Source organism: Allocoprobacillus halotolerans, from assembly GCF_024399475.1.
In the GTDB taxonomy this organism is placed as follows: Bacteria; Bacillota_I; Bacilli_A; order Erysipelotrichales; family Coprobacillaceae; genus Allocoprobacillus; species Allocoprobacillus halotolerans.
Genome location: NZ_CP101620.1, coordinates 2,762,356 through 2,931,125 on the forward strand (window position 1 = coordinate 2,762,356; position 168,770 = coordinate 2,931,125).

A 168,770-nucleotide genomic window follows, 5' to 3' on the forward strand; every position below is an offset into this window, starting at 1 on the left:
TTCACGATTTATCACCTCTATCTATCATAACAACAAGATTATACTCTATTTTAAATGTTAATTCTATCACAATTAAAGTCTCATTATATCCTTAACAACATGATCAATCATATTATAAAAATACACATACTATAACTACAATAATGCAGGCAAGAACATAAAAATATTACTTCATAGTCAAACCTCAAAAAAATTCTATATACTCACATATTTCTTTTTAAAAGAAATCTAAGATTGATTTGCTGATTTACTACTTTTAATCATTTATAGATTTTATTTACTATTCTCTTTACATACTGTATCTTTTTTATATCTCGCCAACTTCAATTTATCAAAGCAATGATATTCAATAAATCTAGAATGTATTCTTTTCTTCTAAAGCTTTAGAAAAATCAATTAAATTATCATAATGATACATTTCTATTCCTAGATATTTTATCTTTTCTCTCCTAGTACGATATGTTACATCATTATAGTCATCTCGTAATCCTGCAATAACCACATAATGCATTCTTGTGGAATCATATTGCCTAAACTCTTGAGGTAATCTATCTACATCAATACAAGCCTTTTCAAATTCTTTTGTTATTGATACGAAATTTGTTTCAATTTGGTATTTCCAATCAGAAATTTGATTTAAACCAGATCTTGTAGCATATCCTTCATAACCACTCTTAATTGTTGTACTTTTATGAGGTGCTTCTAACTCTACAAATAAAAATTCATATCCTCCAGAATTTTTTCCTACTATCAAATAATCTGCAAAATATGTTCCGGCACCAATAGAAAACTCCGGAAAAATAAATGTATCATGATGTCCAAAATCCTTGTAAATCAATAATGAGCCAATAATGTATGGTGCTGGAGTATGATTAATAAAATTTAGAATATCCCTTTCTCTAGATGTATTATCATGCACGAGTTGTTCAAACGCTTTAGTAAGTTCGCTCATTTTACCAGAAGCTTTCCAGTCAAATAACTCAATATGGTTATTTGGAAATAAGCTATTGTAATGCCTAATAGCCTCTGGATATTGAGAATATAGATTTCTTCTGCATAAACCCATTCCAATTTTTTCTTCCTCACGAATTCGTTCATATTCCTCCATTTCAAATTTAGTTGGACCCTTACAATAATCTCTTTGATATAATTTCATAAGTTAAATTCCCTTCAATTTCAATTTATCTGTTTGATTAAAAAAATTATATCATATATTATTTTTCAATAGAAGAAAATCTATAACCCCATCATATCTTTAACAACATGATCACTCATCTTAACAGTACCAACTAAAATCAACATATTAAAAATCAATTCGCCAATATATGACCATACCATGCTGACTGCACTTGCTGTTGTATCAACTGCTGGTGGTGACGCTGCAAATGCCGAAAAGATAATACAAGCTAGTACAATGATAGCACCTTCCATGCATACGCCCATATAAGACTTGATAAAAGTAACAGCCATATTCTGTGTACCCTCACCTGCCCATGAAGATAACGGAACTGGTGAAATGGCTGTATACATGTAAAGCTTAAAGTATCTTCCATAGACAGTTAGAATTAAAATAAAAGATAGTATTGTAATAAATAATCCTCCAAGCAGTGTGACTGCCCATAGTGGAATACTTTCTAAAAATCGCAATCTTCTACTGCTGTAATGATTTCTTTGGGCAGTGTAGTAGAAGTAGCTGCACCAATGCCAACAGTTGTCATAATCTTAGAAGTAATTCCTTGAATGATTTCAAAAATCTTCATCATCAGTTCCATGCCATAGACAACCATTGCTCGTGCAATCACAAATCTTAAAAATAATTTCAAAGCCTGTTCTGGTCTTTTGACCTGATCAAAATTAATACATGTTTTTAATACTCCTACTACAAAGAAAAGCACAAGTAGTGCAAGTCCAATAGCTACAAGTGCTCCATGTATTTTAGTAATAATCTGCCATATATGTCCTCCTCGAAATGTTTCAGGAGACTGTGTCAGTAATAGCCATATCTCTGCCAGTTTTTGATTCCATGTATTAATGGCATTGGTTAAGTTATCAATTATTCCGTCCAAAATTAACCACCTACAATCAAATTAAGAATCTCTTTTGCAAATGTAATGATGATACCACCAGCAACAGTTAAAAATCCATTGGCTCTCTGACTGGCATCATGGCTCTTTAATGAAAGTCCTACCTGCACAACTCCAAATCCAAGTAAAATCATACCAATTGCCCTAATAAGACTGAATATAAAATTAGATAGATTATTGACAACTGTCAAAGGATCACCTTCGGCATAAACATTGATAATTCCAAAATTTAAGAATAATACAAATAAAACATATAAGCTCAAATATCTTTTCATTTTTCTTGATAATTTCATTAATTTATTTCCTCCAAATTTCTTATTCAAAATAAAAAGTGCAGTTAAGCTATTCAAAGCCATAACCACACCTTATTGTATTTCAATTCTAAGATGACTGTTTAGCCATCAGATCATGAAAATATTCATCAATATCTTCATCACTTAAAAGTTCATAGTCACTGTCACTTAATAGAATATTTTGCCAGTCATCAATCATATGCCTTGCTTTTCCATGAACATATGCCTTAGCTTTTCCATCCCTTGTTTCATGTATATGAGGATGTTTAAGAATATCATACTTTTTATCAAATATAGGTCTTTCTCCTCTGATAAAAAGCAATGCATAATCATTATCCAAAAGTCTGACTTCATCAGCAGTCAACAGTTCCCTTCCTGCCTGCTGGTAATTTGTTGAATAGCTGCCACTTCTTCCTGATGATTTACCAAATGTATTTGTATCTAGCGTTTCTTTACCAAGATACTCCGACATAAACTTATGCGTTGACTGTTCATTCCCTCCAAGATAGTAAAGTGTATCATTATTTCCTACAATGGATTCCCATGAATCTTTATAAAGAGACTTGATCTGTGCTAAATTCTGTAAAATGATAGATACAAAGATTTGTCTTGAACGCATTGTCGAAAGAAGCTTATCAAACTCATCTGGTAAGGCAACATTTGCAAATTCGTCCATCAGAAAATGAACAGGTACAGGCAATTCTCCATCATGGACAATGTCTGCACTGTAATAAAGCATCTGGAACAGCTGTGTATACAGCATACCGATAATAAAGTTAAAGGTACTGTCATTATCAGGTATGACACAAAATATTGCTGTTTTTCTTTCACCAACTTGTTCAAGTTCTAGTTCATCAGTTGCAGTTAATCCTGCTATGCTTTCAAGATTAAAAGCAGCAAGACGTACACCAACAGAAATAAGAATTGATTTTGCTGTCTTACCAGCTGCCTGCTTATAGATTTTATACTGCTTCACTGCAAGACTTTCTGGATTTCTTAATTCAAGTCGTTCAAATAATTCATCAAGCGGTGATTGATAATCTTCATCATCTTCTCTTACGTCAGCAGCTGCAATCATTTCCATGACCATTGTAAAGTTTTGTTCCTCCTGAGGTGCTTCATGAAGAAGATATAGACATAAAGCCTCAAGAAGTGCAGTCTCTGACTTTTCCCAAAAGGGTCATTTGTTTGACTTCCCTTTGGTGTTGTATTTCTGATTAAATTTGTAATTAATTTTAGGACATCCTTATCATCCTTGATATAGGCAAAAGGATTATAGCAATGCGATTTGGTCATATTGATTAAATCAATGATTTTGATGACATAGCCATTCTTTTCAAGCAGATATCCAGTATCACGTAAAATTTCTCCTTTAGGATCTAAAATCACAAAACTCGTATTACATTGCATGACATTGGGTTTAACATAATACCTTGTCTTGCCTGCACCACTTCCACCAATAACAAGTGTATTGAGATTTCTGCGATGTTTCTTGCCATCAAGACCTATACGAACATTTTGTGATAACAGCTTATTTTGTGAGTAATCCTTATCGGCATATTTCTTATTGACCTGATAAGTCTTTGCCCACTTTGCTGAACCATATTCCTCGCTATGACGATAGTTCTTTTTGTTGGATAAATAAATTCCTATCCCACATATATAGATGACAATAAACAGCCCAATCGTTCTTAAACTTTCATCACACCATTGAATAGAAAAAGGATTATTCACTGCTTCACTCAACTGAGCAACTGCAACAAACAATCCTTCATACATATAGGGAGCAATCATTAAGGCAAGCCATATAACTGGTATAAAGCCTAAGACAAACAAAACAATATTTTCAATATGATTATCTTTCTTCATAGGCTATTCTTCCTTTAACTGGTGAAGCACATGCAGCCTTGCCAATGATAGTTTCAATAAAATCATAATTCTTATTCTGACGAATTTGATGATTTCTTAACTCTGTTAATGCATTGATGATAATTCTTCTTTCAATATCAGTAACTTTAATAACAACAACAGGTTCTTTATGATATGACATAAATTATCTCATCTCCCTGCTAGGCTGTGATGTTTCTAATGACTGCTGATGTGTCTTGTAAATCCCTCTTTCAATGCGACTGTAGACATCATTGGATAAATCCTTGATGTTGGTTAATTCCTCTTTGACTTTTCTAGCATCCATGCCAGAGAAATACTGACTCACTTCATTAGCAAATTCCATATTGCTAACTTTAACACCTAATTTTGAACATAAAATATAGGCAGAACTTTCAACTATAAAATGATCTCGCTGACGGTCAAAGTTAGTATACTGCTGATCGAACTCAGCATAACAGAACTCTCTAATCATTCCTTCTACTAATTCATTTTCCGAAAGATGACTGCGATAAAAGATTGTTTTCTCTGCTGGTGAATATAAAACACTGTGATGACTTACAAATGCATCATCATTAAATAAATGAACTGGAGCATTATAAGTCAATCCAGTAAAAATATTTTCTGTAGACATAAACGGCTGATTGACCTTAATCTTGCCATTGATTTGTGAAACATCAAAGACATACTTTACTGCATAGTTTGTACCTACACTGCCATCAGGTCTTTCATATTCTCCCTGTGGTTCAAGTATCTGAATACCCTTTTCACCTTTTTTGATATAATGCTTATCCTTACGCCAATGCTCACTATCCTTAAGCATCATTGCATCAGGCTTTTGTGCCATGACTAACAATGTATTTGCTACTGTATAATCTAATTGAGCAAGCATTGATAGATAGTGAATATAAGATGATGGTTCACTAATCACCTTCATTACCTGCATTTCGGACATTTCATATAATGAATTTTTTTGCTGCTTAATTTTTTCGATAAATTCCTCTTTGGGAAGTCGCTGAGGACTTTCCTTTTTTGTTTGATTTAATATTGAATAGATATCACTCATATTTTATCGCTCCTTTTTACGTTTTTTCTTTTTTGGTCTTTGATGATTTTGTGATTGTCTTTGCTTGACAGTTTGCTTTTTCTTTCCTTGATTTCATTTAATTCCTTGCGAACAGAAGGACGTTTAGTAGTAGTGGAAACTGTTCCCTCTAAAATAGGCTCGAACTGATTCTCGTCCTTCTTCTTCGTTCGAGCTAAAGTCGGGTTTTCTCTATTTGACTTTTCATCTTTCATTGAATCCATTAATGAAGCTACAAGACAATCATGTTCATCTTCATTCAATACTGGAACATCATTTAACTGTTGAGACTGCTTAGCCAGTACAGAATCTCTAATCGCTTTTGTATCAACTGTTGCAAGTTCAAATTTATCAACAATGCGACTAATCTTGCTTGCATCCTCTGCACGCACCATAATATCAACAATGCCATCAGTATTGTTTTTTCCTTTAGAACTGAATAAAGTACCCCATAACGTTTTGCCTCATTGCAGAATGTTTTGAGGTCTTCATGCCTGATTGCAAAAACCTTCAACTCTCTGCCTGACTTGAGCATTGACTGTAATCGAGTTTTCCCCTTCACTTTCTTTTTATCGGTTAGTATCGCATACAATGTGACTGCTAAAGACTTGGACGCCATGCCACCAGCTTTAAGTGCAACATTAGCTGCAACTTCTATACCCTGAAGTGTCATCCTTACTGCCTGATCTGCGGTTTCTCCACCTGTTGCCATTTTCATCACCCCTTTCCTTATCTAAAAATAATGACTCATCATATTGACTTTGATTGTCTGCTTAGATGCTTATCATCTTTTGCTTGTTCCATTTCCTCTTTATGAATTTTTTCAAGCTTATCTTTCATAACAGTTGAACGTTTCTTTATATCACCATAAAGTCTCACCGCCTTTCTAAGTTCCTTGATTTCATTTGATAAGGTTTCAATATCCTGTTGAAGCATTGTTTTTGTTTCAAGCTTACGGCATCGTTTTACTTTGTTGTAAAGACATCTTCTTTCTTTAACCAAATTTTCTAGCTTTTCATTCACTTCATTTTCCTTTTGTTCAAGTTCCTCTAAGGTATTGATTTGTTGTTTACCAAGCAGTGTTGCTTCTCTTGTAATCTTATCCATATAACGAATATCCTCCTTTAACAAAAAATACACCTTATTAGGTGCATGATTACGGATAATTCCCATTCGATACATATAATGAAAATACAATGCCTTGATTCCTTTTAATTTCTTTTGCTTTTCAAAATGACCATGAAAATAAAATGTTTTTTTCTTTACATGAGTAGGACCATCTACAAACATTGTATTGCTGAGAATTCTTTCCTTGATCCCATCCTCACTGTAATCCTCATCTTTAGATAAATTATGAAGTCTAAAAAATCTTGGAGCACCTGGTGGCTTGACAGCAATGTGCTTAACATTAGTCTTGACTTCATAATCCATCTCTTTAAGATTTCTAACAAACTGTGTAAAAGTTCTGCTGTTACGAATTGCACGATCAACATCATCCTTGATAAGCGTTCTTCTTGTAGGAATACGCTGTTTTTCAGCAAGCCACTCTGAATAGTGTTTTGCTTTCTTGGGATGCCTGATAACACTCAACGCATATTCCTTGCATAAATCATCTGACAATCTTCTAAACCTGTCATAATCAATATGCTTATTTAAAAATCTTTTATGCGTTGTCCATGAAACTGAATTAACAACGAAATGATTATGAAAATGTTTTTTATCAAGATGTGTCGTCACCAATACTTCAAAATCATTTCCCCACATTCTTTTGGCAAGCTCCACTCCAATCGCATGTGCTGTTTCTGCTGTCACCTCACCTGGACTAAATGACTGATAACAATGAAATGCTAGAACGCCATCTTCCTTTTGAGCAGCTTTTTTTGTACTGACCATCTGCTGTAAAACATTATCTGGAGAACAGTTGACACCACTGACATAAAACTGCTTTTCTGTTTTTAAATCATCTGCTGCATATTCAATCACATTTTCCAAACCTTTAAACTGATAATCATTCAAATCCTTATTTTCTGTTTTATCAGGATTTGAAACATATTCAAGAACACGTTTTAAGTTATCATTAACTGCCCATATTTTTGTTGTTGCCATTATGATTCCTCCAATGTTCTTGACTGGTTTATGCTTTCCATGATTTTTAAAATCTCCTGTTGAAGTCTTTCTGATTCATGTTTGTACTTCATGACATCAATAGATGATGTCTTATAAGCAATGACAGCTATCTGATTAAGATTGTTGCCAATCATCCTTAACTGTTTAATGATCTCAACAAGTTCATCAGTTGGTTTGTTGGCTGGTACAACTTTATTGATAAGTGACCTCAAATATTCCTCTCGTGAAAGCCCAGTCATGCTGACCAAGTTATTTAGTTTTTCAAATTCAAGTTGTGTTAAACGAATTTTAATTTCTTTTGTTCTGTTTATTTTTTTCTTTACCATCATCTTTCCTTTCAAAAAAAGTCCTATGTTCTTTTGAACATAAGACTGGTTTATTAATCTTCAATATCTTCATAGGGTTCTAAACCCATTTCTTCCCATGTCACACCATAAGGTGCTCCACCACTTGTATAACCTGCAATATAATAAAATGTATCATCCTGATCCATATTGATTAATGATTGAGTTTTTGCTTCAAGTTTTTTCTCTTTTTATTTCGCTTTCTATTAATCAGGGATTGCTGATGAGCCTTAACTGCTTTTTTCTCTTTTGCAATTTGTTCTTTGGTTAGCTTAACACCTAAGCGTTGCAATTCATCAACTGCCTTCAATCTATCTACTGCAAACTTTTTACGATAGCATTTAACAATATCCTTATTTTCATCATCATTAAAATGAGCAAGCCAGTTTTCTGCCTGTGGTTTTCTCTCTAAAAAGCTCATTCTTTTTTTAGCCTGCTTCCCCTTATTCTTTTTCATAAATCACAACACCTCTTTATATAACATTTATAGCATGGATACATCAAAATAACAACTTTCACTTTTGAGGGTCTTAGGGATTTTCCCTAACATGCTGACTTTGGGGACAAAAGTCCTTGCTTGCTACAAATACAGACATAAAGATAGTCTTTCATAATTTAAATATAAAAGATACCAATCAAAAAAATTAACGTGATGGTCTATCTTTCTTTTTTACTTTTTCCAATACACAAAATTCAGTATTTGTATGATGACTATAATCAAGAACAATGTCTTCATTATAATATTTCGATTTTAATTTTTCCAAAGCTTCTTCTTCACTTTTAGCTTCAATTTCTTCTTGATACTGTAATGTTTCAGTAACTTCCACTTTGTATTTTGCCATTATTTTTCACCTTGACCTTTCGTATTTATAAAAAAAGAATCAGCATTTTGTTCTAATTTTTCATACTGATTCTTGAGATTATTAAGTTCTTTTAGACGTGAATTAATAACTGTTAATTCATCATCCAATTGACTACGTTTATCTAGTTTTAATTGTTTTTGTTGTTCCAGTTTTTGTATTTCTTTTATGATTTTCTTAATCAAATACACCACTCTCCTATAAAAAAACAGTTCCTTTTTTTATAAAGTAACTGCTTAAAATATCATTTTATATAATAGTTATTTCAAATTATGCTCATCATATTCTTTTAAAATATTAACTGAAATCACTTCATCAAATTTAGTATAAATATTTTTCAAATATTCATAATCCTTTATATAAACAAGTTGTTCATATTTATCTTCTGATCTTTTTTCTCTTGAAAAAATTGCAATAATATTTTTCTTTTCATCTGCATTTGTTTGATTGTTATTTCTCAAACTTCTTGCATGAAAATCATCACCTATAAAAGCTACAACCATTTTATCTTCAGGACTTTCTATTGCAATTGGAAAATCTCTAGTATGCGTATGCAAATTTACCAAGACAAGATTAGTATCAGCATTTGCATAAATGATCTTGTTTATCTTTTTTATTCTTATAATCTTTTTACGGATTGTTCCAAAATCATAATGCTGTTCAGTCTTTATATTTTCTTCAGTTAATGTACCCAGTGCACAATGATTATAAAAATCTAAATCACTAAACACATTACGAACACCAGCAAGATGAGCAAAATCTTCCTTGTGAAAACAAACAACAACTGAATCTCCATCTTCTGTTATAACCAAAAACTCATTAGGTACAAGATATTTTTTGTATAATCTTGCCCCACTAATAACATCATTTTTTATTCTTTTTTTACTGGATTGATTCAAGTTATGCATTTTTATTTTCCCCTTATAAACAAAAAACAGGTCAACATGACCTGCTAATACTATCAAATTAAAAACAGGTTTTATCCTGGTCGCCAGGCTCGTATATTCTTCAATATACACTCGGACGAGATTATTTTTAAGACTATCTCTTGTCTACAGTATTGTTTCCTTACTGCTAGGCTCGTATATTCTTCAATATACACTCGGACAAGGTTGTTTTTAATTCTACCTTTTGAATTCGACTTTTTACGGTGCCTGTTCACCGAGAATGTTACCATTCCTAATGTATAATATGCTATTATGTACATCATTATACATAATAATTATTACCATTTTTTTGAGATAAATTCTTTCTTTATCTTCACTTAGATTATACAATAAATTGTTGAAAATTCAAGTTTTCTTATTAATTTTTTTATTATTTTTTCATCTTTATTTGTCTTTAAACTGATTTAATTGTTCTAAAAATATTTTCGAATACTCTTATAATTTTTAATCCATTCATCATCATTTCTTAATAGCTTTATATCTAAAAAATTATCATCATGACTAAGATAATCCATGATAACATGCCATCCCATTGGATATTCTATAAAATCTTTTAAAAGCATATTCATATCCTTTTTAAAATGATTAACCAATAAATCCAGATCATCTTCTTCATTAAACTTATAGTAATCACATGTAAATTCCTTATGACAGGCTTCATTAAATTTAAGCTGAATATTTCCATCAGCATAGATGTTAATCTTAAAATCACACTGATAGCGATGAATCCAAAAATAAATACTTTGTGCTTTTACTTCCATTTTATAACTGATACTGCGATTAAATACAACTTGTTTTTGAATACATTTTAAAACTTCATTAACCATTTTTCTTTTTAATTCTTTTCTTTCCATATTGTTTTCCTTTCATTTTTTAACATTCAATTATCTTGTAATGATTTGATGACTTAATACTTTTCTTGCAAGCACATCATTTATGTCCTTGCAGTGTTTTGGTCTGCAGTCTTGAATCTCATATCTGTCTGCTAAATGATATTTAATTTTCTCACTTGTTTCCAGTCCTGCACGATCATTATCCAGATGTAAAACCAATACCTTGATATGGGGATGTTTCATTAAAAACCATTCCAAAGCAACAGGTATTTCACTATGACTAATATCATTTCCAATTAATGAAGCTCCATCAATTGCAAGATAATTATCTTTATTCCACTCTTGCTTTTTCATCTTCTGCATTGTCTGAAATGACATCAAATCAATTGGACTTTCAAAAATATGAACAACATCACTGAATGAATTTTCTAATCTGAAGCTGTATCTTTTATCACTTCCAGAAAGATTGCGACGTTCATCTCCTGTGATAGAACGCTTAGATGCAAAGCATGGCTTATGATTATCATTGCACCCTACAAAGATAATCGCATGGTCATATTGAGCTTCATAAAGCATATCCCTTTGAAAATAATAAGTTACAATCTCCTTATCAATATGACGCTTATTTGTTAAATAATCATATATCTTAAGTGGAAAAGAACTTTTTGGAGGCAGTTTAAACTCTGATTTATCATAAAAGATTTTGTGGATTTCTTTGATAACTGGCTTTTCTTTAGTGATGCATTCATCAACAAGCAGTGCAGCTTCTAAGAAGCTCAAGCCCTCCACTTTAATAAGGTAATCCAATGCTGTTCGTCCTCCAATATTTTTTACCCACCATGTCCAAAGACCATTTCTTATTGTTAGGCTGGAGTGTGTTTTTGTACCATAAGTATCCCTTCCATATTTAACAAGTTCATTAGGTTCATAGTTATATAGATAAGTCAGCAGATCTATCTTTTTTACTTCAGCAAGTTCTTCTGGTGTTAAATATTTCTTTTTCATTTGTGTTCCTCCATAAAAAAAAGCTGGTATTCTTTTATTGAATATCAGCCTTCTATCTTGTATGTGATATATTTTTTGTTTTTACTTCATTGCTTATTTCTTCTTCAGATAGCTCGACATCCGGTTCATTTTGAGCACCAATATCAAGTTCCTTATTTAATTTAGACAGCTTATTGGTAGCTTCAATATATTCATCTTCTTTTGCAAATGGCTTAAGGATTTCCTCCTTTGCATTTTCAAACTGCTGTTTCATTTCTTCAAGAAGCTGTTTTTCTACTGTTAGCTTTTTATCAAGACCATCAATAACATTATCAATTCTTTTGATATTTCCAAATACATCCTGACCAAGCTCAACAGTATGATTCAACTTGTTTTTTAAATACAGCTTATGATAATGCTGGAAACTGTCATAGACCATGCTCATTTCAAAACCACGATAATGACCTAGATAAAACAAATCTTCTGATTTATTTTGCTGACATGCAAGTAGGATTGCCTGACCTGCTTTTTCTTTTTCACTGTAGGTTATATTCTTAATAGTCATTGTAAATTCTTCAGGTGTTATCCTTGCTTGAACATCTTCTTCAAGTCCAGTTATTCTAAATTGAATGCGACTGATTTGCTGTGGATAATATTCAGCAACCTTGTCCTCAAGTTCATATTTCTGACCAAAATAGTTTTCTCTAGCAAGTCTTAATTTTTTAACCTGCTCATCTAAATTCATCTTTTCCATGACTCGTGGATCACCACTGGCAATAGATTTAACCATTGCATAATTCATGCACGCCTCATCAATATCTTCTGCACTTCGTACTGGTGATTTGCTTGTCATAATCTGTGAAATGAATTTTTGTTTATTCTCCACAAGCTGATATAAATAGGCATCAAACGTTCCCTTTGTTACATAACGATAGATATAGACATCACTGTTTTCATTACCCTGCCTGATAATTCTTCCACCACGCTGTTCCAAATCCGAAGGACGCCATGGACAGTCAAGGTCATGAGAAGCAACAAGCTTAGTCTGTACATTGGTCCCTGCTCCCATCTTGGAAGTTGAACCAATAAGTATCCTTACCTTTCCATCTCTGACCTTTGCAAACAGTTCTTTCTTTTGAATGTCACTATTGGCATTATGAATAAAGGCTATCTCTTTTTCATTGATTCCCCTTTGCAGTAGCTTTTCCTTGATATCTTCATAGACATTAAAGACTCCGCTTTTTGGAGTTGACATATCACAGAAAATTAACTGAGTTGATTTTTGAGTGCTAGTTTCATGATAAATACGCATGACATTATTGATACAAGCATTGACCTTGCTTCCATCATAGTCATCTAAGGAATTATCAGTAAGTCGCTGTTCTAAAGCTAATTTTCTACCATCGTTTGTAACTTTCAGCATGTTATCTTCAGTAGGATCAACATGGCCATCACGAATAGATTCAGCTCTTTTTGCTAAGATATTGACCATTTCTTTTTGTTCAGGACTCGCTTCAACTGCTACAGTTTCATAGTGAGCATTGGGTACTGGCAGATTCAGCATATCTGATGTTTTTATATCAGCAACTTCCTTAAACATTGCAATCAGCTCAGGAAGATTATAAAAACGAGCAAATCTTGTTTTCATGCGATAGCCAGTTCCTTCAGGAGAAAGTTCAATTGCTGAAACAGTTTCACCAAATGTACTTGCCCAGCTGTCAAAGTTCTGCAGGTTTTGTTTTTGCAGCAGATTAAACTGCAGATACCTTTGCATCGTATACATCTCAGTCATTGAATTACTGATAGGTGTTCCAGTTGCAAAGACAATTCCCTTGCCATTGGTAATCTCATCAAGATATCGACATTTCATGAACATATCACTTGATTTTTGAGCTTCAGTTGCTGCTAGACCTGAAACATTACGCATCTTGGTAAAAAGAAAAAATAGTGATAGGTAAGGCTTTGAAGCTATCTCCACCTTTTCCCCACCCCACACCGGGCGTGCAACTTTCATCGCACCCAGCGTACCATCAAACTAACTTACTACCCTCCATCGGGGTTCAACACTTTATGCCCTCACAGTACATATCGTGCTTACAAATTTCACTTTTGTTTATACTTTTGAATCTTCTTTAATACCTTTTCATCTATGTTTGGCGGTATCGGACCGTTGTTGACCATTCGATAACAGTCATTGCATAGCCATACAAGATTTTGCACTTTGTTTACTTTTCCTAACGGAAGTTCCCTTTGACGTGATAACAATACTTTTTGTTATCTAAAAACAGCGGTTTCTTACAGTACTTACACTTGCCTTTATCTCTGTTGTACGCATATTCCCTGTTCATGAAGTATTCAAAATTATATACGGTCTTTGCATAGACCGAAAGCTGTATATCCCTTGCGGTATTCACTGACGGTCTATCACATGGAAGAGGCTTGCTTCTGCTACGGTAATAACTGTAAATTCGTCTGCCCTCCTCCGTATAAGGTGTCATGCGTTGGTCGAATGGCTTGCTTTCATACTTACTATGGGTAATAAACGCCATAGTAATTCCAAACCACTCTCCCTCAATCGGAACAGCAAATGTTTTACTTTTGTATCCCTCATGCCTATGCGGTAGGTTACAGAGCTTTTCCATTGGTATTTGATACTTATTGTAGTGTCTGGGAAATCTCTTTTTCCATACTGCCAATGCTGTATTATTGATTCTTCTGTCTATGATATGAAGAGCATGAGAGCATATTGAGGGTTGTAAATACTGTGCTAGCCCCACTATCATGGAATTCACACGCTGTATCTGTGCCGCCTGTACGCTCCTTTCTGTGGATTCTCCAATCACTCGGACTTCGTCAGCAATCTTCTGTATTTTATCTTTCAATCGCTCCATGTCTGGTAATGGTTTACCCACCAGATTTTCCGTCCACGTTTGGGGGTCAGGGGTTTTCCTCTTTTTCTCCGCTTTGACCACAAAACCGAGGAAATGGATTCCCTCCGTTCTAAGGTCTGTTACAAACGTCTTTTCCTGTGATAATTCCAGTTTCATTTTATTTCTAAAATATTTTGTCATCACACGTTTTAATCGGTATGCTTCCTGTTCTGTTGATGTTAAGATAACCCAATCATCTGCAAAACGAAAATTGTACTTTGGAGTTACTCCCAACCATTTCAATCGTCGTGTATCATTACACTTATGTTTGCATTTCCTATGGGGTTCCATATACATTCTTCCTACATACCAGTCAAAATCATTCAGATATACATTTGACAGCAATGGAGATAAAATTCGCCCTGCATTGTGCCGAGTTTTGTATCATTCCTAGCACCGCTTTCTATATATCCAGCCTTTAACATCTGTTGTATGATTTTAATCACTCTTTTATCGTGGATTCCAATACGCCATATCTTCTGTAACAGGATTCTGTGGTCGATATTGTCAAAACACCCTTTAATATCTCCTTCAACCGCCCATACAGGCTGGTCTTTTGAATAAGTAGAAGCATTGATGACATTGATAATATCTCTGACAGCGTGTTTCTGTGCCCTGTAAGGTCTAAATCCGTAACTGTGCGGATAAAATCTTGCTTCACATATAGGCTCAATAATAATTCTCACACATTCCTGTATAATTCTGTCCAAAACTGTTGGAATACCCAGTGGGCGTTTCTTTCCATTCTTTTTCGGGATATATACTCTTTTTGCTGGCTTCGGTCTGTAATTACTGAAATTATCTCTTATTAGTGCAATTAGTTCCTCTTTTGGCATTTGCAGATATTTGTCCATTTTCATCTGGTCTACGCCAGCCGTTTTACTGCCTTTATTAGACTTAATGTTATGAATTGCGGTAACAATAGTAACTTCATTTACCATTGCTTCAATAAGACCTGTGAAAGAGATTCCTTCTTTCGATTTTACATAAAGAAAATCTAAGGTCTGTTTTAATTCACTTCTGTTGAAAATCTGACGTTCAAATGCACAAGGCTATCACCTCGCAGTTCGTCACCCATATTTCAGGGAGTTTTTCTTTTCTTATTTTGTGAAATTTGTAAATTAGTTTGACTAGTCCCCTTCGCCATGAGTATTTCAACTCTTGTGACTGGCTTTCCCAATCTCAGACTACTATAGGACTGCTGACTTCTTGTGTTTTCATCACTCTGTACAGCTCCCACACAAGCTCTCAAACGTTCCTAAATCTCTATCCTTTTGTAGATTTAACTACTTGAAGACCTTAGGCTGCTACCTTACACCGTAGGGACAAATACACTTTGAAACATAGTTGTTGTGTACTCTGTATGATATTTCATTCACACAGGAATGTATTGAAAAACCAGCAATACACTCTTCCCTAATCTTTCGTCCTTTCGGACGCCTACTACTCTTACGATGCTGCATAGCTTCTTCTACGTGTAACCATAGTCTTCGGAAGACCGCACTATATATTCCATATCCCGCAGGACTTAGGACTTCAAGTTACGACTTCTTCACGCTTTATACGTGGGTGGATACAGCCACCTCGCATAGTGAAGTATTATCTCGCACACCACCTATAGCTTTGATATGCTATCATCAGTGTTGTTTCTGTGTGGCAAGGGTAATTCTCCCTTGATTTCGAGATTTAAGTTCTAACAGTTCATTCTTATTTCTAAGTGATTTCTGTCGGTCGATTTCGGTAAGTTTATCAGACTTACCTTGTGCGACAACGTTTCGCACGGTTCTTATAATAATGTGCCTCATCGACAAAAAGATGATCGACTCCTAATTCCTCAAAGGTAATCAAATCATCTTTTCTATCAGTTTTATTGAGTTTTTCCAGTCTTGTTTTCAAATTCTTTTTTGTCTTTTCCAATTGCTTGATTGTAAAGTTAGCACCATTTGATGCCTTTAAATCCTGTATTCCTTTTGTTATTGTTTCAATCTCATCAGTTATCGTTTTTGCCTGTCTTTCAATTGACATCGGTATTTTTTCAAACTGACTATGACCAACAATAACAGCATCAAAGTCACCAGTGGCAATACGAGAAAACAGTCTTTTTCTTCTGTCTTTTTGAAAGTCACGCTTAGAGGCAACAAGAATATTGGCACTTGGATAAAGTTGAAGAAATTCCGTTCCCCACTGCTCCACAAGATGATTCGGAACAACAAACATGCTTTTTTGAGCGAGTCCCAGTCTTTTCAGTTCCATGCAAGCTGCTACCATCGAAAACGTTTTGCCAGCCCCCACTACGTGTGCAAGCAGAACATTGTTTCCATATAAAACATGTGCGACAGCATCCTTTTGATGTGATCTCAGATTAATCTCTGGATTCATCCCAGGAAATGTAAGATGCTCTCCATGATATTCACGAGGGCGAATAGAATTGAATTGACTGTTATAAACCTCAACCAACCTTTTTCTTCTTGAAGGGTCATTCCATATCCAGTTTTGAAAGGCTTCCTTGATGGCATCCTGCTTTTGCTGGGCAATCATCGTTTCCTTTTTATTTAGAATCGCTTCTTTTTTTCCATCATCATTGTATTCATAATCATAGATCTTTGTCTGTCTTAAATTAAGGCAATCCTCAATCAATCGATAGGCATTGGTACGATAGGTTCCAAAAGTTTTTTACTTTGATATTTCCTCTTTCAAAGGTCTTGCCACTAACATTCCAGTTTCCAGTATGCTCAGAATAGGTAATTTCTATATACCTCTTAGAAAAAACTGACGTTCCAAGCAGTTCATACATAAAATCATTGTATATATCAACTGGCACCCATGTTGCTCCTATTCTCACTTCAATTTCAGTTGCACTAAGTTCCTTAGGCAATGCTCGTGTCAATGCCTCAACATGCTCCTCATAGCTGGAATCAAGTTCAGCGGCCAGCTTTGCTTCAGATAGTTTTTCTCGTATGTTCCCACTTAAATATTCATCTGCAGTTACATAGACTTCCTGATTTTTATCTAGAACATTGGGCAATTTATAGATAAAGGTATGCAGTTCATCAATAATATTTTCTTTTGGCTGGTGATACAGTTCACTCATGTAATCAAGGTCGACTTTTCCTTTTTCAGCCAAAGAAATCATTAATGCCTCGTTTGCATTTTCTGCATGATGAACTTCTACTTTTTTGCGTATTGTTCTTTTAAAGAACATATCAGCTTTTGATTCCAGCTTTCCATCTTCATCAATATTTTCCAAAGAAGATAATAAATAAAAGGAACTGTCCTCTCTAAAAACCTGCTTATTTCCTCTTGAATTAATAAGTCCATAGTTTTGGATAAATTCGTCATAGATTTGGTTTAACTTAACCTGTTCCTGCCTGATATCATCATCAGGGTAATCTTCACTTTGAAGTTCGATCAAGTGTCTTACAGACTCTCTAATGGCGATTAAACCTAATACCCTATTCCTTGCTGTTGAAGATAATTCTACCTTGTTCATCATGCTGTTGATTCGATAATAGATATCTCCATCAACAACGCTATAGCTGTAGTTTCTTACCAAAGGGTCAGCAGGAATGCTGTCTATTTCCTCTTTAGCATCTATAGTTTCATCAACGATATAATCATCAATAGTTCCACTAATGTGACTGACTGTCTCATCTAATGATTCCTTTAATGAACGATCTTCAAAAGGAACAACTGTGATATCCTCTCTGCCATGCATGGCCTTGCATTTTTCAATTGTTCCTAAAACCATTTCAGGATGATCTATAAAATACTGATTGATAATATTGCCATCTTCATCGATTCCAGTTGAAATCCAATGCTCATCATTAACAATTGGTCTTTCCCTTTTCTTGAGGACAATGATATCACTCACAACTTCAGTACCTGCACTTTCCTTGAATGCAGTATTTGGAAGTCTGATTGCCCCTAACAGTTCAGCACGTTCATTGATGTATTTTCTAACCGTACTTGTCCTTTTGTCCATCGTATAACGAGATGTGATGAAAACAATCAATCCGCCTGGTCTGACCTTATCTATCGTCTTTGCGAAGAAATAATCATGAATATTGAAATTGAGCTTATCGTATCGTTTATCCAGTACCTTGAACTGACCAAATGGCACGTTGCCAATCGCTACATCAAAGAAACTATCAGAAAGATTTGTATTTTCATATCCCTCAACTGTTATATTCACTTTTTGATATAACTGCCTCGCAATTCTTCCTGTAATGGAGTCAAGTTCAACACCGTACATATGCGACTCATTCATGCTTTCTGGAACTCTCCCAAAAAAGTTACCAATGCCACAGCTTGGCTCTAGAATATTGCCATAATGGAAGTCAAGATGATTAAGTATCTGATAGACTGCATCAATGACAACTGGTGATGTATAGAATGATGATAATGTTGATTCTCTTGCAGCTGCATATTCTTCATCATTGAGAAGATTTTTTAATTCATGATATTCATTTGACCAGTTTGATTTATTCTCATCAAAGACATCAGCAAGTCCACCCCAGCCAACATACTTTGCAAGAACTTCCTGTTCCTCTTTTGTTGCATAATGCTTATCCTTTTCCAACAAAAAAAGCAGCCTGATAGCTGCAATGTTATTTCTATATCTTTCTTTTGTTGTACCAGCACCTAAATTATCATCATTGATAACATAGTTTGTTTTATTAACTGGTTGAACCGGCTTTGGTATCGGCTGTTTAATTGAGGAAAGATAAGATAGATTACTGTAATCAAGCTCACTAATCAACTGTGGCTTTCCATCTTCATAGACAATGGCTTCATTCAATAGAAAATCATATATTTCCTTATCCGCCCATACATTATCCCCATCCTTAGCAACAATAAAATCCCTATCCGTATCCCATTCTAATTTAATATCTTCAATACGCAATGCCGACAGTACATTCTCAACTGTCCTGATTTCAGTTTCAGAACGATAGTCATCAGACAGGTGAATATCATTTTCCTCACAATATTTTATAACTTCTTTTAAAGGCATCTGATGTCCATAATAAAACTGGTTGCCCTTATCTATATCAATATCGTAAATACCATCGTGAAGCTCATTTTGATAATACTGCTCATTGGCAAGATAATAATGCTTATCTAAAATATTTTGTAGCCATCTTTTTGCATAATCATCCATCTGTTCCTGTACAAGTTTAGTTCCTAATAACGATTCTTCTCTGATATCCATTGTGAGATTTAAATCACTGTTTTCATAATAGACAGGCTTTAATATTCGCTCATTATCATTGACTGTAAATTCCATCATCGGTGAATCCATTTCCAGTTCACCAAAAGGCTGTACATGAAACATCTTAATTAAATTAGGTTCATCATCATGTCTGGTGATAATTAGTGAATGGTCACGTTCTCCTGCCTTCATCAGCATGTAACAGCTTTTCCCCTGAATGATGTGAGGTGCAATTTTATTCAGCTGATCATAAAGTGAATGATAACTATTTGCATCTTCATTTAAATTATCTTGACTGTAATCCTGATAAACATTATCAATGATTTCATCAATAAGCTGTTCTCTAAAAGTCATATCTTCCATGTAGGCAAGATACAGTTCTCGATTGGCATCATTATGAGATGATACATAAGCAAGAAGCTCTGAATGAATCAAGTCACTTGCTTCATCAACATCGGTATCTCTATCTCTCAAGGCATCATAAGCAGGACTTGATTGAATGTATTTTAAAATATCTGAATAATTTTCCTTTAACAGCAAATCATTGTTTTTTTCTAAAGCATTGTGGTTTTCTTGACTGGTTTCTTCTACCTCAATGACATCACGCAACAGCTTATCATTAAGGGCACTTTCCTTAAGAACATCTAAAAATTCAATTTTGGTAAATGTTTTTGAAAACAGCGGAAAATTCTTATCAGAAACATAGATTTCGTTATCACTTATATCTATGATGGTATATTCATCAATGCCTAAATAAAAATCATCACCAGCCTTATAGAAATATTCCTTCTTGATATGAGCGTCAACAGTGGCTTGATTTTCTTCAGCATCATTAGTAATTATTTCCTTTTCTAATTGCAGTCGCTTGGTTTCCAATTGTGCCTGCATCTGTTTTTCAAGAAAGATAGGATAGTATTCCATTTCTTCCTTGCTCATATAACGACCAACTGCAATCAATTCTCTTATACGCTTGCTGACCTGCGTCCATTTTAACGTAACCTTGATTTCTTCCTGACCTATTTCTCTTTCACGAATCAGGGTCAATCCCTTAGCACTATGACTTTCAGAAATAACGCCATGATATGCTGAATGACCAACTGTACCATATTCACGTTTTAAAAACTCTGCATTTTCCTTATCGGATAGATTTTTTTGCATCTGCTGGTAAATTCGATATTTGTCATCAACAGTTGAACTCCCTCTTAGAATGATTCTGTCAACTTCCTCCTGCGAAAAGTAGATGCCTTTTTTTAACTGACTTTCATTTTCATAAATAGCATTCTTCTGTTCCTCAAGTGTTGGTATCTGTACCAATGGATCATAATATCTTGATACAATCAAGCCATCAACTTCCTGTGCTGCATGTTCCCAATCATATTCCTCAGAAACAATGATGGTAGAATAAAAACTGTACAAGGTAAATGACAGAGAAAATCATTGATGGTACAATGTCATATGAATTATAAAACAAACAGAATGAGAGGAAGAAACATATGGCAAAACATACTTATGATAAAGATTTTAGAGAAGGAGTGATTCAGTACTGTTTAGATCATCCAGATGAATCATATGTAAGTGTATCAAAAAGATTTGGAATTCATGATACGACGATTGGTGGATGGATGAAAAGTTACAAGAAAAATAATGATGAAGTGATTATAAGAGGAAGTGGAAATTATTCAAGTGATGAAGCTAAGGAAATAGCCAAATTAAGAAAAGAACTTAAAGATACAAAGGATGCATTAGAAATCCTAAAAAAGGCTATTGGCATACTGGGAAAATAAACCAAAAGGACATCTACGAAAGTGTTAAAGAATCAAAAAAGAAAGATTCAACAATTTCGATTTCCAGTGTGCTAAAACAGTTAGATGTCAGCAAATCAGGTTATTATGATTACATTAATAGAAAGCCAAGCTATACAAAACAAAGAAGAGAAAAATTACAAAGAAAGTTGAGGAAATTTATAGAAATTCTCATGAAATATATGGCTCACCAAAAATAACAGAGATGCTCAATCAAAATGGTGAAAAAGTCAGTCAAAGATACATTTATTCCATCATGAGAGAAAACAGCTGGAAGGCTAGATATGTAAAGCCATACGTTCAAACAACAATAAGTGAGGATTTCTCTTCAAGGCTTAAAAATCTGCTCAATAGACATTTTAATCCATCAAGACCTGATTGTGCCTGGTGTACAGATATAACTTATATAAGAACAGTTGATGAAGGCTTTGTCTATTTGACAAGCGTCATGGACCTATACTCAAGAAAAATCATATCATGGGTGCTGACAAAAACGATGGAAACAGATGAAGTTCTAAAAAGTATTGAAAAGGCAAAGGAAAGAAGGAAGGTAGAAAAACCATTAGTGGTGCAAAGTGACAGGGGCGTGCAGTTCACATCAACTAAATATCAGGAGATGACAGAAGGATTTGTAACAAGTTACTCAAGAAAAGGAACACCATGGGATAATGCCTGTATAGAATCATTTCATGCATTAATCAAAAGGGAGTGGTTGAATTTTTATAAGATAATGAATTATGAAGAAGCATATCAACTTGTATTTGAATACATAGAGGGATTCTACAATACAATAAGGATTCATTCACATTGTGGGTATCAGTCACCCAACGAATACGAGAAAAACTATATGTTAGCAGTGACTAACAAAAATCAAACAACTTTTATTACAAATTCTGCAATTTAAGTTGTCCGAAATCTTGACATAGTACCACAATCTGATTATCATATGTTCCCATATAGATAAGCAAATAGTCATCTTCACTTTTCACCCCTAAAGAAATACCATCTGCAGTCCATTCAATCGGCTCTTTGGGATAACAGCTCTTAAGATAATGAGCATTTTCCTCGTCACTATGCTGTCGCTTAAAATATGCAATGATTTCCTGTGAAGGAACCACCATTTCATCTTGATAAGCAAAAAGATGTACCATAGCATTTCTATTCAGTATCTTCATACGGTAAGCCTGTTGAAGTCCGTTCATATTACGCCATGCTGGTAACATATAGTCACCACTGTCAATCAGTTTAGCAATTTCAAACTGAAGTTCATAGAAACTAAGATGACTAAATGTCTGGTGTTTAAGATAAGTCCCACTCCAGATGTCCAACCCATCATCCTTTTTTCTGTAACCTATATGTGTAAAATCAAAATTTTCTGGTCGTCTGAATACTTCAACCAGAGTATCACTGTATGCTTCAGCAAGATAATCAGCACGTTCTCTTTCATCGGTATGATGAATAAAAAATTGATATATTTCTTCCTTTGAATGATTCATCGCAATATCCTCATAAAGAAGATTAGGCAAATCATCCAAAGAAAAAGGCGGTATCTTTGGTTTTTGTACCACCTCGATATCGCCTAATTCCAGGTCTAGTTGTAAATGAGCTGAGTGAGAATGATTTCCTCCACCTGTTCCTTGAGGCTGTTCATATGTCCCACCCAAGCCATTTGATTGGTTTTCTTGTCTGGTGCTGGGTTTTTGATTAACATCTGTTCCATTAACTGCTCCATCATCATTTCACTTCCACTTGAATTTGTTGCAAGTGTGTGTTCAATTGATTCCTGCTCATGAGAGCGAACAAGTGTCCTGGCTGATTCTCCTTGAGATAAGCTCGACGCATCATTGCGTATTTCCCAGTTATCTTCGTTTTGTCCATCTTGAGATTTGGAAACTGATAATCCTCTACCTGACTGTATGTTATGCTCATCTGTTATTCCTCCTTCACCTTTATTTTCAACTTCATTGTCTAACTTTTCTGATGATTTTTCAAATGTGCGATTTTGATTTTTGATTAAATCTCTTGCAATCACGCCTATTTTTGACAGAACTTCATCTGACATATCTCGATGTGCATTTCCTAACACACCAATTGTATCAGGTGTATCAAGCAGCTCAATTCCATTAAAATCTTCTTCATCAAAATAAAGATTTGTATCTAACTGACATCTTTTCATCAGTGCATAGCTTAATGAATTTTCCATCAGCCTTACTAACAGCTGTTTAATTTCATGTTCACCATATAACATCAGCGAACTGTCATCAATGAATTTATTTAACTGAATAAGATAATCCGAATAGCTACCCTCTACTAATTGTTTTGAAACATGAGTTAAAACTTCTTCTAGATTTGTGCTTTTTATATCCAGCTTAAACTCATTACTTAACTGTTCAATTACCACATCATGCATAGATTCATCAATTGACCATGTCCTGACTGGCTTTTTGTTTGATTCAGTATCAGAAACATCAAAAACATATCGCAATCCATAACCGTATCTAGTTTCTTGAATCAATGCAATTCCTTTAGAACCTTTCTTGATCCACCTGCCCATTCTGTTATTCCATGTATCAAAGGACGCACACACTGTTGCATCTGGTCTTTGAGCATGAATCAATATCTGATCGGTAAAGCTGTATTTAAACATGTAGCACGTTGTATCAAGAAATTTCATCCAGCTTGTACCATCATGAGTAATCTTTTGTGATGTTTCTTCTAAAAGACTGCTTATATATTCCAATTTATTCAATCATTATCACCTCTTTCCTGACAAAAAAAGAACTCAAAAATGAGTTCCAATTGTAAATGAAGTATCTATTTAATTTACGTTGTTTATTATATACATTTTCTAACTATATAGAATTTAATTACCATATATTGTATGATATTTTATTTGACAATTCATTAATATCAAGTCCATATTGATAATAATAGCTCATAGTTTCTATCCTAAAGATATCCAATAATTGATTTTTTCGCTATCACTCATTTTATTAATGATACGTGGACTAATCATAATATTATCAGCTAACAATGGGATAATTATATTAAATCTCTTAAGAATCGATTTTTCTGAAAACATAATAAATTGTTGCATAAATGCTTTAAAATATTTTTCGTTTTCTTTTAAAGATGAAATTAGTATATAGCTTTGATTCTCCGTTGGAAATATCGAAATATGAAGAAGTGGAAAATTATTATTTTCCTCTCCAAAGAAAGAGCCGTCTAGTTTTCTACACATATTGATTGAAGTACTTACAGCAGATTCAATCACTTTATTTATCGTAATAATTCTACAAAGCAACTCTTGGTATTGTTTTGTATGATAAATTTGCCAAAAAAGTTCCAATTCTTCAGCATATGCTTTTTGATCTTCTAATATCTGTTGACTAATTTGAGTACCATTATATTTATCTGCAATATCAGCATCATTATATTTAGACCAATATGTGTGCAACAAAGCTTTTAAAGCATATTGAAAACATTGTTTTGGTTCCTTAAGAAATTCTTTTTTCGATATCAGCAAATAATATTTCATCATGTTCTTTACACAAGCATTTAAAAATAGATGCTTCTTGTGAAATTCCTTTAGCTTTTAAGTCATATTCAAATATTTCCTGACCTTTGGTAGTTTCTCCTAAACAATACACAATACCATTTTCAGCAAGTTGTGATAAAATTCCATTATGCTGAATTGAATGAGACTTTATTGATTTTTTACCACACAAAATACCATCACTATCAGGTACAATACAATTCATTTTGAATTTTCTATGCTTTTTTCTTGCATCAGCTAATGCTTGCATTGATGAATGCATACAACTCCCCTTCATTCACGTATAAAAATAGTAGGTTTTATATCAATAAAATACACTATTTATAATACGTTTCTATTTTTTCAAAAGTTCATCAACATTTCTTTCTTCATCCACATAATCAGCACTCTGATGTTTTCCAGTTTCTAAATACATAATCCAGTTCTGTAATGAAGAAATATAATTATCATCCAAAGTACCTAACTTAGAATATTTCCCAACATAATTATTTCCTGCTTCCCATATTTCATGAGATACAGGATATAAGTGGCCAAGTCTAGTATCATTTATTATATGTGCATAACCATTCTCATCAATCACTAATTGATTATTAACTCTATCATCAGCCTGCATCATTACATATTGAATTTCTTCTTTTGTAAACAAATGGGAAGGACGTCCATTTCTTACGAGTGATATAGAAAAATAACTTTCATATTTTTTCAATTCAGCCAATTCCCTTTCTTGAAGAAAGTCTATCACTCGTTTCGTTAACATATTTTGCATTTCTATTGCTTTTGTTCTGTCTGAAAGAGAAAAACAATCATCAATAGATAACTTTAATTTTTTGATATATCCATCTTTACAAAGATAATAACATTTATCACTTATTAAATCAAAAATATCATTATCTATTGCTTTAAATTTAAAGGTGAACTTTATATTAGTTGAAGCTGAATCAATATATTCTGAAATAATATCTGTAAAATTCCAATTCATAAAATTACTTTCTATATATTTAGAAATCATCTCTTCTTGTTTTATTTTTTCTTTTATTCTTAGTTCTTCTATATGATTTACTTTCTCACTAAAAGGATTTTTATTAAAAAATTCTAATCGAAGTATCCTTGCTTCAATTTCATCTTCAGAAAGATTATTAAATTCTTTATTTTGCTTAATATAGGTATATGCTTTTGAATAATATTTAACCAAATTATCTATATACCTTCGAAACTCATCAATTGTACAATCTCCATGTCTCCCATCATAAGTTCCATTAATTCCATTATAAGGCCCTGTTTTCATTACAATCATGATTCTACCCTTAACAAAACGTTCTATCACCTCAAACCCTTTCGGTAGAAGCATTCCACTATCATAATCATAAACACCATATTGAGCATATTGCGCTGAAACATAATGTCCTGGTATATCCTCTACAAGATTTTCACGATCAAAATATACTGGGGTTTCAAGAATTGGTTCTAATTCATCTAATTCTAACAAAAAATAATTCCATTTATAATTTTTATTAAAACCTTCAAAATATAATCTCTTTGGTTTGACTATATAACAAAAACCTATCGTATCATATAGTTTAATGCAGTTATCTTCATTTGCTTTTTTTGCATAAAACAAATCCAATCCACCATTTGTATGAAAAAGCATATGATTATACGCTGGTATACTAGTAATAATATTTAATATTTCTACTATTGAATTGATATCTTGCCATGATGAAGAATCCGGAGGATACAATCCAAATAACTGTTTATTAAGAAATTTCCAATCACTAGCTTGTGATTTATTCAAATCGGATATAATCTCAATCCAAAGTAACAGTTTTTCTTTAAATTCTTTTATTGTAGGACGCAAATTTGGATCATTATTAGTTGATTCTTGAAAAAGTTCTTCTATTTCAACAAGATGTATATCTTTATAATCTTTAATAAAATGTAATCCATGTGTTGAATCTTGGAAGTTATATACACCATCATACCCTTTTTCATTTTTGGTTAATAACATCCACATTGTTTTAGCCAAAGAAAAAACATCTGCCTTTTTCCCATCAGCATCTTTAGGATTTCGCTTCATTTCAGGAGCAATGGTAAAAATAGCTCCTAAACCTCTATCTGACCTAGTAAGATTATTGATATTATCAGGAAAATCAACTAAACCAAAATCTCCAAAGCAAAACCTATCGTTATAATAATAAATATTAGATGGTTTAATATCTCTATGAGATATTCCTTTTTCATGTAATTTTTCTAAGGTTTCACATAGTTGAATTATCCCTAGCACAATTTCATTAATACTAGTTTTTTCTCTAAATGGTCTAAAATCGGTGTAGCAATAGGCATACTATACCAATATTCATTATATGAAAAATCATAAATGGGCATAACTCCTTCTATTTCTTTATAATTATTTACCATAATTTTAATTTCATCTGTAAAACGTTGTTTTTTTTCATAAAATTGTTTATTTGTTAAAAGTTTCAAAGCAAAATCCTTATTATTCTTTTTATTTTTTACGTGTAATACTGTTGCATTCCCACCTTTTCCCAACTTTCCAATTTCTTGATATATACTTTCATATCTACACTTATGATTTGACATAAATACCTCCTTACATATTATTAAACCGAACACTCTGCACATTAAATAACAGATTAAAACTGCAAATTAAAATAACTTAAAGGGTATGATAAATGTCAATAAATTATTTTTTATAATAAACTACATCATGCTCATTTATAAACTACTAATAAAATATCATTTTATTTGTCTTTCAAAAATTATATCACTGAAATCGTCAAAATACTATATTAATATAAGTTATAAATAATACATAAAACCTTTTTATTTATAGTTATAGTACATAACTAGCAACTTGTTTTTTTATTGGATTGAAATATTGTTGAAGTGACATTACACCCTCATTTATATCTACTAAATCCTTACCTTCTATGATTTTTATATAGCCATCTTCATTAAGTTTCAGCCTTCTTGAAGATAAGATAGTACCCCAATGATTAACAACTATATTCTTAGCTAATTCAACCATATTGCCTGATTCATCATTTCTTACTTCATATTTATAGATTCCTTTAGGAAGCAGTTCTTCATGAATTCTTAATGGAGTAAACAGGACTTTATGATTAAAAAGATAATATGTTTCATATTTAAGTTCATTTGGATTAGGTAATGATGGTTTATGACTCTCACGATTATTCATCGTTTCCAGCTGAAACATGATATAGTCAACATAACATTCACTTATATCTTGATAATTATCGTAATGATCTAAAAAGTATTGAATATAACTTTCGTCAAGTAATCTCCTGCACTGAATACAAAACAAATCAACACTATCACCTTCCTTAACAAGTGATACAAGTTTCTTTAATACATCATTTGATACTTTGGTAAAGCGTATCTTTATGACATCATCATTGAATTTAATATTATGAAGATATTTTTTGCTGTCTATGTCTTGAATTGCCTTATTAATCTTTTTACTTTCACCATAGAAATCTACATAATGCCTTTTTCCATTGCCTTCTATAACTGCACGAAGCTTCATCGTTCTATCTCTTTCTTTCTAAATCTTGCTTTAAACTTTGAATGCTTTAGCTCAAAGTAATGTTCAAAAATAGATTGACTTCGTTTCTTGAAATCAGCAAAGGCTTTTCCTGAAGTTGTAAAATAATGACCAATATCATATCCATTATGACGATCTGGTGTTGTTCGCCATGTAACAAATTCCTTATGATTGGGCTTATCCTTCATTGCTAAAACAACAGTTCGATTTCCACATGTAAACTCATCAATAACTTCAAATCCAGCATTTCTTTCTGGATATAGTGAACTGATATCAACAGAATCAAGTCCAAGCAGCTGCTTAAACAGTGATGGGTTGATTCCTGTACTTTGACAATGACTGATATAGTTTTGAAGTCCTTTCAAACATCGAATATCCTCTTTACAGTTATCTTCAATAATGCTCCACATTCCATAATGCTGTTCTATGCTCATGAATTCTAAATGATAATCCTTTTCAAAATATTCTAAGAAGTCACTATTCATATCATAGCTCCATTCCAAGATTTCATAGACGTTATCTTTGTTAAGTTTAATTTCATTGGTTTCATGACCAATATAGCGAATCATTGTTTGCTGATCGTTGCTCACACCAAAAACAATGATTTCCTTTTCACCTTTTTTATCTTTAACAAAGATATAGGCTGGTTCATAATCGTTATACTCACTGTTTGACATTTCAAAACATGCTTTACTATAAATACTCCAATTTTCCTTATCCATCAGTTTCCTCCTTTCCATTTGTTTCTAAAATGAATTCTTCATTATCTACAGTTAAATAAGCTATTGCTTTTTCCCTTTCTAAAGAAGAATACTCATTACCTGAATGTGAGATAATGAGTAGACTTGTTTTTCTTAGATGAGGATTTAAACGCAAATCAGAAATCATGCAGTTTAATGTATCAGCAATATCATCCAACAATGAATGTCTTTCCTGAGTGTTCCTCAATGACTTTTTTAAATGCCTTGATTGTTTCATCATCAGCTTTTTCCTTTTCGATATAATAAGAGTAGCTTAATCCAAAGAAGTGATTTTTATAATCGGCATAAGCATTTTCAACTGCTCCATGATAATCGTTATACTCAATAGAATAATCATTCTTATTCAAAACAGTAACTCGATACGTGATATCTTCTGTTTGCTTGCGACTTTGATTGTTGAAAAGAATCATATGTCTTACTCCAAGCATAAGTTTCTTGTCACCGATATCCTCAGAAATCAAGATATCAAAATCTTCAAATTGATTTTCAATGAAAACATATAAAATATCATTCACTGGCAAGCCAGTATGATATGCTAATAATTGATTGTTGATACCTGTTTTCTTACAAAAACGAAGATAGCTATATAAACCTCTATTGACCATTCCAATAACATCTAATGAATGATCAATATAATTCCATAGATAGCCATGCGTATCTATGTTCATGTAATAAAGACTGTAGCCTTCATTTAACTTTGAAATGATGAACGCCTCAATACCTGGTTCAAGATAATAGCTGTATTTCCTCTTGATTTGAATATCCTTGAAAGCAATTGTTTTTTTCTTTTCTTCAGGACGATAGATAAATTTATCAACACCTACTTCAATACCTACAATGTATTTTTCCTCATTATCTTTTTTCTTTGACATGATAAACAGTAAATCAGTAAACATTGTATCCTCACTTAACATTTGCAAAACTTCATCCACTCTTTTATTTACTTCAAATAATTCCATATATTTCTCCTTCATAGCATAAAGAGGGAGTTAATATTACTCTCTCCTCCTTTTATCTTTTTATTTTCTTCATTTTTTAATCTTTCTTACTGCAAGATATACTTTAAGTGCCAATAGCACACTTAAGATCAATAAAATAATATAAATATTATCTATCATGTGATTCACCTTTATCTTGAGATTTCTTCTTTTTGATAAAACAGATACATCCTATACCTGCAATAGTAACACCACATGCATACAATCCAATCATTGAATTATCACCAGTTTTAACCACTGATTTCTTGATTGGTTGATCTTTCATGACAACCTTTTGAATTTTCCCAGTTTCTTCAACTGTAAATGCAATATCTTCAGCAACTTCATAACCATCAGGAGCTGTTATTTCTCTTAATGTATATTGTCCTGCTGGCATTTTTTCAAATAGATGTGGTTTATCAGTTGTTATCCATTCATGAATCACTTTATTGCTTTCATCTATAATCTGTAATTTAGCACCAGGTAATTCCTTACCAGTTACAATATCCTGTTTAGAAATCTCTACTTTAATGACATCGTCAATCATTTCAACCTTTTGTACTTCTGTAGTGTTGTTGACAGTAAAAGTAATATCTGATGCCTTGACATATCCAAGTGGTGCAAGGTCCTCACGAAGTCTATATTTTTCATCAACTAATAATCCTTTGATGATATGAGGTTCATTTGTTGAAGTCCACGTTTCAATAACGTGATTATCTTTATCCAATAAAGTTAACTTAGCACCTTCTAGCTCTTTTCCATTAGTGATATCTTTCTTTGAAATTTCAATTTCAGTTTTTTGATTGATTACATTCATTGAATGAGTGTAAACTGTTTTATCACTGCCATCATAAGATAAATCAATCGTATAGATTGTTTCATCTTTAACATATCCTTCTAATGCCTGCGTTTCCTTTAGTTCATATTGACCTAATGGCAATTCAGAAATATTAATTTCACCAAGTTCATTAGTGACATACAATCCATCTTCACTGATGTCTTTTGAAACTTGTTGACCTTTTTCATAGATTAAAGTATTTCTTCCATCCAAGCTATAGATATCTTCTTTAGCAGTTAACTGATAAGTGACACCTCCTAATAAATCTTGAGTATCTTTATCTGTCTTGACAAGATGAATTTCACCCATTGGAGCAATATTAGTTACATTGACTTCAACAGTATATAGCTTTGTAGTTGTATCATTTTGTTCAATGACAATATCATGAACTGTTTGAGAAAGAACATAGCCTTCATTTGTTAAGGTTTCCTTTAACTCATAACGACCCATAAACAAATCATCAATGATGATTTGACCATTTTCATCAGTTGTTCCTTTTTCAACTACTTGACCATTTTTATAAAGAATTGAACCATCAATGGCATTGATAATATCTTCTTTTGCAGTTAATTCATATTCTACACCTTTAAGTGCATCTCCTGTTTCCTTATCTGTCTTAGAAATAATAATCTTTCCTTTAGGCTGAGCATTTTTTACTGCTACTTCTAAAATTGGATCATCATCTTCATCAACATCATAATCATACTGATTAGTTATTGTGAAAGTTAATGGTTCCTCTAATTCAAGGAAGCCTTCCGGTACTTTAATTTCTTCAACAGTATAAGTTCCAGCATCTAGCTGTAAAGGTAAAGTCACTTCACCCTTATCACCAAACAATGCTGTTATTTGATTTTTTGAATTGGTAGTAAACGTATCAATTTTTTGTCCAAAGACTTTTTGTGTTACATAGTTTCCATCTTGATCTTTGATTTTAAAGCTTGCTGAATTAAGAGTAACTATTTGATTTGTGTCCTTATCCTTTTTCACTAGCTTCACTTGAGAAGTAAATGGACGATTGTTAATATTAACAGTTTTAATTTGTTCAACATCAATATGTTCACTATAATCATCTGTTACTGAAATAGTGAAATCTGGTGCTGTTATATAATCCTGAGGTGTTTTTGTTTCCTTAACAAGATAAGTTCCGTATGGCAAGTATCCAGTTGTTGCATAGCCATCCTTATCAGTTGTAATCATAGCGTAAGTTTGAGCATTATCCCATCCTACATGATCGACTTCACTTTTTAACTTGAAAGTAAACTCTGCACCCTGTAATCCTTTGACGATACCACTGATACCATCTTTTTCACCGCTTTTAAAGACTCTGATTTTTTGCATGTTGACTTTGTCTGAAGTCTCTTTTTGACTGATTACTTTCGAAACAGTTTGTCCCTGATATTCAATAGCAACATCAATAATTTTTGTATTTAACACAAGTGAATCATTACTTTTTGATTCCTTGATATAATAATTTCCTAATGGAAGATCATCCCATTCAATTTGACCATTTTTATCTGTTTTCTTTTCTGAAATCATTTGATCCTTTTCATAGAAAACCTTTGTACCTGCTTTGTTGGTAATTCTATCTTTTGCATATAACTGATAGATATTTCCTTCAATAAAGGCATCACCAGTAAGATTGTTCGTTTGACTGGTATCAATTGATTTATACAATATAATCTTGCCAACTGGTTCTTTATTTTCTACAGTCAATGATTCATAAACGACTTCTGTATGCTGATCTTTATATTTTAAAGTGATAAACTGTTCTGCTGGATTTAATAGATATCCTTCAGGAGCCTTGCTTTCTATAATTTTATATTTTCCAAGTGGCAATGGTTTTGTTGTATATTCACCATTAGATGATGAAGTTAATGTTTGAACAGTATCACCTTTTTGATAATAAGTCTTTGTTCCTGCCTTGTTTGTAATTACTTCATCAGCAATAACATCAAATGTCGCACCATTAACTCTGTTGTCACCTAAATCATTTGTCTTATAAACAGTGATAATTCCTTTAGGCTCATCATTTGTGACTTCCAATGTTGTTGTTTCACCTGGCTTTATTTCAAAGTTAAACTCATTGACATTGATAAGGTATCCACTAGCTGACTTTGTTTCTACAGCCTTGTAATCTCCCAACATAAGACCTGTTAAATGAATTTGACCATTTTCATCAGTAGTCAATGTCTTATCAAATCCGTTTTCTCCAGTAATTCTAAATGTCGTATGAGGTATTGCTGCACTTTTATCATCATTGAATTTCTTCAATAACAGCTCGCCAGTTCTATTGACTTTTACCTTAATACTGACTTCCATTGGATTGCTGACTTTAAAAGAAGCAACGCTTTGACAGTCTGGAGCTGTATAAACAATACTTGTTCCTACTTCGCTGTCTTTAATGTTCTTCTTTAATACGATTGTTGCTTCATCAACACTGCTGTTTCCTTTGATGATAAGCTTGTTATCTTGAATAGATACATCTAATCCTCCATTTTGAGCAATAGCCATATCCTTTAAAACACCATTAGTATCATTTAATTCAAGTGTCTTGTTTGAATCCACTTCATGTGTTGAACTGGCAAAAGATGGCTTGACATAATATCTGTCAACATCAGCTAAGATTTCATCCCATGCCTTTTTTGTAGAAGCAAAATTTGGTGTAATGCTTGTACGAATATATTTTAAACTATCATCGTTATGAATAACTCTCCATAACAACCCTTGAGTAATGGCATACCAGTCTCTGCTTGTTCTACCTGGTACTTTCGTTCCATAGTAAGCAATAAGACTTAATCTTTTAGCAGTTGGCTCACTGATTCCAGCATCAGCAAAAGTTCCCTGTGTTACAGTTTTACCACTGTGAAATGCCGTATGGTAATCAACACAGAATACTGGTTCCTTATTGACCATAAGATATCCTTCAACGCCATCAGTCTTTTCAGTCACTGGATCAGCCATCTTCCATTCTGGATAGACAATTGAGCTTGTTGTTCCTGTTAAGGCATAAGCATTTGTTGTTAGAGTGCTTATAGCTAGCACTGCACTTGCTGCACCAATCATCAACTTCCTTGATATTTTCTTTATTTTACTAATCATTTTTCTTCTCCTTCAATTTCAATAAAAAAAGAGAACATTTCTGTCCTCCAAATCTCAATAGCATTAAATAATCAGTCACTTAGATAGGGCTGAATATTCTTTTCAATCTGCTGTACATTGTTTTCTTTTTGTACCTCTTTTTCTTCACTGTCCCATGTCATAAATACCACAAATCCAATAAGCAATAACACAATCACTAATTTCTTCATATTCTTCACCCTTTTCATGTTGCTTCTTTCAACATGATTTTACGTCTTAAGAGTATAAAAAACAAATTTACGATTTTATAAAGCTATGCTTATTTCTTTTGACTGGTAAAAGGGAAAGGGGTTCTTAGGGGAAAACCGAGTCACACTTTCAGTCAGAATAGCCCCTTGCCCCTTTTCAAGTGGTTTTTTAGACTGTACTATTTTCATAGTCACATGTATAACTCTTAATTACCTAGAATGATCCTTGTTCCTTCTTTTATACCACCCCTCCAGCAATCTGATGATAGTATCACTCTTTTGTTTAGGTGTATATTCCTTTGGAAAATAACAATTGATATCCTCCATTTTTAATGTGATTTTTTCCTTTTGATTAGGCTTTTCCTCAGTCATGATTGAATAGATGACATTTTCATCTAATCTGCCTTTTTTAGACAATTCCTTCATTCTAATTGTCTGTGCATGTGATGGTGTCACTTCATAGTCATCAATCATCTTGACAACATCTTTTTGATTTTCTTTTGAAAGGTAAGATAATTCAACTGCAGGATTCAAGGCAATCTTCTTACCATCATTACGCACTCCATCAACTAGGTCCTTTAATGGCTCGATTAACTCTGTTAAACGAATGTATCTATAAATCTGATTTTTAGTTTCTCCTACTTCATCAGCTAACTGTTCAAAGGAGTATTTCTTTGTAGACTTTTTCCCAAGTTGGGAAAAAGTTAAATCAGTTCGTTGTCCTTGCCTATTCATAGCATCAAGCTTCATCTTATATGCCATGCCACGCTCACTGGGTAGAATGTTTTCACGCTGAATATTGGAATCCACCATGATGATTGTTGCCTGATCATCTGTTAAATCACGTATGATTGCTGGAATTGTATCCATTTGATTTAATTCAGCTGCTTTCATACGTCGATGACCTGATACCATCTCATAGCCATCTTCATATGGTGAAGGTCTGACTAATGCAGGCAATAAAACACCATTCTCATTTACACTTTCACTTAATTTTATCATATCTTCATCCATTCTTACCTTAAATGGATGATTTTTAAATTCATGAATTTCCTTAATGGATATATTCATTATCTTTTCTAACTTATTTTCCTGACGCTGTTCCTCACTCGTAAACAAATCATCGTATGTGGGAATTTGAATGTCTTGAACGTTCTTTTTCGCCATTCAAAAACACCTCCCTTGTAAGCTGTTCATAAGCTCTGGTTGCTGAACCTTTAGGGTCATACTGAAAGATACTTTCGCCAACACCAGTTGATTCAGCAGCTTTAATACATCGAGGAATTGTTTTATCAAAGATTTTTATATGCTTACCAAAATTCTTATGAATATCCTGCGTTATCTTTTTTGATAGATTTGTTCTTTCATCAGTCATTGTAATTAAAATACCTTCTACCTTCAAATTAGAATTAAGATTACGCTTAACCATATTAATTGAACGCAGTAAATCTGCCATCCCTTCAACACCGTAAGGCTCTGCCTGAACAGTAATAATAACCTTATCTGATGCAGTCAAGGCATTGATAGGAAGATTATCCAATGATGGATTTGTATCAATAATGATATAATCATAATCTTCTTTAATGGTATCAATAAATCTCTTGACAACTGTCTCTCGACACATGGCACTCTCTAATAAAGAATTAATACCTGCAAGAGAAATATTAGCTGGTACGATATCAACTCCCTCGTTACTGTGAAGAATTAACTGTTCAGTATCAATTAATTGATCGTTGATAACTGAGATAATAACATCTTTCATGGATAAAGGATATTCATTCATATTCCTATATCCAAATGCCTTTGTAGAATGCCCCTGTGGGTCTAAATCCATTAATAATACTTTCCTTTGGTGCTTGCTAAGACAGGCACTTAAACTTACAGATGTCATCGTCTTGCCCACACCACCTTTTTGATTTGCAATAGCAATCACTTCTCCCATTGTTCCACCTCTTTTCAAATTTGGGCATAAAAAAGCAGAATGCAAAAAAACTACATTCCACCATCAATAAATATGAAATTGTTATGAAAACTATCCTCCTTTCCTGCTGAAATACCAGCTATGTATACAGTCACATATATGACTGTTATCTTTCTATTCCTTTATCCTTTTTCTTTTCATAGTTTTTAAAATTTAACCCTTTTGATTTAATATGTTCAAGCATATCTTTTAAATCTTCCTGATTCTCACAAGCAACAATATAATCAAACTCAATTCCATTCCCCTTTTGAATAGGATTAACTGTAGAAATCAATCTGCCACCACTTTCCAATACATCATACTTTATAGCTGAAGTCCTATCCTTAATTAGATTTAAATTTCCTTCATAGAATAAGACGAATGGTGGGCACTCAACACTCTTTAAATAATTTGGATATTTATCATCCAGTATTGTAACATGTGGATAATGAACATCTTTTTTTAATCTCATAAACTCATCAATATCAAATTTTTCTCTTGTTGCTAATGAAGAATAAATCTTATCGAAATCTCCATTATATTTTAACGCAAAATAATATAATACTTTTTTCATATCTTCATTCATAATATGTCTCCTTTCAACCAATCAAAAAAAGGAATGCTTTTTAAAACATTCCCAAAAATTAAAATATGAATTTTTACCATAAAACACACATGTAAATTGCTTTTATCGAGAAATCGCAACTACACCATTTTGACTATTTCAAATTCGTTACTACACCATTTACTACACCATTTTCTGCATCAAAACATGATAATTCTTAATAAATTACGTGAATTTCTTTGATGAAAATGGTGTAATAAAAAGCAGAAAAACATTGATGTTTTCAACGTTTTTTTACTTTTCTTTACGTAAGTCTACATATGTTATTCTATTTAACAACGATGTTGACAATCTTATTTTTTACCACAATGATTTTCACAATGTTTTTACCATCTGTATGTGTCTTCACATTGTCTTGAGCTAAAGCTGTTTCTTTAACAACTTCATCATCTTCATCTTTATTGACTGTGATTTTAGCACGAAGTTTTCCATTGACTTGAACAGCCATTTCAATTGTTGCTTGTTCCAACATCTTTTCATCATATGTTGGCCATGTTTCATAAGCTAAAGTATCTTCATGTCCTAATAATTGCCACATTTCTTCACAAACATGTGGAGCGATACAGCTTAACATTTTCACTAAGTTTTCAATATATGGACGATATACAGTTTTTGCTTTATAAGCTTCATTGACAAAAATCATCATTTGTGAAATAGCTGTATTAAATCCTAATGTTTCATAATCATGTGTAACTTTTTTCACTGTTGAATGATAGATGAAATCTAAAGAATGATCATTTTCATCACTTAATTTATCTGATTCAACAACTAAACGATAAACACGATCCAACCATTTTCTTGCACCATCAACTCCTGTTTCACTCCAAGGCTTACTTGCTTCTAATGGTCCCATAAACATTTCATAAACTCTTAATGTGTCAGCACCATAAGCTTTGACAATATCATCAGGATTAATGACATTGCCTTTAGATTTACTCATTTTTTCACCATTAGAACCTAAAATCATCCCTTGATGATAAAGTTTTTGGAATGGTTCTGGATGAGATAAATATCCTTTATCATATAAGTAACGATTCCACATACGAGAATAAAGCAAGTGTCCAACAGCATGTTCAGGTCCACCAACGTATAAATCAACAGGTAACCAATGATCCAATAACTTTCTATCAGCAATCGCATTTTCATTATGTGGATCAATATAACGCATATAATACCAGCTGCTACCAGCACTTCCAGGCATTGTACTTGTTTCACGTTTTCCTTGTTTTCCATCCACTGTCACATTGACCCAGTCAGTTGCCTTATCTAGTGGTGAAGCGCCACTCTTAGATGGAGAATAATCTTCCAATGGTGGTAAAATCAATGGTAACTCATCATCTGATAAAGCAACTGAAGTTCCATCATCAAAATTAACAACTGGAATAGGTTCACCCCAGTATCTTTGACGAGCAAAAATCCATTCTCTTAAACGATAATTAATTTTCTTTTCCCCACATCCATGTTCACTCAACCATTGAATCATTGTTTCAATCGCATCTTCTTTATTCATTCCATTTAAGAAATCAGAATTAATGTGTGTTCCATCTTGTGTCCATGCTTCTTTTGTGACATCACCACCTTCAAGCACTGGAATAATGTCCATTCCAAATTTTTTCGCAAATTCCCAGTCACGATCATCATGTGCCGGTACAGCCATAATTGCACCTGTTCCATATCCAGCTAAAACATAATCTGAAATCCAGATTGGAACTTTCTTTTGATTCACTGGATTAATCGCATAAGCACCCGTAAACACACCAGTCTTTTCTTTATTTAATTCAGTACGTTCTAATTCAGATTTTGTTGCACAAATTTTAACATAATTATCAACAGTTTCTTTTTGTTCTGGTGTTGTAATTTTTGTAACCAATTCATGTTCTGGTGCTAAAACACAATATGTTGCTCCAAATAAAGTATCACAACGTGTTGTAAATACTGTAAACTTGTCATCATGTCCATCCACTTGAAAATGAACATGGGCCCCAATAGATTTTCCAATCCAGTTTCTTTGAATTTCTTTTGTTGATTCTGGCCAATCAATTGTTTCTAATCCTGCTAATAATTTTTCAGCATATGCTGGAATATCAATCACCCATTGTTTCATATTTTTTCTAACAACAGGATAACCTCCTCGTTCACTTTTTCCATCAATGATTTCATCATTCGCAAGAACTGTTCCTAATTCTTCACACCAATTGACAGGAATATCGATATTTTTAGCTAATCCATCTTCATAAAGTTGTTTAAAGATCCATTGTGTCCAATGATAGTAATCTGGATCACAAGTAGAAACACATTTATCCCAGTCAAATGAAAAACCTAACATTTTTAATTGAGTTGTAAATGTTTCAATATTTTTACGTGTAAATCCTTCAGGATGATTTCCTGTCTTAATTGCGTATTGTTCAGCTGGTAATCCAAACGCATCGAATCCCATAGGATGTAAAACATTATATCCCTGCATTCTTTTCATTCTTGATATAATATCCGTTGCTGTATAACCTTCAGGATGTCCTACATGCAACCCTTGTCCAGATGGATATGGAAACATATCCAAAGCATAGTATTTTGGTTTTGAAAAATCCCAAACATCAGTATAGAAAGTTTGATGTTCGTCCCAATATTTTTGCCATTTCTTTTCAATGGCCTGATGATCAAATGACATCACTTATCCCTCCTTATAATATAAAAAGCCGTCCCTCTAAGGACGACTTTATCGCGATACCACCTTAGTTCATATATGAAATATATCATATATGCTCTCAACACTTTAACGCAGCGTAACGACAAAAACTACTTCATTCATCTTTGTATCTCCAAGGCGAGTTCATTACATAACCTATCTGTTTACACCAACCACAGACTCTCTTGAAAGTATTTGTAACTACTACTCCTTTTCATAGAATTTAGAACATAGAATATTATATCATATGTTTTATATTTTGCAAATCTTTTCTTAAATTTTAGGAAAATGATACATCACAATCGTTCCAGCAATTGCCACATTTAATGATTCAATACTTTGAATAGGAATATACAAAGCATGATCACAAGCTTCTAATACACTTTGTGAAACACCCTGTCCTTCATTTCCTAAAACAAATGCCATATGTTTTTGAGGTTGATATTGAGAAATAGGCAATGCCTCATGTAAAGATGTCCCATAGACAATCACATCATGATGATGCAATAATTCAATCGCTTTTTTTAACTCCATTTGACAAATAGGCATTTGAAACAATGCTCCTTGCGTGGCACGAATGACCTTATCATTATATAAATCCACACTATCTGGTGACATAATAATCTGGTCATATCCTAGAGCCAAACTACTGCGAATAATCGTTCCTAAATTTCCAGGATCTTGTATATTATCCAATAAAAGATAGCGTTCTTGATTAAATTTTATAGCCTGAGGCTTCTTTGTACAAACAGCCATTATCGGTTGAGGTGTTTTGGTAAAAGCTATTTTTTCCATCACTTTTTGAGAAATATACAGTGTATCTTCCATAAAGCTTTCATCAAGTGTTGTCAAGATGGTTTGAATACACCCTGCCTTTCTTGCTTCTTCAACCAAATGATACCCTTCAACAAGAAACAAATCCTGTTCATCACGATATTTTTTTGTTTTAATTTCATTATTTTTTTAATTGTTTCATTTTGAATAGATGTAATCATGTATGTTTCCCCTTTAAACGTCTTTGTAATTGTTGATAGTTTGGTAATCTCTTGGCGATTTCCCGATAAAACAAAGCAGAATGATCATGATAAATAAAATGACATAACTCATGTACAATCACATAATCAATCAACTCTTTGTCCAAATGGATTAAACCTAAATGAAAAGAAATACGTTGTTCCTTATAATAACAACTACCCCATCGACTTTTATATTTTTTGATATCAATATGAGGCATATCTAAATCAAAATCATGAGCCAAATAATGAATAACTCTTTCTTCAATATATTCACGTAATAATCTTTGACATTCCTTTTCAACACATGATTGAATATCATGATGATACACATACAAATCAGTCCCATGAAATTGACATCGTTTGATTCCCACATCTCTGATAACCAGGTGATAACGTTGATTAAAAATCAAAACAAAGCCATTTTCTGCATATTGAAAATAAGGTTGATAAGCATGAATCTGGTCTAATAAACGTTGACGATATGTATAAATCATCATTTCAATATATTTTTGAGGTGTTCCATAAGGTGCACTAATGACTAAAAGACCATCACGTACACGCATACGAACATTTTTAATATGTTTATAAGTTAACTGATAAGTCACAATCTCATCATTTAATTGCATTTGATATTCTTTCATAAATCTCCTTGTATAAAACCCGTGAAATATCCCATATTATATAAGAAAGGACTGATAAAAATGCGTGAAGCACTTTTAATGAATCTTAAAGGATTTTCACCTGCACAACTGCAAGAAACCATAGATGAGGGTATTGCATCTAAAGAAGAAACCATTTTAGTTGGTTTAGGTGTTCTCTTTGAACAATACTATAATTCTTTAGATTCGGTTTCTAAACAACAATTCTTACAAAATCTAAGTTCTCTTTTATAGACCATTTATGGTCTTTTTTTATGAATCCATAATTGTTTCACTTGCCTTAAAGCAATAAATAAACATAAGAAAATAAAATTCCATTGAAATAAATCCATCATCGGAACACAATATATAATGACTGCGATAATACATAAAATAAGACATAATTTATAAGTTAAAATAGATTCATAAGTATCATATATGATTTTTGAAATTTCAAAAATCATATAATCTAATAACCATAACAATAAAAAATATAAGGTTGTATAAATATTAACTAAAAATAAACGTTGCACTGCTTCAACAAATGAACACTCATAATATGAAATTAATGAAATCATAAAAGATACAAAAGCAATGACAAGAGTAGAAAAAGCATTTCTAAACATATAGAGTGTTATTTTATCTTTTTGTGTAGCCATTGTTATTCTCCTTTACGTACAGGATTTAAAGGTAACATAAAAGTATAAGGTTCTATATCATCTTCACTTTTCATTAATGTAATGACACAGCATAATTGCATATCTAATAAAGATTCAACACCATCATAATAACCAATATCTTCTATTTGACCATTTAAAAAATCTTCTGTTTTTCCTTTTAAATAAACAAAACGTTCATAATCATTAATTTGATCTTGTTGTGTTTTATCTTTAATGTAAAGATAATTAATGATCATATAAGGATATTTTTTTGCTAGTTCTTGGTCTTTACATGAAAAAGCTCCTGTCTTCAACCAATTCTTTGTGACATAAATATTGGTTAAAGTATAATCTTTATTCGCTGAAGTATAGGTTGACATATCTTGATTTTTCATCTCAATCGTTTGATGATAAACAGATTTGTTCTGTCTTTGAATTTCTATTTGTAACTTAGCATTTTGAATGCTTTGTTCATCAAAAATATGTTTACCCGTTTGTTCCTCTAAATAAACCACCTGATTATCATTTTCAATCTTGAGCATTTGACTCAATGACTCATCTTTTAAAATCAGTGTGACAATCATCTCATCATTCTTTTTAAAAAACTGTGGTTGCACTGCTGTGATACGTCCACGACCATAGCCTTGTACTTTGCCTTTTTGATAAAATTCATAACCATCAATGATCAATTCCTCATTTTCACCATGCATACAATATTGATAATCGACCTTTTCAACATAGGTATGAAACATAAAATTAGGATACCAGAAAAAAGCGTTGCAATTAAAAATGCCAGTAAAATAAATGACAAAGTGAATTGTTTTTTGACTTCTTTATTCATATAATCACCAACACCCATTATATATTCTTTATAAAAAAAGGAAAGAACTTTTCTCTTTCCTTAAGAAGAACCTAATGTGACATTGACAGTAGATGTCGAACCATTACGATTAACCGTTAATTTTACCGTATCTCCTGGATTTTTAGAATAAAGCTGTGTTAAGAAATCTTTATAAGATTCAATTTCTTGACCATCAAATTGTGTAATAACATCGCCTGCTCTAATACCTGCTTTGCTGGCAGGAGAGTTACTTTGCACATCAGCTACATAGATTCCTTTATTTAAATTTGTTTGAATACGATACATATATAATTCATATGAAGAATAGCTATCCAATGATAAAGCTGAAATACCAATTGTAGGACGATTGACTTTTCCAGTATCAATAATTTCTTCTACTAATTTTAAAGCATCATTAATTGGAATCGCAAATCCCATACCTTCAACTTCTTCAGAAGCTAATTTCATAGAAGTAATACCGACAAGTTCACCAGCCGCATTGACTAAAGCACCACCACTATTTCCTGGATTAATCGCTGCATCTGTTTGAATAACATTCATATCCCAGTCTTCACGACCATCATCATTTAAGTCGACAGAAACTGTTCTTGATGGAGCAGAAACAATTCCTTGAGTGACAGTTCCAGCATATTCAATACCTAATGGACTTCCAACTGCTAAAACAGGTTCCCCAGCCTCTAACAGATTAGAATCTCCAACTTTAAAAGCTGAAACTTCAAAATTAACTGTCATTTTTAAAACGGCAATATCACCATATTCATCACTACCTAAACACTGGGCTTTCACTGATTCCCCATTAGCATAAATGACTTCAATAGATTGAGCATTTTCAATAACATGATGATTTGTAATCACATAAACTGTTTTACCATCAACTTTATAAATAACACCACTTCCACTACCAGCAAGCTGATTGTTTTGATAAACAGCTACACCTACTGAAGATTCTTTGGCACTTTCGATAATTTCTGTTAAATCAGATTTTACATCATAATTCACATTTTGAACAGCTGTTCCCGAGTCTGAAGAACGACTACCTTGATTTTCTCCTAAAACTTTATACATTAAAAACCCATTGCACCCTAACGACACAATCAATAAAAGCACAACCACAAATTTAAAAACTTTATTTTTATTCATATGTTTCATCATCAATCTTTCCTTTCTTTCATCATCCGATGATTTCTTTTTATAGCTTTATCATAATATAGAAATACCTCAACATTATTTTAAAAGTGTGTGAAAATGTCAAAATAATGTCTATTCTAATATTTTTTTGATGTCTTCCATATAATCTATTGCAAGTTGATAACCATAATGATAAAGACGATCTATCTTTTGTAAGTCTTTTTCAAAAGAATCAATTTGAAATTCTTCATGTGGTCTTAAAATCAGTGCTTTTCCTTCTCTTTCTAATTGTTCACAATAAGCAATAGTTTCATTATATAAAAGATGTCTTGTCAATAATGGCTGTACCAAGTTAGGATATTTTCTTTTTAAAAGACGACTTGCAACAATATTGGCTTTAGATAATGTCTTTTGATAACCTTTGGGTCTGGTTAAAACAATTAACAATTTCTCATGTCCATCTGCCATCGCTTTTTTGACTGGAATAGGATCACAGATACCACCATCATAGTATTTTTTCCCATTTAATGAAATCACTGGAAAAGCAAAAGGAATGGCACAAGTAGCTTTCAACATTGTACATTTTCGATCCAATTCTTTACCATCTAAATATTCACATTGTCCTGTTTCTACATTAGTGACACCCACTCTTATTTGAGCTGGATTATTTAAAAATGTTTCCCAATCAAAAGGATAAATGTCTTGAGGAATCGTTTCATAAGCATAACGTAATCCAAATAAACTACGATCATGGATATAATTACGTAAACCTACATAGCGTTTATCATGACGATGATTCATTAAAATATGATAATTACGTAAAGGCTGTTTAGATACATAAGAAAAACCATCAGTAATACCTGCGGATACGCCTATCACATAAGGGAAATCAATATCATGATCATTTAAGGCATCCATCACACCACTTGAAAAAATCGGGCGAAATGTGCCACCTTCTAAAATTAAAGCTCCCATTAACGTTTATCCTCCAACATTTGTTGATACATACTTTCATCGAATGTTTTTAAGAAATGAACAAGCATGTCAACAGTTGCTTCAAAATCATCAAGATGAACCATTGTATAATGAGAGTGCATATAACGTGTAGGAATGGAAACTGTTAAGTTCATCACACCAGCATTGACTTTACTTAATTCACCTGAATCTGTTCCACCTGCCAAATCCATATCTAATTGATAACGAATATGATGAGCCTGACAAATTTTTTCTAATTGCTTTAATAAACCACTATGTCCAATCACACTGCCATCCATAACGCAAAGAGCAACACCATTACCTAATTTCACATCATTTTGTTCACCACCAGGTAAATCATAAGAAAATGTCACATCTATCGCAATGGCCAAATCAGGCTGTACCATTTGTGCCACTGTTTTTGCCCCACGTAATCCTACTTCTTCTTGGACTGTACCTGCACCATAAAGCGTTGGATAAATCTTTTCATGTTGTAAACGTTGCATCACTTCAATAATGACTGCCACCCCAATGCGATCATCCCACGCTTTAGAAAGCAAACATTTGCCTTGATTCATTTCTATAAAATGAGAAACAGGTGTGATAGGATTCCCTTTTCTAATACCCATATCAAGTACATCTTGCTTAGATAAAGCCCCAACATCTAAATACAAATCACTAATTTTCAAAGGTTGGTCTTTTGATGATTTTGATAAAACATTCATAACACCTTGAATACGTTCTCCCTCACGTGTTTCAACATTCATTAATGTTGCTGGTAAATTTTGAGGATTCCAGCCACCCACAGCTTGAACCTTTATATAACCTTGTTCATCTATATCTTTCACTAAAAAACCAATCTCATCAACATGAGCCGTCAACAAAACTTTAAAAGGACTTGAACCCTTTTGAATAGCGACTAAACTTCCTAATCCATCATATTCAAATTGATCAACAATATCTTCAAGATATGATTTCATCAATCTTGTCACATATTTTTCATGACCAGATATCCCATCAACAAGACTCAGTTGTTTTAACATATCTTTATCTACCATTTTTCAAACCTCCTGTTCCTTATTATACCTCTTTTTTATATCATCACAAGAGTCTTAAAAATTATTCCCACTTTTTAGATAAAAAAACAAAAAAGAGGTTGCCCTCTTTTCTATTTTGTTAATGCTTTTTTAGCTGTATCAACAATTGCTGTGAATCCTTCTGGATCTGCAATTGCAATTTCAGATAACATTTTTCTGTTGATGTCAACGTTTGCTAATTTTAAACCGTGCATTAATTTTGAGTAAGAAATATCATTCATTCTTGCAGCTGCATTAATACGTGCAATCCATAATCTTCTCATTTCACGTTTTAAATTTCTTCTATCTCTATATGCATATTCTAAAGAGTTCATGACTTGTTCATGAGCAGTTTTATATAATGCATGTTTAGAACCAAAATATCCTTTGGCTAATTTTAAGATTTTCTTTCTTCTACGTCTAGTCGTATATCCACCTTTAACTCTTGCCATTTTTTATCCTCCTATTTATTACCCTTGTAATCTTGATTTAATACGTTTCATATCTGAAGGGTGTACTAAAGTTGCTTTTGCTAAATGTTTCTTTTGTTTATGAGTTTTGTTATGAGATAAATGTGAAACATAAGCATGTCCACGTTTATATTTTCCTGAACCAGTTCTTTTTAAACGTTTTTTAAGTCCACTATGAGATTTCATTTTTGGCATAATTCAATATCCTCCTGTTATTTTTTCTTTGGCGCTAATATAGCAGTTAATGTTCGTCCTTCTAATTTCGCAGGTTTTTCAATGACACAATAATCTGCACATTCAGCGACGAAATCATCCAGTATTTTTTGACCAATATCAATATGAGCGAGTTGTCTACCTCTAAAACGTACTGCAATCTTTACTTTATCTCCAGCTTCAAGCCACTTTAATGTTCTTTTTAATTTGACATTCTTATCATGAACATCAATTGTTGGAGATAATTGTGTTTCTTTTAAAGATACCGTTTTAGAATTCTTTTTCATTTCTTTTTGTTTCTTTTGTTGTTCAAAACGATATTTTCCATAATCCATAATACGACATACTGGTGTTTTGGCTTTTGGAGCGACACACACTAAATCTAAATCCTGATCATATGCCACATTAATAGCTTGATTACGTGACATGACACCTAATTGGTCACCATTTTGATCAATGACTAAAACTTCTTTGAAACGAATCTTTTCATTAACCAAATCGTCATTTGATTGATTGTTATACTTGCTAATAATAGCCACCTCCTATATCATTTGTAGTTGAAATAAAAAGTGAGCACATAAAGTACCCACAAATCGACATTAAGATATTCATCTTAGTGACATAAAGCCTAGCGTCATCAACACTCAGGCGAGAAGTAGGCACTTCTTCTTTCCACTACTTTTCATTTACTAATATATCATAATCAATTTTTACTTATATGTCAACTCTTTTTTAGCATATTTTTTGTTTCTTTGTATCAAATAATCTTTCAAAACTTTGTGGTGTTGGTGAGACAAAACGCATTTCTTTTTGTGTGAATGGATGAATAAACATGAATTCATGCGCATGTAATCCTAAACGTTTTAATGGATTGGTTGTTGATTGATATTTGGTATCACCCACAATGGGATGATGTAAAGAAGACAGATGAACACGAATTTGATTTTTACGACCTGTATCTAAATAAATTTCCAACAAGCTATATTTTTGATTCGAACGAATGACACGATAATGGGTAATAGCTCTTTTTCCATTTTGTTTATTGGTTATATAGACATTTTGTGTCTTTGATTCTGCCAAATAATTATCAATTGTACCATGTGTTTTTTTCATGCGCCCTTCAACAACTGCCACATAACCTCTTGTTTTGACATATTGATCCCAATGATGTGTCAAAATATCGTAAAGCTTTTTATTTTTCACAAACATTAAAAGACCTGAAGTATACTGATCTAAACGATGGACTAGAAAAATATTCTCATGATGTGATGTTAAATATTTTTTAACAATCATATAAGCTGTCTTTTGACTTTCTTTAGCTGTTTCCTCACTTAATAAACCACATGGTTTATCAATCACAATGATGTCTTTATCTTCATATACAATAGGAAAAGGAAGAACATCTTTCTTTTTACCAATGGAAACAATCTGTCCCTTCTTTAAAGGATATGCATAATGTGTCTGAATATGTCCATCAACATAAATACGTTCAAATTTTAAAAGATTTTTTAATTCTGATCTTTTCTTAGATGTTTGTAATAAAAGAAAAGATAATAATGTCGTATCACTGTCTACTTTATATTCCATGAATCATATCCTCCATATGTTTCAAAACACTTTGTTTTAAATTCTCTTTTCCTTTTTCTAAAGCTTCACACAAAGGCATTGTTTTAGGTGTAATTGCCCAAACATTTTGAAAACCTAAAGCTTTTAAAACTTCTAAATCTTCTACTTTACCACAGAAAGCATAAACAGGTTTATGATATTTTTGAGCTAACTGTAAAACGCCATATGGTGTTTTACCAAATTGTGTCTGATAATCCATTTTCCCTTCTCCAACAATCACACAATCACAAGTTGAAATAGCATTTTCCAGTTGAGAAATACGACTAACGACATCAAAGCCACGCTGTAAATGTCCTTGACACAATAATAAAGCATAACCTAAACCTCCTGCAGCTCCTGCACCAGGTACATATTGTAAACAAGGTTGTGTTGTTTCCACAATAGATGCATAATGTTGCATGGACTGATCAATGATTTCACACTTGTCTAAAGGTAATCCTTTTTGTGGTCCATAGACATAAGTGGCACCTTGATGTCCACATAAAGGATTAGATACATCACAAACGCCTATGAGTTCTATATGTTTTAATCTTGCATCTAAATGACTCCAATCAATTTCAAAAACATCTTTCAATCCCTGCATTGTTAATGGTACAGGTTGATGTTGTTGATTCAAAAGGAAACACCTAACGCCGATAACATTCCCATTCCACCATCATTCGTAGCACTTCCGCCAAGACTAACCATGATACGTGATACACCTAAATCCAAAGCTTTTAAAATCAATTCACCCAGCCCATAAGTCGTTGTCAAAGTAGGATTTTTTGATTTTCATCTAACAATTCCAAACCACACACCTTCGCACATTCAATAATGGCACAATCTCCAACAATCCCAATAGGAACTTGACGTTTTTCAAATTGAACACCTGTGACTTGATATTCTTCCATCCTTCCAGATAATGTTGACATTAAAGTTTCCAGTGTTCCTTCACCACCATCAGCTAAAGGGATGCATTGCGTCAATATTGTGTTGTCATAATCATTGATAGCTGCTTGTATTTGTAAACTGGCATCTATTGCACTCATACTTTCTTTAAAAGAATCCGGAGCAATCACTATTTTCACACTTTCACCTCCAAAAAAGAGTAGACTTCTCTACTCTATAAAATACATGTAGAATTACGTATGACAAAAGCCTTTAACAAGATTTCAATCAACACAATAGCCCATAAAGGAACCATAGTCCAGCTTAAGGCTGTGACAAGCATTGCAATCTTGATTACAACTGTCAAAATGTTATTTGCTACAGCAATTGTACGCATTTTTCTTGCAATTACAAATGTTTCATAAACTCTATTTAAGTCAGCATCAATTAAAACAATATCACTGTTTTCAACAACTTTAGGATCAGCTAACCCACCTCGCGAAATACCAACATAGCTTTTTTGCAACAATTCAATATCTTTAAAAGTATCCCCAATATAAACAACTGGTCCTGTTAAAGAATCCATTGTTGCTAATTTTTCCTCATTCGTTAAATCATTATAAATTTTATACTGATCATCTTCCAAAGCCACTGGTCCATCATTATAAATCACAAGTGATCTTCCCATATGAGAAAGTTTCTTGAATAAACTTAATTCCTCATTTGTCACTTCAACCCCATCAAAACGATCATAAACAATTGTTTGTGCTGCATTCACGGAATCCAATCCTAATGATGATTCTACAATAATACCATTTTGAAAAGCTTTCGCAAAACCTGCCAGCATTCCTAAAGATGTCGCTTGATCACTTGATAAAGCGCCTGATATAACTAAGAAAACAGCACCGACATGAATAAACGAACTATATTCTTCAAAATCAATCATTGGCAAAACAAATCCTAACAACAATCCTAAAACAATCATCACAGGTGTATAGAATTTTGCTAAATTTTTTGTATATTTTTCAACTTTTGATTCATAAACAGGCGCAATACTTGCAATATTCATTAAATTCATATAATTTGAACTTTCATAAGTTTCATCAACTTGAATATAAAGTTCACTTTCGCCAACATTGACATCACCACTGCTAACATGACTTCCCTTTTTCACAACAACGGGTTCATAAGTACTTGTATTAGAATAGGTACTCATAGCAGAAACACCTTTATCAACAATACCAGGAATAGAGACTGTTTCACCAGGTTTAACAATCAATATATCTCCAATTTCCACATCATACAAAGATACTTTTTCTTCCAGTTCATCACGATAACGTATACCAGTTTCTGGCATTTCTACTGCATTGTCAATTTTATGTAAAGAACGTTCAAGTACTTTATTTAATAATGGCGTTGATAATTCATAAATAATCAAAGCTACACATGTTTCAATATAAGCACCTGAAACAACACCAAAAATCATCGCAATAAATACTAATAATGATTCACCGAAATACTTTTTGGATAAAATATCGCCCCATCCTTTTTGAAGCAAAGATGTTCCTAATAGCACAACTGTCACAAACCATAAAATCGGTGTAATAATAGTATCATCTTTAGATGTAACAAGGGCTAAAGCAATCACCACCAGTAAAATACCAATACGCATATACATATGTAAGAACTTTTGATTAAATACATCTTGTGAACGAATTGGTCGATGATGTTCAATGATTTCTACAGATGGATTAATTTTAAACAATTCTTTTCTTAATAAACTTAAAACATCACGTTGTGATGATGTCAACAATAATAATTTATTTTGAGCATCATAACGGACGTTTTGATAACGTCGATCTTGTTCAATTCTTTCAACTAACACATAAATATCATCTTCTGTCAACATATTTTTAAACATGAAATAATATTGACGTTCTTTTCTTTTCGCAAAATCATATTCACGTTTCTTTCCATCCACGACTTCTTTAACAACTAACTCTTTATTAATACTTTGAATTAAGCTTAATAAAGTATCAATATCTAAACAATGAAAAACAATACTGTCTTTATTGACTTTAATATGAGAAACTTGTTCTTTTTCATTTAATTTTAAACTTAAATGATTTAATTCTTCAACTGATTGAATATTTGAAATTTCAAAAGTCTTTTTCTTCAAACTCATCACCCTTTCTACGACATCATAACATATTTTTCATAAAAAACAAAGAAACATCATGATTTCTCATCAGATGTATAATGTTTTATCAAACGAAAATATTCTTTAAACTCTGTTTCACTACAACTTAAAGAAAATTCTTCTCCATAAATCTTATAAAATGAAACTTCCATGTCACCTGTACGAATCATACATGCATAAATCTGATTCTTTTGAAAAATAATCAATTCTTCTTTACCAATGACCATTTGCATATCCTGAATACAACGACAATAACAACGTTTTCCTTCATTAGCCACAGGTGACACCTCCTTAAATGTATTCTATCACTTTTTGAATGGCTAAAAAGAAAAATGATACTCGGTGAGTATCATTTAGTTTTGAGAAAATTCAGCTAAAACAAGGTCTGGGTTTTTATCCGTTGCCCAACGTACACCCCATTCATTAGAGAATAATAATAGATATTGTCCTTTTAAATCCTGTACTTTCTTTGTATCTGAAGAAAGATTAAGCTTTTTAAAATCAACTTCATTATTTTTAATCCAGCGAATAAATTGATAAGGCAATGGTGTACTTATAATATCGACATTATATTCATTCTTTAAACGATAAGCTAAAACTTCAAATTGAAGCACACCGACAACACCAACAATGATTTCTTCCATACCGCCACCAAGTTCAGTAAAAATCTGAATGGCACCTTCTTGAGCAATCTGTTCTACTCCTTTTACAAATTGTTTACGTTTCATTGTATCTTTATTTCTAATCATTGAAAAATGTTCAGGCGCAAATGTTGGAATACCTTCATAGGCAAATTTATTTTTGGCTGTACATAAAGTATCCCCGATTGAAAAAATACCTGGATCAAAGACACCGATAATATCACCTGAATAAGCTTCTTCCACTTCTTCACGATTTTCAGCCATTAATTGTTTAGACTGATTGAGTTTAATTTTCTTGTTGCCTTGATAATGGAAAACTTCCATTCCCTTAGTAAACTTTCCAGAACAAATACGCATAAAAGCCATACGGTCACGATGGGCTTTATTCATATTGGCTTGAATCTTAAAGACAAAGGCACTGAAATCTTCAGAAAATGGATCAATTTCACCAATATTACTTTGACGTGGTAATGGTGATGAAGTCATGGATAAAAAGTGTTTTAAGAAAGGTTCAACACCAAAGTTTGTTAAAGTAACCAAAGCAAACTGGTGAAAGTTCACCTTTTTGGACACGTTCTAAATCAAACTCAGCCCCTGCACCATCTAATAATTCAATATCATCTTGTAACTGTTGATATAATGTATCGCCTAACTGTTCTTTTAAACTTTCATCTTTAGCATCACATATCGTGACATCAACTTCTTTTTCCCACCTTGAACAGGAATAAAACGAATGACTTCATCTTTTTGACGTTCATAGACACCTTTAAAGTCTTTTCCACAACCAATTGGCCAATTGACAGCACATGTTTCAACACCCAATTCACGTTCAATTTCTTCCATTAATTCATAAGGATCTTTGGCTTCTCGATCCATCTTATTAATAAATGTAAAAATGGGAATATGTCGCATCGCACAAACTTTAAAAAGTTTACGTGTCTGATCTTCGACACCTTTTGAACCATCTATCACCATGACAGCACTATCAGCTGCCATTAAAGTACGATAAGTATCTTCAGAGAAGTCCTGATGTCCTGGTGTATCCAATATATTAATACAGAAACCATCATAATTAAACTGTAAGACAGATGATGTGACAGAAATTCCTCTTTGTTTTTCGATTTCCATCCAGTCACTAACAGCATGTTTTGATTGTTTTTTCCTTTGACCATTCCGGCTTCCTGAATGGCACCTCCATAAAGAAGGAATTTTTCTGTTAAAGTTGTTTTCCCGGCATCCGGATGCGAAATAATCGCAAAAGTTCTACGTTTTTGTACTTCTTCTTTAAATTCTGACATGATTTTCCTCCTTCATATCTCCAAGAAAACATATTAAAGAAAATCTGAATATTTGTCAATTTTAAAATGCAAAGTTTCCATCTTTAAAAATCACAAATGTACTTCCATCTTCTAAAGTTGCTTCAATGGATAAATCTTTTGTCCCAATCATAAAATCAACATGTGTTAAAGAATCATTAATACCATGTTGATACAATTCTTCTTTATTCATTGTTAAACCATTTTGAATGCATTCACCAAAGCCTTTACCAATCGCTAAATGACATGAGGCATTTTCATCAAATAAAGTATTATAGAAAATCAAACCTAATTGACGAATTGGAGAATCATATGGCACCAATGCCACTTCTCCTAAATAATGGCTGCCTTCATCTGTTTCAATAATGCTTTTTAAGACATCTTCTCCCACTTTAGCATGATAGTCAACAATACGTCCATTTTCAAAAGTCATAGAAAACTCATCAATGATATGTCCTTGATAATGTAAAGGTAAAGCACTATAAACTGTTCCATTCACCTGATGAAAATCAGGTGATGTAAAAATTTCTTCTGTTGGTATATTAGGGAAAGAATAAATTCCATCCGTTGTATAGCTACCGCCACCTGCAAAAATATAATCCGGATTCAATCCGATTGTTAAATCTGTTCCTAATTGATTATGATAATGTAAAGTTTTGATTTTCTTTTCATTTAAGATTTGAATACGGCTTTCAAAAGAACGACGATGTTCGTTCCATGCTTCAATAGGGTTATCTGATTCACAGCGTGTCACTTTAAAAATTGCTTTCCATAAAGCCTCAACAGCTTCTTGATTACTCATTTCAGGAAAAACTTTATTTGCCCAACCTACACTAGGTGCCCCGACAATACACCAGCGATTAATACCTAAATCTAAAGCATCATAAAACGGCTTGCAAGCTTGACGTACAGCTTTACTCCAAGTTTGAATTTTTAGAGGATCGACATTTTTTAAATTTTCAGGGTTATCTGATTCAATCGAAACCAATGCCACATGTCTAGAAGCATATTCATTTTTTAATTCTTTGATATATGAAGGCACTCTTTCAAAATGTTCCTGATCACAGTTTTCATATCTTAAACGTGTCACTTCTTCATCACGATAATTGACAATGACATCTTTCGCACCAACTTCATAAGCTTTTTTGTTAGTAATCGTACTAACTGATAGCTATCAATAGACGCATCAATCATTAATTCCTGCCCTTTTTGTAAATTCACACCTTGTTTAATAATTAACTCAGCATATTTTTCTAACATCTTCAAACCACCTTTCCTATATTCAAATGATACCCTATTTTATTCTATTGTCAACAAGAACTTGTACCACAAACAAGTCTATGTTATAATAAAAAAGCAAAGGAACATAGCACGTATTTTTAAAAGTATTAGTTATTCTTCAAAGCTAAGATTTATTAGTCGTTTAAAAATGAAGTACTGGTTTTTTGCGAAATCTTTTAAGGAGGTACTTCATAATGAGTACAGGTAAAGTGAAATGGTTTAAATCTGATAAGGGTTATGGTTTCATTACTATGGAAGGACAAGACAAAGATATCTTTGTTCATTTTTCTTCTATTAACGCTGAAGGATTTAAAACTTTACAAGAAGGTCAAACTGTTGAATTTGATGTTGTTGAAGGAGATAGAGGACCTCAAGCTACTAACGTAACAGTTATTAGTGATTAAACCATGTAAAAAACACATCTTCGGATGTGTTTTTTATATACTCTCTTGAGGAGCTTTGATGGTTTCAATTTTGACAAGGAAATAATAATATTTAAAGCAATATAAACCAATTATCAATAGTCTTAGTAATAATAAATCAGTCAAAATCAAAGGAAAAGCTAACATAATACTAGCAAAACTTAAAATACAGACTTTTGTTTTTAGTGTCATCGCACGTCTTTTTACAAACGAATCTAAATGCTTTTGATAAATCTTTGAAGAAACAAACCACTGGTGGACACGTTTTGAACTACGGGCAAAACAAAATCCAGCTAATAAAAGAAAAGGTGTTGTTGGTAAGATTGGTAAAACAATCCCAATACACCCTAATGCAAGACTCATCATTCCAATGAATAAATAGATATATTTCATAAATTTCCTCCTATATTTTTAATGCATGACGTAAAGCCATGATGGGATGATAAAAAATCATTCTTGGTCCACTATAACGCATAACCTGTTTAATTTGTTTTTGCATAGTCTTTTCATAACAGTGGATACGACATTGACTACAAAAAGTCTTTTCTTTCATCATTGGGCATTTTTGAATACGTAGCGTAGCATAATTAATCAAAGTTTCTTCATCAATATCATTATGATGACGGCAGTATAAACGAATCATCAAAGTCACAATGTCAATTTCTCTTTGACGCTTTTTTCAATATCCATTAACTCACCCTGCCTTGATCCATATGAATCACTCTTTTGACAATCTTCATCGTTGATTCACGATGCGAAACCAAAATAATCGTTCTTTCTTTTTCATTTTGTAATGCCTTTAAGATAATTCCTTCATTTAAAACATCTAAATTACTTGTTGGTTCATCTAATAAAATACATTCTGCCTGACTTAAAAATGCTCTGGCTAAAGCCATTCTTTGTTTTTCTCCACCAGATAATGAACTTCCTAATTCACTAATAGGTGTTTGATAGCCTTCTGGTAATGTCATAATCCAGTCATGTAAACTAGCTTTTTTGCAAGCTTCTTGGATTTCTTGTAATGATGCATCTAATTTAGCAATCCTAATATTGTTTTCGATGGTATCATGGAATAAAACCGTTTCTTGCGTCACATAGGCAAACATATGGCGCATGGATGATGTGTTAATTTTTGATAATTCACGTTCATTGATTTGAATGACACCACAATGAGGATCATAGAAACGCATAAGTAATTTTAATAAGGTTGATTTGCCACTCCCACTTTTTCCAATAATTCCTGTTATCTCTCCTTTATAAAAATCAAGAGAAAGATTTTGTAAAATTGGATCATCATCTTCATAAGCAAATGAAACATCTTGAAGTTGAATATTTCCAAAATCAATTTCTGGTTGTTGAGTCACTTCGGGAATCAATTCTTTTTCTTCAAGAATCGCCATGACACGACGTCCACTGCTTAAAGTCGATAAAAGGTTATTGGCAAGGTTGGATAAAGCCATCACTGGACCAAAGCTTGAAAGCATCAACACAACAGCTGCAATGACTCTATAAACACTGACTTCATTTTGTAAATAAAGCATATACATAACAACAAACATGATAACTGATGAAATAGAAATCAATAATTGTGAAGAAACCAATTGTAAAGATTCAATCTTCTTCATTTGTCCTTGTAAATCCTCAATTTCATCACTTTTATGCATCATCTGTTGTAAACGTGATGATCCAGCATTATATTGAAGTAAAGTAGATAAACCACGATAACTTTCTAATAAGAAACTACTCATATTGCCAATTTCATCACGATTTTTCTGTCCAATTTCATGTCCTTGATGATGTACATAAAAAGGAATCACGATCGCCATTACTAGATAGGCAATCATCGCTATAATCATGGCATAGATATGAAGATGCGCAAAGAATTTGAGTAATATCAAAGATGTCAACAAAGCAATCATCACTGGTGAAATGGTATGGGCATAGAAAACTTCTAATAACTCAATATCATTAGTAATAATAGAAATCAGATTTCCTTTGTCTTTACCATCTAATTTAGCTGGCGCTAAACGTCTTAAGGCTGTATAAACATGATCACGAATAATGGCTAATAATTTAAACGCAATATAGTGATTAGTCGCCTGTTCACCATAATGTAAGACACCTCTTAAAATTGCTAATATCAGTAAAATAACCAAAAGCGAAGACAATGGAAAATGAGAATGCATGCCCGTAACTTGTAAAACAGCCATCACGGAAATAACCGGAATCCCAATCGCACAAAGAAAACCTAAAACACCAAGTATCACCGCTCCTATCATTGGAAGTGTTAATGGTTTAACAAGTTTTAACATTTTGATAATTAATTGTACATTACTCATAACTATAAACCTCCAATTCCTGCTGTGTCTGATACATTGTGTGATATAAACCTTTTTGTTGCATTAAAGCAAAATGTGTTCCTTGTTCAACCAAACATCCTTTTTGAATCACATAAATATTGTCACAATCCACAACGCTTTTTAAACGATGCGTAATAAAAATAACAGTTTTTATTTTAGATAATTCCTGAATCATCGCTAAAATATGATTTTCACTTTCCACATCAATATTACTTGTTGCTTCATCAAAAATATAAATATCACAATCTTTCAATAACGCTCTTGCAAGATTTAAACGTTGTTTTTGTCCGCCTGATAAATTACTTCCACTTTCTAATAAGAACGTATTTAAACCATCTTGTTCACGGAAGAATCCAGCTAAACGGACTTTTTCTAAAACATTCCATAATTGTTCATCACTATATTGTGAAAAAATATCTAAATTATCTCTTAATGTTCCTTTCCATATCATTGGATCATGTGTGACATACATCACATGATTCATAAAATCATGATCATTGATTTCATGACGCTGATGTTTACCGATATATAAATTGCCTTTTTGATAACGATGATAACCCATAATTAATTTGGCAATTGTACTTTTCCCTGAACCACTTTCACCAACAATACCAATAAATTGTTGAGGTTGAATCTGTAAAGAAATATCTTTAAGAATTGATCGACTTTCATCATATTGAAAATCAACATGTTCTAAAGTGATAGGACATGGTAAAGAAAGTGTTTCAGTGCCTTGTTGTTGGGTTGGTAAATCTAAAATTTTAAAAATCTTATCACTAGCAGCGATTCCATTCATCGCAATATGAAAAAATGACCCTAACTGTCTAAGCAGTATAAAAAATTCAAAAGATACCAGTAAAATAAACAAAGCACCAAATAATGATAAAGTCTGATCTTGAAAATGCATAATGGCAAAGAAACTGCCAAGTCCTGCTCCACCATATGCCACAATATCCATCACACTGATACTATTAAGTTGCATAATCAAAACACGCATTGTCACACGTCTGAAGTTTTCAGCTTCTTGATTCATTTGTTGTTGTTTAAAAGCATCACTTTGATAAATTTTGAGGGTTGTTAAACCTTGAAGGTTTTCTAAAAACTATCTCCTAATGTTGTATAACTGTTCCAATATTTGGCTAGTAATTTTTTTGCAAATTTTTGTACCAAAACAATAGATAGAGGAATCAATGGTACACAGATAAATAAAACCAAAGCACTTTTCCAATATAAAAAAGCAGTCAAAACAAATAATGTGAGAGGAGCTAAAACACTATAAAAAAGCTGTGGTAAATATAATGAAAAATAGGTTTCTAACTGATTAATTCCTTCAACGGATAATTGGACAAGCTCACTTGTTTTGACATCATCTTGATAATGATTTCCTAAACTCAAAACTTTTTCAAAAACACGTTGACGTAGCGTCTTTTTAACAAGACTTGCTCCTTTATAAGAATAATAAGTTGATTTCTTTAAAACATATGCTCTGACAATAAATAATACAATCATCAAAGCGATGATTATCATCATATGATTGATTGTCAGTTGTTCATGAAATAATTGTCCAAATAATAAACATAATAAAACGGTAAACGCAATATTCATTAATAAGGCTATCCATTGACAGAGAACCTGTTTATATATATAAGGTTTTGCGTTTGGCATTTCTTTTAATAATCTTTTGTCAAACATTCTTTTTCTCCTTTATTGTTAGTTATAACTAACCAAGCTAGAGATATGTTAGCATAGAGTAACTGTTAAGTCAAATAAAATTTCAACAAAAAACACCTTTGTAGATGTTTCGTTTTAATCTTTTCTTTTCACAAAATAGAAAGTCATTCCTAGAAAAAGAAATGTGAAAATAATCATATATAAAATATTAGAAAAAGAGGATAAAGTCACATGACCAAAAGAATAAAATACACCAAATGTTTCTTGAAAGTTTGTTACAAAAACATCAGATACATTTTGAAAACATGTTGACATAGATGTTTCCATCATGATTTGTCTTAATAACGCTGCTCCATGTGATGTTGGAAACAACTTGATTAACCATTGTAAAGCCTCTGGCAATGAACCAATGGGCACATAGATTCCTGTCATAAAACCAATTAATGTACCAATCAATGTTGTGGCTGTGGAAAAAGCATGATGACTTTTAAAAAAGAAGTGAAATAAAACATCATACTTCCATTCATAATAACAACCAGAAATAAAATCATGATGATTTTAAAAGTTGTTATCCATCCAAACCAATTGCCACCTGTATATAAAATATAGATTTGAGCAAAGAGTAAAGTTATTAAAGATAAAACATATCCAACAATTAATCCGGCAATATAATAACTAAAAATCAATACTTTTTTATGAATTGGTGAACAATCAAAATCTTTTTCTATCATTTTTGCACGATCTTCCACCATCATACTAAAAGTTGCAATCGTTGTTGATACAGAAGAAGTTGCTAAAATTCCTGCCATGACCCACTGATTCATTAATTGAGATGCCCCTTGAATTTGTGAAAGTGATGATGTATAGGTATCTGATAAAAATACAATATACAACACAATCATAATAAATGATGAAAGTAGAGAAAAGAATACCGCCACTTTATCTCTAAAATAAAGTTTTAAAACTCTTAAAGTTAATATTCTCATATTTTTAATTCCTTTCCCGTGACTTTTAAGAAAACATCCTCTATATTTCCTTTAATCACTTCAAAATCAATAATATCTTTTTGAAATTGTTTTAAAATATCATAAGCCTCTGTCGTATGATTCAAATAAATAACAATATAATCTTCATGAATTTCGATAGGATAAGGCAATAACTTTATTTGTTTTGGAAATGCTTGATTTTGATAATAGAGGATAAGACGCTCTTTAGCATAACACTGTCTAAGTTGCAAAGGTGAACCTTGGGCAACAATCTTGCCTTCATCCATAATCACAATATAATTGGCATGATTGGCTTCTTCCATATAATGCGTTGTTAAAAAGATAGTCATATGATTTTTCCTATGTAATGCCATTATCGTTTTCCAGACATGTTGCCTTGTTTGTGGATCTAATCCCGTTGTTGGCTCATCTAAAAACAAGATTTGAGGTTGATGGATGATAGCTCTAGCAATATCACAACATCTTTTCTGTCCGCCGGATAATGTTCCATATAAGCGATTGGCATAATGTTCGATTTCCATCTCTTTCATCACTTTTTGAACAGCATTTTTTATATCTTGATAGGAAGAATAGTATAATGCTGCTCGTGTCATGAGATTTTCTTCTACGGTCAACAAATCATCTAATAAATGATTTTGAAAAACAATACCGATGGATTCTTTGATTTTTAGATTCTCTTTATTCAATTGATAATTATTGATAAAAACATAACCAGAATCGGCTTTTAATAATGTACATAAAATATTGATTGTTGTACTTTTGCCTGCCCCATTGCTTCCTAAAAAGCAAAGAACTCTCCTTCATTGACATGAAAACTGACATCTTGCACGGCATGTATATGATCAAAAGTTTTCTCTAAGTGTTGAACATCAATGATTTTCATGATTCCATTCCTCAATCTTCTGATTAATTTTTTGAGCAAGATATTGATCATGATAATAAATCACAATATATGTGACGACAAATACCATCATACATATCAATGCTACTTCTATAATATATATCCACTTCCATTCAAACCAATGAAAAACACCACCACCGATTCCATAAACAACCATAAAAATTTCTCCTAAAATCATAAGACACTCTAACCAAAAAACGGAAATTCAAAATAAGTCGTTATCGTAATCAATAATGAAATCAAAGTTGTAACAATGAAAAAAGAAAAATAAACTTGATGACTCCCTATCATCACAGCTGATGGAAAAAATGATAATAAAAACATAATGCCAGATAAAACTGTATATGAGATACAATCACATAAAAGAAATGATATCAGTTTTTGTTTCATAATGTTCCTCCTATAATCCAAATTTCTTTTTAAAGGCAGATAAGTAATGTCGATTAATAATTAAATGCTCTTGATTCACTAAAGTGATTTCCATTCTTCCACCTAATAACGATTTTACAGATTTTAAATAATGAATATTGACAATGGTGTTCTTACTGATTCTTACAAAAGATGTCTTTTTAAGTTGATTCTCCCATTCATATAATTTATTTTTCGAATAATAGAATTGATCTTTCGTATAAAGAAATGTCTTATCATCTACTGATTCTATATAATAAATATCTTTTAAATAAATACAATATGTTTGAGATTCATCATAACCTAATGTTGTTTGAGAAAATGATTGTAAGTAATGCAAGAGTTCTTTTGTTTCATAATCTAAAGGTTTATTGTGATAAATATGAACTTCTGTTTCTTGAAGTTCTTGATGATGACATATTATTTGCATACCATCCCTCCTTGTTTTCATTATCCTTTATCCGATAGGTATTATCAAGTGAATATCGATAAGATACCATTTTCACCCTGTCACTTACTTTTCTTCAAAATAAAAAAGCTACTTATTCACAAAATAAATAGCTCAATACTTAAAATTTATTGTTTACAATATCATAAGCAACCCATTGATTATCTTTTTTTATTATGCCATGATATTGAAGTGTTTGTTGATCAATTTGCAAGACATTTAAAAAATGTGTTTGAATGACTGATGAATCAATATAAATAAAATCTCCAAAACGACAAATACGATGAAAATCGGGTTGTTTCATGATTTGATGTGTTCCCACATGCCCTGCAATGACTGTTTTATAGAATTGTCCCATACATGGTGGAAATTGCATCAAATAATGATTGACATCAGATACCTCCTTCCAAAGTTCAGGTTGTTCTTTGATGATTTCAATACCAGCATGGACAAAAATATGATGGGATGTTTCATAATAATATGGTAATTGTTCTAACCATGCCACTAAGGTTTGATGTCTTTGACAAATAAGTTGACGACACTTTTCATACATATTTTGAATTAACAAGAATCGGTCTTGATACAATTGACAAGCTTGTTGATAAATAGCATCAAATTCTTCTTCACTCATAAAACTTTCTAAAGTTTCAAAATGAATATCTATTTGAATATTTAAATCACTTGTACGTTGTTGCAAAAAAGCTGACAGCCATTCTTCATGGTTTCCTCTTAAAGCAATGACTTGTTGAGGATAAGTTTGTTGGAGATGATAAATATATTGTAAAGCTTGATAAGAATTGCCTTGATAGCCACCATCAACATAATCTCCAAGTAAAATTAGTTGATCGCCTTTTTTAAAACAAACATGGGTATCAACAATTTCTTGCAATAAATCATATCTGCCATGAATATCTGAAATTGCATAAAGACATGCCATAAAATCTTCTCCTTAACAAAAAAGCACAAATGTGCTTATTCTTCTGTATATTTAGTATTAAAAATATCTTCCTGATCAAAATCTTCTTTCATTTCTTTTAATTCAGGCAATTCATCTAAAGATGTTAATGAAAAAGCATCCATAAATTCATCAGTGACTCCATATAAAATAGGTTTTCCTGGTGTATCTTCTCGTCCAACTTCTTTAATTAGTGCTTTGGCAGCTAATTTTCTAATCATTGCATCACAACCCACTCCTCGTATTTCTTCAATACGAACACGTGTAACCGGTTGATTATAAGCAATAATAGCTAAAGTTTCTAAAGCGGCATTGGATAATGTATTTTCATTTTGTTCTATCATTCTTTGATAATATTCATGATGTTGAGATAAGGTTGCCAATTTATAAACACCACCAAAATTAACCAATTCAAAACCTTTAATGACACGATCATTTTCTATTTGAATCAGTTCATCAAGATATTGCGTAGCTTCTTTTTTACTTAATTTGAGAATCGAAGAAATCTGTTTGACAGTCAAGCCTTCATCACCTGATAAAAACAACATTCCTTCAATAACACTTAATATTTCATTTTTATCCATCAAACTCTCTCCTTCAAATAAATATCTTCAAAATTCCCATCTTGTTCAATGATTAATTCATTTTTATTCACTAAGACAAGAATAGATAAAAAAGTAATAACGAAAAAGATTTTCGTTGGTTCTTCAAATAAATCTTCTAATTTAACTTTTTGGTTTTTATGTAAACGAAAATATTGTCTAATTTGATCACTACGTTCATCAATAGATATTTCCACACGAGCAATTTTAGATTCTAATGGGGCATGTAATGCTTTTCTTTGAAACATTTTTTGCATCGCACGAATTAAATCATAGACTTCTAAATTATCTGGAATCATATCTGTTGTATCAATCACATATTCATCCATAAAAGCAGGTGCTTTGGTATGAATATACTGTCTTTGTTCATATTTTTCTTTAAATTCATCTAAAACATCTTTATATTTTTTATATTCAATCAATCGTTGTATCAATTGTTCACGTGGATCAGGTTGATAATCATCTTCTAATTCCACTTTTTGAGCTGGTAAAAGCATTTTACTTTTCATTTCTATCAATTGTGCTGCCATAACTAAATATTCTGACATGGTTTCTAATTGATAAGCATCCATTTGATTTATATAAGTTAAATATTGATCGGTAATAACTGAAACTTCTAATGTTTCTAAATCCATTTCTTTTTCTTTAATTAAATGCAATAATAAATCTAATGGGCCTTGAAAATCTTCAAGAACAACTTCATATGCCATGCTTTCCACCTCACTTAGCTTTTGTATTATAACACAATGTCAAGATGATGTACATTGAAGATTTTATTCAAAAAGTTATTTCATAGACACGATTTATAAAAAAGATGAAACCACTTATAGCAAAGTAAAGTTTCATCTTTTTGTCATAGTATTTTACTGTTGATATTTCTCAATAATACATTGATGCTTCTTAGATTGTTTATCATAGTTGATAGATACAAGCAACAAGTTATTGAGATGTTGTTCTAATGCTTTTGGATATTGTCTGTCTTTAATTACCGAATATACCTACGAAACCGTCATTACCAATCTGGACAGGAATGAGTTTCCAGTGGAAGAAATCATAAAGATATACAATATGAGATGGGGCGAGGAAACCTCTTTTCGAGAACTCAAGTATGCCATTGGGCTCAATGCACTGCATGCCAAGAAAAGACAACTGATACAGCAGGAAATATATGCACGCATGCTTCTCTATAATTTCTGCCAGAGAATTGTGAGGGAAATCAAAGTACCCAAGAAGGACAAAATCAAATATACATACCAGATTAATTTTACAAGAAGCGTTCATATCATCAGAGAGTTTTTAAGAAAAAAGTGGAAAGAATCCACCTGTAGAGCATCTTATAGCTAAAGAGATTCTGCCAATCGCCTCGGTAGAAAATACAAGCGACAGGTCAAGCCAAAGACTGTCGTATACTTTAACTATAGATATGACTAACCATGTCCTATTATATATCATAAGCAAAGTAGTTTCAATACTACACTTTTTGACTTTCGGTTTAACAATAGAGAGAAGCAAATCGCTTAAAGGAAAGAGATATTACTGGTGCTATCAGATCAGTAAAGGGATACAGGAAATATTAAAATATGCACAAAAGGGAATCAAGGAGTTTCAAAATATAAGAGAGAAGCAGGAATACAGGCAGCTGCAACTGAAACTATAAAATGAACATATAGTAAATAATAAAAAAGGTCATGAAAATGACACTTTTTCAGCTACAATAAAAAGAGAACAAAAACAAAAAAGATGATATAGATAAGAAAACAAGGGTTATGACAATAAACAACAAGACATACCCTTCAAAAAAGAATACAAAAAACCGAAAGTCAAAAAAGGTAGTAAAAAGAAAGTTGTGTAAATAACGACAAAACGTCAATACTTAAATTATAAGAAAGACAGGAGAAAACGTTATGGACACAACTTTTAATTCTAAAGATTTAATCAAACAACTTGTTAAGGAACAACATTTTACATCAACAACAGATGTCATGAACTGTATGAAAGAGATGTTTGCTGATGTTCTTCAAGAAACACTTAATGCTGAAATGGATGATTATCTTGGTTTCGATAAATCCCAAAGAAGAGCAGATTCTTCTCAAGAGAAGAACTATCGTAATGGTTCTACTAAAAGAACTCTTAAAACTCAGCTTGGTGAAGTTCAAATTAATGTACCTAGAGATAGAAATGGCGAGTTTGAATCTGGCATTATTGGGAAATATCAAAGAAATGCTGATGGTCTTGAAGAAAGAATATTATCCCTTTATGCAACAGGTATGTCCTTGAATGATATCAAAGACCAGATTAAACAACTTTATGATGTTGATATCTCATCAGAATTGGTAAGCAAAATTACCGATAAGATTATGCCTATTGTTACTGATTGGCAAAACAGACCATTAGATAATTATTATCCATTTGTCTTTATGGATGCAATACATTATAAAGTCAGAGAAGATCATCATATCGTGACAAAAGCATCATATGTTGTTTTGGCCATTAATGAAGAAGGAATGAAGGAAGTGCTAGGTATTTGGGTTGGTGCAAGTGAATCAAGTAAATATTGGACAGGAGTTCTTAATGAACTGAAAAGTAGAGGTGTATCCAAGGTTTCACTATTCTGCGTTGATGGATTGACAGGTTTTAAAGAAGCAATAGAAGCAGTTTATCCAACAGCTAGAGTTCAAAGATGTATTATCCATCAAATTAGAAACAGCACCAAATTTGTAAGTTATAAACATATCAAAGAATTCATGAAAAATCTTAAATTGGTCTACCAGGCAAATACAGAAGAAATGGCATTGAATCAGTTATCAGTCTTCAAAGAGAAGTGGAATAAGCATTATCCATCAGCTGTAAAGAGTTGGGAAGACAATTGGGATATCTTATCAACATATTTTGATTATCCAGTGGAAATTAGAAAGGTCATCTATACAACAAATATAATAGAAGGGTTGAATAGGCAATTTAGAAAGATTACCAAAACAAAATCATCATTTCCAACCGATGAAAGTCTAAGAAAGATATTATATCTGGCAGTAGAAAAAATAAGTAAAAAGTGGACGGTAAGATATAGAGATTGGGATAAGATCATGGCACAATTAAGAATAATGGAAGAATAAGAAATAAGTCGAAAAAACGTGATAATTTGAAAAAAGCTAAATCATTCATGAGAAAAAAGTCAGGAAAGTTTGATTAAGATACTTTTAAGCATCAATAATCAAATCATTCCTGACAGTTCAAAACTTGATAAAGATCATGAAATATATTCAAAAAGACATACATTATAGTATAACCAAAAAAGAACAGGGTATACTTAAAATACGAAGAAAATATAATAATTTAAGTGGTTGTCGTACTTTGTCGTTATTTACTTACACAACATTTTACGTATTCTCTCAAAAAATATTTTTCTTTAAACTTTTTAATAAGTATGCTATATTAATAGTCGTAGAATAGTTAATTCTACGACTATTTTTTACTATAATTATATGACTAATATAAACAGTAATTCATTTTTGTGGATTCTGTTTTTTTAATTTTATAATAAGTAAGTTCATGACTAATATAAAAAACTTTGTTCATGTATCGTATATCCTCTAAAATAACGTATTATAGCCCTCACTTAAAACAAACTGTCAACTGGATTAAACATTCAACCATAACATTTTTATTATTATATTCATTTCACTACACATTAAATTAATCATAAAAAAGGATTATGCACATAGACATAATCCTCACATGTTTTAACAAATAAATATAATATTATGTGGTTTTCAATTATTTTTAATAAATTTACTCTTTTTAGAATAATCTGCTATAATCTCTTTTTGTATTAACCATTCGATAAATATATAGTAACATCAACAAGTTTTATAGTAGCAACATATGTTTGACTGATAACATATATTCTATAGCCTAACTGATTGAATCATTTATCTGGTATATGAACATCCACATCAGGTAAATCTTTTATTATTCTTAAAGTTTCCCATGCACGTGGAAGAATCTTAACTTTACATTTTGCCATTTCTTCTTTGCACAAGTGCCTTTCTAGCTTCAGCAATACTCATTGTAGGCTTTCCACTTAATCTTTCTTCTTCAGCATCAAATACACTAGCACGCAGATTCAATAACTGTTCTCTTCTTCCAAATGCCTCAATACTCATAAATATACCATCAGCCCCGCCATTTTTTGTAATATAGATTGGTTCTTCTGATTCTTTAGCTAAAGAATAATCATTTCTTAACATTGCAGACGGTTTAATAATCATAATCATCACCCTTTCTGTATCAACGTTATATCATAATTGTAGACTATATCAAAAAGTTTATATTCGAAATTAATTTTGAGATATTTTTTAATTTTATGTATGTCTAACGACACATCATTTTAATGATTTCTTTATCAGTTTCTTTCATACCATCACGTGATAGTTTACCAATATTACGGATTGTATTTTCAACACCTTTTAAAACAAGACCTTCACCATCTTTAAATTCACAACCATTTTTATACATATAATAACCAAGTATTCCAGCATCTACACTGGCTGCAATTTTACCAGCACAAGAAGGTTTGGCTCCATCACAGACAATTCCTGATACAATAGCTAAACCATTAACCATTGTATGGCAAATAGTCTCATAATCTCCACCAAGCAAATAAGCAATACCACACCCAGCTCCAATGCCGGCACTCACGGCTCCACAATAAGCTGATAAACGTCCTATTCCCGTTTTTTGATGAATCGTACAAAGATTAGAAACAACCAAAGCACGATAAAGTTCTTCCGATGTTTTATCAAGTTCTTTAGCGTAAACAATCACTGGTAAAGAAGCAGTCATTCCTTGATTTCCACTACCTGAATTAATAATTACAGGCATTTCACAGCCACTCATTCTTGCATCACTACCAGCTGCCGCATAGGCTTTGGCTTTAACCTTTATATCATCGCCATAAGTTTTCAATAAAATTTGTCCTACACAAGCACCCCAGTCATTGCTTAATCCTTCACAGGCAATCGCATAATTATAATCAATCTGTCTTTGTAAAATATCTTTAACATCTTCAATTTTAACCTGACTTGCAAATTCATAAATATCTTGAATATTTAATAAACTACGATCTGTTAAAGATTGATCTGATGAGGCTACCACACCCATTTCAAAAAGGACTTCACCATCTTTTTCAATATAAACAATATTCGTATGAAATCCAGCAATACGCACTTTTGCCTGATGATGTTTTCCAATCAATTCCACACATATATCTAAAGCACATTCACTTTCTAATGGTGAAATATCAATAGGTGTCTGTTGAAGCCATTTTGCCATCTCCTGTTTTTGATCTGCTGTCACATTCGCAATCACTTCTAACACATTTTCTGTGATGCCAGCGACAACACCTGCTGCCACACTTGAAGCAATTCCTTTTAAACCACCAGTATTAGGCACAACAACGCTTTTAACATTCTTGATAATATTTCCACTGACCTGAACATTAGCTTTGATGATTTCATCATCTAAGACATCACAGCATTTACTAGCACAATAAGCCAACGCTATTGGTTCAGTACAACCCATTGCTGGGACCAATTCTTCTTTTAAAATTTGAATATAAAGTTGATAATTCTTTTCTTCCATAATCTCTACTCTCCGTTACGTCTTTATTCTATCATTAAATAAAAGAACTGAAAAGAGATGTCAAGCGATTATTCAACAAATTTCGTCATACAAAATATTTTTGAAACTTCACTTTTTTAATTGATACTTTGTCGTTTTTCCTTTTCCATTTTTAACAATCATATCTTTTTCAAGTAATTTTTTGAGAACTCTATTTGTTTTTGCTTTATGAAAACCAATCATCTTATCTAATTGATTTCTCGTTAATAATTGATGTTTGTTTAAGCATTTGACAATCTCATTTTCTTTTTCTGATAAATCCAAGTAAGAATTAAAAACCGGAAGAATCACTAAAATAGAATTTTCAAACACACGGTATTTTGGTTTGACTAGACTTTCATGATATGCCTCATTTATTCTCCTTATACCTGTTCCCAATTTTTCAATATAGTTTAATCTAAAGAAAATATTACTTATGATTGGATTTCTAAATACTGAAATTTGACCATTCAAATATTCTTCAACAGAAATATCAGGCAATAAAGAACCTGGAGAACTTATTTCAATTCTATCATCAAACATACTTATTTTCACATTAGAATAGTTTTATATTATATTCGTTGCAAAACAACACGATTCTACACAAAGATATTTCATTATACAAAAAATATCTTCACAAAGAAGATATTAATTGTGTTTTGGTTTTCGAATTAAAAATTGTAATAAAGCTTTGCCGTGAAAAGGATATAAAGGATACAAATAAGATACTCCAAAAGTTTTAATACGTGCTAATCCTATCCATAAAATCAAATTAAAAAGAATAAATCCATAAATGTTTAAAAACATAATACCGATAATCATCATGACTTTAATATATTTATTTGTAAGAGATAATTCATAATTAGGTGTCGCAAAGCCACCAACTGTTCCAATCGCACAAAACATGAGAATATCTTCTGAGAAAAAACCCAATTGAATAGCAAATTCACCTAATAAGATAGCTGCAATCAAACCCATTGCATTGGATAATGATTCAGGTGTATGAACCGTCGCAATACGTAATAATTCAATGGATAATTCCATAATCAAAATTTGTATAAAAAAGGAGTAATCCCACTTTAAAAAGGATGAACTTAAAGCAAAAATGGGAACAAGATAGATTGATAAAAAGACTGCAGCCATACGAATCAAACGAATAAACGTTCCAATCAACGGGGTTTGACGATGTTCTTCAACATGTTCTAAGATTTCAAAAAGTGTTGCTGGCAACATCACCACAGATGATGATGTATCACAAATAATCGCAATATAGCCATGTTGAATATGCGTTGCAACAATATCTGGTCTTTCACTATAACGCACTAAGGGAAAAGGATTATAGCCTTGATTCAATAAAACTTCTTCTATTGCACGATCACTCATAATAAATTCTTGAGCCTGTACTTGTGAAATGCGATTAAGCAGTTGCTCTAAAACTTGTCTATTGACTTTATTTTCTAAATAAGCCACTGCAATATCAATGGGATTTTGTGTTCCCATTGTTGTGAGATGAAAACATAATTCAGGTGTTTTAATACGACGACGAATCAATCCAGTGTTATTTAGAATAGATTCATTAAAACCATCTTTAGCACCACGTACACTTTTTTCTGTTTCTGGTTCTTCAATCGAACGATTTGGATAATTCTTTGTATCCATGAGATATGTTGTTTCACCATCAAACAAAGCACAATTGCCACCTAAAACTGCTTTTTGTATCTTATATATATCATTGGTCGAAACAATCTCCACATCCCCCATATTTAAACAGTTCTCTAAATCTCTTCCTTCTTTATTTTCAATACCTTCTACCAGTCGAGAAATTAAAACATCGTTAGATAAACTTGCTAAAAAATAAAGATGAACAAATCGTCCTTTAAAATTTAAAATACGATGTTTTAAATCATAAGAATCATTCATGATTTTGGCTTAAATATAATCGCAACAAGAAAAGCAAAAAGAATGGCTGCACTAATACCAGCGGCTGTTAAATCGAACATCCCCATCGCAATTCCAAAAATACCATACTCTTTGGTTGCTGCCATTGCGCCATGCATTAAAGAATGTCCAAAACTGGTAATCGGTATTAAAGCTCCAGCATGAAAAATTTCAACAAGACGATCATAAATATGGAAAAGATCTAAAAACGAACCTAAAACAACAAATAAACTTGTAATATGTCCTGGGGTCAGACGACTATGATCATAAATCAATTGAGCAATCAGACATACCAAACCACTAAAGAAAAAAGCCATGATATAATTCATTCTACCGCCTCCAGACTGATTGCATGGGCAATACAAGGAATACTTTCTTTTGAGAAGTCATCATTGGTGACAATAAAGCACCAGTGGAAATCACTAAAACACGTTTGAGTTTACGTTCTTTTAATTGAGGATAAAGCAATCCCATCGTCACTAATGCACTACAAGCACAACCACTTCCACCTTGAAACACAGGTTGTGATGATAAATCATATAACATACATCCACAGTCATTATAACGTACTACATCTATTTTTTGACGTTGTAACATTTCTTTTAAAATTTGATGTCCATACATCGATAAATCACCAGTAACTACCAAATCATAATCATGAAAACTACGTTTTAAATCTTGAAAATGATTGATGATTGTATCAAAGGCAGCTGGAGCCATAGCACGTCCCATATCATTGGCATCTGTTTGTGAGTAATCGATCACACGTCCTAATGTCACTGCCTCTACTCTGACAGCTTGTGGTTGATTCGTTATAAGCGTTGAAACAGCACCTGTAGCCGTAAATGTTGTGGTATCTTTTTTGAATGCCATATTCCACCGGATAACGATATTGACGTTCTGCAGTGGCATTATGACTAGATACCAATGCCACTGTCTTTTCAACAAAACCAGCTTCAATAAGCATTGAAGCCAATGCTAATGATAAAGCAAATCCTGAACAAGCACCATATACTCCTACAAATGGGCGAGGAATTTCTCTAGCTAGATAATTCACAGAGGTAATTTGATTTAATAAATCGCTACCTAAGTATAAATCTATATCTTTATATTTCAATCTTTCTCTTTTTAAACAAATATCCAAAGCAGCTCTAAGCATTTTTCGTTCTGCTTTTTCAAATGATTTTTCACCATAATGATAATCTTGAACACTTTTATCAAAACAACTACCTAATGGTCCTAAATATTCCAATGGTCCACATACAGTTCCCGTTGAAGCAATATAAGTTTTTTCTAAAGTGACGGAATTACCCAAAAAGCGTAATGACATAACGAATCACTCCCAGCAAGGCAGAACTGACAATCCCATAAGTAATAACAGTTCCTCCTAATTTAAACATATTGCTGCCAATTCCCATAATCAAACCTTCACTTTGACTATCCAAGGCACTTGATGTCATACTATTTGCAAAACCAGTAATGGGAATAAAAGTACCTGCCCCTGCTTTTTGTGCCAATTTGTCATAAAGACCCAATCCGGTCAATAAACAACTCACAAAAACTAATGTAATAATCATCATTGGTGTCGCCTCTTTTTGATCAATATCATAAAAACGCATAAAGAACTCTAAAACACCCTGTGCCAAAACACCTATCACACCACCATATAAAAAAGCAAAAAAAGCATTTTTCATTTTATGTCCAGTTGGTTTTAATGTTTCAGCTAACTGATCATATTCTTTACGATCCATCTTTCTCACCTCTTTTTTAGTGTTTACACTTTTTATGTTTTCAAACATAATTTTTTGAAACCTGCATATACTCTTTTTGAAAGGGATGAGAATTTTGTCTATGAAAAACATATTGACACGTCTTTTTGAATATTTTTTGAAGTTGTTGAAGTGGATGAAGATGGTAATGAAATAAAAAAACAACAAGATTAAACTTGTTGTTATCTCTCTAATCTGATCCATATTCTTCTTAATAATGGAATTAAACTATAACCAATAAATATTTCTATTGGTAATACAGCACATTCTTTGACAACCCTAATACAAAAAGAAATTGTCCAAGGGATATGATACATCATATCCAACCATAATGGTGTTAAACATAATGTCACAACGAGTTCTACAAGAACAACGCATAAAATCCAAGTTGAAAAAGTTTTGGCTTCCTGTTCGTTTATCTTACGTTTTAAAAATATAATGATTATCGTAAAGACAAGTGATAATAAAACACAAAGTGAAATCAGTGTAATCTTATCCTGTGATTTTAAGTGATAGGTTGTTTCAGAAATATTGATTACATCTAACTGTCCAATATACACAATCGCTCCAATGGCTAATACAGCAATCAAACCAATCACAATCATCAAGATACGTGTGGGACTGATATTTTTAGAATGTTCATGCACCATTGAGGGGATGACACTGACAAGAATTGTTCCTAGAGTGAATCCAAAAATGGAAACCCCGTTGGGAAAATAATCAAACCAATCACATCACTACATAATCCAACCAGAAAGGCATAGCTTGGTGAAAGAAAATATCCTGCTAACATTAAAGGAATATATTCAAAACCAATCTTTAAACTTTCACTCCCAAATAAGGGAATCATAATGGCCAATCTTTTACAAATGGCTGTTAAAATAATGAAAATAGCCGCTATCACTAATTTCATCACATTTCCTTTTTCAAAAGGATAAAACTTAAATACATAAATACCTAGCGCAATGATAATCATTGCAATAACAAATTGTTCCATAACATCATGCTACTTATAACAAATTTTCCTGCTTCATCCTCATTTCTAGTCCACAGGCGTTAATTCCGATTTAAAAAACCGTACATGCTTTGCTACTGACGTAGACTCCTCCTTCTTTTTTTATTTTTATCTATCATACATGATTTATCCGTTATTGACAATATTTCTTTCTTCACCTTTTAAAAATGCTAAAATATTTTCATAGACTTCATTCACACATCTTTGTCTAGCTTCAATAGATCCCCAGGCAATATGTGGTGTAAAAATCACTTTATTCATCTCTTGAATTTGATAAATAACATCATCTTCTAATAATGGTTCATGTTCAAATACATCCAAACCAACACCAGCTAAATGACCTTCATTTAAAACTTTTACTAAAGCCTTTTCTTCAATAATACCTCCACGTCCAACATTAATTAAATAAGCTGAATCTTTCATTTTTCTTAAAGCTATTTCATCAAATAAATAATGCGTCTGTTCATTTAATGGAGCATGAATGGTAATAATATCAGATGTTTTTAATAAAGTATCAAAATCAACTTGTTGATAATCACTTGTAGCATTTTTTCCACTTGTTGAATAATATTGGACTCTTGCTCCCATAGCACTAGCAATCCCAGCTACAGCACGTCCAATATGCCCTAAACCAACAATCCCCCAAGTCATAGATGAGACATCATGAAAAACATCATCAAAATAACTAAAATACTCACCATGGCAATATGCTTTTGATTTGACAAAGTGATCATAAGTAACATTTTTTTCAATCAAATGCATTAATAAAGCCAAAGTATGTTGAGCTACTGTTGTGGTAGAATAATCTTTTACATTGGCCACCTTTATATGATGTTCTTGACAATATTTTAAATCTACATTATTTGTTCCTGTCGCAAATAAGCAAATGAGTTTTAAATGTTTTAAACCTTCTAAAACGTCTTTATTCATCACATTTTTATTAGTAATGACAATATCGGCATTTAAAATACGTCCTCTGATTTCTGATTGTTTTGTATCTTCATACATTGTCACTTGTCCTAATGAACAAATCTTTGATAAATCTACATCTTTACCGACTGATGCACTTTGTAAAACAACAATATGAACATCTTCTTGAGACAACAATGTCATAAAATCTTCTAATGATACATTTTGAAATAACTGTCCTAAATGAATGGCTTCATTTAAATCTAAAATATCTGTTGGTAAGGCCACTCCACACATTGAAGTCTCAACGATTTCAAATTTTAAAATATGTTGAATCATCGCCACTCCTAAAGCTTTAGAAGTCATTGTTTTATCCTCTTCAATTTGTTCTAAGAGGTGTTGTTTAAAATGTTTTTCTTGCTGGACACATTGATAAACACATTCTTGAAGTGATGTATAAGATAAAATCTGATCTCTGACTAAATCATGATAAAGAAGTGGTAAAACAACATCATATAATTCTAAAGGCACGGGTTTCCCATATCCTTTTGTAAAATTATAAAGCAAGGCTGTTCCTAATTCTTCATCTTTCATTCTATCTACTAATTTCATTTTTCATTTCCTCCCTCAAATAAATAAACTTCAACTCTCTGTCTTTCTGCTTTAGCTTTATCATCATAAAAAATCATACAAACCTTCATTTTTTTAGTTCGTGTATCATATTTCATCACATTATACGAAATATAACGACTATGACTTTCTTTTAAGCCACCCGTAGCACTTCCCGCTCCAATATAATAACAACCATCAACTTCTCTAAAAAAGGTAGATGCTTATGACCATGAAAAACATAATGAATACGTCTTTTTTGTAGCCAATCAATAAGAATTGGTGCATCAACTAAAACTTTAGAAGTTTCCACGATACGATTGATAAACGTTTTTTCATGCCATTTGGTTTTAATAAACTGTGCTTTATCAATGGGATAGACATGATGATGCAACATCACAAGTAAAGTATAATCTTCAAGGTGATCAATAGCAGATAATTCATCATCAATTTCAATCAACTGTCTTTGACCAACTTTCCCTCTAGCTAGATTTCCTTCACTGGTTGTATCCATTTTAATAATAATAATTTTCTCTTTTTCTAAAACCTTAATATTTTCCCCTAACAAATAAGCAATCACTTTACTTTTTTGCATTCTCGCAAAATTAAAACCATGAACAATCACATCATGATTACCTAATATAAAAGTGATATTGGCTTTATAACGCTTCTTTAAACTATTCATAAAATCATTTGCCAAATACATATTACGACGATTCGGTGATTCCATTAAATCGCCTGTAATTAAAATATTAACAGGCCATAATGATGGTAATCTTGGCAATAGTTCATCCAATGACGCATAAAGACGTGCCAATCCTTTTTGACGCTTATCTTTTCCTAAATGCAAATCACTCAGTTGAATAAAATAAGCATCATTTTCATATTCATGATAATCTTCAAATAAATCATTATTTTGTTCAATAGAAGATAATAATTTTATATAATCCTGCTTTTCTCTCATTGGCACAAACACTGTCTTTTGTCCTTGAAAAATCAAACATCCCGGCCATAAATCTACATGGTTCAAAGCTCCAAAAAAGTTGGAAATGGATCAAAGAATGATAAATTATCTTTTTGAAAATGTCCTGAAATAGGATAAAAATAAATATTTTCATAATCAGGAAAAGATTCTATCTTAAAAGATGCATCTTCAAAACCAGGCACATATACAATATGAATGGCTTGTTCAAACATTTGAGCCATTGTTTCCATTTCTAAAGAAAATGGTGTATGTAAAATATGATCAACATCTTCCGCTTTCAATAAATTGGGTAATAATGCATAATCATCCCTTGTCAAAGATGTTAAAACATCACAAGCAATATCGCGCTGATTTAGCCATTGAATAAAACTTTGTAAATAATCATATGACATCAAAATATCTCGCATATAAGCTGATTCATTGCGATAAACAATATTAAAAAAGGTATTGATAAAGAAGATTTCGTTCACTGTCTTTTCACCTCATATGTTTATTATACTACAAATTCTAATGCTTGAATATGAAAAATATAAGAGAAAATGTATTGCTGTAAATAAAAATCCCACAGGAACTAGAAGATAATATTTTCCTTGTGGAATTCGTTTTTTAAAATTTTAAATTTCTTGGTGTTCTTGGGAATGGTTCAACATCACGAATGTTTTGCATACCTGTTAAATACATTAAGAAACGATCAAATCCTAGACCAAATCCAGCATGTTTACATCCACCAAATCTTCTTAAATCCATATACCATTGAAGACCTTCTTTAGACATTTGTTTTTCATCCATGATTTTTTCAAGAACATCATATCTTTCTTCACGTTGACTTCCACCAACCAATTCACCAATACCAGGAACAAGCAAGTCGCAAGCTGCCACTGTTTTTCCATCATCGTTAAGACGCATATAGAACGCTTTAATTTCTTTAGGATAATCTGTTAAGAAAACAGGTCCACCAACAACTTTTTCACAAATATAACGTTCATGCTCACTATTGAGGTCCATACCCCATTCAACTTTATTTTCAAATTTCACATCAGCCTGTTTTAAAAGTTCAATGGCTTCTGTATAAGTCATACGTTTAAAATCACTGTTTCTCACATGTGTAATTCTTTGAATACATTCTTTATCAATCATTTGTTCAAAGAATTTCATTTCTTCTGGAGCATTTTCTAAAACATAATCAATACAGTATTTCACCATATCTTCAATTAAATCCATATCATCTTCCAAATCTGCAAAAGCAATTTCTGGTTCAATCATCCAAAATTCACTGGCATGACGTGATGTATTTGAATTTTCAGCTCTAAAAGCTGGTCCAAATGTATAAACATCTCTAAAAGCCATACAAAACGCTTCCACATGTAATTGTCCTGTCACAGTCAAGAAAGCTTCTTTGCCAAAGAAATCTTTATCAAATTCAGTGTTATCAATTGTTGTCGCTCTAAACATTTCTCCTGCACCTTCACCATCATTTCCTGTAATAATTGGTGTATGTACATAAACAAAGCCTTGTGATTGGAAAAATTCATGAATTGCCATAGATAATACACTTCTTAATCTAAAAATTGCATAGAATGTATTGGCACGTGGACGAAGATGTGGAATTTCACGCATATATTCAAAAGAATGTCTTTTCTTTTGCAAAGGGAAATCATCATCACACGCTCCTTCTACAACCACTTGTGTGGCTTCAATTTCAAAAGGTTGTTTAGCTTGTGGTGTCAATTTTAATTTTCCTAAAACACGAATAGCACTTCCCGTACTAATATGTTTCACTTCATCATAATTTGTTAAACTTTCCTGTAAATAAACAATCTGGCAATTTCTAAAATATGTTCCATCGTTTAATGCGATAAATCCAACTTTTCCATTATCACGATTTGTACGTACCCATCCATCTAATTCGACATATTCTAAACCTTCTGTTTCAAAATCTTCTCCAGATAAAATAATCTCATATAATTCTCTTACCGTCATAAATTCAAACATGCTTTCTTCCTCCTTTATTAAAAAAAGCCGTTCCATTAAAGGAACGACTGATATCGCGGTACCATCCTTATTCATATTCATTATGAATACACACTTTTGAGATAACGCCTTTTGGCGGGATAGTCTACTTTTCTTTTCTCCTATCCGGTTCATTGAGTGTTCCATATCATTCCCATTTCTTTTGCTTACACCATCCAAAAGTCGCTTTTAAACTTATAAATCATATGTTCTCAAATCATTACCTGTATATTTATTATTAACATCTTTTTCACAAAATTTCAATACTTTATTCATCATTGACATGCATTTTTAAAACTAGTTCCTGAATGGCTACAACCACATCCACAGTTTGTACAACCACATCATGATGAACTGTAAAATGTGTATGTGTAAAATCAACAATGCCTTTAATGCCTAAATCCATTAAACGATCCACTGTTTCTTGAACATTTTCACTAATCGCTAAAATTGCAATTTTACATCCTTCAGGAAATGTTTTTTCTAAATCATCAATATGATGAAGTTTCACACCAAAACGTTCACCGACTTTATTTTGATCCAAGTCATAGCCACAGACAATTTTTCCAACCGTATATTGCCAACGATTATACTTTAAAATCGCACTACCTAAGTTTCCTACACCAATTAAAATAATAGATTCATCCAAACCTAACCCCAAAACATTATTCAAGATATTGATAATATCTTTGGTATCATAACCAATGCCACGCTTTCCTAATGATTCTTTGCTTGTTAAAAAGCTAAAATCACGACGGATTGTGGTATCTAAAATACCCGTTGCTTCAGATAGTTCACTCGATAAAAAATTATTTTTCCCTTCATGTTGCATATTGCGCAAAGCTTTTAAATAAACTGGGAAACGTGACATCGTTGCTTTTGAAATTTTATGTTTTTTTCCATGATTATTCACCAAGACTTTCTTCTTCTAAATCATATGATGGTTTGACCATTAAGTCAAGTGAAGAAAATTGTTGATGTTTAAACATCACACGCGCAGCTGAAGCAATCATGGCTGCATTATCTGTACAATAAGACATCGGTGGAAATAAAACTGGAATATCACTACGTTTTGTCAGTGTTTCTCTTAGTCCTTGATTCGCACTGACACCCCCAGCCACAATAATTTCTTTGACCTGATAATCTTTAGCAGCTTTCAGTGTTTTTGAAACAAGCACATCAATCGCAACTTCTTGAAATGAACACGCTAAATCTTCTGGAACAATATCTTCTCCACGTTGGGTAGCATTATGACAAAGATTGATGACTGCTGATTTTAATCCACTAAAAGAAAAGTTATAGCTGTCATCATTCATTGGTAAAGGCAATTGATAACTATGTTTTCCCTCTTTTGCCATACGATCAATGACCGGTCCACCAGGATAAGGCAAATGTAAAACACGTCCCACTTTATCATAAGCTTCACCAATCGCATCATCTAAAGTTTGACCAATGACTTCAAATGAAAATTCATGTTTCATATAAACAAGCTCACTGTGTCCACCACTCACGACTAGACATAAACATGGATATTGAATATCTTCAACAAGTTCATTGGCATAAATATGTCCAGCAATATGATGCACACCAATTAATGGTTTATGATATGCTAGAGCGAGTGTTTTAGCTGCCTGCATACCGACATGTAATGAACCAACAAGGCCTGGTCCTTTTGTCACTGCAATCGCATCAATATCTTGCATATTGACCTGAGCTTGTGACAAAGCTGTTTTTAAAACTGTCGATACACATTCAACATGCATACGACTAGCAATTTCTGGTACAACGCCTCCAAACATACGATGGGTATCAATTTGTGATGCTACAACATTGCATAATAATTCACGACGATTTTTTAAAATCGCAACAGCCATTTCATCACAGCTTGATTCAATAGCTAAAATAAGACTCATTGTCTTCCCTCCTTTACTACTTTTGTCATTAAAAAGGCATCTTCATGATTATCCTGATAATAATCAGGACGAATAGCCTGGATGGAAAAACCAAATTTTTGATATAAAGCAATGGCTTGATGATTTGATTTTCTAACCTCTAAGCTGATAGTTTCAACATCTTGAGCCAAAGCATAATCTAAAGCATACTGCAATAATTTTGTACCATAACCTTGTGACTGATAGGTTTTGTCTACTGCAATTGAAGCAATTTGAGCCTGTTCGTACATCACCCAAATATCAATATAACCTAATATTTGTGTATCTTTTTTGAGTACAAAAAGATATGCAAAAGGATTTTGAAACAATTCATATTCAAAGTCCTGTCTTGTCCAAGGCGAAGGCATCACATTGTATTCTAATTGTACAATGGTTTCCAAATCATTTTCAGCAAGTTTTTCTATAAACATATTTTTTTAGCCTCAACATCTTTTAAATAACGTGGCACCAAAGCATCTACATTTTCACAAACGGGCGTATTTTTAGCCAACTCATGTAAATTCAAAGCCAAATTAACTTCAACATTATCATAGCCTACAACCTCATTTTGTCCAACCACCTGAAAATCTTGATAAGATTGCATAAATTGTGGGAAGTGAATAATCTCCATCATTTGTTCTGGAATCAGTGCTTGTCCATTCTCATATGCACATACAAATACTTTTTGACTACGCGCATCAATAACCGATACACATTTTTGTAAACCAGCATAAGTGGCTAATGAAGAAATTGCTTTAATACGCACTGAAGAAATCACACTCAATGTTTTCGCAATTGTTAAAGCGACTCTTTCTCCTGTATAAGAACCTGGCCCAATTGTTAAAATGATTTCATCTATATCTAACAATTCTTTATGATATTTTTCTAATAATTTTTGAAGATAGGGAATCGCATTTTCAGATTGACGTTTAGACCCCATTTCTTGAATACTTTCCAGACATTTATTATCTTCATATAAAGCAACCATTAAATATTGATTCGATGTATCCATTATTAATTGTAACATATATCCATCTCCTTTAATAATTGCTGATATTTTTCACCATGAGCTATAAAATCCATACGACGTGTCTGATCGTTATTTTTTGTCATATGTATTTCTAATCTGTTTACTGGTAAAATGTCTTGAATATACATCGGCCATTCAATCACACAGATACCATCATTTTCAAACATTTCTTCAAATCCCAATTCTTCATTTTCACCCTCTAAACGATAAGCATCAAAATGATAAAAAGGCATTCTCCCTTGATATTCTTTAACAATCGTAAAAGTTGGTGAATTAATAATTTTGGTTACTCCTAATCCTTTTCCAATTCCTTTTGTAAAAGTTGTTTTTCCAACCCCTAACTCACCTTCTAAAGTAATAATTGCATTGGGAAATAAGTGTTTTGCAAGTTCTTCTCCAAAATCAATCATATCCTGTTCATTTTGAAAATCCACGATGATCCCTCCTTTTTCTATAATTTCCACTTTGGTAATAATGATACCAATACTGGGCAAAGCCCGGTCTAAATGGTCCTGACATATTCATCGTCATATCAATCAATTGAGAAAGTTGACGATGTAATATATCATCCAATTCATCACTATAATTCATTGCAACTTTATGCTGCTGATATTCTTCTTCATCTAAAATCTTATACTTATAATCAGGGAAGACTTTTAAATCTAAATCATAATCAATATATTTTAAAGCTTCACCATCATACAATGTAGGAGATGCAATATTGCAATAAAAATGCACCCCCGTCTTACGAATCATACAAATGACATTATACCATTTTCGTTTTGGGAAATAACAAATCGCTGGTTCCCTTGTATACCATTTACGTCCATCAGCTTCTGTTACCAAAGTTCTATTATTGACAACAATATAATGATGTGGTGTTTCTTCTAAAACCAGTCCTTTATCCCAACAACGATGAATACTTCCATCATGTTTATAACAATGAATAAGGATATTTTGACCAACAAATGTCTTATTCATAATCAATAACCTCTTTCTATAACAGAATTATTATACACAAGTTAACTCTTTTTTAAAGTAAATTTACCTTTGACTTTCGGTTTTTTGCATTCTTTTTTGAAGGGTATGTCTTGTTGTTTATTGTCATAACCCTTGTTTTCTTATCTATATCATCTTTTTTGTTTTTGTTCTCTTTTTATTGTAGCTGAAAAAGTGTCATTTTCATGACCTTTTTTATTATTTACTATATGTTCATTTTATAGTTTCAGTTGCAGCTGCCTGTATTCCTGCTTCTCTCTTATATTTTGAAACTCCTTGATTCCCTTTTGTGCATATTTTAATATTTCCTGTATCCCTTTACTGATCTGATAGCACCAGTAATATCTCTTTCCTTTAAGCGATTTGCTTCTCTCTATCATCTTTATGACTAGTAATTTCTTGTCTACTTTCTCTGCCAACAGTGTTATATGCCCTATATGCATCATCAATATCATATTCAATACATTTATTGATTTCATTGTCCTTACTCTTATATTTTCAAAACCATACTGATTCTTTTTGAATCTGAATTTCTCCTCGATTCGCCACCTTGACATATATGCCCTCACTATCTTATGCACATCTCTTTTATTCCTGATCTCTCTATTCGTTAAAAGCATCATCGGTTTTTCTTCACTTAATCCATACACAATGACTAGATTTAATATCCTTCCCTTTTGTGATGGCAGTTCCACTCTCGTATGTGATACATAGACTTCACTATCTTCCTTAGAAAAATACATGTTCATCTTAATCTTGCCTTTTCTTCTTTTGGCGATTTCTCCTACTTTCTTTGGCTTCCCTTTAAACAATAATGTTCTATTTTCTTTGAGTCTGATGATGAAATCATCTGCATTATGATTTTCATCTATGAAGTAATCATAAAATACATTGGCATCATATCCTCTGTCACATACAAATGTACATCTTTCAGGAATGAGAGATTTGACATATTTTATGCTCTTTATTGTTTCATCGTTCATTGACCTGAATCCTTCACTTTCAGTTGAATAGATATGGCTATACAAAGATATTGGATGATGTTGATCCTGTGTGAGGGCAGTTGCCTCACATACATGGTATCCAGGATAAATGTCATCCTTAAGTGAGGAAGCATCCCTGACCATACAAAGATCTTCAAATTTTCTTCCATATTTTTTGATGATTTCACTGTTATCAAGTAAAATGATCCTGTCTTCGCTAAGATGCTTGATAACCATATCATTATAATTGGATTTCATTTGGTTCATTGCTTCATCATCAAATTGAGCCAAATGATTGGATAATCTGTCAATTGTATAATTGAGCTTGATATTTTCATCAAGAGCTCTGGCAATATCGCTAAGTAGAACACTTTGACTTCTTGCAAGACCAAACATCATATCCATGACAAACTTGGCAGCAGGTTTATCAAGACTGTCTGATAATTTATTAGAAAAATTGACAATTTCTCTTTTCGTTTCATATAGATCTGTGGTAAAATAACTCATGGAAAATCCCTCCTAAATTTTGTTTATTGATCTAAAATTATTATAACATTTTAGAGGCTGATTTTCCTTATAAATAAAGCAAAACAGGCAATTTGTGAATAACTTTTTACCTGTTTTTTATTTTTTTACCGAAACTCAAAAATTTACCATCTTTTCTTATTCAATAAACTTTCTTCTTCAAAAGAAAAATCTCTCTTTAAAGAGAGATCATGAAAAAACATTTTTCAAACGATTATATAAAAGTGGTACAACAATCATACAAAGAATCAATGTAGGTCCAACATAAATCGCATTATATCCTAGTGAATAAACAACTGGATTCATCCCTTCAGGTGCATAGCTGGCAAATAAAAAAGCGCCTGAAGCAAAATGTGATAAATATTTTAAAAACATTGCCAAAAGAACACCCCAACAAATAGAAATATTTCCTATCTTCTGTGTTTTGATTAATGGTGTTAAACCACAAACAGCTAATGGTAAGACATAATCTAATAACACTGACCATGGTCCATAATAGTGTGCTAATCCTAAAATAAATTGTAAAAGTGCGACACCTACTCCACAAATCACACCATAACCTGCGCCCATCAAATAACCACATAACATAATCGCAATCACATCAACCGAAATTGTTCCACCCTGTGGTAATGATGGAATGATTTCATTGACATAACTTAAAACAAGTGTAATTGCCATAAACATGGCTAACATACACATGTTTCGAATTGAGTAGTCTACTCTAAAAATCTTTTTCATCTTTTTCTCCCCTTTCTTATAAGCCAACAAATAAAAAAGACTTTTTTAGCCACGTAAAAAAGTCAAACTCTCATTATTTGCACTCTCTACGCTGGCATTACCCAGTTCAGATCATAAGGGATAAGGTTTCAACCTTTCTCAGCAAAATGCACCCCTGGCTCATATTCATTATATTCTTTTTTAGAAAAAATACAAATATTTTTTACAAAACATTTTTTCCTAGTTTTTTTACAAATAAATGCTATAATAAAAGGGAATCAAGGAGGATAAGAAAATGGCAAAAATTATCGCAGTTAATGCTGGTAGTTCATCATTAAAATTCCAATTATTTGAAATGGATGATGAATCAGTAATTACTTCTGGAGTGATTGAAAGAATTGGTTTAGAAGATTCTATTTTTACAATTAAATTCAATGGTGAAAAAGATGTGCGTACTTTACCTATTCCAACACATAAAGAAGCTGTTCATTTATTGTTAGATACATTATTAGAGAAAAATATCGTTTCTTCATTAGAAGATATTAAAGGTGTTGGGCATAGAGTTGTTCAAGGTGGTTCTTATTTTAAAGAATCAGCAATTATTGATGAAGATGTTGTCAGCAAAATTGATGAATTAAAATCTTTAGCACCTTTACATAACCCTGCTCATTTAACAGGTTATTATGCATTTAAAGAAGCAATCCCTAGTGCAGGAGCTGTGGCTGTCTTTGATACAGCTTTCCATCAAACACTTGAACCAAGATGTTATATTTACCCTATTCCATATAAATTCTATACAGATTATAAAGTGAGAAAATATGGAGCACATGGAACTTCTCATTACTATGTTTCTCAAAAAGTCATTGAAAAACTTGGAAACCCTGAACATTCTAAAATTATCGTTGCTCACTTAGGAGCTGGTGGTTCTTTAACAGCTGTTAAAGATGGAAAATCTATTAATACATCTATGGGATTTACACCTCTTGCTGGAATCATGATGGGAACACGTAGTGGAGATTTGGATCCTTCTATCATTGATTACTTGATTGAACAAGTTGGTATGGATATGAAAGATGTTATTCATATGTTAAATAAAGAATCTGGATTATTAGGTGTTTCAGGTGTATCAAGTGACTTTAGAGATGTTTTAAATGCAGCGAATGAAGGTAATGAAAGAGCAAAATTAGCAATTGATATTTTCTTTAGACGTGTTATCGCTTATATTGGTAGATATTTTATAGCTTTAGGTGGTTGTGATGCGATTGCTTTCACTGCTGGTATTGGAGAAAACTCTGCTTATGCAAGAAAAGAAATCTTATCATTAGTCAGTGAAGCATTAGGAATTGTTGTGGATGATGATGCAAATGAAAATGGTGAAGGTGAACGTTTAATTTCTAAACCTGAATCAAAAATCAAAGTTTATGTTATTCCAACAAATGAAGAACTTGTCATCGCTAGAGATACAAAACGTTTATTAAACTTATAATAAAATAAGCATAGATTAAAAAAAGATGCAAGACTACTTGCATCTTTTTTGTTTACATTTGTTTTTGTTTTCTATCTCTATACATAATGACTAATATAAGGATGAAACATCCTCCTAATACAATAAGATGATTTATGAAATCAGAAGAATCATCTGTTTGAACAATTGTCACAGGTATTTTTTCATTTTCATACGCTAAACGATAAACTTTTCCTATTCCTTCAAGATGATCATCCAATACAATAGAAATCACCTGAGTAGAAAGCTGATAGCCTTCAGGTGCCTTTGTTTCTTTGATATAGACAGTCTGTCCATATTCTAAATCTTCAAAAGTCACTGTTCCCTGAATATTATTGGCTTTGACTGTCTGTAAAGCTTTTTGACATTTTGAATCACTATAAAGTGTAAATTCAAAGTCTTTATAAAGAATGTTCTTTTTTGTCTGACTATCAATCTTATCAATCACAATGTCCGTTAAGATACGTTGATCAGTCATAGTCAACAACATATCCTTTTGTCCATTGACTGTAAATGTGACAGGTTTAGCTACTTGATACCCTTTAGGTGTTTCTATTTCCAACACAGTATAAGTTTCACCAGCCATTAATCCTTCAACATAATGAACATTCTCATCACTTACCCACTGATTAACAATATTCTTGGTTTTGTTGTTGATAACCTGAAGGGTTGCTCCTTTCACTAGATTTCCAAGTTCATCTTTCTTTATGATGCCTACTGCCGTATCAATCATTTCGATATGCTGATTCTTATCAGCAGTAACAATAAATTCAATGTCTTGTGCCAAGTTCTTGCCTACCGGTGCTAAATCTTCATGCAAGATATATGTCTTGCCTACGACAAGATTATTGATTTCATGACTTTCTTTTGTTGAAATCCATTCATCAATGACTTCATCTGTTGCCTTGTCAACCACCTGCATGGATGCACCTTCAATTTCCTTGCCACCTGCATCAATCTTAGAGAAAATCACTTTCTTGTCAATCATGACGAAATTCATATCTTCATTTTCCTTGACAGTGAACTCTACTTCATTGGCTCTTGCATAGCCATCTGGTGTCTTGATTTCACGTAAGATATAGGTTTGACCTACTCTTAATCCTTCTACGTCATGAGTATTCTCATCAGTTATCCATTGATCGATAATGTCTTTTGTTTTGACACTAACAACCTGAAGTGTTGCTCCTTTGACATTGTTTCCAGTGTCATCTATCTTCTTCACAGCAACTCTTGTATCTTTCATGACGATTGTTTGCTTGTTTTCAGTCATTGTGAACGGTACATCTTTCGCATAAGTATAACCTAGTGGTGTCAAATCTTCACGATAGATATAATCCTTTCCCATCACTAATCCCTTGACAACATGAGTTCTGCCATTGCTTGTCCACTGATCAATGATTTCATTGGTTTTAGCATCCATCACTGAATATTCTCCACCTTTGAGTTCTTGACCACCTAAATCCTGTTTAGAAAAATATGTTTCTGTCAATCTGTTTTTCACAGTTTTTTCCACTGTATATTCCTTTATTGTATTGTCTTTGATAGTAAATTCAAAGATAATCGGTTCATCCAAAAGCACATATCCATCCACTGTTGCGATTTCTTCAACCTTGTAGCTGGCTCCTTGTGTTCCTAATGGCAAGTCTACAAGTTCAAGCTTTCCACTTTCATCTATCATATAGATGCCATCAGTCGCAATACCTATATTGACTGGATCACCTTTTTTGTAGATGCTCTTTCCAGTTGCAGGATCGACAATATCCTGATTGGCTGTGACCTTGAATGTTGCACCACCTACTGCTGTATCTTCATCTTTTTCAAATGCCTTATGAAGAATCAAATGTCCTGTTGGCTTTTCATCAACAAATGATACTTCAATGACTGGCTGAAAATCTTCATCAAAAGTGATGTCCTTGTTGTCAGAAGAAATATTGACTTTTATATCATCTCCAACAAGGAATCCTTCAGGTGTTTTCAATTCCTCAATGGTATATTTTCCTGCTTCTATCATGTTATCAAGAACAACATATCCTTTATCATCTGTTGTCCATTCATCTTTATAGACAAGACCAACTTTCTGTTTGACATAGTTTCCTTGACTATCCTTTAGCTTAAATGTAGCATTTGATAAAGTTACTTTTTGTCCATTTTCATCCATTTTTAAGACTTTTAGCCACGCCTTGAATGGTGCATTGTTGACCATGCGATATTCTATTTCCTTATCTTCATCAATAGTTATAAAAAAATCACCTGAAGGATAATAATTTTCAGGTGTCTTTGTTTCTTTGATTTGATAAATGCCATAAGGAAGATCAATGGATGTATCACGACCTGTCTTATCTGTAACTAACACATCATAAGTCTTTGCCTGATCCCAGCCGTTCTTTTGAACATCTGAATAAAGCTTAATCGTAAATTCTACGCCTGCAAGTCCTTGGACAACACCACTTGTGCCATCACTTGTCATCTTGGCGATTTCTAATTTTCCCTTAATGACCTGTTCATAAGAAATAACATTCTTTATGACAAGCTGTTGTGTTGCGTTTGAAGATGTCAAAGTCACTATCTGTGGATCATCTAATAAATAACCTGTACTGGATTTTGTTTCTTCAATGCGATAGCTTCCCATTGGCAAGTTAGACCATGTGATTTTCGCATTATCATCAGTTTTCTTTATGCCTGTATCTCCCCAGACACCATTGCCTACTGTCTTTTGAGAAATGACCTCATCTTTTTTGTAAAGGACACTTCCATCTGCTGGATTCAATATATTGTCATTGGCTTTCAATACATATTGAGCATCCTTCAAGGTTGCATCACCTTGAGCAGTGTTTCCTGTTTCCTTATCCTGTTTCAATAACTCAATCTTTCCTAAAACGGGTTCGTTATAGACTTCTATGCTGTAGGTCTTACCATTATCAGTAATGCCCTGACTTTGTTCAAGTGTTGCGATAACGTAATTCTGTGGTGCCTCCTTTTCACGGATTGTATAAGTTCCATAATCAAGAAGTCCAGACTTGGCAACACCTTCTGCATTTGTCGAAATTGTCGTGATGACATTTGAACCACTTAGGATTTCAAACTTGATACCTGCCTGCTTGACAATTTGTCCCGTTTTTCTATCTTTCTTGACAACCTGAATATAACCCTGTTTCCAGTTGTTCGTTTGCGTAAATGAAGCTGTTTGACCAGCTTTCAACTCTACAGAATGAACTGTGGAATCCAGAACAAGATAATCGGGAACCTTGACTTCCTGTACATAGATAGTTGTTGGTTTCAAATTTTCAATGGTTACTGTACCATCTTTTCCAGTTGTGTATGTGCCTAGACTCTGGCTCATATTCCCATTATAAGAAACCTTGAACTGGACATCAGAGATGAAATGACCTTTATTGTCTTTTTTGGCAATCTTGAGATTGGCTGTTCCAATCTTGACTTTAAAGAATGCACTTGGCAAGGCTTCATCTAATTCTCCAGCAATAGCTACTTTTTGATAATTTCCGGAATCATCTAAACAAAGTAATTGTTTTTTATTCAAGTCTAGATCATTTGTTCCAGAAACAATTCTAGTATCATCAAAAGAATCATTGGCTGTGACTTTTAAAACACTACCATTCTTATCAAATGACAATCCTGTTCCCTTGAAATCATACTGATTTAAGATATCATTATTATCTTTCAATTCAATATAATAATGACTGCCATCAAATTCATTCATTTCATAAGTCTTAGCAAGACCAGCATTAGTTGCACTGAAACTCGGTATTTTACCCCAACTTACAAGTGTTTCACTATAAGAATCATAGTATGATTTGACTTTAGATTGAGTTGTTGTATCTTTCCACTCAAAGGAATCATAGGTAGACGTTGCCCCACTTGTTGTCACACCTCGATAACCCCCGTTAGCATATCTTTCTCCAACCATGATTTCCCATACAATGATCTGAGCAGCCAACCACTGGTAAGCATTTCCTTTCACCTTCTTCAATGAACCACTGTTGTTAAAGGATACATTGATTTTGGTAGGCGCTAAACTTAATACTCTACTAATAAGGATTTCTTTTTGCGAAGCTGTTAGATACGTATTCTTCTGTGCCTCTTCAATCAAATCAATGGTATCAGTCGGTGTATACTGTGTACCATCATGAATGGATTTTCCATGTTCCAAACAATAAAAATATTGTCCATTATCTGTTAAAAGAACTGTCTTTCCCTCACTATAAGTACTTTCTTCAAGAATAGTTCCATCATTCAATTTTACTCCACCTTTAGCTAATACACCAGCAAGATAGTTATATGTATTCATCTTGTATGTAGCTCCATAAACTTCTCCAATATTGAGTGTAAAAAGACATGATAACATGAAAAGTATAAATTTTTTCAATTTCATAAAATGCTTATGTTTATCCATATTTATTTCCTCCTTTGTTCGTCTAAACATAGCTCAGTTATCTCCACATCACCTCCTTTGATAAAACCAACAAAAAAAGACAGGTCAATCCTGTCATGAAATACAAATTCCTTTTCAATCATTAAAAAAAACAATATAATTCAATGTCATAAAAAAATCCCATCTAAAATGGGATAATGATTTGTGCAATCAAACTACATATAACGGTCACGCAGGCTACAAACACCAAACCTTTTTGACGATAAGCAAAATAAATACCAGCTAATCCTCCAATCAATGCACTGCTGATATGTCCCGTTGCATATAAAATGCCAGGGAATGTTAAGGCTGATAAAACAGCATATGGAACATAATATAATATCGAACGGATAAAACGCGAGTGAATTTCTTTTTAAAAAATGTGAGTGGCAACATCCTTGGCAGATAAGTCATCACTGCCATCACCACAACAGTTAACAATAAATAACTTGACATTATGTATTCTCCTCAATCGGATAACGTAATGCGCCATATAAAGCCGCTAGTAATGTTGCGATAATTAATTGAAATCCACTCGATAATCCTTGAAATAAAGGCACTTCATACATTATAGTTGAAAGCAAAGCTCCTATCACTACAACTTCTAAAATCGCACGTGATTTGGCAGAAGCTGGAATAATAATCGCCAAAAACATACCATATAAAGCTAATCCCATCGCATTTTGTAAAACTGGTGGTAAAATATTTGTAAGTGTTTCACCCACAAATGTTCCACTTGTCCATCCGATAATAGGAATCAAGATAAATCCTGCCATAAAACGAAATGACAATGTTCCTTGTTCCAAAGATGCCAAACTAAATGTTTCATCTGTAATACCAAAAGAAATCACCATTCTTTCAAGTGTTGACATCTTTTGATCTATCTTTTGACTTAAAGATAAAGACATTAAAAAATAACGTGCATTAATCATTAATAAAGTCAATGCAGTTTCATAATAAGAAGCCTGAGTCAGCATCAAAGATACGCCTGCAAATTGCCCCGATGATGTTAAATTCGTAATTGAAATCAAGGTTGCCAAACCAAATGGTAAACCACTTGATGCTACAAAAACACCAAAAGAAAAAGATACTGGAAAATATCCTAAAGCAATCGGAAGTGATCTTTTGCACCCTTTTAAAAACTCTTCCATACAATCCCCTCCATATATCCCTATATGATACATGAATCAAAATCACTTATCAAATAAATTTTTCTCAATAAATTCCATAATTTCTTCTCTTGGTGTTAAAACCTGATAAAATGCTTTTCTCAAATCAAGTCTTTGAATATCAACTGAACGAATATCACTCAATTGAATACGACAATATGTTATATGTGTATCTGTTTTTATTTTAATATCTTTTTCAAAAAGTGGATTCACAGGTGTTGAATCTTTTTTAATTGAAGTACATGGAACAACAAGCATTTTATATCCCATATCTTTTAAAACATAACACCAATGTCCATCCATCAATTCTTTAGGAAAACCACGTCCAATATTAAAATAAGCTAACTCATGAATATGTGGTCTTTTATGTACATGATAGAATGTTTGATTACAATCACCATCTTTAACCAAATGACAATAAAAATATTCAAGCTGACTGGTTTGATGCAACAAAGCATAACTGTATTTCTCTACATCATAAACACCGGATTCTTCTAATTTTTTTAATGATTTATTCATTTCTAGTAAATTATTACGTATACTCATAATAACCCTCCTATTATATATATACGCATATTTTTCTCATTTTTCTTTTTTTTAATCAAATTTTTTTAATTTTCTTTATTTTTTCATTTCAACTACGATTATATACCTTTTTAACATCATTATAGAATTTTTAAAATATGAAAACTATTATTCATTATTTCATGTATAATAGCCTTATTGATGAAGTATAAATAAAACAAGCGCCTGGACTTTTTGAAGTTGACGAGGACCAGATTTATCGAAAGATTCGGCGGATGATCTGGAGGTATGATGCTACCTGAACAATGAGCAAAAATAATGAGTGATCATTAAACAAATATCATTAGGCATCACTTCATCATATAATTTATTGAATATATGGAGGAAGATTTTTATGTGTGGAATTACAGCTTATTGTGGAAAAGGAGAAGCTTTGCCTTTTTTAATGCAAGGCTTGTCTAAATTAGAGTATCGTGGTTATGATAGTGCTGGTGTGACAACACTAGAAAATAATCAGTTGATAACTATTAAATGTAAAGGTAGATTAGAAAACTTAGAAAACAAATTAAAAGAACATCAATTAAATGGTCATGTTGGAATTGGACATACAAGATGGGCAACGCATGGAATCCCATCTAATCTTAATTCTCATCCTCATACCAATCAAGATGAAACAATTGCTTTAGTGCATAATGGTATTATTGAAAATTATCGTGAATTAAAAGATGAATTAATAAAAAAGGGTATCAGTTTCAATCTGATACTGATAGCGAAGTGGTTGTCATGCTTTTAGATAGTCTTTATGAAGGTAATCTTTTAGAAGCTACTCAAAAAGTTTTAGGTTTGATTAAAGGAAGTTATGCTTTATGCATTCTTTCAACTCTTGAACCAGATCATATTATTGTAGCCAAAAAAGATAGTCCTTTAATTATTGGTGAAACAAAAGATGCTTACGTTGCTGCGAGTGATATTCCAGCTTTATTAGAATACACGAAAGATGTTTATTTTTTAAATGATTATGAAATGGCTGTTTTATCTGCTGATCATATTGAATTTTACAATCAAGATGGACAAAGAATTGAAAAAGAAACAACAACAATTCCTTATGATTTAGAAGCAGCCAAAAAAGATGGCTATGATACTTTTATGTTGAAAGAAATTCATGAACAGCCTCATGTGATTGCTGAAACCTTAAGAGGTCGTATTCATCAACAAGGAATCGTTTTAAATGAATTAAAAGATATTGATTTTTCAAAATTTGATAAAGTTTATTTTGTTGCTTGTGGAACTGCTTATCATGCATCTTTATGTGGGGCTCATGTTTTAAAGAAAGTTGTTCATCTTCCTGTTTTTAGTGAAGTGGCAAGTGAATTCCGTTATAATGATCCTTTTATTGATGAAAAAACTTTAGCTATCTTTGTTTCTCAATCAGGTGAAACAGCTGATACATTAGCTGCTTTACGTCTTGCGAAAGAGAAAAAGCCACAACAATTGCAATTGCCAATGTTTTAGGAAGTACGATTTCTAGAGATGCTGATTATGTTTTATATACTTGTGCGGGTCCAGAAATTGCTGTGGCTTCAACGAAAGCTTATACAACGCAACTTGTCCTTCTTATTTTATTAGCTTATTATATGGCTCAAAGTTTAAATCAGAATGTTCATGATGATGTGATTCAACAATTACAACTTATCCCTCAATATGTAGAAAACATTTTGAAAGACGAACCACTCTTTGAACAATATGCTCATATGTTAGAAGATCAACATGATGCTTATTTCATTGGTAGAAATTTAGATTATGCCAGTGTTTTAGAAGGTGCTTTAAAACTCAAAGAAGTTTCTTATGTACATGCTGATGCATATGTTGCTGGAGAATTAAAACATGGCCCAATTGCTTTGATTGAAAATAATTCGGTTGTTATTGCAGTCGCAACACAACCTCATATAGCTCAAAAAACCATCAGCAATATTCAAGAAACAATTGCCAGAGGAGCACGTGTCATTTTATTAACGACTCATCAAGAAGAAGTCAAAAATGTTCAAAACACTTATTATTTACCAGATATAGAGCCAACACTTCAAGCAATCCTTGTAGCCATTCCATTACAACTTATTGCTTACTACACAGCTTGTCTAAAAGAATGCGATGTGGATAAACCACGTAATTTAGCAAAATCTGTGACGGTTGAATAAAAAACACCTTTGGGTGTTTTTTATAATTCATTTTGAAAAATGAATCTTTATTCTTCACAAGAAGTTATGAAATTGATATAATAATAGTCGAGGTGATGAATCGTGGAAAAACGTGAACCAAAAGATTTAACAAATTATGATAAACGTTTTGAAGAAGATCCAAGCTCATTTAATGATTTTCAGGCTATGGATTATGTAAAAGAATTGAAAAATCAAGGTCGAAATGACGAAGCTATTGAAGTAGGAAAGACATTTTTACAAGTTGGCGAAGGATTAAGTGGTTTTATTAATCATTATGGTTATGCACTTTATAATAAATATATTAATATTGATGAAGATAAAATCAAAGAAAAAGAAGATTTATTTTTCTCTATTGTTGATGAAATCACTGATTTATGTAAACAAGAAAAATATTCTCCTTTAGAAGCAACTATCAATAAAGCTATGAAGTATGTCATGAACCAGAAACCTGTCAATTATCAAAAATTATCTATGCTTTTAGATAAACTTGATATCCAAACACTCAGCATTGATCCTTTTATTAATAGTGCTGGAAAAGAATATGAATCTAAAAAAGAAAAATGGTATCGTTTAAAAGTTAGATGTTCATATGAATTAGAAGATTATAAAGCTTGTGTGGAATATGCAAACATGGCTTTTACACAACCAATTAAATGGCATTATAACAACTTAAATTGGGTGAAATATTACCGTGCCTCTTCTCTTGTTCATTTACAACGATATGAAGAAGCAGAAAATGAATTTTTAGCTTTAGGAAATAGAATTCCTAATGTTGATTCTTTCCAAGTGCTTTATGATTTATATAAGAACACAGGAAAAGTTAAAGAAGCTTATACAAATCTTATTTATAAGTTCTTTAAATCTGGATATAGTCTTAATGAACTTACAACTTATGAAATGATTTTAGATATGGTTCAAACTGGTAAAAATCAAGAAATCATTGATTTAGCTAATGCCTTTGTTTACCAAATCAAAGCTGAAAATCAAAAGGATGTTTCACAAAATTCTATTTCTGAACAATATCAAGATATGGATAGCAGTTCATTATATGATCGTTTATACAATCAATTAATGGAACATCTTGATGAATATATTGATCGTTATGAAGGAAAAGTTGTTTATTACAATAAAGATAAAGAATTTGGTAGCATTTATCAACATGATGATGATCACCTATTCTTTAGACAATCTGATTATATTTATGATGAAATGGTTGAAAAACATGATGTTGTGGAATATAGTTTAATGAAAACTTTTGATTATAAAAAACAACAACCATCATCAAAAGCCATTTTATTAAAAACTTTATATGAGGACATTCATTATTAAGCCATGTAATGCATGGCTTTTTTTATCACACAACTTTGTTTTTTTCATACTCTATAATGAGGTGAAAATGTGTTATCTATATTTCAAGAAATGCCTATTTTAATATTTATAGGTGCTATTATTTTTAACTGGTTATCAACCTTTCTAGGCGCTTCTTTAGTTTATTTTACAAATAAAGAAAACAAACATCTTGTTTCTATCGCCTTAGGAAGTAGTGCTGGTATTATGATTGCCGCATCATTTTTTTCTTTAATATTGCCAGCAATGAACTTATTAGAAAATATGAATAAATGGTATTTAATGATTATTCCATTAGGATTTCTATGTGGTGTTGCCTTTTTAGCTCTATGTGATCATTTTTTACCCCATAAGCATATGATTTCAGGTGAAATTGAAGGTGTTCAATCACGCTTTTCTAAAAATCAATTATTGATGTTAGCAATGACATTGCATAATATCCCTGAAGGTTTAGCAGTCGGTGTTGCTTTTGCGAGTGCCCATCAACAATTCATTCCTGCTTTGATTCTTTCAATTGGAATAGGAATCCAAAACTTTCCTGAAGGAACAGCTATTGCTTTGCCTATGCACCAATATGGAAAAAGTAAATTCATCTCCATGATGTATGGACAATTCTCTGGTATCATTGAAATTCCTTCAGCTTTGCTTGGCTATATCTTTGCATCACTCATTCAAAACATTCTACCCTTTGCCTTAAGTTTTGCAGCTGGAGCCATGCTTTTTGTCTGTGTTGAAGATATGATTCCTGAGGCATGTTGTCATAAACAAATAGATATTGGTGCTTTATCTTGTATGCTTGGTTTTGTTGTGATGATGGTTTTAGATATTATGTTATCTTAAACTATATTTATGGTTTTTTCTAAATTTTGGTAAAATAATTCGTTAAATACTTATTATTTTATTATTTTTAAAAAAATGTTGACAAATATTTATCATTTCATTATGATATATGATATATAAAACAAAAAGCCATGATGTAACAGAGTAAAAATTTCTGAGACATAAGAGATATGATGGTTGGTGCAAATCATACGTTGAGAAATTTTGAATACAGTACGGAGCTGTTATTCTGATAAGGGATAATCGGGGTCATAACGTTATTTATGAAAAGTTATTCAACTTATAAAGGTTATAATTGTGAGATTATAACAAATTGAGGTGGTACCGCGTTCACTCGCCCTCTTGGGACGGGTTTTTTTGTTTTATAAATAAAAAGAGAGAGGAGAAATACTATGAAAAAATTATCTGTATTACTATTAGCTATGGGGTTATTTCTTTCAGGATGTGCTAACACTGAAACAAATGAAGCTAAAGATTTATCTGAAGTCAAGATTGGAGCGATTCAATTTGCACAACATCCAGCACTAGATAAATCATATGAAGGTTTTAAAGATGTTTTAGTAGAAGCTGGTGTCAAAGAAGAAAATATTGATTTTCAAAATGCCAGTGGTGATGGTTCAAATTGTACAACAATTGTTGAAAAATTTGTAAATGATGGGGATGATTTGATTTACGCTATTGCGACTGATGCTTTACAAGCTGCAGCGAATCAAACAACGGAAATTCCAATTGTTGGGGCATCTGTAACTGACTTTGAAACAGCAGGTGTTGTCAAATCTAATGAAAAACCTGAAACAAATGTAACAGGTGCAAGTGATTTAAATCCTGTACAAGGACAAATGGAATTATTAAAAACATTAATTCCTGATGCGAAAAAGGTTGCAATTTTCTATTGTAGTGATGAAGCTAACTCTATTTTCCAAGGAAAAATTGCTTTAGATGCTGCAAAAGAATTAGGATTAGATGCAAGTATTGTCACTGTTTCTAGTGATTCAAGTGCTATTCAACAAGTTGCTCAATCTATGGTTGGAAAATATGATGCTGTTTATATTCCAACTGATAACCTACTTGCTTCTAATATGGCAACAGTTGCTCAAGTGACAAATGAAAATAAATTACCTGTTATCGTTGGTGAAGAAAGTATGTGCCAAAATGGTGGTTTAGCAACTTTAAGCTTAGATTACTATACAGTTGGTCAAAATGCTGGTAAACAAGCACTTGCTATCTTAAAAGGTGAAGCTAAAGTAGAAGAAACACCTGTTGCATTTGTTGAAGCCAAAGATTGTCAATATTTTGTCAATGAAGCTGTTGCAAAACAACTTGGTATTGAAATTCCTGAAGATTTAAATGCCACTATGATTGGAGAATAAGAAATGTCGATATTGTTATCTTTACAAGGTGCCATTGGGCAAGGAATTTTATGGGGAATTATGGCACTTGGGGTTTATTTAACTTTCAGAATCTTAGATATAGCTGATTTATCTGTAGATGGAAGTTTTGCCACAGGTGGTGCCGTATGTGCCGTTGCTGTGATTGCTGGTATTCATCCTCTACTAGCAATTTTATTGGCTACCTTATCTGGTTTTATTGCAGGATTCATTACTGGATTCTTGCATACAAAATGTAAAATGCCTGCCATTCTTGCTGGTATTTTAACACAATTAGCTTTATATTCCATTAATCTTAGAATCATGGGAAAAAGTAATATTCCCTTATTACAATCTTCAACACTATTTAAAGATTTAGCTAAACTTATTCCTTTAACATCACAATGGATTGCAATTTGCATTGGTATTATCTTTAGTTTAGTTGTTGTGATTGGTATTTACTGGTTCTTAGGAACAGAATTTGGTTCTTGTTTAAGAGCGACTGGAAATAATGAAAATATGGTTCGTGCCAATGGCGTTAACACGGATACAATGAAACTTTTTGGATTAATGTTAAGTAATGGGCTTGTCGCTATGAGTGGTGCTTTGGTCACACAACAACAAAGTGTAGCCGATGTCAAAATGGGAACTGGAGCTATTGTGATTGGACTGGCTTCAATTGTTATTGGAGAAGTTATTTTTGGTAAAAAAGCTGGTTTTAAATTACGTTTAACTTCTATTATTATTGGTTCTATTATTTATCGTATGATTGTTGCGATTGTTTTACAAATGGGATTGAACACTGATGATTTAAAGCTTTTAACTGCTTTAATTGTGGCTGTTGCTTTAACTGTTCCTATCATGGTTGATAAAAAGAAACGTCTATCAATGTATAAAAAATTAACAGGAAAGGAACTTGAGAATCATGCTTAAATTAGAAAAAGTTTCTAAATCATTTCATGTAGGGACTCCTAATGAAAAATGTGTTATTAAAAAATTAGATTTAGAATTAAAAGAAGGAGATTTTGTCACTGTCATTGGTGGTAATGGTGCTGGAAAAAGTACATTATTAAACTTAGTGGCTGGGGTTTATCCTCTTGATTGTGGTGTCATCACTCTAGATGGTCAGGACATCTCTTTAGCTCCTGAATATCAACGTGCTAAACTGATTGGACGTGTTTTTCAAGATCCAATGATGGGAACAGCGGCAGATATGCAAATCATTGAAAACTTAGCGATGGCTGCTCGTCGTGGACAAAAACGTACTTTACGCTGGGGTGTCACAAAAAAGAAAAGGCACAATATTACGAAGCTGTCAAAGCTTTAGGACTTGGACTTGAAGATCGTTTAAATGCCAAAGTTGGTTTACTATCTGGTGGACAACGTCAAGCATTGACACTATTGATGGCAACTCTCAATAAGCCTCAATTATTATTGCTTGATGAACATACAGCAGCATTAGACCCAGCTACAAGTGCAAAAGTTTTAAAATTAACGAATGAAATTGTAACTCAACAACATCTAACAGCCATGATGGTCACTCATAATATGAAAGATGCTATTGATATTGGAAATCGCTTAATTATGATGTATGATGGTCATATTATTTATGATGTTGAAGGTGAAGCAAAAAAACAATTAACTGTCAATGATTTGTTAAAGAAGTTTGAAGAAGCTATTGGTGAAGAATTTGTCAATGATAGAATGTTATTAGGCTAGTGATCTAGCCTTTTTTTGATGACAAATAATCTTTCTTTTTCAACAACACAGTAAAAAACTTCATGATAATCTTTAATCCCAACTTCTTTTAATTGTTTTTTAAGCCAATCTTCATCTCGATTCATCAATTGAAGTATATCTTGATTAATGACACCATCACTAATAATAGCACCTGGTGCTTTAACTTCACTTTTTTACTTTCAATCACAGATAATTGCCCATCCGTTTCTAAAACAGCGAACTCAACTTCAGAAATAGAACCAATCCCCTGTTCTCTTAAATGATGGCATAAATCATCAACACTATATTTTAAAGCAGCCATTTTCTTTTGATTAACCTTTCCTTGAAAAACAATAAATGTTGGATGCCCTTCTACAACCTTTTTAAAAATGGACTTTTCAATGCAATCATTGTAAATAATTTATCCATGATAACAATAACAGTTACTGCTAAAGCAGCTTGTAAAAAATTAACATCCTGATTACCAATCGAAATCGTCATTAATTCACTAATAATTAAAAAAACAATCAAATCAGAAACACTCAGTTTACTCATTTCTTTTTTACCCAAAAATCTAATCATCAAAACAAGTAAAAGATATGTGCCAAAACTTTCAATAAATATTTCAATATATTTCATAAAAGCAAACTCCTTTGCATACAGTATATCAGGAGGAAACTATGAAACAAACACTACGTACTTATCTTTATACATCTTTAATTTTTCTCATTCCTTTTATACTGATTTCTTTTATTCTTTCCATTATTTCTTATTTCATGCAAATGAATTCTTTGATGATACAAACTATTATCCAAATATTTGCCTATGTGATGTTAATCATTGCTGCTCTTTATTTTACCTCTCATTTTGCTAAACACCGTATCAAACATTGCCTACTTTTTTCTGTTCTCTACTTTTTAATGAGCCTCTGTTTTCATTTAGGTAATATCCATTATATACATCTCATTTTAAAACCTCTTGTCTTTTTATTTATTGGTTTTTTAAAAGAATTGAAGAATCATGCTGTGGCATAAAAAAAGACTTCAAATTGAAGTCTTTTTAAAACAATAACAATAAAGATGTAAAGAATACAGCAACAACAATTAAAATAACATATGGAACACGTACTAAACATGCTAAAGCAGTGTTTTTCTTTAAATCATTAACCATTGAATCTTCTAAAACACCAACAAATAATGTTGCTGCAGCTATATTAAAAAAATTAAGAGGTCCTAAATAAAGTTCAAGTGTACTCATAGGAAGAATAAAAGCGTAGATAGCATTTACAGCTACAACTATGATAAAAAAGAGTACCCATAAAACTAATACTGTTCTATTAAATTGACGACTTTCTTGCATATAATCACCACCTATTTCTTATACATTATATACTATTTTCACAGAAATAACAAATATTCCTTTAAGCAACATAAAATGATTTCTGATTCAAATATGATAATGTCTTAATGTATCCAAGTTGAATATGTCCTGCTAGCAGGACATATTCAAAAATTCATGTTATTATATAATCTCACTTTTGTTGGGAGGTTATTCTATGAGAAAGGTTGTTTTAAGAATGAATGAAGAAAATAAATATCTGACTATTAAGAAACTTGTTGAAACTAATGGTAATAAAAAGCGTGCTGCTGTTAAACTTAACTGCTCTGTCAGAACCATTAATAGATTGATCATTAAATATAAAACTTATGGAAAAGCTGGTTTCGTTCATGGCAATAGAGGTAGAGCTCCTGCTACTACCTTCCCTCTTGATATTAAAAATCAGATCATTAAATTATATGTCGATTATTACTCTAATGCCAATTTTACTCATTTCTGTGAAATCGTTCATGATGATCTTAATGTCAAAATCAGTGATACTACCTTGAATAAATGGCTTAGAGAGGAAAATATTATTTCTCCTAAAGCTACCAAAAAAACTAGAAAAATCCTTAAAAATCAACTGAAGGCTCAATTGAATAATACTTCTTCTAGAAAAATTCAAAATCAAATCAAAGAAGTCATTGCCTCTGTTGATGAAAATGATGCTCATCCTAGAAGACCCAGATGTAAATATAAGGGTGAGATGATTCAAATGGATGCATCCAGCTATGAGTGGATTCCTGGTCAAATTTGGCATCTTCACCTTGCTGTCGATGATGCTACCGGTGAGGTGGTTGGGGCTTGTTTTGATCATCAGGAAACATTAAATGGCTATTATCATGTCTTTTATCAAATTCTCACTAACTATGGAATCCCTGCCATGTTCTATACTGATCGCCGCACTGTGTTTGAATATAAAAGAAAAAACAACGCCTTTGATGACGAAGACACCTTTACACAGTTTTCCTATGCCTGTCATAATCTTGGCGTTGATATTAAAACAACGAGCATTGCTCAAGCCAAAGGCAGAATCGAACGATTGAATCAGACCTTTCAATCAAGATTGCCTGTCGAGCTTAAACGTGCTCATATCAAAGATATAGAGTCAGCCAATGAATTTTTAAACTCCTACCTAAAAAATTCAATGACAGATTTGCTCTACACCTCAATAGTACCAAATCGGTCTTTGAAATGCAACCATCATTGGAGAAGATTAATCATACATTGGCGGTTCTTTCACCAAGAAAGATAGATGCAGGACACAGTATCAAATTCAAAAATAAGATATACATACCGGTGACATCAAACGGGACTCCATGCTATATGAAAAATAAGATGGATTGTATGGTCATAGAATCATTTGATGGAGGATTATATGTGAATATTCTTGATCAAATTTACCTGATGCAGGAAGTTCCGAAACACAGTCCATATTCTAAAGAATTTGATGAAGAAATAAAGCCAAAGAAAGAAAAAATAAATATATTCCACCAATGAGTCATCCATGGAAACAAGATTCTTATTTAAGGTATCTTGCAAAGCAAAAGCACCGAAATTGCGGTGCTAATGTTTAAAAATTTTTAGGACATTTTCAAAATTGCTTGACAATATTCCTTTAAGCAACATAAAATGATTAGATTTTTTTCTGGATTTCATCTATAATGAAAGTGTAAAAATTAGAAATGAGGGATTATTTATGATACATATTGTTTTATGCTGTGCGGCTGCCATGTCGACAAGTTTACTGGTTGAAAAAATAAAAAGAGAGGCTGATCAACAAGATATCTTCATTGATATATGTGCCTATGGTGTTCATGATATTTGTCATCAGGGAGCTCATGCTGATATTATTCTTTTAGCACCGCAAGTGAAATATATGAAAAAGCAAATACAAAAAACTTTACCAGATATTCCCATTATGGATATATCTATGCGCGATTATGGAACTATGAATGGAAAAAATGTTTTTCAAGCTGCTTTAAAAACACTTCAAGAACAGTCTTAAAATGGAATCTAAGATTCCTTTTTTTATAAAAAAAGATGATGTAGCGACATCATCTATGAAAGATATTCAATCTTTAAAATTTTAACTTCGTATGGTTCAGCCACACCGACTGAAACAATTTCATTCACACCATGATCAAGAATAGCTTTTGCTAATGGAGATTCATTAGAAATCTTACCATTTAATGGGTCTGTTTCAAATGTTCCTACAATTGTAAAAGTTTCTTCTTGAGCATCTGCTTCAGATAAATCTAAAATAGTCACTGTTGCTCCTGGTTTAGCAACTGTATTATCTAATTGTGATTCATCAATAATTTGCACATGTAAAAGCATTTGATCAATTTCTTTAATTCTTGCTTCAATATGTGCTTGTTTATCTCTAGCTGCATCATAATCAGCGTTTTCAGACAAGTCACCTTGTGAACGTGCTAATTGCAACTCTTCAATAACTTTTGGTCTTTCGACATTAATTAAATGTTCTTTTTCTTGTTTTAATTTTTCAACCCCACTTTGGGTTAATAAAACTGCATCATGATCCATAATTATCCACCTCGCGAACTATACTATAACATAAATATATTGAAAATACTAGCTTTTCTCTTGCAAATTTTGATTATTCATCGACAATACTCTTTATTTTTGTTATCAGTAAATCAACAGCCACATGATTACTTCCACCTTCTGGAATAATAATATGAGCATATTTTTTAGAAGGCTCAATAAACTGTTCATGCATTGGCCTTACTGTTTTTAAATACTGTTGACATACTGAATCTAAACTTCTTCCTCTTTCTTCAATATCTCTTTTTAAGCGTCTAATAAAACGAATATCACTATCCGTATCTATATACACTAAAATATCGCATAACTCTCTAATTGTGGCTTCAGCCAAAACAAAGATACCTTCCAAAATAATAACATCACGTTTTTCAATCACTTCTGTGATATCACTACGGGTATGTAAAGTATAATCATAGGTTGGTTTTTCAATACGCTCTTTATTCTTTAATTTTTTGAGATGTGCTACCAATAAATCCGTATCAAACGCAAAAGGATGATCATAGTTTGTTTTAACACGTTCTTCAAAAGTTAAATGACCTTGATCTTTATAATAATCATCTTGTTTTAAAATCTTAACTTTATGATGCCCTTTAAAATAATCATATAATTGCTTTGCGATAGATGTTTTTCCTGATGCGCTACCACCTGCAATCCCTATAATAACAGCCTGATCTTTCATGATTTTCTCACCTTTCTTCCCATATCATTTGCTAATACATGATGAGGTATTTCAACATAGAGAATTTCCATGGGATGATTCGCTATATCTACCTCTTCCTTGTCTTCATTATAAAGTTTTTCAACGGTAAAGAAAAGATTTTCATGATGCGGAGAAAAACTTCAATTTGGTCACCAATCTTAAAATAATTTCTTTGTTCAATTTTCGCTAAATGAGTTTCTTCATCATAATCAACAATACGCATTACAAATTCCTGTGTTGGATGTTCATCTCTTAAATTAAAAAGTTGTTCATTTTCTGTTGGATGATCATAAAAGAAACCATGACATAAAGCACGATTCGCTGCTTTTAAAAGTTCATTTTCATAATAATCATTTTGCATAAAATAATCTGGATCCTCACAATAAGCATCTATCAGCTTACGATAAGTTGATACAACTGTCGCAATATAATGTACTGATTTCATGCGCCCTTCAATTTTAAAAGAGTCAACACCAAGTTCAATCAATTCACCAATATGATGAACAAGTGCCATATCTTTGCTAGACATACTAAAAGGCATATCATTTTCCTGATTGATTAAAATACCATCTTGATATAAATCATAATACCAACGACATGATTGTGAACATCCTCCACGATTGGCATCACGACGGCTTAAATAATTAGAAAGCATACATCTTCCTGAATAATGAATACACATCGCCCCATGAATAAAATATTCAATGTCGACATCCACTTTATCCATAATCATTTTTAAATCTTCATAAGTCACTTCTCTTCCTAACACAACACGATCCATTCCCATATTTTGATAAAAAGAAATCGCACGACTATTTAAAGTCGATAGTTGTGTAGAAACATGCACTTCCAAGTTCAAATGCATATCTTTGGCTATTTTCATAATATAGGGATCAGCCACAATAATCGCAGTGACACCAATCTCATCTAATTGTTTCAAATATTCTTTTAAACCTTCTAAATTATCCTGATGTAATATAATATTACATGTTACATGAATATGTGCTCCATACTGCTTTGCAAAACGGACTCCTTCTTGAATATCTTCTAAAGAAAAATTAGAAGCCTGTGAGCGCAGTGAAAACTCTTTTCCACCTACAAACACAGCATCTGCACCATACATAATCGCAACTTTCAATTTTTCAAGATTTCCAGCTGGTGCTAAAAGCTCTGGTTTTTTTATAATTTTTCTTTTCCCATCAACGATTTGACTGATTTTTCTCATTATCCATCTTCCTTACATCTTCTAATCTATAAACTGTCTGATCAAATAAAAAACCACGATCTAAAGGTGTTTTTAATTGATAAAGCAATTGCATATAAGCCTTCACATCACGATCATATGTTTGATTTCTAAAACTTTTCAAAGCATCACTATATAACGAAGCTACTTCCACAGCTTCTTGATCATTCATCATCAATGTTTCAATATATAAATATTCAAAATTTTGAATTTGATTCAATAAATCCAACATATATAAGCGTGTTGAAGAAAAAATATGTGTACCTTTTTGATCTTCATAAATATGAAAAACATAATCAGAATTTTTAGCTTGAATAGTTAAACGTGTTTGACTATCTTTGTCAAACTCAAGACCTGAAGCTTCTTGATAATTACTTAATAAAGCACGTTTACTTGCTGCAATATATTCTACACCATGTACCTGCAACATTAAAGGCATTTGAACTTGTTGATGAATTAATATTTGTTCCTCTAATGGAATCACACGTGCTACTTGTGCACCAGTAACACCTTGTTGTTTTAAAACATTTAATGTCATCGCATTAGTGTTCAATGTTTCAGGAGCGTACATCATATCAAAATCATATTGCTTTTCTTTAACAATCTGTAAAACACCAAAATCTTCAAAGACAATACCTTTGATATGCAATTTTGATAATTCATCAATATATTTTTCTACATCTTCTATCACATGTTCATCATATAAGGCATTGATAGCGACATAAAATTGGCATTGAGGATATTGTTGAGCTATTTGATTTATCTCATTTAATGAAAAGTAACAAGGGGCATAAAAAGAAAATTCTCCCCTAATAGAAATGTATCTATCCCCATAGATACATAATCATAAAGTCTTTCTTTTTGATTTAATGATAATATTAATTTCATTGTTGATCCTTTCTTTGAATAACACATATGCCATCACCCACAGCATAATATTCAACATCATAATCATCATGTTGAAAAATCCAATCTTTAAATCTTTTAATTTTTCTAACCAATTGTCTTGTATTTCTATTTTTAATATGATCAATATCAAAAACCATTCCATGAAAATCTAAATTATCAACAATGATTATGCCATCTTTTTTTACAAAAGGAGTATATTTTTCAAAGAATTTTTGATATTGGGCTTTAGCCGCATCAATAAATAAACAATCATAAGGAGCATGTTGAAGTAATTGTGTATCAAAATGCAAAGCATCATCATGATGAATTGTAATTTTATCTTTTAATCCATGTTCCTGAATATGACTCACGGCTTCTAAATAGCGTTGATCATCAAGTTCAATTGTTTCCACTATCAGTCCATCAACATGTGTTACCATCATCATCGCTGAATAACCAATTGCTGAACCAATTTCAAGACATGAAGTTGCTTGTTTTTTTGTAATTGTTCAATCAAAAAGAGGATTCCCTCTTTTTGCATCACCGGAATATGCCTTTGCAAAGCATCCTGTTCCAATTCCTCTAACGTTAACATATTAATACCATCTATTCTCCTCTACTGCTTTTTGATGTTCCTTATAGGTATGACTATAAATAACTGTTCCATCTTCCTTAGCAAAGAAATAATAATCATCATGATGAACATAATTGATACAAGCCTCAATTGTTACTTTTGAAACAGTACTGATAGGTCCTATTGGTAAGCCAGTATATTTATATGTATTATAACGAGAATCAATTTGAGTATGCGCTACACTCACATCGACACCTGTTCTTTGCCATGCATAATTGACAGTAATATCACTTTGCAATAACATATCTTTATTCAAACGATTCATAAATACACCTGCAATCTTTGGACGATCTTCATCGTATAATGATTCTCTTTCAACAACGGATGCAAATGTTAAAAACTGGTGCGGTGTCCAGCCCATCTTTTCAATATCTTCTTGATATGCTGATAAACGTTCATCCATCATATCCAAAGCTAATTTTGTCATACTTTTTAAATCTGGTTCTTGTTCAGTAATATAATAAGTTTCTGGATATAAGTAGCCTTCTAAAGGATAAAGAATATCTTTATCTAGAATACTTTCATCCATAAACCAATATTCATCAATTAATGACTGTAAATAGTCTTGATCATCCCATTGTTTGATAACTTCATCAGCTGAAATATCAAGAATTCCTGCAAATTCTTTCGCCACTTCTGGAATTGTTGTTCCTTCTTTAATCGTTAATTTTGATAACAATATATATTGAATATCTGGATCTTCAATCACTGAAAAAATTTGCGATAATGACATATTTTTATTCAATACATATGTATTTGCCTGTAAGTTATCATAGTGATTCAATTTTAAAAAGATTTGCCCACATAGCTTATTTTTGACGAGTCCTGCCTCGTCCAATGTATCAAGCATTTGTGAAGCTGTTGAACCTTGTTCAATCGTAACAATCACTTCTTCATCTTTTGATGATGTAGCTGAAATACCAACATTATAAAAGATAATCATACCAACAATCAAAACAACAATAATACCACTTATGATAACTATGATTTTTTTATTCTTCATAAACCATCCTCCATCATTTACTTATTATAGGTTATTTTGCAAGATTTATCAACTTTCCTACTTTTTTATCACTATCGATAAAAAAAGAGCATTTCTGCTCTTACATTCCTCGACCTTCAATTAAGCACACTGGTTCTCCAACCATATAGCTAAAATGCGTTTCAAAAAGAACACCTTTTGATTCACCACGTTTCAATTCAAATGATTCAATTGTTCCACCTTTTTGTGAAGCTACCACAACATATTTATCTACAACCATAATCATCTGTACTGGTTTTTCATCTGTATCCGTATTATCAACTGCCTTTAACATACCAGTTGATGCATCAACCTCAAAAGTTGTCACTGAATCATGTCCACAGTTAGATGCAAACAAATAATCACCTTGACCATTGATTAAAATATCTCCACCAGTATTTTGTCCAACATATTCATCCGTTGGATATGTTGTGACTTCTTGGATAAAAGTTAATTTTCCATCTTCATAACGATAGACAAAGACTTGGCTTGTTAATTCGTTGAGTACATAGGCAAAATTTCCATCAGGTGAGAAAATAATTTTCTTTGGTCCTGAACCTGGTTTCACTTTGATTGTGAGTTCATCATTACGATAAAGTCTTCCTTTTTCACCAACATCATAGAAAACAATTTCATCTGTTCCCAAATCACAAACAACCATCCATTTTTGATCTGGTGTCATATCAATAAAACAAGGATGTGCTTCACTTTGACGTTTTGGATCAACACTACTTCCAGTATGTTTAATAGTTTGAACAACCTTAACTAACTTCTGTTTTAAAATAGCAATGACAACAACTTCACTATTATAGTAATCAACAGCATAAGCATAACTACGATCTTCATTGACGTAACTATCTACATAAGTTTTTCCATGATCCGTTGATTTAGCAACTAAACCAAATTGTAAATCCATTGAAGCATATTGCCATAAGCCTCCATCTGTTGGTCTTCCTGTATTATTTTTATAGCATACATAAATAAAACGTTCACGTTTTGAAATAGCAATAGGATTAGCCAAAGATTTATAAAATTTCTTTTTCAAAATTTCACCATTATCAATATCTAAATGAAAAACATAGACCCCTCTTGTTAAATCATTTCCATAACTCCCTACAAATATTGGTTTCACTTTTCTTTTTTAAAAAACAATGCCATTTTAATCCTCCTTAATAAAGAAGGGTAACTTTACGTTACCCTTTGATACTAATCAATGTCCTGTAAACGTTCTTCCTCTTCGTCTTCAGCCATAAAGCTATTGAAAACTTCTTCAATCATATCCCATTCATCAGGTGTTTCGATTGGATATAAATTGCCTTCATCATCATAAATTGACGAATAAACTTGAGCATTTTCATCATCAGCATCATAATATAAAACATATTTTTTTCCAGTATCTTCACTATCAAAAGTGAAAAGTACATCAAATTCTAATTCATTACCGTCATCATCAATGACCTGTATTTTATTTACGTCCATGATTATCTCCTTTGACCATCTAAGTATCCTTGTAAAATCTGCACAGCTGCCATTTTATCAATTACTTTTTTCTTTTTTTACGAGAAACATCAGCAAAAATCAATTGATTCTGTGCCATAACTGTTGTTAATCTTTCATCAATTAAAACAACTTCAACATCCATCATCTTTTCAAGTCTTTCTTTAAAAGCCATTGAAATCTGTGCTCTTTCACCTAAATCACCATTCATATGTTTAGGTAAACCAAGCACTATTGTATGAATATGATTCTCTTCTACTATTTTTTGAACATGTTTAGCAGCACTTTTGTAATTATTTTCTTCAAAACGATAAGTTTCAACCCCATGAGCAATCATCCCTAAAGCATCACTCATCGCAATCCCACAAGTTCTTGATCCTAAATCTAAGCCTAATATTTTTTCCACTATTTAGACTCCAAATAAAATTTCACAAGCTCTTCAATAATTTCATCACGATCAATCTGTTGAATAATTGAGCGTGCTCCTTTGTGACTTGAAATATAAGCAGGATCATTAGAAATCAAATAACCGGCAATCTGATGAACTGCATTATAACCTCTTTCATCTAAAGCATTAGCAACTGTCATTAAATGAGAATGGATAACTTCTCTTTTAATTTCTTCCGAATTAAATAGACGTGTTTGAGTAAAATCTTTTCCCATTTGTACTACCTCCCATCTATATAATCTATATTACACCAATTAGCACAAAATTGCTAGTAAAACTTAGAATTGTGCTTTGATTTGTTCAATTGCTTCTAATATTTTTGAGGCATCAGGGCATCCACCTTGCGCAAAGTCTGGTTTTCCACCACCACGACCATTTGTCACTTGGTTGATCATTTTAATCATTTCTCCTGCTTTATATCCATCTTTAACCATTGATTTTGTTAAAGCAACAAAGTAAGAAATCTTTCCTTCATACTCATTCACCATCACAACCACACCGTGTTGTAATTGATCACGAAGATCAAAAGCCATTTGTTTTGTAGATGCAACATCTTTTGAAACTTGAGTATATAAGAATTGAACACCATTGATATCTTCAATATTCTTTGATTGTTCTTTTGCTGATAAAGCATTTAATTGATCTAGATATTGATTTCTTTCTTTTTTGATTTCATTTGTTTCTTCAATAAAATGAGTCACTTTTTCAATTGTTTCATTCTTATTTTTAATCTTTAATAAATCTTGTACTTGATTTAATAATGCTTCATTTTCTTTAAAAGCATGGTAAGCCTGCATAGATGTTACAGCTTCAATACGTCTGACACCTGAACCAATACTTTCTTCTCCAACGATTTTAAAAATACCAATTTCAATACTGTTGGCAACATGGCAACCACCACATAGTTCTTTTGAATAATCTCCAACACTGACAACACGCACTTCATCACCATATTTTTCATCAAATAATGCCATTGCACCAGATTGTAAAGCTTCATCCTTACTCATTAATTGAATATCAACAGCTAAACCATTGAAAATCTGTTCATTGACTTGGTCTTCCACTGCTTTTAATTCTTCATCACTCATTTTTTGAGGATGTGTAAAGTCGAAACGTAATCTTTGATCATCGACATATGAACCAGCCTGAGAAACATGTTCACCTAAGACAGTTTTTAAAGCTTTTTGTAAAAGATGTGTAGCAGTATGGTTATGTGTAATCAATGCACGTTTTTTTGTATCTACATAAAGTGTCAATGTATCTCCAACATGTAAACTTCCTTTTAAAACTTTCACATTATGTAAATGTTGTTGATGTGGCGCTTTGCCCACATATGTCACTTCAACTGTTGTTGAATCATTACTCATTGTTCCTGTATCAGCACATTGTCCACCCATTTCAGCATAGAACGTTGTCTGATCTAAAATGATTTCACCTTTTTCAGTGATTTCATCACATTTCACACCATCTTCAAATGTCGCAATGACTTTTGCTTGAATTGGTGTAGGTTGATAGATAAATGTTGATGGTTCATCAAAAGCCATTAAATCAGGTTTTTGTGATGACATAGATTCCAAATCACCTCTGGCATTTCTTGCACGTTCCTGTTGTGCTTTCATTTCCGCTTTGAATCCTTCTTCATCAACTTTAAATCCTGATTCCTCAGCAATTTCGACTGTTAATTCTAATGGGAAACCATATGTATCATATAATTTAAAGGCATCTTGACCATTTAATAAATGATCCTCACTTTTTTCAAGCATTTGATTTAATAACTTTTCACCATGAGATAAAGTTCTATGGAAAGCTTCTTCTTCTTTTTTGACTAAACCACTGACATATTCCACTTTTGCTGGTAAATAGTCATAGAAATCTTTCATAATGTTAGCTACGATTCCAACAAGTTCATACATGAAAGAATGATCAATACCAATCTTTTTCCCATAACGAACAGCACGTCTTAAAATTCTTCTTAAAACATATCCACGTCCAGCATTATCAAATAATGCACCATCGCTTAATGCAAAAGTCACTGTACGAATATGATCAGCAATAACACGATAAGCCATTTTATTGTCTTGATAAGGAACTTTGGCTAATTTTTCTGTCGCATGAATAATTGGTAAGAACAAGTCTGTATCAAAGTTTGTTTCACCTTCTTGAATAATGCTGACAAGTCTTTCTAATCCCATTCCTGTATCAATATTTTTTTGTGGCAATTCTTTATAATCTTTTCGATCAATAGCCGGATTACAATCATATTGAGAGAATACAACATTCCATACTTCAATATAACGATCGTTTTCCATTTCTTCAAAAATAATTTTTTACCTAATCCCTCAGGATCATATTTTTCACCACGATCATAAAAAATTTCTGAATCTGGTCCTCCTGGTCCTTCACCAATTTCCCAGAAGTTATCATCTGTTTTTAAAATATGACTTGGATCAACATGACAAACTTCTGTCCAAATACGATAAGCTTCTGTGTCATCTGTATAAACACTGACATATAATTTATCTTTATCAAACCCAATCCATTCTGGGCTTGTTAAAAACTCCCATGCAAAAGAAATCGCTTCTTCTTTAAAATAATCACCAATTGAAAAGTTTCCTAACATTTCAAAGAATGTATGATGTCTAGCAGTTTTTCCAACATTTTCAATATCATTTGTACGAATAGATTTTTGAGCATTTGCAATACGGTTACAAGCTGGTTTTTCTGATCCATCAAAATATTTTTTCAATGCAGCTACACCGGCATTAATCCATAATAACGTTGGATCGTTATGTGGAATTAATGATGCTCCTGGTTCAATCATATGTCCTTTAGATTGAAAGAAATCTAAAAACATTTGACGAACTTGATTTCCTGTTAATTGTTTCATGATTTTTTTCCTCCTTTAATAAAAAAAGCCATTCCTCAAAAGGAACGACTATCATCGCGGTACCATCCTCATTCATAATGAATAATCATTATGCCCTTTGATCGTTAACGCCGATTTACGTTGATGTTTGCATCACTCTTAGAAGGTAGCTTTCTTTATAAGCCTCTAGGAATTTACACCAACCATTCCCTCTCTTAAAGATGACTTGTAAATACTTTTCTTCTGCAACGATTTGACTTTGATATTATAGCGAATTTAAAATCAAAAATCAATACTTCTTCTTATATTCAATATCCACAATACCATTATAAACATAAGTTTTTATCAATGATAATCTTTTTCTTGATCAAAATCTTCAAATAGACGGATTCCCTTTCCGATAAGAGTTGGTATCATAGAAATATGATACTCATCAATCATATTGGCTTGAATTAAAGGTGTAATAAAATGCTGTCCACTACAAATCCATATATCTTTACCTTTTTCCTGTTTCAGTCTATGGACCAATGTCCAGATATATTCAGAAGTCAAAACAACATGTTCTAATGATAAATGAGTCAAAGAAGATAAAACATAAATCTTTAAGCCTTCATGAAACCATTATTGATCTATCTTCTTTTCAATAGTATGAAACGCTTTTTCACTCATAATGACACTATCCACATGTTTCAACAAATGATAATAGCTTTCTGTTTGTTGTAAATCATTTTCACCATGTAACCAGTCAATACGACCATATTGATCAGCGATATAATCATCTAAACTCATCGCAATATATAAAATAACTTTTCGCACAATATTCCCTACTTTCTATGATTTTTATAGTTTTGAGGATAAATCCATTGAATCATTTTCATTAGATAAGGTTCACATAATAAAACAAGCATTGTTGTGAGAATATTATAGAAAGTATGCATATTGGCAATTTGATGTTCAGGAGCAAGTGGTGAAAGATTTTGAATCCAAGATATAATAGGAATCATTTGACACAATATTAAAAAACTAATAGCGCCAATCAAATTAAGCAAAAAATGAAATAAAGCCAGACGTTTGCCATTACGACAACCTGGTAAAGAAGCTAAAAATCCTGTTATACATGTTCCTAAATCAAAACCTAATAAAAGATAAACAGACTGTTGAAAAGATACTAAGTTTTGTCTTGCTAAAATCTGTAAAATACCAATGGATGCAGATGAACTTTGAATGATAGCTGTCAACAACATTCCTACCCCAACACATAATAATGGATTTTGAATACTGATAAAAAGATCTACTACAAAAGCTGAATGTTGTAAAGGAATCATGGACTGTGACATCATTTCTAATCCCATAAACAAAAGACCTATTGCCATCATGACCTGTCCGATTAAATATTTTATTCCTTTGCCTAATAAATAAAACAAAACACCTATAAAGGCGAGTAATGGCGCAAATACACCGATGTCCAAAGCAATCATTTGTCCTGTGATAGTTGTTCCAATATTTGCTCCCATCATCACCCATGCCGCTTCTTTTAAAAGACATGATTCGAGCATTTAAAAAGCCAATCAAAATGACACTCATTGCTGAAGAACTTTGAATCAAAGCGGTTAAAAGCAAACCTATGCCAATCGCCTTGATACGATGATTTGTTAATTTCAGTAATAATATTTCCATTCTTTCCCCTAGTCCTGTCGTTAATCCCTTTGATAACATATCCATACCAAAAAGAAATAAAGCCAGACCTCCTAACAAGCCTAAATAATGCGTCATTGTCATGATTTCACACTCCTTTATTATCTTATATGATAATAAAGAAAAAATTTATATCCTTTTAATCATTTTCATAATGCATTATTCTTTTAATATCATCTCCAATACGTAAATTCCTCAATAATTCTACAAGAAAAATAACATAGGATAATAATAATGGTGAAAAAATCATACCAATAATACCAAATAAATCACCAAAGAAAGTCAAAGCAATAATTAAATAAATAGGATGTAAATGAATCCCTTTAGAAAACAAATAAGGTTGTAAATAAGAAGATTCTAAATACTGTAATACCATAATCACAATCAAAGAGGCATAACCCAACTGTTGATTCATAAAAAACTCATAAATCACAACTGGAATACCTCCTATATAAGGACCGACATATGGAATAAGATTGGTTAATGATAAAAACAAAGCAATCCATATAGCAAAGTTTTGATGAATAAAGAAAAATGGAATCAAGCACATCATAAAGAAAAAAGAAAATCTAAAATCATTGATTTCATAAATTGATAGGTTGTGAGTTTAAGTTTTTTTAATGTTTGCATACATATTCCTTGTTTTTGAAATGGTAAATAAATAATTGCTTTTTCTATTAAATGCAAATTATCATAGGATAAATAAAATGAAATCCCTAAAGCAATAAATATATTACCAACCCAATAAATAACAGTTTGTGTCCAACCATTAAAAATATCAATAAAATAATCAATAATCTGATATTCTTCTAAAAAATGAATAAAAGTAGAAAAAATAGGATTAATCATAATTTGACTATCACAAATACGATGATAAAAAAGCATGCATCGATCTAATAAATAAGGAATCAAAAAATAACAGCTTAATATAAAAATTAAAGAAAAAGATAAATAAAGATGTGTCACAACGATTTTTCTAGATAAGCGATCACTTGTAAAATAGTCAATCATAGGATCTATTAAAAAATGAAAAAACAAAGCAATGGCAACTGGAAAAATCAATCGTAAAACATACTGAATCAATGTACCTATACGAAATAATGTGTATACATAATATAGTAAAATAGCACATAAACTAAAAAGAATCACTGATTTAGCAATATTTTCTTTTTTCATAGAACCTCCTCGATAAGAAAAGGACTGTTAATCAGTCCTTTGTACTCCTTAAAGTTGTTCTTTGATCGCTTTTTTGGCTTTATGAACAGTATGTTCAATGTTATCAGCACATGGCATATCACTCATCATAATCATTGCCGCAGCAACAATTCCCGCCGAGAAAAAAGCAACAGCTAATTTTGACATGATTATTCACTCCTTTAAAAGTACATTCTTAGTATGTCCCAACTATACAAAATCATACAAAGAAATTTCTGGAGTTTGTTTCATTCTTTCAATCAATGTTGTTTTTCTTCTTTCATCTAGTACACGTGTGACACCATATTGGAATGCTTGAGGATTACCTAAAAACCATAATGATTGTTTGGCACGTGTTAATCCTGTATAAATTAAATTCTTTTTTAACATAATCGAATAGTCTTTTAAAATAGGCATAATAACAATCTTGAATTCATTACCTTGTGATTTATGAACACTCATGCAATAAGCATGTGTTAAAGTATAAAATTCTTGTGGTGTATATTCAACAATTGTCCCATCAAAATCCACAATCATCATATCTGATAAATATTCAAAATTATCCTTATAGCACACTTCAACCAACGTGCCAATATCACCATTAAAGACATTATCTTCAACACGATTTTTTAATTGTAAAACTTTATCGCCTTCTCGAAACAAACGTTTTCCCACACGTAATTCGTTTTTAAATCCATCTTGAGGATTAAATAATTCTTGCAAACAGTCATTTAAAGCATCAATACCAGCGACACCGTTATACATTGGTGCTAGAACTTGAATATCTTGTACATCATAACCATCTTCCAATGCTTTAGAAACAAGTAGACGGACATATTTTACAACATCATAAGATAAGCAAGCTTGAAAATGAATATCAGAATATTGAAAAAATAAATTTTCATCATATTGATCATTGCGAATACTATGTGCCAATTGAACAATTCCACTTTCTTTAGATTGACGATAAATATGATGCAAGGCAATAGTTGGTACACATTCACTTTTAATCAAATCATTTAAGACATGTCCTGGCGCAACGGATGGTAACTGCTGATCATCACCAATTAATAAAATCTGACTCACTTTATGACTGGCTGATAAAAGATGGGAAAACAAGAGTGAATCAACCATCGAAAACTCATCAATAATTAATAAATCAACATCTAATGGATTATTTTCATTGACTGCAAAAGTATTCGTATGTAAATCCCATTTTAATAAACGATGAATAGTACATGCTTCAATACCTGTGACTTCAGTCAATCGTTTGGCAGCTCTTCCCGTTGGAGCAACAACTGCCAAAGTCTGATCAGGATTTAAACGTTGATACAACTTAATCATCGCATTCACAATTGTTGTTTTTCCCGTTCCAGGTCCACCCGTAATAATCATGGCTGATTGTTTTAAAAAGAGCGTAATAGCTTCTTTTTGAAAATCATCATAACGAATAGATAATTGTTTTTCTAAATCTTCTAAAATACTTTCAATTTCTTCGTCTTCATATTCATAAAGTGGTGTATGTAACCATCTTTTAAAATTTTTGGCAATATTGATTTCACTTTGATATAAATCATAAGGATAATAACGATCTTCTTCTAAGATAATCTTTTCTTGTTCGAGGACATCTTGCAGGGCCGTTTCAAAACTTTCATCATCAATTTGAGGAATATAACGATGGAATCTTTTTGTCATCGTTTCATAACTATGATAAGTGCTACCATCTTGAAAACACGCTTCTTTTAAAGCATAGACAATAGCAGCCTGAATACGATGATGATCATAAGTATCAACACCTATTTTTAAAGCCAAATCATCGGCTGTTTTAAAACCAATTCCATCAATATCATCAATTAACTGATAAGGATTATTTTGTAAAACCTCTAATGTCTTGTCTTGATAAACAGCTTGTATCAAAGCCAAATGTCGAGTACTGATACCATGCCCCATAAAAAACATCAATACTTCCTGATCAAAATCTTGTGAACTCAACACTTCTACAATCGTTTCACGTTTCTTTTCATTCATTCCAGGAACCTGATCTAAAACATGTTTATCTTCTTTAATCTTATTTAAAGCTTCTGTTCCTAAAACATCAACAATCGCAGTTGCTTGTTTTTCACCAATACCTTTAAATAATGGACTAGATAAATAGCGAATGATTTCACTTTCTTCATTCGCTAAAACAATCTTGTAAGATTGAATTTGAAATTGTTTTCCATATTTAGGATGAATGATATACTCCCCTTGAAAATGGTATTTATCTTGAAGATTAACATAACTCATATATCCGGTTGCTAAAATATCTTTATCTTCCTGTTCACTATCTATCAAACACACAATAAATTTCGTTTCTTCACTATAAAACTTAATACGTTTGATAATTCCTATATACTCTAACATTATAAATATGTAATCTCCTTATTATCTTTATAAACTTTTTCAATTGTGCCTCCACCCAGACAAATCTCACCGTCATAGAAGACTGCCGCCTGCCCTGGTGTGACAGCTTTAACAGGTTGATGGAAAGTCACATAAATGGTTTTATCATCAATGAAACGAATTGAAACATCATTATCTTTTTGACGGTATCTAAATTTTGCAGTGCAACGATAATCACCATTAGGTTTTTGACTACCAATCCAATTCACATCAGTAATTAAAGCTCCATCACTCATTAACCATTGATTTTGATTGCCTTGACAAACATATAAAATATTATCATCATATTGTTTTCCCACAACAAACCAGGCATCTCCTGGTCCACCAATACCGAGTCCCTTACGTTGTCCAATTGTATAATACATAATACCCTGATGTTCACCAACGACATGACCTGTTTCAATATCTACCATTTTTCCAGCTTTTGCAGGAATATAATTCTTTAAAAATTCTCTAAAATCTCTTTCACCAATAAAACAGATACCTGTACTATCTTTCTTATTAGCGACTGGCAATTCTAATTCTTTGGCAAGTTGTCTGACTTCAGGTTTTGTCATATGTCCAATAGGAAACAATGAAGAACGTAATTGTGATTGATTTAACTGACACAAGAAATAAGTCTGGTCTTTATTATTATCAACACCTCTAAGCATAATGGAATCTTCACCTTGTTGATGTTTAACACGGGCATAATGTCCTGTTGCGATATAATCGGCATCTATTGATTTTGCATAATCTAAAAAAGCTTTAAACTTAATATGTTTATTACATAAAATATCAGGATTAGGTGTTCTTCCTTTGGCATATTCTTCTAAAAAGTATGTAAAAACATGGTCCCAATATTCTTTAATAAAATCAACACGTCTGAGTTCAATTCCTAAATGCTGAGCAACTTTTTTAGCATCATTATAATCCTTTTCTTGAGGACAAATATCATCATCATTCGTTGGATTTCCTAATATATCATTATTTAAAGATGAATCCCAGTTACGCATAAAAACACCAATGACTTCATATCCTTGTTGCTTTAATACATATGCTGCAACGGCACTATCCACACCACCACTTAAACCTAATACAACTCTTTCTTTCATGCTGTTCCCTCCTTATTTTGTTTTACTATTCTATCACTTTTTGATGGTTATATAAAGTAAAAAATAATAACTTATAAAAGTTTAGAGACACGATATTTTCAATGATCGAAACGCTCTTAGAAGATATTGAAAAAGGAAACACATGGTTTCCTTTCATATTATTGCATTCTTGACATTGGAAGCATTGCAGCTCCAATAGCACCACAGTCTTCTAATTCTGTTTCAAGTAATGGGATATGTCCTCTCATTCCTACATGGATTTTTGCGTTAAACTGTTCGTTTAATTTATCAAAGAAATATTTCTTTGATTTCATAACACCTCCACCTACAATAAAGCAGTGTGGATCAACAGTATGTGCAATATTAGCGAACAATGTTGCAAGTTCACTGATACATTCATCAACAATACCTTGTGCTTTGATATTACCTTCATCAGCTAATCTAAACACATCACCAGCATGTTTAACCATATCATCACCTAAAAGTTTTTCCCTTTACGTGTAATAGCTGTACCACTTGTTTCACCTTCGGCAGCACCAGGATTTAAACCACCAAATTTATAACCATTATTTTTAACGATAATATTTCCAACTTCACCAGCATGTCCTCTACCACCAGATACAAGTTTTCCATCCACGATAAATGCTCCACCAATACCTGTTGAAATTGTCACATAATAACAAGTTGGTTTTCCTTTTCCTGCTCCAAGCAAGGCTTCAGCTAAACCAGCTACATTAGCATCATTATCAATAAAAACTGGTAAATTAAATCTTGTTGATAATTTTTCGCAAATTGGATAGTTTTCAAAACCAGGTAAGTTAGTAGCCATAATCATGACACCATTGGCTGTATCAACTGGACCAGGTACACCAATACCTACACCTTGAACATTTTCAATACCACCACAAACAGTGTAATCAAGACTTTCAATTTGCCTTATAATTTTTGAACAAACATAATCAGGTCCATTTTCTCTTTCAGTTGCATCTTTCACTTCACTATAAGATTGTCCATTTTCATCGACCAATAGAGTACGAACGTTTGTTCCACCTAAATCAATCCCAATATAATATTTCATCTTAGTTCTCCTTCCCTTGATTTATATTTATTATACAATAAATTAAAGTGTTTTCATAGATTCTTTTATTGAAACAATATTTTTTTCAATCGTTCTAGATTTTGAGGTAATGGCGATTGTATCACAACATCTTGTAAATATTTTAATGAACCAATAGGTTTTACAAATTGAATTTGATACGCATGTAAAAATTGATTTTGAAAATGATATGTCTTTTTCAAATAACGATTTAATTCAAAATCTCCATATTTACTATCACCAATGATAGGATGTCCAACACTAGACAAATGTAAACGAATTTGATGTGTACGACCCGTAATAATTTTGACTTTTAATAAAGAATACTTTTGATTTGATTGAATATTTTCAACAATCGTATGCATTTTTAATGCCCCTCAGTATTTGAGGATACCATTCTTGCAAGCGAACGATCACTATCCTTTTTCATATATCCTATCAATTCAACGCTAGTCATATAACCTTTACAAATCGTTAAATATGTTTTGTCAATACAATGACGTTTCTTCATCATTTCATTTAAATCTTGTAAAGCTCGCATTGTTTTTCCAAAAATCACAATTCCACTTGTATTTCGATCTAATCGATGAACTGGTCCTGGTGTAAATCCTAATGTTTGTTGTGGATCATATTCTCCTTTTTGATACAAATAAGTTAAAACCTGATTAGATAAAGTATTCATATCTTCATTGATATCTTCATGAACTAGTAATCCTACTGGTTTATTGACAACCAAAATATTTTGGTCTTCATATAAAACATCAAAAGTGATTGCTAAATCATAAATACTTTGTGGCTTTGTCAGTTCTTGAAAGCGATCTTCATATAAAAACAATTCAACTTTATCACCTTTTTTAAAATATAATTTTCCTTTACTCTCACACCATTGACTTTGACATCCTTTTTTCTTAGCATTTTATAAATCAATTGCGATGGTGCTTGACACAATAATTTTTTGAGATATTTATCAATACGCTGATTTTCATAATTTTCATCTATAATTAAAGTTTTCATTTCATCACCGTTTTTATTCTATCAAAATTTCATAAAAAAATATACATTTTTATTTGAAAGCCTTTACAACTTATAAAACTCTGTTATAATTAGATTTGTTAAGTGGTTCTCACTTAAACATACCCCCTATTATCACCCTAACGTGTAAATAATAGAGATAGAAGAAAGTATGCTCCCCGCATACTTTCTTTTTTCTTTTGTGCTATAATAATGTTGAGGTGAAAAGTTGTGGAAAAAGAGATTCAAAGAACTATCATTTATGATGGTAAAATTATGCAAGTAACAAGGGAAGAAGTTGAACTTGAAGATGGTCAACATGCCTATCGTGAAGTTGTCTATCATCATGGTGGTGTCTGTATTTTAGCCATTAAAAATCATCAAATCATTCTTGTTAAACAATTCCGTTATCCTAATCGTATTCAAACAATAGAAGTACCGGCTGGAAAATTAGAAGCTGATGAAGATCCACGTGATTGTGCCTTTCGTGAATTAGAAGAAGAAACAAACAATCGTGCCAAGGACATGCAATTTGTAATGAAAGTTCTTCCTTCACCAGGTTACACAAGTGAGTGGCTTTATCTTTATGAAGCGATTGATTTTGAAGAAGTTGAAGATGCCTTGGATGGGGATGAAGATGAATTTATTGATATTGTGAAATTAGATATTGATGATGCTTATCAAAAAGTTTTAAGTGGTGAGATTGTTGATGCCAAAACAGTGATTGCGATTATGTATGCATATCAAAAAGAACATCAGTAAAAGTGGGTAACCACTTTTTCTTTCTATAAACAAAAAAGTTATCCCTAAGGATAACGCATTTTTATATTGGCGGTCTGGACGGGGCTCGAACGCGACCTCCGCCGTGACAGGGCGGCATTCTAACCAACTGAACTACCAGACCAATATATTTTCAACTGCCAAGGGTTTATATCAATGGCGGAGACAGAGGGATTTGAACCCTCGCGCCAGTTTCCCGACCTACACCCTTAGCAGGGGCGCCTCTTCAGCCTCTTGAGTATGTCTCCATCAGTTGCCTAGATATAATAGCATACCTTTTTGAAGATTTCAATACTAAAATGAAAAAACTTTAAAAAATAGGAGTTGAAAATCAACTCCTACTTATTGAAAAATTGTGGTAAATAATCTTTATGTGCTTCCAATAATTCATCAATCACAACATTAGCGATTTCATCACTTGGACATAATGGGTTCATATTTAAAGCTGTCACAGCCAAATTACGATCTCCACTGACTGCTGCTTCAATGACTAAACGTTCAAAAGTTTTCATCATATGCACATAACCACTGATAGGTAATTTCAAATCACCTGTCGCAATTGGTTGAGGTCCATCAGCTGTAATACGGCAAGCCACTTCAACAGCACTATCCATTGGTAAATCAGCAATTGCTCCATTATTACGGACATCCACATATTGAATATCTCCTTTATTTGTGTAAATAGATGCAATTAAATTACATGCTGCATCAGAATATTTGGCTCCACCACGCATTGCTAATTGTTCTGGTTTTTCTTGAAGTTCTTCATGACTATAAAGTTCAAATAATTCTTCTTCTGTCTTGCTGACAACTTCTCCACGCACTGTTCCAGTCTTGAATTGTTCTAATTCTTCTTCTAATTGTTCTTTTGTAAAGAAGTAATAATTATGATATGGACAAGGAATCGCCTTTAATTTGAGTTTCGGTAAAAAAATAAAAAACAGGTAAAAAGTTATTCACAAATTGCCTGTTTTGCTTTATTTATAAGGAAAATCAGCCTCTAAAATGTTATAATAATTTTATCTCAATAAACAAAATTTAGGAGGGATTTTCCATGAGTTATTTTACCACAGATCTATATGAAACGAAAAGAGAAATTGTCAATTTTTCTAATAAATTATCAGACAGTCTTGATAAACCTGCTGCCAAGTTTGTCATGGACATGATGTTTGGTCTTGCAAGAAGTCAAAGTGTTCTACTTAGCGATATTGCCAGAGCTCTTGATGAAAATATCAAGCTCAATTATACAATTGACAGATTATCCAATCATTTGGCTCAATTTGATGATGAAGCAATGAACCAAATGAAATCCAATTATAATGATATGGTTATCAAGCATCTTAGCGAAGACAGGATCATTTTACTTGATAACAGTGAAATCATCAAAAAATATGGAAGAAAATTTGAAGATCTTTGTATGGTCAGGGATGCTTCCTCACTTAAGGATGACATTTATCCTGGATACCATGTATGTGAGGCAACTGCCCTCACACAGGATCAACATCATCCAATATCTTTGTATAGCCATATCTATTCAACTGAAAGTGAAGGATTCAAGTCAATGAACGATGAAACAATAAAGAGCATAAAATATGTCAAATCTCTCATTCCTGAAAGATGTACATTTGTATGTGACAGAGGATATGATGCCAATGTATTTTATGATTACTTCATAGATGAAAATCATAATGCAGATGATTTCATCATCAGACTCAAAGAAAATAGAACATTATTGTTTAAAGGGAAGCCAAAGAAAGTAGGAGAAATCGCCAAAAGAAGAAAAGGCAAGATTAAGATGAACATGTATTTTTCTAAGGAAGACAGTGAAGTCTATGTATCACATACGAGAGTGGAACTGCCATCACAAAAGGGAAGGATATTAAATCTAGTCATTGTGTATGGATTAAGTGAAGAAAAACCGATGATGCTTTTAACGAATAGAGAGATCAGGAATAAAAGAGATGTGCATAAGATAGTGAGGGCATATATGTCAAGGTGGCGAATCGAGGAGAAATTCAGATTCAAAAAGAATCAGTATGGTTTTGAAAATATAAGAGTAAGGACAATGAAATCAATAAATGTATTGAATACGATATTGATGATGCATATAGGGCATATAACACTGTTGGCAGAGAAAGTAGACAAGAAATTACTAGTCATAAAGATGATAGAGAGAAGCAAATCGCTTAAAGGAAAGAGATATTACTGGTGCTATCAGATCAGTAAAGGGATACAGGAAATATTAAAATATGCACAAAAGGGAATCAAGGAGTTTCAAAATATAAGAGAGAAGCAGGAATACAGGCAGCTGCAACTGAAACTATAAAATGAACATATAGTAAATAATAAAAAAGGTCATGAAAATGACACTTTTTCAGCTACAATAAAAAGAGAATAAAAACAAAAAAGATGATATAGATAAGAAAACAAGGGTTATGACAATAAACAACAAGACATACCCTTCAAAAAAGAATGCAAAAAACCGAAAGTCAAACCTTTAACCCTTGAATAAATGATGGCGAATATGGTAAAGATACGAAGTTTTTCATTTGAATTGTATCTTCTTGTTTTAAATGTGCATATTTATCTAACAATTCATCAAAATGTGAAACACCATCAACAAAAACATCTGTCGCAAAGATAAAATGATTCACCCCCTGCACTTCCATTGTCACTTGACTTTCTTCCACATTCAACATTTTTGCAAAACCTGCAACCATATTCACAGGTACGTTGCATAAACCAATAGCTTTTTTAAAATTTGTATGACGTAAAATGGCTTCAGTCACCATCCCAGCTGGATTAGTAAAATTAATCAACCATGCATTTGGACATAATTCTTCAATATCTTTGACAATATCTAAAATAACTGGAATGGTTCTAAAAGCTTTAAACATTCCTCCTGCCCCATTTGTTTCTTGACCAATTAATCCATGACTTAATGGAATACGTTCATCTAAAACACGAGCAGGTAAACGTCCAATACGCATTTGTGTTGTGACAAAATCTGCATCTTTTAATGCTTCACGACGATCATAACTTAAAACAACTTTCATTGGCAGTCCAGCTTTTTTGACCATACGTTTTGCAAGTGCACCAACTGTTTCTAATTTATCACGTCCTTCTTCAATATCCACTAACCATAATTCCTTTACAGGTAAATGATCATATCTTTTAATAAACCCTTCTACTAATTCTGGAGTATAACTGCTTCCTCCACCAATTGTTACAATTTTTACACCATCTTTGTTCATCCTTTAACACCTCTTTCTTCTTGATGATTTCATTATAAAATAATTTTTATTAAAATCAATAAATCAAAACAACAACTATACCGGTATAGATTGATATGCTATAATAAAAACGAGGAGTGATCAACATGACTAAATACGAACAATTAGCACAATTATTAGAACAAGATATTATCCATCAAAAATATAAACGTGGTGATAAATTGCCTTCCATTCAAACTTTATCCAAACAATATCATTGCAGTAAAGAAACAGTTATCAAAGCTTATCAATTATTAGTTCAACAACATTTAATTTATGCCAAAGCGCAAAGTGGATATTATGTTTTAGGTAGTCCTATTCTTCCAGCTTCCTCAACCCATCATTTCTCATTAGAAACGGGAAATCCACCCATTCACGCCACTTCACTTGAAGATGCTAAACATTGCCTTTCTCTAGCTATTGATGAATATCAGGAATCTTCTTTGAACTTATCTTTACAAGGTGTCCAATCTTTACGTCAAACTTTAGCTAATTTCTTCTTTGATATGGGTATTTATGCACAAGAAAGTTCAATCTATTTAATACAAGGTGTAACACAAATGCTATCTTTTTTATCTTCTATAACCTTCCCTAATCAGCATACTTATATTTTAATAGAAGAACCCACTTACAGTTATTATGTTCGCTTTCTCCACTCTTTATCCCTTCCCATTTTAACCATTTATCGTGATGAAAATGGTATTGACCTCGAACACCTCCAATATCTTTTTGAACATTATGACATTAAATTCTTTTATACAATTCCTCGTAACCATAATCCACTTGGTACAACTTATTCTTCTCACACGCGTCAAAAAATTGCCCAGTTAGCGTTAAAATACAATGTCTATATTATTGAAGATGATTATTTTGGTCATTGTTCTAGTTATTCGCATTATCTTCCTTTGTTTTATTATATGGAAGGTAAAAACTGTATTTACTTAACAAGTTTTTCAAAAACCATTCCTTATATTCGTATTGGTGTTGCGATTGTCCATCAGGATTTTCAAGATACTTTTGATCAAATGACTCATCAATCTTATTATTATTCTTATCAGCTACCTTCTTTAATTTCACAAGCCACTTTAGAATCTTATATTAAAAGTTCACTTTATCATAAACAGACACAACAATTACAAAACTATCTCAAAAAAATTATCGCATTATTAAAAAAATCACCCAAAGCTGGAATCCAAAGCTTTTAAAAGTGATTTCAAGTTATTCTGGTTATTATTTTACGATTCAGTTTTTAGTTCCTATTGATTTGGATAATTTCCAACAACGTTTATTGGAAAATCGTATTCATATTGCCAGAAATGAAAGATGTTTCTATGAATCCTCTCATTTTCAAAATTCAGTTCGTTTAAGTCTAGCTAGAATACATAGCCAAGATCTTCAAACAGCACTAGAATTATTTTATCAAACTTTTTTAGATTGCTTATAAAAATTTCTTTTTCTTAAATAAAATCATTAACCCTACAACAATGATTCCACTCAAAACAATCACTGCAGGATAGCCATAAACACTTTTTAACTCAGGCATATTTTCAAAATTCATGCCATACCACCCAGCAATTAGAGTCAAAGGCATAAAAATTGTTGTCACAACAGTAAAAAACTGCATCGTTTTGTTGAGTTTATAATCTTCTCTTGACTGATGAGCACTATGTGCCTGATTCAAAATTTCTCGCAGCATTTCTACATTTTTAGACAAACGCTCTATACGACGCGTAAAGATTTCAAAATAACGAGAATCATCGTCTTCAAAAATATGATGGTGATTCATTTCCAAATCTTCGCCAATTGTCATTAAGTTTTCATAATAGTTTTGTAAAAGCAATAATTCTTTATTGAGTTGTCTAAGTTGATTGGTAAAATTTATAGCATCTTCTTCATGCAACTCTAATTCTTCAATTTCATTTTGCAATTCTTCAATATATTGATAATCAGCCGCTAATAAATCACTTAAAAAATAATAAACAAGACGTGTAATAGAAGCATCTCTTTGAAGTACATAATCCGTAGATGATTGAAAAACTTCATCAATATGATGATCTTCATCATCAATTACAACAACCAAAAATAAATTTTTAAAAATAAATAAAGCCAACACATCTTTTTTGACAAAAATATCTCGTGCATTAATCAAATGCACCAAACCAAAATAATAGTGATAAGCAGGAATAATCATATTTTGATGAAATAAAGATGGATCTTCCAAACGTTCAATCGATGTCTTTTCAATACCCAATTGTTCATAACATGATTTTAACTGTTCTAAATCCATCATCGCAATATAACGATGATGTTCTTGTATATTCTCTATATTAACTTTTGTTTTTTGATGATCAACTTGATAAATCATAATTTTCCTCCTATAAAAAAATAGGGTTTTTTCCCTATTTTTTTGCATCAATTAAATCCAATAAATCTTGAACTGTTTTAATTTTTAATAATTCATCATCTTGAAATTCTACACCAATTTCTTCTTCAAGTTCAAAAACCAAATCAACCAAATCTAAAGAATCAATACCTAAATCCTTAAAAGATGATTCTTTTGTTAATTCATGACCTTTTAATTTAGATGATAATCTCTCTTTTATTTTATCAAAATAATCCATTCCTTATTCACCTCATTTTTATTATAATCACATCACAGTTAAATTACAATCTCTTTTTACTTACATAAAAGCTTCTTTATGACAAAGAACATAATGAAGACTTAAAGTTTCCAAGTCTTCTTTCAATTCTTGAAATTCATGATCCAAAAGGTCAAATAACCATGAAATTTCACGATAGTCCAAACTTTTTAATTCTTCTATCCTTAATTGCTGATCTTCTGGCACGACACCTTCATGAAAAATACCATTAGCTCGATCTAAAATCAAGGCTGTACGATTGGCTTTCATTTCCAACAAAGCTTCAACTGTTTCATTAGCAAAATTGCCTGAAGTTTCACTATAATACGATTCTATACCTCCATCACACATACTTAATGCAAAAGTCTGACAAAGATAAAAAACTCTCTCAATCCCATTTAACTCGTTAATTAAATCACCGTTTTCACATTTTTGACTAATAACATTATATAAATCCATAACAATTTGACGATGATCACTGCGTGCAATAATTTCACTAGCCTGCAATGTCAAATCATCTAAAGCATCTTCTATTGTTGGCATATGAATCCCTCCTATCTTTATTCTATACTTTTTTTAGGAAAAAGTATAGAATTATTCCTTTATCTTTAGAACAAAGATGATTATAATAAACTTATGGAAAAAGAAATATTAAAAATTTTAAAACAACATCAAAATCAATATGTTTCAGGTCAGGAAATTTGTGAAGAGCTTCATGTATCACGAATGACAATATCTACTTGTATCAAAAAAATCAAAGAGAAAGGATACCATATTATATCATCTACAAAAAAGGGATATTGTCTAACAGAGGATAATGATGTGATTTTTATTGAAAACATTAAACCTTTGATTCCTGATTTTTTCAAAATATTGAGTATTTTGATGAAATTGATTCAACAAATGATTATTTAAAAAGAACTCCTCATCAAGAAGGGGATATTGTATTGGCTGAAAATCAGACAAAGGGAAAAGGACGAAATGGCAAAAGCTTTCATTCTCCTAAACAAAAAGGAATTTATGTATCTTTTGTTTTAAAACCTCAATTAACGATTTTTGATTCATTAAAAGTCACTGCCTGTTTAGCAGTATCTTTAGTGAAAGCCATTGAAAAAATTATCCTGTTCATCCTCAAATCAAATGGGTTAATGATTTAATGATTAACGATTTCAAAATTGCTGGTATTTTATGTGAAGCCAGTTTAGAAATGAACACTGCCAAAATTGATCATATGATCGTTGGGATTGGTATCAACGTTCATTCTTATACAATGCCTGAGGAATTAAAAAATATTGCTGAGTGTATTGAAGATTTCTGTTCAGTTGTGATACCAAGAGAACAATTGCTGATTGATTTTTTCAATATTTTTTATCAGGACTATTGTCAGTTATCATCTTCATCATGGCTTAATTTCTATCGTCAGCATTCTTATGTTTTGCATCAAGACATTACAGTTTATGAAAACAATCAGTCTTATCAAGCTTATGTTTTAGATATTAATGATGATGCATCTTTAAAAATTCAAACAGAACATGGTATCAAAACCTTAAATTCAGGTGAAGTATCAATTCGTAAAAAAACATCATAATGATGTTTTTTTGTTTAAATAAGTTTGTATATGATCTTTATTTAAATTTTCACCAATCACAATTAAAACATCCTGTCCAAGGGAAATAGGTTGTAAAGATATATGCTGATTCGTTGCATTTAACTCATACCATTGTTCATTTTCACAAATAAATCCTTTAATACGAAAAACATGACCACAAGATGCATCATGAAAAATATCAGAAACACGAGCAGATAAATCATTTTGAGAAAGGTGATTATTCATAAAATATAATGATGTATATGCCTCTTGATATGAAATAGGATATTTAACATATTCATTCATGATATAACCAACATTCATCAATTTTTGAAACTCTTGTGAAGAAAAATGCATCCAATTGGTATAAAAATCAGTTTCTTGCAAGACTCTTTGACATTGGACTTCTTGTAAAGATTCTTGAAGAAAACACATGGTCTGTTGAACTTCATCTGACGATGCCTCCTGATAATGACTTAAGATAATTGCACCTGCATGCGCAATTTGTGAGGCAAGGATATATCGTGATGATGGCGATAAATCAAGATTCATTTTGGTATCGACTATCGTAAAAACATTGCCTATTTCATACCAATTTGTAAGTGGTTCTTCGTGTAAAACATCAAAAAATTCGTCAACATCATATATTCCAGAAGGTTCAATTAAAAGATAATCATATTTTAACATTCCCATTGCAATTAATTTTGTTTTAAAACGCCTTTGATGGGTTTCTTGATCACAACCACCAGCAATCATTTCTAAATCGCATTGATCTTTGAACGTTTCTTGAAGTAACATCATATCGACATTAACTGCACCAAAATCGTTTTCAATAATACCTACTTTATATCCTTGTTGTATCAGATATGATGCATATTGTTTGATAAATGTTGTTTTTCCAGTTCCCAAAAACCAGTAATTAAATCTACTTTTGTCAAAATAATGACCTCCTTTTCTTTATAATAACAAAGCCAAAATAATCGTAACAATTAACGCTAGTAAAAGATTAGATACTTTGATGGTACGTGGCCATATCAGATTGATACCTACACAAAATATCAATATATTTCCAACCATATCCAAACAATCAAAAAAGATATGGTGTCATAAATGATGCAAGTCCTGCTGATAAAATAGTCACTGTTCCTTGTAAAAGCACAACCGGAATAAAAGAAAAAAGACAACCTTCTCCCATTGAAGATGTCATCACTAATATAATGACAAAATCTAAGATAGCTTTGGCAAATAATAATGAATGGTCACCAGTCATGCCATCTTAAATTGCGCCCATAATTGCCATCGCTCCAATACTGACAGTTAAAGAAGCTGTGACAAAACCTTGAATAAACTGACGATCTTCATGGCTACCTGTTTTATATTTTAACCATTGTCCAAACTTTTCAAACATCCCATCAACATTAATGATTTCACCTATTAGTGCTCCAATGACCATTGAAAGAATCATATTCATAGAACCCGTTGCTTTGAAAGTTGCACCTTCAATAACAAGCATCTTTGATAGTGTGCCTGATAAAGCTAAAAAACAACTAGAATCCCTGTGGCTTTCATAATGATTTCTTGATAACGTTCTTGAAATAAATTTTTACAAAAAAGTTCAATAATACCTTCTATGATAATTGCTATTCCATTGACAATTGTTCCTAATCCATTCATACAAAACCCTCTCTATTCTGATGCCTATTTTAACATATTTCTCATTTTGAAACTACTGCCATGATAATGAAAAAGAGAGCCTAAGCCCTCATTGACCTCTACTCATTTGTTCCTATACTCATTGTTTCAGGTAGTGTACTTCCTCCATCAATAACAAATTGAGAACCAGTGATATAGCTTGATTCATCACTACCTAAAAAGCAAATAATTCTCCAACTTCAATTGGTTTTGCAAGTCTACCCATTGGCACACCTTGAGCAATATCTTGAATAGCACTTTCTGGATTATTTGGATTAGATTCAACTGCCATTTTTTCTACCATTGGTGTTCTGGCATATCCTAACTGTGAACAGTTGACACGAATATTGCGACTTGCATATTCAACAGCTAAACATTTTGTTAAACCAACTAAAGCTGCTTTTGTCATCGCATAAGCCGCTTCTCCCGCATCAGCAACAATATCTCCTGTCACAGATGAAGCAATAACAATACTTCCTTTTCCCTGTTTCAACATATATGGAATAACAGCCTGACAAGTATTCCATACACCTTTGATATTGACATCAATATGAAAATCTCTGATTTCATCACTCATTTCTTCAAAAGGTGCTAAACGACAAACACCTGCATTACAACAAGCAATATTGACTTTACCAAAAGTATTAACTGTTTTTTGAACAGCTTCTTTCATTTGGTCTTTATCAGCCACATTTCCAACATAAGTAATAATATCTTGATGATATTTTTCTCTTAATTTTTGAGCAGTTTGATTCACTTCTTCTGACAAATCAACCATGCAAATTTTCGCTCCATATTTCACATAAGCTTCAGCGATTCCTTCACCTAATCCTACTGCTGCTCCTGTAATAATCGCAACTTTTCCATCTAGTTTTCCCATAAAAAAATCTCCTTTCATTTTATTCTTCTTTTATTGTAATCTATTTATCATCAACACTCAATCATTTCTCATCATTGTGTTCATCTAAAAGCTGTAAATATTGAACAGGCACATGACGTGTTAGCCAAACTTGATTGGCTGATAAATAAAAATCAATATGATCTTCTACCATACGTTGTGTATCAATTTGAAAAACAACTGGTTTTCCATGTCTTTTACCAACAGACAAAGCCGTTTCAATATCTTTAGATAAATGAACGTAAAGTCTTGATTTAGGAATCAAACCTTGTTGTTGAATAGAAGATACAAATTTTTCTCCTGTTCCATGATATAAAACAGATGGTGGTATTACCTTTTCTAGTTCTACATCTACGAGTATAGAATGTCCTTGATTAGCACGAATCAGTGTATGATTTCCATTAAAAGAATATCTTTGTTTATTATCCTCAGCAACAATGATTTCTAATAAATCTTTATTAAAATCAGGATGTGTTTCTTGGATTCCTTTAATGAGTTCATCCACATTTGCCCACCCATGTTCATCTAGTGTGATACCGATAATTTCAGGTTCATGTCTTAATATCTTAGATATATATTTACTAATAGATTTTAATTTCATATACTACGTACCTTCATTTCTAATATAATTTACATTATTATATCATAAATTATATAAATTGAGTTATAGTTCATTCTCATAAAAATTCTTATATTATTTCATTTATTCATGATTTAATAGTTGTATGATTTTTTATAATATGAGATTCTATTTTTACTTCCATCACAACTATTGTACACAGTATTGTTTTATTTTTCTCTCATATCATCTCTTATTAAATTTTAAGATATAAAAAGGGTTTTTATTACCCTTTCAATTCCCTTCGTTGTTTTGATGATAATAAATCTACAATGTAAATTGTATCATTATCATAATAACAATATAGAATATAATTGCTTTTTAAAACAAAAGTAAATTCCTTGGAAGAAGGCCTATAAACGCCCTTTTCTAAGACATCTATAAATTGATACATTTCATTTTCAATTTTTTTGCAAAAAGAACTATTTGAAAAATGACTAATACAATAATCATTTATATTAATCAATCTTTCAAAAACAGTATCAAATATAATAACATTCATTATTTGTATATCTCTTTCCGTTTATCTTTAAATTCATCCAAAGAATATCCTTTTACATTCCCTTTTTTATATTCATTCATTTGTGACTGAATGTATCTTTTATCTAAAAATTCTTGAACATACATTTCAAGTTCCTGATTTGTCAAACAATTATATTCAACACCATCAAAAATCATTTTTCTTATTTCCATATGTTTCAACTCCTTTTATTTATTATATCAAACAAAACATTAAATTAAAACCTATAAATAATTTGACTTTCGGTTTTTTGCATTCTTTTTTGAAGGGTATGTCTTGTTGTTTATTGTCATAACCCTTGTTTTCTTATCTATATCATCTTTTTTGTTTTTGTTCTCTTTTTATTGTAGCTGAAAAAGTGTCATTTTCATGACCTTTTTTATTATTTACTATATGTTCATTTTATAGTTTCAGTTGCAGCTGCCTGTATTCCTGCTTCTCTCTTATATTTTGAAACTCCTTGATTCCCTTTTGTGCATATTTTAATATTTCCTGTATCCCTTTACTGATCTGATAGCACCAGTAATATCTCTTTCCTTTAAGCGATTTGCTTCTCTCTATCATCTTTATGACTAGTAATTTCTTGTCTACTTTCTCTGCCAACAGTGTTATATGCCCTATATGCATCATCAATATCGTATTCAATACATTTATTGATTTCATTGTCCTTACTCTTATATTTTCAAAACCATACTGATTCTTTTTGAATCTGAATTTCTCCTCGATTCGCCACCTTGACATATATGCCCTCACTATCTTATGCACATCTCTTTTATTCCTGATCTCTCTATTCGTTAAAAGCATCATCGGTTTTTCTTCACTTAATCCATACACAATGACTAGATTTAATATCCTTCCCTTTTGTGATGGCAGTTCCACTCTCGTATGTGATACATAGACTTCACTATCTTCCTTAGAAAAATACATGTTCATCTTAATCTTGCCTTTTCTTCTTTTGGCGATTTCTCCTACTTTCTTTGGCTTCCCTTTAAACAATAATGTTCTATTTTCTTTGAGTCTGATGATGAAATCATCTGCATTATGATTTTCATCTATGAAGTAATCATAAAATACATTGGCATCATATCCTCTGTCACATACAAATGTACATCTTTCAGGAATGAGAGATTTGACATATTTTATGCTCTTTATTGTTTCATCGTTCATTGACCTGAATCCTTCACTTTCAGTTGAATAGATATGGCTATACAAAGATATTGGATGATGTTGATCCTGTGTGAGGGCAGTTGCCTCACATACATGGTATCCAGGATAAATGTCATCCTTAAGTGAGGAAGCATCCCTGACCATACAAAGATCTTCAAATTTTCTTCCATATTTTTTGATGATTTCACTGTTATCAAGTAAAATGATCCTGTCTTCGCTAAGATGCTTGATAACCATATCATTATAATTGGATTTCATTTGGTTCATTGCTTCATCATCAAATTGAGCCAAATGATTGGATAATCTGTCAATTGTATAATTGAGCTTGATATTTTCATCAAGAGCTCTGGCAATATCGCTAAGTAGAACACTTTGACTTCTTGCAAGACCAAACATCATATCCATGACAAACTTGGCAGCAGGTTTATCAAGACTGTCTGATAATTTATTAGAAAAATTGACAATTTCTCTTTTCGTTTCATATAGATCTGTGGTAAAATAACTCATGGAAAATCCCTCCTAAATTTTGTTTATTGAGATAAAATTATTATAACATTTAAGAGGCTGATTTTCCTTATAAATAAAGCAAAACAGGCAATTTGTGAATAACTTTTTACCTGTTTTTTATTTTTTTACCGAAACTCAAAATAAATAAGTACAAGCATTATTCTAGCAAAATCTATATGGTAACAAAAACCATCTGTGATGGTCCGCTTACTTTTCCATGTTTTATCCTAGCAAAAATCCATATGGTAACAAAACAAGGTACAGATGATTCTGAAATTAGTTTAAGTTTTATCCTAGCAAAAATCCATATGGTAACAAAACTATGTCGTGGAAATGTAGAAGACTATCGCAAGTTTTATCCTAGCAAAAATCCATATGGTAACAAAACAGTGGCGTGGGTCAGTTAAGCGTAGCACTCGTTTTATCCTAGCAAAAATCCATATGGTAACAAAACGAAATCATCAGGGCAATATACGTGATAGATGTTTTATCCTAGCAAAAATCCATATGGTAACAAAACACACTCTTTCAGTTGATGTTTCAAAATCGCGTTTTATCCTAGCAAAAATCCATATGGTAACAAAACTCATGATATCTTCAAATGATAATGATGTATGTTTTATCCTAGCAAAAATCCATATGGTAACAAAACTGCTAGTTGCCAATTCACTTCAAGATTATAGTTTTATCCTAGCAAAAATCCATATGGTAACAAAACTAGTTTACGCTTTTGTGTTCCACCTTTCCAGTTTTATCCTAGCAAAAATCCATATGGTAACAAAACATGCATAAGCGTCAGTGAATAACTTAACCTGTTTTATCCTAGCAAAAATCCATATGGTAACAAAACCACCTGTTTCTAGTATATCCTTTGATGAACGTTTTATCCTAGCAAAAATCCATATGGTAACAAAACTGTTAAGATAACGTTGCTCGATATCATTAAGTTTTATCCTAGCAAAAATCCATATGGTAACAAAACCCCTTTAACTAGATGGATTAGTTGAAGTTAGTTTTATCCTAGCAAAAATCCATATGGTAACAAAACTGTTCAGGTATCGTTGCTCGATATCATTAAGTTTTATCCTAGCAAAAATCCATATGGTAACAAAACTGTTGAGGTAACGTTGCTCAATATCATTAAGTTTTATCCTAGCAAAAATCCATATGGTAACAAAACCTTCTTCTCGATAAACTGTTGATTGTCATAGTTTTATCCTAGCAAAAATCCATATGGTAACAAAACCCTACAATTATATTATACATCATTTTATATGTTTTATCCTAGCAAAAATCCATATGGTAACAAAACTATAATGTATAATGTTTTCTAGTTTTGCCAGTTTTATCCTAGCAAAAATCCATATGGTAACAAAACTTATAATTTTAATCAATAAATCACTAAAAAGTTTTATCCTAGCAAAAATCCATATGGTAACAAAACCGTCTGCATCATCTTCAGTTTCATCATCTGGTTTTATCCTAGCAAAAATCCATATGGTAACAAAACTGAATAAGATAGGCTTGTTTTCTTTCAATGGTTTTATCCTAGCAAAAATCCATATGGTAACAAAACAAGCCTGTGTCAGTTCTAAAAAGATTAATAGTTTTATCCTAGCAAAAATCCATATGGTAACAAAACACCATCGCTAACATTGTTTTGTGTTGCATCAGTTTTATCCTAGCAAAAATCCATATGGTAACAAAACTCATATTTCTTAAAATGTCAAGTTCTTTCAGTTTTATCCTAGCAAAAATCCATATGGTAACAAAACCTCAAATACATATTATCATATATTTGATAATTAATAAACTCTACGTTTAAATATTTTTAGTAATAGATAATTGTTGTTTTTGATATTCTTTGTTAACTATGTCTTGCATAATTTGTTTTGCCTCCTTTAAAGTACATACTCCTTTTGATAGAAATGTTTCATAAATAAGTTCATCATCACTACAATCAATTATTATATTTGACATATAATATATATCTTTAAATTCTAACAATACTTGAGATGATGTTAATATGACTATGACAATACATTGATTTAATTGTTGAATACATTCTTTGATTGCTTGCGTTAATTCTGGTATTTCAATCAAGCAAAATACTGTCATTTCTATATCTCGAGAAATAAATTCAATCATTTTTAATTGTACAATTATAATTTCATCGTATGATAAATCATATTCATTAGCTTGTTCATCTTCTATAAAATATAGTGGTATTAAAAGTTTTAATAATGATTTTGGTGTGAGTGTTACAAATTGACTTTTTATAATATCTGAATCCAATTCTATGGCAAAGGATTCTAATAGAATATTAATAGATAATATTGTATCATTATAATCTCTTTGTGATAAAAATGATTCAAGATATTTTGATATTAATGATTTTGTTGATAATTTTAAGTCATCATGCAATGAATATTGATGATTAACATAATAAAATAAAGTTTGTTTCTTATTTATTTCTTTATTATCAATACTAATATTTATTTGCCCTATATGATTTAATGAATATTCAGTTATTTTTGTATTATGAAAATATTCAAAAATCATCTTTTTTAATTCATATTTTTCTTGATAATTAAAACCTATACAATACTTTACATAATTTATATTTATTGAAAAATTCTTATTTCCTTTTTTATCATCAGTTTCTTCATAGCTTTATAAAGGATTCTGCATTTACTATTTTTTCTTGATTTGAAATACCTCCAACAATAATTTCAATCTTAGAATATTGTTTTTCTGTAACCATCAACAATCTAATTTGTCCTTGTTTAGGTACATTTTTTCTTAATATATCCACATGTTTAACAGTTGCTTCTCTATTTGGAAAAATCTTGCAATATACGGAAAATTGCATCATCATATAACCATTCTTTATTAAATATTTTCTAAAACATGTATATATTTTTACTTCTTCTTTTGTTGTCATTGGTAAATCAAAAAATAATATCAATCTCATAAACTCATAAATCATAACAGATTGGTAAAGGAAATATAAAAGAATTTTCATTATCTTCTAATTCTTTTAAAATACTTTCAATATAAATATATATTGCATTAGGTATCGTCTGTTTCCTATTATCTATCTTTACTTTTTTTGTAGTCAATTGGATTAAATCCTCACGATGTTGTTGTTTAAATAATATATCATCCAACATATGATTAAAAACATAATCATCAACGATAGGTCTAAAAACTTCAATAACATCATCACTTAAATTAAACATATTTTGTTTTCCTTTATGAAATATACCTAAATTAGGTAAATATCCTTTAGCCACAATAATTGAGGAAATCAATGACCTAAAAATGCTATATCCATAATTCAACCCAGCATTTACAACATCTTCATTAAAACGTATAAAATCATCTCCATACATTTCTCTAAAATACATTTTTGCAGATAATCCTTCTCTATTTGTTGTATCACCCAGTTCAACTTCACTTAAAAATTGATAGAGTTTTTCAATAACTTCAAAACTCTTATTATTCTTTTTTAATATTTCTATCTGATTAAATATTTTTGCTTTTACAATTTTTTGATGAACTCTTTTTTTATTATCTTCACTCCATTGTATTTGTTTATTTATATTACCACTTTGAGAAAAATGTCCATTCATTGGCAATATATAACAAGTTGGTAAATGATCAATACCACATATAATCGTACAAACATTATTTTCCATTAATTTATTAATTAATGGGACACTTAAATTTGATCTATAATTATCTATTACTAAGATTTGAATATCTGAGATTGGTAAAAATAAATCATTATCTTTATATTCTACTTTTAGATTATCTAAATATAATCTCAGATATTCACAGTTTTCAATATATATGATTCTATGACTCATGGTACAAAAAAGGCTCTATACAGAGCCGATTCCGGGATGAACCCTTGTTTTGTTAGGTCATATAAATTTTTGCTAGAATATAACCACTTATATAATACACTATTCAAACTCTAATTTCAATACGTTTTCTTTAATTTCATACATATTTCCTAATACATCCGTTGCAAACTTAGTTATTTTGATGCAAGTTCCTATTGTTGGCGTTAATCGTTTTTTATAGTAACAAGTGATTGGTTTGACTTCAAACGTACCCTTCTTATCATCATTTGTCGCTGTAAACTTCAATATTTCATAATGGATTCCATCATGATACAAAACATCTCCGTTTTGTTCTTTAGATGCATCATAAATATATTTATCACCAGCTTTTTTGACAATACCTATCAATTCATCACGATGCATTGAACATACAAATTTCCAATTATCATCGATTCCTTTTTTAGCTTTTTCATCATCATACCACTCTTGACTAATAACAAATTTACCGATAGACGCTTTATAAAAGACATCTTTATACCTCACTGTCACAAACTTATATTTACCTTGAGGTGATAGATAGAAATCTGTTCTATAAGGACTAATCTGTTTCATAATCACTTTTTTATCATGAACATCATAATGATGTGTAATAGAAATATGATTCCCTAATTTTTCTGAATAGAATTTCATTGAATGAATTGCAGGTCCGTTATTCTTTTTCGCATATTTTGTAATTGGTCCAAATTCTTCAAAATATAATGTTAAGGGGTTCGTTGATTTTAACTCATATTTACCTTTATTAATAATATAATACTCTTTAGATTCTTTATAAGTTTCAAAATGGTTCATCACAACTTCTTTAATTTTATTAAAAGTTTGTGGATCTTTAGAAGCCATAATATATTTATCAGTTTCATTATTGATAATGTTATTGACCAATGTTATTGCAGCTTTTTCTTTAGGATCATAAATATTTTTTACCTTTTCTACTAACATTTCTGCTCCATTGACAAAACGTGTACTATATATTGTTTCATCAGCAATCTGACGATTAGGTTTTGTATCAATCTTATGTGATACTTTGATTAAAGGATAGTGCATATCTTCTTTTTTCATAATACCTAAATTATATTTATAGGATTCTTCATAGATATTTTTTAATTCAGCAACAAACGCAATATATTGAGGTTCTAAATACTTTTTCTCTTCAGGAACTTTCAATATTTCTCCAGTTTTTTCATCATATAATTGATTAAAATCATATTTCATCAAATAACTATTTACTAAATTCAACTTCTTTAATGATGCAACAATTAATGCATCAATTGCGTGATGGAAATAGTCATCATCTCTTTCTTTTTGAAGATGTATTTTCTTTCTAAATGTACTTGTTGCCTGTCCCTTAATCGTATGTACTTTAGTAGGAATTTCATTATCTTTAAAATAATGTTGTAAAGTATTCATTACACTACGACATGCATAACTTGTATCGATAAGATTACGATTAATAAATTCCTGAATATCACTAAATTTTGTAATATCCTTTTCATATAATAAATAGTTTTTCTTTTTTCTTTGCATATTTTTGTTATTTTTAACAAAATATCTAAACTGTTCTAATGATCCACCATCAAACGCACCTTTTAAAAAGGTCTGTATAGGAGTCATATTAGACTTTATCTGATTTTCGTAATGACTGACAAGAACTTTGTTTGAATAAGAATCATCCAAAGAAATAGAAATTGGAATAATATGATCCACTTCATAAGCATTTTTATCATGTATTAAAAGATTTAAATCAATATCTTTTTGAGTATAAGCTGTTTTTCCATCCTGTTCTAAATATAATCTAATTTTTAGTTTTGTCATTGCATTGACATGATCACTGTCTATCCCTTGTTTCATTAGAAGTTCATTGACTTGTTTATTAGTATTTTCATTAAATTTTTGTCCATCCTTAATTCTTTTCTTTTGTTCATCACTATTTTTATCTCTTGTTGTTTCAATGACAATACTATCAAACTCACCATATATTTCTCTTAGTTTGTTAATGACTTTAAAAGTTTCTCTATGTGCTCTTTTAGCAACAGGTGAAAGAATTGCTTCATCATCAGGATAAATCTTTTTCATTCCATTTAAAGATTTCCTATGCTTATTATGTAACTCTAATTGATGTAATAACTGCATTTGATTCAGTTCCGTTTTCATCATTTCTTCATTCAACTCTCTCATAATCTTTAATGATAGAGAATGATACCCCGAAATGCCCTTCATACTTGCTAGATCATCAACAAGTTCTTCAGATAGTTGAGGATAGAGTTTAAAAATTTCAGTTTTTCTTTCATCTATACCTTTCGCTTTTGTACAAATCTCCATTATATCATCAACAATTGTTTTATCAGATAATAGCTGTTCCTGATGATGTTTTTTAAATACTTTTAATACTTTTCCATACCCTTTAAATTCTGTAAGAAGTGATTTATTATTTTTATCAATTCTAAATCCTGTTATATCTTCTTCTGCAACTTCTAATAATTTGCAAAGTTGTTTATTTGTTATGTTTCCTTTTTCATCAACAAAATCAATAATTCTTTGTTTGTCATCGCAACTCATTTTTTCACTATGAATTGTTAGATTATTTAAATCATTTAACAGATTAAATAACTCCGCTGTATAGGATTGTTTTGGTGCTCTCAATTCGTTAGGATAAACACTACATTTTCCTCTCATCATATCAATCAAATTCACTTGAACTACTTGTCCGTCAACAACTCTAAAACTTCCATATTGTGTTGGAGATTTTTCACTTCCTGGTCCTTGATCATAACGACGTCTTCTTGCTACTAGATGAAGAATTTTTTCTTTCATATCATCAGCTAAATCTTGATGTTCTAATATTGTTGTTAATTCTTTAAGATAATCTTCAGTTTGAAAATTATTTTCTACACCTCGAATTTTTCCTTCATTTTTTAGTCTTTCTAACTGTATTTCGCAAACAAAATGATCCTTTAATAACGCTGCATTTTTAGATAAAACACCTTTTGTTGTTTCTTCATCTTTTGTTTCATCAGCAGAAATTTCCAAAACAGTTCCTCGACATTTTGTAATATGTAATATAGAGCAACACAATTCCTCATTAGTTAATTTTTCTGTTAATCCTTTGCATCTTATTTCATATGGATTCTGTAATGATACATAGTCGTCATCCATTAAACCTGATTGTTTCAAAAGTTTTTTCATATCTGATATACGATTTGTTTTTCTTCTTTTTAAACGTCTTGAACCTCTTTTTGTCCTTCTTTTTCATTTTCTGCAGCTGTACCTTCCTTAAAAAGTCTTACCCCATAGTCAACAAAACGATTATTATCTATATCGATTACACCATAACCCACTGAAGTAATACCAATGTCTAATCCTAATACTAATCTTCCCATATTTTTTATCCTTTCTTTTTTCGTTCTATACATATTATATAAGAAAAACTGTCTATTTCATCAAAAATCTTTTATTTTTCAAAAAAATTATCAAAGAGAGTTCTTTCTTAATCTTCATTATACAACCAACCCATGATTTATATATGCTAATATAAGCATATATTATCATTTTATATCTTTTACAATATTAACAGGTGATGATCATGAAAAACTTAAATCTATATATACAAAATCTTTATTTGAGTAGATATATTTTGATAATGTTTTTTCTATTATTCATAAACAATGATTCAAGAAACAATCCAAGATATACAAGATTTTGAAGAAAAACTTAAAAATGACAAAGCATTTCTTCTTGAAAATCCTTTTGCTTTTTACTCATTCATAGAAATGCTCTATCATTTTATGTATCAAAAATATCCTCACCAAAAAGATTCGTTTGTATATAAAAAAGCACATATTCAAGCCAATGTCATTAAGTTAAGCTTAAAGAACCTCAATATTGATATTTCTAAAATATTGAGGCTCTTTTTTTATTTTTCTATTGACAAACTGAAAGGTTTGTGGGGCTAAAAATTATAATGTTCTATAATTTTTAGCCCTTTTTAGTAGATGTGTTTTTTTAGGAGGTACTTATCATGTTGAATCAATCAAAATCTAACATCTACTATTCACCAAGTATTATCAAAAACAACTTGGACAAATCCATTGATTTTACTCTTGAGGGCATTCAAAACTACTGCTATGATCCCGTTTCCAATTTTACCGCAATCGCAAGATTACTGCCAGAACCTTAATCGAATGTATTATGAACTTCTCCAGTCATTCCACTGTCTGTGAAATGTCACACTTCTTTTATGACATTAAGGATATGCCTTCTCCTTCCGCTCTCTGTCAGCGAAGAAGTTTGCTGGCCCCTGTCATCTTTAAGCGTATCAATCAGCTGTTTCTGTCAAGTTTTGATAATTATGCCACCATCAATGGCTATCGCATACTGGCTCAGGATGGTTCTGACATCAACATCCCTTTTGAGGATGATGATACCAAAATTCTGTATAACACTCTTGGCAGCCCCTGCTGTCAATATCATATCAACGCTCTATATGACTGCCTGAATCACGTCTTTCTCGACTGGAGTATTGATTCGGCAACGAAAAAGCAGGAATGCGACGCCCTCATCTCCATCATCAATAATGGGCATTATCCTAGAAATGCTATATTTACTGCTGATCGTGGCTATGAGAATTACAATCTGTTTGCCCATTTCATTGAAAACAATCTCAAGTTCGCCATTCGTGTCAAGGATATCAATACAAAAAGTGGCATCATGACAAACATATCTACACCTGAAGGCTCTTTTGACATGACTGTCACACGCACATTGACAAGACTTCAGACAAAGGAAATAAAAGCCAACAAGGAAAAATATGTCTTTGTTCCTTCTACATCCAAATTTGATTTTTGGGTCCAACTCAGGATTATTATGAAATGACACTTCGCATCGTACGTTTCGAAGCCACTGAAAACAACTATGTGACAATCATCACGAACCTTAGCGAAGATGAATTTTCGCTTGATGACTTCAGGGAGCTGTACCACTTTCGCTGGAATGAGGAAACAGCCTTCAATAAGGTAAAGAATACACTTGGAATGATTTATTTCCATGCAAGAAAAAGACAGCTGATTCAGCAGGAAATCAATGCAACATTCCTGATGTATAATGTTTCTGAAATCATCATCAATAATATCGAGATGAAACAGAACTGCAGATACCGCTACAAGGCGAATTTTGCCAATGCAGTGACAAACATACGATTGTATCTCAGGGATCTATTGGAAGAAGATGTTCTTGTTTCAAGAATAAAAAAATTCCTGGTCCCTGAACGACCAGAAAGATCATATAAACGTTCTATAAAACCGAAATCAGTCAAACCGTTTAATAATAGAACGTCCTGACATGATTCATTATAGCACGTTATTTTAGAATAACAAGAAATTTTTTTGAGCTAAATGTTTAGTTCTTTTCGAGTGCGCATGAAATAGATAAAATAAGTTTATAGTTTCGACATATTCGAAAAGGTACCAACTCTCAATTGAATTGATACCTTAACTTAATCGTTATGATTGCATACTATCCTTTAACTTAATGACATTGATATTCAAGCAAAACTTTTTTCTAAACTTAGAAATCCTCATTATCATCCTTCCTTTAAAACTGTTATTGCTTTAGGATTAGCCCTAGAATTAAATATGGAAGAATTCGAACTTTTATTGAATAGTGCAAATTATGCTTTTTCATTAAACAATAGATTTCATATTGTTATTATTTATTGTATACAAAATCAAATATACGATCTTTTCACCGTCAATGAAATCCTCTATGAAATGCATTTATAATTTATGTTTTGGGGTAAAAACATATAAATATTTTGAGTGATTTTTATTTTTTGGATATCTTTAATATAAATAATTCCATCAATAAAATCCAACACTCTTACGATAATGTTTTCATCAACATAACATAAAATCATATAATTATGTTTGAGATCATTTGCTAAATCAATAAGCTTATCCATATTTTGAAGCTAATAATATCTCATTTTCATATCTGTAAAATTTTCTTCTACTTCTATCTCACTAAATAACCAATTTTTTAATCTATCCATACACTTTCTCCTCGTATAATATGTATAGAAGTTTGAATTAAGGATTTCTCTTTTTAAACAACTGAGATATCTCAGTTGTTTAAAAAATCCTTGCTTCTACACTCTCTTTTAAGATAATAGTTTCGTTTTGAATCAAGGTTTTATTCTTTTCTCCTGCGGCCATCTTGTTATGTTCACTTCTAAAAGACTTAATCCTCTGTTCAAGGCATACTTTATACCCGAATGAGTTTGTTGCAGCAGTGTATTCTCACTTGTCTCCGCATTTACGAGGTTGCGTTTGTCTTGATTTAGAGGTGCAATTCAAAACCATTTACATACTTTAGAAAGAAGGTCATTTTTTATGAAAAATTACAATTACAATCTTTATGTTGGCATTGATGTCTCTAAAGGCAAGGCTGATGCTGCTGTTCTGGCTGTCCCTGAATTAAGAGCGGTCAAACCTCATTTTCTTAGAAAAAAATTATCTTTTAAGTTTATTAAATCTGAAGTTGTTGAGTTTTTAAATACTGTTAGAAAGTATTCCAGTGATCAGTACTGTCTCCACACTTATTTTGCTTTGGAAGTCACTGGCATATATTCTACTAATATCTACACCTTTATTAAACAAAACTGTAATAGCGATGAAGAAATCCATCAGCTTAATACGGATTTCGTTAATAAATGGAGAGAAAGCCATAATATATCTAAATCTGATCCTTTGGATGCTCAAACCATCTGTTCCATTATCGGTACTGATGATCAGGTCAAATATGTTTCAGATTCCGTTTTTGAAAACAAAAACGGATATCAAGATCTTAAGGCTCTCGTTCACAGACACTATCAGATTAAAAAACTCTATTCTCAGGAAACTAACCGTCTCATTGCCCTTTGTGATTGTTATTTCCCTGAACTTCAGTATGTTTTTGAACCTAAATCAGCTGCTTTCCTGGCTGTCTTATCTCAATATCCTACTTCGCATGATATCATAAATGCTTCCAAAAATGAAGTGTTTCATCTTGTTTACGAAGCAACTAAACATCGCTGCAGTATGGATAAGATTGATAAGCTTTTCAATTATGCTCAGGATACACTGGTTCCACATGTATCCGATCATATGAGATATATTATTTCCAACACTGTTGAAAGCATCATCCATATTCGTACACAATTGAAACTGATTGAAAAAGATATCAGAAAGCTTGCTGCCACTTTTAATGTTTACAGTCTGCTGTTGACCATCACTGGCTGTGGTCCTTTGACTGCCGCTGTTATCATCGCTGAAACCGGAGACATCTTCAGATTCAAAAATGCTGATCATTATGTCTCTTACAGTGGTTCATCACCACGTAACAAGCGTTCTGGCAAGTCTGTGGAAATCATGGGCAAGATTTCCAAGAAAGGCTCAAAATACCTGAGACACGCTCTTTACATGATTGCCGAATTTGCCAGACGACATAATCCTGTTCTTAAACACTTATTTGAAAGAGTGAAGAACGGAAATAAAAAGCGTCATAAATTAGCGGTCATTGCAGTTGCCAATCGCATTGCCAGATATATCTATTCAATCATGAAAAACGAATGGTACTATGTCAAGATTTCGGACAACTTAAATTGCAGAATTTGTAATAAAAGTTGTTTGATTTTTGTTAGTCACTGCTAACATATAGTTTTTCTCGTATTCGTTGGGTGACTGATACCCACAATGTGAATGAATCCTTATTGTATTGTAGAATCCCTCTATGTATTCAAATACAAGTTGATATGCTTCTTCATAATTCATTATCTTATAAAAATTCAACCACTCCCTTTTGATCAATGCATGAAATGATTCTATACAGGCATTATCCCATGGTGTTCCTTTTCTTGAGTAACTTGTTACAAATCCTTCTGTCATCTCCTGATATTTAGTTGATGTGAACTGCACGCCCCTGTCACTTTGCACCACTAATGGTTTTTCTACCTTCCTTCTTTCCTTTGCCTTTTCAATACTTTTTAGAACTTCATCTGTTTCCATCGTTTTTGTCAGCACCCATGATATGATTTTTCTTGAGTATAGGTCCATGACGCTTGTCAAATAGACAAAGCCTTCATCAACTGTTCTTATATAAGTTATATCTGTACACCAGGCACAATCAGGTCTTGATGGATTAAAATGTCTATTGAGCAGATTTTTAAGCCTTGAAGAGAAATCCTCACTTATTGTTGTTTGAACGTATGGCTTTACATATCTAGCCTTCCAGCTGTTTTCTCTCATGATGGAATAAATGTATCTTTGACTGACTTTTTCACCATTTTGATTGAGCATCTCTGTTATTTTTGGTGAGCCATATATTTCATGAGAATTTCTATAAATTTCCTCAACTTTCTTTGTAATTTTTCTCTTCTTTGTTTTGTATAGCTTGGCTTTCTATTAATGTAATCATAATAACCTGATTTGCTGACATCTAACTGTTTTAGCACACTGGAAATCGAAATTGTTGAATCTTTCTTTTTTGATTCTTTAACACTTTCGTAGATGTCCTTTTGGTTTATTTTCCCAGTATGCCAATAGCCTTTTTTAGGATTTCTAATGCATCCTTTGTATCTTTAAGTTCTTTTCTTAATTTGGCTATTTCCTTAGCTTCATCACTTGAATAATTTCCACTTCCTCTTATAATCACTTCATCATTATTTTTCTTGTAACTTTTCATCCATCCACCAATCGTCGTATCATGAATTCCAAATCTTTTTGATACACTTACATATGATTCATCTGGATGATCTAAACAGTACTGAATCACTCCTTCTCTAAAATCTTTATCATAAGTATGTTTTGCCATATGTTTCTTCCTCTCATTCTGTTTGTTTTATAATTCATATGACATTGTACCATCAATGATTTTTTCTGTCATTTACCTTGTACAGTTTTTATTCTACCATCAGAAAGCAGTTTTATAATCATGCATGAAAATATCATGCGATTACCAGAAGAAACCCGAAATACGTTCTTCAATTCAATATCTTTAGATTTTCCAAAGAATACCAGAAAACAGATTTATCAGTATTCTGATATCAATGGTGAAATCCATCGCTTTGTTTATAGGAACGAAGCAACGGAATCAGTAGCTTAAAAACAAAGAAAACCTAAAATGTAAGAGCTTTCAAACACTGAGTTTTGAGAAGTTGTTTTTAGTGCACCCAAAAATCCACTAAAAACATCAAAGAACATCGGATTGCTCCTCTAAATCAGGACAAACACTATTAAAATCATTTTTTTAAATTAATTATTGACATTTAATAGTTTGTCTTTATACAAACTTATTATACTTTTATAAAAATGATGAGTGTTCGCTTAAAAGGCGAAAATTCCTCATTTTATTTACACAAAAAAAGGGCTGAAACTTCAGTCACATTTTTATTATTCTATAAATAAAATCTTTAAGCTTGTATGAATTGATTAAATAAATAGATACCTTCTTTTTGTCCAAAATGACTAATTAAACAATCTTGAAGTGTTTGTTTTTTCAAATAGGCTTCCTCAATATATTGGTGAATATGTAATTCTTTTGCTTTAAATAATAATTCTTTTGAATAATACTTTTGATATTTCTTTTGCAACATATTCACTAAATCATGAAAATCTTGTTGTGCTTCTTCTAAATGATAATAACGCTGTTTTATATTCCCAGAATAGTATAAGGCATATTGATTGAGATAAATATCATATTCGATAAAAACTTTAATACCAGATATTTCTTCAGTAAATTCTTCAATCACAAATAATGATTTTTGATTTTTTGTTAAAAATCGTTTTAATCCTGCCATTGTTTGATGTGAAGTCACAAGTTTCATGACATCATGATCTAATTGATTGATAATCTTCTGCGTACAATCATGTGAAGCATAATAACAAGTCATAGGTAATGAGTATCTTTCAATAGATTTACGAGGATACTGTTGTTTCATAAACGCAATTGAAATATCATAACCTTTATCTCTAGATACTATGATCATTTTTTGATGAAATGATACCCAAAGCATTATTTCAGCAAGTTTTGCCACAATGCAAAAATCCATTGCATTTTTTGTTGCTCCATGTTTCATCAATGGTCTAATATCAACAATTTCTAACTGCTTTTTATATTTTGTTATGTCATCTCCAAGTTTATCTAGCACAAATGGATTGCTGACAAACAAATAAATATAAATATTTTCAGGTATTTCATCAGGTAATTGATAGCCTACATTTTCACTATCAATGAAAAATATTTTTTGATATTTCCTTAATTTCCATTTTTTAAACATAGTAACCACCTTAATCAACAGTCAACGATGCAATCGCACTATCTTTTATAATTACAATGATTGTCGCAGTGATCGTTTCGCCCATTTTATCATAAAGTCTGCCTGACGAATATGTTCCCTTTGCAACTGTATGAATACTATTAGCCACATATCCAATTTGCATCGTATCATTAATATACACTGCAATTGCTTCTTTATCATATTTATTTGTTGGGTCTTTTTTAAGAATAATTTCCTGATGAGGTTCTAATTCTATACTTGAAATATAATAAGAAATACCTGTAACTGTAATTAATAAATTCATAATGTTCCACCTCTTTCAATTATCATTATAAAGATAGTTTTTTTATAATATATGCTTATATAAGCATATATTATTGCATTAATCATATTATTCTTTTAATATATAGAAAAGAAGGTGGCAAAATGAAAAGAAACAAAGACAGTTTATCCTTTATCAAATTTCTTGCTGTAATAGATATTATTATTAAAAATAGTGATGAAAAACATGCTATAACAGTTAAAGATATTCAAAATAGACTCTATGAATTGGAATATGATTTTAGTATTGATTATCGATTAATTAAAAAATATGTTCAATATTATAATCAATACTATGATGATATAGTAATTGGATGTTATCGCAAAGGTAGAAATGATTACTATTATTTTATTAATACAACACTTGATATTATGGAAGCAAAAGCCATTGTTGATCTGGTATATAGTTCTGATTTCTTTACTTTAAAAACAAAAGAAAATTATAAAAAACGAATTCAAGATATGTTTAGTGTTCATTATCAAGCTTATTTTCATAAGCAATTAAATTTACATATCGTGAAAAATGAAAATGATCAAGTGTTTTACAAAGAACTTGAAACCATCACAAAAGCTATTTATGAAAAGAAAAAATCCGTTTTTTATACCAGAAACCTACCCTTATTAAAAATAGTCATTCAAAGCATGTAGAACTTTCACCTATTGATACTTGTTTTTCAAATAATGAATACTATTTATTATGTCAAGGTGCTAGAAATCCTAATGACTGTTTACTTTATCGCTTAGATTATATCAAAGATGTTGAAATCGTTAAAAACTCTCATTTTTCATTTGATGAATATCAATTACAATGTTTTCATGAAAAACTTAAAAATACAACATACATGTATGGTGTTGGAAATTTAGAAACCATTGAATTAGATTTTGATCAGTCCATTTATTCAAATATGATTGATAAATTTGGAAAACATATCAAACCTTATCTTGTTAATGAAAATACTTATAGAGTACAAATTAAACATATTATCAATAGTACTTTTTATTCTTGGATTATTGGATTTGGTGGGAAAATTCAAATAGCTGGTAATGAGGAGCAGATTCAAAAGTTTAAAACATTTTTAAATCAAAATTTTATTCAATAATGAAACTTTAAAATAAATGAAAATAATTTCTATCATCAAATAACTTTTATAAATGTATAAAAAAGGATAACCATCTGACTTATCAAAGTTTGATGAGTTATCCTATTTCATTAAATCCGTATATGACATTTTTAATAAGCCATATCATTTCAAAATGACTTCATATTTCTCATTTTACATAGCAAATAATTCTTTTAAATCTTCTGTTGTTAAATTAGAAATATTGCCTTGACTTGTTTCCACAAACATATCTGCTAATTCTTTCTTCTTTGCTTGAAGAATTTGTATTTTTTCTTCAATTGTATCTTTCGCAATTAGCTGGTGAACTTGTACATTATTATGCTGACCTATACGATAAGCTCTGTCTGTTGCTTGATTTTGAGCCGACATATTCCACCATGGATCAAAATGAATAACTGCTTGAGCTGCTGTTAAATTCAGCCCTGTTCCTCCTGCTTTTAAAGAAATCAAAAAGACATCTGCTTCACCATTTTGAAATTTTTGGACAAGTTCCCTTCTTAACTCTTTATTTGTTTCACCGGTTAAAATGAAATATCGAATACCTCTTAATTTTAATTCTTCTTCCATCAAATCAAATACTTTTGTAAAAGTTGAAAACAATAAAACTTGTTGATGATTTTCTTTATAGTTTGTTAATAATTCCATACATGCTTTCATCTTTGATGAACTTTGAGGTATATTATCATAAATCATTCTTGGTTCACAACAGATTTGTCTTAATTTTGTAAGCATGGCTAAGATTGCTATTTTATCCACTTTTTCCATTTTCAATAAATCTTGAAGTTGATGATTGACTTGAGCAAGATTAGCATAATATAGTTCTCTTTCTTGTTCACTCATTAAAATTAATTGTGTTTTTTCTATTTTATCAGGTAATTCCAATAAAACATCTTTCTTGTTTCTTCTTAAAATAAATGGTGATACCATTTTCTGTAATTGCATAATTTTATCTTGATTATGATTTTTCACAATATCAGATTCAAATCTTTTTTGGAAATAATGATAATTATATAAATATTGAGGCATTAAAAAATCAAAGACAGACCACAATTCAGCTAAAGAATTTTCTATGGGTGTTCCTGATAATGCTAATTTATGTAATGCATGAAGTTGTTTAACTGATAAGGCGTTTTTGGTTTTTTGATTTTTAATATACTGCGATTCATCAAGGATAACATATTCAAATTCAATGTCTTCATATAATTCAAAATCACGACGCAGATAATCATAAGATGTCACATAGAGATGTTTTCCTTGAATGGATTGAATCAAAGATTTTCTTGTCTTCGCATCAGAAACAATACAAGTTATAGGGAGTGTTTTAGAAAACTTATGAACTTCATCTTCCCAGTTATAAATTAGCGAAGAAGGACATACAACAAGACTAGGCTTATCGACTTCCAGCTGATCTAATAAAGCTATCACTTGAAGTGTTTTTCCTAACCCCATATCATCAGCCAAGATACCATTAAAACCAAAATCGTACAACATACGTAACCATTGGTAACCTTCTTTTTGATAATCTCTTAACAATTGATCATAATAAGGTGTGAGTGGATAGATGTGATGTTGATATTTGTCAAACTGATTGATAAGATTTTGAAATGATGATTGACGTTCAATTTGTAAATGATCAAATTGACTCGTATCATTGTTCAATGCAAAAGCACGATTCTTATTTAAAGTCAATGTTCCATCTTGAATATCTTTGGCCTCCATGTGATATTCATCCATCAATTGTGATAATTCTTCAAGATCAGGTGATTCAAGATAAAGAAGTTCACCATTTTTTAAACGATGGAATTTCTTTTTGCGACGATACCTTGACAACACTTCAGCAATTTCCATTTGAGGAATTTGAGCACTTTCTATATCAAGCGATAAAAGATCATGATCAACTCTTACACCAACTTGGATTTGATAACGAACAGGTCTCCCAATTTTTTTCAATGAATCAGAAATATAAATTTTACAATATTGTTGTAAAAAGGCAATACCATCATGCATAAAATCATAAGTTTTTTCATCATAACTATCAAAATATGCACAACCTTTTGTTTCATCAATATATTGAGATTGTTGGCGAAAATACGTTTCTACAATATCCTGTTCAACAGTTGTCATGAGATCTTGTTGAAAAGCCTGAATACGATTTTGTTCTTCATCTTCATAATAAATTTTAAAGTAGACTTGTTCATTTTCATTCATATCGCCATATATTTTAATGAATGTATAAGGTGATTGAAACAATTCAAAATCACATTCAATATCTAAATAATTTTGCATTGGCTTTAATAAATATTTATAAAAGTCATCAAAATCATCTGCACTTATTAACATTTCTCTTTCTAATAAATGAAGTAAAACTTCAAACAATTTATCATTCAATTTCATTTGAAGTCGTTGAATCTTTGTTTGATTTTTATCACTTGTTATAAAATAGATATAGTTTTCACCTTGATAAAAAACATGCTCATCTTCTAACTGAAAAATATAATAATCTTGGTCTTTGCTTAATTTCACTTGAATCGCATAATCTATATCTTCAAAAACACAGTGATCTAAACCTAATTCTTTATATAAATCATAAAATTCATCTAAATAATCTGTGCGAATATAAAAATATCTATCCAGGCTTAAATGATTCCCATAATCAAAAAAATATCTTTCACGATATATATCATCCAATATTTTTTCTACTTTTTTAAGGAAATCTATCTGTTTTAATGCCTCCTCTGTAAAAGCATTTCGTGTATGTGTAAATTGTAGAAATTTACCATATTTGACGAGATTGTTATTGTCTATATCTTCTAAAAAACCACTTATGTTTTTAATGATATATTTTTTGGCATTTCCGACTTTATATTCTAAACATAGTCCATCATCACTTTTAGAAAGAAAAGCAGTCAATTGATATTTTTCATGAGAAATCATTGAACTCACTTGATTATGATAATATTCTTTATTTTCTATAATAAAATCTGTGGTTTGCGAAGCTTTCAATGCATAAATACGTTGTCTTTGTCGATTTCTTTCTTCCTCTTGACGTTTCTTTTCATTTTCAAATTTAGAATTGATATAATTATAAGGAAAAGATGAAACTTCTAATTGATTTAATTTCAACAGAACAGCTCCAATATGAGCACATGGACTTCCCTCACGACACCATCTACATTCACAAGTATAATCCAATAATTCATATTCATCATCAAATGAAAAAGAACATTCAAATTCTTCTTTTCTCACATCCACAATGGCATTACAAAAATATTTGCCATCTATATATTCAATATGTATACTTTTGACATTATCATAACGCTCATAACTTTTTGCAATGGATATATTGTTTGGGCTAGGTAAAGATTTAAATATATTAAATTCTGTTTTCATAAATTCGCTCTCCTTATTTTTGTCATTATACCACACTTTTATCATAGAAAGATAATAAATCCAAATAAAACAAGAAAATAGGAAACGAACAAACATTTCCTATTTTGTATCTTTTTTTAAATCCCCATATTTATAAAACTTTATTTAGTAATCAATTCTTTCATTTTTAATATCTCAACTTGATAAAAATCAATAAGTCCCTCTTGATAACCAAAAGCATATTCTTGTTTTATACACTTTGCGATAGTCTGTAAATCAGGTGTTTTTATTTGATTTAACATTTGTAATCTTTTTGTTGAGATTTCCACTTGCTGCACTTTTATGCGTTCAAATAATAATGCACTATATCCAAATAAAATCAAATCTTTATATCTTTGTTTTAATTTTTCAGCAATGATCAGTCCTTCTGGATCAAAGTCCCCTGCATAATACAATTGACATTCACTATCAATAAGTTTATCTAATAACAAGTATGTACAAAAATTAATTTGTCCATTACTGCAAATCAGTCCAATATTCATTCGTTGCCTCTTAATAAAGTCACACATCATACGAAAAACTGACGGATTTTCAAAGATAAAAACATCTGAGGGAACAAACTTATCTTTGATAGCATTCATATTATAAAGATTCATATTCCAAGGCTCATAAGCATCATAAAACCCCTGCCATGAAGGATATACATTTTGAGGCAAAATATGGCATACATAACAATAATTTGATAAATCATCTTTAAGAATACCTGCACTGTATAAAATATCTATGACCTTTAATGATTGAAATGTTGATTCCTTATAGTCTAAATAATATTCTATACCCCTCATTAATAAATCCCTTGGTAAATCCTCATCAAAATAATGAGGATTTTTTGTAATATTTTGAGAAAACACTGGCATCAGTTCAAAACGTGATTGATAAACAGGCAATTGATTTATTGCATGACATACATTTTCAATAATAGATTGATAAGTCTTTGAATCATGTTCAAAATATTTTTTAACATATCGATCCGTTGATAAATAATAATTTAACCAATCATAAGCTTTTGTGTTTTGAAATGATTCTAATAATAAATCTTTAAATTCATCTAATTCAAGAGTTCGTAATTCTTTTAATTCTTTTCGACTATAAATCAGTGATTGATTCAATATTTCTAATGTTTTTAAAAAGTCAACGCCTACAAAACGTGTTTTTTCTAACTTTTTTGAAATTGGCTATAAGTCAATTCTAATTTATTATTGGATAAATCTAATCCTAAACCACTTAAACAGTCTTTTTGATCTTCATCTAAATTATCTAAAACAATTTTACCTCCCAAACGTCCTAAACGCTTATATTGAAAAATCCATGCATCTATAAACATTTGAAAACCTGGTTTATTCAAATAGATAGCTAATTCTTCTTCAATACTCATGAATATTTTAACCTCTTATTTTTTCCATTCCAAATATAAGCAATCACTGTCACAAATGGAGCATTATTTGGTCTAAACAATTCATATATAGCAAGTGATAAACATGAAGGATAATCGCCCCACAACACTTGTGAATTCATAATATAATCAAAACCAAACTTAGTGATTAATGCAAACATATTATCAATATTATTTTCATCAACCCCTGCAAATGCTTCATCTAAAGCAATCAATAACGGCGCATCTGGTCTAGCGCTCTCAAATTTTGCAGCAACAGCTGAAAATAAAGGGACATACATTGATAATGCTTTTTCTCCACCACTGTAAGCATAAAAAACATGTGAAGTTAATTCCTTACGATTTTCATTTGGTTTTTTCGCATACAGTGTAAAATCAAACCATTGACGATAATCCATGACATCTTTCATTAATTGATGGAAAGATGATGTTGTATTTTCATCTTGACTCATTTTTCTAGCATTATTGATTTTAGAACGGAAATGATTAGATATTTTTTTGCGATCGCTATCTTTTAATATATGATAATCCATTTCTAGTAATTCTACCAGTTTTTGAGTATCTAATTGATTATCATCGTTAGCCTTACGACTTTTCCATTTCAAACTTAATTGTAAACCACTACTTGTATTCATATCATTCATATAACTTTGAATCTTATCAACCCATTGACGACTAGCATGAATACGTTCTCTTATCTTCTTAGAAATCGTATTAACCAGAATATCTTCAAAGATATGCCTATCTTCATCAACAATCAATAATTCTTGCATTTCTATATTCTGTTCTAAGATTTCAGTTAACTCTAAGAAAGAAATTCTTTTCCCTTGATTTGTTGCTTTTAAGATAATTCTAGATGGGACATCATCCGCTTCATGACACAATGAAATACTTTCTTGTACAACATTATATTGATTCAAATAAATATTTTGTTCAAAATAAACACGCTGTAGTTGATTCTGATAATCAGCAATTGATTTTTTATGATTAAATTGTTGAATTAAATCACGCATAATGCCCTCTAGTTCATTATCACTCACATCTTCCTTTATAATAAAATGCAAATCTTTTTCTTGCATAAAAATATCTTTATATATAGACATGACATCTTTTTGTGATTGCTTTTGTTCATCAAGATTTTGCATATCTATATCAATCTGTTCAATTTTTGTTTCTAAAACAGACTTTTCTTTTTCTAAAGCAGTTTTTTCATTTTCTAGTCTTGTTAATTCATCTTGTAATATTTGAATTTGTTTTGCTATATCCTGATAACCTGATGCATCCAATTTTTCTTGTAATAAATCACGTTTTTGAGTAATAACACTGATCTTATGTTGATATTGTTCTATTTCATAATGGAGTTCATCTAAATCATATGTGAGTTGTTGATATTTTTCATCTTGTAATGCTTTCATATCTACATTTTGTATTAATTTTGTATAATTATCATGAAATGTTTCAAATGCATTTTGATAATCTTGTAAATCTTCTTTATAGGCTTGAAATGCACCTTGTTGTGGTGGCAATAATAATTTTGACGCAAAAGTTTGTATACGATTATATATCTCAGTGAGTTTTTGATTTTCTTGTAAAATAAGTGTTTGTAATTCTTGAATTTTCTGTTCTAAAGCAACCTGTTCTTTTCTTAAAATCTCTACATTTTCTAAACTTTCTTTTAATTGTTTTTCATCTCGAAAACTTTTATACTCAGTAAAAAGAAGCTGTTGCTGTTGTTGAGATAATTGTTCTTTTTCAATATATTTTGTCTTTGAATCTTCTAAATCATGAATCTGTTGAAGACATATTTCAATTTTCTCCTGCTTCATGCGCATACGACTTTCATAGCCGATATAAATAGCTTCTTGATTTAAAGAAAGACTCCCTTCAATGATTCCTGATTGAAAATACTTATCTTGAATCATAACTTGTTGATTTGTTTCAATGGATAAATTTTCCAAAATATTTAATAAATCATGTTGATTCGCTAAATCAGAAATGGTTATTGTAGGCATCTCTTCTATTTCTTGATTTGTCCAAAGATAAAAATCTTGGCATCCTTGTGGAAGTTCCTTGATTTGATCTTGATATTTTTTATGAACAACAAGCGCATTTAATAACTGCATCTTTGATAATATTTCTTCGATTCTTTGTTTATCTTCATAAGACAATGACGAATCAAATTCAAGCAAACGATAGAACGGTATATAAGGAATATGATTCTCATTCAAATATTGACGATTGAGTTGATTTTCATTTGTTTGTGGTGGTTCTATATCTTCTAAAGATTCAAGATATTCTTTTTCATGATAAAGTTTTGATAAATCATTTTCAATATCTTCAATATTTCTTCTATATTGTGTTTGTTCTTCAATCATATATCTTGACATATCATGATAGATATTATCAATCATTTTTTGAATTGCAAAATAATCATGTGTCATTTCATAATCAATCAAATGTTCTCTTATTTGATTCATATCCTGATGAGAAATTTTAAGTATTTGATTATGCTCATTATAACGATGATAATCTTCTAAATATTCTTCTACCACTTGTTGATACTCTTTTTCTGAATAATCAATTTGCGTTTGTAATGCAATAAACTGTTCTTGTTTTTGACTTTCATCATTTTCATAAAATGCAATATGTTGAGATTGATTTTCATAATCTTTCCATAAAGTTATTCCCTCATCAATCTGTTTCATATGATTTTGTAAAACTTGACGTGTATAGGCAAATTCAAAATTTTTCTTTTTGTTTTCAAAACATTCTTTAATCGCTAGATGCTCACTTAAAGATAAAGAAACATCTAGTTCATTCATTTCCTGTAAAATCTTTTGACAAGCATATTCTTTTTGATCGATGATATTTTGATATTCATCAATACGCTGAATCAAATCTTGATATAATTCTTCTTTTTGTTCACAATTCATCTTTTTCTTATCTAACTCTCTTTGATATTCAATAAGTTCTTGATTATACTCCCTGATTGATTCTATCCATGCTTCAATATCACTACTTTTAATAGAAGCGAGTTCATTTCTTTTCACTTCATAATCAATTTTATTTTTATCTAATTTTTGATGATTATTGACTAAATCTTGTTGAAAATGACTTTTATCTCTTTCTTTTTGTTTAATCGTTTGATTTATCTGTTGATATGAACATTGTTCTTTAGCATATTTTGTCCATTTTTCTAACAAAAGAATTTGATTATAAGTTTGATATATTGTTTTTAATTTTTGAGCAGCCTGAAGACTTTGTTTCAATAATTCTAATTGATCTTGGAGATTATCCATATTCATAATGGCTTCACTCATCGGTCTTAAATCTTCATCACTTAATGGTTGCAAAGATGAAGCTAATATTTCATTAATCTTTTGTGGTGATAAAGAATTGCTTAATTTAGGAGAACGAAGTTGTAGAAGTAAACCAATGGCATCACTATAATCCTGCAAACTTTCAAAACCAAATAAAGCATCATTCACACGCTTCATATATTCTTTTTGTGATTTGATTACCTGATCTCCTAAAATATTTTTCAATTGCTTTTCACTTAATGTCAATTGATTTTCCATCAATTGAAAATCTATTTGAATTCGACGATTATCTTCAATTACAAAATACCATGGATCCAACGGTTTCCCTTTTCTGGCACGTAATCCCATTCCAATTGTTTTATACAGTTCGCTATCTTCTCTTTTAAATTCTAAATAAAGATAGCCAATGCGTTCTTCTCGTGAAGAATTTTCATCAATCAAATATGTTTCCATCTTTCTTGAACGCGTTCCAAAAGGATCAAGTCTTTCACTGCTTTTATTACCATCTAACAATAATGGAATAAAACTTTGCATAGTGACTGATTTTCCACTTCCATTACTTCCTCGTAAAAGCATATGTCCATTTTCAAATTCAAAAACTTCATTTTCATAACACCAAAAATCAACCAATCCCATTTTATTCATATGCCAACGACTTAAACTCATGATGCACCCTCCTCAAATTCTCCTGTCAATTTTGCGACAACAGGATAAAAAACAATTTCTTCATCTTGCTGGGACATAAAGCCTATTTCCATAAAACGTTGATAAACCATATCAACGAGTTGATCAAGACTCTTTTGTCTATATGTAGCTGGTAAATAAGACAGCTGTTTTTGAATAACAATTTTAAATCTTTTTAAAATTCTTTCCTTTCCATCTATATAAAGTTCTCTATCATCAATTTTATAATCTCCATTTTTTATACCTTTACGAATTTGACTGCAACAAAGAACAACCAATTCATCTAAAGCATTTGATTTAGGAAACATTTGACCGACTTTCACATCATCATCTAAAATAAGAAAAGCACTTGATTCATAAACCTGCAAATCACATGGAAAAAACTGTTGCAAATCTTTTTCAATACTTTTTCTATATCTACGTATATATGAAAAATCATCATTCTCATCATCTTCACGATAAATTCCACAAGATAATAAAAGACGTCGATAGACACGTTGAATACGAATAAGACCTCTATCTTGATTATCATTAGAAATCCATTCATTTTCCATCACATCTTGAGGATATGTCCATTCAAAAACATCAGCTGTAAAATTTCTCATAAAATATCTTGATAATCCAGTATTTTCAAATAAAACCTCAACAAATTGATCTTGCATAAAATGATCACTATTTCCATCATCTTGAATAATCAATTGTTCTTTAATACAAAATTTTAAAACATTCACAAGCATCTTACGGTGTTTAAATTGAAGCCAGTAATTTTCATCAACCCCTAATTGTATTTGTACAAATTCACATAGATGTGATAGTATAAACTGCTCTTCAACTTCTTTATCTTCAAGAAATGTTAAAATATAACAAAAAATTTGATATTCTTCCACATACTGAAATTGAGTGATTCCCATCCAGGGTTCCCCTTTTCCTGGTGTTTTATCTAAACGGATAAATTGAGGATGAGAAACCAAAGAAAAACCAGCCTTTTCCTGAAAAAGATTTCTTAACTCTTTAATATGATCTTTAATTTGATAATAACGTTCTTGATCATTACGCTTCAGTACCCACCTTTGCGAAAGTAAAATTTCTTTATTATTCATGACTTTTCTCCTTAAAAATAATTTTAAATTGTGGCATGATAAACCTTCCATCTAAACACTGCACTTCACACATATGATGTGATTGGCTTTTATCAATTAAATAAACTCTCCCATCATCTGTTTTTGATGATAATGATTCTTGTCCTAATGCTTTTGACAACCACATTAAAAGTGTTTTTCTCGTATTTGAGTCAATCACAGGTAAAGATGAAAAATCTATTTGATTATCAACAATCAGTTCTTGAATTTTATCCATTTGTTTAGCATATTCAGCTTCAATCATCAATTGTTGTTCCATACGTTCAAACTTATAATCTTGTGCTGGTTTTCTCACTGTCTTTTTTCTAACTATACGTGAATGAGGATCAAATTGGATATAAGATGGGTGATCTTGATAAACACCCATATGAATATCTTCACTTAGACGTCGAGAAATATAGTTGAGATGCAAACAATCTTCTACCCCAAAAATATAGGCACTCATACAATGGGCTTCATTTACATCCTGACATTTCTTAAATATTTCAGCAATATGCAAATACTGTTCTTTACGATGTGAACCTCGATTTATCATTTCAGATATTTGTTGAGCATAACGAGTCATTTTACGAATAATCTCATTAGATATATCATACAAATGATCTACTTCATTATATCCATCCTGTCCAACAAACCAATAAAACAAACTTAACCACTTATCTTTAAAATTTTGATAAATATCCTCTCTATTTAATTCTCGACCAATACGTGGAATAGAAAGTTCATAATCAGTAGCTTTTTGAAAAATCAACTCCAAATCATCATAATCAATATTCTTGATGAGACTTGAAATCAAACTCCCAGTGTTTTGCATTGTCATGACAAACTCTCTTAAATACATGATTATTTTATCTTTATAAACTAAAAATTCAGTTGTTTTCATTAATTCTTCTGCTTTGGCACTATTCAATGTTTTAATATAATCTTGATAATTTTGATTTAATCTTACAAAGTCATTCATCAATAAATTCAACCATCCATTAACATCAACACTTTCTTTTTTGACAATTTCTTTTACCTGAGATAATTGTTGATAAATTCTTTCTAATAAAGTTGGTTCTAATGATGCTCCTTCAATTTCTAAATTTTCTAATCTTAATGTCATTCTCTCAATCTCAACTGTATATTCACTTAATTGATAACGATACTTTTTATTTTTGAAGTCATCAATTGTTCTGACTTTATTACTATCTTGACTGGCGGTTAAGTTTTGCCATTGGGTAAGTTGTTGCAAATCTTGTTGACATTGTTCTAAGGTATAATCCTGATAACCATCTATTTGTCTTATTTCATCATAAACTTCTTCTTTATGAATCCAGTAATGAATTTTTTCATATTCTAAAAAGAAGTATCTAATAATTAAACGATACCTATCGACATTATCCGCTCTTAAATAATTGACTTCTTTGATTGGCTTCACTAACTTATCATAAACTTTCATGAACTTCCTCCACATTCCATATTACAAATTTCATTATACTCATTATGTCATCACTATCGCAATAAGATTCGACGTTTTCTCAACAAAAAAAATGATATGAACATCATATCATCTTTGTTACTATTTTTGCAATGTCTTTTCATTAAAGAAAAATTCTGGTCCATTTTCAATACACTTTTCCACTGGAATAAATTGATTAATAAAATGGAAATAGCCATTTTTACCAAGCTCTTTTTCAAATTTATCAATACTTACCAATATTCTTGATAAACAAAGAAAGACATTTTTAAAAATATAATCAAACTGTGTTTCATCTTTTAAATCAACATATTGTGATAAATAATCATAAAGTTGTGGATTCATATAAGGATTACATATTTTTTCTAAACCATCAGCTAAGGATAAAATATCTTCATGAGCATAATCAGTATAATCACTTGTATAATGATTTTTTAAATCAAGCAAACGATTTATCACGATATGAATAATTTTTTCGCTTCTAAAGCATTAATACGATATAATTCATAAAGAACAAGCAAATGTGATTCAATAACAAAAAGTTCATCTTCATGTTCTTCTACATCTGATTTAAGTTTCCCATATTGTCTTTGGATATTTCTTAAATTTTTTCGTTCTTCTTGCGCGTCAAATTCATATTCACCAGGAACGTGATAGACAGGAACAAGTTCATCTAAAAATGCTTTCCATTTTTCTTCGCTATATGGATTCTCTTCATTATAATTTGCTTTAATATACATTTCTAAATAAAAAGCTAATAATTCTTTCGATCTTTCATCGCTCATTCCCTGTTCAAGAATTTGATGATAAAATTTGACTGTGTTGACTTCTATATCGTCAGTTAACTGTTTTTCAATAACTTCCACTAAAGTTGCTCTTAAATAATCTCTATCTGTCATTCGTTATTCCTCCATTATTTCATCTTTAAAATTTTTATATTTATCTTGAAGTGATTGTCTAGGTTCAATATGTTGTTTATTTATTCCATATTCATAAGCATCAACCCATTCTTCTTTTGAAAAGAAATAATATATTAACATTAAGACTTTATATAAAGCAATTTCTTTATCTTTACTTTCATTTTTAAAATAATATTGAAGTGCTTCTTCTAAAGAACAGTCATGAAAAATAAAAACCAGATCATTCATTTCTTCAAGTAGAGAAGTGGCTTCATAAAGACGATCATCATAACGTCTTAATGATGATATAAATTGCTTTTGTGATTGAATGAATTTTTGACCATAGGAAATAACCATATCTCGATATTTCAACTCTTGAATATGAAAATTCAAAACACCATATAACATAATATGTAAACATTCATTGCTTAGATAACAATGTGTCGCAGCATTAACCATTTCACGTATAGTTTCTTCATTGATTTCAAGTTGCATTTGACGTACAAGATACTGATCATATAATTCTTCTTGAGCTATACCAACAGATGCAAAAGGGTTTTCACTTGAAAAAATATAATGACCACATCCATAGGACAGCATTTTATAAAGTTCTTTGATATATAAAACAGCATTTGAATAATGTGGGTTATCCGGTGTCACTGCAAGTAAAGTTTTTAAATATCTTTTGACTTTAAATCTCCATTTTGATCTTTCATTTTTAGGCACGACACGATTAGGTGCAACATAATAACCTTGATAAGCATGATCAATAAAATTTTTTATTTGTTCAAACAATGTTGGCAAAGGCACTTCTTCATGTTTAACTGCTTTTTTCTTTCCTTCACCATTCACAATACTTTCAATCACACTGTCTAATTCTTCTTTTTTGATTTTGATAATGCTTTGTATACTTCAACAAATGCATTATTAATCAATTTAACATCTTTATCTTTCAATAATTCTCTTAATTCTTTGACTTTCATTGTTCATGTTCCTCTTTAATCTTATTTTTTGTTTCTTTTAACAATTCATAAATCAATTGATGATTTTGAATTCTCATCATATGATCATGCACTTTTATATTTGATAATAAATTCATATGACCATACCAAACAATTTCTTTATCAATTATAGCATAATATTTATATAAAGAGGAAGATGTAATGACATTGATTGCATTTTTCGTTAAAGATTGGATAAGTCTATCAGTCTTTTCTATCATATTTTGAGGATAGGTTGTTGGATCTAAAGTTAAAATAGTTATTGAAACATTTTCTCTCAATTTAGATTGAAAGAGTTTTAAATAATTATTGATATTTTTTTGATTTAAACCTAGGCTTGAAACGATAATACTTTCATTAGCACATTCAATATCTTTATCAAATATTTTTTGATAATCTTCTTTGCCATAAATCATTTGAAGTTCATCTTCGCGAACATGTAAACTTGTGCAAATTTCATATCCCATCTTTTTATATGTTCTCATGCGCTTATGATACATTTTTTCTAATACTCTTACATGCGAATCAATATAATCATAAATAATAACATCTTTTTTTCATCAAAATCTCTATGTAATCGTCCTGAATATTGTTCAACATTACTTTCTACTGATATAGGAACGGTTAAAAATAATGTATCTAATCTTGGAAAATTAAAGCCTTCTCCTACATATTGTGCAGTTGCAACTAAAATAACACTTTCATGATTATCTACATTTTTTAAATTATCACGTAATTGTTGATTGATTTTACGTCCTTTTCCACCAACTAATAGAAAAACATTATCACCAATGTCTTTTAATTGTTCATATAAAAATCTTGCATGTTCTTTAAATTTTGTAATTAAAAGAGGTGTTCGATTCTCTTTAAGCACTTCTTTTATATCTGTAATAATTTGCTGATTTCTCATTTGATCATGAATCAATTTATGATATATTTCATTTAATGTCATTTCCTCACTATGAAATTCAATAAACTGAGTAAAACGTGGAAAAATATAATGATTGATATTTTGGAGCTCCAATCTTTGTTTTGTTGTAAACTGATATCTAATAGGTCCTAATTGCATAAACATTTTTTGTTCTTGTCCGTCTTCTCTTTTGGAGTTGCTGTAAAACCATATACATATTTTGCATTGACTTCATTTAGCAATTCATAAAGCATTGTCGACGCACTATGATGACATTCATCTACAATAATCATACCATAATCTTTCACTAATTCTTTGACTTCACCTTTATTTATCAAAGAATTCACAATAGCAATATCGATTATGCCATTCATAGAATTATGATTGCTATATAGTTTTCCAATAATACTCTTTCGTTTTTTTATCTTTCCTGATGCAGTTGTATATGTAGGTAATTCTTCATCAATATTTAAAAACTTATTTAAATCATCTTCCCAATTATTCATAATTAAATTCGTATGAACAATAATAAGTGTATTGACTTTTCTTTGTGAAATTAAATAAGTTCCAATAACTGTCTTACCAAAAGCAGTTGTTGCATAGCAAATACCAATATCATTCTTTAATAATTCTAAACATGCTTGTTGTTGATTTTCATAGAGTTTTCCAACAAATTCCACATGAACTTTCTTTTGGAAATTTCTATAATCATGAATAACATAAGGTATTTGATTTTCATCTAAGTGGTTTTGAAGCAAAGCTAAACAACCTCTTGGTATACAGAGCCAATAACCTATATCTATTGTGCATTCAATCCATGAATTCATATCTCTTGTTGACAATCCCATGGCTTTTCTTTTAAAAAATTCTTTATTTCTAAAAGTTGCTAAACGTCTTATTTGATTTTGTATTCTAGGTTTCAAATTTCTAGTATCAATATAAACCATATTAGCAAATTGAATAATGACCTTATTATCAACATCTTCTTTATGAAATAATGTTTCTTTTATCCATGGTTTGGATATTGAATAATCATAATCTACCATTGATAACTCTTTATCCTTCCATAGCTTAAGTTTTTCTTCAACAAACTTTAATGGTAGTTTCTTTACATTTTGCAAACATTTCCATTGATCAGGGTAAATATTCCAATTTTCATCTATAAAAACACTATTTTGCTTTTTTAATGCCTGTCCCTGTAAGGGAAGTGCTATTAAATTACCTAAACCATCATCTGATAAATGATCTTGACTAGGAATCATACGATCATATGTCTTAAATGTTTTTAAATTTATAGCCTCTGCTCCTATATTTAATAATGATCTTCCAAAACGTCTAGCAAGAATAGCTGATATAGGTTCATCAAAAAATATCCAAAGATGTGCACCTTTTCCTGAACGTGATCTTTCCACCAAATAATCAATATGATGCAATTGACAAATCTTTCTTAAAGCATTAACTTCTTCTTTCCAACCATTGTCAACATTTTCTCCATCAGTCCCTATTTCATGATTATCAAAATCAAAGACTAATAAATTGGTTGTTTCATCTTCCAACATAGGATATATTCCTATAACGTCATTTCCTTTTAAATCTTTTCCATTAAGATGTTTCATAATAATTCTTTGGTTTAATGGTTTCCATTTTTTATAAGGACAATCTTTACATTTCTTTTTCACATTCATTTTTTTCAAACACATTTCATCTTTCCAAAAGTTCTCACATTGAGGATAATAACCCACTTTACCATCTTTATTCACATGCCTTTGACTATAAACATCTTTTCTTCCTTTGAAAACCCGATAAAATTTAACAGCGTGCTCTGGTGTAATCATCTCTGTTTTAATTGTATTGAATTGATTTTCTTCTTTAAATTTTTGATAAGTAATATGATGATTATCTAAAAGTTGTTCGAGATAACTTATTCTTTTCTTTAGTTGCTTATTTTCATTTTCTAAATTGATATAGTTCTTTGTTTCAATCATAATCATATCCTCTGCCATTATTCTTTATACCTTATATTTTCTCATTAAAATAATCAAAAAACAATCAATATTGTATGAATTGCTTGTCAATAATTGAACAAGAATTTGTTTTGATATGGTGGCATTTATGTTATACTTATGATATGAAAGAAGGTGTGACAATGAAAAAAGCATTACCTATTGGTGTTATGGATTATCGTAAGCTTATATCTGAAAATTATTATAATGTTGATAAAAGTTTAATCATTAAAGATTTCCTTGAAAGAAAAACCGTTGTCACTTTGATTACACGTCCTAGACGTTTTGGTAAGACACTTAACATGTCGATGATGGCAGAGTTCTTTGATATTACAAAAGATTCAAAAGAACTTTTTAAAGATACGAAAATTATGGAAACAGAATATGCTTCTTTTATAAATCAATATCCAACTCTTTTTATATCTTTTGCAAATGCGAAAGAAAGTCAATATGATATAATAAGAACAATTAAAAAGGAAATATCAAAAGAATATCAAAAATATAATCATCTATTTATGAATTTAGATGATTATGATCAATCTGATTTTGATTTGATTAAAAAGAGTTTAACAAATCATCAAGATGATTTTAAAGGTGTAAATGATTCTTTATCTTTTTTGATGACAAAATTGGAAAATCATTATCATAAAAAAGTCATGGTTTTTATTGATGAATATGATACACCTTTCATTGAAGCACATATCAATGGCTTTTATGATGATTTAAAACATGATTTGTCATCATTGCTTCACAATACTTTAAAAACTTCTTCAAGTTTACAGTATGCGATGTTGACAGGAATTCAACGTGTAGCTAAAGAAAATATTTTTAGTGATTTGAATAATATTGTTGTTTGCACTGTTAAAGATTATCACTATGATCAATATTTTGGTTTTACGGAAGATGAAACAAAAGCCTTTTTGGAATATTATCATTTGACATTGGATGAAGATGTTAAAAATATGTATGATGGTTATCATATTGGGAATCATGACATTTATAATCCATGGTCAATTATTAATTATATTGATAAAAAAGAATTACGTCCTTATTGGTTGAATACAAGTTCTAATAAAATGATTAGAGATGCGATTCAAGATTGCGATATATCTTTTAAACAAGATTATGAAAAATTAATCAAGACTGGACAAATTGAAACACTGGTACAAATGGAAACAAGCTTTTTGAAGTAAGCAATACTGCAAATCTATGGGGACTATTTGTGAATGCAGGATATTTAACAATAGAAAAAACTAATTCTTCACAGCTTGATAGATATATATTGCGTATTCCTAATCAAGAAGTCCAAAAGAATTTCAACAATTAACTTCTTACTATTTAGATATTTCTGCATCAGATTTATCTAGTCTATGTAATGCGTTATTAGTGGCAAATCGTGATGAGTTTGAGAATTATTATAGAAATATACTAATGACATTGCCATCATTTCATGATCTTGTCAATGAAAATAGTTATCATGTAGTGTTTTTAGGTATGTGTGCATGGTTAGCAAATGACTATGAAATCATCAGCAATAAAGAAACAGGAAAAGGACGATGTGATATTATATTAAAGGCTAAAAAATCAATATTGCCTTCTTATATATTTGAATTTAAATACACAAGAAACAAAGAACAGATAGAACAACTTTCAAATCAGGCTATCCAGCAAATTATAGACAACAACTACGATGTACAATTAGCAGAAAATACAATTTATATTGGTTTGGCACATTGTGGTAAAGATGTTTCTATAACATGGGAAAATAAATCAAAAAACAAGTGATGAAAAG

General features: G+C 31.4%; 170 protein-coding genes, 2 tRNA genes, 21 pseudogenes, 1 CRISPR repeat array, 1 riboswitch and 4 other annotated features. Of the genes and pseudogenes, 35 read left to right on the plus strand and 158 right to left on the minus strand.

Features of this window, described 5'->3' with window-relative positions; genetic code table 11:
- Positions 1–355: 355 nt before the first annotated feature.
- From NMU03_RS16415 to NMU03_RS16520, 22 genes and pseudogenes are all read right to left on the minus strand, one after another.
- Positions 356–1,156, minus strand: a complete 801-nt coding sequence (locus NMU03_RS16415) for a Shedu anti-phage system protein SduA domain-containing protein (RefSeq protein ID WP_290139955.1) — start codon at positions 1,154–1,156, stop codon at positions 356–358.
- Positions 1,157–1,236: 80 nt separating this feature from the next.
- Positions 1,237–1,647, minus strand: a complete 411-nt coding sequence (locus tag NMU03_RS18135) for a hypothetical protein (RefSeq protein WP_435372914.1) — start codon at positions 1,645–1,647, stop codon at positions 1,237–1,239.
- Positions 1,635–2,066: a conjugal transfer protein TrbL family protein gene (locus NMU03_RS18140; protein ID WP_435372915.1), complete on the minus strand. Its 432-nt coding sequence runs from the start codon at positions 2,064–2,066 to the stop codon at positions 1,635–1,637. The genes NMU03_RS18135 and NMU03_RS18140 overlap by 13 nt, the downstream gene beginning before the upstream one ends.
- Before the next feature lie 2 nt (positions 2,067–2,068).
- The gene (locus NMU03_RS16425; protein ID WP_290142375.1) at positions 2,069–2,377 is read right to left on the minus strand and encodes a glutamyl-tRNA amidotransferase; all 309 of its coding nucleotides are present in this window, start codon (positions 2,375–2,377) and stop codon (positions 2,069–2,071) included.
- An 88-nt stretch (positions 2,378–2,465) separates the two neighbouring features.
- Positions 2,466–3,497: pseudogene (locus tag NMU03_RS16430) on the minus strand (VirD4-like conjugal transfer protein, CD1115 family); the annotation flags it as partial.
- Positions 3,452–4,246, minus strand: a complete 795-nt coding sequence (locus NMU03_RS16435; RefSeq protein ID WP_353956633.1) for a type IV secretory system conjugative DNA transfer family protein — start codon at positions 4,244–4,246, stop codon at positions 3,452–3,454. The gene NMU03_RS16435 and the pseudogene NMU03_RS16430, both read right to left, overlap by 46 nt.
- The gene (locus NMU03_RS16440; RefSeq protein ID WP_227358870.1) at positions 4,233–4,427 is read right to left on the minus strand and encodes a hypothetical protein; all 195 of its coding nucleotides are present in this window, start codon (positions 4,425–4,427) and stop codon (positions 4,233–4,235) included. The genes NMU03_RS16435 and NMU03_RS16440 overlap by 14 nt, the downstream gene beginning before the upstream one ends.
- Positions 4,428–4,430: 3 nt before the next feature.
- Positions 4,431–5,330 (minus strand): hypothetical protein, encoded by a 900-nt coding sequence (locus NMU03_RS16445; protein WP_290139958.1) that lies wholly within the window; start codon positions 5,328–5,330, stop codon positions 4,431–4,433.
- Positions 5,327–6,066, minus strand: a pseudogene (locus NMU03_RS17875) (PcfB family protein). Before NMU03_RS17875 ends, NMU03_RS16445 begins: the two are co-directional and overlap by 4 nt.
- A gap of 32 nt (positions 6,067–6,098) precedes the next feature.
- On the minus strand, positions 6,099–7,454 hold the full coding sequence (locus tag NMU03_RS16460) for a relaxase/mobilization nuclease domain-containing protein (RefSeq protein WP_290139963.1): 1,356 nt from the start codon (positions 7,452–7,454) through the stop codon (positions 6,099–6,101).
- Complete coding sequence (locus tag NMU03_RS16465) at positions 7,454–7,801, minus strand: plasmid mobilization protein (protein ID WP_290139965.1); 348 nt, start codon at positions 7,799–7,801, stop codon at positions 7,454–7,456. Before NMU03_RS16465 ends, NMU03_RS16460 begins: the two co-directional genes overlap by 1 nt.
- A gap of 172 nt (positions 7,802–7,973) precedes the next feature.
- Positions 7,974–8,276, minus strand: a complete 303-nt coding sequence (locus tag NMU03_RS16470) for a hypothetical protein (protein WP_290139967.1) — start codon at positions 8,274–8,276, stop codon at positions 7,974–7,976.
- 187 nt (positions 8,277–8,463) lie between these two features.
- A complete protein-coding gene (locus NMU03_RS16475) occupies positions 8,464–8,661 on the minus strand; it encodes a DpnD/PcfM family protein (protein WP_227358864.1) in 198 nt (65 codons plus the stop codon).
- Positions 8,661–8,870 (minus strand): hypothetical protein, encoded by a 210-nt coding sequence (locus tag NMU03_RS16480; RefSeq protein WP_227358949.1) that lies wholly within the window; start codon positions 8,868–8,870, stop codon positions 8,661–8,663. The genes NMU03_RS16475 and NMU03_RS16480 overlap by 1 nt, the downstream gene beginning before the upstream one ends.
- A 69-nt stretch (positions 8,871–8,939) precedes the next feature.
- Positions 8,940–9,587 (minus strand): PBECR4 domain-containing protein, encoded by a 648-nt coding sequence (locus tag NMU03_RS16485; protein WP_227358863.1) that lies wholly within the window; start codon positions 9,585–9,587, stop codon positions 8,940–8,942.
- Positions 9,588–10,039: 452 nt separating this feature from the next.
- Positions 10,040–10,480 carry a hypothetical protein gene (locus NMU03_RS16490; RefSeq protein ID WP_290139971.1) on the minus strand — a complete coding sequence of 147 codons (441 nt, stop codon included), beginning with the start codon at positions 10,478–10,480 and terminating at the stop codon, positions 10,040–10,042.
- Between the two features lie 30 nt (positions 10,481–10,510).
- The gene (locus NMU03_RS16495) at positions 10,511–11,464 is read right to left on the minus strand and encodes a DUF3991 and TOPRIM domain-containing protein (protein ID WP_290139974.1); all 954 of its coding nucleotides are present in this window, start codon (positions 11,462–11,464) and stop codon (positions 10,511–10,513) included.
- A 52-nt stretch (positions 11,465–11,516) separates the two neighbouring features.
- Positions 11,517–13,421 (minus strand): helicase-like domain-containing protein, encoded by a 1,905-nt coding sequence (locus tag NMU03_RS16500; protein ID WP_290139977.1) that lies wholly within the window; start codon positions 13,419–13,421, stop codon positions 11,517–11,519.
- A gap of 256 nt (positions 13,422–13,677) precedes the next feature.
- A complete protein-coding gene (locus tag NMU03_RS16505) occupies positions 13,678–14,607 on the minus strand; it encodes an RNA-dependent RNA polymerase family protein (protein ID WP_290139979.1) in 930 nt (309 codons plus the stop codon).
- An 89-nt stretch (positions 14,608–14,696) separates the two neighbouring features.
- Positions 14,697–15,314 carry a reverse transcriptase domain-containing protein gene (locus NMU03_RS16510; RefSeq protein ID WP_290139981.1) on the minus strand — a complete coding sequence of 206 codons (618 nt, stop codon included), beginning with the start codon at positions 15,312–15,314 and terminating at the stop codon, positions 14,697–14,699.
- Positions 15,315–16,128: 814 nt separating this feature from the next.
- Positions 16,129–16,752, minus strand: a complete 624-nt coding sequence (locus NMU03_RS16515) for a helicase-like domain-containing protein (protein WP_494337177.1) — start codon at positions 16,750–16,752, stop codon at positions 16,129–16,131.
- A 105-nt stretch (positions 16,753–16,857) separates the two neighbouring features.
- Positions 16,858–20,740, minus strand: a pseudogene (locus NMU03_RS16520) (DUF8437 domain-containing protein); the annotation flags it as partial.
- A gap of 335 nt (positions 20,741–21,075) precedes the next feature.
- On the opposite strand from NMU03_RS16520, the gene NMU03_RS16525 reads away from it, so the two are divergent.
- Both NMU03_RS16525 and NMU03_RS16530 read left to right on the plus strand, forming a co-directional pair.
- Positions 21,076–21,366, plus strand: a complete 291-nt coding sequence (locus NMU03_RS16525; protein WP_290137672.1) for a transposase — start codon at positions 21,076–21,078, stop codon at positions 21,364–21,366.
- 151 nt (positions 21,367–21,517) lie between these two features.
- Positions 21,518–22,288, plus strand: a pseudogene (locus tag NMU03_RS16530) (IS3 family transposase); the annotation flags it as partial.
- Here the strand turns inward: NMU03_RS16530 and NMU03_RS16535 are convergent.
- From NMU03_RS16535 to NMU03_RS16620, 18 genes are all read right to left on the minus strand, one after another.
- The gene (locus NMU03_RS16535) at positions 22,269–23,048 is read right to left on the minus strand and encodes a hypothetical protein (protein WP_290139987.1); all 780 of its coding nucleotides are present in this window, start codon (positions 23,046–23,048) and stop codon (positions 22,269–22,271) included. The pseudogene NMU03_RS16530 and the gene NMU03_RS16535 overlap by 20 nt on opposite strands.
- Positions 22,976–24,133 carry a TnpV protein gene (locus NMU03_RS18145; protein ID WP_290139991.1) on the minus strand — a complete coding sequence of 386 codons (1,158 nt, stop codon included), beginning with the start codon at positions 24,131–24,133 and terminating at the stop codon, positions 22,976–22,978. The genes NMU03_RS16535 and NMU03_RS18145 overlap by 73 nt, the downstream gene beginning before the upstream one ends.
- A gap of 195 nt (positions 24,134–24,328) precedes the next feature.
- The gene (locus tag NMU03_RS16545; RefSeq protein ID WP_290139994.1) at positions 24,329–24,925 is read right to left on the minus strand and encodes a hypothetical protein; all 597 of its coding nucleotides are present in this window, start codon (positions 24,923–24,925) and stop codon (positions 24,329–24,331) included.
- Complete coding sequence (locus NMU03_RS16550; RefSeq protein ID WP_290139996.1) at positions 24,882–25,202, minus strand: hypothetical protein; 321 nt, start codon at positions 25,200–25,202, stop codon at positions 24,882–24,884. Before NMU03_RS16550 ends, NMU03_RS16545 begins: the two co-directional genes overlap by 44 nt.
- A gap of 72 nt (positions 25,203–25,274) precedes the next feature.
- Positions 25,275–27,221 carry a protein kinase domain-containing protein gene (locus NMU03_RS16555; protein ID WP_290139998.1) on the minus strand — a complete coding sequence of 649 codons (1,947 nt, stop codon included), beginning with the start codon at positions 27,219–27,221 and terminating at the stop codon, positions 25,275–25,277.
- Positions 27,215–27,538 carry a protein kinase domain-containing protein gene (locus NMU03_RS16560; RefSeq protein WP_290140000.1) on the minus strand — a complete coding sequence of 108 codons (324 nt, stop codon included), beginning with the start codon at positions 27,536–27,538 and terminating at the stop codon, positions 27,215–27,217. The genes NMU03_RS16555 and NMU03_RS16560 overlap by 7 nt, the downstream gene beginning before the upstream one ends.
- A 253-nt stretch (positions 27,539–27,791) precedes the next feature.
- Positions 27,792–28,505, minus strand: coding sequence for an LPD28 domain-containing protein (locus NMU03_RS16565; protein WP_290140003.1), 714 nt, complete (start codon positions 28,503–28,505; stop codon positions 27,792–27,794).
- Positions 28,502–29,245 (minus strand): hypothetical protein, encoded by a 744-nt coding sequence (locus tag NMU03_RS16570; RefSeq protein ID WP_290140006.1) that lies wholly within the window; start codon positions 29,243–29,245, stop codon positions 28,502–28,504. The genes NMU03_RS16565 and NMU03_RS16570 overlap by 4 nt, the downstream gene beginning before the upstream one ends.
- Positions 29,238–29,444 carry a hypothetical protein gene (locus tag NMU03_RS16575; protein ID WP_290140009.1) on the minus strand — a complete coding sequence of 69 codons (207 nt, stop codon included), beginning with the start codon at positions 29,442–29,444 and terminating at the stop codon, positions 29,238–29,240. Before NMU03_RS16575 ends, NMU03_RS16570 begins: the two co-directional genes overlap by 8 nt.
- Complete coding sequence (locus NMU03_RS16580; protein WP_290140011.1) at positions 29,434–30,243, minus strand: response regulator; 810 nt, start codon at positions 30,241–30,243, stop codon at positions 29,434–29,436. Before NMU03_RS16580 ends, NMU03_RS16575 begins: the two co-directional genes overlap by 11 nt.
- Positions 30,244–30,391: 148 nt before the next feature.
- Positions 30,392–34,198 (minus strand): SpaA isopeptide-forming pilin-related protein, encoded by a 3,807-nt coding sequence (locus tag NMU03_RS16585; RefSeq protein WP_290140012.1) that lies wholly within the window; start codon positions 34,196–34,198, stop codon positions 30,392–30,394.
- Positions 34,199–34,269: 71 nt separating this feature from the next.
- Positions 34,270–34,407 carry a hypothetical protein gene (locus tag NMU03_RS16590; RefSeq protein ID WP_290140014.1) on the minus strand — a complete coding sequence of 46 codons (138 nt, stop codon included), beginning with the start codon at positions 34,405–34,407 and terminating at the stop codon, positions 34,270–34,272.
- A 228-nt stretch (positions 34,408–34,635) separates the two neighbouring features.
- A complete protein-coding gene (locus NMU03_RS16595; RefSeq protein ID WP_290140016.1) occupies positions 34,636–35,592 on the minus strand; it encodes a ParB/RepB/Spo0J family partition protein in 957 nt (318 codons plus the stop codon).
- Positions 35,546–36,367 (minus strand): ParA family protein, encoded by an 822-nt coding sequence (locus NMU03_RS16600; protein WP_290140018.1) that lies wholly within the window; start codon positions 36,365–36,367, stop codon positions 35,546–35,548. The genes NMU03_RS16595 and NMU03_RS16600 overlap by 47 nt, the downstream gene beginning before the upstream one ends.
- 145 nt (positions 36,368–36,512) lie before the next feature.
- Positions 36,513–36,971, minus strand: a complete 459-nt coding sequence (locus NMU03_RS16605; protein ID WP_290140020.1) for a DNA-processing protein DprA — start codon at positions 36,969–36,971, stop codon at positions 36,513–36,515.
- A gap of 307 nt (positions 36,972–37,278) precedes the next feature.
- Positions 37,279–39,675, minus strand: a complete 2,397-nt coding sequence (leuS, locus tag NMU03_RS16610) for a leucine--tRNA ligase (protein WP_290140022.1) — start codon at positions 39,673–39,675, stop codon at positions 37,279–37,281.
- Positions 39,676–39,710: 35 nt separating this feature from the next.
- Positions 39,711–39,920: a binding site (T-box leader), on the minus strand.
- 46 nt (positions 39,921–39,966) lie between these two features.
- A complete protein-coding gene (locus tag NMU03_RS16615) occupies positions 39,967–40,611 on the minus strand; it encodes a TrmH family RNA methyltransferase (RefSeq protein ID WP_290140023.1) in 645 nt (214 codons plus the stop codon).
- Positions 40,612–40,684: 73 nt separating this feature from the next.
- Positions 40,685–41,350, minus strand: coding sequence for a M48 family metallopeptidase (locus NMU03_RS16620; RefSeq protein ID WP_290140024.1), 666 nt, complete (start codon positions 41,348–41,350; stop codon positions 40,685–40,687).
- Between the two features lie 60 nt (positions 41,351–41,410).
- On the opposite strand from NMU03_RS16620, the gene sspI reads away from it, so the two are divergent.
- On the plus strand, positions 41,411–41,602 hold the full coding sequence (gene sspI, locus NMU03_RS16625) for a small acid-soluble spore protein SspI (protein ID WP_290140026.1): 192 nt from the start codon (positions 41,411–41,413) through the stop codon (positions 41,600–41,602).
- 5 nt (positions 41,603–41,607) lie between these two features.
- Here sspI and NMU03_RS16630 read toward each other — a convergent pair whose 3' ends face one another.
- The 15 genes and pseudogenes from NMU03_RS16630 to NMU03_RS16715 form a co-directional block, all read right to left on the minus strand.
- Entirely contained in the window at positions 41,608–42,006 is a 399-nt protein-coding gene (locus NMU03_RS16630) for a hypothetical protein (RefSeq protein ID WP_290140028.1), read from the minus strand.
- Positions 42,007–42,008: 2 nt separating this feature from the next.
- Entirely contained in the window at positions 42,009–42,758 is a 750-nt protein-coding gene (locus NMU03_RS16635; protein ID WP_290140029.1) for a hypothetical protein, read from the minus strand.
- A gap of 149 nt (positions 42,759–42,907) precedes the next feature.
- Positions 42,908–44,017 carry a S1C family serine protease gene (locus tag NMU03_RS16640; RefSeq protein WP_290140031.1) on the minus strand — a complete coding sequence of 370 codons (1,110 nt, stop codon included), beginning with the start codon at positions 44,015–44,017 and terminating at the stop codon, positions 42,908–42,910.
- Between the two features lie 111 nt (positions 44,018–44,128).
- Positions 44,129–44,971: a patatin-like phospholipase family protein gene (locus NMU03_RS16645; RefSeq protein WP_290140033.1), complete on the minus strand. Its 843-nt coding sequence runs from the start codon at positions 44,969–44,971 to the stop codon at positions 44,129–44,131.
- Positions 44,971–46,029, minus strand: a complete 1,059-nt coding sequence (locus tag NMU03_RS16650) for a M42 family metallopeptidase (protein WP_290140036.1) — start codon at positions 46,027–46,029, stop codon at positions 44,971–44,973. The genes NMU03_RS16645 and NMU03_RS16650 overlap by 1 nt, the downstream gene beginning before the upstream one ends.
- 110 nt (positions 46,030–46,139) lie before the next feature.
- The gene (rplT, locus tag NMU03_RS16655) at positions 46,140–46,499 is read right to left on the minus strand and encodes a 50S ribosomal protein L20 (protein WP_290140038.1); all 360 of its coding nucleotides are present in this window, start codon (positions 46,497–46,499) and stop codon (positions 46,140–46,142) included.
- Between the two features lie 18 nt (positions 46,500–46,517).
- Positions 46,518–46,712, minus strand: a complete 195-nt coding sequence (rpmI, locus tag NMU03_RS16660) for a 50S ribosomal protein L35 (RefSeq protein WP_087243200.1) — start codon at positions 46,710–46,712, stop codon at positions 46,518–46,520.
- Between the two features lie 17 nt (positions 46,713–46,729).
- Positions 46,730–47,269: a translation initiation factor IF-3 gene (gene infC, locus NMU03_RS16665; protein ID WP_353956634.1), complete on the minus strand. Its 540-nt coding sequence runs from the start codon at positions 47,267–47,269 to the stop codon at positions 46,730–46,732.
- 193 nt (positions 47,270–47,462) lie between these two features.
- Positions 47,463–48,317, minus strand: a complete 855-nt coding sequence (locus tag NMU03_RS16670; protein WP_290140040.1) for an RluA family pseudouridine synthase — start codon at positions 48,315–48,317, stop codon at positions 47,463–47,465.
- Positions 48,307–49,384 (minus strand): annotated as a pseudogene (locus tag NMU03_RS17885) (glycerate kinase). Before NMU03_RS17885 ends, NMU03_RS16670 begins: the two are co-directional and overlap by 11 nt.
- A 74-nt stretch (positions 49,385–49,458) precedes the next feature.
- Positions 49,459–51,402, minus strand: a complete 1,944-nt coding sequence (locus tag NMU03_RS16690; protein ID WP_290140047.1) for a P-type ATPase actuator domain-containing protein — start codon at positions 51,400–51,402, stop codon at positions 49,459–49,461.
- Between the two features lie 56 nt (positions 51,403–51,458).
- The gene (locus tag NMU03_RS16695; protein WP_290140048.1) at positions 51,459–51,701 is read right to left on the minus strand and encodes a hypothetical protein; all 243 of its coding nucleotides are present in this window, start codon (positions 51,699–51,701) and stop codon (positions 51,459–51,461) included.
- 75 nt (positions 51,702–51,776) lie between these two features.
- Complete coding sequence (locus NMU03_RS18150) at positions 51,777–52,625, minus strand: EF-Tu/IF-2/RF-3 family GTPase (RefSeq protein ID WP_290140051.1); 849 nt, start codon at positions 52,623–52,625, stop codon at positions 51,777–51,779.
- Positions 52,626–52,724: 99 nt separating this feature from the next.
- Positions 52,725–53,362, minus strand: a pseudogene (locus NMU03_RS18155) (GTP-binding protein).
- A 61-nt stretch (positions 53,363–53,423) separates the two neighbouring features.
- Positions 53,424–54,640: pseudogene (locus NMU03_RS16715) on the minus strand (aminopeptidase).
- 215 nt (positions 54,641–54,855) lie between these two features.
- On the opposite strand from NMU03_RS16715, the gene NMU03_RS16725 reads away from it, so the two are divergent.
- A complete protein-coding gene (locus NMU03_RS16725; RefSeq protein WP_290140055.1) occupies positions 54,856–55,065 on the plus strand; it encodes a cold-shock protein in 210 nt (69 codons plus the stop codon).
- A 33-nt stretch (positions 55,066–55,098) separates the two neighbouring features.
- On the opposite strand, the gene NMU03_RS16730 is transcribed toward NMU03_RS16725, so the two are convergent.
- From NMU03_RS16730 to NMU03_RS16790, 14 genes and pseudogenes are all read right to left on the minus strand, one after another.
- Entirely contained in the window at positions 55,099–55,476 is a 378-nt protein-coding gene (locus NMU03_RS16730; RefSeq protein WP_290140058.1) for a YbaN family protein, read from the minus strand.
- A gap of 10 nt (positions 55,477–55,486) precedes the next feature.
- Positions 55,487–55,750 (minus strand): annotated as a pseudogene (locus NMU03_RS16735) (nitrous oxide-stimulated promoter family protein); the annotation flags it as partial.
- Positions 55,751–55,772: 22 nt separating this feature from the next.
- On the minus strand, positions 55,773–57,422 hold the full coding sequence (locus NMU03_RS16740; RefSeq protein ID WP_290140061.1) for an amino acid ABC transporter ATP-binding/permease protein: 1,650 nt from the start codon (positions 57,420–57,422) through the stop codon (positions 55,773–55,775).
- Positions 57,415–58,476 (minus strand): ABC transporter ATP-binding protein/permease, encoded by a 1,062-nt coding sequence (locus tag NMU03_RS17895; RefSeq protein ID WP_353956635.1) that lies wholly within the window; start codon positions 58,474–58,476, stop codon positions 57,415–57,417. Before NMU03_RS17895 ends, NMU03_RS16740 begins: the two co-directional genes overlap by 8 nt.
- A 62-nt stretch (positions 58,477–58,538) precedes the next feature.
- On the minus strand, positions 58,539–59,135 hold the full coding sequence (locus NMU03_RS17900; protein WP_353956636.1) for an ABC transporter transmembrane domain-containing protein: 597 nt from the start codon (positions 59,133–59,135) through the stop codon (positions 58,539–58,541).
- 114 nt (positions 59,136–59,249) lie between these two features.
- Positions 59,250–59,570 carry a hypothetical protein gene (locus NMU03_RS16750; protein ID WP_290140063.1) on the minus strand — a complete coding sequence of 107 codons (321 nt, stop codon included), beginning with the start codon at positions 59,568–59,570 and terminating at the stop codon, positions 59,250–59,252.
- On the minus strand, positions 59,567–60,100 hold the full coding sequence (locus NMU03_RS16755; RefSeq protein ID WP_290140065.1) for a hypothetical protein: 534 nt from the start codon (positions 60,098–60,100) through the stop codon (positions 59,567–59,569). Before NMU03_RS16755 ends, NMU03_RS16750 begins: the two co-directional genes overlap by 4 nt.
- Complete coding sequence (locus tag NMU03_RS16760; protein ID WP_353956715.1) at positions 60,097–60,870, minus strand: ABC transporter ATP-binding protein; 774 nt, start codon at positions 60,868–60,870, stop codon at positions 60,097–60,099. Before NMU03_RS16760 ends, NMU03_RS16755 begins: the two co-directional genes overlap by 4 nt.
- 120 nt (positions 60,871–60,990) lie before the next feature.
- Positions 60,991–61,179, minus strand: a complete 189-nt coding sequence (locus NMU03_RS16765) for a DUF3021 family protein (protein ID WP_290140067.1) — start codon at positions 61,177–61,179, stop codon at positions 60,991–60,993.
- 29 nt (positions 61,180–61,208) lie between these two features.
- A complete protein-coding gene (locus NMU03_RS16770; protein WP_290140069.1) occupies positions 61,209–61,412 on the minus strand; it encodes a hypothetical protein in 204 nt (67 codons plus the stop codon).
- A gap of 10 nt (positions 61,413–61,422) precedes the next feature.
- Entirely contained in the window at positions 61,423–61,860 is a 438-nt protein-coding gene (locus NMU03_RS16775; RefSeq protein WP_290140071.1) for a LytTR family DNA-binding domain-containing protein, read from the minus strand.
- Positions 61,861–61,999: 139 nt separating this feature from the next.
- Positions 62,000–62,815, minus strand: coding sequence for a metallophosphoesterase (locus tag NMU03_RS16780; RefSeq protein ID WP_290140073.1), 816 nt, complete (start codon positions 62,813–62,815; stop codon positions 62,000–62,002).
- A gap of 35 nt (positions 62,816–62,850) precedes the next feature.
- A complete protein-coding gene (scpB, locus tag NMU03_RS16785; RefSeq protein ID WP_290140075.1) occupies positions 62,851–63,417 on the minus strand; it encodes an SMC-Scp complex subunit ScpB in 567 nt (188 codons plus the stop codon).
- Positions 63,417–64,145, minus strand: coding sequence for a segregation/condensation protein A (locus NMU03_RS16790; protein WP_290140077.1), 729 nt, complete (start codon positions 64,143–64,145; stop codon positions 63,417–63,419). The genes scpB and NMU03_RS16790 overlap by 1 nt, the downstream gene beginning before the upstream one ends.
- A gap of 232 nt (positions 64,146–64,377) precedes the next feature.
- Between NMU03_RS16790 and NMU03_RS16795 the strand changes: the two genes are divergently transcribed.
- The 3 genes from NMU03_RS16795 (at position 64,378) to NMU03_RS16805 (ending at position 66,548) form a co-directional block, all read left to right on the plus strand.
- Positions 64,378–64,779, plus strand: a complete 402-nt coding sequence (locus NMU03_RS16795) for a transposase (protein ID WP_290142382.1) — start codon at positions 64,378–64,380, stop codon at positions 64,777–64,779.
- A 136-nt stretch (positions 64,780–64,915) separates the two neighbouring features.
- On the plus strand, positions 64,916–65,092 hold the full coding sequence (locus tag NMU03_RS16800) for a hypothetical protein (protein WP_290140080.1): 177 nt from the start codon (positions 64,916–64,918) through the stop codon (positions 65,090–65,092).
- Positions 65,093–65,339: 247 nt separating this feature from the next.
- Positions 65,340–66,548 carry an IS256 family transposase gene (locus NMU03_RS16805; protein ID WP_290140083.1) on the plus strand — a complete coding sequence of 403 codons (1,209 nt, stop codon included), beginning with the start codon at positions 65,340–65,342 and terminating at the stop codon, positions 66,546–66,548.
- Positions 66,549–67,445: 897 nt separating this feature from the next.
- Here NMU03_RS16805 and NMU03_RS16810 read toward each other — a convergent pair.
- The 20 genes and pseudogenes from NMU03_RS16810 to NMU03_RS16915 form a co-directional block, all read right to left on the minus strand.
- The gene (locus NMU03_RS16810) at positions 67,446–67,703 is read right to left on the minus strand and encodes a type II toxin-antitoxin system Phd/YefM family antitoxin (RefSeq protein ID WP_290140086.1); all 258 of its coding nucleotides are present in this window, start codon (positions 67,701–67,703) and stop codon (positions 67,446–67,448) included.
- 103 nt (positions 67,704–67,806) lie between these two features.
- Positions 67,807–69,075 (minus strand): L-cysteine desulfidase family protein, encoded by a 1,269-nt coding sequence (locus tag NMU03_RS16815; RefSeq protein ID WP_290140089.1) that lies wholly within the window; start codon positions 69,073–69,075, stop codon positions 67,807–67,809.
- Positions 69,076–69,183: 108 nt separating this feature from the next.
- The gene (locus NMU03_RS16820; protein ID WP_290140091.1) at positions 69,184–69,648 is read right to left on the minus strand and encodes an ATP-binding protein; all 465 of its coding nucleotides are present in this window, start codon (positions 69,646–69,648) and stop codon (positions 69,184–69,186) included.
- A gap of 93 nt (positions 69,649–69,741) precedes the next feature.
- The gene (locus tag NMU03_RS16825; protein WP_290140093.1) at positions 69,742–71,013 is read right to left on the minus strand and encodes a spore germination protein; all 1,272 of its coding nucleotides are present in this window, start codon (positions 71,011–71,013) and stop codon (positions 69,742–69,744) included.
- Positions 71,010–71,360, minus strand: coding sequence for a stage V sporulation protein AE (gene spoVAE, locus NMU03_RS16830; RefSeq protein ID WP_290140095.1), 351 nt, complete (start codon positions 71,358–71,360; stop codon positions 71,010–71,012). Before spoVAE ends, NMU03_RS16825 begins: the two co-directional genes overlap by 4 nt.
- A 1-nt stretch (position 71,361) precedes the next feature.
- Positions 71,362–72,361: pseudogene (locus tag NMU03_RS17905) on the minus strand (stage V sporulation protein AD).
- Positions 72,339–72,782 (minus strand): stage V sporulation protein AC, encoded by a 444-nt coding sequence (spoVAC, locus tag NMU03_RS16845; RefSeq protein ID WP_290140099.1) that lies wholly within the window; start codon positions 72,780–72,782, stop codon positions 72,339–72,341. The pseudogene NMU03_RS17905 and the gene spoVAC overlap by 23 nt, the downstream one beginning before the upstream one ends.
- 200 nt (positions 72,783–72,982) lie before the next feature.
- Positions 72,983–73,797, minus strand: a pseudogene (locus NMU03_RS17910) (folate family ECF transporter S component).
- Positions 73,798–73,941: 144 nt separating this feature from the next.
- Positions 73,942–75,336, minus strand: coding sequence for a D-2-hydroxyacid dehydrogenase (locus tag NMU03_RS16860; protein WP_290140104.1), 1,395 nt, complete (start codon positions 75,334–75,336; stop codon positions 73,942–73,944).
- Between the two features lie 151 nt (positions 75,337–75,487).
- Positions 75,488–76,363 carry a metallophosphoesterase family protein gene (locus NMU03_RS16865; RefSeq protein ID WP_290140106.1) on the minus strand — a complete coding sequence of 292 codons (876 nt, stop codon included), beginning with the start codon at positions 76,361–76,363 and terminating at the stop codon, positions 75,488–75,490.
- On the minus strand, positions 76,360–76,788 hold the full coding sequence (locus tag NMU03_RS16870) for a hypothetical protein (protein WP_290140108.1): 429 nt from the start codon (positions 76,786–76,788) through the stop codon (positions 76,360–76,362). Before NMU03_RS16870 ends, NMU03_RS16865 begins: the two co-directional genes overlap by 4 nt.
- Before the next feature lie 136 nt (positions 76,789–76,924).
- Entirely contained in the window at positions 76,925–78,310 is a 1,386-nt protein-coding gene (asnS, locus tag NMU03_RS16875; RefSeq protein ID WP_290140110.1) for an asparagine--tRNA ligase, read from the minus strand.
- Positions 78,311–78,346: 36 nt separating this feature from the next.
- Positions 78,347–78,558, minus strand: a binding site (T-box leader).
- 38 nt (positions 78,559–78,596) lie between these two features.
- The gene (locus tag NMU03_RS16880) at positions 78,597–79,241 is read right to left on the minus strand and encodes a redox-sensing transcriptional repressor Rex (protein ID WP_290140112.1); all 645 of its coding nucleotides are present in this window, start codon (positions 79,239–79,241) and stop codon (positions 78,597–78,599) included.
- Positions 79,234–80,241 (minus strand): tRNA (adenosine(37)-N6)-threonylcarbamoyltransferase complex transferase subunit TsaD, encoded by a 1,008-nt coding sequence (tsaD, locus tag NMU03_RS16885; protein WP_290140114.1) that lies wholly within the window; start codon positions 80,239–80,241, stop codon positions 79,234–79,236. Before tsaD ends, NMU03_RS16880 begins: the two co-directional genes overlap by 8 nt.
- Entirely contained in the window at positions 80,238–80,690 is a 453-nt protein-coding gene (gene rimI, locus NMU03_RS16890; protein ID WP_290140116.1) for a ribosomal protein S18-alanine N-acetyltransferase, read from the minus strand. Before rimI ends, tsaD begins: the two co-directional genes overlap by 4 nt.
- Complete coding sequence (gene tsaB / locus NMU03_RS16895; RefSeq protein ID WP_290140117.1) at positions 80,681–81,286, minus strand: tRNA (adenosine(37)-N6)-threonylcarbamoyltransferase complex dimerization subunit type 1 TsaB; 606 nt, start codon at positions 81,284–81,286, stop codon at positions 80,681–80,683. The genes rimI and tsaB overlap by 10 nt, the downstream gene beginning before the upstream one ends.
- Positions 81,274–81,726 carry a tRNA (adenosine(37)-N6)-threonylcarbamoyltransferase complex ATPase subunit type 1 TsaE gene (tsaE, locus tag NMU03_RS16900; protein ID WP_290142385.1) on the minus strand — a complete coding sequence of 151 codons (453 nt, stop codon included), beginning with the start codon at positions 81,724–81,726 and terminating at the stop codon, positions 81,274–81,276. Before tsaE ends, tsaB begins: the two co-directional genes overlap by 13 nt.
- Complete coding sequence (locus NMU03_RS16905) at positions 81,707–82,270, minus strand: DUF402 domain-containing protein (RefSeq protein ID WP_290140120.1); 564 nt, start codon at positions 82,268–82,270, stop codon at positions 81,707–81,709. The genes tsaE and NMU03_RS16905 overlap by 20 nt, the downstream gene beginning before the upstream one ends.
- Positions 82,271–82,506: 236 nt before the next feature.
- Positions 82,507–83,778 carry a transposase gene (locus NMU03_RS16910; RefSeq protein ID WP_290140121.1) on the minus strand — a complete coding sequence of 424 codons (1,272 nt, stop codon included), beginning with the start codon at positions 83,776–83,778 and terminating at the stop codon, positions 82,507–82,509.
- Positions 83,779–83,985: 207 nt separating this feature from the next.
- Positions 83,986–84,534 (minus strand): energy-coupled thiamine transporter ThiT, encoded by a 549-nt coding sequence (locus NMU03_RS16915; protein ID WP_290140124.1) that lies wholly within the window; start codon positions 84,532–84,534, stop codon positions 83,986–83,988.
- Positions 84,535–84,599: 65 nt separating this feature from the next.
- A riboswitch (TPP riboswitch) is annotated at positions 84,600–84,700 on the minus strand.
- 108 nt (positions 84,701–84,808) lie between these two features.
- Between NMU03_RS16915 and NMU03_RS16920 the strand changes: the two genes are divergently transcribed.
- A complete protein-coding gene (locus tag NMU03_RS16920) occupies positions 84,809–85,999 on the plus strand; it encodes an acetate/propionate family kinase (protein ID WP_290140125.1) in 1,191 nt (396 codons plus the stop codon).
- A 52-nt stretch (positions 86,000–86,051) separates the two neighbouring features.
- Here NMU03_RS16920 and NMU03_RS16925 read toward each other — a convergent pair whose 3' ends face one another.
- The 5 genes from NMU03_RS16925 to NMU03_RS16940 all read right to left on the minus strand — a co-directional run bounded on the left by NMU03_RS16925 (position 86,052) and on the right by NMU03_RS16940 (position 92,161).
- Positions 86,052–90,428 carry a SpaA isopeptide-forming pilin-related protein gene (locus NMU03_RS16925; protein ID WP_290140127.1) on the minus strand — a complete coding sequence of 1,459 codons (4,377 nt, stop codon included), beginning with the start codon at positions 90,426–90,428 and terminating at the stop codon, positions 86,052–86,054.
- A gap of 163 nt (positions 90,429–90,591) precedes the next feature.
- A complete protein-coding gene (locus NMU03_RS16930) occupies positions 90,592–90,813 on the minus strand; it encodes an AzlD domain-containing protein (RefSeq protein ID WP_353956716.1) in 222 nt (73 codons plus the stop codon).
- On the minus strand, positions 90,750–90,902 hold the full coding sequence (locus NMU03_RS18285) for an AzlD domain-containing protein (RefSeq protein ID WP_494337160.1): 153 nt from the start codon (positions 90,900–90,902) through the stop codon (positions 90,750–90,752). Before NMU03_RS18285 ends, NMU03_RS16930 begins: the two co-directional genes overlap by 64 nt.
- Positions 90,902–91,597: an AzlC family ABC transporter permease gene (locus NMU03_RS16935; RefSeq protein WP_290140130.1), complete on the minus strand. Its 696-nt coding sequence runs from the start codon at positions 91,595–91,597 to the stop codon at positions 90,902–90,904. The genes NMU03_RS18285 and NMU03_RS16935 overlap by 1 nt, the downstream gene beginning before the upstream one ends.
- Before the next feature lie 42 nt (positions 91,598–91,639).
- Positions 91,640–92,161, minus strand: coding sequence for a hypothetical protein (locus tag NMU03_RS16940; RefSeq protein ID WP_290140133.1), 522 nt, complete (start codon positions 92,159–92,161; stop codon positions 91,640–91,642).
- A gap of 373 nt (positions 92,162–92,534) precedes the next feature.
- On the opposite strand from NMU03_RS16940, the pseudogene glmS reads away from it, so the two are divergent.
- The 6 genes and pseudogenes from glmS to NMU03_RS16970 all read left to right on the plus strand — a co-directional run bounded on the left by glmS (position 92,535) and on the right by NMU03_RS16970 (position 99,629).
- Positions 92,535–94,335 (plus strand): annotated as a pseudogene (glmS, locus tag NMU03_RS16945) (glutamine--fructose-6-phosphate transaminase (isomerizing)).
- 102 nt (positions 94,336–94,437) lie between these two features.
- Entirely contained in the window at positions 94,438–95,685 is a 1,248-nt protein-coding gene (locus tag NMU03_RS16950; protein WP_290140134.1) for a hypothetical protein, read from the plus strand.
- Between the two features lie 69 nt (positions 95,686–95,754).
- Complete coding sequence (locus NMU03_RS16955; RefSeq protein WP_290140137.1) at positions 95,755–96,543, plus strand: ZIP family metal transporter; 789 nt, start codon at positions 95,755–95,757, stop codon at positions 96,541–96,543.
- A 122-nt stretch (positions 96,544–96,665) separates the two neighbouring features.
- Positions 96,666–96,888, plus strand: a binding site (T-box leader).
- Positions 96,889–96,935: 47 nt separating this feature from the next.
- Entirely contained in the window at positions 96,936–97,913 is a 978-nt protein-coding gene (locus NMU03_RS16960) for an ABC transporter substrate-binding protein (protein ID WP_290140139.1), read from the plus strand.
- Between the two features lie 3 nt (positions 97,914–97,916).
- Positions 97,917–98,843, plus strand: coding sequence for an ABC transporter permease (locus tag NMU03_RS16965; RefSeq protein WP_290140140.1), 927 nt, complete (start codon positions 97,917–97,919; stop codon positions 98,841–98,843).
- Positions 98,836–99,629, plus strand: a pseudogene (locus NMU03_RS16970) (ABC transporter ATP-binding protein). The gene NMU03_RS16965 and the pseudogene NMU03_RS16970 overlap by 8 nt, the downstream one beginning before the upstream one ends.
- On the opposite strand, the pseudogene NMU03_RS17915 reads toward NMU03_RS16970, so the two are convergent.
- Both NMU03_RS17915 and NMU03_RS16985 read right to left on the minus strand, forming a co-directional pair.
- Positions 99,626–100,050, minus strand: a pseudogene (locus tag NMU03_RS17915) (DUF421 domain-containing protein). The pseudogenes NMU03_RS16970 and NMU03_RS17915 sit on opposite strands and share 4 nt — an antisense overlap.
- Positions 100,002–100,268: a DUF421 domain-containing protein gene (locus NMU03_RS16985; RefSeq protein WP_290140142.1), complete on the minus strand. Its 267-nt coding sequence runs from the start codon at positions 100,266–100,268 to the stop codon at positions 100,002–100,004. Before NMU03_RS16985 ends, NMU03_RS17915 begins: the two are co-directional and overlap by 49 nt.
- A gap of 41 nt (positions 100,269–100,309) precedes the next feature.
- On the opposite strand from NMU03_RS16985, the gene NMU03_RS16990 reads away from it, so the two are divergent.
- The gene (locus NMU03_RS16990; RefSeq protein WP_290140144.1) at positions 100,310–100,663 is read left to right on the plus strand and encodes a DUF3792 domain-containing protein; all 354 of its coding nucleotides are present in this window, start codon (positions 100,310–100,312) and stop codon (positions 100,661–100,663) included.
- Positions 100,664–100,688: 25 nt separating this feature from the next.
- On the opposite strand, the gene NMU03_RS16995 is transcribed toward NMU03_RS16990, so the two are convergent.
- Entirely contained in the window at positions 100,689–100,988 is a 300-nt protein-coding gene (locus NMU03_RS16995; RefSeq protein WP_290140145.1) for a hypothetical protein, read from the minus strand.
- A gap of 196 nt (positions 100,989–101,184) precedes the next feature.
- Between NMU03_RS16995 and NMU03_RS17000 the strand changes: the two genes are divergently transcribed.
- The 3 genes from NMU03_RS17000 (at position 101,185) to NMU03_RS17010 (ending at position 103,014) form a co-directional block, all read left to right on the plus strand.
- Positions 101,185–102,261 (plus strand): ISNCY family transposase, encoded by a 1,077-nt coding sequence (locus NMU03_RS17000; RefSeq protein WP_290138117.1) that lies wholly within the window; start codon positions 101,185–101,187, stop codon positions 102,259–102,261.
- Positions 102,262–102,332: 71 nt separating this feature from the next.
- The gene (locus tag NMU03_RS17005) at positions 102,333–102,506 is read left to right on the plus strand and encodes a hypothetical protein (RefSeq protein ID WP_290137684.1); all 174 of its coding nucleotides are present in this window, start codon (positions 102,333–102,335) and stop codon (positions 102,504–102,506) included.
- Positions 102,507–102,705: 199 nt separating this feature from the next.
- Positions 102,706–103,014 (plus strand): PTS sugar transporter subunit IIB, encoded by a 309-nt coding sequence (locus NMU03_RS17010; protein WP_290140147.1) that lies wholly within the window; start codon positions 102,706–102,708, stop codon positions 103,012–103,014.
- Positions 103,015–103,067: 53 nt separating this feature from the next.
- Here the strand turns inward: NMU03_RS17010 and greA are convergent, their stop codons facing one another.
- The 25 genes and pseudogenes from greA to NMU03_RS17135 form a co-directional block, all read right to left on the minus strand.
- Positions 103,068–103,553 carry a transcription elongation factor GreA gene (gene greA / locus NMU03_RS17015; protein WP_290140149.1) on the minus strand — a complete coding sequence of 162 codons (486 nt, stop codon included), beginning with the start codon at positions 103,551–103,553 and terminating at the stop codon, positions 103,068–103,070.
- Between the two features lie 73 nt (positions 103,554–103,626).
- Positions 103,627–104,253 (minus strand): uridine kinase, encoded by a 627-nt coding sequence (udk, locus tag NMU03_RS17020; protein WP_290140151.1) that lies wholly within the window; start codon positions 104,251–104,253, stop codon positions 103,627–103,629.
- Positions 104,250–105,379 (minus strand): annotated as a pseudogene (locus NMU03_RS17030) (peptidase U32 family protein). The gene udk and the pseudogene NMU03_RS17030 overlap by 4 nt, the downstream one beginning before the upstream one ends.
- Before the next feature lie 94 nt (positions 105,380–105,473).
- Complete coding sequence (locus NMU03_RS17035) at positions 105,474–106,355, minus strand: peptidase U32 family protein (protein ID WP_494337178.1); 882 nt, start codon at positions 106,353–106,355, stop codon at positions 105,474–105,476.
- Positions 106,356–106,401: 46 nt separating this feature from the next.
- Positions 106,402–106,851: an O-methyltransferase gene (locus NMU03_RS17040; protein WP_290140155.1), complete on the minus strand. Its 450-nt coding sequence runs from the start codon at positions 106,849–106,851 to the stop codon at positions 106,402–106,404.
- The gene (locus NMU03_RS17045) at positions 106,848–107,000 is read right to left on the minus strand and encodes a hypothetical protein (RefSeq protein WP_290140157.1); all 153 of its coding nucleotides are present in this window, start codon (positions 106,998–107,000) and stop codon (positions 106,848–106,850) included. The genes NMU03_RS17040 and NMU03_RS17045 overlap by 4 nt, the downstream gene beginning before the upstream one ends.
- A gap of 1 nt (position 107,001) precedes the next feature.
- Positions 107,002–108,042, minus strand: a complete 1,041-nt coding sequence (mltG, locus tag NMU03_RS17050; protein ID WP_290140159.1) for an endolytic transglycosylase MltG — start codon at positions 108,040–108,042, stop codon at positions 107,002–107,004.
- Positions 108,043–108,142: 100 nt separating this feature from the next.
- Positions 108,143–109,192, minus strand: a complete 1,050-nt coding sequence (locus tag NMU03_RS17055) for a lactonase family protein (protein ID WP_290140161.1) — start codon at positions 109,190–109,192, stop codon at positions 108,143–108,145.
- Positions 109,193–109,266: 74 nt separating this feature from the next.
- The gene (locus NMU03_RS17060) at positions 109,267–109,539 is read right to left on the minus strand and encodes a DUF1292 domain-containing protein (protein ID WP_290140162.1); all 273 of its coding nucleotides are present in this window, start codon (positions 109,537–109,539) and stop codon (positions 109,267–109,269) included.
- 2 nt (positions 109,540–109,541) lie between these two features.
- Positions 109,542–109,963 (minus strand): annotated as a pseudogene (gene ruvX / locus NMU03_RS17065) (Holliday junction resolvase RuvX).
- Positions 109,963–110,220 (minus strand): IreB family regulatory phosphoprotein, encoded by a 258-nt coding sequence (locus NMU03_RS17070; RefSeq protein WP_087243145.1) that lies wholly within the window; start codon positions 110,218–110,220, stop codon positions 109,963–109,965. Before NMU03_RS17070 ends, ruvX begins: the two are co-directional and overlap by 1 nt.
- A gap of 63 nt (positions 110,221–110,283) precedes the next feature.
- A pseudogene (alaS, locus tag NMU03_RS17075) lies at positions 110,284–112,892 on the minus strand (alanine--tRNA ligase).
- 37 nt (positions 112,893–112,929) lie between these two features.
- Positions 112,930–113,129 (minus strand) — a binding site (T-box leader).
- An 87-nt stretch (positions 113,130–113,216) separates the two neighbouring features.
- Positions 113,217–113,453: a dihydrofolate reductase family protein gene (locus NMU03_RS17080; protein ID WP_290140164.1), complete on the minus strand. Its 237-nt coding sequence runs from the start codon at positions 113,451–113,453 to the stop codon at positions 113,217–113,219.
- A 39-nt stretch (positions 113,454–113,492) separates the two neighbouring features.
- Positions 113,493–113,687, minus strand: coding sequence for a dihydrofolate reductase family protein (locus tag NMU03_RS17085; RefSeq protein ID WP_290140166.1), 195 nt, complete (start codon positions 113,685–113,687; stop codon positions 113,493–113,495).
- 8 nt (positions 113,688–113,695) lie between these two features.
- Entirely contained in the window at positions 113,696–114,385 is a 690-nt protein-coding gene (locus tag NMU03_RS17090; RefSeq protein ID WP_290140168.1) for a Na/Pi cotransporter family protein, read from the minus strand.
- Positions 114,386–114,458: 73 nt separating this feature from the next.
- Positions 114,459–114,650: pseudogene (locus tag NMU03_RS17920) on the minus strand (Na/Pi cotransporter family protein); the annotation flags it as partial.
- Between the two features lie 55 nt (positions 114,651–114,705).
- Entirely contained in the window at positions 114,706–115,119 is a 414-nt protein-coding gene (locus tag NMU03_RS17095; protein WP_353956637.1) for an AI-2E family transporter, read from the minus strand.
- Complete coding sequence (locus NMU03_RS17100) at positions 115,116–115,742, minus strand: AI-2E family transporter (RefSeq protein WP_290140169.1); 627 nt, start codon at positions 115,740–115,742, stop codon at positions 115,116–115,118. Before NMU03_RS17100 ends, NMU03_RS17095 begins: the two co-directional genes overlap by 4 nt.
- 48 nt (positions 115,743–115,790) lie before the next feature.
- Positions 115,791–115,928: a hypothetical protein gene (locus NMU03_RS17105; protein WP_158093958.1), complete on the minus strand. Its 138-nt coding sequence runs from the start codon at positions 115,926–115,928 to the stop codon at positions 115,791–115,793.
- A 42-nt stretch (positions 115,929–115,970) separates the two neighbouring features.
- Positions 115,971–118,163, minus strand: a complete 2,193-nt coding sequence (recD2, locus tag NMU03_RS17110) for an SF1B family DNA helicase RecD2 (RefSeq protein ID WP_290140170.1) — start codon at positions 118,161–118,163, stop codon at positions 115,971–115,973.
- Entirely contained in the window at positions 118,163–119,296 is a 1,134-nt protein-coding gene (gene mnmA / locus NMU03_RS17115; RefSeq protein ID WP_290140172.1) for a tRNA 2-thiouridine(34) synthase MnmA, read from the minus strand. The genes recD2 and mnmA overlap by 1 nt, the downstream gene beginning before the upstream one ends.
- A 158-nt stretch (positions 119,297–119,454) precedes the next feature.
- Positions 119,455–120,374: pseudogene (locus NMU03_RS17120) on the minus strand (ROK family protein).
- Between the two features lie 65 nt (positions 120,375–120,439).
- On the minus strand, positions 120,440–120,757 hold the full coding sequence (locus NMU03_RS17125) for a pseudouridine synthase (protein WP_290140173.1): 318 nt from the start codon (positions 120,755–120,757) through the stop codon (positions 120,440–120,442).
- Between the two features lie 2 nt (positions 120,758–120,759).
- Positions 120,760–121,227, minus strand: a complete 468-nt coding sequence (locus NMU03_RS17130) for a pseudouridine synthase (protein ID WP_290140175.1) — start codon at positions 121,225–121,227, stop codon at positions 120,760–120,762.
- Complete coding sequence (locus tag NMU03_RS17135; protein WP_290140176.1) at positions 121,194–121,406, minus strand: S4 domain-containing protein; 213 nt, start codon at positions 121,404–121,406, stop codon at positions 121,194–121,196. Before NMU03_RS17135 ends, NMU03_RS17130 begins: the two co-directional genes overlap by 34 nt.
- Positions 121,407–121,634: 228 nt before the next feature.
- Here NMU03_RS17135 and NMU03_RS17140 point away from each other — a divergent pair, with 228 nt between their 5' ends.
- Positions 121,635–122,165 (plus strand): NUDIX hydrolase, encoded by a 531-nt coding sequence (locus NMU03_RS17140; RefSeq protein WP_290140178.1) that lies wholly within the window; start codon positions 121,635–121,637, stop codon positions 122,163–122,165.
- Positions 122,166–122,232: 67 nt separating this feature from the next.
- Here NMU03_RS17140 and NMU03_RS17145 read toward each other — a convergent pair.
- From NMU03_RS17145 to NMU03_RS17155, 3 genes are all read right to left on the minus strand, one after another.
- Positions 122,233–122,307 (minus strand) — tRNA-Asp (locus NMU03_RS17145).
- Between the two features lie 33 nt (positions 122,308–122,340).
- A tRNA-Ser gene (locus NMU03_RS17150) sits at positions 122,341–122,431 on the minus strand.
- Between the two features lie 90 nt (positions 122,432–122,521).
- Positions 122,522–123,139 (minus strand): family 4 glycosyl hydrolase, encoded by a 618-nt coding sequence (locus NMU03_RS17155; protein WP_353956718.1) that lies wholly within the window; start codon positions 123,137–123,139, stop codon positions 122,522–122,524.
- Positions 123,140–123,237: 98 nt separating this feature from the next.
- On the opposite strand from NMU03_RS17155, the gene NMU03_RS17160 reads away from it, so the two are divergent.
- On the plus strand, positions 123,238–124,509 hold the full coding sequence (locus NMU03_RS17160) for a transposase (protein WP_290138468.1): 1,272 nt from the start codon (positions 123,238–123,240) through the stop codon (positions 124,507–124,509).
- Between the two features lie 300 nt (positions 124,510–124,809).
- Here the strand turns inward: NMU03_RS17160 and NMU03_RS17165 are convergent.
- Positions 124,810–125,437: pseudogene (locus NMU03_RS17165) on the minus strand (family 4 glycosyl hydrolase); the annotation flags it as partial.
- Between the two features lie 125 nt (positions 125,438–125,562).
- On the opposite strand from NMU03_RS17165, the gene NMU03_RS17170 reads away from it, so the two are divergent.
- Both NMU03_RS17170 and NMU03_RS17175 read left to right on the plus strand, forming a co-directional pair.
- Complete coding sequence (locus NMU03_RS17170) at positions 125,563–126,660, plus strand: aminotransferase-like domain-containing protein (RefSeq protein WP_290140179.1); 1,098 nt, start codon at positions 125,563–125,565, stop codon at positions 126,658–126,660.
- A 2-nt stretch (positions 126,661–126,662) separates the two neighbouring features.
- A complete protein-coding gene (locus NMU03_RS17175; protein WP_290140182.1) occupies positions 126,663–126,899 on the plus strand; it encodes a hypothetical protein in 237 nt (78 codons plus the stop codon).
- Here NMU03_RS17175 and NMU03_RS17180 read toward each other — a convergent pair.
- Genes NMU03_RS17180 through NMU03_RS17190 form a run of 3 tightly spaced genes read right to left on the minus strand, consistent with a single transcriptional unit; the run spans position 126,894 to position 128,637 of the window.
- Positions 126,894–127,820 carry a magnesium transporter CorA family protein gene (locus NMU03_RS17180; RefSeq protein WP_290140183.1) on the minus strand — a complete coding sequence of 309 codons (927 nt, stop codon included), beginning with the start codon at positions 127,818–127,820 and terminating at the stop codon, positions 126,894–126,896. The genes NMU03_RS17175 and NMU03_RS17180 overlap by 6 nt on opposite strands.
- A gap of 34 nt (positions 127,821–127,854) precedes the next feature.
- Positions 127,855–128,076: an acyl carrier protein gene (locus NMU03_RS17185; protein WP_290140185.1), complete on the minus strand. Its 222-nt coding sequence runs from the start codon at positions 128,074–128,076 to the stop codon at positions 127,855–127,857.
- Between the two features lie 60 nt (positions 128,077–128,136).
- Complete coding sequence (locus NMU03_RS17190) at positions 128,137–128,637, minus strand: DMP19 family protein (RefSeq protein ID WP_290140187.1); 501 nt, start codon at positions 128,635–128,637, stop codon at positions 128,137–128,139.
- Positions 128,638–128,730: 93 nt separating this feature from the next.
- Between NMU03_RS17190 and NMU03_RS17195 the strand changes: the two genes are divergently transcribed.
- From NMU03_RS17195 to NMU03_RS17205, 3 genes are read left to right on the plus strand one after another with little or no spacing between them, the layout of a single operon-like run.
- A complete protein-coding gene (locus NMU03_RS17195) occupies positions 128,731–129,009 on the plus strand; it encodes a helix-turn-helix domain-containing protein (RefSeq protein ID WP_290140188.1) in 279 nt (92 codons plus the stop codon).
- Between the two features lie 26 nt (positions 129,010–129,035).
- On the plus strand, positions 129,036–129,251 hold the full coding sequence (locus NMU03_RS17200; RefSeq protein ID WP_290142389.1) for a hypothetical protein: 216 nt from the start codon (positions 129,036–129,038) through the stop codon (positions 129,249–129,251).
- Complete coding sequence (locus tag NMU03_RS17205; RefSeq protein ID WP_290140190.1) at positions 129,251–129,682, plus strand: biotin--[acetyl-CoA-carboxylase] ligase; 432 nt, start codon at positions 129,251–129,253, stop codon at positions 129,680–129,682. Before NMU03_RS17200 ends, NMU03_RS17205 begins: the two co-directional genes overlap by 1 nt.
- Here NMU03_RS17205 and NMU03_RS17210 read toward each other — a convergent pair.
- The 13 genes and pseudogenes from NMU03_RS17210 to NMU03_RS17265 all read right to left on the minus strand — a co-directional run bounded on the left by NMU03_RS17210 (position 129,677) and on the right by NMU03_RS17265 (position 142,370).
- A complete protein-coding gene (locus NMU03_RS17210; protein WP_290140191.1) occupies positions 129,677–130,591 on the minus strand; it encodes a GTP-binding protein in 915 nt (304 codons plus the stop codon). The two genes, NMU03_RS17205 and NMU03_RS17210, sit on opposite strands and share 6 nt — an antisense overlap.
- Positions 130,592–130,639: 48 nt before the next feature.
- Positions 130,640–130,759, minus strand: coding sequence for a DUF554 family protein (locus tag NMU03_RS17925; RefSeq protein WP_353956638.1), 120 nt, complete (start codon positions 130,757–130,759; stop codon positions 130,640–130,642).
- A 10-nt stretch (positions 130,760–130,769) separates the two neighbouring features.
- Positions 130,770–131,195 (minus strand): annotated as a pseudogene (locus tag NMU03_RS17215) (DUF554 family protein).
- 23 nt (positions 131,196–131,218) lie between these two features.
- Positions 131,219–131,356 carry a DUF554 family protein gene (locus NMU03_RS17220; RefSeq protein ID WP_290140192.1) on the minus strand — a complete coding sequence of 46 codons (138 nt, stop codon included), beginning with the start codon at positions 131,354–131,356 and terminating at the stop codon, positions 131,219–131,221.
- Positions 131,357–131,549: 193 nt separating this feature from the next.
- The gene (ucpA, locus tag NMU03_RS17225) at positions 131,550–132,254 is read right to left on the minus strand and encodes an SDR family oxidoreductase UcpA (protein ID WP_290140193.1); all 705 of its coding nucleotides are present in this window, start codon (positions 132,252–132,254) and stop codon (positions 131,550–131,552) included.
- A 61-nt stretch (positions 132,255–132,315) separates the two neighbouring features.
- Entirely contained in the window at positions 132,316–132,873 is a 558-nt protein-coding gene (locus NMU03_RS17230; RefSeq protein ID WP_290140194.1) for an RNA 2'-phosphotransferase, read from the minus strand.
- A 519-nt stretch (positions 132,874–133,392) separates the two neighbouring features.
- Positions 133,393–133,584 (minus strand): hypothetical protein, encoded by a 192-nt coding sequence (locus NMU03_RS17235; RefSeq protein WP_290140196.1) that lies wholly within the window; start codon positions 133,582–133,584, stop codon positions 133,393–133,395.
- 229 nt (positions 133,585–133,813) lie between these two features.
- Positions 133,814–135,085, minus strand: a complete 1,272-nt coding sequence (locus tag NMU03_RS17240; protein ID WP_272595458.1) for a transposase — start codon at positions 135,083–135,085, stop codon at positions 133,814–133,816.
- 219 nt (positions 135,086–135,304) lie between these two features.
- A CRISPR array of direct repeats spans positions 135,305–136,860; the repeat unit is 36 nt; unit sequence GTTTTATCCTAGCAAAAATCCATATGGTAACAAAAC.
- 46 nt (positions 136,861–136,906) lie between these two features.
- Positions 136,907–137,647, minus strand: coding sequence for a hypothetical protein (locus tag NMU03_RS17245; RefSeq protein WP_290140198.1), 741 nt, complete (start codon positions 137,645–137,647; stop codon positions 136,907–136,909).
- A 103-nt stretch (positions 137,648–137,750) separates the two neighbouring features.
- Entirely contained in the window at positions 137,751–138,059 is a 309-nt protein-coding gene (cas2, locus tag NMU03_RS17250) for a CRISPR-associated endonuclease Cas2 (protein WP_290140200.1), read from the minus strand.
- A gap of 4 nt (positions 138,060–138,063) precedes the next feature.
- On the minus strand, positions 138,064–138,957 hold the full coding sequence (cas1, locus tag NMU03_RS17255; RefSeq protein WP_290140202.1) for a type II CRISPR-associated endonuclease Cas1: 894 nt from the start codon (positions 138,955–138,957) through the stop codon (positions 138,064–138,066).
- A gap of 99 nt (positions 138,958–139,056) precedes the next feature.
- On the minus strand, positions 139,057–142,185 hold the full coding sequence (gene cas9, locus NMU03_RS17260) for a type II CRISPR RNA-guided endonuclease Cas9 (protein WP_290142390.1): 3,129 nt from the start codon (positions 142,183–142,185) through the stop codon (positions 139,057–139,059).
- Between the two features lie 20 nt (positions 142,186–142,205).
- Positions 142,206–142,370: a hypothetical protein gene (locus tag NMU03_RS17265; RefSeq protein WP_290140204.1), complete on the minus strand. Its 165-nt coding sequence runs from the start codon at positions 142,368–142,370 to the stop codon at positions 142,206–142,208.
- A gap of 285 nt (positions 142,371–142,655) precedes the next feature.
- Here NMU03_RS17265 and NMU03_RS17270 point away from each other — a divergent pair, with 285 nt between their 5' ends.
- The 5 genes from NMU03_RS17270 to NMU03_RS17290 all read left to right on the plus strand — a co-directional run bounded on the left by NMU03_RS17270 (position 142,656) and on the right by NMU03_RS17290 (position 146,675).
- Positions 142,656–142,943, plus strand: coding sequence for a hypothetical protein (locus tag NMU03_RS17270; RefSeq protein ID WP_290140206.1), 288 nt, complete (start codon positions 142,656–142,658; stop codon positions 142,941–142,943).
- 65 nt (positions 142,944–143,008) lie between these two features.
- Positions 143,009–143,167: a hypothetical protein gene (locus NMU03_RS17275; protein WP_290140208.1), complete on the plus strand. Its 159-nt coding sequence runs from the start codon at positions 143,009–143,011 to the stop codon at positions 143,165–143,167.
- Positions 143,168–143,277: 110 nt separating this feature from the next.
- Entirely contained in the window at positions 143,278–143,862 is a 585-nt protein-coding gene (locus tag NMU03_RS17280) for a transposase (RefSeq protein WP_290140210.1), read from the plus strand.
- Positions 143,859–144,326 (plus strand): transposase, encoded by a 468-nt coding sequence (locus NMU03_RS17285; protein WP_290138938.1) that lies wholly within the window; start codon positions 143,859–143,861, stop codon positions 144,324–144,326. Before NMU03_RS17280 ends, NMU03_RS17285 begins: the two co-directional genes overlap by 4 nt.
- 1,050 nt (positions 144,327–145,376) lie before the next feature.
- Positions 145,377–146,675 carry an IS110 family RNA-guided transposase gene (locus NMU03_RS17290; RefSeq protein WP_290140211.1) on the plus strand — a complete coding sequence of 433 codons (1,299 nt, stop codon included), beginning with the start codon at positions 145,377–145,379 and terminating at the stop codon, positions 146,673–146,675.
- On the opposite strand, the pseudogene NMU03_RS17295 reads toward NMU03_RS17290, so the two are convergent.
- Both NMU03_RS17295 and NMU03_RS17300 read right to left on the minus strand, forming a co-directional pair.
- Positions 146,622–147,392 (minus strand): annotated as a pseudogene (locus NMU03_RS17295) (IS3 family transposase); the annotation flags it as partial. The gene NMU03_RS17290 and the pseudogene NMU03_RS17295 overlap by 54 nt on opposite strands.
- Positions 147,393–147,543: 151 nt before the next feature.
- Positions 147,544–147,834, minus strand: coding sequence for a transposase (locus NMU03_RS17300; protein ID WP_290137672.1), 291 nt, complete (start codon positions 147,832–147,834; stop codon positions 147,544–147,546).
- A 120-nt stretch (positions 147,835–147,954) separates the two neighbouring features.
- Here NMU03_RS17300 and NMU03_RS17305 point away from each other — a divergent pair, with 120 nt between their 5' ends.
- A complete protein-coding gene (locus NMU03_RS17305; protein WP_290140213.1) occupies positions 147,955–148,125 on the plus strand; it encodes a hypothetical protein in 171 nt (56 codons plus the stop codon).
- 307 nt (positions 148,126–148,432) lie between these two features.
- Here the strand turns inward: NMU03_RS17305 and NMU03_RS17310 are convergent, their stop codons facing one another.
- Together NMU03_RS17310 and NMU03_RS17315 are read right to left on the minus strand one after the other, a co-directional pair.
- A complete protein-coding gene (locus NMU03_RS17310) occupies positions 148,433–149,299 on the minus strand; it encodes a hypothetical protein (protein WP_290140215.1) in 867 nt (288 codons plus the stop codon).
- A gap of 10 nt (positions 149,300–149,309) precedes the next feature.
- Complete coding sequence (locus tag NMU03_RS17315) at positions 149,310–149,603, minus strand: HIRAN domain-containing protein (protein WP_290140216.1); 294 nt, start codon at positions 149,601–149,603, stop codon at positions 149,310–149,312.
- A gap of 122 nt (positions 149,604–149,725) precedes the next feature.
- On the opposite strand from NMU03_RS17315, the gene NMU03_RS17320 reads away from it, so the two are divergent.
- Together NMU03_RS17320 and NMU03_RS18290 are read left to right on the plus strand one after the other, a co-directional pair.
- Complete coding sequence (locus NMU03_RS17320) at positions 149,726–150,268, plus strand: hypothetical protein (protein WP_290140218.1); 543 nt, start codon at positions 149,726–149,728, stop codon at positions 150,266–150,268.
- 194 nt (positions 150,269–150,462) lie between these two features.
- On the plus strand, positions 150,463–150,720 hold the full coding sequence (locus NMU03_RS18290; protein ID WP_494337161.1) for a hypothetical protein: 258 nt from the start codon (positions 150,463–150,465) through the stop codon (positions 150,718–150,720).
- Positions 150,721–150,894: 174 nt separating this feature from the next.
- On the opposite strand, the gene NMU03_RS17330 is transcribed toward NMU03_RS18290, so the two are convergent.
- From NMU03_RS17330 to NMU03_RS17385, 12 genes are all read right to left on the minus strand, one after another.
- Positions 150,895–154,131: a DEAD/DEAH box helicase gene (locus tag NMU03_RS17330; RefSeq protein ID WP_290140220.1), complete on the minus strand. Its 3,237-nt coding sequence runs from the start codon at positions 154,129–154,131 to the stop codon at positions 150,895–150,897.
- 140 nt (positions 154,132–154,271) lie between these two features.
- Positions 154,272–155,279 carry a DUF2399 domain-containing protein gene (locus tag NMU03_RS17335; RefSeq protein WP_290140221.1) on the minus strand — a complete coding sequence of 336 codons (1,008 nt, stop codon included), beginning with the start codon at positions 155,277–155,279 and terminating at the stop codon, positions 154,272–154,274.
- Positions 155,280–155,326: 47 nt separating this feature from the next.
- Positions 155,327–155,545: a hypothetical protein gene (locus tag NMU03_RS17340; RefSeq protein WP_290140223.1), complete on the minus strand. Its 219-nt coding sequence runs from the start codon at positions 155,543–155,545 to the stop codon at positions 155,327–155,329.
- Positions 155,542–159,549: a TIGR02680 family protein gene (locus NMU03_RS17345; RefSeq protein ID WP_290140224.1), complete on the minus strand. Its 4,008-nt coding sequence runs from the start codon at positions 159,547–159,549 to the stop codon at positions 155,542–155,544. The genes NMU03_RS17340 and NMU03_RS17345 overlap by 4 nt, the downstream gene beginning before the upstream one ends.
- The gene (locus tag NMU03_RS17350; protein WP_290140225.1) at positions 159,546–160,667 is read right to left on the minus strand and encodes a TIGR02678 family protein; all 1,122 of its coding nucleotides are present in this window, start codon (positions 160,665–160,667) and stop codon (positions 159,546–159,548) included. Before NMU03_RS17350 ends, NMU03_RS17345 begins: the two co-directional genes overlap by 4 nt.
- Positions 160,660–162,147 (minus strand): TIGR02677 family protein, encoded by a 1,488-nt coding sequence (locus tag NMU03_RS17355; protein ID WP_290140227.1) that lies wholly within the window; start codon positions 162,145–162,147, stop codon positions 160,660–160,662. The genes NMU03_RS17350 and NMU03_RS17355 overlap by 8 nt, the downstream gene beginning before the upstream one ends.
- Before the next feature lie 120 nt (positions 162,148–162,267).
- Positions 162,268–162,612, minus strand: a complete 345-nt coding sequence (locus NMU03_RS17360; RefSeq protein WP_290140229.1) for a hypothetical protein — start codon at positions 162,610–162,612, stop codon at positions 162,268–162,270.
- Positions 162,613–162,620: 8 nt separating this feature from the next.
- Entirely contained in the window at positions 162,621–163,064 is a 444-nt protein-coding gene (locus NMU03_RS17365; RefSeq protein ID WP_290140230.1) for a hypothetical protein, read from the minus strand.
- Positions 163,065–163,067: 3 nt separating this feature from the next.
- Positions 163,068–163,931: a hypothetical protein gene (locus NMU03_RS17370; protein WP_290140231.1), complete on the minus strand. Its 864-nt coding sequence runs from the start codon at positions 163,929–163,931 to the stop codon at positions 163,068–163,070.
- Between the two features lie 112 nt (positions 163,932–164,043).
- Positions 164,044–164,532 (minus strand): phospholipase D-like domain-containing protein, encoded by a 489-nt coding sequence (locus NMU03_RS17375; protein ID WP_290140233.1) that lies wholly within the window; start codon positions 164,530–164,532, stop codon positions 164,044–164,046.
- A gap of 47 nt (positions 164,533–164,579) precedes the next feature.
- Complete coding sequence (locus NMU03_RS17380) at positions 164,580–165,140, minus strand: DEAD/DEAH box helicase (protein ID WP_290140234.1); 561 nt, start codon at positions 165,138–165,140, stop codon at positions 164,580–164,582.
- Positions 165,125–166,960 (minus strand): TOTE conflict system archaeo-eukaryotic primase domain-containing protein, encoded by a 1,836-nt coding sequence (locus NMU03_RS17385; RefSeq protein ID WP_290140235.1) that lies wholly within the window; start codon positions 166,958–166,960, stop codon positions 165,125–165,127. The genes NMU03_RS17380 and NMU03_RS17385 overlap by 16 nt, the downstream gene beginning before the upstream one ends.
- Before the next feature lie 83 nt (positions 166,961–167,043).
- Here NMU03_RS17385 and NMU03_RS17390 point away from each other — a divergent pair, with 83 nt between their 5' ends.
- Together NMU03_RS17390 and NMU03_RS17395 are read left to right on the plus strand one after the other, a co-directional pair.
- Positions 167,044–168,171 (plus strand): AAA family ATPase, encoded by a 1,128-nt coding sequence (locus NMU03_RS17390; RefSeq protein ID WP_290140237.1) that lies wholly within the window; start codon positions 167,044–167,046, stop codon positions 168,169–168,171.
- A 193-nt stretch (positions 168,172–168,364) separates the two neighbouring features.
- Positions 168,365–168,763 carry a PD-(D/E)XK nuclease domain-containing protein gene (locus tag NMU03_RS17395; RefSeq protein WP_290140239.1) on the plus strand — a complete coding sequence of 133 codons (399 nt, stop codon included), beginning with the start codon at positions 168,365–168,367 and terminating at the stop codon, positions 168,761–168,763.
- The last annotated feature ends 7 nt before the right edge of the window (positions 168,764–168,770 follow it).

What these genes read in the sequence shown, in the direction of transcription:
- NMU03_RS16415 (WP_290139955.1), bottom strand. Translation starts at nt 1,156, where the DNA reads ATGAAATTATATCAAAGAGATTATTGTAAGGGTCCAACTAAATTTGAA.
- NMU03_RS16425 (WP_290142375.1), bottom strand. Translation starts at nt 2,377, where the DNA reads ATGAAATTATCAAGAAAAATGAAAAGATATTTGAGCTTATATGTTTTA.
- NMU03_RS16435 (WP_353956633.1), bottom strand. Translation starts at nt 4,246, where the DNA reads ATGAAGAAAGATAATCATATTGAAAATATTGTTTTGTTTGTCTTAGGC.
- NMU03_RS16440 (WP_227358870.1), bottom strand. Translation starts at nt 4,427, where the DNA reads ATGTCATATCATAAAGAACCTGTTGTTGTTATTAAAGTTACTGATATT.
- NMU03_RS16445 (WP_290139958.1), bottom strand. Translation starts at nt 5,330, where the DNA reads ATGAGTGATATCTATTCAATATTAAATCAAACAAAAAAGGAAAGTCCT.
- NMU03_RS16460 (WP_290139963.1), bottom strand. Translation starts at nt 7,454, where the DNA reads ATGGCAACAACAAAAATATGGGCAGTTAATGATAACTTAAAACGTGTT.
- NMU03_RS16465 (WP_290139965.1), bottom strand. Translation starts at nt 7,801, where the DNA reads ATGGTAAAGAAAAAAATAAACAGAACAAAAGAAATTAAAATTCGTTTA.
- NMU03_RS16470 (WP_290139967.1), bottom strand. Translation starts at nt 8,276, where the DNA reads ATGAAAAAGAATAAGGGGAAGCAGGCTAAAAAAAGAATGAGCTTTTTA.
- NMU03_RS16475 (WP_227358864.1), bottom strand. Translation starts at nt 8,661, where the DNA reads ATGGCAAAATACAAAGTGGAAGTTACTGAAACATTACAGTATCAAGAA.
- NMU03_RS16485 (WP_227358863.1), bottom strand. Translation starts at nt 9,587, where the DNA reads ATGCATAACTTGAATCAATCCAGTAAAAAAAGAATAAAAAATGATGTT.
- NMU03_RS16490 (WP_290139971.1), bottom strand. Translation starts at nt 10,480, where the DNA reads ATGGAAAGAAAAGAATTAAAAAGAAAAATGGTTAATGAAGTTTTAAAA.
- NMU03_RS16495 (WP_290139974.1), bottom strand. Translation starts at nt 11,464, where the DNA reads ATGAAAAAGAAATATTTAACACCAGAAGAACTTGCTGAAGTAAAAAAG.
- NMU03_RS16510 (WP_290139981.1), bottom strand. Translation starts at nt 15,314, where the DNA reads ATGGTAAATGAAGTTACTATTGTTACCGCAATTCATAACATTAAGTCT.
- NMU03_RS16515 (WP_494337177.1), bottom strand. Translation starts at nt 16,752, where the DNA reads ATGAATCCAGAGATTAATCTGAGATCACATCAAAAGGATGCTGTCGCA.
- NMU03_RS16525 (WP_290137672.1), top strand. Translation starts at nt 21,076, where the DNA reads ATGGCAAAACATACTTATGATAAAGATTTTAGAGAAGGAGTGATTCAG.
- NMU03_RS16545 (WP_290139994.1), bottom strand. Translation starts at nt 24,925, where the DNA reads ATGATGAAATATTATTTGCTGATATCGAAAAAAGAATTTCTTAAGGAA.
- NMU03_RS16550 (WP_290139996.1), bottom strand. Translation starts at nt 25,202, where the DNA reads ATGCATTCATCAATGCAAGCATTAGCTGATGCAAGAAAAAAGCATAGA.
- NMU03_RS16560 (WP_290140000.1), bottom strand. Translation starts at nt 27,538, where the DNA reads ATGTCAAATCATAAGTGTAGATATGAAAGTATATATCAAGAAATTGGA.
- NMU03_RS16565 (WP_290140003.1), bottom strand. Translation starts at nt 28,505, where the DNA reads ATGAAGCTTCGTGCAGTTATAGAAGGCAATGGAAAAAGGCATTATGTA.
- NMU03_RS16570 (WP_290140006.1), bottom strand. Translation starts at nt 29,245, where the DNA reads ATGGATAAGGAAAATTGGAGTATTTATAGTAAAGCATGTTTTGAAATG.
- NMU03_RS16580 (WP_290140011.1), bottom strand. Translation starts at nt 30,243, where the DNA reads ATGGAATTATTTGAAGTAAATAAAAGAGTGGATGAAGTTTTGCAAATG.
- NMU03_RS16585 (WP_290140012.1), bottom strand. Translation starts at nt 34,198, where the DNA reads ATGATTAGTAAAATAAAGAAAATATCAAGGAAGTTGATGATTGGTGCA.
- NMU03_RS16590 (WP_290140014.1), bottom strand. Translation starts at nt 34,407, where the DNA reads ATGAAGAAATTAGTGATTGTGTTATTGCTTATTGGATTTGTGGTATTT.
- NMU03_RS16595 (WP_290140016.1), bottom strand. Translation starts at nt 35,592, where the DNA reads ATGGCGAAAAAGAACGTTCAAGACATTCAAATTCCCACATACGATGAT.
- NMU03_RS16600 (WP_290140018.1), bottom strand. Translation starts at nt 36,367, where the DNA reads ATGGGAGAAGTGATTGCTATTGCAAATCAAAAAGGTGGTGTGGGCAAG.
- NMU03_RS16605 (WP_290140020.1), bottom strand. Translation starts at nt 36,971, where the DNA reads ATGAATGAAGATATGAAAAAAGTATTATATTATTTTGCGTTAAAATAT.
- leuS (WP_290140022.1), bottom strand. Translation starts at nt 39,675, where the DNA reads ATGTCATTTGATCATCAGGCCATTGAAAAGAAATGGCAAAAATATTGG.
- NMU03_RS16620 (WP_290140024.1), bottom strand. Translation starts at nt 41,350, where the DNA reads ATGAAAGAATATCAAATGCAATTAAATGATGAGATTGTGACTTATCAG.
- sspI (WP_290140026.1), top strand. Translation starts at nt 41,411, where the DNA reads ATGCGTGAAGCACTTTTAATGAATCTTAAAGGATTTTCACCTGCACAA.
- NMU03_RS16630 (WP_290140028.1), bottom strand. Translation starts at nt 42,006, where the DNA reads ATGGCTACACAAAAAGATAAAATAACACTCTATATGTTTAGAAATGCT.
- NMU03_RS16635 (WP_290140029.1), bottom strand. Translation starts at nt 42,758, where the DNA reads ATGTTTCATACCTATGTTGAAAAGGTCGATTATCAATATTGTATGCAT.
- NMU03_RS16640 (WP_290140031.1), bottom strand. Translation starts at nt 44,017, where the DNA reads ATGAAACATATGAATAAAAATAAAGTTTTTAAATTTGTGGTTGTGCTT.
- NMU03_RS16645 (WP_290140033.1), bottom strand. Translation starts at nt 44,971, where the DNA reads ATGGGAGCTTTAATTTTAGAAGGTGGCACATTTCGCCCGATTTTTTCA.
- NMU03_RS16650 (WP_290140036.1), bottom strand. Translation starts at nt 46,029, where the DNA reads ATGGTAGATAAAGATATGTTAAAACAACTGAGTCTTGTTGATGGGATA.
- rplT (WP_290140038.1), bottom strand. Translation starts at nt 46,499, where the DNA reads ATGGCAAGAGTTAAAGGTGGATATACGACTAGACGTAGAAGAAAGAAA.
- rpmI (WP_087243200.1), bottom strand. Translation starts at nt 46,712, where the DNA reads ATGCCAAAAATGAAATCTCATAGTGGACTTAAAAAACGTTTAAAAAGA.
- NMU03_RS16670 (WP_290140040.1), bottom strand. Translation starts at nt 48,317, where the DNA reads ATGGAATATAAAGTAGACAGTGATACGACATTATTATCTTTTCTTTTA.
- NMU03_RS16725 (WP_290140055.1), top strand. Translation starts at nt 54,856, where the DNA reads ATGAGTACAGGTAAAGTGAAATGGTTTAAATCTGATAAGGGTTATGGT.
- NMU03_RS16730 (WP_290140058.1), bottom strand. Translation starts at nt 55,476, where the DNA reads ATGAAATATATCTATTTATTCATTGGAATGATGAGTCTTGCATTAGGG.
- NMU03_RS16740 (WP_290140061.1), bottom strand. Translation starts at nt 57,422, where the DNA reads ATGAGTAATGTACAATTAATTATCAAAATGTTAAAACTTGTTAAACCA.
- NMU03_RS17895 (WP_353956635.1), bottom strand. Translation starts at nt 58,476, where the DNA reads ATGAATCAAGAAGCTGAAAACTTCAGACGTGTGACAATGCGTGTTTTG.
- NMU03_RS17900 (WP_353956636.1), bottom strand. Translation starts at nt 59,135, where the DNA reads ATGTTTGACAAAAGATTATTAAAAGAAATGCCAAACGCAAAACCTTAT.
- NMU03_RS16755 (WP_290140065.1), bottom strand. Translation starts at nt 60,100, where the DNA reads ATGAGAATATTAACTTTAAGAGTTTTAAAACTTTATTTTAGAGATAAA.
- NMU03_RS16765 (WP_290140067.1), bottom strand. Translation starts at nt 61,179, where the DNA reads ATGGTTGTTTATGGAATCGGTGGTGGTGTTTTTCATTGGTTTGAATGG.
- NMU03_RS16770 (WP_290140069.1), bottom strand. Translation starts at nt 61,412, where the DNA reads ATGAAACAAAAACTGATATCATTTCTTTTATGTGATTGTATCTCATAT.
- NMU03_RS16775 (WP_290140071.1), bottom strand. Translation starts at nt 61,860, where the DNA reads ATGCAAATAATATGTCATCATCAAGAACTTCAAGAAACAGAAGTTCAT.
- NMU03_RS16780 (WP_290140073.1), bottom strand. Translation starts at nt 62,815, where the DNA reads ATGGCATGTCTTTATGCAATTTCAGATATTCATGGCAGATATGATTTA.
- scpB (WP_290140075.1), bottom strand. Translation starts at nt 63,417, where the DNA reads ATGGATAAAAATGAAATATTAAGTGTTATTGAAGGAATGTTGTTTTTA.
- NMU03_RS16790 (WP_290140077.1), bottom strand. Translation starts at nt 64,145, where the DNA reads ATGGCATATGAAGTTGTTCTTGAAGATTTTCAAGGCCCATTAGATTTA.
- NMU03_RS16805 (WP_290140083.1), top strand. Translation starts at nt 65,340, where the DNA reads ATGGACACAACTTTTAATTCTAAAGATTTAATCAAACAACTTGTTAAG.
- NMU03_RS16810 (WP_290140086.1), bottom strand. Translation starts at nt 67,703, where the DNA reads ATGATTATTAAACCGTCTGCAATGTTAAGAAATGATTATTCTTTAGCT.
- NMU03_RS16815 (WP_290140089.1), bottom strand. Translation starts at nt 69,075, where the DNA reads ATGGAAGAAAAGAATTATCAACTTTATATTCAAATTTTAAAAGAAGAA.
- NMU03_RS16825 (WP_290140093.1), bottom strand. Translation starts at nt 71,013, where the DNA reads ATGAATGATTCTTATGATTTAAAACATCGTATTTTAAATTTTAAAGGA.
- spoVAE (WP_290140095.1), bottom strand. Translation starts at nt 71,360, where the DNA reads ATGAATTATATCATGGCTTTTTTCTTTAGTGGTTTGGTATGTCTGATT.
- spoVAC (WP_290140099.1), bottom strand. Translation starts at nt 72,782, where the DNA reads ATGGATCGTAAAGAATATGATCAGTTAGCTGAAACATTAAAACCAACT.
- NMU03_RS16860 (WP_290140104.1), bottom strand. Translation starts at nt 75,336, where the DNA reads ATGAAATTAGTAGATAGAATGAAAGATGAAGAATTAGGAACAGCCTTG.
- asnS (WP_290140110.1), bottom strand. Translation starts at nt 78,310, where the DNA reads ATGTTTGAATTTATGACGGTAAGAGAATTATATGAGATTATTTTATCT.
- tsaD (WP_290140114.1), bottom strand. Translation starts at nt 80,241, where the DNA reads ATGAGTCTTATTTTAGCTATTGAATCAAGCTGTGATGAAATGGCTGTT.
- rimI (WP_290140116.1), bottom strand. Translation starts at nt 80,690, where the DNA reads ATGTTTATAGAAAAACTTGCTGAAAATGATTTGGAAACCATTGTACAA.
- tsaB (WP_290140117.1), bottom strand. Translation starts at nt 81,286, where the DNA reads ATGTTACAATTAATAATGGATACATCGAATCAATATTTAATGGTTGCT.
- NMU03_RS16905 (WP_290140120.1), bottom strand. Translation starts at nt 82,270, where the DNA reads ATGAATAAGACATTTGTTGGTCAAAATATCCTTATTCATTGTTATAAA.
- NMU03_RS16910 (WP_290140121.1), bottom strand. Translation starts at nt 83,778, where the DNA reads ATGAGTTATTTTACCACAGATCTATATGAAACGAAAAGAGAAATTGTC.
- NMU03_RS16915 (WP_290140124.1), bottom strand. Translation starts at nt 84,534, where the DNA reads ATGAAAAAGATTTTTAGAGTAGACTACTCAATTCGAAACATGTGTATG.
- NMU03_RS16920 (WP_290140125.1), top strand. Translation starts at nt 84,809, where the DNA reads ATGGCAAAAATTATCGCAGTTAATGCTGGTAGTTCATCATTAAAATTC.
- NMU03_RS16925 (WP_290140127.1), bottom strand. Translation starts at nt 90,428, where the DNA reads ATGGATAAACATAAGCATTTTATGAAATTGAAAAAATTTATACTTTTC.
- NMU03_RS18285 (WP_494337160.1), bottom strand. Translation starts at nt 90,902, where the DNA reads ATGTCAAGTTATTTATTGTTAACTGTTGTGGTGATGGCAGTGATGACT.
- NMU03_RS16935 (WP_290140130.1), bottom strand. Translation starts at nt 91,597, where the DNA reads ATGGAAGAGTTTTTAAAAGGGTGCAAAAGATCACTTCCGATTGCTTTA.
- NMU03_RS16940 (WP_290140133.1), bottom strand. Translation starts at nt 92,161, where the DNA reads ATGAGTATACGTAATAATTTACTAGAAATGAATAAATCATTAAAAAAA.
- NMU03_RS16960 (WP_290140139.1), top strand. Translation starts at nt 96,936, where the DNA reads ATGAAAAAATTATCTGTATTACTATTAGCTATGGGGTTATTTCTTTCA.
- NMU03_RS16965 (WP_290140140.1), top strand. Translation starts at nt 97,917, where the DNA reads ATGTCGATATTGTTATCTTTACAAGGTGCCATTGGGCAAGGAATTTTA.
- NMU03_RS16985 (WP_290140142.1), bottom strand. Translation starts at nt 100,268, where the DNA reads ATGAAATATATTGAAATATTTATTGAAAGTTTTGGCACATATCTTTTA.
- NMU03_RS16990 (WP_290140144.1), top strand. Translation starts at nt 100,310, where the DNA reads ATGAAACAAACACTACGTACTTATCTTTATACATCTTTAATTTTTCTC.
- NMU03_RS16995 (WP_290140145.1), bottom strand. Translation starts at nt 100,988, where the DNA reads ATGCAAGAAAGTCGTCAATTTAATAGAACAGTATTAGTTTTATGGGTA.
- NMU03_RS17000 (WP_290138117.1), top strand. Translation starts at nt 101,185, where the DNA reads ATGAGAAAGGTTGTTTTAAGAATGAATGAAGAAAATAAATATCTGACT.
- NMU03_RS17005 (WP_290137684.1), top strand. Translation starts at nt 102,333, where the DNA reads ATGAAAAATAAGATGGATTGTATGGTCATAGAATCATTTGATGGAGGA.
- NMU03_RS17010 (WP_290140147.1), top strand. Translation starts at nt 102,706, where the DNA reads ATGATACATATTGTTTTATGCTGTGCGGCTGCCATGTCGACAAGTTTA.
- greA (WP_290140149.1), bottom strand. Translation starts at nt 103,553, where the DNA reads ATGGATCATGATGCAGTTTTATTAACCCAAAGTGGGGTTGAAAAATTA.
- udk (WP_290140151.1), bottom strand. Translation starts at nt 104,253, where the DNA reads ATGAAAGATCAGGCTGTTATTATAGGGATTGCAGGTGGTAGCGCATCA.
- NMU03_RS17040 (WP_290140155.1), bottom strand. Translation starts at nt 106,851, where the DNA reads ATGATGATGGTAACACATGTTGATGGACTGATAGTGGAAACAATTGAA.
- NMU03_RS17045 (WP_290140157.1), bottom strand. Translation starts at nt 107,000, where the DNA reads ATGTTAACGTTAGAGGAATTGGAACAGGATGCTTTGCAAAGGCATATT.
- mltG (WP_290140159.1), bottom strand. Translation starts at nt 108,042, where the DNA reads ATGAAGAATAAAAAAATCATAGTTATCATAAGTGGTATTATTGTTGTT.
- NMU03_RS17060 (WP_290140162.1), bottom strand. Translation starts at nt 109,539, where the DNA reads ATGGACGTAAATAAAATACAGGTCATTGATGATGACGGTAATGAATTA.
- NMU03_RS17070 (WP_087243145.1), bottom strand. Translation starts at nt 110,220, where the DNA reads ATGGGAAAAGATTTTACTCAAACACGTCTATTTAATTCGGAAGAAATT.
- NMU03_RS17090 (WP_290140168.1), bottom strand. Translation starts at nt 114,385, where the DNA reads ATGGGAGCAAATATTGGAACAACTATCACAGGACAAATGATTGCTTTG.
- NMU03_RS17095 (WP_353956637.1), bottom strand. Translation starts at nt 115,119, where the DNA reads ATGATGTGCTTGATTCCATTTTTCTTTATTCATCAAAACTTTGCTATA.
- NMU03_RS17100 (WP_290140169.1), bottom strand. Translation starts at nt 115,742, where the DNA reads ATGAAAAAAGAAAATATTGCTAAATCAGTGATTCTTTTTAGTTTATGT.
- NMU03_RS17105 (WP_158093958.1), bottom strand. Translation starts at nt 115,928, where the DNA reads ATGTCAAAATTAGCTGTTGCTTTTTTCTCGGCGGGAATTGTTGCTGCG.
- recD2 (WP_290140170.1), bottom strand. Translation starts at nt 118,163, where the DNA reads ATGTTAGAGTATATAGGAATTATCAAACGTATTAAGTTTTATAGTGAA.
- mnmA (WP_290140172.1), bottom strand. Translation starts at nt 119,296, where the DNA reads ATGAAAGAAAGAGTTGTATTAGGTTTAAGTGGTGGTGTGGATAGTGCC.
- NMU03_RS17125 (WP_290140173.1), bottom strand. Translation starts at nt 120,757, where the DNA reads ATGCATACGATTGTTGAAAATATTCAATCAAATCAAAAGTATTCTTTA.
- NMU03_RS17135 (WP_290140176.1), bottom strand. Translation starts at nt 121,406, where the DNA reads ATGAAAACTTTAATTATAGATGAAAATTATGAAAATCAGCGTATTGAT.
- NMU03_RS17160 (WP_290138468.1), top strand. Translation starts at nt 123,238, where the DNA reads ATGAGTTATTTTACCACAGATCTATATGAAACGAAAAGAGAAATTGTC.
- NMU03_RS17170 (WP_290140179.1), top strand. Translation starts at nt 125,563, where the DNA reads ATGACTAAATACGAACAATTAGCACAATTATTAGAACAAGATATTATC.
- NMU03_RS17180 (WP_290140183.1), bottom strand. Translation starts at nt 127,820, where the DNA reads ATGATTTATCAAGTTGATCATCAAAAAACAAAAGTTAATATAGAGAAT.
- NMU03_RS17185 (WP_290140185.1), bottom strand. Translation starts at nt 128,076, where the DNA reads ATGGATTATTTTGATAAAATAAAAGAGAGATTATCATCTAAATTAAAA.
- NMU03_RS17190 (WP_290140187.1), bottom strand. Translation starts at nt 128,637, where the DNA reads ATGCCAACAATAGAAGATGCTTTAGATGATTTGACATTGCAGGCTAGT.
- NMU03_RS17195 (WP_290140188.1), top strand. Translation starts at nt 128,731, where the DNA reads ATGGAAAAAGAAATATTAAAAATTTTAAAACAACATCAAAATCAATAT.
- NMU03_RS17205 (WP_290140190.1), top strand. Translation starts at nt 129,251, where the DNA reads ATGATTAACGATTTCAAAATTGCTGGTATTTTATGTGAAGCCAGTTTA.
- NMU03_RS17925 (WP_353956638.1), bottom strand. Translation starts at nt 130,759, where the DNA reads ATGGTTGGAAATATATTGATATTTTGTGTAGGTATCAATCTGATATGG.
- NMU03_RS17220 (WP_290140192.1), bottom strand. Translation starts at nt 131,356, where the DNA reads ATGAATGGATTAGGAACAATTGTCAATGGAATAGCAATTATCATAGAA.
- ucpA (WP_290140193.1), bottom strand. Translation starts at nt 132,254, where the DNA reads ATGGGAAAACTAGATGGAAAAGTTGCGATTATTACAGGAGCAGCAGTA.
- NMU03_RS17230 (WP_290140194.1), bottom strand. Translation starts at nt 132,873, where the DNA reads ATGAAATTAAAATCTATTAGTAAATATATATCTAAGATATTAAGACAT.
- NMU03_RS17235 (WP_290140196.1), bottom strand. Translation starts at nt 133,584, where the DNA reads ATGGAAATAAGAAAAATGATTTTTGATGGTGTTGAATATAATTGTTTG.
- NMU03_RS17240 (WP_272595458.1), bottom strand. Translation starts at nt 135,085, where the DNA reads ATGAGTTATTTTACCACAGATCTATATGAAACGAAAAGAGAAATTGTC.
- NMU03_RS17245 (WP_290140198.1), bottom strand. Translation starts at nt 137,647, where the DNA reads ATGATTTTTGAATATTTTCATAATACAAAAATAACTGAATATTCATTA.
- cas2 (WP_290140200.1), bottom strand. Translation starts at nt 138,059, where the DNA reads ATGAGATTGATATTATTTTTTGATTTACCAATGACAACAAAAGAAGAA.
- cas1 (WP_290140202.1), bottom strand. Translation starts at nt 138,957, where the DNA reads ATGAGTCATAGAATCATATATATTGAAAACTGTGAATATCTGAGATTA.
- NMU03_RS17265 (WP_290140204.1), bottom strand. Translation starts at nt 142,370, where the DNA reads ATGGGAAGATTAGTATTAGGATTAGACATTGGTATTACTTCAGTGGGT.
- NMU03_RS17270 (WP_290140206.1), top strand. Translation starts at nt 142,656, where the DNA reads ATGATTCAAGAAACAATCCAAGATATACAAGATTTTGAAGAAAAACTT.
- NMU03_RS17275 (WP_290140208.1), top strand. Translation starts at nt 143,009, where the DNA reads ATGTTGAATCAATCAAAATCTAACATCTACTATTCACCAAGTATTATC.
- NMU03_RS17285 (WP_290138938.1), top strand. Translation starts at nt 143,859, where the DNA reads ATGACACTTCGCATCGTACGTTTCGAAGCCACTGAAAACAACTATGTG.
- NMU03_RS17290 (WP_290140211.1), top strand. Translation starts at nt 145,377, where the DNA reads ATGAAAAATTACAATTACAATCTTTATGTTGGCATTGATGTCTCTAAA.
- NMU03_RS17300 (WP_290137672.1), bottom strand. Translation starts at nt 147,834, where the DNA reads ATGGCAAAACATACTTATGATAAAGATTTTAGAGAAGGAGTGATTCAG.
- NMU03_RS17305 (WP_290140213.1), top strand. Translation starts at nt 147,955, where the DNA reads ATGCATGAAAATATCATGCGATTACCAGAAGAAACCCGAAATACGTTC.
- NMU03_RS17310 (WP_290140215.1), bottom strand. Translation starts at nt 149,299, where the DNA reads ATGTTTAAAAAATGGAAATTAAGGAAATATCAAAAAATATTTTTCATT.
- NMU03_RS17315 (WP_290140216.1), bottom strand. Translation starts at nt 149,603, where the DNA reads ATGAATTTATTAATTACAGTTACAGGTATTTCTTATTATATTTCAAGT.
- NMU03_RS17320 (WP_290140218.1), top strand. Translation starts at nt 149,726, where the DNA reads ATGAAAAGAAACAAAGACAGTTTATCCTTTATCAAATTTCTTGCTGTA.
- NMU03_RS18290 (WP_494337161.1), top strand. Translation starts at nt 150,463, where the DNA reads ATGTATGGTGTTGGAAATTTAGAAACCATTGAATTAGATTTTGATCAG.
- NMU03_RS17330 (WP_290140220.1), bottom strand. Translation starts at nt 154,131, where the DNA reads ATGAAAACAGAATTTAATATATTTAAATCTTTACCTAGCCCAAACAAT.
- NMU03_RS17340 (WP_290140223.1), bottom strand. Translation starts at nt 155,545, where the DNA reads ATGAGTATTGAAGAAGAATTAGCTATCTATTTGAATAAACCAGGTTTT.
- NMU03_RS17345 (WP_290140224.1), bottom strand. Translation starts at nt 159,549, where the DNA reads ATGAGTTTAAGTCGTTGGCATATGAATAAAATGGGATTGGTTGATTTT.
- NMU03_RS17350 (WP_290140225.1), bottom strand. Translation starts at nt 160,667, where the DNA reads ATGAATAATAAAGAAATTTTACTTTCGCAAAGGTGGGTACTGAAGCGT.
- NMU03_RS17355 (WP_290140227.1), bottom strand. Translation starts at nt 162,147, where the DNA reads ATGAAAGTTTATGATAAGTTAGTGAAGCCAATCAAAGAAGTCAATTAT.
- NMU03_RS17365 (WP_290140230.1), bottom strand. Translation starts at nt 163,064, where the DNA reads ATGACAGATAGAGATTATTTAAGAGCAACTTTAGTGGAAGTTATTGAA.
- NMU03_RS17375 (WP_290140233.1), bottom strand. Translation starts at nt 164,532, where the DNA reads ATGGGATATGAAATTTGCACAAGTTTACATGTTCGCGAAGATGAACTT.
- NMU03_RS17380 (WP_290140234.1), bottom strand. Translation starts at nt 165,140, where the DNA reads ATGTTTATGCAATTAGGACCTATTAGATATCAGTTTACAACAAAACAA.
- NMU03_RS17385 (WP_290140235.1), bottom strand. Translation starts at nt 166,960, where the DNA reads ATGATTGAAACAAAGAACTATATCAATTTAGAAAATGAAAATAAGCAA.